This is a genomic window from Picosynechococcus sp. PCC 8807, from assembly GCF_001693295.1.
In the GTDB taxonomy this organism is placed as follows: Bacteria; Cyanobacteriota; Cyanobacteriia; order Cyanobacteriales; family MRBY01; genus MRBY01.
Genome location: NZ_CP016489.1, coordinates 1 through 165,618, shown reverse-complemented (window position 1 = coordinate 165,618; position 165,618 = coordinate 1). Strand labels below are relative to the sequence as shown.

Sequence of the window (165,618 nt, the reverse complement as noted above, 5' to 3'; positions counted from 1 at the left end):
AGACATTTCCCACAGACCACATCAAATTACAGCAATTGATCTAGCTGAAAGTTTAACCCACTTCCCCCCAGACCCAGAAGACCAGAAGCACCTAAGCTTCCCCGAACAAACTCAACTGACCAAGGGGGAGGGAGCCATAACGGCGTTGGTGTTGGCGTAAATGACAGGCCGAGCAAAGGGCGATGAGATTTTCCCGACGATTGTCTTCGGGGATGTAATTTTTGTGGTGAACGCTTAAGGTTAAAACAGCCCGCAGGTGACGATCAATGCCTTTGACCTTCACATCCGACGGAATACAAACCAAGCCACAGAGTTCACAGCGCCAGTCTGCATCCTCTTTTACTTGTAAGGCGATCGCCTGCCAATCATCAGAATATCGAGAAGAATGTTTCATCTAAACCTAGCGCCGCAAGATAATCCTGAAATCGCTACAGTATTAAAAAATTCTGGCCAACATCACAGCCAATACCGTCTGTTTTGTGACCTATTTCGTGATTCTAACCCTAATTATTAAGAAATCACCAAAAAAACCATCTCCATTACCCCAAAGCACCATGAAAATCGCCTTCTTTAGCAGCAAACCCTACGATCAAGTCTCCTTTAACAACACCAACCAACGTTTTCACCACGAATTGGTCTTCCTCGAACCACGCCTCACCCCCGATACCGTTAGCCTCGCCGCTGGTTTTCCGGCCATTTGTGCATTTATCAACGACGACCTAGGAGAAGCTGTCCTCAAACAACTCGCCCACAACGGCACTCAATATATTGCCCTACGCTGTGCCGGGTTTAACAATATCAACCTTGAGGTCGCCCGCAAATTAGGCTTGAGCGTTGTTCGGGTGCCTGCCTACTCCCCCTATGCCGTGGCCGAACATGCCGTGGGACTGATTTTGATGCTCAACCGCAAACTCTATCGCGCCTACAACCGTGTCCGGGACGATAACTTTGCCCTTAATGGCCTCCTGGGTTTCGATCTCCACGGTAAAACAGTCGGGATTATTGGCACCGGAAAAATTGGCGAATGCTTTGCCAAAATTATGCAAGGGTTTGGCTGTCGTTTACTGGCCCACGATCCCCAAGAAAATTCTGTCTGTTTAGATTTGGGTGTCCAATACACAGATTTACCAGATTTGCTCACCCAAGCCGATGTGATTTCCCTCCACTGTCCCTTAGTACCCGACACCTATCACTTGATTAATGCCACCTCCCTCGCCCAGATCAAACCCGGTGCCATGCTGATTAATACCAGTCGGGGGGGGTTAATTGATACCAGGGCCGTTATCGAGGCACTGAAAACAGGTCAGTTGGGTTATTTTGGCACCGATGTCTACGAAGAAGAAGAAAATCTCTTTTTTGAAGATCTATCGGATACGGTGATTCAAGATGATACGTTTCAGTTATTACAATCTTTTCCGAATGTAGTGATCACTGCCCACCAAGCCTTCTTCACCCAGGAAGCCTTGGGAAATATTGCAACGACGACCTTAGATAATTTACAGGCACTGGAGAAAGGCAAAGCTTGCACGAATCAGTTATGTCCCTAGAAACTGCACCAAGAATAGCTCACTTTAAATCAGTCACGGTTTTGTTTAGGGCCTGTCTGGCGATTTTGGTGACATAGACAGTCACAGCAACAGTAGCCACAAAACCAAGAATCCGGATCGACCACTGGACAATGGGGTTAGCACTGGTGCTTTCTGTGCCGAGGGTCGCAAGATTTCCGGCCAGGGAGCCAATGTAGACATACATGATGGTGCCAGGAATCATCCCCACAGAGCCGAGGACATAGTCTTTTAGGGAAACACCCGTGACCCCATAGGCATAGTTAAGGAGATTAAAGGGAAATACAGGCGAGAGGCGCGTGAGGAGAACAATCTTCAGGCCTTCCTTGCCCACAGCTTCGTCGATGGCGCGAAATTTCGGGTTGTCGGCGATTTTTTGGCTCACCCATTGGCGGGCCAGATAACGACCCACTAGGAAAGCAGCGATCGCCCCTAGGGTTGCGCCAACAAAGACGTAAATTGATCCTAAAGCGACACCAAAAACAACCCCGGCTCCCAAGGTCAGAATCGACCCCGGCAGAAAGACCACCGTCGCCACCACATAAAGCACCATGAAGGCGATCGCCCCTAGGGCACCCAGACTATCGATCCATTGCAAGCCCTGGAGTAACCAAGCCTGGGGATCAAATCCTGTGCCAAAAAGCCCCTGGACAAAAGTTGATGTTGAACTGGCCGCCGTTGCCATGCCCGCGAAAAATGTTGAGAGTGCAACCACTTCTAAAAGCATACTTACCCCGAATGCACCCAAGGCTAAACCCGTAAAGCTTTTCCAACAAGGTAATTTTTTTGGTTGCCGTTGATGCCTAATTTTTTGATTGGTGTCACCCTTTAAGTTAGCAGGTTTCATCAAATTCCCCTCAAGTTAATCATTCTTTTTATCCGGCGATCGCCTCTAATCCACCGTCCAGAGGGTGTCTGCATCCCGCAACAAAAACAGCGTGCAACAAGCAGCCAGCATCGGTAAGGCCGCAAAGAAGAGGAGGTTATTGAAAGGATCAAGATATTGCCGAAAGGAAGCAAAAGTTGACCCGGCATGGAGCAGCAACACCAAAAAATAACAACGATTTTTTTGGAACCCCGTCACGAAACCCAACACAATGGCCAGTTGCACAATACCGATGAGAAAAATCACCCCGTTGCTGAGGCCAGAAATCAGATAAAAATTCTCGAAAACGGCCCTGGCATGGTCTGGGTTAAAAAATTTATCCAACGTCCAGACAAACATCACAATAAAAATACTGAGCCGTAAGAGCAATAACGACAACGCAAGACGCGGCACCTGTTTCATAATTTTTTTCACAAGTTCATAATGTTTTCAGCAGCGATCGCCAGCAAATGTTTTTATTCCGCTTCATTGGCTTTCGCGGCACAGGGATTTGCCTTAGAAGCGCAAGGATTTTCTTTTGCCGCACAAGGATTGGTTTTAGAAGCACAGGGGTTTTCCTTAGCGGCGCAGGGATTTGCCTTTGAGGCACAGGGATCGGTTGTTTCTGTTTTACTCGCACAGGGATTTTTAAACAGTCCAGCGCAAGGGTTTTTGACACCGGAACAGCCGGCGATCGCCCCTAGACTCAACAGAGAGATTGATACGAGGGTGGCAGCATAGCGAATTTTCATGGTCATTCTCCTGAAATTAATTAGATTGCTGAGTTAAAACCAAAGCTTTGCCGTGGTTCTTGAGCTTGATTAAATCGGCTAAACATGAGGCGCAGATGAGGGGAAACTAGAGAAAACTTAAAAATATTGAGCAATACAATATCGAGCAATCTTCAGGAAAAATTCAGACTGCCATCAGCGATCGCTCAGGCAAAAATGTCATTGTAGAAAAACAAGCCGTCCCATCTTTTGCATGAATTTATGGCTCCACAAACTTGGTTTATTGATCGCGGCGGCACCCAGGAGCCTTGGCCAGCCACTGAGTCCCCGACATCGAAAACACAACCCTATCGGCTTTACCGTTTCCTGACAGATTTGGAAGATCTGCTAAACCGTGAGCCAGGCGATCGCCAACGTTTACAGGCCCTATATCCTTTAGTGCAGCGTTTGTTGCAGAGTTCAGAATGGCTGCAACTGATCCCCATTGCGCCAGATCCAAAAACAGGTTGGGCTGTGGAAATTTTGTATGATGAACCGGATTTTCCACTCACAGTGCAGCTTGTGGCCTGGGAACCCCAGCGGGTCTCGCCGATCCATAACCATGGATGTTGGGGCTTGGTCGCTCTATTGCAAGGCCAAGAGAAAAATCAATTTTGGCGGCGATCGCCTGGAGATTCTAGCCAGTTGGTCGAGACCGGGAGCTTAGTATTAAATCCTGGGGATTTGGTTTGTTTAATGCCAGACGCAATCCATCGGGTGAAAGCATTGGGCACGACGCCAACCATTAGCTTTAATGTGTATGGGGAGACCGACTATGACCAGCGCTTTGAATTTGATCTCGACCAGGGCAGAGCAACAAATTTTTAATCTTTTTTCCGGTAGTAAGCGATGGGGCTAAAAAAACTAAAAAAGGCGATCGCCAAACGCTTGAAATTAGACCATTGGCATTTTTCGACGAGTTCCCTGCAATTTCGCCTCACCTTTGAGCTGGCTGGTTTATCGATCTGTGGCCTCGGCATCGTTGCCATTTGGGCGGGCTGGCAGATGGAGCAAAACCTCGTGGCGGCCCACAAACAAACCCTAGATTACATTGCCTCGCGGTTTCCGGAGCAGTTGGAACTGTATAGCGAAATGGAACCCGTAGAAACCAGTCTGGTACGCACTCTCCAGCGGGTGACGACTGCTGATGTTATGGCTTGGGTGAAAGATCCTGACGGTCAACTGGTGACCCAATCAACGGCGACGGCTGATTTTGTCGCCCAAGTGCCCGACATTATGAGCTTCGATCAAGGGGAAATGCCCCCCCAAATTGTGCGTGTGGGCGATCGCCAAATTGTCCTTTGTATTAGTCCCCTAGCGATCGCGGGGGAACCCGTAGGCCAACTGTATTTATCCCAGGACATCACCGCCGATCTGCAAAAACTCTATATCAGTTTGTGGCGGCTGCGCCTGGTCAGTGGAGCAACGCTTATTTTATTAATCGCCGCGATCATACACCGCATTCAAAAAGTCACCCAACCCCTCGCCCAAATGAGTAACATGGCCCAGGCGATTTCTGCGGATGACCTCCAAGGGGCAAAGTTAGAACTCCAGCAAGCGCCCGATGAAATTTTAGGTTTGGCCCAGGTATTTAACGAAATGTTGTCCCGGTTATCGAGTGCCTGGGACAACCAACGGCAGTTTGTCGGCAATGTTTCCCACGAACTCCGCACTCCCCTGACAATTATCGAAGGTTATCTCCAGAGTCTCCTGCGTCGCGGCGATGGCCTCAGTGAATATCAACAACAGGCGATCGCCACCGCTGCCACCGAAACAACTCACACCATTCAAATGCTCCAAGATTTGTTGGATTTGGCCAGGGCCGACGGGGGCCATTTACATTTCCGCACCCAGCCCGTCATGCTCAATACATTTCTCGAAGAAGTCAGCGCCATGGGTCAACAGATCAACCAACGCCCCATTCACCTCAAAACGCCCCCAGAAGATGTCGTGATTCGCGCCGATCAAGACCGACTGCAACAGGTGATGTTAAATCTAATTGATAATGCCCTAAAGTATTCTGCCCCTGACCAGGCCATTGAAATTTGCCTCGAAACCGCTTCACCAATGGCCCTAATCCACATCGTTGATCAGGGTATTGGCATTGCCTTAGCCCACCAAGCTCGCATTTTTGAACGATTTTATCGGGTGGATGAAACCATGACCCGCTCCCGGGATGGCACAGGGTTAGGTTTGGCGATCGCCAAAAGTCTCATCGAAGGCATGGGTGGCAAAATTAGCCTTCGTTCCCAGCCCCACCAAGGCAGTTGCTTTACCCTAAAGCTTCCCCTGTGGGATATTCAGTCCGTCTCCACAAGCCACAACTCCGAGCAGGATGGACTACGCCGCCATGGTTAAACCCCAAGCATTTCTCCTTTACAAAGACGTTGATCATTGAGTTTTCTGCAAATATGCACCACCACATCTTTATTAATTTTCCTTACCAACGACCACCCACTGACCATGAAACCCCATATTTTGCTGGCCGAAGATGACCAAAACCTCGCTCAATTCGTTGCCTCCGAATTACGCCTAGAAGGTTATTTGATCACCGTTGCCCACAATGGCATCGATAGTCTAAATTTAATCCGAGAAAATACTTATGACCTATTGATTTTCGATTGGCTCATGCCGGGCTTGTCGGGGCTAGATTTATGTCTACGACTCCGCTCTAGTGGCATCGAAACGCCGATTCTTCTGTTGACCGCAAAGGATGAAATTTCTGATCGGGTCTCTGGGTTAAACGCCGGGGCCGATGATTATGTCACAAAGCCCTTTAGCATTGAAGAACTACTGGCCCGTGTCAATGCCCATCTCCGCCGCGCTCGCCGGGAAATCGTTGACCAATTAGAATTTGAGGATCTTTCTCTCAATGGCATTACCCGCGAAGTTTACCGCGATCGCCAACTGATCCAGCTCACCGCCAAGGAATTTGATTTGTTAGAGTTACTCCTGCGCCACCCACGGCAAGTCTTAACCCGCGAGCAGATCCTCGAAAAAGTTTGGGGCTATGACTTTATGGGAGAATCCAACGTGATCGAAGTCTACATTCGGGCTTTACGACTGAAGCTCGAAGCAACCAATCCGAAGCGATTGATCCATACGGTACGCAGTGTGGGCTATGTCTTAAAATAAATTTCAAAGCAATTTTGAGCACATGAAACTAAAGTGCAATAAAGCTTATTTAGTTGTCACTATTTTTCTCACTAAAATAGTTTTTATTTAGACAAAATTTTAGTGGACTTAAACCGTAAATTATCACAAATTTTTCTTGATTTTATTCTGATTATTTCACAATTGCCAAGGGGAATCAATAGATTTAATTTACATCTAACAAGATATTCAAAAAAGGTTTAATAATGGCTTTTACCGCAACCATCTCAACCCAAAGATAAACTATTCAGGCAGTAAATCTAGTAAAAGTTGTGTAGTCACCATCATAACCAGAGACTTTCTAAGAGGGTATTTATAAAGTAAAGATAAAAAAGATGAAAATTGGAAAAGATAGAGGCTAGATTGGTTGGTAACTGAGCGTTGTGGTGAGGCTTTGACCCATGACAGATAAAGTCTATCCTAGCGACCTGAGCGATGCAGAATGGGCCTTAATCCAACCCTTGATTCCCCCCGCCAAACCCGGTGGTCATCCTCGGACTACTGACATGAGACGGGTTTGCAATGGTATCTTCTATCTCCTCAAAACAGGCTGTCAGTGGCAATATTTACCAAAGGATTTCCCGCCCTCCCCAACGGTGTACTACTACTATCGAAAATGGCAAAGGAAAGGGGTATGGGAAAGGGGTATGGGAAAGCATTAACCATGCTCTGCGCGGCCTATGTCGACAACAAGTAGGTAAATCAGTACAACCAAGTGTGTTAATCGTAGATGCTCAGTCGATAAAAACGACGGAAAAAAGGGGGAGGTATTTGGCTTCCATGGAGGCAAAAGAGTAAAGGGAAGATGCCGGGGCCTGTTGGTGGATAGCTTAGGTCTGGTCTATAAAGCCATGGTGGCAGAGGGGAATGCCTCAGAACGAACCTTAGCAAAGGCGGCGGTGATGGAGTTATTAGAAACACAGCCAAAGTTGTTAGAGAGAGTGAAATTAATGTGGGTCGACGCCGGATATCGTGGCGAGGTCTTTGGACTGGGGATTTGGCTGATGATACAGGCGACAGTAGAAGTAATCAAAAGAGAGGGGCGAGAATTTCAGATGCTACCAAAACGGTGGATTGTGGAGCGAACATTTGGGTGGTTGAATTGGTATCGTCGTCTGAGTAAGGAATATGAAAAATTCCCCGAAGTATCGGAGGCGGCAATTTATGCTTGCATGACTCGCTTAATGCTACGGCGATTGGTTACCTAAAGATTTACTTTATAGATAGGCTCTAAGGGTTTTCTTAGAATTAATTTTTGTTGAGGTAAGTCTCTCCTAATCTGAGAAACAAATAGATTAGAAAAAAGTTAAACTCTCTGGATTATGACGTTCAAAAAATTTGTTGCCACAACCCTAATAGCAAGCGGTATGCTGGTGTCCTTGAGCAGTTGCGGTACTAATGAAGACAGCAACACCGAGAATACGCCACAAGTTGAAACTTCAGAAGTCGAAGTGACAGAAGAAACAACAGCGATCGCCCCTGGCATGACTCCCTTCGATTTCCCGACAGTGGGCATCACAGCCGAAGCCGGAGATTATGTACTGACCCCCACAAACAGGATGTGGACAAATGCCATAACCTCAGAAAACCCGGCGAACGAAACCTACATTTACTATTCTGCACAGATGTCCGCACCAGGAGAAGTTGAATCAGATATTGACTCAACCTTTGACGGGATTGTCACAATGCCGAACGCGATGATTATCCCGATCCCAAAAGGGCAAACAACGCAAAAAGGCGACATCGTCCTGACTTGGTGGCAAACTGGCTCCGGGATGCAACGCGCAATCGTTGTGGATGATGCAAACCCCCAAGAACCCGTGGTTATGTATTTGGATTTGGCGTATGACAATCCGGCAACAGACCAAGACAGCGGTAAATCTATCGGTGCAACGGAATATCCACTTGCGCCTGATTCCTTCGTAAAGATTACCGACCCTTGGCAAGAAGGCAATATGATTGCGGCCAATGATGGCGAAAGATGGAATTCTGTGCAAATTGTCAAAGTTGCGGGCGAAAAAGTCTTGACCCTGGGTTTTGCGGGCAGAATGAAGGTTTATGACAAAGCAGATTGTAAACCAGTGCCGCTCGTCCCAGATGTAGAGGCAGGGGATACAGTGCAAGCGGTTTTTGGGGCTTCATTTGGCGAATACACCGTGGCAAGGGTGGACAGAGAAATCGGTCGTGTCTTCGTAGAACAGTCTGGCTCCGAGAAGGCAATTCCCTATGGACAAGTGACCCCAAGCTTATAGTGGCGCATTGAAATTTTAGACAGCATCTCTCGGAAAACCTCTCAGACTTGAATTTCCAGGCCAAAACAGCACACACTAGAAGGCGATCGCCTTTGGCGGAATAATTCTTCGAGAGGAAAGATGTTTTCATGCGCCCAATTCCAATTCAGCCTGAACCCCACCAAGAGTCTGTCTGGGACTATCCCCGTCCCGCCCGCCTAGAAGACACGGCGAAACATCTCATCGTTATCTGTAATCAGATCACCATTGCTGAGACCACTGGGGGAAAACGGGTGCTCGAAACCAGCCATCCACCAAGCTATTATTTTCCCGCCGCCGCCGTCCAATGCCAGTACCTCGTGCCCAACCGCCAACGGGGAATCTGTGAATGGAAAGGTCGCTACGAATACTACGATGTGGTGGTGGGCGATCGCCGTCTTGAAGCTACTGCCTGGCGCTTTTTTCAACCGACCCCGGCCTTCCAAGACATTGAAAATTTCTACGGCTTTAGTGCCAAGGGGATGGATGCCTGCTACGTTAATGGAGAAAAAGTCACCCCCCAAGCGGGTAATTTTTATGGCGGTTGGATTACCGCTGATATTGTCGGCCCCTTTAAAGGAGAAGTGGGCACATGGGGTTGGTAAACGCCTCTTCTAAAATTACTTTTACTTTACCCGCATGATCACATCGCCCATGTTTGCTTCACTCCTTGAAAACTATCAAAAAACGCGATCGCTCACCCTTAAACTGGCCGAGCCCCTCGCCCCAGAAGATCAGGGTGTTCAGCCTGTGCCCTACGTGAGCCCCCCTAAATGGCACCTCGCCCATACCACTTGGTTCTTTGAAACTTTTGTCCTCCAAAAAAACCTTAAAGATTACCAAGCTCATCATCCCCAATATGCCTATCTTTTCAATAGTTACTATGAACAGGCTGGAGAAAGATGGGGGCGATCGCAACGGGGTTTTTTATCACGGCCAACGGTCGCTGAAATTATCGAATACCGTCATGCGGTCGATCAATCTCTCGAAACATTATTACTAGATATCGAAGCATTTGATTTATCTGAACAGGAAGAAATTTACGAAACAATTACCCTCGGTATCCACCACGAACAGCAACACCAAGAACTATTGTTATACGACTTAAAATATATTCTCGGTCATAATCCCTTGTTTCCGGCCTATGTAACCAAATCTCCTTTGGAGACCCAACAAAGACCCCATAAACTAACATCAACCCCACCACAACATTATTTAGAAATTCCCGAAGGTATCTATAAAATTGGCCATCAAGGTGACTCATTTTATTTTGATAATGAACGGGGCAGACACCAAGTTTTTTTACATCAGTACCGCATCCTCGACCGTCTAATTACTTGCGGTGAATACCGAGAATTCATCGAGTCTGGCGGCTATCAAAATTCCCAATATTGGCTCATGGAAGGTTGGGAATGGATCCAGACAGAAAACCTCACAGCTCCCCTATATTGGCACTTGGATCAAAGCCCAGAGCAGCAAGGTTGGTGCCACTACACATTGCATGGTTATGAAGCCCTCGATTGGGACGCTCCCGTCACCCACATTAGTTTCTACGAAGCGGATGCCTTTGCCCGGTGGGCCGGAAAACGTCTACCCACTGAATTTGAGTGGGAAGTGGCTTGCAATTTATCCGAACCTGAGATTCCTCAAACTGCTAATTTTTTGAATTCCCAGCAACTGCATCCCCAACCACGAACACAACACAGTCAACAATTTTATGGGGATGTTTGGGAATGGACCAGTAGTCCCTATTGCCCCTATCCATACTATGAAATTCCGGCGGGTGCCCTAGGGGAATATAACGGTAAATTTATGGTGAATCAGATGGTACTCCGGGGTGGTTCCTGTGCGACCTTAAGGGAACATATCCGGCCCACATACCGTAACTTTTTTCACCCACAAATGCGTTGGCAATTTTCCGGTTTACGCCTTGCGGAATATTCTTGAGTCCAGGAAATCTTGCCATCTTTTATTTTTACTAATTCACAATGCTATGCTCAGCCAAAATTTAACCCTTAATTCCTTTGCTTTAGATGTCCACCGGGGCTTATCTCACTATCCTAAAAGTTTACCTTGTAAATATTTTTATGATGCCCAAGGTGATGCTTTATTTCAGCAAATTATGACCTTAGATGAATATTATTTAACCCGTTGTGAGCGGGAAATTTTTTTAACCCAAAAGCAACATATCCTAGACTTATTTTATGGCGATCGCCAACCGTTTACCCTGGTAGAATTAGGTGCTGGGGATGGTTCAAAAACCAAGATTTTACTTGATTACTTTCTAAGTCAAGCTGTTGATTTTATCTATGCCCCCGTCGATATTTCTGAAAATATTCTGACTTATTTAACAGAGACCATTCAGGCTGATTTACCCAATCTAACCATCGCCCCAATTCAAGGAGATTATTTTCATACCGATTTTCTGGATCATGATTTAAGTCGGCGCAAGATTTTATTATTCTTAGGTTCAACCATTGGTAATCTTTCAGACCAAGAAACCGCTGATTTTCTGCAAAATATTACCCGCAATCTTGATCCAGGCGACTTGATCATGTTTGGTTTTGACCTGATGAAAGATCCCCAAATTATCCTCAAAGCCTACGACGATAGCCAGGGAGTGACCCGTGCTTTTAACCTCAATTTACTCGAACGAATTAATCGAGAACTAGAGGGTGATTTTCAACTGGATCATTTTCAACATTGCCCCATTTATCATCCCCTCACCGGCGAGGCACAAAGTTATCTCGTTAGTACCTGTACCCAAACCGTTACTCTCAATAAACTGTCCCAGAGTTATATTTTTGAGGCATGGGAGGCGATTCACATGGAAACCTCCCGGAAATATTCCCACAAGCAGATTAAGGAACTGGCAGAGCAGCATCACTTTCGGGTACTACATACTTTTTCAGATCAACAAAAATATTATGTAAATTCCGTTTGGCAGAAATTAGCAGATTAATTTAGTTATGCAAAATCTAAGATTTTTTATACTTCTCATGGGACAAAATTTACTGAGATTTTTTTACATTGATTATCAATTGAGAAGACATTTTTAATGATAATCATTTCCACGACATTATTGGAAACTTAGTTCACTACGGTGATTTCCGCAGAAATTCTTCAGGGAATTTTAAGACTAGGTCTTTTGGCGATCGCCTCGATATTTTTCTAGCAACAATCAATCCGATGCAGGCCAGAGCAAACAGAAAAATAAACACTTAGCTATCCAGTAAGCCATATAATTAATGTCTGTTAGCGTTGCTTTCGTTTTGGCATTGATTTTAAAAGTTCCATTCCACGGCACAGGGAGACCTTTTTCAGGGTGAAGGCTCGAACAAAATTATTATGGCGCAGTGTTGCTCTGACATTAGCCTATGCAGGGATCGGCCTCAGCACAAGTTATCTCGCCCAGGGTTTAAGTCTATCTTTTCCCTTCTGGCCTGCGGCGGGCTTGGCGATCGCCATTGTTTTGGCCCATGGATACCGTTACCTACCGGCGATCGCCCTGGGGTCTGTACTGGTCGATGGGGTTTTAAGCGATTGGCATCTGCCTCTAGCGCTGACTTTAGCGGCTGGATCGACTTTGCAAATAGCCCTCGCAGCTTGGTGTGGCCGTCGCATCTCTGGGGTTACTCCCGCCCTGCGTCATCCCAAAGAAATTTTGCCTTTCTTGATTGTGATGGGGCCAGTTTGTAGTCTCTTAGGCAGTAGTGTGGGGGCCTACGCTCAATATTTTTTTGGGGAAATCACCGCTAGCCAAATTCCTTTTTCTGCCTTTACCTGGTGGGCTGGCGATGTTTTGGGGATCATTGTGTTTACCCCAGCAACTTTGATGTTTCTCCCCACGATGCAGTATCAGTGGCAGGGACGTCGCACAAAGGTACTTTTTCCGTCTCTCCTGTTGATGATTATGGCGGCGATCGCCTACGACCAAATTTACGCCTTTGAAACACAACGGATTCGCCTAGAGTTACAAGAATGTGCCCAAAATATGGCACACCAATTCGAGAAAAATCTAACCCGCCACACCGAAGCCCTCCAAGGTGTTGAAAGTTTTATCCTCTCTAGCGAAACCGTTACAGCCAGCGAATTTCGCACCTTTACCCGCCACAGTTTAGAGAACTTGCCTGGTTTATCTGCCCTCTCTTGGAATCCATTTGTCCTTGATACAGAACGCCAAGCCTTCGAGACCCAGCAACGGCTCGATCCCTTGATACCAGACGATTTTCAAATTACCGAACGGCTCCCCAATGGCGAACTAATTCCGGCTCAAAAACGGCCTTCCTACGTGGTCGTGCAGTTTATCGAACCCTTTAATGAAAAACATCGAATCGTCCAAGGCTTTGATATTCAATCGGATCCCCAACGGGCAGCGGCAGTTATCAACAGCATGGAAACCGACCAAGCCTATGCCACAGAACCCCTGACCTTGCTCCAAGACACCAATGGACAACGGAGTATCCTCGTGCTGCTACCGGTCAATTCACAAGGAGAATCGGTGCGAGGATTTGCGGTGGGTGTTTACCGCTTGGACAATCTCTTGGCGGAAGTTTTTTCAGTCGGCACCTGCGCCCAGCAACAAAATTTACGGGTGGCCTTGCTCTACACTACGGAATCGGGTCAGACCCTTAATCTTGACCAGTTAGATCCACCCAATCCAACGGCGCACCGCAAAGCGGATCTCGGAGAGATCGCCGCCACCGAAACCGAGCCCATTACTGTACCCATTCGTTACTGGGGGCGCACCTGGCAACTCCAAATTCAGCCCACCGAAGCTTTAATTTGGGCCAAAAAATCCTATACACCTCAGTTGGTCTTAACCATTGCCCTTATTTTGTTATTGTTCAACGAATCTTTCCTATTATTGGTCACCGCCGAAGAATTGGCCGAGCGTCGCCAAGCAGTCATCAATAGCTACCAGGCCAGCCATGATCCGTTAACGGATTTGTTAAATCGGCGGGCCTTTTTTGCCACCTTAGAACAAGCCCGGAGTGAAGCAAATTCTGGTTTAGCCAGCCATGTATTGCTGTTTTGCGACCTGGATCATTTCAAGCCCGTCAATGACACCGTCGGTCACAATGCTGGCGATGTCCTCCTGCGGGATATTGCCCATTTACTTGCCCAACAGGTCCGCGCTGAAGACCAAGTTGCCCGGGTGGGAGGCGATGAATTTGCCCTGTTATTGCGGAATTGCACCCTAGAAAATAGTCTTTCCATTGCAGAGGCAATAGTCAGCATTCTCAAAAACTATACGTTTACTTGGCAACAAGAAATCTTTCAGATCACAATCAGCATTGGTTTAATTTTGCTCACGTCAGAATCGGCTCCTTTGCCTTCCGTGGATGATTTGATGGCCCAGGCGGATCAGGCTTGTTACCGCGCCAAACGCAGTGGACGTAATCAAGTTTGTGTGGGTTAGATGTTTGGGTGTTGTTACTAACGGGTACGGTTGGGGTTGAGGGCTTCAAACCCAGAAACGATGTCTAAGAGTTCTTCGGTAATGGAATTTTGTCGTTGCTGACGATAGTTGGCCTGGAGATCACCCAGTCGCTCTTCGATATTTTTTTCGGCAGCTTGCATGGATGCAAGGCGAGCAGCATTTTCACTGGCGAGGGATTCTACGGCGGCACGGTACAGGCTTAAGAAAAAGTATTGGCGGACAACACCGGCAAAAGTAGGTGCCCAGGGGCCATTGAGGAGGGGAAAGGCGGTGGATTGCCAGGGGCGATCGCCCATTTCCCGGAGCCATTGACGGTCTAGGGGTAATAGTTGTCGGGTGACGGGCTGGTAAAGGGTTTTGGATTGGGATTGATGATAGATCAAGAGAATCTGGCGAACGGGTGATGTTTCGGCCTCGAAATACCATTGATCAATCAAGCCTAGGAGGTTTTGGATCAGGCGGGGCGTTCCTGCGAGGGAATTGGGCAGTCGGAAGGTTGTGTGGTGGGGGTGGTCTAAGGACTGTAAATAGGGCAAAAGGCGATCGCCAACGGTAGCCAAAACATAATCAGCAGTTGTCAGATGCCGTTGTTGGCAAGCTCGCAGAGCATAGGTAGCAAGCTGTTCGTTAAATTGACCACACAGACCATGGTCAGAGCCAAACAAAATCAACCCCACTTTTCCCTGTTGAGCATTGCTAACCAAGGGCAACGGCTGATCAAGATCGGTTTCTGCAAAACGCCGATGCTGGAGCAGGGCTTGAAAACCTAGGTCGAGGCTGTGGTTGTAATCTTGGAGAGCCGTGCAGGCCTGTTCATATTGCCGAATGCTAACCATAGCCAAGGCTTTCATGGTGCGGACAACGGCCCGGAGATCTTCAATACTGTTGATGGTGTTGCGCAGGGATTCGAGGGTGTGCATTGCTTAGGTTTTGATGGCGGCTTGGAGGGTTTCCAAAAGGAGGGTTTGATCGGCTTCGGTGAGGGGATGGGAATATTGAATGCGTTCCACAAGGTCGGGTAATTCTTGGGCGATCGCCTGGGCTAATTTTTGTTCCACCGTTGAGATTTCTTCTAGGGCCACATGGTCTAATAAACCTTGGGTGACGGCGATCAAAATGGCAATTTGGGCTGCCGCCGTCAGGGGTTGACTTTGATTTTGTTTGAGCACCTCCCGGATGCGTTTCCCCCGTTGGAGGGTTTGTTTAGTTTGTTCATCCAGTTGCGTCCCAAACCGGGCAAATACTTCGACCTCTTGGAATTGGGCATAGGCGAGGCGCAACGCTCCAGAAACAGCTTGGTAGGCGGCTAGTTGGGTTTTCCCGCCGACCCGGGACACGGATTTACCCACATCCACCGCTGGGAAAATACTCTTTTGGAACAGCTCTGGTGAGAGATAAATTTGGCCGTCGGTAATGGAAATTAAATTGGTTGGGATATAGGCCGAAAGATTTTGGGCTTGGGTTTCGATAATCGGCAAAGCGGTCAGGGAGCCGCCCCCCAAAGCTTCTGCCAGATGGGTTGCCCGTTCCAAAAGCCGCGAATGGAGGTAAAAAATGTCCCCAGGATAGGCCTCGCGCCCCGGTGGTCGTCGCAGCAAGAGGGAGAGTTCACGGTAGGTGCGGGCGTGGTGGGTCAGGTCATCGTAAACGATCAACACATCGCGCCCCTGTTCCATAAAATATTCCGCCATCGTCGTCGCGCCATAAGGGGTAATGTATTGCAGTCCAAGGGGATCCTGGCCCGCCGCCACAATCACGATGGTGTAATCCATGGCCCCCTGTTCCCGGAGGGTCGCAATCACCTTGGCGATCGCCGCTGACCGTTGACCGATGGCACAGTAGAGACAAATCACATCCTGGTCTTTTTGGTTGAGGATCGTATCGATGGCGATGGTGGTTTTTCCTGTCTGGCGATCGCCAATGATCAGTTCCCGCTGTCCCCGACCAATGGGAATCAGGGCATCTACCACTTTCAGCCCTGTCTGCAAAGGCACCGTTACCGGGGCGCGGTCCAAAATTGCGGCGGCCTCCCGTTCGACGGGTTTCCATTCCACCGCTTTGAGGGCACCCCGACCATCCAAAGGCTCTCCCAGGACGGTCAACACCCGCCCTAGTAGCATTTCTCCCACGGGCACATCCATCACCCTTTCGGTGCGGTAGACCTCATCCCCTGCCTGGAGGGCGTGGCTATCTCCTAGCAAAATTACGCCCACTTCATCGGGATCGAGGTTAAAGGCAATCCCCAGCAGCGGTTCACCCCCAGCACTGGAGCGCGAAAAATAAACCAATTCATCGGCTTGGACGTTGGGCAACCCCTTCACTCTGGCGATGCCGGGCCGGACAGATTCCACAACCCCCGTTTCCCGGAATGTCAGTTGGGCCGGAAAGGTTGCCAGGGTTTGCTGAATTTGCTGTAAGGCTTCTGTGTAAGTGCCTTGGAGAGATTGGGCCAGGGGTTCCATGGTGAGCAGTGGGTCAAAAAATTCAGGGTATTAACGAGTGGCGATCGCCAGGGTTTGTTCGAGTTGATCGAGATAGGGATCAAGACCCCAAACGATTTCTTGGCCAGCCAGTTTCAGTTCAATGCCACAGCCCAACTCCGGCACCGTGACAAAATGAATAGGCGTTCCGTCAAGCTCTAAAGTAGTAGCAAGACTTTGTTTGATTTGCGCTTGGTGGGTCACATCCAGGGGGAACGCTGTCCGGATAAAGACAGCTTCTGGTGGGGTTTCTAAATGATTGATCTGTTGCCGTTGGGCCGGAGAAAGGTGTTGCAGTTGTTCACAAAAACGCGCCACCACCTGTTGTTCGAGAGTGGCATTCGCCAAATCCCGGAGGGCTTGCCGGGCGATCGCCACCACCTGTTGGCTGACCTGTTGCCGGAGCGTATGGAAAAAAGCCCTCTGTTCCTGGTGCAGATCCGCTTCCCAAGCTTCCCGTTGCGCTTGGATATCCTCACGCAGGGTTAGTAATTGCCGTTGTCGCTCCTCATCTGCTGCTGCCCGCGCTGCCGCCAAAAATGAAGCCCGTTGCGCTTGGAGTGACTGTTGTTCTTGATGATATTGTTCTAGGGCTTGGTGGGCCTGGGCTTGGAGATCCGTGGCCGTTTGCCATTGTTCGGCGAGTTGGGCCTGACGCTTGGCCATCACCTGCAAAATGGGCTTGTACAAAAACCAGCGCAACAACCCCAGCAAAATGACAAAGTTGAGGATTTGGGCAAACACCGTAAACCAGTCAATTAACACCGTTAACCCCCCTGGTTGAGAAAATAGTTCCAGAATGGATTGACAAACAGCAAAATCATCGACACCACCAAGCAATAAATCGCCGTTGATTCCACCATCGCGAGGCCCACAAATAGAGTGCGGGTAATCATATTGGCCTTGTCAGGTTGTTGGGCGATCGCCCCCAAAGCCCTGGCTACGGCCATGCCTTCCCCTAGGGCCGGGCCAATGGAACCAATGGCAATGGTAATACCAGCGGTCACCATCGCCACCGAGCCGATTAATGCGAGATCACTCATGAATTTTCCTCCATCGAAATACTTTGTTTTTTCTCCTGCACCGTCGCGGCAGAAGCAATGTAAACCAAGGCTAAAATCGCAAACACATAGGCTTGAATGACCCCAAATACAAGTCCCAATAAATTCATCGCCACAGGTACAAATAACGGGACAAGGGCTAATAAAATTGCCGCCAAAAGGTTTCCACTCATAATATTGCCAAAAAGACGCACGGCCAGGGCTAAAGTTCGGGAAAATTCACCAATGATTTGAAAGGGCAACATAATCGGCGTCGGCTGGAGATAACTTTTGAGATACCCTAAAATTCCCCGCTGACGGATTCCGTAGATCGGCACCGCAATAAATACGGCGATCGCCAAAGCAGTGGTGGTTGAAAGGGAGCCAGTGGGAGCTTGATAACCGGGAACTACAGTTAATAAGTTAGCCGTTAAAATGAATAAAAATAAAGTACCCACAAAAGCAAGATAGGGTTCCGGTTCCTGTTGGGTGACTTCTGCAATGTGTTGATAAATGCCATCAACAACTATTTCTAAAAAATTTTGCCAAGGGGGTAGTTTGGGACGCACCACTAATTTTTTCGTTACCCAAGCTGCTCCTATTACTAATAGGGCCATGGTGAGCCATGTGTAAACTAAAGTGGCATTAATTACCACAAACTGATATTGATAGAAAATGATGTTATCCGGTGTAATTTGCATCCTACATTTATTCCTCCAGCAACAGTTCCGATAATGAAGTTTGTGGCCGCCAACGATTGATTAAAATCGTTCGTGCTAACAAAAAACCCGCGAGAGCAATTAGTACTCGTTCCCAATGGCCACCAATCATAAAATATAAGGCTGTCATAGCAAGGATTAAGCGCACCACACCGCTGGTAATTATTAGTAATACTGGATGTTGAGAACGAGTTAATTGTTTAACGGTAAACCACAGTGCCGTGAAGTAAAATAATCCCAACCCAAAGCCGAGGGGAAAAACAAATAAATTAGGTGTTACTTTTTCTAAAAATAAATTCATTGTGATTTTAATTGAGTTTTTAAATTCGTTTTTTAATCGGGTTTAGATTAGCGATTGGATTAGGCGATCGCCTTTGATATTTTTATCTTTTGCATGAACAGTTAAATAATTCGACCTCATCGATTTTGCTCCCGTTGAATCCATAACCATGCATTCCAGCAGCCGAGAATAATCCCCAGAAATAAGCCCGTTAATGTCCAGGAATAGGGACTCGGAAAGCGGCGGTCGAGCCAAATCCCCAGAAAGATCCCCAGTAGGGTCGGCCCCATCACCGACCAACCCACCATCCCAAAGACCCCAAATCCTAACCACAAACTGCGATCGCCTTCCCGTTTGGCCTGGAGTTTTTGTTGGGATTTTTGCTGGATCTGCCGTTCAAAATCTTCCCGGTGGCGATCGCCTTCTGGTGTGGTCATAAAGCACCTCCCAAATCGATAAAGTCCCGCACAATGCTACTTTCTAGGCGCGTCAACATACTCCGTGCCCGTTCTTCTTGTTCATCTAACTGGGTAAATTGCGCTTGCACTGCTTGCTGTAAATCATCAAGATTATCTCCTCGCACCGCATTGCGCACCGACACCCAAACGGCAGCCCCCTGTTTCACTAAAATGCCTTCATCAATGGCCAGACAATGTTCTTCTCCCGTGATGCTCTCAAAGATCAAGAGACCCGCTGGCAAAACCGCCACATAATCCCCATGGTTGGGCAATAGACAAAAACCGCCCCCATCACCTTCTGCCGTCACTTTTCGTACTGGCTGATCCACCAGCAATTCTGTCAAACACAGTACCTTGAGATCCATCTGGGCAATCATAGCCGCTGCACCTCCCCAATGGCACCGATCATATAAAGAGCGCTTTCGGGCACATCGGCAAATTCATCGTTTAAAATTCGCTCACAACCCGTTAAAGCCGCCTCTAAACTGACCACCCGTCCTGTTTTGTTGGTGAACTGTTCCGTTGAGAAAAAAGGCTGGGTGAGAAATCGCTCTAACCGACGGGCACGGTACACAATGGCGCGATCGCCCGCTGCGAGTTCCGCCATCCCCAACATCGCAATCATGTCCTTGAGTTCTTCGTAGGTGGCGAGGGTCTGACGCACCGCCAAGGCAATTTCGTAGTGACGCCGACCGGCGATCGCGGGCATCAACATTTTGGAACTCGAACGCAGGGGATCGACGGCTGGATAAAACCCCTCACTGGCCCGCTTGCGCGATAACACAATGGATGCCGATAAATGGCCAAAGGTATGTACGGCAGCCGGATCGGTAAAATCATCAGCGGGCACATACACCGCCTGCACCGAGGTGATCGCCCCATTTTTTGTGCTGGTAATCCGTTCTTCGAGGGCGGCTAATTCCGTCGCTAAAGTAGGTTGGTAGCCCACCCGCGAGGGCAGCTCTCCCATTAGACCCGAAACCTCCTGGCCAGCTTGAATAAAGCGGAAAATATTGTCAATCAAGAGCAACACATCCTGGCGGGCTTCATCCCGGAAATATTCGGCGATAGTCAAGGCAGCATGGCCTACCCGAAACCTGGCTCCCGGTGGTTCATTCATCTGGCCAAACAGTAACACCGTCTGGTCTAGTACCCCCGTCGCCTGCATTTCCCGATAGAGTTCCTCAGCTTCTCGGTTCCGTTCACCGATACCGCAAAATAGACTAATCCCCTGGTGCTGACTGACCATGTTGTGGATCATCTCGGTAATTAAGACCGTTTTGCCGACCCCTGCCCCCCCGAAGAGGCCTGCTTTTCCACCCCGTTCGATGGGGGCGAGGACATCAATTACTTTGATCCCTGTTTCCAGGATTTCTGCTTGGGTTGATTGTTGGACGAGGGGAATAGCGGCTTGGTGAATTGAGCGATGCTTAACTGCAGTTAGGGGTTTGCCTTGATCGATCGCCTCACCAAAGACATTAAACATACGTCCGAGTAAGGCGCGGCCCACGGGCATTTTGAGGGGATGGCCGGTATCCGTCACGGTGGCTCCCCGGGCGAGGCCGGAGGTGGGGGTCAGGGCAATGCCCCGGACAAGGGTGGCGTTTAGGTGGGCGACGACTTCGATAATGATTTGACCTTTTTCTCCGGCATTGAGTTGATGGAGATAGCTAGGTAGCCGTTGGGGAAAACACACATCAACGACACTGCCGCGCACGGAAACCACTTTCCCAATGTTTGTGGTTGTTGGCGGCTGGTGGGTCGATGGCATGGGGAGCGATAAATTAAAGCGATCGCCTTTTGGGAGGCTTTTTATCACTCTAGCGAAGATCCCTAGGGCCGCCACAAATGTGGAGAATTGCAAACATCAGATCATGCTTCAGAACGTCATAAATCAGGGAAATCAACAAATTTTTAAGGTATTTTTCATTTTTCTCAAATCATTTTCGCTATGCTGAACGTAGCTGGGTCTAAATCAAGGTTTAGGCTTTGTTGATCAAATTTTGATGGAAGCATAATCAGGCAAATGCAACGGATCAGAAAGTGGAAAAATATCTTGATCGGGACTGTGGGTGTCCTGTTAGTGGGCTGTGCCTCGGCCAATAACCAGTCTGATCCTGGGCCAGAAAGTACAACGACCCTCGATAGCATTTCCTTTGGTGTTGGCCCCTATTTCCCAACGCCCAACGAGAACCGCCAACAATTCGAGCCTTTCTTTGATGCCCTCGCCGCTGAACTGGATCTCCCCGGAGATGTCACCGTTACCGAAGATTGGATTGGCATTTCTGAAGCGTTACGTTCTGGCACCTTAGATGTGGCTTGGTTGGGGCCTTGGGGTTACGTTTTGGCGCACCATAATGATCCTTCCCTAGAGGCGATCGCCACCGTAAAATACCAGGACGAACCGGTTTACTACAGCGTTTTGATTGCCCGCGCCGATGCCCCCTTTGACACCCTCGAAGAGGCGATCGCCCTCAGTCAGCAGGGTGAAAAACTGAAACTTAGCTTGGCCGATGTCGGTTCCACATCTGGTTGGTTAATTCCCCAGGCAGAATTTAAACGCCGTAACCTCGACCCCGAAGCCGTGTTTGACTATAGCGAAGGAGCGAGCCATGCCGCCCAGGTGATTGGTGTGAGCACGGGCCAGATCGACATTGCTTCCGATTACAACCGTAATCTCGATGTGATGATTGCTGAAGGACGCATTCAGGCTGACGAGATTAAAATCATTTGGCAGTCTGAACCTTTACCCAACGATCCCATTGTGGTGCGGGGCAATTTTCCAGAAGCCTACAAAAAACAACTCCAACAAAAATTAGTCAATCTCACTCCCGCCGAGGCCGCCGCCCTTTTACCAGAGAACTACACCGGTTTTGTCGCTTCCGATGGCAGCAACTATCAGCCCATCGAAGCAGCAGGTCTTGCCCTAGAGGTATTGAAATAGTGACCCTCTTGCAGCAACCCGCCAAAGCAAGCGATTTCGCCCAAATCCTCCGACAGGAACGACGCCGCCGATATAGTTTGTGGCGATTACTCAGGTCTGGTTTTTGGGGAACCCTGGGGGTAGCGATCTTGATTATGGCCGTGCGCACCGCCGAGATTGATCCCCAACAGTTTTGGCAGCGCTTACCAACGGTGGGTCAATGGCTGCAGCAATTATTTCCCCCGGATTTTTCGGAGTTGCCCAATTTTCTGGTGGCGATCTGGGAAACGTTGGCGATCGCCATTGTCGGCACAGGGGCGGCGATGCTGGTGGCCTTACCCCTCGCCCTGTGCGTGGCCCGCAATACAACCCCAAATCGCTGGTTAGCCACGGGTTTACGGAGTTTTTTAAATTTACTGCGGGGCATTGATACCGCGATCTTTGCTCTCTTTTTTGTGTCAATTGTCGGCCTTGGCCCCTTTGCTGGGGTGTTGGGGGTCGCCTGTCACACGGCAGGTTCCATGGCCAAACTCTACGGTGAAGTGCTCGAATCAATTCCCCCTGAACCCATCGAAGCTATTGAAGTCACCGGGAGCGATCGCCTGCGCACCTTTGCCTTTGCGGTATTTCCCGAAGCATTACCGGGTTTGGTAGGCATTAGTCTCTACCTCTGGGAGTTTAACGTGCGTTCCTCCGTAATCCTCGGCATTGTCGGGGCCGGCGGCATTGGCTACGAATTGCTGGTTAGCCTGAAGCTACTCGACTTTCCCCGCTTGGCCACAATTTTGATCTTGATTTTGATTATGGTGAGTTTAATTGATGCCTTGAGTGCCTATTTACGCCGTCGCTTACAGTAGTCTTTATGGCCTTACAAAGAAAGATTTTCGCTTAATTTGATGTAATTACTCTCAATTCACTAATTTTTTCCGTTTTATCATTTTATTTGAGGTATTTTCGCTGTTTTTTTTCGAATATCAATAGCCATGAACAAAATTTCGCCCTCATTACTCCGTCCGATGGTGCAGATCAAGGGCGATCGCCGCACTGAAAAATTCACTTTTACATTTACCTCACAACTAACGTTGGGTTAAAAAATTCATTTTCAAAAAAATTCTATGCTGCAGGTTCACCAACTCACAAAAGCCTATTCCCACGGTCAATTCAGCCTCCAGGACATTAGCTTTACCATCGAGCCCCATAGCTTTACTGTTCTCCTTGGCTCCAGTGGTGCGGGCAAAACAAGCCTGCTGCGCTGCTTGCCCCAGTTGGTGTCCCTTGATGCTGGCCAAGTTTATTTTCAAGGTCTCGATCTAACCACCGCATCACCCCGACAGTTACGCCAAGCCAGGCAAAAAATGGCGATGATTGCCCAACAATTTAACTTGGTGCGACGCCGCACGGCCCTCGAAAATTGCCTGGGCGGACGGTTACCAGAATTACCTCTCTGGCGATGTTTACTGGGGCGCTTTCCTGAAGCGATGCTCTGTGAAGCTTTAGCCGCCCTAGAACGAGTACAGCTCCTCGATGTTGCTTTTCAACGGGCTGACCAACTATCTGGGGGACAAAAACAACGGGTGGCGATCGCCCGCGCCCTGACCCAAAAAGCCCAACTGCTCCTGGCTGACGAACCCATTGCGAGCCTTGATCCAGAAACTGCGGCATTGGTGCTACAACTGCTGCGCTCCCTCTGTGACGAAAAACGCCTCACTGTGATTTGTAGCCTCCATCAGGTTCATCTCGCCAAACGCTACGGCGATCGCATTTTAGGGATGCGTGCGGGTCAGATTATTTTGGATGTGCCCGCCACGGCCTTTAACGACGAGATCGCCAACTCTATTTATCAATAAATCTTTAATTCTTCTAAACGAGTATTGATTATTCAATAATTTAGGACACATGGCGTCTTGCAAAGGAAAGTTATTTCGATTCAACACAATTTATATATCAATGTTTGATCTAGAAAATCAACGCTGAACATTTTATTCTAGTAATCCACGTAAGTAGTACAGTCTTTTTATTAATTTATCTTAATACTTCTCTGCGAAAATTTTATTTAACAAAAGCCACCTCACAAAAACTTAGTGGAATTGCAGGAAAACCCCTCGAACTATTTTTTTCATTAATCGAGGAAGATTATTCAAAGCATCTCAGAAAAAGTCATTTTTTTCATATTGTCTATTCTGGCCTATTTAATCTCTATCATTTATCGCTATTTCTAGGCACGTAATTTTGTGGAGAAATTTTAATTGCACCAACTCATAGTGTGTGATATGATTTTTAGAAATTTAGCTCTAGTAAATTTCTCTAATAAAATTAGCTTCAAATTTAGGGTAATTTTAAAGTGATAAATAAAAATCTATGCTAAAAAATAGGAGAAACAAACTCACTCTTAACCCGTAAAGATCTTGCGTTTTTACGACTTTGGATTTTTTCATGACAGGAAAGTTTTTTAAATTTAAATCGAGTCAATTTTTTTTCTGTATTTTGCTAGGCCTACTTTTAACATCTTGCACCAGGACAAGAAATCGTAGCCGTTCTAATCAGCTTGATTGCGTAAACAAGCCAGAAATTGCAGAAGTAACTTCAAGTAATCCTTTTGAAAATGTCAGCATAGACATTGGCATTGATGGGAGTGGTTCGATGGTTGGCTTTGTCAGTCGCTCTGGAACCCTATATACCCAAGCAATTGACTCCCTCAGTACCCTAATTGGTAATCGTAATATCGCAACAAGGTACTGGCGGATCGGTTCATCTTTAGAAACAGATACAACCCAGGCTCAGGCGATTACAACAGCACAATTTTTAGAAGCAAAATTTCCCCAATTTTATGATTGTAAAGTGACAGGCTCTGACTATCCCTGTGTGTCAAGCACTTTACATCAGATCTATGAGCTTGATGGATCTGCGGATTCTAATGAAGACCCAGTAGCCCAGACGGAAGACGCGGCAATAGATGAAGTAGTTGATTCAGAAAAAGTCGTCAAGATTTTGATTACTGATCTAGAGCCTAATCAATCGGCGATCGCCGAATTATCGAGTCGAGTGAGCCAGGAACTTCAAAAAAATCAAGACTACAAAGCCGTTCTCGTGGGAGTACGGAGCGAATTTAACGGTAATGTCTTCTCTGCTGAAACGGGGCAAGTGGTCATTGGTGATTACTCGACTAATGATACAAATGTCACGGAATCTGGACGCCCTTTTTATCTGGTGATGACGGGGCCAGAAAAAGCTTTAGACGAAATCATCAATAGTTTTAATAATTTACCTCTAGATGTGAGTGAAGCATTCCGGGTCACTTCCTTTGCGAGTTCAGATATAGACGTAATTACTTTAGATAAAACATCTGTACCAGATCCTGTCAATGAATGTACAATCCAGCGGGGTAATATTGGCCGTCAACGTCCGCCAAAAGAACAGGCAAACCAATGGCTTATCTTGGAGCAACGGGGTTGCCAGGAAGAAACGGAAACGGTGGTTGATATTTGGTCTGAGCCTTCTACGTCATTGTTGGGGGCTGCGATTCGTCCCGAACAATTAATCGCTTCTAATCCGATTTTGAATGTTGAAGCAGTAAATGTCCAAGGCGATCGCCTCAATGTCCAAACCCGCATTAATGCTGGTGAGGGGTCACGACGCGGAGAAACCGCTTATCTGACGCTTTCCCAACGGGATTTAGATGAGGCAGTCTGGGCAGATTGGAATTCCACAGCGGCTAACCCCAATGGTGCCAAAACCCAAAATCTCTTGCTTTTTGTCTATGGTCTGCGGGAAGCCGTTAAAGGAATGGCCCTCCAAAATACTGATCCGGATACTGGTACAGCGCAAGTCCTAAGCGATAATGCGGTGAAATTCTGTATCGGTATTAACTAACGTTTATGTCATCTCTTTTGTAAAAGGTACTTAAATTGTATGTCTGGAAAATCCTTAAAAAGCTGGTTTGCTTTAGTCTTTGCTGTGGCGATCGCCTTGGTTTGGAGCTTACTAGGAAAATACTATCTTTTCTACCAGCCGATATTACCCCTAAGCGCAACGAATACTGAAATTGACGATTGGCTTGCTGACATTTTTTGGCCAAATAATATTATTAGCTTAGTCTTGGGATTTTTATTGCTAGGTTTTTGGATATTTAAAGCCTATAACAAACAATTTATCCGTGCAGAATTAGTTCTTGCAAAACGCTTCACTTGGTGGTTATCAGCTCTATTTCACTTTTTTGCTTGTCTTATCATCTTTTTTGGCACTTCTTACTTCTTGGGCTGGCTCGATGAAGGGCGATATATGGAGTTTTGGCTATGGTATCCCGGCTGTCTTTTGCTGGATACCCTACTCATCTTTTGGTTGCCTTCAGCCCTTGCCACACCACGCTCCCTAAGAAATATCCCCCCCCTGGCGATCAAACTCAGAAAATTTTACGGAGGTTAAAAAATCATGTCAAAAATCTATGCGATTGGTGTTGGTGGTAGTGGTGCTAAATGTATTGAGGCGGTCACCTTTTTGCACGCTATCGGTGCCTACGGAGATAATTGCGAGCTTAATATTTTATTGATCGATGCAGACCCAACCAATGGAAATTTAACCCGTACCCAACAAAACATTACAAAAACGATCAATTGCTATCGGCACTTTCAAAAACGTTCCTCCCGTTTTATGGCGGAACAAATCAAAGATTGGGGGGTTTGGAATCCTCTGGATCAATCTGTTGGTCGTTCTTTTGAGCAAATGTTAGAACTACGCCTCAATGATCCGCTCCGGGGTTTATTTGAAGTGCTTTATGGCCCCAACGAGCGAGTAATGGATTTTGATGTGGGTTTCCGGGGTCGCCCTCCTGTCGGTTCAGCGATTTTAGGAACCCTCGGTATCGATGGAGGTTTTCGTGATCGACAAAATCCCCTCGAACGAATGCTTAATGATGTTCAAAATACTGAGGGAGCTACAGGAACGTTTATTCATCTTTTTGGCAGTATTTTTGGGGGAACTGGAGCCTCTGGGGTACCAAGCCTTGCGAAATTAATCGGCGATCGCCTCCGCAATGATACGGGGATTGGCATTGAAATCAATACATCTATTCTGCTGCCCTATTTCGATTTTGAGAAGCCGCCCGAGGAGGAAAAAGTTTTTGCAGAGAAACGTTTCTTTAGCCTCAATACCCAGGCCGCACTCAAGTTTTTGTACCAACAGAGCCAACACGAAAAGATTTTTAAGGATATCTACATTATCGGCAATAGTGCTTCTACAAACTACAACTCAAAAACAGGGGGCGAAGAGCAGAAAAATGATGCTCACTTCGTGGAATTGTATGCTGCCCTAGCAATTAAAGATATTATGAAGCGTCGCCAAGATGACCTTAGTACCTCCTCTAGTGACGAAACCAAAGTCCACTATATCTGTCGCCGCAAGCAAGATCATTTAATTTGGGAAGATTTTCCAGATGGTTCTAGTCTGAAAAAAAACCTAGGGGGAGCTGTGCGGGTTGCCTACATGTGGGCCCATAATTTTTCCCTTGAGCTTCAGGCCGCCAGTCGAATTGGCCCGAAACAATTTGCCATTGGTGCCCCTTGGTTCCCGCGCTTTTTTGACACGAATAGTATTAAGACCAGCACAAATAATAAGAAAACAAGCGGTGATTTTTTACCCACTGTTGTCGATGATGACCAAATTCAGTTCCTTAAAGCTTTTGATATTTGGGCCGATGCTTTTCTTCTGTGGGCAAAGCAACTTTCTAAATCCCACCACCGGGGCGATCGCCTATTCAATCTAAATGATGTCAAGGCCAATGCCCAAGAAAAAACCTACAAAGACAAACTCAGTAAGCTGGTCACCGATCAAGCCGTTAGCCCAGAGCAAGAACGGCAAGATTGCGTTGATACTATCAAAAACACCCTAGCAGACCTTGATAGCACTGACATTCAGGAACATGGTGTTGTTGGTCTTGTTCACACCCTTTTCAAGAATGCCTAATCAATGAGTCTTTTTTCCCAAATTTTTTTCTTGAATTCTTTAACTCTTTTTTCCGATATTTACCATGACGACTGAAAGTACCCATCCCTGCCTCCCTGCCCTCCTTTCTGACCGCACCTCTATTCCCGCCGTTGAACCCGGTAAATTTAATGCTGTTAACCTCAGCCAAATTAAAAACTTGGCCGATGATCTTGATTTTGAAGCCAGTGACGATGCTGATATTCATTCCATTCCGAGTCCCTGGGCTCGACCCCTCCAATTTATGGCGGCAATCTCAGATCGAAAATATAAGGCTCGAGCAGGCTTACTGCGTCAATATCGGGGCTTCTTAGCGGCTTTGGCCCTATCAGAATACCTCAACCTTTCGATCCAAGCCCAAGAGATTAACCTGGCAAAAGAGGAGCTACGACAGACAAAACTCAGTAGGGCACTCATCACTCTCAAACCCGATGCCAATCAGAGCGTTTTAAGTCGGTCTTTTGGTCAGGCAGACCCCTGGCTGAAACCCTATGTTTTTTATTGCAATGACCATGTGCTGGGGATGACTAGCCCCGCAACCCTCGTTACACCAGCGCCCCATGTTGATAATACCCTAGGACAACAAATTCACTGGATTAAGGGCAATCGCTTTACAGATCCTACCCAGTCCCTCAGCAGCCGTGAGCGTTATGTGGTGATCGAATGGCTCAAAAATCTCTGTAATGAACTGAATAATGTTTGGGACAGTGGCAATCGAGAGCTCATCAACTCCCTAATTCAAGAACTCCAAGATTTTGCCAACGACCTTGGTGGTGGCCAACTGTCACCAATCGAAATCAATCAAAATGAAGATGGCTTCGGCATTTTATTGGAACCCGCTCCTCTGAAATATCTCGCACCGATGAAGCTCGCAGAAGAAGGGAGTGCACCCCGTTCCAATGTACAAATCTTGCCGTCAGTAGGTTTTTCTCCAGAGCGACCCATTTACCTCATTGATCAAGAACGTCTCCCCGCTAAATTAGGCCATCGTCCCGGTGAAATTATTGTCTATGGCACAATTTCCCTGCAGATCTTTAATCCAGTCACCCATGGGCGCGACGATGCCTATTTCCTAAAACCTGAAGATTTTTTCCTCGATGAATTGTTCTACATCGAAGGAGATAAACTGCTCCCAGGGACTTGGATCACCGATAAATTAAATGTTTATGACAGTATCGATGCGCAAACCAATCGGGTACGAGGCGCAAAAACACTTTTACTGCCGCTCAACCCACTACTAAAACATTATTTTGCGAGTCCCGATCTTGAGAAAGTAACCAGTCTTAGCTTAATCGGCCAAGGGTCTGACCGTAAAGTAAGAGTTTCACTCAAAGTGCCTTTATCTGGCCATGGTAGTAAACCCGTATTTTACGAAGTTTCCAAAGAATTCCCCCTTAAGCCAGAAAATAGCCTATCAGGAGCGATCCCCGTAGTTGGGATGTGGCCCAATGTTCCCGTCGGCACTTGGAAGCAGTTCTTTGTTTTTACAGATGCTTCAGAAAATGTCGAAACAGCATTTTCCCTAGCGCCACCAACGGTGGGAGCGACGTCCTTCTTCCGCAATATGGGACAACAGGCCCGTTATCAATATTGGGAATGTCCCCAGCACCCCAATATTCTCGAAGCGGTAAATGCTGATGGTCGTCCTCTAGGAGTACTGCCCCTGAGAATTCCCCGAGTCCAATTGGGAGAAACGAGAGAATGGACAGTCGGCGTTGACTTTGGGACATCCTTTACTAATCTGGCTGTCCGTCGCGGCAATGGTGAGCCCCAATGGCTGGATCTCCAAACCCAAATGCTCTCGATTACCGAAGCGCCCCTATCCATTCGAGATCGGGCCTACCGAGAAATGTTTGTGCCGGAAACCTTTATCAAGGACGAGCGGGAACGACTACCCATGGCGACCTTGTTGACAACGATAGGTTGGACAGAATCTTCTAGTACTGCCATTCCTGAACCACTCAAGGAAGCTCGGATTTTCGTCCCCCGTTTGGATAAGTTTGACTTTAATGTTGAACACGTTAAAAGCAACATCAAGTGGGATCAAATCCGTTTCCAAGATCCGTTCCTACGACACCTCCAGCGGCTTGTGGCAGCCCAAGCAGCCCTTGAGGGAGTAACGAGTATTACTTGGGTCGTTTCTTATCCTTCTGCCTTCTCTCCCCATGAAGAGCAAATGTACTTTGCGACCTGGAAGCGGACATTACGGGATATGGAACAAATTACATATCAGCGCCACTTGTATGACGAAAATATTCATCGAACTGAGAGTATTGCTTTTGCAGAATATTACCGGAATGTTTGTGCAGGGGTAGAAGATAATCTTTTAAATACTATTTGTGTTGATATTGGTGGTGGAACCTCAGACATTGCAATTTTCCGAGATAGTCAAGTCATTTATCAAACTTCGGTTGCCTATGCAGGTCGAGATATTTATCACCGTTTACTCAAGTTAAACCTGAATGCCATTGGTGATGTGTTTGGTCTTTCTGAGCGTGACGCCAAGAGTTTACAGGAGGTTCTTAAGGGTAATAATTTCAATTCTGCCCTTGATAACTACCTGCGTGGTAATGGCCGCAAAATTCTTGAAGGGGGCTATGCGGTCAATGCAAGTAAGCAGAAAAACAAGGAATTCCGCACTCTACTCGTTTTTGCCATCGGCGGACTATACCACTATTTAGGGCTAGTTCAAAAATACGCCTCCCAAGATAAAAATGATTGTACGGCTACTGTTTTTGTTGGGGGCAATGGTTCTCGTTTCTTGGATTGGTTAACACCTACTGGGGAATACAATAGCAGCTCTGAAATTAATAAAGTTCTATTAGGGGTCATGGAAAGATCTTCTGAGCTTAAGCCTAATCCCAAAAGTGAACCGATCCAACGAACAGTCCATCCAAAATCAGAGGTATGTGAGGGTTTGATTATTCCCCAAGAAAGCACACTCCAACGTGTTGAACAAAGTAATCCTCTTGTCGGTGAGATCTGCGAAGTTAACGGAAAAGAATTTGCTGCTCTTGATGTTCTTGATCTTCCTGAAACATGGGAAAAAATCACCAGTTTTAATGTTATCAGTACCCAAGAACTAGAACGGTATATCCAAAATTTTAATCAAATCATTACTCAGGAGAGAATTGGTAGTATCCAAGCTTTGCCTGGGATGCAAATTCAAGGAGATCAAGTCATTCCAGAAGATCTAAAAGAAGTGCTCCAGCAAGTTGTGAAAGATACTTGTCAGAGAAAACTCGGTAAGAAAGAAGATTTTGAGCTGGAGTCTACGTTCCTCTTGCAGTTACGCTGCTTTATGGATATTCTGGCTAGTCGTTGGGCTCGTAATAACGGAGGCAAATAAAAATGAAGATGAAAAAGTTTAGATGGTTACTAATTCTTCTACTTATTACAGGAAATATTGTTTCATGTAAAACGCAAAATGAAACTAAGATCTCGGTAGAATCATTCGGAAAATCACTCGTTCCCAATAGTTCAGAAGGTTCTGACAAAGAAAATGAAACTGATTTTTCACTGAGTAATATTATCAGTTTATTTGTCATTTTATTACTGTCAATTGGAGGCTTTTGGGGATACACACAATTGAAATCTTGGATTGACGCAGAAAAAAAGAAAAGTCGTGATTTTCGTAAGCGTTCATCTGAAACAATTAATGAGCTAAATCGAAATGTACAAAATTTAACTTTTCAGACCCAAAGTTTAGGGAAACAATTCAAGCAACTTGAAAAACAAATTTCTGAAAACAATTCTCAAAATTCTTTTCCGTCACCAATATTTCAAAAAGAACAGCAATATTCAGCTAGAGACAAAATTAGCTATTCAGACTATCCTGTTTATCCACAACCTGCTCCAGTTGTACAGCGAGATCCGTATCAAGAGGTCATTACAGCTTTCAATACCCAAGATACAGATTTTTTCCGGCAAAATACCTATTATTTGGCCTTAGACGAAAGTACTGTTGGTGGTGAGACTAGTGCAGGAGCGAGAAGGATCGTAAAATTTATTGATATTGATAACCCTAGAGATGCTCTTTGTTTAGCCGTCAATGTCAACTCTGAATATTTACTACTGCCTAATTTCTTTAGTCCATACTATGCAAATCTAGATCAATGGTTATCTGAGAATAACGATATTTTTGATTACCAAGGTCACGGACAAACTATCGAACTGATTAAACCCGGCATAGTTCAATACTCCCAAAGCGGAAATGGAATCTGGAATCTAATAGAATCTGTACGATTGCAGTTAACTTAGTAAATTTAATCTTGGGAAACTGTCTAGCTCCTGAATTTCAAACTATAATGAAAAGCCTGAATTTTATACTCACTTTATTACTTTTACTTAGCACCATTTCATGTGGCGAAAGTTCTAGACAAGAACAAAATCCCAATGCGATTACATCTCAAACTGAGCCTGCCCCCGCAGTAGATCCCAATGCAAGTACACCGACACCTCTAATTGAGTCTAATTCCGAAGATGGTTCTACACCTATAGAAAATTCAAGTACAAGCATATCTCAAACTAATCCTAGAAATCTTGGTTCCCAGTTATTTCTCATTTTAATTTCTATTTTTGCTTTTGTTCTTGCTTTTGGAGTATTAATTGTTGCTTTTATGGGTCATGAAGAATTAAAACTTTTAATCGAGAAAGAAAATCAAAAAAACTATACACTCTACAAAAATTTATCTAAGGAAATAAATGATCTAAAAGAAAATTTATTATATCTAGATTCGCGTAATCAAAGCTTAGAAAGTAAAGTTAAACTACATGAGAAAGGAATTACCTTAAGTAATTTTCAAAATTTATCACAGTCCTCCATGATTTCTAAAGATGATTCAAAAAATCATGACGAAGAAAATACTTTCAATGAAATAGTCATAGTATTTGCAACTAAAGATAAATCTTTTTTCAATGAAAAAGAACTAATTCTATTAACCCCTAAACCTCAAGAAAAAAATAAACAAAAAGCAGAATTTATTCAAATCAAAGAATTATCTAAAGCTATATTTATTGCTATTCATGTAAATCAAGATTATTTATTGATCCCCAATTTTATGCTTCCCCGTTATGATCAATTAGAAACAGTTTACACAGGCGCTAAAGTTGTCAATAACAATAATTACGAAAAAAGTTTAGCAATAAAAAAATCAGGGACAAATTTTTTTAAAGTTTATGGATATGGAGAAGACCTGAAACTTAAAGAGCCCGCTAAAGTTCAAAAAATTGACGACAATACATGGCAGGAGTTTATGTTGGTGAGGACGCTGACAGTGAACTTTTAACAGAAGCTTTTAATGAACAAGATAATACTTTTTTCCAAAAACAAAAAATGTTTCCTGTTGCCATTAGTCAGGAGTCACTTTAAACTCAGACCAATAGAAATTATAAAATACAATTCCAACAAGTAGAAAATCACCGTGACGCCGAATTTATAGTCTTGAAAATCGAACTATGCTATTTTCTTATACCTGACTTTCTTTCGCCATACTACAGTCAATTGAATTGGTTAACTATGAGTGAAGAAATTTTTCAGTATAGTAGTCAAGGTGACTTAGTAACTCTGATTAAACCCGCTGAAGTCAAAGAAGAAAAAGATGGTATTTGGACGCTAGTTAAATCCGGCAACTGTAACCTAATAAAAAGTACATAGTTAGTAGGCAACATTCTTAATTGATATGTTCGACATTATTAATTTTTGAGAAGACTTTTTCATTCCTTTTTATAAATTAAGTCCACAAAAAATATTTAAAAAATAATCATGGTTCGCAGAAATTCAGCAGCACTCCTCGCCATTTTATTAGGCTCTTTTGGTATTCATAAATTTTATCTAGGAGAAGTATTCCTTGGAGTTCTTTATCTTTTATTTTTCTGGACTTATATCCCAACAATTATTGGCATAATTGAAGGAATTTATTACTGTTCCCTAAGCGAAGACGAATTTAGACAAAAATTTAATATTCCTACAGTCCAAAACAAAGTTTCCCAATATCTTGCCAGTAATAGCTCAGAAAATGCAGCCCTCAAACAAAATAATCAAAAACTAAATTACTTAGAGCAGACTATTCAAAAATTAGAAAGAGAACTCCAGACCTTAAAAAGTAAAAATAGAGAATTAAGCTCTATTATTATTAGTCAACAAGATTCTATTGCGGGCATTAAAGAAGCCCAATCTCAAATATTTACCCAGATCTCTGTCCAAACATCATTTCAACCACCAGCGCAGCCCAAAAATATTTTTGACCATTCCATCGAAAATTATTCCGCCCGCACAGTCGTTACCGCTTTTAGTAATAAAGATGAAACCTTCTTCACAGAACGCGGTATGGTTTTACTCACTCCAATCCCTAAAAAAGAGAGAACACAAAACTCAAAAGCCGACCTAAGGCAGGTTTTAGGTCTTTCAAAAGCCGCATTTATTAGCGTACAGGTCAACCAAGAGCATTTTGTCGTACCTAATTTTTTGTCTCCCCATTACAAAGATTTAGAATCTCTTTACTCAGGCACCAAGATGTTTAAAGTATATGGTTCCGGAGAAGAACTAATATTAAAAAAACCAGCTAAAGTACAACAAATCGATGATCATAGCTGGCGCATTCAAGAATCAGGCTTATATTTTGGTAAAAACGCTGAATTTGAGATGTTAGTAGAAGCTTTTAACGAAAAGAATCAAGCATTCTTTGATAGTGCTTATCCCGTTACTATTAGTCACCATACTTTAAGTACACAAATTAACAAAGACGAAGTTATCCAATTTGATCAAGTAGAAACACACCGTGATGCAGAGTTTATGATTATTAAATTTGACAAAAAATGTTTTTTGGTGCCAGATTTTCTTTCTCCTTATTACGGACAGTTAAATTGGCTCGATATGGGAAAAGATATTTTTAGGCATGATGGCCAAGGTACCCTTGTAAGCTTGATTAAGCCCGCTGAAGTCAAAGAAGAAAAAGATGGTGTTTGGAAGTTAATTAAACCTGGCAATTGTCACCTAACAGAAGTTAGTTAGTAGGCTCTACCCTCGACTGAGCCTCAGCTTGTGGAACAGAGCTAGCAGGGGACTTGATTTTCGAGTGGACGAGTTGAGCGATCGCCGGGAAAAAAGTTTCATTTTCTGAATAGGCAGGGTGATCAGCAAAAACGCTCAGAATATATTTTTGTTGACCATCGGCACTCTCGATATAAGCCACTTCATGGCGGCCTTGACTCGTCCAACCAGCCTTTGAATAAAGCTTTGTGTCTGGGGGAAGACCTTCACCAAAGAAATGCTGCACCGGATTAAAATAGGTCTTCGGACTTTGCCAATCTTGGCTTAGATCTCGCTCTAACAGTCGCAAAATTTCTGGATTAGCAGTAGGTGAAACAGCGTCCCCAAGCGCGATTTCCGCCATTAACCGAGCAGCTTGATAAGCACTCAAACGGTTACGAATTAGTTTAGTGGGATCTTCGGGATTTTCTCGCATTTGCCGATCAAAGCCGATGGGTTCCATGATCTCTACATCGGTGATCGGATAGGTTTTTTGGGTAATATTTAAATCCCCATAGCCAGCAGCCCGAAAAAAGCTGTTGAGTTGTTCGCGTTGGGCATACCAAGCGTTGAAATTATCAGGAGTTGCGCTGGTTTGGGTTTGGGTCGTGCGGGTGATCGCATCAATAATTCGACTGGTGGCATTGTTGTCAGATTGCGCGACCATGAGGGCAATATCCTCTGCATGGTCAGCGTAATTTAATAAACCTTGTTTAACTTGGGCGTAAAACGCAACGAGCCAAAAGAGTTTAGGGACACTGGCAGGGTAGTGAAGAATATTGGGTTGGTAGTTGGCGATCGCCTGACGATTTAGATCCACAAGCACCACAGACATTGCTTCTAGGGGGAGATTTTCGGCCTGGGCTAGCCCTTGAATTTCTGTGATAATGCCCTGTAAGTCGGCACTAAAAGCGTAACTGAGCAGTGGATCTTGGGCATTGTACCAAGCATTCCAAATTCGTTGCACTAACAGGGGTTCTGGAACAATGGCTACTTCATTATCAGTTGAATTTGGACTAACAGGAGGAAGAAACTCTTCTTGAGATTCAGTTTCGGCAGTCTGAGCTGACTCAATTGCTTGTTGAGGTGGCCCCAGAGAAGCTCGGATCAGCCAAATACCACCAACAACAATGGCGATCGCCATGCCACCCACTAGGGCCACAAACTGCTGGGGACTCATGGAAATTTGGGATCTGGGACGGCGTTTTGGCTGAGATGATTTTGGAGCAGGCTGATTCAAACGGGTGAACCTCCACAGAATTAAATAAAAAATCACGAAGCTGAGTTGAGTCAACCTCACCGACGCCAAATGACTTCAAGGGTGTTGTAGTCGGCAATTTTCCAGGCACCATTGACTCGACGGAGGTTATAGCGCACTAATCGCTGATCGTAGCCACTAGCATTGCGATCAATATTGCCATTAGCGTTATGGAGTGTTCGCTGTTCCGTAACAACCACATCGGCGATCGCCTGTTGTCCATCCACAACTTGGAGGTTTCTGACTTCTTCTAATACTTGATTCGCAAAGGCATAGTAAGCCCCATTACTTTCAAGCCATTCCACCGAGCTCTGTTGGCCATCACTGCGGCGAATATTGTCATTAAAGGCTTTGCCTGTCAAAATCTGCGTGCCACAATCGCGATTATAGGGATAATCAAACAAATCCTGCTTACAGTTCAGCCAATCAACTACCACATTTGCCGCTTCTCCCTGGGATATTGCAGCAGGTTGCGGTGATGATTTTTGGGCTTCCTCAATCCGAAAAGTTTGACCTGTTTCTTGGGTTAATTGATCAATAAAGCTTTGGGTTTTATCCCGTGAGGCAAAACTGGCCACCTGAACTGTATTATCACCCCGCAAGAAAGCATCACCACAATAGTTATTTTTAACCCGTTCTAATACCGTAGCCTCGCCAACCACCCGGTACCAAGTGCTTGCATTACCCAACGAGTCACCGCAACTCTCTTTATAAGCTAGAGGAGGCAGCGTTTCTGCATCTTGTCTTGAACTATCCGTAGCAGAAGAATTCGTTTCAGCTTGACCATTCCCCAGTGAAATAATCTCTTCACCACTAGGACGATTGAGCAATTGCGTACTAAGAACAATCCCCCCTAATAAAAAAGCACCGATTACACTTCCCGTTAACAGTGCTTTCTGCCAATCAGCCATTCCCTTGGCAGGCAACTGCATTTGACTATTATCAACAGCCATACTGCTGCCTGCCACAGCAACCGTAGGATTGTGAATTGTTTGGGGTTGAGGAGTGGGAGGAATAACGATGGGCGATGGCGTTGGAACAGGAATCTCGGCTTGCAAAGCTGCAATCATCGCTTGGGCATCGTTAAAACGGTCTTTGGCCTGGGGTTGGATGGCCTGTTCTAAAACTGCGGCTAGATGTTCGTCAGTGGCATCATTACTCTGAAACCAGAGACGCCAGAGAATCTTGCCTGTTACGGGGTCATTTGGTAATTCACCGGGTAACTTCCCGGTCAACAGATAAATCGCCGTCAAACCGAGACTATACAAATCGCTACTGAAGACAGGCCGACCAATACTTTGTTCTGAGGCCATAAAACCTGGCGTACCAATCACAATTGACTTGCTGTTTTGGTCTGAACCAGTTTTTGTCATGTTCATGGTCTCCTTGACGGCACCAAAGTCAATCAACACGGGTTGGCGATCGCCTTTGCGGAGAATGATATTGTCTGGCTTGATATCTCGGTGTACCAGTCCTTGGCTATGGATAAAGTCGAGGACTGGCAAAATTTCCAAGAGCCATTTCTTGACATCAGCACTCGACCAAGGGCCTTCGTATTGCAGCGCATCCTGTAGGGTAACCCCTTCAATCCATTCTTGAATGAGATAAAACTCCTTTGCTCCCGCGACATACGCATATAAGCAAGGTATTTGCCCATGGCCATCACCTAATTTTTCGAGAAGCACCGCTTCCCGTTCAAAACGATCCTGCACGAGCTGATGGGCAACGGGATCATTAGCTATGGGTTTGAGACGTTTGATCACACAACGTCTTAGGGATGGCATATGCAAGTCTTCAGCGAGAAATGTATCCCCGAAACCACCCTGGCCCAATTTCTGCAAAATCCGATAACGACCGTCGAGAATTTTTCTTTTCATTTCTCCATGGTGTCAAAAGTTAACATCCATCTTACTGGAACTCGGCGAAGAAACATATTTCTTGTCATATTCTTGACCCATAGTCATCCGGATCATGGTTAGTGCAAAAGTCTCTAGGGTTTTCTTGCAAGGGCCATGACTATTGTCTGATTTCAGACTCATCTATGCCTTGAGGTTTTATGCGCAGATTGCGTTTCCAGCATCGGCGAAAATTTTAGGCGAAGTTTGGGCGATCGATCGCCGCCGATTAAGCATCGCATTGTTAGAAAGTTGGGGGGAGACCATAACTTTTATCAGCCCCCCTAATCCCAAAGCCCGATATCATAACCGTTTCAGATGATTTAACTCCCATTGGAATCGGGGGAGCAACAGCCCATACATTAAAAGCAACGCAATGAACGGATAGTTTAATGGCAAAACACCAATCTTCCCTGATTCATTTATTTATCCGTAAGGGTCGCTGAATTTAGGGTTATCGCCTGTTAAGCGGGAGATGGGAGTTCGATTCCTCCTCCGTTCGCCACGATCTTTTCCTAAATGACTTGGGCAGGTAGCTCATTGGTAGAGCAGATTCTTGCTGCACTTTTTTTACCCCAACGGGTCGCTGCATCAAGATTATCGGGTCGAAAGTTCGAGTCTTTCCCTGTCCACCCATTTAGGAAGAATGTCAAACCTGGAGACGGTAGCTCAATGGTAGAGCGCAATATTTGCCCTTAGGGGCCGCAGGACTAAAGGTTATCGCTATGGACGAATCTCCCTTTTGTCCGCCGAGATGCGGGTTCGATTCCGGCTCGTCTCCCTTCCCCGCATGGGGTTTTGATCTAAAGTTGTTATCCCGCAAGGGACGGAGTTGTCATGTCATATCAATTTTTTACAGCCCGTAGCCAAACGCCCCAATCGCAGCCAATTCCGGGTCGAGCGACAGAAATGGTGCCTGGGCGAGCCGGTGGTTATCACTTCGATCCGGGGATTTGGGTCATGTTACGGCGCTGTTTATTAATCGGTACCGCCCAAAATACTTTTTATGCCGATAAGCACGAGCTGACGGGTGGGTTTACCCAGGTTGTGCAGCAGTGCGTGGTGGCGGATCCAGCCCGGGTTGCCCAGGAAATTCTCTATGCGAGCGATGGGCGATCGCTCAACAATAGCGCCCCTTTATATGCATTAACGCTGTTATCCATGGGGGAAACCCCAGCGGCGAAACGGGCATTTATGGAAATCTTTCCCCAGGTGGTGCGCACCGGGAGCCATTTCTATGAATGGTTAAGCTACACCAAAGCCCTGCGGGGATTCGGAAAAGTGGTGCGTGAGTGCGGTAAAGGTTGGCTCAGTCAGGACGATGTGCAAGCTTTGGCCTATCAACTGCTGAAGTATCAACAACGGTACGGGTTTAGCCACCGGGATGCGTTGCGTTTATTTCACGTTAAACCCATCAGTTCCGAGCATCAAACCTTGTATAACTGGGTCGTTAACGGTTGGGAGCAGTTACCGCAACAGCCCCCTGCAACTGCCCTTGAACAAATTTGGTGGTACGAATGGCTAAAGCGCAACCCCGATCAAACGAAAAAGGCGATCGCCCAAGGCCACCTTACCCACGAAATGGTCGCCCCCATTGGTCAAATGGACGAGCAGACCTGGAAACTGTTGATGCTGGAGATGCCCATTGGTGCCCTGTTGCGGAACCTGGGTTCCCTAACCGAAATTGGGGTATTGCAGGTCAACCGCCAGAAAAACCTCAAGCACGTAGCGATGGTTTTAAACGATAAACAACGCTTGCGCAAAGGTCGCATCCATCCCATTGACATCCTCAAAGCCCTAAAAACCTATCAATCCGGGGGTCAATTAGGGCGCAGCCAAAAAACCTGGGAACCTGTACCCCGCATTATCGACATCCTCGAAAAAGCCCTAGAGATGTCCTTTGAAACGGTGGCAGCCACCGGGAAAACGTTTCTCCATGCGGTGGATGTGTCTGGGTCGATGTCCTATTACTCTGTGGGTTCTGTCCATTTAACCTGTGCCGAGGTAGCCGCAACCATGGCCCTGGTCACCGCAAAAGCCGAGAAAAATTATGCCATTCGTGGCTTTTCTACCGCGTTTAAAGATCTCGGTATTACCGCCAGCGACAGTTTCCGCACGGCCTTACAAAAAACGAGTGATCAAAACTTCGGTGGCACCGATGCTTCCTCTGTCTACAAATGGGCGCTTAAACATCGCTTTCATGCCGATGTAATTTGCTTCTGGACAGATTGTGAATCCTGGGCAGGCACGCAACCCTGCCAAAAACTGGCGGAATATCGCCGCAAAGTAAACCCCAACGTCAAGGCCATTTATGTGACCCTGGCTCCCTACAAATTGAGTTTGGTTGATCCAAAAGATCCTTTGTCATGGGATTTAGGAGGGTTTGATCCGACGATGCCACGCTTGATCCAAATGATTGCCCAGGGTGATTTGTCATAGCAAATTATTTCTTTTTTCAGGGAGTGTTGAAAAATACTCTCTTTTTTTAGAGGGTATTTATAAAGTAAAGATAAAAAAGATGAAAATTGGAAAAGATAGAGGCTAGATTGGTTGGTAACTGAGCGTTGTGGTGAGGCTTTGACCCATGACAGATAAAGTCTATCCTAGCGACCTGAGCGATGCAGAATGGGCCTTAATCCAACCCTTGATTCCCCCCGCCAAACCCGGTGGTCATCCTCGGACTACTGACATGAGACGGGTTTGCAATGGTATCTTCTATCTCCTCAAAACAGGCTGTCAGTGGCAATATTTACCAAAGGATTTCCCGCCCTCCCCAACGGTGTACTACTACTATCGAAAATGGCAAAGGAAAGGGGTATGGGAAAGGGGTATGGGAAAGCATTAACCATGCTCTGCGCGGCCTATGTCGACAACAAGTAGGTAAATCAGTACAACCAAGTGTGTTAATCGTAGATGCTCAGTCGATAAAAACGACGGAAAAAAGGGGGAGGTATTTGGCTTCCATGGAGGCAAAAGAGTAAAGGGAAGATGCCGGGGCCTGTTGGTGGATAGCTTAGGTCTGGTCTATAAAGCCATGGTGGCAGAGGGGAATGCCTCAGAACGAACCTTAGCAAAGGCGGCGGTGATGGAGTTATTAGAAACACAGCCAAAGTTGTTAGAGAGAGTGAAATTAATGTGGGTCGACGCCGGATATCGTGGCGAGGTCTTTGGACTGGGGATTTGGCTGATGATACAGGCGACAGTAGAAGTAATCAAAAGAGAGGGGCGAGAATTTCAGATGCTACCAAAACGGTGGATTGTGGAGCGAACATTTGGGTGGTTGAATTGGTATCGTCGTCTGAGTAAGGAATATGAAAAATTCCCCGAAGTATCGGAGGCGGCAATTTATGCTTGCATGACTCGCTTAATGCTACGGCGATTGGTTACCTAAAGATTTACTTTATAGATAGGCTCTTAGTTGCTACACTTCAAATAATTACTAATTTTGTGTTTCATCTAAAATGTGTTTCGCGAGATCATTGAGAACTTGATTAGCCGCTAAAATACCACTAGAACTTGTCCATTCCCCATCATTAACTTGGTAAACATTACCATTTTCAAGCACGGCGAGATTTTGCCAAAGGGGATGATCTTGCCATTGATTTTGGGTATCTTCACCTCGGTTTTCAGCCTCATTAAATGTGAAATAAAACAGATGGTCGGCTTCAAGATCCTGGATACTTTCTAGGCCAATTTCGGCGGCAAAGTCATTTTTTTGTTGTACTTCAGGCCGTCGTAAGCCCACTTCAGCGACAATTTGCCCCGGAAAAGATTGTTCATAATAGATCCTCGCTGTCCCTGGCATAAACCGAACGAGGGAAACAGTTGGCGGCTGATCACCTAATTGTTCTTTGAGGTTGGCGACCCGCTGATCCCATTGCTCAAGTAAAGTTTGGGCTTCGGCTTCCCGGTTGAGGGCTTTGGCGTAGAGTTTAAAATTATCTTTCCAGGTGGCACCCAGGGTTTCGGAAAAAACGGTCGGGGCGATCGCCTGCAATTTGCCATAGAGTTGCTCCTGACGGACTTTAGAGCCGATAATCAAATCTGGCTTTAAAGCGACAATATTTTCTAAATTTGGCTGAAATTCATCACCAATCACGGGTACATCTTCTAATTCAGCACTAAGGTACCCATAATAAGGCTCTCCTTGCCAGGACTTGACGGCACCGACGGGTGTTACCCCTAGGGCAACTAACATATCTGTGCCTTCGTTGGTGAGCACGACGATTCGTTCGGGAGTGCCGCTAATTTCCGTCGTTCCCATGGCGTGTTCAATGGTGCGGGTTGCTTCGTCAGAAACTTGGGAAACAGGCTCTGGATTCGTTGTGGGAGATGGATTTTGGGTCGTGGCAAAACAGCCGCTCAAACTCATACTTACTAGGCAAATTAAGCCGAGGATCTGGGGTCGAATCGTAGGTTTATTTTTTTGATATTGCATAAATTTTAAAGGTTTTTTAATTTTAAAAAAATAGGATGAAAAGGCAAAATAAAATCCTCCTCTCCATCCCAAACTAAGAGGGTATTTATAAAGTAAAGATAAAAAAGATGAAAATTGGAAAAGATAGAGGCTAGATTGGTTGGTAACTGAGCGTTGTGGTGAGGCTTTGACCCATGACAGATAAAGTCTATCCTAGCGACCTGAGCGATGCAGAATGGGCCTTAATCCAACCCTTGATTCCCCCCGCCAAACCCGGTGGTCATCCTCGGACTACTGACATGAGACGGGTTTGCAATGGTATCTTTTATCTCCTCAAAACAGGCTGTCAGTGGCAATATTTACCAAAGGATTTCCCGCCCTCCCCAACGGTGTACTACTACTATCGAAAATGGCAAAGGAAAGGGGTATGGGAAAGCATTAACCATGCTCTGCGCGGCCTATGTCGACAACAAGTAGGTAAATCAGTACAACCAAGTGTGTTAATCGTAGATGCTCAGTCGATAAAAACGACGGAAAAAAGGGGGAGGTATTTGGCTTCCATGGAGGCAAAAGAGTAAAGGGAAGATGCCGGGGCCTGTTGGTGGATAGCTTAGGTCTGGTCTATAAAGCCATGGTGGCAGAGGGGAATGCCTCAGAACGAACCTTAGCAAAGGCGGCGGTGATGGAGTTATTAGAAACACAGCCAAAGTTGTTAGAGAGAGTGAAATTAATGTGGGTCGACGCCGGATATCGTGGCGAGGTCTTTGGACTGGGGATTTGGCTGATGATACAGGCGACAGTAGAAGTAATCAAAAGAGAGGGGCGAGAATTTCAGATGCTACCAAAACGGTGGATTGTGGAGCGAACATTTGGGTGGTTGAATTGGTATCGTCGTCTGAGTAAGGAATATGAAAAATTCCCCGAAGTATCGGAGGCGGCAATTTATGCTTGCATGACTCGCTTAATGCTACGGCGATTGGTTACCTAAAGATTTACTTTATAGATAGGCTCTAAGACGTAATTAACTTCTGAAATACACAGGCGATCGCCCTGGATTTTACCAATCTAAACTGTAGCTTAAACTGATGGTGCGACCTCTGCCAGCAAATTGATTTCTGCCCCCATAAACCTGGGCAATGATGGGGAAATATTCGGCATTAAAGAGATTTTCAACGCCGAGCTGAATCTTGCCAGCACCAGTATCATAGCTACTGATAAAATCAGCAGTTAAGTAACTTTCTACTTCCCCTAAACCAAAGCCATTACCCTTGGGATCACGGCCCGCTGAATACAATAATTGCAGACGATTTTCCCAACCTTCAACGGGTTCATATTCCACAAAACCGGTTAGTTTAACAGGGGGAATTTGGAAACTAGGTAAGCCACTTTCAAAATCGCCATCGTTATTGGCATCCCGCTCGCCATCGGTGTAAGTAAAGGTTCCCCCTAGGGCGAGTTGTTCACTTAATTGAGTACGTAGATCGGCCTCAACACCGTAGATGCGCTGGGGATCACGAATCGTTGTAAACGCACTATCAAAGGTAGTACCGAGATCTGAGTAGCTATAAAAGCCAGCAATGGAAGCTTGCACATTACCCCAGTTGCCGCGAATCCCTAACTCATAGTTATCAACCCGTTGGGCTTCAGGCCGTAGATTTTCCACACTGCCCCCCGGAGAAGTCCGTAGGGAACGGGCCACATCCGCAATGGAAAAGCCTTGGGCAAAGTTCCCAAAAATATTTACATTGTCATTGAGAGCATACACAGCGCCCACATTAAAGAGGGTCGCATCGTAGTTCAGTTCGCCCCCTGTGACATCATTGCCCGCTAGAGTGGTGAAATCATCCACACTGACATCAATAAATTCTTGGCGAATCCCACCATTGAGAACTAACTGATCGGTCACATTCCAATTTAACTGGGCAAATAAACCAAGGTTTTTCTGTTCTGTGGGTGGGGAAAGGAAACCAGTGCCAATTTGCTCAAAAACTAGGCCATTACTCGCTTCAAAGGTAGGTTCATCAAAGAGATCGGCAGGTTGAGCAGATTCTTCGTAAAAATAGTCCACACCCCAAAGTAAACTGAGGCGATCGCCTGCCGCGAGGGGCGTATTGATATCTAAACGACCACCAATTTTTTCGGACTCCACTTCCGATTGCAAAACTTCACCCCCGAAGGTGCCAAAATCATCATCGAAAGGATAGAAACGGGTGGAGTAATCTCGATAGTAAAGCTGACTGTTTAACTGACTGCCAAAGAGATCATCATTGCTGTAGGCCAAACTAACCAATGTATTTTCGGTGCCGGGTTGGTCAGGCAAGACTAGGCCAGGTCTGGCTTCTGCTTTATCGCCACTAGGAGATGGATTGAGGGCAAAGTCAGAATCCTGGTCATCGGAGAAGTAATTAAAGCTGAATTGGAGCCGTTGGTTGTCGTCGATGTTGTAGCCCAATTTTCCAAACAAATTGATGCTTCTGAGGTCAGCTAAACCCCCTTGACCCAGCGGATCGGGCGGAATGCGATCGCCATCGGCATCAAAGAAACCGCCTGTCTTGAAAATCGCAAAATCCGCGACATAGTCAAACTTGTCCTCTGTACCAGACACAGAATGCTGGAGAGAGTAACCAAAACTGTCTTCCGGATTGGTCGTGGAAAATTCAAAGCCGATAGTGCTGCGGGATTCTACTCCGGTGGCAGCTCCCTGCTTAGTGATGATATTGATGATCCCACCAGTGGCACCATCTCCATAGATCGCGCTGGGGCCACGGACAATTTCAATCCGCTCAATCACGCCCGGATCTATGGTGCGCAAATCCCGTTGGGCATTACGGTTTGTGCTCTGGGGTATCCCATCAACCAAGACCGAAATATTACGGCCCCGGAGGCTTTGCCCAAAAATACTGGTGGTTTCTGTCGAAGGTGAGAGACCCGGCACTAACTTTGCCAAAATGCTGGAAAGATCGCGGTTGAGATCCGCTTGACGGGCAATTTCTGCCTGGGAAATCACTGTCACAGACCGGGGTACCGCCGCTTCCTCTGCTTCCGTCCGAGTTGCCGTAACGATTAATTCCAAATTATCAACAAAATCATCCGGTGTTACCTGTACAAGTAAACCAGAGGGTTGAGACAGTACATCAACAAAGGGCGCTGCTGTTTCACCCACAAGAATAATTTCAACGGTATTTTCAGATATTTGCGTAATTTCAATGGTCTCTAGACCAGCTTGGGGCGCAAAATCAGGCAAAATTGCACCATCTGTTAACTGGGCATTTTCGACTTCGAGGATGAGACGATCGCCCTCCAGCCGTTGATTTACTTCAGGGGCGATCGCCTGATCACTATCCAGAAAAACTTCTACACCCAAGGAGGTCGGGTTAATCCGAATATTACTAATTACTGTTTGGGCCACTACCGCCGGAGCCAGAACAACCAGCATCCCACTAGCAACCCCCAGACTATAGGTCAACTCTTTCAAGAAACTTCCCTCACACTTATTGCTAAAAAATTGCGTTAGATCAGGAAGATTAAGAGATTATCTCAATCACTGTCAAGTTCTTTATCGAGAATCTATTTTATTTAAAATTTTCGCAGAGCCACATTTATCGGCTAAAAGCCACTGAAACTAGGGACTGAAAGGATTTTCAGGAATTACCATTTCAGATTAAAGGCTTTGTTTTTGCTAACTCTTCTGATATACAAGGATAAATTTATTGAAAATAGTTTGAGTTAGGGTATAGTCATTTGGGCAGCAGTGCCAGATAATGCTTCTTAAACGCCCTCGCACATTTCAACCCATAGCACTATGAACATCACCAATTTCTTTGCCGCCGGTGGCATCGTTGCTTATCCCTTGCTCCTCTTCTCTTTGGCCGGTGTAGCCTGCATTATTGAGCGAGCCGTTTTTTGGTGGCGGATTAATCGTCGGCAGCGTCAAGTTGTCCGGGACGCCCTCGGTCTATATCGGCAAGATCCGTTCAATGCGATGAAATTTTTGAAGCGTAACGCGGATCTACCCATTGCCCGGATTTTTTTAGAAGCCCTTGATTTAGAAAATCCCAACAGTGAAGAGTTTCGTCTCGCCCTCGAAAGTGCAACCCAAGCCGAAATCCCGACCCTAAAACGGTTTAATACTGTGTTTGACACAATTATTGCTGTTGCGCCCCTACTGGGATTGTTGGGAACGATCCTCGGTTTGATGCAATCCTTTTCGGCGCTCAACATTGGTGATGTGGGTAATACCAATGCCGCTGGGGTGACTGGTGGAATTAGTGAAGCATTGGTTTCGACTGTGATGGGTCTGGTTGTGGCAATCTTCACCCTGCTCTTTGCCAATCTCTTTAATGGGTTATATCAACGTAACCTAGCATTTATCCAAGAGTATGGTGGCCAGTTAGAATTACTATATCGCCGCTTCTATGAAAAGAGTGAAGAAGCAATTATGAACCGCTAATGCCTGCTAATCAAACGATGCGCAGCTATTTTTTTATGTATAAGCCATCCATTTAAGCTTAATTCTTTTATTTTAAAAATTCACCACTATGCGTATTCCCCAGGAAGAACAAAAATCCGCAGGCATTAATATTGTGCCGATGATTGATATTATCTTTTCAATTTTGGCCTATTTTATTATTTCGACCCTCTATTTGACGAAATCTGAGGGCCTACCGGTTAATCTACCTGGGGCAAATACAGCACAACAGCAACCGAGCACTGAAATTACGGTGACCGTAGATGCGGCGGGAGATATTTTTCTCAACGAAGCACCCGTTGAAATCGCTACACTCCAAGCTGGTGTCCGAAATCTAATGGTTGAGAACCCAGAAACCTTGGTGATTATCAATGCCGATGAAGCAGTTAGCCATGGATCCGTAATTGAAGTAATGGATGAACTGCGGCAAATTGAAGGAGCAAGATTGGCGATCGCCGCCCAAAAGGAAACAACCCCTATCAGCACTGATTAATATCGCAATTCCTGCAAATAAACACAGATACAACTTTAGGCAAAAGCGACACTACCCTCCCGTCGGGGATCGGCGATCGCCTGTAATTGCTGCGCTTCTTTAGACCACAATGCAGCCTGTACGCCACCAAAATACATTGATAGCGGCGGAAACTCCCGGAGCGACATCGACAGATTCAATAAATTCTCAGCCCTTAAATCTTCTTCGTAGGCAAGCATCAATTGGTCGTCAAATGCTTCCACATGGAGGCGCGGTCGTCGGATGGCCTCACTGAGGGAATCGCCATGCACCATGAAGTTGGTCAATGACTGGGCGATCGCCGTGGTAATCCGCGACGCACCAGGGGAACCAATCGACAGTACAGATCCATTCCGGTGACGCGCAATGGTGGGGGCCATATTTGAAATCAATCTCGTGCCTGGCGCAATGGGTTCACTCTGCTCTTTGTGCAGCTCCAACTCACCCAGGGAATTATTTAACCAAAAATTACGACCGGGAATTACCGCCCCAGAACCATAACCCGCCGATGCCGTCAGTGAACAAGCACAACCTTGATCATCGACCGTGGACACATGGATCGTAGAAGGTGAACTGCGGTAATGATCGAGCTGATTTGTCCGGGCAAAATGTAGCAGATCCGTGACTGCTTGCCATCGATCTTGGTCAACATTGAGATGTTCAAAACGATAGTTAAGAACGGCCTCTTGGATCGCAGCAATGGTGTCATGATCTAAATTTTGGCGGGTCTGCTGGAGGAGGAGTAAAGCAGCTAAACAAGCACCACCCACTGCCGGGGCCGGGTTGGTAATAATTTCCCAGTCACCGTAGCTCAGCCGAATTGGTTCTCTGATAATCGCTTCGTAGCTTGCCAAGTCAGCTTGGGTAATGGCACCGTGCGATCGCTCCATTTCAGCGACTAATTCCTGGGCTAAAGTCCCTTGATACAAACAGTCAGGGCCTTCATCGGCCATCAGCTTTAGAGTTTTGGCGAGGCCCGGTAAGCGGACGATCTCACCAGCCTTGAGATAATCTTTGCCGTTTGGATGAACAAGCTGATAACTTTCGGGATGCCACCCAAAAATCGCCGCATGGGCCTGTTCTAAGTACATTCCTGAGACACGGGAAATGGGACTGCCCTGCTCTACCACTTTGGCCACGGGCGTGATTAATTCTGCCCAAGACAATTGGCCGTATTCTGCTGAGGCTTTGGCAATCCCGGCGAACATCCCTGGCACTGCCACCGCACCATAACCAATTCCGGTATAAATGCCACCACCATAATTCAGCAAGGTCTTTTGTAACTCTGGGTAGGGGCGATCGCCAGGGAAATCTTTACCAGGCATCGCTGCATAGGCATCAATGACAACGGGTTCTCGATCCTGGGGCCAAATCGCGATGAAACCACTGCCGCCCGGTGCCATGACCCCCAATTCGCAACACATGGAAGTTAATGTGGCGGCGAGGGCGGCATCGATGGCGTTACCTCCCTGGGCGATAATCTCTGCGCCGATATTGGCGGCAAGTTTAGAATCAGCGGCGATCGCGACTTTGGTCATCGTTTTTGATTAATTGTTTTTGATCGAGAATGCATTGTGATTTTTTCCATAGATCGATTTTCAGTTGAAAATCGAGATCTGTCTTCAAGGTAGGTTAAGAAGCCAAATCACTTGATGTTAGAGCCTTTAGCGCTGCAGTCGTTTCTGCAAATACTCACAAGTCCAGCCCCGGTCTACTAACACCTGCCAAGAAACCAGATGAATACCATCCCGCACCAGATAATCCCCATCCACCTCTTCGTAATAGCCCAAACGCCCCAACTTCTTCATCGCCTCAAACCAGTAGAAGAAATTCGCCCTTTCACTCGTGTGATTATTGGCCACCGCATTCTTGACTGCATAAACAAAAAAGCCCGCTGGATTTTTCACATAGTGGTCACGCCGATACCGCTGATAGGCGGCGATCGCCCCTTCAATGATTTCTGCCGCCGTCGTCTTCACTAACCGCACCAGAGAAGGATTCAACACAATCCCTAGATCATCAAGCCGTTCCAAATGAGCCTTAGCTTGGGCATTCACCACCACATCCGCTTTATCCGCTTCTTCCGTCTGCGATTGCTTTTCCTCAATAGTCTCGGTTGCGCCATCCTTAGCTTCCTGAACTGGAGTTCGCTTATCTTTCTCTTTCTCTTTTTGCCTCAATTCCCTAGCAAACCCAACAGCCCCAGTCTTGTCCCCAGTCATGGTTTCAGCAACTTCCTGTGGATTCACTACTTGTTCCCCAGATATCAGCCCACCATCATCCCCATCAATATTTCTTGTTGATTCTACACTTTGGCCCGCCGGCTTTTTTTGCCTTTGGTCTAACTTGTGAGTTTCACCAGTTACTGCATTTCCAACTTCATAGTTTTTAACATTTTTCCCTTGGCTAAACTGAGTTTTCTGTTCCAGTACATCAGTAGCCTGAGAATCCAAAAAAGAAAATTTTAATTGAACAGCAGAACAAGCCTGATCTGTTGAATCTTTAGTATCTATATAAGAAGGTACGGCAGCATCAGGGTTTGAGGCGCGTTTTTGGAAAGTTTTATTCCCAAACTGGGAAGTTTTATTCCCAAACTGGGAAGTTTTATTCCCGGGACGATAAGCGGCGAGTTTGTAGATTTTGCTGTTGTACTGGCGCTGAATATCGACGAGACCAATGTCTGCGAGTTCGGTCACGGCCTGACGGATCCACTTAGAACAGTAGGGTTTCTTGCGGAATTTGCCGGTCCAATGGCGGAAAGTATCGAGGTCTACTTCAAAGGTTGTACCGGCGGGACGTTTGCGTAGAAGCCAGTTGTAGAGGGTGGCGGCGCAGCGACTGACTTGGTTGAGGAGGCAGTCACTATCGGCGGTAATCATGGCAAAGGCAGTCATTTTTTTATTCTCCAGATGTAGGGTGTTGGAGAATCAGCAAAAAAGCTGCTAAGATATACCCATCGAATAACCCGGTCAAAAGTTTTTCGATGGGTCGGTGGAAGCAGAATTCCGCTGACCCTCATCTTTTTTAAATTTCTCTAATTCTACAGGATCTTCTCAGGGAAAGAAAAAGGCCATCACTCAAGATCAGCATAGGTCAGCTTAATGTTGATGGGCTAGCGCGATGAAAAGCAAAGTATCCTGGAAGTATTGAGCCGAAGTCATAGATCAGCCATAATTTAACAAAAGTACACAAAAACCCCAGCAGGCTAGATGGGTAACTTGTACTTTTGAAGTAATGATCCCACCGCGATCGCCTTTTATGTCTCTAAACTTAGAGCAAACTCCCAAAAACTATTCATTCACACCTACATTGCTAGGCGCTAACTCCAGAGCAGGTATTCGCTTGGTAAATGCGTTGCAGACTTGATTTGGTTAGGGCAGGGACAAGGCGATCGCAAGCCAGACGCGCCCCGGAGATATTGCGGGCAGTGGGGCCAAGTTGAAGGGCGGCTAATCCTCCCATGAGGAACAGATCACAGCCTTGCCAGCGTAAATATGCATCCAAAATAGGGAGACCGTTCAAGATTGGTTGGGGATAGCGATCCATCACCTTGGTGAGTAGGGATTCGGCCATGACATCAAAGCGACTCCCCGTTGCTAACCAGAGGCGATCGCCCTGGAGAATTTCCCCATTGTCACAGTGCAACTGCCAGTAATTCCCTTGCCAATGGGCGGCTTGGATTTGGCAATTGGGCTTGAGGGTAACTTTGTCCTGGCGTTTGGCGCGGCGGAGCTGGGTCATCACCGCTGGTGTGAGGGAACTGCCATTACGGGCTTCCAGAATCATTTGGTGGCGTTTTTGCCAATCGGTTTCAGCGGCAAATCCCTTGAGATATTTCGGCCCTAGCCAACCTGCATCGGCATCAAAAAGTTTCTCTTGGAAAGGGCGACGGGCAACGATCGTAACCTGGGCTTGGCGGGCGATCGCCCCCAATGCGAGATGACCTGTGGAGAGACCACCACCAACAATGACAATTTTTTCGCCCTGAAGATGTAATTTCCGTAAATCAACGCGATCACTGTGGCAAAGACGATCAGACGAATAGCTAGCTTCGATCTGTTCCAGCCAATCTGGTAGCTGTCGTTGGGTTTGGTTCGTCGCTAGAACGACCCGCTTCGCTTGCCACTGTTGGCCATTATGTAAGGTTAAACAAAATTTGCGTTGACCTCTCTGGGGAGGGATTAACTCTGTAACTGCTGCGGCGATTAGTCGTTGGTCTAACTGAAATTCGGCGATCGCCTCTCGGCAAAAATCTTCAAAAAGTTGGGTGCTGGGTAAATCATAGGGCGGAAAAAGTTCATTGGGGCGTCCCTCAGCAAACCTGCGCAGGGCAAAGGGATCTGGGTGGGGATGATGTACCGCCGGCGATCGCAAATGGGGAATCTCCTGGGCCGCAAACTGGTGAGACCAGCGGGCCAACCAACAACCATGGGGATCAAAAACAACAATTCGCTTACGCCACTGGGGACGTTTTTTTAAAAGATGAAGCACCAAGGTCAGGGCCTGGACGCCTGCGCCAATAATTGCAATGTCACACTGCTGCATCGCCTTGACGGAAATTCTTGGGGGGATAGACATTTTCACGACTTTAAATAAAAATGATAATTATTATCAAAATATTGATAATAGCAAATCACTAAACCAAGCGCTGGCTTGTCCGCTAGCAGGAAGAAAACATAATGATCGATTGGACAAAAACAGCTATCGTGGCGATCGCCGGTCTGGCGGGCTCCGGAAAAACCCAGTGTCTCCGGCAGCAATTCCAGGGGAAAACGGTGCCTGTTACCTATTAGTGTTTGCTTGGAATAATGCTGGCAAAGCCCCCCTTGCTTCCCCAGGCTAGGAAAATCCCCTAAATACTAAGTCAATGCAGTCTCGTCCCTCACATGAAGAGATTTAGGGTAGCGACTCAATAGCATTTGATGCCGTTTAGGTATCCTCTCAGATTTAATGGAATATTCCTTCTGAATTAGTGCTATTCCTAGAGTTTGCTGAAATATTGGCTAATTAATTAAAACTCAGGTATCGGGAGATTCTTAATTGGCTTATTAATATCTCTGAAAAAAAGAGAGGTACCTAGTTGGGATTTAGATGCAAAAAAATATTAATTTTGAGCGATTCTGAAAATAGCGCCTGGATCGACTAAAAATCTTGAATTTTGTTCCCGTAAAATAAATCTAAAAATTGGAAACAATTGATAACCAATCTAGTCAAATATCCTAACACAATCTGCAATACCTCTTCAAAAAAGAAAGCATTAATACACCATCACCAGTTAATAAATAGCTGCGTCAAATCTTTTGGCGAACTTTTGACTTTCTTGAAATCTAGAACTTTAAATCTAGAAAAACGAATTGGAAACTGCATCATTAATGGGGTAATTGAAATGAAGTTAGAACACGCTTTTTTAGGTCTATTGGCTGCTTCGGGTATAGTCACTGCGAATGTTCAAGCCGTCAAGGCAGAAGAAGGGTTTGCCTTTAAACGTGTACCAGTCATTGTAAATGGTAGTGGCTGTCCTCCTGGCAGTGCTTTTGGGATTGTGAATGGGAATTCGGTTTCAATTATTTTTAGTGAAATGTATACCGAAGCGGCCCGACGGGAATTTAAACGGGCTTCTTGCAACATTCGTATGAAGCTCGATGTTCCTAGCGGTTACACAGTACAACCGGTGAATCTCCGCTATTTAGGCTATGCCAATATTCCTAATGTATCGGGGGCACGTAGTACGCTGAATACTTTTGCGAGTTTCGGTGCAAGTGGCGGGTGGGTTGATCGCAGCAACTTTGGCCCAGGCTTTCAAAGCGATTTTGAACGTAATGTCGATATTGCCCTTTCAGCGGTCAATGCTTGCACTCGACCGGTTACAACAAACTTTGGTATTAACACTAACATTAGCGCTTGGGGACCCCGTTCCGGTGATGAAGTTACTTCTATGGGCATTGATACGGTGGATGTGACTTTAGAGGATGTCATTTACCGTATTGAGTTTGGCTTTATTCCTTGTTCTTAAGTAACATCTGGCTTTTGTTGTGCTAGTGCTTTTTGCTTACGCAATTAGGTGAAACCTAAAAGGTAATGATGGGTTTGTTGCGGTCTATCTCAATACACCATCAAAAATGTGGACATAGCCACTTAGTTTTCTCCAGGTGTGTATTTAATCACATTAAACTGCTGTGGAATTTTATCCATCACTAAAATTCATCATTACCCCTTTAGTACTACCCAAATGTTCTCTACCCCGCGATGGTAGATTTCATTGAGCACTGATAACTAGAATTTGGCTCCCTCGCCCCCGGTAGCATTGCCTCAGAACCTCTGCGAATCTTCTACTCTGATTTTGCTACCGTTTCCTCACTTCTTTCAATGGATAAAGTCGAGCTAAGAGAACTGTGTCGTTGAAATGACCCAGCCATAGGTTACAACTGCCAACAGGATTAACCCGTAAACGAATTCCTTTTGCTGACTAAACCACCCCTGCAGCATATTCTTGAAATTGTGTAGGCTGCGGCGTCGCTCATTTCCGAATTCTCGTATTAGTCTGGTCACCTTTGCATTAACTTCTTGTAATGAAATTTCACCCTGTTGATACCTTGCTTCCAGGGCGTCTAGCTTGCGCCAGTATTCTTGGGTGGCATTGAGGAGATTAGGAAACATGAGTACGTAAACCAGTAGCTATCAGTAAAGGCGATCGCCGTGAATATTGAGTAAGTTTTAGTCTTCACGGCGAAGATTGTCATCCTCGATTTTTTATGGGGCACTGACGCTATCACCTTGATTGTATTGTAACGCAATGTTAATTTTCTTGCGTTATGACTTGACAATCTGGCAAGTATACAAATTTCGCAAGCATAAATAAAAAGAAAACACGAAGAGACCGCCAAACCTACAATAAATAGTTGCTCCTGCCAAAACAGGCTCCGTAAGGATTCACTGCAACCTTTTCAAAGACTGGGCCTTGATGACCAATGGCAGTCAGGTCATTTAACAGCTTGGGCACATTATCAGAAATATTGTCTGGTCAAAAATTGCAAGATTGTTTCCCTCAGCAATCTCATAATCAATTGCTCTGAGATCACTAAGATCTAGATTTTCGAACAAAAACACGAAATAGTCGCTGTAGCGCAACTCCCAGAACCCCAACAACAATCGCTATTGCCAGGAACGGCACAAATAGTGCCAGTAAAGATAAAACTCCAGCACTAAGAGCCTCGACCGTTGACACCACTGGATTAGCAATGCCGCCAGTCGCCGTAGTTGAAGCGCCTCGCGTTACCGCCGTAAAAGTTTCAATGGTACCGGCAGTACTTCCACCTGCAAGAATTGCTAAAGTCCATTGGAGTAACGGTTCCAGTTCAGTTAGCTGCCCCAGGCTGGCAGAAGTTAAAAGAGTACCAACAGCGATCGCCAAAGGAATCTCAATCCCATCTAATAAATTGTCAACAACAGGAATGTAGTAAGCAAGTATTTCAACGATCGTCGCTATTCCAAAAGCAAAAAAGGCTGGGTAAGTTCCCAACCAGACAAAATCTTCACCGAGGGATAGATCGCCGAAGATCGCCATCCCACTGAGCATTAGCGGGGGAATGAAAATACGAAAGCCAGCAGCAGCACTGAGAGTAACGCCAATACAAAGAGCTAAAATAATATCCATGGGTAGCGAGAGCTGCGGAACACCCTTATTGTGAACGACCTAATGCCCATTACAGAGTCATGAAGTGCAGATTTTTTTGATACAGCAGGATTTGAAGTTGGATCGAAAAAAATAAGTACTACTTTTTTAGGACTTCAGCAAAGGCGAAGCTTGGTGCAGCAAGAACCAACATTGTAGATGGTAGATCATGGATTCTCTCTTCAATGGAGGCATAGTAATCACAAAAATTCTCGTTCGGTTCTGCGATACCGAGGATGACTTGATCTGCATTACGCGAAGACTCAGACAAAATCTCATCAAATGATCGACCTTCTGCCACCAAGATACAAATCTCTGCATCAATGCGAAGCGTTTGCACCAGGACATTAATATTTTGTTTGGCAGTTGCTGCGGCTGATTGATCCGGCACCACTAGCTTCAAATAAATTTGAGCGCTACGCCATTCCATACTATCCCGTAGTAGTTCTGCCAAGATCATCATGAGTGCACCATTCGCGTGCAAACCTCCCCACCAAACATCAATTTGATGATGCTGCTTACTTTCGGGCTGAGATTTCTCTCGATAGATAATCACATTACGCTCAGCGCGATGCAGTGCATGGATAAGCTGACAATAGCTACTGCGATTTTCGGGAGTTTCATTATTACCAAGGAGGACTGTATCAGGCACGATGGGGCCAAGGCCATAAATTTCAACAAGCCGCTCCACGCCCACAAATGGATCTTGGGCGGTCAAGACCCTGACCAATGCTTGTATATTTCGCTCTTGCAGATAATCATTAATGCTCTTTTCCATTTGCTGCTGCTGACGGATACTTCGAGAATCCATCGGCAAAATACTTGCAATGGTAAACAGGCCCCGATTGCGATTTAACCCATCTGCTAATTCGATTAATCCCCAACGCCGCGTTGGTGCACCGGAAAGGACTAACATATGGGGCCGCCATGTTCTCGGATCGGGGTGATGACCCAGTTGAAATAGGCTTGTTCTCAACAGCATCATCCAAATACCGCGACGGGCATCTCCCCAAGTACTCTTTAATTCCCGTCGCTGAATCCACAGAAAAATCATCGCAACAATTAACCCAGCAACGATGGTCGCCACTGGATTAATTAAAAACATAACCGCTAAACATCCAAGAGCCCCAAGCAGTGAGAAAGACCAATGTACTGCAAATAAAGGGCGAAAAGAGGGACTATCAAGAAATCCTTCAACGCCAGCGGCAATGTTGAGTACTAGGTAGGTTGTGAGAAAAAACATACTCAGCACTGGTGCGATTAAGTTTAAATCACCCACCATGACCGCTACTGTGACGATCCCTAAGGTGATCGCCGTGCCGATGCGTGGTTCGTTATTAGGACCACTGCCTTTGCCTAGGAAGCTTAGCCATCGCGGTAAGACGCGGTCCCTTGCCAAGGCTTGCAAAATCCGGGGGGCCCCTAAAATGCTACCGATAGCACTCGATAATGTCGCTCCCCAAATGCCTAACAGAATTGATGGCCCCCAAAAGGCGATCTGCTGCATAATTAGGGGATTTTCAACTAACGTATTGGCATCGGCTCGAGTGGCAAGAAAAAAAGGCAGAGCCATATAGATCAAATAACCAACGCCGACGGCTGCCAATGTACCTGTAGGAATTGCCTTTGTCGGTTCTTTGAGATCGCCGGACATATTAACCCCGGCCATAATTCCGGTCACGGCTGGGAAAAAGACGGCAAAAACTGTCCAGAAAGATTCGCCACCATCTGTACCCCAGGGTTCTAGCTGAGTTACTTCCAATGGTGAACCGAAAGCTAGGGAAACAAGCGATAAGGCGATGATCGCCATGATGAAGTACTGGGCTTTGATGGCAATTTCGGCTGAGGTAATTGCTAATACTGCCACAAGAATGGTGACAATTAGGGCAATGTAAGTCTGGTTGAAGGGGCCAAAGGCATTGACAACGCTTTCGGCAAATCCAATGGTATAGAGTGCAACTGACAAAGCCTGGGCAAAGTAGAGGGGAATCCCTACGGCTCCTCCGGTCTCGATGCCTAGGGAGCGGCTAATCATAAAATAAGCGCCACCAGTTCGCACGACCCGATCAGTGGCGATCGCACAAATTGATAACGTCGTCAGAAAGGTAATGCTCACAGCCATCGTGACAATAAGCCATGTGCCAAAAAGGCCGACATTGCCAACCACCCAACCAAAGCGGAGGTACATAATCACCCCCAAAATAGTCAGCAGCGAAGGGGTAAAGACCCCACCGAACATACCTAGCCCTGCTTTGTCTGCTGGCGTCGTAACAGCGGTAGAGCTAGTTTTTAAAGGCATTTTAAAAAAGTTGATGAGTGTTGTTACTGGTAAAAATATACTGACTTTCAGCAATCCAAAATATGGATGAGGCTAAACGGCATTGTCAACTTAAGCCGTTTGACAAACACAAGCTCTAAAAAGCTTTCTACATGGAAAGTCCAGCAAAAACAGGAGAAAGCATTTTAGGGAAGCTACCCATATCCTAAAGGATACTGTGAACAATAACTATTTTCCCCACCATGGCTTGAAGACTGGCCTACGTCAAGCTTTCCCCTAGCCCCATCAAAGCTCTTTCACGACCTCCAGACAATTTTTTCTAGCACTCTATGCTGGGTGATTAGCATCAAACTGCTTCTCTTTACAGAGGTTGATTGGGGAGCAACTTGTTACCGTAAAGAAACGACTATTAGCCTGTAAGTGATTTGGGAGTTTATGCCGACTAATCCCTTCGATTCCAAAGCCCGCCAAAAAGATCTCCACGATTTCATTGAAACCCTCACTGCTAATACAGGGCAAAATTTGGCGGCGATCGCCAACAATCCTATTTTTAAAACAATTCAGAAAATTTTTGGTTTTGGTTGGCTAGCAGCAATTGTCGGAGATGTGGATGTAGCAATGGCTCAGGCTGAGATTCAGCGGTTAAAACAGGCTTATCCCAACGAAAATTCAACCCAACTAACCCAGCGAGTTATCCAAGCAAAAAGTCTAGAAGCTGCCAAATTAGGATTTGTGGCCAATCTTTTGCCCCCTTTGGCCCTGGCATTATTTGGCTGGGAGTTGGCAAGTATGACAAGACTCCAGGCGGAGATGGTTTATCAAATTTCTGGCCTCCATGGGCTGAATCTCCAGGATCCCCGTCGTCGGGCAGAAATTCTGGCAATTTTTGGCTTGTCCCTCGGCGGCAATGGTCTCAAAACAGGCCTAAGTTTTCTCGAAATGATTCCCCTGGTGGGTACAGTGGTCGGGGTTTCGAGCAACAGCCTGATGATGTATTCCCTAGGGTTAGTGGCCGACCAGTTTTATCGGTTTAAACAGGACGCACAAAAATATTGATAACAATTTCTAACTTCCGCGTCCTGCCTCAAACTTCTCGTGCCTTCCTACACGGTCACTGGTTGCCATAGGCCGGTGGCAGCAACCTCGCTAGCATAATCAGCAAAATCCTTGGGTGAACGTCCTAAGGCACGCTGAATGCCATCGGTGAGATAGGCATTGCGGCCATCAAGCACAGTGTTAAAAAGATAGTCCAGCATCCAAACCACTTCTTTGGGGGCGCCAGATTCTTTGATACCAGCCACAAAAGCATCGTGGGGAACTGGCACATAGGTAATCTCACAGCCGCTGGCATTTGACAACTCAGCCGCAATATCAGCAAAGGTCATTAAGCGAGGGCCAGTGACTTCGTAAATTTCTCCGGCATGCCCCGTTTCTGTCAGGGCAGCAACAGCAACCTCGGCAATATCATCGACATCTACAAAAGGCTCAGAAATATCACCCGCTGGGAGGGTGATTTGTCCAGCCGTGACCATTTCGAGGAACGCACCCTCTGAGAAATTTTGATTAAACCAACTGGCTCGGATGATTGTCCAATCAAGACCACTCTCCTGCACAATCTGTTCACAGGCTTGGGCTTCGATTTCGCCTCGACCCGACAGGAGTACCAAGCGTTTAACACCATGACCTTTAGCGCGATCAACAAAAGCCTGAATAGCATCCGTCGCTCCCGGCATGGCTAGATCTGGCGCATAGTTGATGTAAACCGCTGCCACATTTTTAAGACAGACATCCCAGCTAGTTTCATGGTGCCAATCGAAGGCTGGTGTGGCTGAGCGTGAACCGATCCGGGTCGGTATGCCCTTTGCTTCTAGCGTAGTAACAATCCGTCGTCCTGTCTTGCCGGTGCCACCAAGGACAAGGGTTAATCCGTTTGAATTATGAGTTTGATGTTGAATAGTGTTCATGGTTTGCTTCCCTTTGTGGGTGAACTGTAAGCCCACTATAAAAAGCCCAACTAGGGAATTTCTTGACAGTTGCTGCCGAAATTTTGACTGAGTGCGCCAAGTTCGGCTTAATTTGGTTTGGTCTGGAGATTAAGACGGAAAGAACGTGGTGTCTGTCCAGCCCAGCGCTTAAAAGCTCGTGTAAAAGCACTTTGCTCAGAAAAGCCCGTCATGAAAGCGATTTCTGCTAGAGAATAATCAGTCTGCTGTAAAAGCCGTTCTGCCAACTGACGCCGTGACTCATCCACCAGCGTTTGGTAGGAGTAACCTAGCTCTGAGAGTCGTCGCTGTAAGGTGCGTCCGCTTATGGTGAAGTGCTCGGCAACATCAGAGATCGTTGGCACACCTTCACTCAGGCATCGAGAAACGTAAATACGCACCTGGTGTTCGAGGGAATGGGGCTCTGTTAGTTTAGAGAGTTCAGTCTCAAGATGGGTATCAAAAAATTGGGAAATACTTTTGTCGCCAAGCTGGTTGGGGGTTTGCAGCGACTCATTGGAAACTAATAATGCGTCTCGGTCTGCATCAAAGTGCATTGGACAGCCAAAATAGGCTTGATGTTCTCTGATGCGTTTAGGGGCTTGGTGCTTGAAGTAAACGGCTAGCGGTGTGAAGGGCTTGGTAGAGACTTGCCGGCTAATTGAGACAATACTGGCAATTGTCGCTTCATTGGAAAGTCGCATCCCCAGGCGGCGATCGCCCATTCGATGTAAGTGTATAAATGCGCCTTGGTCTATTCGCTCAACTGTATAGGTCGAAACGCTCGTCAGCACACGAGCATAACGTTCTGCCCGTTCATAGGAGCCGCCCAGATTTGTGGCTGACTTCCAGGCCAGGCCAAAAGCACCATAATCATCACAACGCATTGCCGCCCCCGCTCGCAGTGGCAAAGTTGTACCATTATTTTCGGCTATGGCAATCTTTTCTAGAAAGGAATAGTAATCCGTATCAGAAACCATCTGGGAGGGATCAGCGGCGCTATCTGGATCAATACCGAGCGATTTCAAGAGGTCATCTTTGTCGAGGGCATCTTCAACGACTCCGACAACTTTTCTAACGAACAATGAAGTAATCTGTCCCATTCAAAAAATATATTTTTTTATAGCAAACCAACACTTTCTGTCTTTTCTTGCCACTGTTTTGGATTCACTCCCTTAATCAGCAACCACAGACATAGGGAGAGTTCTGAAATAATCGTCACCAGATAAATCGGCGCGATAGCTTCGACGAAGTCCGGAAACAAAAACCGTGTATAACTCCCAATCAGATAAGTGACGCCCGCAGCCATGACTAAGTATCCAAGCACTCTGGGCATATATAGCGACTTGGCAATTAAGTAACCGAGAACGAGACAATGAACCCCAAACAGAATCAGGCCGAGATCATACCCATAACTGTGAAGATCAAGAAATAGTGATGAAAGTGAATTGAGTTGAGCGACATCGAATGCCGCAGTATAGCTTGAACCTTTCAAAAGAAGTATGGCTGCGTAATAATTGAGAAGACTAAGGGCAATTACTGCTGTCTGGGTCACTCGGAAACATAGGGCAATCAGAGCAAGTATTTTATTAATTGGCCGCAGAAGTACAAACAGTAATACAGCCACGGCCACATCACTCAGGCACATGATTGAGTCGGCTAGAAATCCAACCCGGAAAAGCGGCTCTGCTGCCATAATGTTGCTGGCAGTCGTCGCTGCATCTCCTGGAGCAATAAGTGGCGATCGCACAAATATTTCGCTAAAAAGTCCGAGAACGATGATGATCAGATACAACACCCCTACTGCCCGCGCGTAGATTTGTGGCGACGTCTTAAATGTTTGGTCTGCCATGACATATTTCCTCTTCGTGGGCTTTACTTTTTGGTTTTTATGGTTGAACTAGGGGGTACGCCGCACCTGCCACACAACAAACCAGGCTTATCAGGATATTACCGCAGACTTTCGTGATGCAACATGGCGATCGCCTCATCGGTAAATCACTTCCTCGCTATCTTCTCAGAGATTTTTGTATCTAATACGTCTGACACTTTGAATATCGATTAAGTATGGTGGGATTTATGTGTTGCACTGTACATTCCTCAATTTTGTAGCCGCTGCTATTTGTTGACGTATTCCTGGATTAACGCCGGATATTCCTCTGGAAGTGGGAGCTTTTTAAAACTACGCTTTGCACCTGTCGTAGCCCACTCTAGCTTCTCATCCGTATAGGTTTCCATAAATGGCTTGTAGTTTTGAGGGTGATCTAGCATCGTGGAGCGGACATTGACAAAATCATCCAAACCTTCAGGCCGTGTAAATAGCCAACTCATGCAATATCCACAAAAGTAATGACGCGTGTTCCCATGCATTCCACCAATAACAGGTACACCAGAGGTGACTGCAAAGGTAGCGCTCGGAAATAATGCGCTCAGGCTAAACGCACTTGCAGTCATTTTCTGACACCCCACACAATGACAAGCCATTGTAATCAATGGTTCTGACGTGACCTCAAATTTCACCTGTCCACAACGGCATTGACCTTTCACCTTACGAACTGCGGTATCCACAATAATTTTTCTCCAGATTTTCTTTACTTAAGAGTCGTCTAAAAAAATAGAGACTCCATCTTTAACAATATGACAGTACTTAAGAAGTAATAATGAATTGTAATGAATGATAGATGAGAGGATTTTCACCCTCTATCGTTAGGAGATGAGTCCTAGGGATGTGTAGAGACGAGAGTTAGTTTAAATTCAGACCGCAATGACTACAGAATTTTGCACCAGGGCGGGCTAGATGGCCACATTTCGGACAAGCTGAAGGATGCTCAATAGGTGCAGCAGCCACCGCAACAACGGCACCACAATGGGGACAAAAATGACTGTTTTGGGATAAAGGATGATGACATTGGGCACAGCGTCGATTTACGCTCGTCGGGGAAACGGGATGGTTAGGGGCGATCGCCGCTGGAACTTTTTGATCAACAGATTGAGTTCGCGTCATTGTCGCCAATTCCTCCAAGGGTAAGGGGCCATCCTCAACGGTGACATGACGACGCACAAGGCCACAGCTTGGGCACCGGGGCAGATCTTCAAACCAGCGGCTACGGCATTGGGGACATTGGGGCAGTTGTTCTGTGAGCGGGGGAAAGATCAGATCCCTTGAACCATCGGTATTTGTACGCCAATAACCCCGGTGCAGAAAATAATTTAACAAAGCTTTCCCTTGGTCGGGCCGCAGACTGAGTTCTACAGCGATCAAAAAAGCACCAATGGCCTGAAACTGATAATCCCGAATTAGGGTTGCAACACTATAGCCGCCTGGTAAAGGCTTAAATAAGCTAGCGGGTTGTTGCTGGGAAAAATCTGGAGGCGGTGAACCTGCTTTTACATAAGCCAAGAGATCCTGGGCTAAACCCGGTACCTGGGCCATGCGTTGGGTTGCATTCCAGAGTAACGACGTTGGTTGATAGCCTAAATTGGCGATCGCCGTTGCTAAGGGTAATAACGGATGTTCTTGTGGCGTTACCATACCTCTCGCCCCCAATCATCTTTAACTTTTAAAGCACCGGATTTAACAAGGTTATAAATTTGCTGCCGTTGCTGGGGATTTGCCTTACTGACAAAATCCATGAGCGTTTTCTCCCGTACCCAGGATTTTGGTGGTTGATTTTTTGGTGCTTGTTCTGCGCCCTCCTTCAGTTGATCCCAGACATCTTTAATGCTGGCTAACTCTTTCTTGTAGGCTTCTTTACTCAGGGCATTGCCTAAACGGTTACCAAAGGATTCGGCGTCATTTTCATTATATTGACCCGCATAAATCACTGGATCGGTGTCTGAGCCTGTATATTTTTGGGCATTAGTCGTTGCGGCGTGGCGGGCTGTGGGATTTTCCATGGGGTTATTCGGATCCCATTGTTGAGCGTGCTTCACTTCGTGGCCGATGGTGGCGATCGCCTGTTGAGGATTTTTATACATGTATGAGTCAGTGTTAAACACAACTCGCCCTGTATTTGGATCGAAGTGGGCATGAACCATATTGCCATTAGCATCCTTTAGGCCAGAACCGAAATCGACCTGTACCGGCCCTACTCCCAATTTATGGCCACATAAATTCGCAATGTATTGTAGGGTTTGCTGTTTGTCCGCATCAGAAAGCTGGTTCCAGCCCGATCTTGTCAATGGGCGGATCTCAGAATCACCCGTTAACGCCTCAAGACTATCAATGATCAAAGCCGTATCAACAATACCTTCAACATATTGATCATGATCTGCGCTTGGAACTGGGGTACTAAAAATCGTCGCCCAATCATCCCCAGAATCTCCCGTAATTTGAGAAATCGGAATGACAAATAGCGGATTATCTTTAAGGGTGACAAATTTTCCATCGGGCGTTACGTCCCAATTATTGCGATACACTTCCCGCGACCCAATCCATTGATTTACCCGTGGATCGACAGGAACCCAACTATTAGGATTATAAAAAGGTGCATTTGGCATCCCAGGTTGCTTCGGTACGCCTGGCCCTTGGCCCGGTGAAGCTGGAAAATTCTGTCCAGGTGGGATGTTCACATTGCGAACGGGATCATTTCGCGTGCCGCTTCCAGTAATGTTTTGTTGCCACGGTGGATTCTTCGCGTCGGGATAGTCCCGGAAAGGATCTTCTCTCGTACCCGTGCCGTAGATACCTTGCTTCCAAGGGGGATTGTTGACATCGGGGTAATCTCGATAGGGGTCATCCGGTGTGCCACTGCCGTAGATACCTTGCTTCCAAGGGGGATTATTGGCATCAGGATAGTCGCGAAAAGGATCATCCGGCGTGCCAGTGCCATAGATAACTGTGGGAATTGAAGGTAAATTACCTAAAATCCAGCCTGTCCAGAAACCGCCCGCAGCAGGAAAACCAAGGGTCGCTGTTGTGATAACGCAGGGGCCACTGGCTAACCAGCGATCTAGGCTACCACCTGCTTCTTGCCAACCACAGTCATCGGCGAGGACAGGAATGCCATGGGCGACGTAAAATCCTACCAAACTGAGCGATAGCAGTATTAAAGTCTGGGTCGATGGCGGTTGATTGTTCCTAAAGATCAAGACTAGAGCAATGGCGATCGCCCCGAGGAAAAGTAATTGGGGAATGCCACCAAAAAACCAGAAGCAAATGGCCGCAATGAGATAGCCCACCATGAGGCCAGCTAGGAGGGTTTGTAACGTGACCTGGGACAAAGCTGGGGGAGATTGATGGCGAAATAGACGATGGGCATCTTGCCAACCCAACTGAGCCGCAAGGCGCAGGAGATGTTGGGGTTCACAAACGGCGGCCAGGGCAAACAGAGCAATTTGGATACTCACCAGCAGATTCCCTAAAAAGGTACTAAAGGCGATCGCCACCGCCAGACCCACCCAGGGGAAAGGACTTTGAAATTGACTCGCTTGTTGGCCAACATCCACGCAGATTTGCGGCAGTTGACCGATCCCCTTGAGATAGTTACCCAGGGTGCCCCGAAATAGGTGACCCACCAAAATGCCACTAAATAGCCAAAATAATGTGCCGGGTACAAGCTGATCCGAGATCACCAAGACGGAACCGAGCCAAGGATTTGTGGTCGGATTAAACCCTTCGTTCACACCAACCAATAGGAAAGTATGCACCAGCCACATCACGCCACCGACGATAACCCCAACCACGATTTGGCGGGGTAATGCTTGCAGAAAAGCTTTTAAAAGCCAGCCCAGCAATTGCACCAGGGTTTTCGGTGCCCGTTGGCTTTGCCCATTAGAAGAAGCAGCCATGGTTATTGCTCCCCTAAATTGCGTAAATATTGGGCATCGAGTCGCGTAATGCCGTTACGGGTACCGAGCCAGAGATTACCAAATCGATCCTGTACCATTGCCTTTACCTCCTGATCCGCCAGACCATCGGCTTCCGTGAGAATGAGCCATCGTCCCTGGGAATCTAAGCGAGCTAAACCGTCATATTCAGAGCCAAACCACAGCACCCCGGTTTGATCTTGGTAGATGGAGCGGACTTTTTCTCCAGCAAGGCCATCTGCTTTGGTGAAAATTTGGGCGATCGCCCAACCAGTCGTGCTTCGTTCCAGGCGAGCGAGGCCACCACGATCAAAAAGACCCATGCCCACCCAGAGATGCCCTGTATCATCGCTAAATAGGCTTGTAATGTTATTATGGGCCAGCCCATTGGCCGTCGAAAAAAGTTGGCAGGATTTCTTAATACAGTGGCTTAACCCGCCTTTAGGAGCCACCGCCGAGCCAAACCACATTCCCCCCTCGGCATCTTGATGAATGACATTTACCATCCGATCCGGTAGTCCATCCGCCGGGGTTAAAAAGTGCCAATCCTTGTTTTCCTTGACCGCTGCTCCCTCCCAGGTGCCGATCCAAAGTTGACCCGCCCGATCCACATAGAGGGCATTAATTTGACCTTGAAAAAACGGCTTATCGGATTGATAGGGGTGGCACCCTTGGGCATCGACATAATTTAAACCGTTGCCATGGCCAATCCAGAGCACACCGTCGGGATCGATTGCTAGGGCACGGACGAATTGCAACGGGCGATCGCATTGGAGGGGTTCAACGGTATGGGGAGGTTGTAAAGCAATTTGAAAGACCCCTGCCTGACCCCCGGCCCAGAGATGATCACCTTGGATGACGAGGGCAGAAACTTCCTGGGGAGGACGAATAATTTCCCAGCCTGGTTGTTTGGGTTGTCCCTGCCAGCTTTGAAAGAGAGACAAAAGTTCCCAGATAAATAGGCCCACGGTACTGACAATTGCGCCAAAAAGCAGGTATTTCCAGAGTTTTAAGCTGTACGGTTCAGGATATTTCATCGGATTGCAGCTTTCCTTCCTTTAGCCAGAAAATTTTCTCGCTGAGATATTGGGCTTCGGTCGGGTCATGGGTGACATAAAGGGCACAGGCGGCAGTGAGATCGAGATATTCGCGGATGTAATGGAGCAGAGTCTGTTTAAGGGCGAGATCCAGGTTCGTCAGGGGTTCATCGAAAAGGACATAGGGGGGATGGGGCGCTAAAACCCTTGCCAAGGAAGCCCGTTTCGCTTCCCCCCCGGAAAGTTGGTAGGGATAGCGGTGGGCCAAGGAGGCGATCGCCAACCGTTCGAGGAGTTGTTGGATGCGTTGTTTTTTCACCGGGGCTGTGAGGTGGCCCAGGCCAAAGGCAATATTTTGGGAGATAGTCATGTGGGGCCAGAGAATCGGCGTTTGAAAGACAAACCCAATGTGGCGTAGGTGGGGGGCGAGGATTTGCGTTGAAGAACTGACCACCTGACCGGCGAGAGAAATGGTACCGCCATCGGGTTGTTCAAGGCCAGCAATTAGGCGTAACAGGGTGGTTTTGCCGCTCCCGGATGGCCCTAAAATCGCCACGGTTTGCCCTGGTTCCACTGTCAGAGCTAAATTATCCAGAATTTTAGCTGTCTGATAGGTTTTACTGAGATTTTCGACTTGGATCATGGTCTATCTCTCCCTCGGTAAATGGTGCCCCAACCCTGCAACCCCCAAGCCATCAGTCCACCAACCCCAAAGGCGATCGCCACCAACACCAGACATAGCACCGCCACCGATGCCGCCGCGCCGTAATGCAGATAGTTATAAATCCGGAGGGTGAGGGTGGAATATCCAGGGGGAATCACGATCAAAGTCGCGCCCAATTCACCGACACTGAGGGCAAAAACCAGACCCGCCGCCGCCAACAACCCCGGTAGGAGCAGTGGTAAACGCAACCAGAGCCAAATCCGCCACCGGGGGCCAACTTCCAAGCGGGTAGCCTCCCAGAGGGGTTGGTTTAATTGCTGTAATTGCGCTAGGAGCACCAAACTGGCGAAGGGGGTAAAGCGAGCGAGGTGGGCTAAAAATGGCATCAATGGTGTGCCGTAAATTTCCAGGGGAAGCGGGCGATTCCACAGATCAATCAGGCCAATCCCCACTAGGGGGGCGGGTAAAGCCAAGGCCCAAATGACTAGCCCCCAAGTCACTCTCCCCCAACGGTCATCACGGTTGAGAAGCTGGGCGATCGCCAAGGCTAGGGGTAAAGCGGCGATCGCCACTGTCAAACCCAGGCCAATGGTAAAAGTTATTTCCCCGGCAGCAGCTTGGATCGGGGTAAACCACTGGGATTCCTGAGCCGCCATGACCAGCAAATTGATGAGGGGCACCAAAATTTGCAGGGCAAAAAGACCAAGGGCTAGGTACTGGAGCCAGACGAACCACCAAGGCCAACGGGGGGGAATTTCCCAGAGATTTTCCTGGGGTGAGAGTTGCATTGTTTGCTGGAGGGGCAGTTGCAGGATGAAGATTATCCCCCAGGCGATCGCCAGGAGGGGCACCGCCAACAGAAACGCCCGGGCTGGTTCATTGCTGGTGCTGTATTCCGCGAAAATTTCCAGGGCATAGTTGCCAATGCCAAACAACGAAGGAAGGCTATAGTCCATCAAGCTCAACAGAAAAATCAAGCCAAAACTGGCCACAAAACTCGGTAACGCTAGGGGCAAAATAATTTGTCCCAACACCTGTAGATCCGGCACCAGGAGCCGCGCCGCCTCAATTGCTTCTCGACCCACCGCCGCCAAACCCAACCAGCTCAAACCCACCGCCAAGGGTAAAAACGCCATCACTTCCACCCAACCGCAACTCCACCATCCCTGGAGGGGGATTGTCCCAAAACCAAGGCTGCGTAAACCCCCATTCAACCCCAGACCCAACGCTGACCAACCGAAGGAATGGATATAGCTCGGCACAAATAGGAGCGGCAACAACCCCCACCGCCAGCGCCAAGCCCAGGCCGTCTGCCACAGGTAACAGGCAATCAGACCCCCCAATACCGTGCTCACTGTCCCTACGGCGATCGCCAATTGCAGACTATTTCCTAACAGTTGCCAGCGTCGTCCCGTCGGCACCAGTAGAGATAACCAAGCCCCATTCCCTTGGCCCAGTTCAACGATCACGCTGGCCATCAAGCTCAACAGCGGCCCAAAGACCATCACCAGAAACCCCCCCAACCCCAGGGTTGTCCATGGATTTAATCTGTGGCGATCGCCTTTCATTAGCGAATAAAAATTTCACTCAGGTCTTGCTTTGACGGTTCTAACTGCCCATAAATGGCATCTAAACCCACCGCCATTCCTTGGATACTTTGTCCTGCCAGACAACCGGACACCGCCGCCCCAGGATATAAAGGCAATTGGCTACCCCCCACGGCCATCAACCGTTGTTCCGTTTCTGGACTGACGAGAAAATTCACCAGTGCTTGCCCCTGGTCAGGATTCGGCCCATCCGCAATTACGGCCACTGTTCCCGTCAAGACAAACGTCCCCATTTCCCCAGGCCCCTGATCGGGAAACACCAGGGCCACCGGTGCCCCCTTTTCCACGGCGTTACAGGCATCATCGGTATCCGTCAGGCCAATGCTCACCTGACCATCGACCACCAGATCCCGCACCACCGAGTTCCCATCGACGACCTGCACATTTTTACGTTGGAAATCAGTAAAAAACGCCCGGGCTGGCTCTGGCCCCCAAACTGCATAGAGGGCGGCTGCATGGGTCGCTGTGGTGCCGAAAAAAGGATAGGCGATCGCCATTTCTGACCCAGGCCATTGATCGCTGGTGAGATCGGTTAAAGACTGGGGTGCCTCATCAATTGCTAAACGATCCGTATTAATCAGCAATACCCTTGCCCGTCCTCCCATTCCCGTCCAATAACCTTCGGGATCCCGGTACTGGGGTGGTAGCGCCGCAGCAACTGGCGGTTCATAGGGTACTAAAACTCCCTCTCCTTGCAACAGTAAGGTTTGGGCGAATTCTCCACTCCAAAACACATCCGCCTGGGGTCGCTCTTTTTCCCGCAAGAGACGCTGGGCTAAACCCGTGGTTTTTGTCGCCTCCACGTCATAGACGGGCAACACATCAATGCCCGTTGCCGCTGTAAATTCCGTCAAAATTGGTTCTGCGTAGGTGCGATCAACAGAGACATAAACGACAACTTTTTGCTGCTGATTTTCGGGTTGACAAGCAATAATTGCTCCAGCAAAAAATGTAGAAAAAACCAATATTTTGCAATACTTTTTAATGGATATCAACACTTTATTAACACCACCAAAAAATGAAAGTCTTTTAATATTTTTAGGCTAGCACCATGTCCAATTTGACAAATTAACTTAGCAACAAATCTCAACCCCAATCCTTAGAAATACTCAATGCCTTTAAAGCAGAGGTAATCTGTCCAGGTACAACTGCTTTACAACCAACAGAGAATCCTGGACAGAAATTATTTTTAATTTTTTGAAACTAGAAGGCAGTGATGTTTAAATTATCGTGATCCACTTGAATGTTGTAGCCTGTTGTTGTGCCCGCATGGGTCGTAAAAGTAAAATTGGGGGATTCGATACTGAGATCTTCAAACCACCAAGTCCGGTCTGTTTTTGCCCCTAGATAGGCCACGCCAATATCTACCCCTAACCAGGCTTTGACCTTCATGCCGGGGATGATATTCCAATTGGCTTGGTAGGTCGGTTCATAAATCCTGAAAAAAGAATTGTTGTTAAAAACGAGGGGTTGATAGGTTGCCGGAAACTGTTCAACGGTGTGGGTGCCATTGTTGGGGCCAACCACGGGCGGAAACTGGGCCAACATCTCCAGATCTTGACCAACCATATTCAGCTGAGAACCAAGGTGGAAAGTCGCGCCGACGATGCCGTAGTTTAAAGTTCCTCCAGTCACATCAGGGGACCACACTTCGCCGATGGAGAAACTTTGTCCTGGGGCAGGGGGTGTCATGTTGCCACCGGAACTTAGATAGTCCGTTAGGTCTACTCCAATACCTAGCTTTCTATTGTTGCCACAGCTCCACACTTCTAGGTCACACCTAACGCCGACGGTACCTTGAACTTCTGCAACGATTTCCTGTCCGCCAAAGATCTGATCACTGGGGATACCCGCTGCTTGGTAGGTGTTGGCATTGCCATCGATGGGCGTGAGATCAACAGTGGGGGAAAAAGCCGTTAGTTGATTATTCGCCACCTGAATTGTCCGGTCAACGGTTAGATCCAACTGGAGAGGAATCCTTAAACCCAAGCCATAACCAAGGCTGGCATAGGGTTCTGCATAGACACAAACATCACCAAAGAATAAATCGATGCAGTCGCCGATGCGGTGTCGCCATTCCCGCCCACTGCCCCAGGTAAAACCATTCACTAGGTAATGGGTTTCTGTGTGGCGATCGCCACGGGCCAATTGCGACAAATCCAGTTGGGGTCGAATGAGGGAAAAATTCGGCCGTTGATTATTGTCACGCGTTTCAAAGGGAAGATTCCGGTTTAAGGTCATTGACCCTTGGGGAATGGGTTGATAGAGATTGCTTGTTTCCAGGAAGCTAAAGTTAGGTTGTGTAAAGTCAGGATTGGGCTGCGCAAAGGGTACATCCAGTAAGGTTTTGTATTGAACTTTAGGCACCATGAGATAGGTTTCTTCGGTAATCCGGCCATTGTTGAGGGCCACCTGGAGCAGTTCGTCGTCTGGGAGAGCCCGCAGTTGGCTGAGGGTGTAGCCGTTAATGGGGCTAGTGTTCAGTTGATTGAGCCTACCTCTAATTTCCGTAATTTTGGTGCTGATGTTGTTCTGGGTTGGTGCAGGTTGCTGTAGGGTTCTGGGTTTGGTTTGGCGATTGAAACAAAGAATGCCGAGGTCGGTTAATGCTTCGCCCCGTTGGTCACAGGCAAGGGCACTACCTTGATATTCCAGCCGCTGCAAAATGATCAGCCGATCTGCAAAATCGTAGGCGGCGACGGTGAGCTGGGGATTAGGGTCAATGCCTTGGGTTCTGATGATGTTGGCCAATTGGGGCAGGGCACCGGGGGATTGAAGATAAGGTAAAAAATCAAGGGTCACCCCATCACTGGCCTGGAACTGTAATTCGTGGCGGCGGGCCTGGATATCCTGGAGATTTTGAAACTGGATAGTTCTTAGGTGGGGACGTTCTAGCAGATAGCTATTGAGAACATCCTGGGGGGATTCGCTCAAGCTTTGGGCGATCGTCAAATTATTGATAAACAGTACTGGGCAGGTAACGGCTAATAACTGCAAGCCAATACCTGCCGCTCGATGTTGTTTTTTCATGGAGCCGACCTCCGTCGCTAGAAAGTTCCCCTGCGGGTGAGGGAAACAGCTAAGTCCAGTAGCGCAGACCTGAAGTTATCGTCGAGAAAACCAGCAAACCAAATTTGAGTCAGTACCTAAGTAATTGATAACGCTTAAAATTTTTTCTGGCTCCACATCAATTATAGGTATTAATAATTGCTAAATGAATTAAATATTGAATTCTCTTCACATTATTTCGCGATTCAGTCCTTCGTTGAGAACTATTAAATAAAGTTGAATTTTATATTGCCTAAAGAATGAGTTTGTTAAATAAAAAAATCAATGCTTAATCATGTCTCTTAAAGCCTTTTGATACAATATAAATAAAGGGGATTTCCTAAAGAAAAGAAACTATTTTGTTGTTAAAAGCAAAGCTAGATCGGTTAGCTATCAAAAAACTAAAATCTTTCTAAAGAAACTCTTTTCTCTCAACCCCAAACTATTTATCTGAATATCATCCCTTACAGGAATTTTAATCAATTAAGGTTAGTTGTGCTTTTTTTGCTGCGTTTGGTCTAACTGCCATGACTACTCCCCATTTTTGTATGCAATGTGGTGCTGCCCTCAACCCAGGCGATCGCTTTTGTGAGGTGTGTGGCAGTGCAACAACGCCAGCTTATCCAGCGGCCCTTCCCCCAAGACCCCAGGCACCCCCACCCAATCGGTCAAACGGGAACTGGATTTTGGGTTTAGGCATTGTCGTAATCACCGGGCTAGGAATTTTCTTCCTGAAGGATCCGGCTCAGTTACTGAAATTTTTAGGACAACCCGAAGCCAATACACCCCAAACCCAACCCGTTGGGGAAAATCCACCGCCATCACCCACAACCCAAGCGGCCGTGACCCTCGATGATTTTGTGGGGGCTTGGATTCCGGCAGAAGGAAATCCAGGGGAAGAGACAGACACCCTCGTGCTCTACCGAGAAGGCGATAAAATTGTGGCGGACATTGAAGGCGATCGCCTCGAACTTTCTAATCTCACCAGTCGGACATTATCGGGTTATGTCTGGAGTGTCTATGAGGACGTGCCGACGCCCGTGGATGCCGAACTCAACGAAGATAAACAGCGCATTACTTTCACGGTCAGTCCTCCCAATAGCGAGCCAATGGTGGCCGTTGCCCAACGGGTACAACCTGGCTCCAGGAACTCTACCACAACACCAATTACCACACCTTCTACCCCAGAAATTACCGAGGCGATCGCCATTGAACAGGTGGCAAATTTAGCGGCTGTCAGCGAATGGCAAGCACTCGTGCGTACCGTTGCCCCCCAAAATAGCACCCACATCGAAATCGTCGAACAAACGCCCACCAATTATTTGATACACGTTTACGAAACCGTTAATAATCCTGGTGAACCCAGCCACACTGCGACCTACGGCTGGTACGAAGTGGATCGTCAAACAGGGATGGTCTTCGAGATGTTGCCTTAAAGCTTACCCTGGGGGAGAGTCCTGAATTGTAGTTTGGCTAAAATGCTCAAATAAATCGTAGGCGGCGGCCCGATAACGCCGAGGAATGGGAATGCGCAAGTTGTAATACTGCATCCCCGCCTGGGAAGGATAGCTCAGTTCAAAACACAGACAAGGGGCCTGGTTTTCGCTCGCCGGACGGAGACTCACCTGTTCTAATTGCAAGCCCAACTCTCCCCAATGGACAAAGTTACCGCGAAAATAAATGGCACTACTGGCGATCCACACCTCACCCAGGCGATGGCGATCGCGTTTAAACCGCAACCAAGGCAAACCATAGGCCAGCAAACTCACCAAGATAATCAGCCCCACCATGACGAGAAACACAATAAAACCTGCCTCCGGATCAAACAGCCAAAAGCCGCCGCCGATAAGCAATGCCCAACACGCAACGATGAAGACTAAGGGCAATTTTTCGTCAATTTGTTCTTGACGTTCTCTATCAAGGTACTGGGCCCATTCTTGCGGTTCGTAGGTCCAGTGGGCCAGGAGATTTGTCCCGGCAATGACCCGATCCAGAAGCACCGCATTGCGCCAAAATATCAAGAGTGTGACCAAAGCAGAGATGGCGAGAAACAGAGCGCCGAAAGTAATGGCAAAGCCCCCATCCATCCCATCAAGCTGAATCAGGGCGGGCAAAAACATTAAGGCGATCGCCCCAGCCAAAACAACACCAGCGCTGACCACTACAGGGTAGAGGGGATTGGGAATCGGTTGTGATTTCATTAGGCCGCCTATCAACCCAAAGAAGTTTTGTATTTTTGTAGACCAAAAGTTTTTTTGAATAGAGTATTTTGGCCTGTAACTTAACTTCTAATGCTAATCCTATTCTACTGAAATCTACAGAATGTAGATAAGCTCAAGGGTTGAAGGGATCCAATCGTTGCTCCATCCAACGATGTTATCTACGCATACAAACTTTGTATGCCTGCCAGATTGTCAAGCCTTAACGCAGCAAAATTAACATTGCGTTACAATGTGGCCAAGGCGAAAATATCAATACCCCATAAAAATCGAGAATCACGATCCTCGCTACGAGAATTGCAACTGACTCAATATTTACGGCGATCGCCTTTACTGACAGCTACTGGTTTACCGACTCATGTTTCCTAACCTCCTCAATGCCACCCAAGAATACTGGCGCAAGCTAGATGCCCTGGAAGCACGGTATCAACAGGGAGAAATTTCGCTACAAGAAGTTGATGCAGAAGTAGCCAGACTAATGCGAGAGTTAGGCGATGAGCGACGCCGCAGCCTACGTAGTTTTAAAAATATGCTGCAAGGGTGGTTTCGTGATCAAAAGGAATTCGTTTACGGATTGCTCCTAGTTGTCGTTGTTGTCTATGGCTGGGTCATTTCAACGACACAATTATCCTAAAGCGAATCCCGAAGTCCAAAGCGATATTTTGGATCCCATAGATGGCATTTAAAATAGAGTTATGAGTGCCACAAACCATCGGTTGTCTAGATTGATTTTTCTATGCGGCTGTCTATACGTTTTAGCGAGTTGTCATTATAGATTGCCCCAGGAAAACGCGTCCCCAAATTTAAAGCTCTCAGAAACAACCGAAACGTCTTCTAAGGAAATTATTAGGGGCCAAGCTGATTGGCAAACCCGTCTGCAAAAAATGGGTGCAAAAGCAGAAGATATTTACTACATCAAATTTTATAAAGATGCCGCTGGTCGAATGCATGGCAAAGTGACCAGAGATTATGGGGGCAGCGAGGTGGTTTTTGAACTGGGACTCATTTCCTGGGCACCAGAAACAGTACAGCTTGCAAGGCAAACCAAGCAGCAATTTGGTGATGTGATGGGGGCTCACTTTAACATCCATGGTCTACAAAAAAGGACATTCTTGGGAATCCAGAACTTTATGCAGATCCATCGTGGCTTTGCGCTCCATGCACCCATCTGGGGAGAAGGCCCTCTGCAACATAACGGCTTCATTGATCCCAATGGCCATGGCTGTGTTCGCGTGACAGAACACCAACGTCTCTATGATTTAGCGAAAAGCCTAGAGGTCTATTTGGCTTATGGCCAGGGTCTACCTATTTTGGTCGATTATTCCGTCTTCATCGACACTGACGCGGTTGTACCGTCAACGATCCAATCTCTCCTACCCGCTAATCTGCCAACCTGGTGTGCAATTAATGTTTCCGCAGATGGAGGTCTAGGCCGCGTTCGAGTAGAACCGTCTACCGATTCTATGATTGTCCAAGAACTCACGCGAGATGCGAAGGTAAGGGTTGAGGAAAAGGTGATGGGTGACAACGTCAATAATTCAACGGATTGGTATTTTGTTACCTTTACCCTCGGCGGCCCCCAGGCAGGTTATATTCATGCTTCACTGCTTGATTGCACCCGATAGAAGGACAGTTTTCTCAACACTGTATCTTGTGAGGGTGTTGCCATTGGAAATGAATTTATTTGAAGGTGCTGGTTAGGATACGGTTTGTAAAACCAATGAGGCCAATGAGGGCGGCAGATCTGCTGTCTTATCTGGAAATTTACAACCACAGGGCAATTTGTTACCTTACCTAATGGCTTGATAAATATACGACTCTTTGGCGATCGCCCATGACTTCCCCCAGTAAACTGCCCTTACCTCCCGGAAAATTCGGTTTGCCTGTAATTGGCGAAACCATTGAATTTTTCACAGACCGTAATTTTCAAAAAAAGCGATTAGAGAAGTATGGTGACGTTTTCAAAACAAATATTTTTACCAAACCCACGGTGGTAATGGTTGGGGCAGAGGCCAATGAGGTGTTGTTCCGCAACGAAAATAAATATGTCAAAGCAACCTGGCCAAAAAGTACCCGGATTCTCCTCGGTGCCGATTCCCTCGCTACCCAGGAAGGCGGTATTCATAGTTCCCGGCGGCGCATTATCTTTCAAGCATTTCAGCCCCGCGCCCTAGAAAGTTATATTCCCACCATCGAAAAAATCACCCAGCGTTATCTCACTCAATGGGAGCAAAAACAGGAATTTGCTTGGTACGACGAACTCCGCAAATACACATTTGACGTCGCCAGTACCTTATTTATCGGCAAAGATGGCGGTGCGGAAACGCCTTTAGCGAATCTATTTGAGGAATGGGTTAAAGGATTATTTTCCCTACCGATTAATCTTCCCTGGACGGCCTTCGGTAAGGCGATGAAGTGTCGGCGAAAACTGCTGCGTGAGCTAGAAATGATCATTGGCGATCGCCTGAAAACCTACGATGCCAATGCAGAACCCACCGATGCCCTTGACCTACTGATTCGGGCGAAGGATGAAGACGGTAATTCCCTTTCCATCGATGAACTGAAGGATCAAATCTTGCTCCTATTGTTTGCTGGTCACGAAACCCTTACTTCGTCTCTGGTGTCTTTTGGATTATTGGTCGGACAGCATCGCGACGTTTTTGAAAAAATCCGTGCGGAACAAGATGCGTTGGACATTGGCGATGGGTTGGATATGGCGGCGCTTCAACAGATGACGTATCTGGATCAAGTTTTCAAAGAAGTTTTACGTCTTGTCCCCCCAGTGGGTGGTGGTTTCCGGGAAGTAATCAACACCTTCGAGTACAAAAATTTCCAAATTCCTCAAGGTTGGGCGGTTCAGTATCAAATTGCCCAAACCCATAAGGACGAAGCCCTATATCCTGACCACGAAAAATTTGACCCGGAGCGTTTTTCACCGGAACGTCTGGCAGATAAACAGAAAAAGTTTGGCTTTATTCCCTTCGGCGGCGGTATGCGGGAATGTATTGGCAAAGAATTTGCCCGTCTAGAAGCAAAAATTTTGGCATCGATGCTTGCCCGTGATTATGACTGGGAGTTATTACCTGACCAAGACCTATCGATGCAAGTGATTCCGACGCCATTGCCGAAAGATGGTTTACAGATACGCTTTTATCGACGGAAAGAATCTTCATCAACAACGGCATAGTGCCATTCCCAAGAGAAACGAACGACCAAGACATCATCCCCTAGAGCTAGGTAAACACAGTAGTAAAGCCCGTGTCCGGGGCATGGGTATTACTGTCTTTGGCATCTGGCGTGACTCAACAAGAAATCCTTTACGATTTCCCCCACCTAACAGAACAAGATATTCTCGCTTGTCTTAGCCCTGCTGCTGACCGGGAACAAAGAACGATGACAATTGTGGTACGGAGCTACTTTTGCAAGATCTGACTAAGGCGATCGCCTCTTAATTTTTAGTGACTTTGCTTACACCTTACGCTTCAGAAAGATACCAAAACAAAATAAGCCTATTTTATTGAAAAAGATTTAAAGTAGTTTAAATGATGACTTATCAGTCAATTAATGCCTAGAAACCCTCCTAGAACGCCATTATCCTAAAAACCTTTGGGAACAGAGACAATATCTCCGAATTACCTAAAAGCCAACAAACTGCTTAAAGTAAGATCTCTTTTATTGAAATAAATTCTTATTAATGCTAAGCTGTAGATTGCTTTACAGTAACTTTGCAACTGATGGTAAGGAAATCCCCCATGAGTATGTCTGACCTTTGTCAGCAAGAGCGGCAAAATGAACAGGAAATTCTGAAAAAATGGTTGGCCTGCGGGTTGACAGGCTCTGTTGTCCTCCACGCAGGGGCTTTGTTAGGGTTGCGCTGGTTACCCCCGATAGAAACGGTCTCTACGGAACAACCGCCCTTAGAATTTATCGTCACTGAAACGCCGCCTGTTGAAGAGCCGGAAGTCATGGAAGAAACACCTCCAGAACCCCTGGACACTCTGCCAACATCTGTGGCAACTCCGAGTGTGCCTGCTCCAAGTGCAGTGACCAATAGCCCTGTGCCAATCCCCCAGCCAACGGTAACGGCTGCGGCTCCTACAGTTCGCCCCCAGGAAGCACCGCCAGAACCCCAGGTTCAGGAAACGACCTCTGAGCCAGAATCCCAGGAATCTGCGTCCGAACCGGAACCTCCGGTGTCCGAGGATGCCCCTGCTCCCCTATCGCCTGAAAATTCAAACCCATTGCGGGGTCAACTACAGGCCGCCACATCAGGAGCCGAGCGCAATGCCACCACAAAGCCTGGGAGCACGGCAACCGGAGCGAACCGTTCTAAGCCAACAAGTCCTGGTGTTTCCTCCGCCCCCCTTAGTGCAGCCAATAATGCAGGTCTCCGTGGCAGCCTGCAGAATGAAAATCGCCAAGGTAATCCCAACACAAACAGTAGCGGTAGGCCCGGCAATCAAACAGCAGCTCAACGGTCTGCTCCAACTCGCCCAAGCAATAATCCTCCTGCGGCCCCTGTCGCATCTGGAGCCGGTTGTTCTGCCCCCAGCCAACCGCAGTTTCCTGCTTCCCTTGCCTCTAGGGGAATTGAGGCAAGACCTGTGGTTGAGGTGATTACAAGTACAAATGGCAGTGTGGCCCAAGCAAGAATCCTGCGCTCTAGTAATTACTCAGCCCTTGATCAGGCGGCCCTCTCCGCTGCCCGGGGCATTCGTTGTCCCAGTGGTGAACAGCGGCGGGTACGTTTAGCGATTAACTTTGCGCAACCGGGCACTGACTTTGAACGGGAGGCTAAACAGCGCCAAACGGAAGCAGAGGAGCAACGCCAAGCTGAACTGGAACGACAGCGACAAGCCGAGGCCGAACGTCAACGCCAGGCGGAATTAGCGCGCCAACAACAAGAACAACAGGAAAATCAAGCCCAAGAACAGCAAGCCGCTCAAGAACAACAGGCCGAAGCTGAACAACAACGTCAAGAACAGAATCAAGCAGCCCAAGAACAACAACGCCAGGCGGAAGCCGAGCAACAAAGACAGGCCGAGGCCGAACGACAGCAACAAGCAGAAGCGGAAAGGCAGAGACAGGCGGAAGCTGAGCGCCAACGTCAGGCAGAATTGGAGCGTCAAAGACAAGCTGAACAGGAAAGACAACGCCAGGCTGAGCTTGAGCGTCAGAGACAGGCGGAAGCTGAACGTCAACGCCAAGTCGAACTAGAACGGCAGCGTCAACAGCAACAACAGCAACAACAGCAACAGGCGGTACCCACATCGGAAACGGGTGGTTAGGTCTGATTGGTTCGTATGTTTTGAGTCATTACTTTATTTGAATATTTGAAGATTGCAATTAGATTATGGTCATTTACAAGACATTTTTTTCTTTGGGTTTAGCAGCTTTAGGCACTCTCTTTACAGGGGCGATCGCCAATGCGGTGACTATCTCTTTACCGAATGGTGGCCAATGCGAAGGGGAACTGGTGGAAGGCCAACTTCAGGGCCAGGTCACTTGTGAATATGGCAACGGTGATCGCTATGAAGGCGAATTTGTCGCGGGGCAAAAAGAAGGGGAAGGAATCTACACTTTTGCGACGGATGGCCGCTATGAAGGGGAATTCCAAGGTGGACAGATCCAAGGCGAAGGTATCCGAGAATATGCCAATGGCGATCGCTACGAAGGCGAGTTTGCAGCAGGACAACCCCATGACCAAGGCACTTTTACCACTACCGATGGCGGCAGCTATACTGGCAAATTTGTTGCCGGGGTACCCAGCGGCGAGGGGACTTTCACCTACCAAAATGGCGATCGCTGTACGGGTACAGTTGTAGAGGGAAATCTTACGGGGCCGGGTTCCTGTGAATATAGCAATGGCGATCGCTATGAAGGCGAGCTAAAAAACGATCTCCCAGATGGGGAAGGAACATTTACCTTTAGTGATGGCAGCCAGTACACCGGAGCAGTGGCCCTCGGCGCAATTACCGGCCAAGGGGTTTATACCCTCGCCAATGGCAATGAATATGCTGGCGAATTTGTGGGTGGTAACTTTGTGGGCCAAGGCACTTTTACTTACCAAAATGGCGATCGCTGCGAAGGGGAGTTTGCCGATAATCTGCTCAACGGCCAAGGGGTCTGTGAATATGCCGATGGCGATCGCTACGAAGGCAATTTTCAAAATGATCTTTACCAGGGGGCCGGTGTTTACATCTTCAGCGATGGCACGCGCATTGAAGGCACCTGGGATGAAGGGGAATTAGTTGAATAATATTCCTATTTCTGATTTTTTCTAAGTCTTGTCCTATGCCGTTTCGGTTGATTTTTCAAGTGTTGTGACCCAAACCAATTTTTTTTCCGCTTTATTTTTACCCCGGTCGATACGTCTCATGGGAGGTTTATTGATCAGCTTTGCCTTACTTCTGGTGAGTTTTTTGGCTAGTCTGAATTTTGGGGCGGCTGATATTTCTGTGGCAGAAATTTATGGGTCAATTTTTCAATTTGATGGGTCTACGGAACAGCTTGTAATTCGGACAGTTCGTTTACCGCGATCGCTCATTGCCTTGGTGGTCGGTTCAGCTTTGGCCGTTGCGGGGAGCCTGATGCAGGGGATTACCGGAAATCCTTTAGCTTCTCCGGCGATTTTGGGGGTAAATGCGGGGGCGGCCTTTGCGGTGGTGTTAGCGACATTAATTGGTGGCGGCAATTCTCTTAATCTCTATGCCGGGTTTGCGCTCTTTGGGGCCGGTTTAACGGCGGTTTTAGTCTATGGCTTTGCGTCCCTGGGTCGGGGTGGGGCTTCGCCGCTCAATTTGACCTTGGTGGGAGCTTCTTTTACCGCTTTTCTCGCGTCCATGACCAGCGGCATTTTAATCGTCAGTCAACAAACTCTAGATCAAATTCGTTTCTGGTTAGCGGGTTCGGTGGCAGGTCGAGATCTTGATTTGCTTCTCCAGGTTTTGCCCTATTTAGTGGTGGGTTTATTGCTTTCTTTGAGCCTCGGTAAACAAATCACCCTGCTCAGTTTGGGGCAGGATATGGCCCAGGGATTGGGACAAAATACCCTCGTGATTAAGATCTTGGCGGCGGTTTGTGTGCTGCTGTTGGCTGGGGGGAGTGTGGCGATCGCCGGGCCGATTGGCTTTGTGGGACTGATTGTGCCGCACATGACCCGATTTTTGGTGGGGACGGAATACCGCTGGATCTTGCCCTATGCAGCGGCAATGGGCGGAATTTTGCTGCTGTGGGCGGATATTCTGGCGCGGTTGCTCATTCAGCCCCAGGAATTGCCCGTTGGTTTGGTGATGCCTCTCATTGGTGCGCCGTTCTTTATTTACCTGATTCGCGCCAAGGTGAAATGATGAGCAAAACCCCCCTAACTTTTCGGCCTAATTTCTTACCCTTTTCGTTGCAGTTGGATCGACGGGTGCCGTTGGCGATCGCCTTTTTATTCATAAGTACCCTCGCGGCGATGATCATCAGCTTGGGGGTGGGGGAATTTTTTATTCCGCCCCGAGAAATTCTTCAGACGCTACTGGGTTTCAATGGCGATAGTGACGCCAGCTTTGTGTTGTTGACCCTACGTTTGCCCCGAATTTTAGTGGCTTGGTTGGTGGGGGTGGGTTTGGCGATCGCCGGGACGATTATTCAGAGCTTAACCCGCAATCCCCTGGCTGAACCGGGCATTATCGGCATCAATAGCGGTGCAGCCTTGGCAGCAGTGAGTTTAATTGTGATCTTTCCGGGTGTTTCTGTGGCGGTATTACCCTTGGCGGCCTTTGGGGGTGCTTTGGCGGTGACGGTGTTGATTTATCTGATCGCTTGGCAGGGGGGCAGTTCACCCTTGCGCCTCATTTTGGTGGGCATTGGTTTTAATTTGATTGCGGCGGCCTTGACCAATTTACTCGTCACCTTCGGCAACATCAATCAAGTTTCCCAAGCGTTGGTGTGGCTGGCGGGTAGTGTCTATGGGCGCAGTTGGGAGCAGGCGATCGCCCTCGTGCCGTGGATCGTGATTGGCAGTAGTGTGGCTTGGCTCATGAGTAAAGAATTAAACGGCTTTCATCTCGGTGATGATCTCGCCCAAGGTTTAGGGGTTTCCATCGAGGTGCGACGGGGATTATTAATCTTGGTCAGTACGGCCTTGGCCGGGGCATCGGTAGCCACGGCGGGGGCCATTGGGTTTGTCGGTTTAGTTGCACCCCACATTGCGCGCCAGTGGGTTGGCAATGTTCACCAAGGATTATTGCCGACTGCGGCGTTGATGGGCGGCTGCTTGGTGGTGGTGGCTGATCTGATTGGTCGCGTTGTTTTTGCGCCCTTGGAATTGCCCTGTGGCATTATTACCGCGATCCTCGGTGCCCCCTATTTTCTCTATTTATTGATCAAGCAACGTTAAACCATGAGCCAACTGAGCGCGAAGCAACTCACCTTAAATTACGGCAAGAAGACAATTGTCGAGCAGTTTAATCTGGCGATTCCTGCTGAAAAAATCACGATTTTAGTAGGGGCGAATGGCTCAGGAAAATCAACGCTGTTGCGGGGTTTAGCGCGACTACTCCCCCCAAAACAGGGCAATATTTACCTCGATGGCAAGGCAATTCAAAAGTATTCTAATCAGACGATCGCCAAACGGCTGGGCATTCTCCCCCAAAATCCCACGGTCCCGGAAGGGTTAACGGTGCGGGATCTCGTTGCCCAGGGCCGCTACCCTCACCAAACTTGGTGGCAGCAGTGGTCAAAGGAAGATGAATATTACGTCGAGAAGGCCTTGCAGATTACGGGGATGCAGGAATTTGCGGATCGGGATCTGGATACTCTGTCGGGTGGCCAACGGCAGCGGGCTTGGATTGCGATCGCCTTGGCGCAAAACACTGACATTTTATTACTGGATGAACCGACCACGTTTTTGGATTTGGCGCACCAAATTGAAGTTTTAGATCTGCTGTTTCACCTCAACCGCACGGAGGGTAAAACCATTGTGATGGTGCTCCATGAGTTGAATTTAGCCTGTCGCTATGCGGATCACCTCGTCACGATTAAAAACGGCAAACTCTATAGCCAAGGCCACCCCAGCGAGGTGATGACTCAAACCATGGTGGCGGATGTGTTTCGGTTGCAGGCGGAAATTATCCCCGACCCGATCACCCACACGCCGATGTGTATTCCCATTTCCCAAGGCGATCGCCAACTCGTCAAAGATCATCAGAAATATTAGGCGATCGCCTCCATAGAAAACAGGTCAGCTTTAGCACTAACGACTTTGATAATGATCGTGTTGTATACTCAATGTATAAACACTGTATTTGGAGATTCCCCCACATGATCACCCAAAAAATCACGAAATGGGGCAACTCTTTTGGTATTCGCTTGCCTCAATCCATGCTCCAGCAATGCGGTTGGCAGGAAGGGGAACAAGTGACGATATCAATGGAAAACAACCAAATTATTTTGAGCCTTGCTCGACCAAAATATAGCCTTGCGGAATTACTCAAGGATGCAAAACCTGAAGCACAGCATTCTGAAGTGGACTGGGGGGAAGCCCAAGGAGAAGAGTCTTGGTAAAAATTAACGGCATGGTTCCTAAGCGGGGGGATATTATTTTTCTCGAACTGAATCCCCGCACAGGTAGTGAACAATCAGGTTATCGTCCGGCGATCGTGATTTCTCCTGAGGAATATAACCGTATTTCTAATCTGACCCTAATCTGTCCAATCACGAATAAAGAAAAAGGCTGGGTGTTTGAGGTGAAACTTCCGCCTAATCTCAAAACCCAAGGCGTCATCCTGGTCGATCAAATCCGGGCGGTGGACTGTCGAGCCAGGAAAGCAAAAATTGTGGAACAACTTCCCCTTGACACTCTTAATGAAGTACTCGCGAGGTTAGAGCCTCTTTTGATTTAGGTCTGTCCTGTTCTACCAAAGTTTTTAATCAAAATTCACCTGACCTCGCTAACTGTAATCCCCTAAATGAGTTGCAGCGATCGCCGAATCGCATCACATTGCTCTGGGTCATACTGCCAACGTTGTAAAAAATCTTGGTAATCCCCTGAGCCAGCTTCGAGGGTTTGCAGCAGACGTAATCGCTCATTTTTAAAAATGACATTGCGCTGTTCCAGTTGTTTGAGGAGATTCAAAGAGCGTTTTTTGACCCGTTCCGAACCCTGCTGCTGGTTAAAATCACCGTTGCGTCGGTGGGCGATCGCCATGGCCGTAGACATCGCCACATTTTTCACCAAAATCTCGTAGATGTGTTCCGCCACTTGAGTAAATCCGTCCAGAAAAATCCCTGGCGGTTGATCCGCAAGGGGGCTATTGCCCGTTAAATAACTCACAAAAAAGCCCCGCACCCCATCCCGGTGACTCAACAATGCCTGCATCTGCGCCAGAATTTCCGCATCCGTTAATTTTTGGGATTCAACCTGTTCGAGCCAGGTTTGGGTAAAGGCGATCGCCTCCGGGAAAGAAAGGGCGTTGAGATCTGTGACGTTTAAAGCAGTCATGGGATAAATTTGTCCAAAATCGTGGAATTTTTACAAGACGAACAAGGCCGAGTGGGGGCAGTGTCTAGGTGATGCTTTGGAGCTTTTCGCAGGTGCTTTGAATTGCCTCAAGGCCCCCCGGATTTACCAAGCCATAATAATCAAAAGTATAAATGCGATCATTTTTCACGGCGGCTAAGTCCTGCCAAAAAGGAGCCGATTTGAGCTGATTGATCGAATCGTCCCCCACATCCACCATGATTAACATTTCAGGGTTAGCGGCCAAGACTTTTTCAGGGGAAAGGGTGACGTAACCCTGTTGGGGACTATCGCCCTGGAGATCGGCGACGAGATTATTTAACTGGAACCGTTGCAAAAGATCCCCGGCCCAACTCTCCTTATTAGGAGCAAGCATCGGCTGATTACTGACTAAAACCAGAGTCGGATCGTCTGGAGAAGCACCTTGGGGCACGCATTGAGCGTAGCTTTGGAGTAGGGGCGTTGGGTCGGTTTGGGTTTTTTCGGCGAGGGTCTGGGTTAATGCTTCAAGCGATCGCCAATCGGGGACAGCAGTGGCGAGGGTTTGAATGCCCAATTCCTCCAATCTTGCCAATACTTGATCATGGAACCCCGTTGCACCAACGACTAAATCTGGTTTGAGGGCAACAATTTTTTCGAGACTGGGGGGCGTTTGCCCTTCGCTGACCGTGGGCAGTCCCGCAAAGGTGGGGTTGTTTGCCAATAAACGGCTTCCCGGAATTCCCACTAATTTTTCTGCATCGAGACGGGCAATAATATCCGCTGACAGGGAAGTGAGGGCGACAATTTTGGTGATCGTTTCCGGTTCGGTGGTTGCTGCATTGCTAATCTCTGGGGCAGTTGGGGCGATATCCGCAACATTCGATGAACTTTGGCTGCAACCGACCATTAACAGCAACAAGGACAGGCTTAGGCAACGTTTAAAATAGGGCATTTGCATCGTAATTTAATTAGGAGAACTAAAAAAACATGGGGTGTGAGGCGGCGAAAGAAAGGAGTTATTTTGAAACGGTAGAGATAGCAACTGGTTGCAGGAGACTAATTAACTGCCCCTGGGGACTCCGCACTGCGGCCACTTTGCCAAAGGAAGGTTCCCGTACACGACCTTCGAGGCTGCCACCGAGGGCTTCGAGTTGGGCGATCGCCCCGTACACATCCTCTACACAAAAACTGAGAATGGGAGTGTCGCCTGTGTTTGGCGGTTCCGCCACACTGTGAAAAGCGATGGTGGTGCCATTGGCTTCTACTTCCCCCCAGGTGGGACTTTGGGCCTTGATCGGTAGCCCTAACCCCCGATGGAAAAAGTCAATAGCAGCGGCCACATCTTCAACCATCAACATGACGTGGCGAAATTGAGCAGTAATCATTTCAGACATGGATTGTCTCCAATAGGTAAACAACAAAATTGAGTAAAAACAACGAAACAAAGAGCGAACGATACAGCAAAAACATAGCGATTGATCCCTGGAAAATTAGGGTAAAACCAAGCTTAGAATTGCCACGTCAACCCAGCCCGCAGACTAATTCCCGGTTGGGCATAGCGGGCAATATCAACGGGTTCTGGCGAATTCAAGAGGGGCCGGACGTCGGAATAGAGGAAATATTGGTTGTTAAATAGATTAAAAATCCCCGCATTCAACTTGAGATTGGGATTGATGTTGTAATAGCCCAACAAATCCACCACCGCATACCCCTCTGGACTGTAGGAACCCGCCGGGCGATCGCCCCGGAGTCGAGGCTCACCGACCAAAGTGGCAATGAGATCTGTACCCCAACGATCTTCCTTTGCTCGATAACGTAGTCCCAATACCGCTTTGAGGGGTTCTACGCTTTCAAGGGGTTCATCATCTTCTAGGTCATCCCCCACCGTGAGGCCCAAACTACCGATCAGACTAAACCCATGGGGTTGCTCGCTAAAGCGATATTCCCCGGCCAGTTCGACACCGTAGGTGCGGGCAGCACCGACATTTTGGGATTGGAACAAATTCACCAAATTGCCGTTGATGAGTGTTGTACCTGCATTGGCAAAGGTTTCAATAAAATTTTCGTAATAGCTATAGAAACCCGTTACACTAAAATTCCCCCGGGGAAAATCACCACGAATTCCTAATTCAAAAGTGTCGCTGGTTTCCGGTTTGAGATTCGGATTTGATAGGGTTTTATAGCGGAAGAAAGGACTGGTTAAATTTGTAAAGCCCGCATTGATTTCACTGTACAAAGGTGATCGGAAGCCCCGGGCGTAACGACCAACTAGGGCAATTTCTGGGGAAGTTTGCCAAACAAACCCTAGGTTAGGGGAAAGGGCAGAATCACTAAAGTCAGCAGCTTCGGCATCGGGACTGTTGCGTTGGTAAAGCTCGTCAATAGTAGTATCGAGGCGATAGGTGTCATAGCGCAGACCAGGCAAGAGAGTAAAGGTATCCGAAAGGGCCATTTCATTTTGCAAATAGACCCCAAAGCGAGTCGTTTCTGAATCTGGGAAATCTTTTACCGGGAAATTATCGGCTCCCACTTGGTTGGTCGTGAGGGTGACATTGCCAGCGCTATCAAAGCGAGTTTCTAGGCCGTCTCTGGTTCGCTCGTTATTTGTTTTGGATAAATCAAAGCCATAGGTTAAACGGTTATTGACATTGCCCCAACGGAAATTACTTTGGAGCTGTACTTCACCGCCAAACAGTTCGTCGGTAAAGGTATTGCTGAGATTACGGAAACGTCGTTCTGTCCCGGCAAAATTTAAAAAGTCCTGGGTGCGCAATTCATCAACACCAGCATTTTGGTAGTAAACCTGTAACTTAGCATTATCAATAAAACCCTCTCCGTCGGGGTTGTCATAGAGGTAAGCGAGACTGTAGCGTTCCCGGTAGGAATCTGCTTCGAGGGTTTCGTTTTGACCTTGAAACCCCCGGGGGCCTTGGAGCAGGGCCGCAGTAATCGGGGCGACTTGGAATTCATTGGTGCTGCGGAAAATTTCTGTAGTGAAGCCCAGGGTAGAATTTTCACTGAGCTTGAAATTTAACTTCCCAAGGAAATTATCGCGATCGCCATAGCGGTCATCGACAAATTCATTTCCTTCGGGGAGGCGGGCCTCAAATCCACTGCGTCCGGTATAGCCAATTAATGCTTCGAGGGAATCGGCTCGGAAGGCGGTCACTGCGCCATAATTGAGGCTTTTGTCGGTGGTTTCAAAGCCGGTGGAGATGCGCGTAAAGTTATTTTTATCGGTTAAAGCGAGGAGATCGCTGGGATCAATGGTTTGGAAACTAACTACCCCACCGAGGGCATCGCTGCCATAGAGAGCAGAGGCCGGGCCGCGAATGATTTCGACCCGTTGCAAGCTATCGAGATCCACATAATCTCGTCCCAGGGCCGGAGTGCCAAAGGTAAATTGAGTTGGGATGCGAATACCGTCATTGAGAATCAGCACCCGATTGCCGCCTAGACCGCGAATGTTGACATCTTGCAGGCCATAGCGTCGGTCATTTCCCACAGAAACGTTGGGTTCGTAGCGCACCAGATCCCGCAAATCTTGCACGAGATTATCGTCAATTTCTTCGGCATCAATAACACTGATCGAGCCGGGGGTACGACTCACCAGGCGCGGCGATCGCGTGCCCAATACCGTAATTTCGAGTTCTTCGACGGGCATCGCATCTAGATCCAGGGGCATTTCCGTCAAATCTGCCATATCGTCCTTGGTCGCAATGGTAGCCATGGTTTCGAGGGAGACAGCGGTTGTGGGTAATTCCCCTTGACCCTGGACAATAATTTCTAGGCGATCGCCTCCCTGTTGTTCGACTGTAATGGCGGCAATATCGGCGGTTGGTGCGGTAAATTGCCAGGTTTGACCATCAGGTAAAGTGAGGATGGCGGGTTCGATAGTTGCGACCAGATCTGTCCCCCGCTGAATAAAGGGCTGACCAGGCAAGGTTAAGGGCTGCCCCGCCGCCGTTTCGAGAATGATATTGACACGATTGGGTCGGGTGTCGAGGCGAATTCCAGTGATGGTAGCTGGTTGGGCTTGGGCCAACTGGTTCGTTTCCGGATTTGTTTGGGCGATCGCCTTGTCCGGGGACATCCAAAACATCAACGGCACCAAGCCACACAACGCCAAGCTATAACGCAGAGAAGAAGGTTCCATGAATAAATAAATTAATGAGTATAAATAGATGCAATTAGAACAAATAGAGCACGATCTGATGTAGAGAAAGACCAAACTAGAGAGAGAGTAGTGGTGTCTGTAATTAAACCGAGGCTGGCCCCAAAACGCAGACTTGTAACCCTACGGGGGTCGGCATTGTCACCGCTTCTACCCCAAAGCCAAACCGCAGATTTTCTGGGGTGATCACTGCAGCGGGTGTCCCTAGGGCAAAGAGTTTGCCGTCCTTAATCATGGCCAGGCGATCGCTGTAACGGGTCGCCAAATTGAGCTCATGGAGAACGGTGACAATGGTCAAATTTTGCTGGCGGTTTAACTGCTTAAGCAGATCCAACAATTCCAGTTGATAGTGAATATCCAGAAACGTTGTGGGCTCATCCAAGATGAGAATCTTTGGCTTTTGGGCGAGGGCTAGAGCCAAAAAAGCCCGTTGACGTTCCCCGCCAGACAGTTGCGCCACAGGGCGATCCGCAAAAGGTAACAGTTGAGTTTGGGCCAAGGCTTGATGAATTTGGGCCTGATCCGCCTCGCTATATTCCCACTGCCACCAGCGCTGGTGGGGTGCTCTCCCTAAACCGACTAATTGCCGCACCGTTAAGCCCATCGGAATCCGGGATTGTTGGGGTAAAACCGCCAGACTCCGGGCAATTTCCTGGGGCGATCGCCGCTGAATTGCTTTGCCATCCAAGCGCACTACCCCCCGTTGGGGTTTGAGAATGCGACTGAGAAGTCGGAGTAGGGTAGATTTTCCCGACCCATTGCCCCCCACAATAGTCAGCCATTCCCCTGGATGAACCGTTAAGTTGACATCCTGAACAACCGACCTTTTGGTATAGCCCCCAAACAGATGCTCCCCTTCAAGCAAAGATGACCATGAAGATTCTGGCGGTTGTACCTGTAATGCCTGTGATAATGTCATGCCTGAGCCTCCCGACCCCGCCGATAAAGCAACGCAATAAATAAGGGTGATCCCAATAGGGCTGTGACGGCTCCCACGGGTAATTCCACCGCCCCAGAGCGAGACAGCAGATCCGCCAAGGTTAAGACCCATGCCCCAGCCAAGGCAGAGAGGGGCAAAATCCAGCGGTAGTCAGCCCCGACTAAGAGCCGTACCCCATGGGGCACCACCAAACCCACAAAACCAATAAGGCCAGAAATACTCACTGCACTGGCCGCCAATAAGCTGGCAATGCCGCCAATCAGTAACCGCGATCGCCCTAGGGAAACCCCCAGACCCACTGCCGCATCATCACCGAGGTTCAGCAAATTTAAAGACCGTCCCAATAGACAGCCGACAATTAAGGCCACACTTAGATAGGGCGCCACCAAGCTCAAATCCTGCCAACCACGACCATTGAGGCTACCGATTAGCCAATTGAGGGCCGCCTGGATGCGACTATCATCCGCCAAAAGAATGAGGGTGGTTTGCACTGCTCCAAACAGAGAACTTACCGCCACCCCTGCCAGTACCAAACGTTCCACCGACAGGCCGCCGCCCACATAGCCGAGGCCATAGACTACCGCCGCGGTGACCAAAGCCCCCAGCCAAGCTCCCAGGGGAATCCAAATTGCCAGGACATTGAGGGTAATAAAGGCGATCGCCACTAAACCAGCCCCCGCCGAAATACCAAGGATAAACGGATCGGCGAGACTATTGCGGAGTAACCCTTGGAGGAGCGCACCGGATAACCCCAAAGCAGCCCCCACTACCAAGGCCACCACAATACGAGGTAACCGCAAGTCCCAAATAATCGTTTGAAACATCGGGTCTCCCTGATGTCGCAACGCTTGCCAAACTTGATCTGGCCCCATGGAGACGGCCCCCTGACATAGGGCAACAATACTCGTAATTACCACTAAGACAGTAAGTAGCACAGATGTCCACGCAATCCGCTGTTGAGAATAATCCTGAATTGAAAACTGAAAACACCTAAGCATCGATCTAAATAGTTGAAATTTAATAGCAAAAATTAAAGTCCACTGATAAACATCCCAGAAATATTGACTGGGCCTAGGACGTTTTAAAACCTTAGAAAAATAACCGTCGATGACTTAACTGAAATAAAAACCCCATGGCCCATTAACCGCGATTGACTAATGTCATGGGGTTGATGACATCTCCCTAAAGTTGCAATTAATTAGCATTAACTTAGAGACTTTAGTGGATCATTCTTGTCCTGTCAAGCAAACTACTAGAAATCTTTTTCAATTAAAGTTGGATCGACATCGCTAGCTACCCAAGTCAGGTCAGGACAAGATTTAAGGCGTTTTGCGCTGAATTCTGCTTGGGCAAGTGGACAAACCAAAACAAGCTAAAGATATTGACTGCATAACTAATTAGCTTTATATTGATAAATAAGTCAGATGTCAGCCAAAAACAATCTCAATAGGTTCGCAAGAGATTTGGCTCCATCGGCTCTACTGCTCAACCTTTCGGTCGGAGATCAACAAAATGTTTAACAATGTTGGCACTGGCGATCGCCTCATTCGCCTTTTATTCGCAAGCGTCCTGGCTTACTTGGGCTTGTTTATCTACAGTGGCTCTGTCCTCGGTACCGCTTTGGTGGCCGTTGCCGCTGTTCTTACCTTAAGTGCAGTCCTGGGCTCCTGTATGCTCTACGGTTTACTCAAAATTAATACCCGTCAGTAACACCTATTTTGTTTAGCAATTCAGCAAATTTTATTGAAGAAAGGAGCATTATTCATGGAAAATAGTTTGCCCATCGATAGCCCTTCCCTTTCCCGGCGGCAATTATTAAACTTTCTCACAGGTGCAGTGGTTGTCAGTACCATTGGCCCCGCCCTTTATCCCGTCGCAAAATTTTTTAGTCCCCCTAAAGAAGTGGGAGCAGATGGATCAATTCTTGCCAAAGATATTAATGGCAATTTAATTCCAGCAAGCCAGTTATTGGCCGAAGCACCAGGCACAAGAGCCCTAGTCGCCGGGTTAGCCGGGGAACCCACTTATCTCACGATCCAAGAGGACAGTACCCTTCATCCCTGGGGTATTGTCGACAACTGCACTCATCTGGGTTGTACCTTTCCGTGGAATGAAAATAACGACCAGTTTCAATGTCCCTGCCATGGTTCCCGCTATGATGCCGAAGGTCGTGTGGTTCGCGGCCCAGCACCGCTTCCCCTACGGCTTGTTCACATCTATTTAGAGGGAGATTATGTCCGCATTGCCCCTTGGGTAGAACTTGATCCACGTACTGGCAAAAAACCCTGGTGGGTCTAATGACTTTCGGTTTTTAAAAACTTTCCTGCGTGCAACTCAGCACAGTTAAAAGATGCTCAAAAAGTTAAATTTTGCATCTCAACTAAAACTGTGCTCTTTTTATTTCTCAAAATAATTCTACTAAAGTAATCAAGTGAGAATTTAAAAACACATTTATTAAGTAAGTCTAATCCGCTAACTGTATGATTGAAACTGAATCTGATAACACTAACTTTTTCTTTTTTAAAGGCTCTATTAATAAAAATTTTAGCCCCTGGGAATATTATCCTAGATCTCGATTTTCTCAGCATTGAAAAGACAAAATTTTCACTGCACTTAGAGGGTATTTATAAAGTAAAGATAAAAAAGATGAAAATTGGAAAAGATAGAGGCTAGATTGGTTGGTAACTGAGCGTTGTGGTGAGGCTTTGACCCATGACAGATAAAGTCTATCCTAGCGACCTGAGCGATGCAGAATGGGCCTTAATCCAACCCTTGATTCCCCCCGCCAAACCCGGTGGTCATCCTCGGACTACTGACATGAGACGGGTTTGCAATGGTATCTTTTATCTCCTCAAAACAGGCTGTCAGTGGCAATATTTACCAAAGGATTTCCCGCCCTCCCCAACGGTGTACTACTACTATCGAAAATGGCAAAGGAAAGGGGTATGGGAAAGCATTAACCATGCTCTGCGCGGCCTATGTCGACAACAAGTAGGTAAATCAGTACAACCAAGTGTGTTAATCGTAGATGCTCAGTCGATAAAAACGACGGAAAAAAGGGGGAGGTATTTGGCTTCCATGGAGGCAAAAGAGTAAAGGGAAGATGCCGGGGCCTGTTGGTGGATAGCTTAGGTCTGGTCTATAAAGCCATGGTGGCAGAGGGGAATGCCTCAGAACGAACCTTAGCAAAGGCGGCGGTGATGGAGTTATTAGAAACACAGCCAAAGTTGTTAGAGAGAGTGAAATTAATGTGGGTCGACGCCGGATATCGTGGCGAGGTCTTTGGACTGGGGATTTGGCTGATGATACAGGCGACAGTAGAAGTAATCAAAAGAGAGGGGCGAGAATTTCAGATGCTACCAAAACGGTGGATTGTGGAGCGAACATTTGGGTGGTTGAATTGGTATCGTCGTCTGAGTAAGGAATATGAAAAATTCCCCGAAGTATCGGAGGCGGCAATTTATGCTTGCATGACTCGCTTAATGCTACGGCGATTGGTTACCTAAAGATTTACTTTATAGATAGGCTCTTAGTCTGGAGGAAGGGGACGCACAAGCTGTAACCCCAATGCCTTTAAGCCCAGTTTCTCAAACCAAGGTATCGTTAGACCCCAACGCATTTTCGTCAGGAAAAACAGTTCAAAAAGGGTTTTGCTCCAACTCACCCACCGTCCTTCGAGGGCGACACAGCGGCGACGTTTGACCATGCCTGGCTCCCGCTGTACCGGATCGGCGATGAAGATAATGCCGCGATCGCCAAAATCACTCATACAAATTGCGGCGAGGGTCGCCGTGACCGGAGCACCCAGATTGGAGTTAAGCTGTCGGGCAATATTGTGGGCGGCGGCCATCCCCATCGCCTCCGTCATTTGTCCTGTTTTCGGTAGACCCGTGGGGATTGGTGTGGCTTCATGGGGCGTTAGTTCAACAATCACCCCCGCCGCATACACGGAATCGAACGCTGGATGTTGATAGGTGGGCAAGACGGGAATAAACCCCTGGGAATTGGCGATCGCCGGACAGTCCCGCAAAAAAGCAGGCCCCTGGAACGACGGCAAAACCATACTGTAGGCAAAGGGTAGCTGTTTCCCATCCGCCAAACAAATCATATCCGGTTTAATGGCGGTAATCTCAGCATTGGCACGGGTTGCAATATCCTGTTGCTGGAGAACCTGCTCAACCAATTCCTGCGAGTGGGCCATGCCTCCAATCCCCAAATGACCCAAATAGGGTTCTGGGGTGACCAATGTGATCGGTACCTGCTCCCGCAAACCCAACCGTCGCAGTTGCCAATCTGCCAACAACGCAAACTCATAGGCCGGGCCAAAACAACTTGCCCCCGGTGCTGCCCCCACGACCAACGGGCCTGGATTTTGGATAAATTTTTCCCAAGCTTGGTGGGCAAGCAGTGCATGGTGGGGATTACAAACTGACTGGGTAAAGCCTGTCTCTGGGCCGAGACCCGGTAAAGCATCGAGATTTAAAGCTGCGCCCGGTGCGATCACCACATAATCATAGTCAATTCGTTTTGCGTCTGACCCAACCAAAACATACCTTTCCTGGGGATTAATCTGCTGCACAGCCCCCTGTACCCAATGCAGACCATGGCGACGGGCCAACGTTGGCAAGGGTAATTGCACCTGATCTAATCTTTTTAGACCAAGGGCCACCCAGGGCAAAGAAGGGATAAACGTAAAGTGGGGTGTATCAGCAATGAGGGTAACAGTGTGGTCGGTAGTCAACAGGTGCCTCAGTTCATAGGCCGTCGGCAGACCACCAATACCAGCACCGATTACAACAATATGAGCCATGTAATTTAGGAGGATGCAGTGAGTTTGGCGAGGACAAATCAGGTAGAAACTAGGTGTTTGTCCAAGCTTAATTTGCGGGGGGCAATACCCAGGGCCAAGCCAATAAATTCAGTGTGTATAGAATGGGCTACTTACCACTTACATTGTAGGCTTTCTCGCTGTCTGGTTAATGGAATTCTAAGTTTGTTAAACAGTAATGGACAGACAAAAATGACTGGACGGACGGTGCGGATTTTGTTCGCCTAAAAATTAATCTCACCAGTGCCGTAACCCACTGCAACAAGATTAATCTCTAAGTTTTTCGAGGATTTTGGTGCAGTAGACTTCCTTAGGGTCAATCAGTCAGTTTTTGTGATATAAATTTAGCGATGGTGATGGAGCTCACCGAAACCGCCCAGGATTTTTTTAAATTGCACCTCGGCTAATGGCTCCTACGCTTCCGACTTGTGGTGAAGCAGTAGGGCTATTTTGATCTAGGCTGCACTAATCTTTTTCGCTACAAGTCACGTTGATTAACCACCCTAACGACAACGTGATCCCATGTTAGAGAGTATTATTTGGATTCTTTTGCTCGGTTTTTTTGGGGGGCAAATCGCCCAACGGCTCAGGATTCCGGCCCTGGTAGGAATGGTGCTTGTTGGTATTGTCCTCGGCCCCCAGGTGGGGAATGCGATCGCCCCAGAAGTTTTAGCGATCGCCGCTGATCTCCGGACGATGGCGGTGATGGTGATCTTGATGAAAGCAGGTCTGGGCCTCGACCGGGAGAAATTAGCCCAACAGGGTAGTGTTGCCCTCCGCCTCGGTTTTTTACCTGCGACCTGTGAGGCGATCGCCATTATGTTGATTGCGGTGCAACTTTTCCAATTTGATTGGGCGACGGGACTTTTGTTGGGATGTGTGCTGGGGGCCGAATCACCGGCGGTGATCGTCCCAGGAATGCTGCGGCTAAAGAGTCTCGGTTGGGGCGTCAAAAAAGGGATTCCCGACGCAATTTTAACGGGAAGTGCCCTGTCTGATGTGCTGTTGCTATTAGTGTTTAGTCTGCTGCTGGCTTTTCTCACCCAAACCACGGCGACAGGGGCGACATTAATTGGGGGTTTAAGTTTGAGTCCCTGGCAATTGCTGCCACTGCAAATCGTGACTCAAATTAGCCTTGGTGTTGTCCTCGGTTGGGTGACGGCGCGCCTGTTAGTTTCCCTGTTAGCTCGACAAAATTGGACAGATAATGCGGTACAAGATGGGTTGATCGCCGCTGGTGTGGCGCTACTGTTGGTCATTGGGGCGGAATATTTACCGATTTTCTCTGGTTATCTGGCGGTGATGGGGACGGGTTTTTTCTTAATTGAGTTGGATGCACCTTTGGCCCGTCGCCTGCGGGGAAGTTTTGATAGTCTGTGGGCGATCGCCCAGATTATTCTCTTTGTTTTGCTAGGGGCCAGTATCCAATTGGATGTCCTCGGTGATACGTTCTGGCTGGGTCTCTTGGTGTTGGCGGTCGGTACGTTAGGGGGGCGATCGCTCGGCTGGTATCTCTCGACCCTGGGGAGTAACTGGACTGGGCGAGAGCGACTTTTTTTGCTGCCTGGTAACTCTGCCAAAGCGACGGTGCAAGCGGCCATTGGAGCGATTCCCCTGAGCCAGGGTGTTGCTGGTGGTGAAATTATCCTCGCTTTATCGGCTCTCTCTATTTTGGTGACAGCTCCCCTCGGTGCCTGGGCAATTCCCACCTTTGCCCCCAAACTCCTCGAACGGGGCGACATTGACCCGACTAAAGTTTCTGTAAATCGCTGCACTATCCTCCTGGCTGCCGTAGACACATCGCCCCTGGCCCAGCAAATTTTAATCAAAACCGCTGAATTGGCCCGTCGTAGCGATGCGGAGGTGATTGTTCTCCATGTGATTCGCACCGATAACCCGGCTGAGTTGCAACGGCTGCGACAACAAACCCGCCGTAACCTTGCAGACATCCGCTATCAGTTTATCGCAGTCCCTGGGCCAGTCCCCGCAACGATTATGGATATTGCCCATACCCATCAAGTGAGCGAAATTATTATGGGTAAACGCAACCATCACCCGCCCAATAACTTGCTGATCGGTTCGGTATCCCAGGCCATTTTAGAAAAAAGCCCGTTACCTGTGGTGATTATTGAAGCCTAATTAATATCGATCTGATTTTCCTGTTTGAATTCGGCGATCGCCGCTTCTAACTCCGGCAACGAATCTTGGGTAATCATGAACGTTTTAAATTCCTCATTTTGACTGAGATACTGCCCATAGGCCGGATCTAAATAAGCACGGTACTGGTTATCCTCGGCCGTGTAGACCTGGAAAAATGCGAGGGCGATCGCCTCACTATAATCATTCAACAGTTGGGGGCTCGGTAAATTCAAACGGGGAATGCGATCAAGCAAACCCGTAATCCCCAGATCGAGGCGAGAAATATCCACATGGGCTTGACCCTCCTCCAGGATTAAATATTTTTGCTCACTGCGAATCCACGGAAACGAACGCACCTGCTCAAAAATAAAGGGCGTCGCCGGATCATAGCTCCCTGCCACCACCGCAATGGGAATCTCAATTTGACTTAACGCCGCTTCCCCAAAAATACTGGCATTAACCGGATTTGCCGCAATTACCGCCTGGATCCGTTGATCCCGAAAATTATAATTCTCCGGAGAAAGCTGCAACGCCCGACATTGCAACAACAACGCATTATTAAAAATGCCCCACTCCGCCGCACAATCCTCATTTAACTGCTCAAAATTTGGCGTCGGAAAAGCCCCGGCCACGGCCAAAGCTGTATAACCGCCGTAGGAGTGACCGTAAATACCCACATTTTCTAAATCCAACCGTCCCCCAAACTCAGTGTCATTGCGCCGTTCCAACTCGTCCAACGTAAAACTAATATCGAGGGGGCGATTCACAAATTCCTGCAAATCAGACACCTGGCGCTGGTAACCCACTGCAAATTCCTCCAGATAGGCCAAATCGCTCCCCGGATGTTGCGGTACCACCACCACAAACCCATAACTGGCCAAGTGTTGCGCCAAATTACGATGCTTTTCGGGGGCAGAGGCTAATCCATGGGAAATCAAAATAACAGGCACTTTCTCCCCCAAAGGTTTTTGAGGACGATAGATCTGGGCATAAAATTGGCGATCGCGTTTTTGATCAGCCAACTGCCACGTCTCCATCTCCACAGCGAACATTCCCATCTTTCTCAAATCAGGGCGTTGCCCATAATCAGCCACAGCCGCAAATTTTGCCTCCTGCTTAGCCAATTGTTCAACTTCCTCAATAAATCGTTCTGTTCCCGCTAAAATCGTGGAGACATTTTCCGCAAAACCAAATAATTGTTCTAAATCAACCTGAACATCAACCCCCAAATTATCCAGAACATTTAATAACGTCAGGCCATTTTCCTCAAAGGCAGATTTAATAATTGCCCCCCGCAGCGCGTACTTGCCATTGCGTCCTCCACGAATATTGACCACTTGACCAAAAGATTCTAATAACCTTTCCCCTTCGTCGGTTTTTAAACTGCGAGCCAATAGCACCGGATCAATTTCAATTTTTCGGGTGAGAGCCGTTTGCAGTAATTGACGTTCTTCTGTATCTGCCCCCACAATATCCAAGTAAAATTTCAGGTCGGGGGGAATATTCCCCGTTTCAGCAAAATTTTTCAGGGAGTCAATCTTTAAAGATTCCATCAGTGGGCTGTAGATAAAATAAATCTTTTCAGTGGCCTGTGATGACGCGCCCAAAGTCATCATGGGAATTAATCCCAAACCTAGACTAAAAATCCAAGATGTAATTTTATTTGCCTTTTTTCCCACAATTGTCACCCTGTTGATTACTACATAAGCTACCGATTATAAATATCGATATCTCAGTACGGGACAAAAAGCTCGAAAAGAATAGAAAGAGAGAGGGTTTGATAGAAATAAGCACAAATCAATCAACCCTTCATGAATCAGATTAGCGAAATTCGCCGCCAATTGCGACCTCATCTCGGATGGCATGGAGCCAGACTGTCATTTATCGCCCTCTTCCTGATAGCACTGTTCCGGGCCAAAATCGTCAATCTCGCTGAACTTGCCACCGTTTGGGGAGGCAATGCAGCAGAAGAATTTAACTACAAACGCATGCAGGGATTCTTTCAGTTCTTTGACTTGACGTCAACATGAACCAGATCGCCAAGATGGTGATGAACATTGCAGCTATCTTGCAACCTTGAGTTTTAAGCATCAACCGCACTAACTGATCCTTTGGGGCAACGGATTTCAATATCTTGATATTTTGTTTTATCCATGAAGGTATTGGCTATCCGCTGATGTGAAAAATATTGGAGAAAAAGAAGGGAAACAGTAACAGTATGGATTTGCTTGAACGCTTTGAAACCCTATTTCTCGATATTGAGATTGCCTATCTCACGAGAGACCGGGAGTTTATTGGCAAACCCTGGCTGTCGTATCTGATGCTGGATAAACCAATTCCCCTTTCGTCTGCGCATACGTCAGATAGAAAAGATAAGGAGCGAAACAGGTGCGACAAGAATGCTGCCAGGAAAACGGTGGAGGTGGAGTCGTCAAGTCTATGTCATGGGCACTCGTCTTGACTCGAAACGAAGAGCTAGTAACAATGAGGATGAGTTTCTGATTATCATCACCACCCATGACCCTCAAAATGCTTTAACAGATTACCGTCGTCGCTAGGGAATTGAAACCCTGTTTGGGGCTCTTAAGGCCCGTGGCTTTTGTTTGGAATCGACTCATTTTACCGATAAGGTGCGTTTCGGCCATTGGCTTTGTCTGGGCCATGAAGGCGGGTTTATGGCGACTATTGGTACGACAACTCCTGCGGGAAAATTGGTCTTTGGCATCTTTGCATCGTTGGCTGAGTTTGAGCGGGATTTGATTCGAGAACTTACCATTGCGGATTTGGCGGCAGCTCGCGCTCGAGGGCGCAAAGGCGGACGCAAGTTTGAACTCTCCAAGGCTCAGGTACGTTTGGCTCAAGCGGCTATGGCACAGCGAGATACGATCGTTGCGGCTTTATGTCAGGAGTTGAGTATCGCTCGAACAACTCTCTATCGCTATGTTTCACCTAAAAGTGTACTCAGAGATAATGGGTTGCGAGTTCTTAACTCTTAACATACGATTTTTTTCTTTTCATGAGCTTATAGTCAATCACTGGATTTCCTATGTAACAAAGCTTTCAGATATTTACATAATCCTTAGCGTATGATTGATTTTTTCCGTTCTATGGTGCGACCCTAGGTAGACTTAAAAATAAAGACAATTGTAACTAAAGTTTTTTTAGCTCAGTTACCGTAGCCGTTTGAAATCATCAACGCGCTTGTTAAATAGATTTGTCAACAAACTCAATACCGAGCGCTTTTCTTGAATTTTGATATTGACGCTCACAGACATGCCGGATTGTAAGGGCAGCCCATCCAGGCTTTGCTCCTCTAAAGAGATACCCACGGGGAAACGGTAGTAAGGATAAATCTCATCAGGCGGTAAGGCATCGGAACCAACACTGATGACCTCCCCTTCAATGTCACCAAATTTGCTGAACGGAAATGAATCAATTCGAATATCAGCACTAACTGGCCGGGTAGTTTTTTGTTTTGCTTGGAAACGCTCCAGGACAAAGCCGATATCACGGTTTGTGATAAATACTTCAGCCACCAGAGCATCATCGGGGACAATTTTGAGCAGTGGCTCAGCCTGACCAGCACGGGGAACAAAACGAGGACTAGCTTGGAGATCAAAGACAGTTCCTGCAATGGGAGCTGTCACCCCTTGATATTTGAGGGTTTCGTTGACTTGGGCCAGTTGACTCTCAACTTCTGATAGACGCTTGCTGTTTTCAACAATCATTTTGTTGAGTTCACTATCAATGGCGGCTAGGCGTTGTTGAGCCCCATCCACTTGCTCCCGTTGGGAGCGCTCAACAGACGATTCGGCATTAGTGAGCTCTGCATTGGCTTGACGAATATCGAGTTGTAGCCGTTGTTCTTCCCTGAGGAGTTGATCGATTTCGGCACGGCGATTATCGATTTGCTGCTGTTGTTGTTTACGTTCAATTTCACCACTAGAACGCTGTTCAATCAGTTGGGCTTGCCGATCGCCGACCTGCTGTCTTTGGCGCTCAATTTGTAGAGCTGGGATAGCTCCGGCCAGTTCAGGGTTCTGCACGCGATTTAAAATTTTAGTTTCAATGTCTAGGCTTTCTTTTGCTTGGGTTAAGGTCTGCTGGTTGCGATCGTGAATATCCGCAAGCATCTGTTGATCGATGGTGAGTTGTGTTCGAGCATTAGCCAGTTGTGATCTCGTTTGGGCTAACCGTTGCTGTAATTGCTCTAATTCGAGTTGGGATGCCATCACACGGGATTGGGTCTCCCGTTGAGCCGCCGATACCCGGGCCGCTTGGCTAGCACTGAGAGGACTGTTATTTTCACCAATCTGGGCCCGGAGTACTTGGGTTTCACTGATCAAACTGAGACGATTGAGTGCCAAAGCCCTCACCTCTGGTGGTAGATCTATACGGATGAGCTGCTGTTGTAAAGCCTGGATATTGGCAGTATTACTGAGGATGGCACGGTAAAGTTGATTTTCTTGGGTGAGGGATTTTTGGATGGCGAGGAGGGATTTTTTGCTGGCGGCGGCGGCATCGGAATCAAAAGTTAATAGCAGTTCGTCTTTTTTGACCTTATCGCCATCTTCGACAAAGACTTCCTTCACCACACCGTTGATCGGGGCTTGGATTTCCTTGACTGCGCCTTGGGGTTGCAGTTGTCCGGTGGCAGTCACCACCTGCTCAATTTTGGCGATCGCCGCCCAAGCGACAGTGGAAACAGTGACCCCAAGGATCACCCAGATAATAGTGCGGGAGAGGGTCGGAGATTGGCGCAACACCACAGGCTGATCGAAGTCAGGTTGCTCGGTTGCTTTGCGGATAGCATCTTCAGAAAAATTGGAGTTAGAAGTAGTTTGGGTCATGGGTTTAGTGATCGCCTTTGCAAAAGGTCAATAGTAGAGAATCAAAATAAATCAGAGAAATTAGGCAAATTAAGCCTCACTGCGGGACTGTTGCTGATAAAGACTGTAATATCGCCCCCGCATTGCCATTAACTCGTCGTGGGTTCCCTGTTCCGCCACACAGCCCTCATGCATCAGCACAATCACATCGGCATCTTTAATCGTGTCGAGGCGGTGGGTAATGAAAAACACCGTCGTATCGTGAAATGCCGCCTTGAGGTTATTGCACACCTCCCGCTCCGTTAAATAATCGAGGGCGCTGGTCGCCTCATCCAACACCAAAATTTGCGGACGCTGTAACACCGAGCGGGCGATCGCAATCCGTTGTTTTTGTCCCCCAGAGAGTGCCGCCCCCCGTTCCCCCACCTGCGTGTTATAGCCATTGGGCAGAGCTTCCATAATGAAATCGTGGGCGGCTGCCACCCGTGCCGCGTATTCAATTTCCGCTGGTTCCGCCTCCGGATTTGTCAGGGCAATATTTTCCTGAATGGTTCCCTCAAACAACAGCGTTTCTTGGGGCACAACCCCCACTTGCCGCCTCAACGAATACAACTCCACCTTATTCACATCATAGCCATCGATTAAAATTCGCCCCGCTTCCGGTTCATACAGTCGCGAAAGCAATTTTGTTAAGGTACTTTTTCCCGCACCACTCTGCCCCACCACCGCCACAAAGGTTCCCGCCGGAAAATACAGATTCACATTATTCAGGTTTAACGCCCCATGCTTTTTAAAGCGGAAACTGACATTTTCATAGGTCACTGCCCCTTTAATCAGCGGCATCGGAATATTCTCGCGATCCTCCTCGCCCTCTTGGGGATGATCGACAATATCAGCAAGGCGTTCTAAGGAAATAGATGTCTCTTGGAAATTTTGCCAAAGCTGGGTTAACCGCAAAATCGGCGAAGTCACATATCCGGCAATGATCCGAAAGGCGATCAATTGTCCGAGGGTTAAGACATCCGGCCCTTCTAATACCAGCGATGTCCCATACCACAGCACCAACAACCCCGACAGTTTATTTAAAAAATTACTCACGGAACTGGATGCCGTTGAAGTAATCACCGTGTTAAAACCTGCTGACACATAACGGGCATATTTTTCTTGCCATTTCCAGCGCGATCGCAGTTCGATGTTTTGAGCTTTTACCGTCTGCACCCCAGTCATTACCTCCACTAAATAGGATTGACTCCGGGCATTTTTCTCGGCTTTTTCCCGCAGTTGCCGCCGAATGATCGGGGAGAAAATCAAGGTCGCCACAATAAAAATAGGGATCACGCTGAGGGCAACCGCCGCTAATTTGCCGTGGTAGTAAAACATCACGACAATATAGACCACGGAAAAAATGGCATCGAGAACAACTGTTAAGGCTGTGCCTGTTAAAAATTGTCTAATTTGCTCTAATTCCCCAACTCTAGTGGAAATTTCCCCGACAGGTCGTTTTTCAAAATATTTCAAAGGTAAACGGAACAGATGATCGATAATTTCGGAACCTAAACTCATATCAATACGGTTAGTGGTATCGACAAAAAGATAGGTTCTTAAACTACTTAAAACTGCTTCAAAGACAGCTAAAATCAACAACAATGTGCCATATACTTGCAGGGTATCACCACTTTGTTGAACGATGACTTTATCAATAATTTGCTGAATAATCAGGGGGTTCGCTAGGGCAAAAAGTTGTACTAGAAAAGAAGCCACTAAAACTTCAATTAAAATCCATTTATATTTTTTAATGGCGGGAATAAACCAACTAAGACCAAAGCGTTCTTCGGGGGTATATTTGCCTTTTTGCAGTAATACAACTTCGACTAAACCATTTTTATCACCCCATCCTTCTATAAAGTCTTGGGGGTTGCGTTTGACTAAGCCCATATTGGGCATTGCCACGGTAATTTGGCGATCGCCCACTTCATAGACCACGGCTAAACTGTCGCGCCATTTCACCATCAGGGGCACAGTGAGCCGGGTAACGGTTTTGGTCGGGATTTTCACCAGTTGGGCATTGAGTCCCATCAGCTCGGCGATCGCCCCACAGTTGGGCAACGACAAAACATCATAGCGTTTGAATTGTTCGTCCACAACGCGGCGGATAATGTCGCCCTTAAAGCGCATTTTGTAGTATTGCGCCAACATCTGAAAGCAGGCGATCGCCCCTTCTTTTTCTGTTTTTGCTTTGATAAATGGATAGGTTTTGGGGTTTGTTTCGTCCGGAGTCTCCGGTGCCAAGCCCACAATCTCCACGGGGGCGTAGGGGATCTCTTCCTCTGGCTTTTGTCCATTGTCAAAGGGATCAGGCAACAATTCCACTGGCGGCGGCGGTTCCGGCTCTGGCTGTAAATCTTCGAGTAAATGTGTCCATGCCGATTCGGGAAATCCCACCAAACGGGCGGGCTGAATCCCTTTCACTTCAATGGTTTGCAGCTTTTCTAACTGGAGGCGATCGCCGGGCCCATAACCGAGCAAAGTCCCACCACCACTAAAGAACCATATCTTGCCTAATTCTAGAGAGCTCACCTCCGGACTGGTCGGATCATAGGAGCCCGCTGCTAACTGATACACTTCCGCTTGGGCCGATGCCCCATGGATAATCTCTTTGAGGTTGCCATTGACCTTGGCCTGTTGCGCACAATAATCACTAAGCAAATCGAAAGCTTCTACCATCGAGCAGTGTTTGCTCAATGCTTGATGGAGTTCCGGCGATTGACTAAGTAACGCTAAAAATTCCTGGCTTGTCAAAGTCAAGCAAATCACTTCCGTGGAGGCGATCGCCGTTTCACAGGCAACCCCCCGCGCCGCATTCACCCACCCAATTACGCCCCCTTTCTGCAACAAACCCAGGGTCATCGGTGCTTGATTGCGTGGATCATATCCCAGTAAACGTACTTGACCCTGATAAATAATCGACACCTGATGCAACAATTTCCCCCGCTGTAAAATCGGTTGTCCCATACGATAGCGAAACGGAGTTAATTTTCCATTTAGCTGTGCCAGCAATTCCGGCGATAACTGATTAAAAGGTGAGGTTTGACTTAAAAATTCTAGATAAGGCAGTTTCATGCGAGACAAAATAGGGCAAAATAATTAAGTTTTAGAACAAGAAAAAAGACATTTAAATTAATGTATCGCTATTCTAAATATTGAATGGTCAGTTGATTTTTAACGGATTCCCTTAACCATTTTTCAAATTGTTCATTTATGAGTCGTTGCCGCATTAACTCATCTAATTGAGCCGGCAGAAACTCTTCTAGGCGCAGCACCACATACCACTCACCAATCTTCATCGGTGCTTTTAACGCTCCAGGCTGGGCATTTTTCAAAACTGCGGTAATTTGGGGGTGGGGCGTACTCATTTCCACGGGACCAACCAATCCCCCTGTTTGCGCCTCTGCTCCCTGGGAATATTGTCCGGCAAGGGGAGCAAATGCTGTCGCATCATCCAGAATTCGAAAGTACAGTTCTTGGGCAATCCCAGCATCCTGGGTGCGAATTAATGAATAAATCATTCGATCTAACTGATCTTTTCGCTCCATAAAATAAGCTTCTATATTATTTCCCCACCTAACTTGTTTAAGCTTTTCAATTTTTAGGGGGCGAGTTGCGATCACCGATAACTGTTCTGGCTGTAGACCATTATTCTGCAACCAAATTTGTAATTGACTTTCTGACTTTAGTTGTAATTTTTTTACAAACTGTTGGATTGCAATCTGGATATCTTCGGGGTTATATTCTATTTCCTCTAAGCTAGTAATTTCTTGATCAAGAATGATTTCTCTAGCTAACTGGGGCAATAATTGATATTGGACAAGTAACCTAATTAAATCATCTTGTTCCAGGTTTTGCTCTCTAATTCGAATTCTCATGAACGAGTTTCCTTGACGAAATAGTATCTGTAGTGAAAATCAGTCAAAATAATTGAAGCATTTTATTAATTTAATTTGTCTATTATTTTTAAAGTTTTTCCCAATAACACCAAGCTTTTAGTCTAAAAAGATTTATGCTAAATTAAAAAAAATTATGGGCTAGCCCAGTCTATTTAATCAGAAGTCTTTGAAGGTGCAATATGTAGTTTTTATGCTGAATAGTGGGGTGTGTATTTTTTCTTTGAATTTTCTCCTCTAGATACAAGTAAAGGGGGTGAATAAGGATGAAATAAATTTATTCATTAAGGCCAAAGATAGTAGGGTTTTAGGTATTCTTCGGTTTTTATAAAGCCTATTTAAGGATAGAGAATCTCTCCAGAGATTTCGTACAAAACTTAAAAGACTTGGGCAGGATTTATGTCAGCAATCACGCTTCAAAACTTTCAAGAAGGTTCGAGAATGAATCAAAAATGCGTTGACTCCGTTATTGCGTTTGGGTAAACAGTGCCTGACTAATAAGTAAATTCCAGGGAGGACAGATACTGTTCATCCCTGGAACTTTAATTCAGGGTTAACTTATGCAAAAACCTCGCTTTCAAAACCACTGAGCTGTGCACCGGTAAAGATGCCCAGTAGATCACTGGGACTGGCCGACATCATAGTGTTAGTAGATGTGTCAGCCAACTGAACTTCGTTAACGCTTAAGTTGCCTAAGACAATACGGTCAATGCCGAGTTCAAAGTCAGTGATGATATTAACGCCTGCCCCGGAGTTGAGGACAAAGGTTCCTAGACCCTTGCCACCCGTGAGAATGTCATCACCTATGCCACCATTCAGGATGCCGTTGCCGCGATCGCCGCGCAGGATGTCATCATCACTCTGGCCGTACCCGGAATCGTCACTGCCCAAGGCGTTCATCACATCATCCGAGTTATTGCGGCCCCACATCTGGTTATCCAGGTTATTTAAGGAAGTGGTGTTGTTGCGATTCCCCAGGATACGCTGCCGTAAATTTGTGTTGAAGATATCAAAGCTATCTTCAAAACCTTCTTCATCACTGAAGAGGATGTTGCCCAGATTCACATTGTTGCCAAATGGCCCCAAAACTCTTTGAAAAATAGAGGAAATTAAATTTATCGCTCTAAAGATAACCTGGCCATTAGTAGATTCACCAAGTACACCATCATCACGGAAGTTGAGGTTTTGGATACGTTCATCCAGAGTACGGCCCACATCCTCTTGAGCAAATGCTGTTTCTGGAGTACTGAAGTTATCTAGCAAATACTCAGCTAGAGCATCCTGTTCAGTTCCATCTGCTGCGAAGGTGGCATCCCCGGTTAGCTGATTGTCGTCTTGACCATCGCCATCAAGGTCAGTGAGATCAACTCGGTTGACTGAGTCACCTGTGGGAAATGGATAGCCATCACCACCACTTGCTAAAAAGTTGAGGGTGACAATACGGAAGGTCTGATTAGCATCGCCTACAATTTCGCCATCGCGCACCAGTTCAGCGATAAGGTCATCGTTTTCATCAAAGATGCCAGCACTAATGATGCGATCGCCTTCAGCCAGGTCTGGGTCATAGGAAAACTTAACGCCAGAGATTTGAGGGAATTGACCCGCAACACCAGGAATGAGACTTACACCATGCTCAAGCACCGCCACTAATTCAGCTTTTGTCAGGGTTAGCAAGGTCAAGCCATTGTTAAAGGCCAGAGCCGCTTGGATGTCGTTCTGGCTAATGCCACCTTCAGGCTTAACAACGTTACCGTCACTGTCAACCACTGCTTCGTTAGGCAAACGAACGGCTTCAGTACCGCCAGCAGGGACAACAACTTGCCCAATGGAAGCGCGGATACCGCCACCATTTTTGATGGATACAACTACTTCGGAATCGAATTCTTTGGCGATCGCCAAGTTTGCATCAGCAGTCAAATTACCCAGATTGGTTTCCTGTGTCCGCACCCCATCCGTTTCTTCAGGCGTGTCAAGACCAGAGCGATTGCCGTTGAGGAAGACATCAGAGATACCGAAAACATTGCTTTCAGTGGCAAGAATTTGAGCTTCGATCGCGTTCACAATTTCTTGAATCTCAGGGTCAACCAGATTCTCAGCGTTGAGGTCGGCTACACCTTGAGCATCGGTCGCATAAGCCCCAGATACTGTTGGGTCGTAGCTTTCAGGGATAATGTTACCGTCAGCATCAAAGTCAATCACCAAGCGGCCTACATATTTGTAACTGCCATCTGTGTTGACCAGTGCAGTCTTGGTTCCACCTGCGTTGTCGATAAACTCAGGATAGTCACCTTGATTACTATCCCCTGCACGAGGACGATCGTTCTCATCAAACAGGCGAGTATTGGAACCGCCGCCAACGATGATATCAACGTTAACCAACCGCTCTGCCAAAGCACGCTCAATGTTGAGCTGTTGCATATGAGACAACAGTACAACCTTGTTCATGTCGGGATTTGCAGCCAACAAAGCATCAACCTCAGCCTGAATTTCTGCGGCCAAAGCATCCAACTGTGCTGGAGTAGGATTTAAGTCAAAATCAGATGGGAAAATGCCCACATCACCAGAGTTCGAGATTCTGTCCAGGGTTGGTGTGGTCGCACCCACGACACCAATATCCTCACCATTGACATCAATCACTGTGGAAGAAGTAACAACGTTGGCTTGAGGAGCCTGACCACCTACAACAGCTAAAGGAGCCAAATTTGCATCGGTGGAGAAGTCTAAGTTAGCGGATAGATAGGGGAAGTTAGCCCCAGTGAAATCTTCACCCAAGATGCTTCCCGGAGCAGAGCCGTCAATTAAGCTAGCTAGGGTTTCGGTACCGAAGTCGAATTCATGGTTACCGAGGGCGATCGCCTGGAAACCCAATTCATTTTGGATTTGGATATCAGCAATACCCCCAGAACCAAAAGCAGCTGCAGAAGCATCAAAGAACAAGCCAGGAATGAATGCATCACCGGAGGACAACGTTAAGGTGTTATCGACAATGCCGTCATTACCCAGGTCTTGAGCACGGAGCGCATTCAAGACGGCGGAGAAGTTGGGAATATCCTGAACTGCAGCGGCGCCAGCCTCCTGATCAGCCGCATGGAGCAACTCTAGGGTGAAAACTTCAGGCTCTGATGACAGATCCAGGCCGATGATTAATGGATCGTGGTCAGAAGAGCGAAATGGATTTGCTCCAAACAGCCCATCAATTTGCGCCTGAGGCTTGAAGTTGGTGTTGTAATCAAATGCAGAAGCTTCATCGGCGTTGATGTGCCATTCGGCGGCATCCACGACCTGAGATGCAAGAGATTCATTCGCCAATGCATAATCCAAGGCACCAAACGCTTGAACTTGGGGACTCGTTTCCAAATCTAGTGGGAAACCAAAGGAGTAGATGCTTTCACCGTCAGGAAGGAATTTTTCAATCGTATCCACATAACCTTCATCTAGCAGATATTGGATGGGATCTTCCATTCCATAGGCGTTGAGGTCACCCAGAATCAGGAAGTCGCTGTCACCGGAACCGGTGGGATCAGTATCTAACCAAGCATTTACTGCGATCGCTGCTTGCAGACGGGCCTCATTATTGTTGCCAGTGCCGTCACCCGTCCCGGCATTATTCCCAAAGGGACTTACTGAGCCTTTGGACTTAAAGTGGTTGTTGACTGCCGTGAAGGTTTCCCCGGTCGCTAACTCTTCAAAAGTGACAGCGATAGGATTCCGGCTAGTGCCAGAGCCATCAAATACGGGGTTACCTGGGTCAACACCGAGCCCTGCGAGATCACTATCAGAAAGAACTGCGACTGTCGTACCTTCAGCAATGCCGACCGTATTTGCGTTGTAAATGAAACCCACCGCGATCGCATCTGTTCCTACATAGTCCGTACCGGGATCCACATACTGATAGTTCGCCCCCGGAATCACTGCATTCAGGGCATCAGCTAGAAAGCCAATCGCAAACTCACCGTCACCATTGACATCGCCAAACTCGTTTTCGAGTTCGACTAGACCAAAGACATCTGCTTCAATCTCCGCTAGCGCTGAGACTAACTTGGCCACCTGACGATCAAACTCTTCCTGGTTATCAGCACCCCGGGGATCGAGGCCGTCGGGTCCAGACGTCAAGTTTTCATCGCCCAGTGAGGTAAAGAAGTTCAAGACATTAAAGGATGCGACCTTAAGGCTACCGCCAACATCTGGAGCTTCGGTCGGACGAGGGTTAGTGTTAACAAACTCCACGGTATCAACGGGATTGATGCGATAGATTTCGTCACCAGAGCCTCCGGAACCGCGACTAAACCGCACTACCCCAGTGAGACCAGTCACTGTGTCGCCCACATTCAAATCGTCATTCGCATCCAGTTGTCCTGCCGCATCTCCTGGTTCAGAGGGAATCTCGAACGGAATCACTGCCGGATTTTGAGCAGTACTGCCATCATCCAAAATCACCGTGTTGCGTACACCCAGGTCTTGGTAAGCTTGGAAACCGTCAACGCTGGGCATATTAGTCTGGGTATAAGTTTCTAATCGGCCATCGGCGTAGAGGCCGACATCGCCGAAACGGCCCAGTGTAAAGAGGTCGGACACGGTCAATTCCCGAGGAATGGTGACCAACATACCTTCATAGGCTTCCAGATCCGCAATCAGGGCACCGTCACTGTTGGTCACTGTCTCCGCGACCGGAAATGTCAACGTGGCTGGAGTCACCTGGTTGCTATTGTCACTGTTATTGATGACTTCGACTGTCACTCCTGAAAGTTGAGTTTCTCCGAAGAACTCATTCACTGTACCCGTCACGCGAACAATATCACCAACGTTCACATCTACAATCGGACTGTTGCCGTCAAAGATAAACAGTCCTTCCGAAGTAGCCGCATCCCCGTCAGCGTCAGCATCTTCTTCTTGTACAAAGAAGCCATTGAAATCACCGTTTGTACCCGCATCGCCATCTTGAAAATCGCCGACCACTACGGCTTCAATGGTGACCAGTTCGCCTTCCAGGGGACTCACGTCACCATTTCCTTGAATCGTGCTGATCAGGGTCAAGGGAGAAGGATCATCATCGCTAATACTACTTACACTAAAAGCATTTGCAGGCAGTATTTGTCTCGTACTGTCATTTCCAGACCAGTTAGATTTATTGCTAATGGCTGCAAGTAATTCTGCTTTGGTTCCAGTCGTGATTCCTGTGTAAATGGCGTTATCAATTTCGTCTAAAGCAACTGCAGTTTCGCCATTGACCAATCCTGTAGGTAGAGCAGACGTATTGGAGTTAGTAGAATCAGATTGCCAAACACCAGGATTACCTTCGCTATTGAGAGCGTAAATAAACGTGGGGCTGCTTGCATCTCCTTGGTAAGCAATAATTTGGTCACCAGAAGCTGAGAACGAAATACCACTAACAACAGGATTAATAATTGTCCCAGCATCAACATCTGTGAGTGCAGTCCAGGTAAACGTACCTTCATTGGATCTGAACATACCAGCCGCTTGCCAGCCGTTATCAGTAAAGTTAATCTCTGTGCCAGCTCCCAGATCAATTAAAGGGACAAAAGCAAACTCGTCAGGGTTATCAAAATTAAAACTGATGATAGCAATATCACCTGCGGACAAAATCGTAGCCGTCACGTTAAATTCTCCCTTTGAATTTGAATTAAGTTAAATCGGGTAAATCGGAAACGTTTTGTTAATTTGAGAAAAGCCATGATTAATGAAAAATCCTCATGCATCATTGCATTTGTTAATTTGCAAGTCTGAGGGAATCGCCTCACAATACAAGGACTTCAAAGTTGCATGCCGATTCTTCTAATCACTCATCTGCCAAAATGTTCATCGAAGTTAGGAGGTAGTTTTAGGTATCCTAAATTCGACGATTATATTTGGGGTCAATATGATCTATGCTGATGAAACTAATAACATCGAGCTCTCAAAAAATGCCGCTAATAGAAGCGGTTCGAAATAGTGACGCTATCTTTCGTACCATCAACATTGTTCAAATTGACACCTAAATTGAAATTTTGCCTTAAAGAAAGCTACAGATTTTGAGCTGAGTTAGGTTTAGTTGTCATACACTTTAAAAACTTATCCAACAAAATAATCTCCTAGTTTCCTAAAGAAACAGTAAAGCCTGCCTTAAATCTTGGAGAAAATACGCGGAAATCCCAGGAAAATACTTAGGTTTTCTCAGCGACTGCTTATAAGGTAAAGATAAAGAGACAGGATGTCTTGCTTCTATATTTAGTAAGGTCAAGCAAAAGTATGACGAGAACACAATAGGTTACAATTTTACTGGATGGCAAAGTATATTTTGGTTTGTGAAAAATAATTTAATTTTCTCTAAATGTATAGTCAATCACATTAGATTACTGTGGAATTTTATCCATCACCATAATTCATTATCAATCCCCCCCTTTAGTATTATCTTAAATAAAGTTTTACTTTTAATTTTTTAATCCCACAGCATTTTTATGGTGATTAGGGTGCAATTTGGGGTTTGCATGACTTATAGCTAATTCAGGGATATTGCCAAAAGTCTATTCTGTTGACTCCAAACAAAAGTTTGTTCAGTCTCGATGGAAGTAATTTAAACTTGTGTGATCGCCTTCAAAAGCTAAATTTTTCCCGAAGCATGACGATCAACAAAATAGACTGTATTTCTCAGAAATGGTTTTACAGTAGAGAGTGTCCAACTTTTCAAAGATTACTCTATGATTACCGTTCCTGGGGGAACTATCAAACCCCACTGGTTTGTCCGTCGTGATCTCGATGGTTTTTTTGGCCTCGCACTGAATAATTTTGTCCAAATCCTAGTTATTGTTAGTCTGACTCAAGGGGTGCTGCAATTTCCGGCCGAACTGCTTTATGGCCGCATTTTGCCAGGTAGTGCCCTTAGCTTAATCGTCGGCAATGCTTATTACAGTTGGCTCGCCTATAAGCAGGGTTGTGCAGAACAGCGGGACGATATTACTGCCCTTCCCTATGGCATCAATACCATCAGTTTATTTGCTTATATTTTTCTCGTGATGTTGCCTGTCCGTCTCCAGGCGATCGCCAATGGCGCCAGTTCCGAACAAGCAGCAGAATTAGCTTGGCAAGCAGGTATTATTGCCTGTCTTGGATCCGGCATTATTGAACTAGGGGGCGCTTGGATTGCCGACTATTTAAGGCGCTTTGCTCCCCGAGCAGCCCTCCTTTCGACCTTGGCAGGCATTGCCCTCACCTTTATTTCTCTTGGGTTTATGCTACGCACTTATGCCCATCCTGTGGTTGCTTTTTTGCCGTTGGGTATCATCTTGCTTACCTACTACGGCAAAGTAAATTTTCCATTGCCAGGGGGATTACTGGCGATCATCTTTGGCACTGCCCTAGCTTGGGCAACTGGCCTCCTGAGTTGGGATGGCGGTCAATTTTCTACAGTGATTACCCCCATTCAATTTTATCTACCTCAATTGTGGCTCGGTAATCTCTGGGAAGCTCGCACTGAGCTAATTTCTTATTTCAGCATCATTTTACCCATGGGACTTTTTAGCTTGATTGGTAGTCTGCAAAACCTTGAAAGTGCGGAAGCGGCGGGAGATAAGTTTCCAGCGACTCCAGCCCTCGCGGTTGATGGGATTGGCACCCTGGTGGCCGCGCTTTTTGGTTCCTGCTTTCCGACCACAATTTATATTGGTCATCCTGGCTGGAAGGATATGGGAGCACGCATTGGCTATTCTTGGCTAAATGGTTTAGTTATGGGAATTTTGTGTCTCACCGGCACCATCAGTTTGTTGAATTATTTCATTCCAGTCGATAGCAGCATGGCAATTGTCCTGTGGATTGGTATTGTTATTGTTACCCAGAGCTTTACGGCAACCCCATTACATCACGCCCCGGCAGTGGTAATGGGTCTTTTGCCAGGGATTGCTGCTTGGGGAGCACTCATTGCCAAAAATACCCTACGAGTAGCAGGTCTGGGTAATCCGGATGCTCCTTTCAGCGAGGCACTAATATCAGGCTTTGAAGCCAGCGATACTTTTATTACGGGCGCTTTTGCACTAGAACAAGGTTTGATCTTATCGGCCATGATCCTCGCGGCGATGACTGTGCATATTATCGAACAGGAATTTGGCAAAGCGGCGCTGTGGACGTTGGGAGCGGCAGTGTTGTCTTGGTTAGGGCTAATCCATGCTTACCAGTGGACACCTGGCGACACGATTTTACGCATTGGCTGGGGAGCAGGCGCGACTTGGGCAGCAGGCTACTTGTTATTAACGATTCTCTTGGTTTATGTACAGTGGACTCACAAAAAACAACCGCAGTCTGACACTGAGGAAATTGAGATTTAACTAAGGCATTAACTTAGGCGATCGCCTTAATCCAAACCATCATCAAATACCCCATCAGACACTCCATCAGAGGAGCCATCTCGATCCTAATCGGCATTGGCCTGATTTTCTTCGGCGCACAAAATATAGAACACAAACACTGACAGACTTCCTTGGGTATCCAACAGCCCAAGGATTTTTCATTTTCACCCTAGTTCTTGAAATATCGTGCGCCATGCGCGATTTGTAACCGTAGAGGGCGATTCGTAAATAATTGCGCTAAACTAATTGTTAGGCAACCTAACTGTTTGGGTGGCAATCTATCCTCACAATGAATACTCAAAGCTCTTCTTCATCTCTTTGTGCCGCTAGTCTCATGACCGTTATTCCGGTGGTCACCCGCTTTTTACGAGCCGAACTCCGCGCCCATGGGCAGCCCCATTTTTCCCTATCTCAACTCCGAGTGCTGTATTTTCTCAATCGGCAACCCCAAGCCTCCCTATCGGAGGTTGCTGACTATCTAGATGTGACCCGTCCGACGATGTCGGCCATGGTTGAGCGGTTAGTCCAGCGTAATTTAGTCCAACGCCAACAAGATCCACACGAACGGCGGCGCATTGCCCTGAGCCTGACCGACCACGGCATCGCTGAATTGGATCGCGTATATGGGGCCACCCTAGCCAGTGTCACCCAACGCCTAGAAGGGTTATCAGCAGAGCAAACGGCTCAAATGATGCAAGGCTTCACCATCTTAGAGGGGATTTTTGCTGAGAAGTAGCTGTTCAATAGACAGCGATGAGACTCGCTTTTTCTACCTGGTATTGACTGAAGAGAAATCTCATACCACAAGCTCCCCAATTCCCAGACCCTACGCCTATTAATTTACTCATTCCTCCCATGTCCGTCATCACCACCCACAATTTAACTAAACGCTTCGGCCTCAGAGCTGCTGTGGATACTTTTAGTTTGTCCGTCGAGCCAGGGGAAGTCTTTGGTCTCCTTGGGCCTAATGGGGCTGGCAAAAGCACCCTGATTAAAATGCTGACAACGCTACTGCCCTCTAGTTCAGGACAGGCGATGGTCGCCGGATACAACGTTCAGCGTCAGCCGATGGAAGTCCAACGACGGATCGGCTATGTACCCCAGGCACTTTCGGTGGATGGCACCCTAACGGGCTATGAAAATATGCTGATTTTAGCCAAACTCTATGGGGTTCGTCGTCGCCAGCGCCTAGAACGAATCCGAACAGCCCTCCATTATGTGGGCTTAGACACCGTGGCCCACCGCTTGGTCAATACCTATTCGGGTGGCATGATCCGTCGCCTCGAAATTGCTCAGGCGACCTTGCATCGACCGCCAGTGCTGTTCTTAGATGAACCCACAGTCGGGCTGGATCCGGTTGCTCGTAAAGCGATGTGGGATCTGATTTTGCAACTGCGGCAGGATCACAATACCACCATATTTCTGACGACTCACTTTATGGATGAAGCGGATGTGTTGTGCGATCGCCTTGCCATTCTCTACCAGGGACAACAGGTGGCGATCGGCACACCCAGCACCCTAAAAACAGGCATTCCCCAGACAGATGCCACGCTAGACGACGTATTTATCCACTACACCGGTGACTATTTCACCACCCAAGCAGACGGAGGCTATCATGACACTTCAACCACACGACGGACTGCAAAACGGCTGGGCTAAACCCACTCACCCTCAGTTTGCCACGACCGAATTTCTTCACAAAACCCTCGTTACCGCCGAATTAGAAATCCGCAAGCTACGGCATGACCCAGTGCAACTCTTTACCCGAGCGGTGCAGCCAGTGTTATGGCTGACCATTTTTGGTCAGGTGTTTACTCAGGTGCGAGGCATTCCCACGGGCAATCTTACATATATTGACTTTATGACACCAGGGATCTTGGCCCAGAGTGTCTTGTTTATGTCAATTTTTACTGGGTTGCTTGTTATCTGGGAGAAAGATTTAGGTATCTTGCACAAGCTAATGGTGAGTCCGGCTCCCCGCTCAGCTCTGGTGCTGGGAAAGGCCATTGGTGCCGGGGTACGATGCCTATCACAGCTTGTCATTGTCTATTTGGTAGCCATTTTCTTGGGGGTCAATCTGGATTGGAACCCGCTAGCCATATTAGGGGTGGCGATCGCCGTTATGCTGGGGGCCATTCTTTTTTCGGCTCTGTCCCTATCGGTGGCTTGTTGGGCACAAACCCACGAGCGGGTTATGGGGGTTGGCCAGTTGATGATGATGCCTCTGTTCTTTGCCAGTAATGCCATTTATCCGATTTCCATCATGCCGCCATGGCTACAACTCCTCTCACGACTGAACCCACTCACCTATCTTGTTGATGCCCTGCGCAACCTAATGTTAGTTGGCTCTGTAGAGAGCTATGGCTTACTCACAGATTTTGCGGTGCTCCTTGGCGGTGCAACCGTTTTGATTACCCTCTGCGGCAGGTTATATCCTCGTCTGGTGCGATAACCCGCTAAATACCCTCAAACTTCCAGAGGCTCCAACGGAATGTGATTTTAAGTAACAGAAAAGAAAAAATTAAGTTTTAGCTATCGATCGCTGGATTTTTAGACAGATTATCAGTCTTAATTAAGCCATGTCGCAGTGCGATGACAACTGCCTGGGTGCGATCGCGGGCCTCTAGCTTTTGCAAAATAGCATGGACATGAACGCGCACGGTACCTGAGGCAATGTAAAGGGTTTCAGCAATTTCAGAATTACTTTTACCGTTGGCAATCAGCGCTAAAATCTCCCCTTCTCGCTGGGTTAGGGGATTATCTTGCGCCGGGACGGATCGAGGCATTTCAGCCATGGGCTGCTGAAACTGGGCGCGAATTTGTTGAGTAGCCTGGGCATCCCACCAAGAAGCTCCTGCTGCGACGGACTGAATGGCCAAAATTAATGACTCGGCGTCCACGCCTTTGAGGCAATAGCCTTGGGCTTGGGCTTCGATAAGGCGATTAATCAAGGTGGGTTGAGAATGGGAGGTCAACACGAGGATGGGTAATTGGGGCTGCTGCTGCTTGATTTGACGACAGGTTTCAACGCCACCGATGCCTGGTAACCCTACGTCTAAAATGATAATGTCAAATTCTTGCTTGGTTATTAAATCAAGGGCTGTTTCACCATCTTCAGCTTCTGCGGTGATTTCTAGCAGTGCTTCTTGCTGGAGGCGTGTGGCTAGTCCTAGCCGGAATAGCTCATCGTCTTCAATTAATAAGACTTTAAGAGGTGAGGTCATACTGTCGTTTTGCTGGTGACAGAAATAGGTAACTGGTTGATATAAGCAGGTAAACGAAAAGCAAAGATTGCGCCCTGAGTATCAGATTCTGCCCAAATTGTACCGCCATGAGCTTCTATAATTTGGCGACTAAGATAAAGTCCTAATCCTGTACCTTTGGCTTGGCGATCGCCTTGACCCTGGTAGAAGCGATCAAACAAATGTGGCAACTCATTAGCGAGAATACCCTGTCCCTCATCTATGATTTGTACTTGGCAGTGACCATTGGTAGATCCCATGACCACTTGTACTGAACTGCCGCGTCGGGAATGGTTGACAGCATTTGACAATAAATTGACTAATACCCGTGAGAGCTGTAAGGCATCCCCATTGACGCAGTAAGACCGCCGAAAATCAGAATTTTCATCCCTCACCCGTAGATGAATTTGGCGCGAGGTGGCGAGGGGAACAACATCCGTCACGGCTTCTTCAACCAGAGTGAGTAAATCAACTTGTTGGCAATGTAGTCGTAACCCTTCAGCATCGTTGCGGTAAACATCCATCAACGTTTCCACCAGTTGCAACGTCTTTTGATGGCTGTGGGTCATAACGTCAAAGACGTGGTGTTGAGCCAGGGAAACCGGGCCAAAGTTTTCGCTACGCAACGCCTTTAATGTCTCCAGAGCCCCCAATAGTGGTGTTTTCAGATCATGGGTAAGGGTCGAAACAAAATCCTCCCGCATGCGGGCGAGTTGCTCCTGGGCTTGGATCTGTAATCGTTGCCGCGTAATGGCCTGTTCATAGGTTTGCAGGCGATCGCCTAAATAACCCGTAATCCCTAACGCGAGTACCGTAATCATACGATTTGCGACAGTTGCAGGCGTCACCATGCCGATTCCCGGAATCAATAAATTTAACAGCGTAAAGGCGATCGCCACAGCAGTTACCCAAATGGTGTCTCGACGGCTGAGCCGGGTGCTAGCGATAAGCACTGCCCCGACGTACAAATATCCAAAAATGTAGGGCGGGGGTGTGCTGTACTCCAGCAGGATAACCAAAATAAAGATGACCCCAATCAGCCAATGAATGCGATGACGGGCCTGAATTAACTGATCAAAATAGGAGGCAGATTTAGACCGGGTCATAGGAGAAATTGGGCTTACTTTAAGAATTAAAAGATACTGGGCAACTTAAATTATTTATCAATCTATTTATTTTAAGAGTTGAACTGGATAAACAGGCTGAATTTATATCATTTGATATAAATACTTATAGGCTTTGTCTAAACGCTTCTAAACAAATCCAATTTTTCTGCCTAATCCTGGCGATATAAATCCCACATAAACTCGACTCTATACCTTGTCAAAGCCATTAAAAAAGCGAAATAGTGTTGTTGTTATCAACCATTCTTAAGACTGATGAATACGGGATTTAAACACTCCAAAATTCAAACGTTTTATTTCCCTTATTAGTTAGGAGTTTCTTCCCATGACACAGGGATTTTTTCAACTCGCGATCGCCTTGGCAATTTTACTGTCAGTTGCGCCTTTTTTAGGCAGGTATATGGCACGGGTTTTTATGGGACAGAAAACCCTGCTCGACCCTATTGCTATCCCGTTAGAGCGATTGCTATTTACCATTGGAGGCTTTGCTAATCAGTCTTCGATGACGGGTAGAAAATATGTCAGTGCGGTACTGGTAAGCAACTTGGTGATGGGGATTCTGGTTTTCTTCATCTTCCTATTGCAAAGAGCATTGCCACTAAATCCGACTAATTTGACGGCCCCCAGTTGGCATTTGGCCCTGCACACTGCTATTTCGTTTGTCACCAATACAAATCAGCAACATTACTCCGGTGAAACCACCTACAGCTACTTTTCCCAGGTAGGGGCACTGGGTTTTTTAATGTTTACCTCAGCAGCAACGGGGATTGCAGTGGCGATCGCCTTTATTCGGGGTTTGACGGGAAATGCCCTCGGTAATTTTTATGTTGATTTGACTTTATCAATCACACGGATTTTACTGCCGATTTCGATTGTGGGGGCGATCGTCCTAGTGATTGCTGGTGTACCGGAGACATTCGCCGGGCCAGCCGTTGCCCAAACCTTAGAAGGTGCAACTCAATACATCGCCCGGGGCCCCGTCGCCCACTTTGAAATCATTAAAGAATTAGGTGAAAATGGCGGCGGCTTTTTTGGGATCAACTCGGCCCACCCCTACGAAAATCCCAATAACTTTGTAAATCTATTTACTAACATTATCATGCTGATCATTCCAGCAGGACTGATTTTGACCTACGGCATTATGGCGCGTAAACCCCGTCAGGGCTGGCTGATTTTTGGCATGGTCTTTATCTTTTATGTTCTTATGGTGGGCATCACTGCTTACGGTGAGTATGTCGGTAATCCGCTGGTGAACAACATTCTGGGTGAACAAGTTCCCAACTTAGAAGGTAAAGAAGTACGCTTTGGCTGGGCACTTACTGCACTCTGGGCAGTGTCTACGACCGGAACTATGTGTGGGGCGGTCAACGGGATGCATGACTCTTTGATGCCCCCTGGTGGGTTTGCCACCCTCTCGGATATATTTCTGCAAATTATTTGGGGGGGACAGGGTACAGGTACCGCCTACCTATTCGTTTTCTTGATTTTGACTGTTTTCCTGACCGGGTTAATGGTTGGACGCACCCCAGAATTTCTCAGCCGCAAAATCGAGAAACGGGAAATTGTCCTTTCTAGCATCATCTTACTGGCTCACCCGATCGCCATTTTGATTCCCGGCGCGGTTACCCTGGCTTTTCCTGAAGCTTTGGCAGGCATCAGTAACCCTGGCTTTCATGGCGTTTCCCAAGTGATTTATGAGTATGCTTCTGCTGCTGCGAATAATGGTTCCGGCTTTGAAGGCTTAGGAGATAACACTCTCTGGTGGAATCTGAGCACGAGCTTTTCGTTAATCGTTGGTCGTTATGTGCCCATCATTGCCCTGATTTATCTGGCCGACAGCATGGCCCAGAAACAATCAGTCCCAGAAACAGCTGGCACTCTTTACACTGACAGCTTTTTATTCACAGGTGTAACCGCAGGCACCATCCTCATTCTTGGAGCATTAACTTTCTTGCCGGTGCTGGCATTGGGACCGATTGCGGAAGGGTTTGCGATCGCCAAAGCCGCCGCTGAAGTTACGGCTGGGCTCTAACCCTTGATGAGTAATTGCTTCGCTGAACACCGTTAATCTTTAGTTTCTTAACCCATTACTAGCCATGACCAGTTCCATACAACCCCGCCATCAACCCGGTGGACCCCGCGAGGGGCGACGACACACCCCAAAAGTCGATATGTCAGGTCTTTACCAGCGGGCATTTAAAGAAGCGTTTTACAAACTTGATCCACGGGTGATGATCAAAAACCCCGTCATGTTTGTGGTGTGGGTGGGCACGATCATCACGATTTTGCTGACTTTCAACCCAAATCTCTTTGGCTCTGTGCCGGACAACTCAGTTTTGTTTAATGGTTTAATTGCCATCATCCTGTTCTTTACGGTTGTTTTTGCTAACTTCGCTGAAGCAGTAGCCGAAGGTCGGGGTAAGGCTCAGGCGGATGCGCTGCGCTCTACGAAGTCAGAGACAACCGCTCGCAAAATTTTAGCTAATGGCTCCATTGAGGAGGTTTATTCCACCAGTTTGAGCCGGGGCGATCGCATCAAAGTCATCGCAGGCGATATTATCCCCGCCGATGGCGAAGTGCTCGACGGCGTTGCCTCCGTGGATGAATCAGCAATTACTGGGGAATCTGCTCCAGTGTTAAAAGAAGCAGGTTCAGATGTAGCCAGTTCCGTCACGGGTGGCACCAAAATTATTTCCGATGAGCTGATCATTCAAGTAACCGCCGACCCAGGTAAAGGCTTCATTGATCGCATGATTGCCTTAGTCGAAGGAGCCGAACGCAGTAAAACCCCAAACGAAATTGCCCTGACGGTACTACTAGCGGTGCTGACCCTGGTATTTTTAATTGTCGTCGCCACTCTACCGACTCCAGCCGCCTATATTGGCAGTCCCGTCAGCGTAGCCATTTTGATCGCGCTGCTGGTGGCGTTGATTCCCACTACGATTGGTGGACTACTGAGCGCGATCGGCATTGCCGGGATGGACCGCGTCGCACAGTTTAATGTCGTGGCGACTTCTGGTCGAGCGGTGGAAGCCTGCGGCGACATCAATACTCTGGTGTTAGATAAAACTGGCACCATTACCCTAGGTAATCGTCTGGCCGAGGAATTTATTCCTTTGAATGGTCATAGTTTAGAGAAAGTCGCAGCGGTGGCGCTGGCTGCGAGTATCTTTGACACCACCCCTGAAGGAAAGTCCATTGTGCGATTAGCGCAGCAGCAAGGAGCCGCGATCGCCTTCGACAAAGATGCGGCGGAAGCAGTAGACTTCTCTGCCCGTACCCGCATGAGCGGCATAAATTTAACCGATGGTGGCGAAATTCGCAAAGGAGCGGTGGATGCAATTCGCGGCTTTGTAAGATCCCGTGGTGGTACAGTCCCTGAAACTCTAGATCAAGCTTTTGAGCGGGTTTCTCGCTTAGGTGGTACACCCCTTGCCCTCTGTCAAGATGATGAAATTTATGGGGTAATTTACCTAAAAGACATCATCAAATCCGGCATTCATGAACGGTTTGACCAACTGCGACGGATGGGAGTTCGTACCGTCATGTTGACAGGGGATAACCGTATTACCGCTGAAGTGATTGCCCGTGAAGCTGGTGTCGATGACTTTGTTGCTGAGGCTACCCCTGAGGATAAAATTCAGGTCATTCAGGCGGAACAGGCACAAAGCAAACTGGTAGCCATGACAGGGGATGGCACCAACGATGCCCCAGCTTTAGCCCAAGCAAACGTTGGTTTGGCAATGAATTCCGGCACCCAAGCTGCTAAAGAAGCCGCAAACATGGTCGATCTTGACTCTGACCCCACCAAGCTAATTGACCTAGTCACGATTGGTAAGCAATTGCTGATTACGCGCGGCGCGTTGACCACTTTTTCCATTGCCAATGATATTGCTAAATACTTTGCCATTATCCCAGCGATGTTTGCAGCGGCGGGCATCGGCGCCCTCAACATTATGGGGCTGAATAGCCCTCAATCGGCTGTTCTGTCTGCTCTCATCTACAACGCTCTAATTATTCCAGCTCTGATTCCTTTGGCTTTAAAAGGAGTGAAGTTTCGTCCTTTGACAGCTAACCAACTACTGCAGCGCAACATGCTGATTTTTGGTCTGGGTGGAGTCATCGCGCCCTTTATCGCCATCAAGCTTATCGATGTTGTTGTTGGCAGAGTTGGTTTGGCCTAAAGGGCTCTACATCATGGTCTTTTTTCTTCATATACCGTTAATGTCCGAATCTTCGAATGTTCAAGCGTCTAGTAAATCTGAAATATCTTCAGCGGAGCTTACCCCGATGGAAAGTGCTATGACCTCGGCGACTATTTTGATCGTTTACCACGAGAAAGCAACCCGACTAATATTGACGAATTTTCTGCAACCGGAAGGCTACCGCATTTGTGGGGCAGCGAATTGGGAAGCTGCTTTTGAGCAGTTACAACATCAGACTATTGATCTAGTAATTTTAGATTTCGCCATTGCTCAACAAGTTGAAGGCGGGTACTTAGGAAAACTACTCTCGCTTTATCCCAGCATCCGCGTGGTGATGATTTGTGACCATTGCAGCTTGGAAGAGGCTGTTGATGCTATGAAACAGGGGGCGGTGGATTTCATTCATGAACCCCATGGTTATTTCCAACGTCCCTTTGAGCCTGATCATATTCGCACCGTCGTTGCTGAAGCCTTGAATCGTTCTCCTGCTGCTGGAGTACTCACAGATGACTTTAATGAGCTGATCGAACTAGCCCGCCAGTGTGCTCGACAAAAAAACTTTGACCAAGCCCGCAAGCTTATTGGTGAAGCGATGAAGCAGGCTCCGGAACAGCCAGAGTCTCTTACTTTATTGGGTTTGATTACTGAATATTTGGGCGATCGCCTAGAAGCCCTCAAACTTTACCGAGCTGCCTTGGGACTCGATCCGACCTATCAACCTGCTGACATGAACCTAGAGCGCGCCACCACTAATTTGAAGGCTCGTCCTCGTTTTGACGATGTCCTTTAGCGATAACCGTTCCACCACTTCCTAAAAATACACTTGGAGATCTGTTGATGAATAGATTTACCCTACGCCCCTTTGAAATTTGTAACGACTGGCTAGAGCGCCTACTACAACGCCGCACCCGGTTTGCTTTGGGGCTGTTTATGGCTCTGTGCTTAAACTTGGCGATCGCCCCTGCCCTCTATGCCGCAACTGGTAGCCTCAGTCGGGGGAATGCCTACGCCCTCGGTCTTCTCGGTCTGGTGGTCATTGGTCTTGCCGCCTATCTCACTACCGTTATTCTGAAACCGGAGAAATTTTGATCATGCTAAAAAGACTCATTAATCAGATCCGCGAACAGATTCGACTCGCTCGAATGAATCGCCAAATCCGCCAAGCAGAACTAGACAGAATTCGCGATCGCCACCGTCGCCGACATCCCGAAAAAAACAAAAATTCTGCTGATTAACTTTCCAACCCTTTCTTTATCAACCTCAATCCCCTTAAAAATCATGATTCAAGAGATTGCCACTAGCATTCGTACTACAGTCTTTCTTTGGTTACTTACTGCTTTGATTTACCCTTTGCTGATTTTCATGATCGGTCAGGGCCTTTTTCCAATCCAAGCCAACGGCAGTCTAATTGTGAATAACCAAGGGCAAGTCATTGGCTCTAGCCTCATCGGTCAAGCCTTTAGTAGCGAAGACTATTTCTGGGGTCGCCCTAGCGCAGTCAATTACAGTATCAGCGAAGATGCCGCCCCTACCGGACTATCCGGAGCGACGAACCTAGCTCCCAGTAATCCTGACCTGTTTGCATTGGTTAAGGAAAGAGCCGAAATCCTGCGGGCTGCCGATCTTGAGCCGACTGCTGACCTGCTCTACAGTTCTGGCTCTGGCCTCGACCCCCACATTTCTCCTACTAGTGCGATCGCTCAAATCGACCGGATTGCCGCCGCTCGTAATCTTTCCCCTGATGACTTAGAAATCTTAATTGAACAGAATACCGAAGGACGATTCTTAGGAATTTTTGGTGAACCTGCTGTCAACACAGTCACCCTTAATTTGGCCCTTGATCAGCTCTAAAGCTTTGAAAACAGGAACTTTCTAGCCTGCATATTCTCTGACTATCCTCTTGCTCTTTTAGATGTACAACCCTACTGCGATCGCCGCTACTAACTACCAAATACTCCCCCGTCGAGGCAAACACAAAATTTTTATTGGCATGGCCCCTGGAGTTGGTAAAACATACCGAATGCTCGAAGAAGGACATGCCCTTAAGCAAGATGGTGTTGATGTGGCTATTGGCTTATTAGAAGCCCATGGGCGGGAGGAAACAACCCTGAAAGCTGAAGGCTTAGAGCTAATTCCTCGTAAACAAGTTTATTGTCGAAATGTTTTATTGCAAGAAATGGATACCGAGGAAATCTTAAGGCGATCGCCCCAGTTAGTCCTGATAGATGAACTAGCTCACACGAATATACCCGGCTCTAAACAAGAAAAACGTTATCAAGATGTTGAAAAAATTCTAAATGCCGGAATCGATGTCTATTCAACGGTTAATATTCAGCATCTAGAAAGCTTAAATGATCTCGTATATCGCATTTCTGGGGTTGTAGTAAGAGAACGCATTCCCGACCGAATCATTGATGATGCTGATGAAATTGTTGTAGTTGATGTAACCCCAGAAACATTACAAGAACGACTTCAGGAAGGAAAAATTTATGCGCCTGAAAAAATTGATCAAGCTCTACAAAATTTTTTTCGTCGTAGTAATTTAATTGCTTTAAGAGAATTAGCGCTACGTGAAATTGCCGATAACATTGAAGAAGAATCCATTTCTGAAACTAAAAATCTCCATTACAATATTCGAGAACGGGTTTTAGTATGTATTTCAACTTACCCAAATTCTATTCAGCTTTTACGCCGGGGCGCTCGAATTGCCAATCATATGAATGGACAATTGTTTGTGTTATTTGTAGCACCTGCGGGTAAATTTTTATCAAAATCAGAAGCATTACATATCGAGACATGCAAACGATTATGTCAAGAATTTACAGGGGAATTCTTAAGGATAGAATCACCGAATATTGTTACCACAATCGTCAAAATCGCAACCCAAGAACGTATTACTCAAATTGTTTTAGGGGAAACTCGTCGCTCCCGATTTCAATTATTATTCAAAGGCTCTATTGTACAGCAGCTAATGAGAGCATTACCCCAAGTTGATATACATATCATTGCCAATAATTAAAATTCAACTAACTGGACAAGAGAACGCACTTAAACAGCAAGCATCGATTATAAAAAGTATCGTCTCAATCCTCTATTCAGAAGATATCCTGATGAAAGCAAAGCCGTAAAGATTGCTCGAAAATTCAAGCATCTCCCCCCAAAGGCGGCGTTTTTTTATGTTTTTATGAGAGTCCAAGATAAGGGACAAGATAAATTTGAATTCCGGGGACGGACGGGGGCGATCGCATAACCTCTACTGCTTCTAATGATTTTGATGATCAAAAAAATGAAGAAGATCAATAACCATGACCTTGCCTCCAGGATCCGTTCTCCAATTTTTTTAACCTGCGGAATGTAGGAATTAGGGCAGCGCGAAAGTACGGGTATGTAAATTATTTTGTGCAAGCGGTCAAAATCAATAAATCAGTAACGGTGTTTATTTAGCAATGGACCCGTTTTGGTCGCTAAGGCTAAAACCATTGATATATAAACTTTTCAAGCATGAGTATAATAACTCATTAAAAGTTCGACTTTGACAAACCGTATTCTTCAGCAAATATATAACTGTCCCATTTATGATGCTTAGAGCAATAACCCAAAAAGTCTAGAAGTCTTATAAATAGTGGGTTTGGCAAGAATAATTGTCCCATTTAAACATAGAAGTGGGACAGTATTCTGACTTTCTAGGAACTCAAAAGTTGACCTCCAGAATTGCTTAGCGACCAAAACGGGTCCATTGCTAAATAAACACCAAATAGTGATGACCTTCAAGAATTGGCTAAGGGTTGCGACCTACTCATCTTGCCAACGACCCCGGATGTAGTCAGTCTAGAACCGATGCTGGCGATCGCCAATGATGTGGGAGATGCAAGATACCGAGCGTTACTAACCATTGTGCCACCCTACCCCAGCAAGGAGGGAGAAACGATGCGTAATGAGTTAATCGCAAACGGTGTCCCTACTTTTCAGAGCTTGATTCGCCGTAGTGCTGCTTTTCAAAAAGCGGCTTTAGCTGGTAAACCAGTAAACCAGATGTCTGGTAGAGATAAAATTCCTTGGAATGACTTTGAGGCGCTGGGTAAAGAAATTATGGAGGTATTAAAAAAATGAGCGGCAAATTTGGAGACATCATCGGCAGAGCAAAACAAACCAGCAAACCAGCAAGCCAGATATCTGACCAACAAAATAATCAGCAATCTGATCAGTCCACCGAGACCGAAAAAATGGTGAATCTTTGTGTGAAGGTTCCTAAGTCTCTCAGGCAGCATTGGGCGGCAGAGGCTAAACGAAACGGCATCACCATGACTGAAGTAATTACTGAAGCTTTAAACCAGAAATTTGGCAAACCATAAAACCAGATTTAATGCTATGGTCGCTTTTCTTTTGACGAAATGACCCCATAAAACCCCAGATTTTTCGTTTTTTATTCAGGCAGGATGCAGTCGAAGCGACTCTATCCCGCCGTTTCCTTTTAAACCAGTGGGAAAAGGCATCGGTGGGCAACCTCACCACAGTCATCAGGGCGATGCAGGATTTAGAGGCAATTATCGATGATGTCCCGGCGGCGATCGCCTACTGTCAAGGGCTTGATGACAAGGTGAAAGGCTGTGTCATCAAGCCCTGCTGTCCGAAATGGAGGTAAAGGGGTTCATGTAATAGGCGTTTGCTCAAGTTCAGTCTCAGTCATTGATAGGCTTGAGCTAATTTTTCTGTAACCTCTGAAAATAGCGTGGCTCGATAAAACCGCTTACTTGTCGATTGACAAGTGAAAAAATAGCACCTATCTTGGAATCAAGACATGAATCGAAATCGACATCCCAATAAAGAAATCGAAGCGGCGCTGGAGTACGCAGAAGCTAACGGCTGGAGAGTGGAAATAGGCGGCGGGCATTGTTGGGGAAGACTCCTATGCCCCGAAAACAAGGGCTGTCGCAATCGCCTGTTTTGCGCTAATTCGATTTGGTCTACGCCGAAAAATCCTCAAGGTCATGCCAGAAATATTCGTAAATGGGTTGATGGTTGTGATGAGAATAGGGAATGAACAAAGGACTAAAACCATGAAATACTATAACTTTGAGCTATCTTTCAGGCTCCCTGGTGTCAATACAAACCCTGAGCAATACTTAGACGCACTATTTGAGGCTGGCTGTGACGATGCAATGATTGGTATTGGCCGTAATGGGTTTATAGGAGCTGACTTTAGTCGGGAATCTGAATCTTTAGAGTTAGCTGTTGAGTCCGCAATTAAAGATATCGAGAGCGCTATTCCCGGAGCTGTACTGATTGAGGCTGGGCCAGATTTAGTCGGGGCTTCAGATATTGCTGCTATTCTCGGATGTAGTCGCCAGAATATTAGACAGCACCTGACAATGGCTGATGAAAACGGCCCTATTCCTGTATACCAAGGTAAACGCGACCTGTGGCATCTTGCAGAAGTTCTGATCTGGTTACGAGATGCTAAAGGGTTAAAAATTGAACCTGAACTAATAGAAGTCGCGGCTTACGTGATGACATTCAACTCGAATTGCCAGTCTAAAAAAACCAAAAAAGTAGCGGCCCTGGCTTAATCATCTATGGTCAACTACAAGCCTTTTTTACGAATCCGATTCACGCCTGAGAGCGATTTATAAAGAAGGCTCCTCGGCGTAATAATTTTTCTTATGGTCGCCGCCCGCTTTGGCTGAACTTACCCTCAAAAGTTTCAACACATTCAAAAATCCTCTCAATTTTCCGACCTAAGGAAATCAGTCTCCGATAGCGGCGATTTTGCCTCCGTCAGAAGAAAACCTCCAGAGGTGCGTCAGGTGTGGGGAGCTCTTCAATAGCAGTGCTGATTCTTCTGGCTGTATGGAGATATCGGAAACATCTAAAGTTTTGTCTCCATACAGGGCGGCATCAAATCTTCGCTGAAATTCCTCGGAACACCCAATCTCATTTATTCGTTTCCAGAAGGAGTCGATGATATATCGACGTATGACAGCCTGTTGTTCCTTAATGATGCCTGGGGTCTCTTCTATGACCTGGTTGGCAAAGGTCATTGATTCTCGTTCCAGGAAATGGCTGAGTTCTGGTGTCACTACTGTTTGTGTTGGTTGATGGGTGACCAAGGCGATCGCTTGTTTGTAGGTTTTATTCTCCTGGCGCACTAAATACCAGACCTGCTCTAGTAAGGCTGTCTGTTCTGGCGTAAATACCTCTGTGTTGAGATCAATGGCCAAAGCCCCCAAGACTTGGTTAAGTTTGGTCATTGAGGTTTTGTACTGGCTGATGATGTCTTGTTTATTCATGGGTCAATGCCTCAAAAGGTGTCCTTCGCAAATAATCTGGGGCTAAAACAGGGTGCCTCCTCAGCCTCAATCTCTTCTCCGTCTCTGCTGAATTTTTCCAAGCGTGACAGTGCTTGTGAGTCTTCCAAGGATGAAGGAGAAAGACTGTTAATCAGGGCGGTCAGTTGGTTGATTTCCTGGGATAGTCGCCGGATTGATAGTTCCGCCTGACGCTGAATCTGTTCTGGTGTAGCGTCTTGTTTTTGCAGGATGCGGGGATAATGCAAAATCAGAAGGGCATCTGCCAGTTCTTTTTGCAGGCTCCGACCCTCGCTCTGTTTTAGGTCTTCTAGGATCTGCCGCAGGGGACTATTTGCCTCACTGCGGAAAAAGTGTTGTTTGCTCATTTTTTTCATTGCTTCTATTGTTTATAGGCTGTGTAAAAGTCCGTAACCATCCACCAAACGACAAGCCATCACCCGGTCTTTGATGCCTGATTTCACCAGTCCCCGCACCAGATGATTAGCCCAACTCACCTTTCCTGATAGATGACTGGTAATTTCCTGCTTCAGGAGGAGTGCTGCACCGCCACCACACACCACATAGTCCACAGGTTGTTGTTCTGCCAGAAAGTTCTGGATTTGTTGCCAGTAGAGGGGAAGGCATACTTCCATGGTCTGGTGCACTGCTCTATCGTGATGCTTACCCGTGAAAATCATTTCGGCCAGGGTAATTTCATCTTTATGGCCTGTGCGACGCTGCATTTCTTGCACAAGCCAACGAAAGCCGAGGTTATTGGTCACTGATTCCGCTACTAGGGGAGAACCTTTGTCGGTCACCAGCCATGAGGCATTGCGATGGCCAATCACCAACACTGCCACCCGCGCTGACTGGGGATTAATTTTGGCTGGTAATCCCTGGAGAAAGAGTCCTGCTCCCTCTGGACAGATGGTGATTTCATTGATGTCTAATGAGAGCAATCGCCCACAGTATTCAAACCGCTCCTGGGCAGCAACGAGACTCTCCTCTAGGTGGTCTTTTGTGACATATTCGTCCAAGGGCAGCAGAATCCCCAGGTCTATGGTTGGTGATTCCTGAAGCTGAGTTTGGATATGGGATAGGACTCCCAGAATTTTGTACAGAGCCTTGATGTATTTCAGGTCATTGTTGCGCACCGCGGAACCCTGAAACTTCTTGGCACCGGCACCCAGGAGATAGCAGGCATCGCCATGGGATACCCAAGCATTCTCCACATGGGTATACCCCATCATCCACCCAGAGGAGCGTGGGTAGTCTGGGGGCACTGCCGCGCAGTAGGGGGACATCACAAAACATTGGGTAGAAGTACCCTCTAGGCAATAGGCCACTTTTGTTGCACTACTACCGGGGTCAATCACAATTTTGAGTTTAGACATAATTTATTCCTCCTACTGATGAAGAGAAATTGCCCTGAACAGCACGGATAGAAGTGATTTATTTGTTACACAACTTCATAATGGTTCGTCTGTAAAAGCTGTGATTGTCTTGGGCTGGTCTTGGTTCGGGGGGGCGAATTTTTGCTGAGAATTTTCTCTTATTGATGCTTAGGCTGAAAAGTAAACTTGTATTACTGTTTACTCTGATGGTTAATTGCTGGTTATCCGCTGGGGGTTGGGTGGTATTTTGCTAACATCTGGATAGGTCAATGCAAGTTCTATTCGCAATAGTTGTTGAATGATCCCGGTTTCTTGAGAATTATCAGCAAACAACAGGCAATGAGCCACCTAGCCATGGGCAAAGCGCCATCAACTTCTGACTGTCTAGCCACGGAATCAGAAGCACGCTCTGCCGTTTATCCTCTAGTCAAACCAAGGAAATTTCCCCACACCTTATACACCTCCGGAGGTTTTTTCTGGCGGTGGCAAAATCGCTGCTATCGGAAGCAGATTTCCTTGGGTCGGAAATTTGAGGAAATTTTCCGAGATTTTGGCGATCGCCCATACAACTTTGAAAAAAGTGAGTAATCAAAACAGATATTTTGTTCGTTTCAGTGGTAATTCCTATTGAAATAGGAGGCCCGTATTCTATATCCTTGCCATGGGCATCGGGTCGTTCACCAGCGAGGCCATCTAATGTCCTATCAGCCGCCCTTCACCATTACCCCCCCAAATCATTAACCAGATCAGTATTATCTCTCAGCAGATCGGGGCACTCGACCATTCGCCTCTTACCTCCTCCCCAGCGAAAGCCTGATCAAATAGCACCCCATTCATTTGCTTTATGCTGGATATCATTAATACAACCCTGCGCCAAAACCTGACATTCTCCAGTCCACTATCAACAACAAAAAATAACCCAGGCGATTAAGTAAATGATCAAGCCGATCAAGTAAAACAACTCCTTGCCATTATGGATGACCAATTTTGGAGCACTAATGCTCTAATGGAATCTTTTTCTCTCACCCGTAAACCTACCTTCCGCAAAAACTATCTCTATCCCGCGATCCAGGCTGGGCTAGTGGTGATGAAATATCCGGATAATCCCCGTCATCCCCAGCGAAAGTACAAAAAGGTAGATGGGTAAGTTTGTCGCTATGCCAGGAATAGCATCACCTCCAACGAAATTACAAGCATCAATCGAACTCCTGGCGCTAGACGCAGCGTATCTCTTTGCCCCTGGTGCAAGATGCGAGTGGTTGAAAAGTGTACCCAATTGTAAGGATGGATCGCTAACAGTGGGACGTTTCAGTCCCGTAGTTGGGATTTAGTGGTTGGAAAGTTGAGTTCCCAGGAGCATTACAATTTAACATTCATGAATCGTAATTGTATTTTATCCGCTACTACCCATACTCTAACTATGACTAAACAACAGACAGCCTGTTCTTCAGTAATAACATCAGAACAAGTTCTTGAAACGCTGAGGAACTATCCCAATCTCTTTGAAGAGTTTAGTATTAAAACTCTGGCATTATTTGGGTCAACTGCTCATAATCAAGCCACAGCGACCAGTGACTTAGACTTTGTTGTTGAATTTCAAAATGAAACAACCCTTAGCTTGTACATGGACTTAAAGTTTTTCCTGGAAGAATTATTTAATAAACCGGTTGACTTAGCAACCAAAAAGTCTTTAAAAGAAATCATTCGTGAACAAGTATTGAATGAGGCTAAATATGTCTAGGAGCCTTAAGCTTTACCTCAATGATATTCTAACAAGCATTGACAAAATCCAGGAATATAGTGAGGGTCTGGAAAAAGAAGCATTCTTAAAGCACTCACTTATCTTTGATGCAGTGACCCTTAACCTACAAATCATTGGAGAAGCCAGCAAGAAAATCCCAGAACAAATCCGAAATCAGTATCCACATATTCCATGGCGAAACATCATTGGCCTGAGAAACATTATTGCCCACACATACTTTTACTTGGACGAAGACATTCTTTGGCACACTATCCAGCATGAACTGGAACCACTACAAAAGTGCATCCAGGAACTCTGGGATAAAGAAGCATAACTAACCAAGGCAAAACAGAAAACAGTTTAACCTTTGTCCTTCAACTTCCCGATGCAGTAAACCATAGTCATCATCGACATCAATGTCCAAGTACCATCAAAGCCTACGTTAATTCGATGGCGGAATTCAGCCTCAGACTCATTGGCGTTATATGCCTTAATGAGTTCCATGTAGTCACGGTAAACCCAGTAACTCCAAAAGATAGTAGAGGCCAGAAAGCATAAGGTAAAGAAACGAAACAAGTTTTAAGAAATATGTTTCAGTCCCGTGGTCGGGATTTAGTGGTTGGAAAGTTGGAATGGCTTTTGGGTTTTGGCGTCAATGTCTGTTTCAGTCCCGTGGTCGGGATTTAGTGGTTGGAAAGTCAGGGAAGTAGTTGTCGAACTCGCTCCCTGCTAAGTTTCAGTCCCGTGGTCGGGATTTAGTGGTTGGAAAGTTTTATTGATAAGTCCAACATAACCGTGAATAATACGTTTCAGTCCCGTGGTCGGGATTTAGTGGTTGGAAAGAAGCCATCCCGCAGGCAAAAGCAATGATTAACAAGTTTCAGTCCCGTGGTCGGGATTTAGTGGTTGGAAAGTTTTCAACTTGATGGAAACAGGGCAAACCTCGCTGGTTTCAGTCCCGTGGTCGGGATTTAGTGGTTGGAAAGCCGGCAATGCTTTTGCTATTCTGGCAACGCTGGTTTCAGTCCCGTGGTCGGGATTTAGTGGTTAGAAAGCAGAAGCTTCTGAGGGCAAAGAAGGCAAAACAGGAGTTTCAGTCCCGTGATCGGGATTTAGTGGTTAGAAAGTCAATAACCGAGGCTGTAACGTTGGTGCCCTCATGTTTCAGTCCCGTGATCGGGATTTAGTGGTTAGAAAGTCAATAACCGAGGCTGTAACGTTGGTGCCCTCATGTTTCAGTCCCGTGATCGGGATTTAGTGGTTAGAAAGATGGATCGCTTAATGGATTCTCCGATTTCTCTGTTGTTTCAGTCCCGTGATCGGGATTTAGTGGTTAGAAAGTCGTGACCGTGGTTTGGAAATATCTTCCCTTGTTTCAGTCCCGTGATCGGGATTTAGTGGTTAGAAAGTAAAGCTGCTCTTTGAGATAAGCATTTTCTGCTTTTGTTTCAGTCCCGTGATCGGGATTTAGTGGTTAGAAAGTTGGGGAAAAACCACGCTAGGGTCTGGGTTTGGGAAGTTTCAGTCCCGTGATCGGGATTTAGTGGTTAGAAAGCCAAATTGATTTTAGTCAAGTATCCGGGGTTCTTTTGTTTCAGTCCCGTGATCGGGATTTAGTGGTTAGAAAGTCGCTCGATTGGTCGCGGGCATTGAGAAAGAATTGTTTCAGTCCCGTGATCGGGATTTAGTGGTTAGAAAGTTTGATTCAATTCTGTGACCCTCTTCAACTCTGTTTCTGTTTCAGTCCCGTGATCGGGATTTAGTGGTTAGAAAGTTGTTGGGCGGTAATCGCAAATACTGGGTAACGGATCGCACGTTTCAGTCCCGTGATCGGGATTTAGTGGTTAGAAAGGTTGTTGGGGAAGGTTGCTTCAATACGAGAAAGGGCGTTTCAGTCCCGTGATCGGGATTTAGTGGTTAGAAAGATTTTGCCTTCAGCGGAAAGGACGGCCTTAGCAGGTTTCAGTCCCGTGATCGGGATTTAGTGGTTAGAAAGTCCGCGAGCCAGGACTCTTACGATACCTAGCTTTGCAAAGCTCATTTGGCAGATGTCGCTCCATGCATCCAATTTTACCCATGATCGCTCTATAAATTGTTGACCTTTAAGTATTGAAAAGTATTGAGTTTTCAAGGTTCTAGAGGTTTTGGCAAAGTCCCTAGGATTTTTGGTCACGCTATGGGTTTGCCAATTTGATTTTAGGTCAAATCTAAAGAATGATGCTACCTGGTTTTTCTGGTGTAGATGTACCGTAGGCGATCGCCTTTTTAACAGCAGTGGCATCAAGGATATAGATACAGACAGCATCTTCATCTGGTTTGATCAATTTTTCTATCGAAGTTTGTAATTTTGCAAATTGCTTTGTCGTCAGAAAACATTCAAAAACACTAAATTGTTTCCAAGTGCCATAACCCGATAATAAATCAAACAAACGCTTGCGGCGCTTATCCCCTGCCTTTGTAGAAGGTAAGTCGTAAATGATCAGGTAAAAAAGAGTGTTCATCGAATGATTAACGGTTCGTAGGGAATCCCTTCCTGTAGGTGCCTTGCGAGCAATCTAGCCTGTAACTCAATGGCCCGGCGATAACTGCACTTGTAGTTAAAAATGGGATGTTTAAATTCTGAACAAAGTTTGCGATCAAAGGCAGATAAAAAGACCTTACAAGCATCATCTTTGAGACGGTAAGCACCAAGACTTTCATTAAAATCTTTGGGTTTAATTTCTTTTTGTTTGAGGACAGTCAAAACAACGCTATCGGCAATTAGAGGACGGAATTCTTCCATAAGGTCGAGAACGAGGGCGGGCTGACCACGGGTGGTTTCATGGAGGAAGCCGATGTAGGGATCGAGTCCAGCAATGTGGGCCGCAGCAGTCACTTGGGTGCGGAGTAAGCCATAACCAAAGCTGAGTAAAGCATTGACGGGGTCGGTGGGGGGACGACGAAAACGTCCAGTGAATTCCCAAGAATCTCCAAGGATATCTTGCCAGCAGGCGAAATATTCCCGTGCGGCTAAACCTTCAACACCCCGCACTTCATCGAGGGAATGTTTCTGTAAAACGAGTTTTTCGCGACCTTTGAGGGGATTTTCTTTTTGGCCGCGACGGTAGAGGAGATTGTATTGGTTGTGGATTTTACCTTTGGCGATCGCCTTAACGATATCGAGGCGTTGTTGGGGATTTTCATGGGCGCGAAATTGAGCAAGACGCAGTTGACCATTGCGGGATTCACTGGGGAGAGCAGAGCCAACATATTTACCAAAGCGACTGAGATAATGCACAGGTAAACCAAGTTCTAGGGCATATCCAAAGGCTTCCCCTGTCATGCTGGGATAACCCAGAAGAACAATATCTTCCAAGGTTTGAGCGGGAATCGATTGTTTTTTCCATGTGCCATCTTCAGATTTCAGGGCAATCTTGAATGCTTCTTGTTGTTTGCTCAGAATGGCATCTGGTTGAGTTAAGTATAGCGTTGACATGGTTAATGGGATTTAACGAGTTTTTTGATTTCTTCAGGGAGGCACAAACGCTTTAGGCTGCAATCAGTGCACTTTTTTTGATTGGTGATTGGCAGAGGCATGGGCTTATCTGAGGCAAGGTGAGCAGCTATAATTGCCTGTTCTGTTTGGGTGCGTAGAACTTGGGTAAACTCCACTTGTTGTCGCCGTCGATTGCCGTAATAGAAAATTTCACCGTAGGGAATTTTTTGTTTGGTGCGTTCTTCTAAACATAGAGCTGCAGCGCAAAGTTGAAAATGATCATTGGGGTGCTTCCCCATTTTTCCTTTCTTATATTCGAGGGGAATCAGTAAACCATCAGTCTCTTCTACCGCATCGATAATGCCCTTAATTTTTAGGCGATCGCTCCAAACCCATTGCTGCCTATGAATTCGGGTATCTCCTTCAGTTGATGTCCCAGCTTGATCAATATTCCGATGAAGATGGTTTCCCCGAATAATATGGTCATTAATTTCCATCTCCCCAAGTACATATTCAAAGTAAAAACGTCTTGGGCAATATTCCCATGCATTTAGATAGGCGAGAGGTAGATAATCGTCCATTTTAAACCTTTAATATCTAGAAACTTGTCCCATACCCATCGGCGTTTTTCGTCCTATACCTGCATAAAAAGAAAAGTCAGCTAAGGTATTAATTTGCTTGATAATTTGGGCATTTACATCTCCTAAAATACTGAAACTCATTTCACCAACACAGCCAATAAATTTACTCCGTTTATCGCTGACCATTTCAGTTCTAATATCAAAGAAACTAGGATAAATAGGCTCGAAAATAGTCTCTGTAAATTCAAAAGGAATTTCACTATATTGATTCCATCGCTTAAGCAAACTCCGAAAAATCAAGTCTCGATCTGGTAGAGAAACATCGTATTGTGTTTTTCTGAATGCTGTAGGTGTACAGAATCTAAAATTTATTTTTCTTGCCTGTTGTGAAGTTCGGCTATCTGTGCCATCAAGGGCTTGTTCATAGAGTCTGGTGTAAGAAATAAAGTTTGCCCATGGCTGTTGTGACTGGGGATTGGAAAGAATACTGACAATATCAAGCTGGGCAGACCCTAGCTGCCAAGGTTCCGTGCGGTTTATATTTAGCCAGAGATGAGCTAGTTTTCCAAATAGGCTGTCATCCAATAAGGTAATGCGCCACCAACAGGAAGTTCCAGGGGCGATCGCCCGATGATAGCTCCATTGCATTAGCTTACGATTGAGCTTGATCTGCACTGGACTGAGGGTAAAGGCTTTTTCACTCTGTTGTTGGTGCAGTTGTGTCCCCAGGTCTTTATCAACGGAACTAACCAGGTCAAGAAATAGAGCGTGAAGATTACGACCATTAAGATGGGTTTTTAGCAGTGGCGATCGCGGGACAAAATTAATAACTAAACTGTAGGGCATTTTTCTAGAAAACTATAATTAGTTTATATTTTCTTTGATGTAAGAAATGATTGATTTATGTTTTTCTCCATTCTTTTCACAAATATGAAGAAGTTTCTCCTCTGTGCCTTTAGAGGCAATCTTTATGAAGACTTTAGGCAAATCTACAAATCCCAACTCTGAATCATATTGATAATTTTCTAATGCATGAGCAAAGCATAAGCCTATTTGATCTTCGTTTCTTATTGTCACCAGAATATTTTTGTTATAAGCACTGCCCCATCGTAAACTTCGTTTACTCCATTTAGTTTGATCTTTGTCATAAAATTGTTCCTGAACATTCACATGGGCATACTCACTCCCACCACAAAGTCTTTCAATAGGAACTGTTATAGAATGTGGTTTTTCATCAGTAATATCAACTTCACTAGAGTGATCTTTACCGATAAATTGTAAAGTTACGGAAGGCTGCCAGCTACGGGTTGGAATTACCCCTTTTTCGTGAGTTCCCTGACAAGTTAAATCACTACCATAGACATAATCATGGAGCATGGAGAAAGTCTCTAATACTCGATAATCATCAACTTGTTGCTGAGAAAAAATGCAATCTCCAACTGCTTCTGCATCAAATTCATTTAATTGAGAAAGAACTGATCGATAGTTATTCCAAGCTTCTGTATCTAAAGTATTGAGAAAATCAGGAATGCGATCGCCCACTACAATTACTTTTGCATCTTGGACATTACCACGACGATTACAACGACCTACTCGTTGAATTAAATTCTCTGGGGGACAAATTTGAGTAATCAAAGTTTCTGCATTGAGATCACAGCCAACTTCAATGGCTCTAGTCGTTACCAAAATGTAAGGTTGCCCATTGTCATCTCGTTGTTTGATTTGTTGATAAATATCTGGTCTAAGCTGATCTGCAATTCGACCATGGTAGAGAAATAAGTTATCTGGATTTAGTTTCTCCTTAAGTTTTAGATATACACCCACTGCATCCTTAACGGTCTCTACAATTAGCAATATTCTGCGTTGAGGTTTTGCTTTAATTTCTTCAAGGGCGATCGCCGTTACTTGTTCTTGAAAATTACTAGAATCGAAACTGCCATCTTCTTGTTCTTCTCCAATAGAAATTTTATCCAAATAATCAAAGCTCCTCAATTTAGGTTCAACAAAATCAGAAAAATCTAGAGGCTCTAAATAATCAAAAGTTTTTATGAGTTTTTCCGGCATAGTTGCCGTCATTAAAACAAGTGATCGACCTTGTTCATAAAGTGACTTCACCAAACTTTGGAAGTTGGTAAAGGCAATATTTTCATAGCTATGGGCTTCATCAAAGCAAATCAAAGTTTTTTGCTGCTGGATGCGATGGGGAAAAATAAATGATTTTTGTTTATCCCCAAAGGCGAAATAGCGATAAATAAATTTATCTAGGGTAGTTAGAATTACATCGCCTTTATATAAATGGCGACGAGGGTTATTTTGGGTTTAAAATTTTCACCATTTCCATATAATTTTCTTGTCATTACCGAGCCTGTATCAATGACTAAAGAAAATTGGCGATCTTGATTCTCTTCTAGAGCAGAAAATCGAGTTAGATATTTATCAATCCGTTCTGATTGATCTTCAATTAAACTTCTCGTCGGCAAAACCAAAAATAAACGGTTGCGATTGGCTAATGCAGGAAATAATATTGCCTCTGTTTTACCGGAGCCAGTAGGAGCTTTGAGCAGTAGTGCGGGATATTTATCCTCTCCGATAATGTTATCCATTACTGCCTGTTGCATTTCATTAGGAGTAAAACTCTTATCTTCTGGAATTTTCAGGTATAAAGTATTACAGTCTATAGCTCCTAATTTTTCATTGACTAGCCGTTTCAGGATAATAATATGCTTATTATTTCTTGTTGAATTAATATCACAATTATTGTTCCACCAGTCTTTCACTGCCTTGTTAAGTCGTTTTGCCCAATCCGTCTCTTTATCTTTTAGGCGATCGCCTTGATAGCTTTCCATCTCCTGCTTTAAATCTTTAGGGAAAGGCATCGACCATGTGGTGAGTGGTAATGATATTTCAGAAACATCATCACCAAATACCCAAGGCTCTAGAGAAAACTTATAATTATTTTGAGGATCTTGGACAATATTGAAATCCATAAAAGCTCGGCTTTCTGCCTGCTCGTCATCATCATAAAAACGACAAGCAATCTCTGCTTCTATCTGATCGCACATTTCTAAAATGTATAGTTCTCTAGCATAAGCAAGGGGATCAGCTTCTAGGATTTCTCGATACTGGCTCGCTTTACCCAATAAATTATTAGACTGAGCTAATGTTTTTAATTTATAGCTATCCCTTGCAATATCATGGATAGAGAAATCATGATGTCCTTTTGCAAGGTATTCTGCCCAAGGCTCATGCTTGTCCTCTGCTAGAAAGCGATGACCACTAAATGAATAAATTAATTTGGGTTTATTGTTTTTAACCTCTACTTTGAATTTGAACTTTTGAGGTTTACCCATGTCATGAATTTTAGCGGCTCTCAAAGTTCTTTTCTTAGCTGCATCAAGATCTGCTATATTTACAAACTCTGGTGATTGCCAATTCCATAAACTAACCAGTTTAGTGACATTTGCCACGTGATTACCTAATGGCTGGAACAGTAAATTCTTAGGAATTTTGTTTTTTCCATCAGGAAAAAAAACTCTTCCGAAAATAAATTGTCTCTTTTTAGCTTGGATCATTTCTACTTAATAGGCTAACTAATGAGCTAGGGATAAAAATATTTTCCTGATCAGTCCAGTAATTTAGTATGGGATGATTAGCTGAATCAGAATAGTAGGCTCCTGTAAAAGGAATAAAGCCATCAACCGCTGTGGGTTCTTCTCCCCAAACACCTGTTTCTTCAAGTTGTGCATAGGCTTCCTTTTGCCATCGATAATGGTAAAGATTGTAAATATCGCAGCCTCCATACCATTGAGAATTTTGAATCAAATCATCCGCAGGAACCACAGTAGAAGGAGTTGCTGCACATTCTTCTTCGATCATCTCAATGACTTCAGAAGCCTTTTCGACATAGGCATAACCTTCTTTCCCGATATAGCAACCAAAACCTTCTACAGCGCGTAAAGCCTCTAATTTTTTTGCAGATTGTGAGATAACAAAGCCGCTTAACTGTTCTGTAAAGAAATATTCCCAAGTATGGAGTTGAAAATTTTTACCTTTACCTTTGATAACTAACTTAGAAAAGTCATCATGGTTAAACTCTTGCATCCCTTTACGATAGGTGCGATGAATGCCAGTCCATTCACTTAGATCCGGATATGCACCTAAGGTGATGTAATCCGGTGGTAGTAAATAGGTTGGTGGTTTTTCTTTATTAACCTTTGTCTCAGGAATATCTAAGCCAGCTTTCATCATGGTCAGTCGCCGTAGAAAACCAGACAAACTTGTGGGAGGAACAAAGGGGTAGGTTGCAATGTTTAAGATCGAACCGGGGATCATCCTAAACGTCATTGCCGCCGTAGGTTTTATGGTGAGTTGGAGGCAATACATGGCTTATTTCTGGAGAACATTATCAACGAACGTACTGGAATAATCTTGTAATTTTGCTAGGGCGGTGTCTCCGATCCATCGTTCAAAGTGATTGAGTTCAACATGATTTTCGCTTTCATGCTCTGGAATTTGTGACAGACGAATAAAATCATTTACGGCAATCTCTGGATCGGTCACAGAAGGAGAGATTACAGGTCTTTTTCCTCGTGGAACAAGGTAACGATCTACCACTAATAAAGGTTGATGTGTATCTGGGTTTTCGGCGATCGCCACCCCTTTAGGATTACCGGAGCCAATGCGTGGGAGAGCATCAAGAAAGGCATAGGCAACAGCGGCAAAATCTTGATCCGTAATGCTTAAGCCGTGGTTAGAAACAGGGTATAGAATACCGGGCTGATTGTATTGCCGCTTAAAAGGAATGGGTGTTTCATCCTTGCCACTTTTTGGGCTTGCCATACGGGATGGGTGCATTGCCCGCTGCTTCTCTTCTGGATCAATGTTTTGAATCGCGACACCGCCACCGTGGCTTACGCGACCGATCAATGTTTTCTTGCCAGCTTCTAAACCACCAAATACAGAGCAAATTGGGCATTCAATTTCTGCACAGGTAGCAGGAATTCCGCATTTCAGCTTATCGCCTAACAGAGTGCCATCTTTATGGGGCGCCCAAATCAAACAACGTCGTTCAACACCCCGTCTTTTAGTTGGCGAGATATAGCATTTTTCTAAAGATTGACCATCACGAGTGCTAAGTTTAACAACCTCTACCATGTTGACGTTGACTTGTACTTCATGCCCTAAATAAAGCTCTTGAGAGCCTTCAAGAATGGCATAGATATCAAAGTGAAGACGAGTATTATTATTGATTTGGGGTAATCCAGTAGCCATTTTTAATTATCTCCAGAATTTTTAGATTTACGGACAAGTTCGGGGAAACGAGTATAAAGAGAAAGTTTCAATTGATAGGTTAATTCTTTCCAATCTTTCTCTTGAGAATAGTTATCACTGTCTGCAAAATGAGCATAGGCATTGGTGACATCATCAATATAAAGTTGTAACCAAGTTTTTCCTTCTTTCTCTTGTTCTCGGTTTGATTGACCAAGCGTTTGTAAAAGCTCTTGAGTTTGCTGATAAATAAAATAGTTATCAGGATTCTTCCAAAGTCGAGCCTGAACAATTGTCTCAACTCCTAAGGTTGCGTAATAACCAAAAAAGTTGGGATCATCAACTTTTTCAATTAATTTACTCATCTCTCTACGATAGTCTTCCTCTTTTTCTTTAGACTTTAGAGAACTTTCCATAGAGCCAACAAAGGCAGCCGTTAAACCCGTTAAGGCAGCAACATCTTTATAAAGACGCGCTCGTTTAGCTAGTCGCTTATTAGAGGTCATGTTATTTCCTAAATCATGTTGGATAGTTTGCCAGTAAAGTTGACGTACTTTTTCTAATTCAAAACAATCGGAGTAAGTAACATTTTTAGTTATTGAATATTCTGCTAAATAGGGCATGTCTTTTTGTATATGGCGGATAGCATCTCCTAGCTTTAGATTGATTTCTTTTCCGCTCTCAATAATGCTTTGTCCATAGCCTGCCATGATTCCTTTAACGAAAATAAGATGGCGGTTAGATAAAATAATCGGCTCACTTGCTTGGGTGATTAAAGAAAACTTAAAGTCTTGTAATACCTCCACGCTAAATAATGAAGCAACTTTGGCGATCGCATATTGTACTTGTCCCAATTTTGAGGATGCAGCATCACCTTTTTTTGTTTTGTCAGAAGTGAGAACAATATATTTACCTGCGTTGAGATTCATTTCTTTACAGGTCAGCATCCTCAGATAATCTTTCAGTTTGAGTTGAGTTGATATCTGATTGTCCGCTGCTTCTAGTTTTAAAATAATGCTCTCATCGGTCACCTTTAAAGGCGAAGCAAATGCTAACAATGCACAGGAATCACAGATATGGGGTCTTCCCTCACCCGATGCTGATTGACGGCGTTGGGATGGTCGCTCAAACATGAAGCGCAATACCTGCCACTTCGCTTTTTTAGGATCAAGACCCACACCGCAGGCATAGCAAAATTCCTTATGATCATCCCCCGGCGATCGCGATCGGGGCGGAATTATTTCTTCCGTTAAAATGGGAGCAGGCAGTGGGTCAAATTTGTTGTTTTTTAATATTTCTAATAGACGATATATTTCAATAATACATTTGACGAAATAGTCACTTTTTTTCCCAATTTGATCAATTGCTGTTTTACTAAACTTTTTACTAAGCTCTGCAATTGATGTAAACGTTTCTTGATTTTTATTTTTGTCTATTTCAAGAAATTTAAATGGATCTTTTTGGCTATCAGCAAATACTTTCTGCTTATCAATGATAAATTCTTCACCAAATACAACCTTGCTTAATAATGTTTGTTCCTCTTTTTTCATTTTTTTTGATTTTTTCGAATCAATCTCGCTAGAATTTAGCTGTGAACTAATAGATTCAAGCTTTTTATATATATCTTGATGCTCTGCTAAAACTTCTCCAAATTTTTTGGCGAATTTATCGATATTTTTTTGGCTTTTTTCTTGTGCCTCTTTAATATCTTTAAGTATCTTTTTTCTGTCTTTATCAGCTATTGTTTCTTTCTCCAACTCTAGATTCCATTTCTTAATATTTATACATCTATTTTCGTACTGTTCTTTGGTGTATTGCCAAACAGCGTAATACCAAGCACATAAGATAATAGCCTGTCCTCTAGTGGCTATTGGAAGAGTTGGGGCATTAAAGCCTCTCTCTGCAAGTTTGATAGAGTTAAGCATAGCTACAAAGGTCTGCATTAAGCCCGGTAATTCATACTGAGGTAAACCATAGTCAGAAAAAGCAACTTTCTGTAAAAACTTTCGCCATAATTGCTCAAAGTCAAGAATAGTACCATCGGGAATAAATAGCTCTACATGGCGATCGCTCTCATTTAAAACTGCAATTTTATAGACTTTTTGTAAATATTCTAAGTAACGCTCAATAATGCTTTCAGTGGATAATCGAGCTTGCAATTCTCCCGGTAATGTCGATTTAAAGAGAATTTTTAAAGATCCAATTTCCTGATTCTGAAAATAGATTTTGTTTGCTTTAATATGTAAATTCCATAGAAAATCAACATTGTTATTTGAAGGCAATATATTTAATTGCCGTATCAGTTGAGAATTGCTAAAGTTTTTTGCGATTGATTGAGCTATAACCTTAATCTCAGAATTAGATTTTAAGCTAATAATTAGTGAATTTTTGGCACTTCTCTCAAGCAACTGTGAGCAGGAGACTGCACTTACTAAAATTTTCAAGGCCCGTAATCGCTGAGAACTAATAAACATGAGCTTCAAAGTAGCGGTAGAGAGATATCACTCGAAAGTGTCCGTAAATCCTTGTTGATATCAATCATAACTGACAAAATTGAAATTAGATCACAGTGTAAGGACAAAGTACACGGACACTTTTGGTATGAGTCGAAGAGGCCAGTCAGTTACGTTATCGCTAAGGGAGTTGGAAAAAGCTCAGCTTGAGGAGTTGGCCCTAGAGTTTGGCTGTGAGTGGGGCGATCGCCCGAATATCTCTAAGCTCATTCAGAAGATTGCTAAACGGGAGCTAAAAATTGCGCCGAATAACGATTGGCAATTGGAACGAATCAATGCGTTGGAACGAATACGGATATTTCTAATTGATGCAGGGCAGATCGATGAGGCGATCGCCCTTGCCCAGATTTTGAGCGAACGGAGTGAACTAGAGAACATTGCCCTCAGACAAGAGATCGAAAAATTTTTACAGCAGCCTCTCCCCCCTTGGCGACAAAAGATTGACAATTTTATTCGTCGTCAACAGCCCTTTCAACTCTCTTATCAAGATCCAAGGGAAAATACATGGACATTTTCTATTCACCACGCTCAGATCGTCACCCACGAAAAACGCCAATACCTCGACTGTTGGGCAACGGAAACGGAAGGAAATCTTGATTTACCTAAACTGCAACACAATTGGAGTTTGCGTTTAGACCGGATTCAGGATGCTGCCGTCAGTCCCCTCAATGAAAAATGGCGATCGCACCTCGATAGCATTTCTGTAGAACTACACCTGTATCGAGGATTGGCTTTTGCTTATCAAGGGAAAAGTACCGATGTCTATAATGACTGGCATCCAGAGCTCCCTAAAACGCGCCAAGTCATTCGCCAGGTAACCAGTACCTTTTGGTTTTTCCGTGAAATCTTACCCTACGGGAAAGATTGTAAGATTATTGGCCCTCAATCTATCAGTGATCTTTTTAAACAAGATCTTGAGGCACTCTACCAAATGTATCACCCAAAACATTGATATTCTTCCTTACAAAGCTACGCAAACTAAAGAGTTTTATCCAGAGCATTTTGCTGGTGAAGTCATGTTTCAGGACGACAATACCGATGAATGTGAAGTTTATGCTTCCCTCACAGAGGCGATCGCCCGCCTAGAGCAAAAAGTTGCCTACTACCGCGACGAAGCATAACCCATTGCTGGTCACGCCTGGGAAGCAGGGCGATTGACTGAACTTTTATAAGGTTTACCACAATAGGGACAAAAACGATGTTTTAAAGAAGTGATTGGCTGTTGGCAACCCTGACAGCGACTCTGCAACTTCGTCCCGCAAGCAAAACAATACTGTGCCCGTAAGACCAACCATAATGGATCCGGTGCTGACCCTGGCGTCCAACATTGGGGACAAAACCGCAACGCCTGTTGCTTCTCCACCGCCACCGCAATGCCGCGACTTAAAGCCTCTAAATATTCCTCCGGCACCTGGAGCGCATAGGCCAATCCCCGTTGCGTGCGCTGATTAAGTTGCACTGTTTGACCCCGTTCCACCTTCCCATAACTCTGGGGATGAATTTCTGCCTTTAAAGCCACTTCCCTTTGGGTGAGCCCTAACCGTCGCCGTTGACGCTGAACATAATCTCCCAAAGACTCGTTAGATTGCGGTGTTATTAGCGCTTCTAATTTATCCATAATCCTTTACTTTTTTATATCAACTAGCATTTATCTAAATATTTTTAATGTGCTACTTTTAACCTACTTTATTTTTCTACCATAGAGTTTAGCTTTAAGACCAGAGATAATGCCCACCCTTGCCACCGTCGCCACAGAGTTTTTAGAACGACCAGGACTGGCCCCCAGCACGGTGCGTTCCTACACAACGGCCCTGCTCCCCCTGCTAGCAGACTATGGTGCTTGGCCCATTACCCACCTCGACCGCAAAACCCTACAGGATTACCTCCAACAGTTAGAACACCTCAGCTACACCACCCACCGTCGCCACCAAGCGATTCTCCAATCCCTACTGAACTTTGCCGTTGAGCAGCAGTATTTAGTGACTAATCCCCTGGCCCGCCTGCCCCAACGCAAACCTAATCCAAACAAAGGTGAACACCACAGCGACCAGACCATCCGTTACCTGACCCCAGAGCAACTCCAAGTCCTCTACCAAGCCAGCGCCCAGCAGCCTCGTCTCCATTGCCTCGTGCGCTTACTCCACCGCACCGGGGCCCGCATTGCCGAATTATTGTCCCTGGACTATGACCAAGTGGATTTACAGGAACGCCGCTTCCAGGTCATTGGTAAAGGCAACAAACAGCGCTGGTGTTTCTACAGCCCAGATGTCGATGAAAGCCTGGGGATTTATTTAAAGTACTACCGCCACCCAGAGCATCCAGCCCTATTTACTGCCCAACAACCCTTAACAAAAGCCGTTAGTCGCCTCAGTTATCGCACCGCCTACAGTGATTGGCGCACCATGACCCAACGAGAACCCCAACTCCAGGGCCTCCGGTTCCATGATCTACGCCATACCTTTGCCACCGAGCGGGTCGGGTTGATGGGCATCGAAACCCTGAGAGCCCTCATGGGTCATGAAAATATCCAGACAACTTTACGCTACCAAAAGGTGACATCCCAGAGAGCTGAGACGATTGCCAAACAAGCATTAGCAACGCTTACTCAAGACTCAAACTAACCATTAACAACAAACTAAATAATAAAGGAGCAATATTGAGTCACAAACGCTTAATTAAACTTTAAAGATAAAGAGTATGTTATATACTCTTTGATAAACACCCGTGACCTTAATTCCCCCAGGCGATCGCCAACGCCATTGATGCTTACGGGAGATTAGAAAACCTGAAAATTAGTTACTTTCATTTTTGCGACGTAGGATAAATCGAGAGGCGCTGGGGAAACCAAAGAATCACACCACATAAACCTGCTAAACCGAGAGCAGCAGCGATCGCCACTAGGGGAATAATTCCCTGACTCCAATTTTTGACAGCGATCGCCACCCAAGCCCAGACAAACACACCGCCATAGACGACATCTCGATGTTTCATTGTCACGGCGATCGCCAAGAGAATCCCCACAATCAACAAACTAACTGTCCAGAAGGCTGCCCCTAAGCCCCAGCCCTGCCAACCCAGGTAATCTAAAACGCAGGCCCCGTTCACGATCGTCGCCACCGTAATCCAAGCACAATAAAGCGAGACCGGCATTTGCATAAACCACTTCACTTTTTTGGGCAATGGCTTTGGCCCACTCGCGAACCGTTGATAGAGCAAGACCAAAGGCAACAACACGAGGGCAATTAACCCCAAAGACAAGACAAAGCGCTGGTATTGAAAGGCAATAACCCACAAAATTTGCGCCAAGCTACTCCAAGCGAGGGCATAACCCAATTTGCGGGCGTGGGGTTTTTGTTTCTGGCTGGGTAAAGCTTGGTAAATGGCCAGGGAAATCAAACCGAGATAGATCAAGCCCCAAATAGAAAAGGCATAACCGGCGGGCACAATGGGCACTGCGGCAAAGTATTGATCAGAAATCTCGGCAATGGTTAAACCGTCCAGGGGCTCAATATTTGCCAAGATATTAGTCACAAAGGCCGCGGCGATCGCCACAAGATTTAGGAACTGGCGGCGGGTATCACGGTCGAAATTTAACATGGAATCTATAATCGTCGGTCTCAACAATTTAACTTCACTCTGATCGTAAACAATTTTTACGCGAGGTTGGCTATTTCTAAACTATATTCCCCATGATTTATTTCTGAAACTAAATCATCGATTGTCTAAATTATTACTACCAAAAAAATTACAGCAACTAAAAAATTGGGATTTTTTCTATTTTTAGAATATTATTTTTGATTGATAATTTCACTAAACTTTTTTCAGAAACAAACAAGAGAAAATATTTATCAAATATCCGATAACATTGATATTTTTTGGGGGTGGTCAATGTGTTAGTTTACAAATCCATTAAAAAAATGCTAGCTTATAGGCCAACTGAGTAAGTCAGCTTAGTTCAAGGTTACGAAGCCTTGAAGCGGGGGAACCACCCGTCAACCCAACCGGGAAGACACCGGGGCTTATTTTCTGAGATATGCAGAAAAGGGACATCTTCCAGTCCTAGCCCGTCAGCTAACCTCGTCAGCATCGGAAGAAGACTGAAGCACGGCGATCGCACCGTAAATCAGAATTCCCACACAACGACTGTCAGTTACCAATCACTTCCCTCTATTTACTGCGAAAGGGTAGGTAATTTTGCATGGTTTTATTATCAAGTTTGGCCCGTGGGGCCAGAAAGTTTTTGGTACCGTCTTTTTGGCAAGGGAGTCTCCATAAAGAAGCTTGGCTACCCCTCTATGGTTTTGGGGGATTGTTACTGTTCTGGTGGGCGATCGCCTTAGTGCGGGGCGAAATGATGCCGACGCCCCTAGAAGCATTGGTCAATAACCTGGATTTTATTCTGCATCCCTTTTATCGGCGTGGCCCTGGAGATTTGGGTTTAGGTTGGTTGCTTCTGGCCAGTTTGCGCCGGGTAATTATTGGTTTTATTTTGGGGGCTTTGGTGGCGATCCCAGTGGGAATCTGGATTGGCCTCTCCCGTAATGCCTGGCTCGCGATTAACCCGATTATTCAAATTCTCAAACCTGTATCGCCCTTAGTTTGGCTACCGATCGCCTTGTCGATTTTTAATGGAGCAGAACCCTCGGCGATTTTTGTCATTTTTATCACCTCCCTCTGGTCAACGATTATCAACACCGCAGAAGGTGTGGCCCAAGTACCGAGGGATTATCTCGAAGTGGCGCGAATGTTAGAAATGCCCCGCTGGAAACAACTATGGCGGGTTATTTTGCCAGCGAGTTTACCCTACATTTTTACGGGATTGCGGATCAGCATGGGGGTCGCTTGGCTCGTCATTGTCGCGGTGGAAATGCTCACCGGGGGCATTGGCATTGGTTTTTTTGTGTGGGACGAATGGAACCGCCTCAATGTGAGTTCGGTATTTTTGGCGGTCTTTGTCATCGGCATCACAGGCTTGATCCTAGATTCGGCCCTCGCTTATCTGCAAACGGCGATTACCCATCGTCCGGCCCAGCATTAGGAGCATCACTGCAATGAATAAAATAAGTAGACGCTCCTTTGTATTTGGGATGGGGGCAACGGCTTCGGCATTAGTTTATGGTGCTTGTACTGCCCCAACGGGTAAAAAGATTCAGGGTCGTTTGCCCCATGCTTTAGCGGTTGAGCCCTTGGTACGGCCAGAAAGTTTGGAAAAGCCGAATTTAACGGTGGGCTTTGTGCCAGTGAATGATTGTGCGCCCTTGGCGATCGCCTACAGAAAAGGTTTTTTTCAGAAATACGGTTTGAATGTCCAACTCAGTCGCGAAGCCAGTTGGGCCAATGCCCGTGATGGGTTGATCTTCGGTCGGTTAGATGCGTCGCCGGTGGTTTCTGGGGCAGTGACCAATGCGCGAATTGGTGCCGAAGGAGCTAGGGCTTTTCCGTTGGTGGCCGCGATGACCCTCCACCGCCATGGCAATGCTTTAACCATGAACCGACAGCTTTGGGAGGCTGGCATAAAACCATGGCCAGATTACCAAGGTGATTTAGCTAAATTTGGCCGAGATCTCCGCAATTTTTGGCAAAAATCTCCCCTTGATGACCGCGCTTGGGGGATTCCCTTAAGTTCTTCAATTTATGAATATTTTGCCCGTTATTTAGTCGCCGCCATTGGCCTTGATCCGATGCGGGAATTACGGTTAGTGATTACGCCGCCGCCCCAGATGGTGAGCAATATGCGGATCGGGGCGATGCAAGCTTACATGGTGGCAGAACCTTGGAATACTAGGGCGATCGCCAAAAATGAAGGCATTGGGTTTACGTTCATTCAAGGGCGAGATGTGTGGCGGGGCCATCCGGATCGGGTGCTGGCAGTGGCAGAATCTTTCATTGAACAATACCCCAAAACCTACCGCTCCCTCGTCAAAGCCTTAATCGAAGCCTGTCAGTACTGTGGCGATCCGAGTCATCGGCAAGAAGTGGCAAGCATTATTGCTGAACGGGCCTTTACGGGGGCCAATGTGAACTATACTCGTCCGGCCATCGTCGGGGATTACGACTACGGTGGTTTTGATGCCCAGCAACGGCTAGAGAGCAGTTTAGATACGACGACCTTTTTTGAGCTGCACCCCGAAACTTCGACAATTCCCCATGATCATTCCACGTTTCTCTGGCAGTCCCAGGGGATTTGGTTAATGACCCAAGCAGCCCGCTGGGGCCAAATTGAAACATTGCCAACCGATCTAGAGGCGATCGCCAAGCGAGCCTGGCGCACCGATCTTTACCGGGACATTGCCGCCGAAATGGGGATTACCAGTCCCAGCGAAGATAACAAGGTAGAACCAGCCAGCGCCTTTATCGACCAAAAAGCCTTCGACCCAAGCGACCCAGTCGGTTACCTCAATAGTTTTGAACTGCGGGCCAACCGTCCCCAAATCTATCCCGTTAGCTAAACCCCATTACAAAATTAGCATCCCAAATCTATGACTAGACCCCAATCTTTCCCCTCCCCTGCCGCCATGGAATCTCCCAACGATACTTTTCTAGCCATTGAACATATTCACAAACAATATCCCAAGGCCGATGGAAGCCAGTTTGTTGTCCTCGAAGATATCAATCTCACCATTGGCGCCCAGGAATATGTTTCTGTCATTGGCCATTCTGGTTGCGGTAAATCGACCCTGCTGCGGATCGTTGCGGGTTTAGAAAAACCCAGCGCCGGCCATGTCACCCTAGAGGGGAAACTGATTCGCCGCCCCGGTGCTGACCGGATGATGGTTTTCCAAGGCTACGCACTCTTACCCTGGTTAACGGTCCGGGACAATATCCGCCTAGCTGTGGATGAAGTTCACAAGCATCTTTCTAAAGGCGATCGCCGCCACCTTGTTAACGAACATATCCACATGGTCAATCTCACCGCCGCCGCCGACAAATATCCCCACGAACTTTCCGGTGGCATGAAACAGCGGGTAGGGGTTGCGAGAGCTTTAGCGACTCGGCCAAAAATGCTCCTCCTCGATGAACCCTTTGGTGCCCTCGATGCCCTGACCCGACCGAAACTGCAAACCCAAGTCCTCGACATTTGGGAAAACCACCGCCAGGCCGTGATGATGATTACCCATGACGTTGACGAAGCCCTGTTTATGTCTGACAAAATCGTGATGCTGACCAATGGCCCCCAGGCTACAATTGGGCAAGTTTTAACGGTGGATCTCCCTCGACCCCGACATATCCACGAACTGCGGGAAACTCAGAAATACTATGATCTGCGCAATGAAGCCCTGGATTTTCTCGAACGCTATCAGTAAATAAGCCGTTTTTTGGCTCGCCCAGTCAGCATGAAAAAACTTTCTGAAAAACTACACCACTATTTTTTTGAGGAGGAACGTCCGGAAAAGGTGAGCCTAGCCAATGTTTTTGCCCTCACCGAGGAAAGATTATTTGGTTTTCCCCTGGCGCTCATTGCTTTTTTGAGTATTTTTGCAATTCCTGGCACCTCCTTTATTTTTGGCATGGCGATGCTGTCGATCACCCTGCAACTATGTCTGGGGCAGTCTAAACCTTGGGTGCCCCGCAAAGTTCTCCAAACGTCCTTTTCCCTACCGCAAATTCAGCGGTTTATGGGTTATCTAATTCCCTGGTTAAAAAGGGTCGAGAAAATCACGAAACCCCGTCTGACACCCATTTGTCACAGTCTGCCGGGACGAATTATTTTGGGAATTATTTTGTCGGCCATGGCCTTATTGGTGGTTTTACCGATTCCTGGGGCGAATACGGTGCCGGCGATCGCCATTTTTTTTGCGGCCCTCGGCCTCCAGGAAGATGATGGGGTTTTAAGCTTGCTCGGCATGGCGATCGCCTTGGTTTTTCTTGGGGTGATCATTGGCCTGCTGTGGACGGGGAGCAATCTTTTTCAAGTCATTTTTCGATAAAATTGCCCCCGGCATCAGCATCAACGCGGGGTAAAAAATACTTTGCGTAGCTCATCGATACCCAAGATTAGCGGCGGGCAAATAATTAACAAAAGCCACTGCCAAGGAGCGAGGGGGGCGGTCTGGAAAATATTCTGAAAAAACGCACTTTTGGTAATCATAATCACCAACATCCACTCGGTGGCAATACCTACCCAAATTAATGGATTGGAAAAAAATCCCAGGCGAAAAATCGAGACATTTTCAGAGCGACAGGCAAAGACATTACCATCTTGGCAGGCGACAATCACGGCAAGGGTCATGGTAGTAGCCTGGGCATAGATGGCAGTGGTAGCCGCATCAGCACTGTGCTGCAAAAGGTTAGGGGTAATGGCCTGGAGATCAGCCAGACTATAGCCATAGCTCCACCAGACAATGAAAAAGCCAACCATACCTAAAGCAGCTTCAATGAGGCCCAAAAAACAGTAGGCACGAAAAAAGAGCGATCGCCCAAGGAGATTTTGGGATTTCTTACGGGGGGGTTGGGTCATAATGCCCACTTCTGCTGCTTCGGTGCCCAATGCCAAAGCCGGGATCATATCCGTGCCCAAATCCACCGCTAAAATTTGCATAATGACCAAAGCTGGGGGAATTTTGAGGGCCACCATCAACAGAAAAGGCACCACCTCCGCGACATTAGAAGCCAAGATATAGGTGATAAATTTGCGGATATTTTGGTAAACGGCGCGGCCCTGTTCTACAGCGCTAATGATCGTCGCAAAGTTGTCATCGGTGAGGACGATATCCGCCGCTTCCCTGGCGACATCGGTACCATTTAACCCCATGGCAATACCAATGTGGGCCGCCCGCAAGGCCGGGGCATCGTTCACGCCATCCCCAGTTACCGCCACCACTTCTCCAATGTCTTTATAGGCTTGTACCAGGCGTAACTTTTGTTCGGGAGACATGCGCGCAAATACGAGACCTGACCGATATTTCAGAATTTGCCGCAGTTGAGCATCGGATAGGTGGCCCATGCCTTCCCCGGTGACGACCCGCACCTGCTGATTAACAATGCCAATTTGTTGGGCGATCGCCTGGGCCGTGAGGCCATAGTCCCCCGTCACCATCGTCACCTTAATGCCAGCGGTATGACATTGGGCGATCGCCTGCTTCACCTCCGGCCGGGGCGGATCAAACATCGCAATTAAACCAATAAAAATCAAATCCCGCTCAAGATCCTGGGCGCGCAGATTAACCAAATCCCGTTGCCCTCGTCGCGCCGCCACCCCCAACACCCGAAACCCCTGGGCTGCAAGACGATCATTGGCTTGTACCACTTCTTCCCACTGTTCATGGCCCAAAGTTTGGATCGCCCCATTGCGCAACACCGCCTGACAATGGCGCAATACCTCCAGCGGTGCCCCTTTTGTAAAGGCCATACAGGGCAGTTCGCTCTGCCAAATATCTGACTCCTGCCAATCTAAGACCACAGTCATCAGTCGCCGGCGAGAATCAAAGGGAATCTCCCGTAACCGGGGATATTGTTGTTGTAAGTGTTCAATATTTAAGCCGGCCTTAACCGCAACGACGATCAAAGCAGCTTCGGTGGGATCGCCAATTTCCTGCCAGCGGCTCGGTGTGTCGAGGTGGATGAGTTGGGCATTAGAACAAAGGGCAGCCCCCGTCAATAGCAGGTCAATTTTCCAGCGGGCGGTGAAGTCTCCGGCTAAATTCACGGTGCCCGATCCAGGGTCATAACCGGCACCAGTGACTTCGATTAAAAAGGGTTGAATTTCTCCGGGTTGGCCGTGATTAGGGGTTTGTAGAGGCGGTTGAACAGGCAATTCTGCTTCGGTTAACCAGGGCAACCAGAGGTAATGGACGGTCATTTCATTTTTCGTGAGGGTACCCGTTTTATCCGTGCAGATCACCGTGGTGGCGCTGAGGGTTTCCACCGCAGAAAGACGGCGCACCAGGGCATTTTTGCGCACCATCCGCCGGACACCCATGGCAAGGGCGAGGGTAACAGTCGGCAGCAATCCTTCTGGCACGAGGGCAACGATAATGCCAATGGCAAAGACGAAACTTTCCCGCAGTTCCATCCCCACTAAAAATTCCGTCAACAGAAAAACAATCACGCCCATCGTCAAGGCGATCGCCGTAATAACGCGGACAATCTTACCCACCTGAATTTCGAGGCTACTGGGTTCCCGTTTCACATTGGTTGTTAGATGGGCCACATGACCAAATTCCGTTTGGGCACCGGTGCCATAGACCACTGCCACCCCCCGCCCCGACGAAACTGTCGCCCCCGCCAAGAGTAAATTGGCAATTTCTGCAGGATTTGTTTTTTCTCGGGTTGGTTGTTCTCCCCGGCGGAGGGGCTGGCCATCACGCACAGACGCCGTTTCTCGCACCCGTACCGGATAGGCATTCCGCGCCACAGGCAATGATTCCCCCGTCATCACCGAAAGATCAAGATATAAACTTTCCGAAGCGACCAACCGCGCATCCGCAGAAAGGCGATCGCCTTCTTCCAGTTGCATCACATCTCCCGGTACCAGTTCCACCGCCGGAATCGATTGGAGCGCACCATCTCGGTACACTTTCACCTGTGCGGGCAACACCTTTTTCAAAGCTGCTAGGGATTTTTCTGCCTGGAATTCCTGCCAAAAGCTAAAAATGCCATTCACCCAGATCACGGCCCAAATCGCCCAACCCAGTTCCGGCGTCCCCGACACAAACGCCAAAATTCCCGCCACCCAGAGTAACAGGGCCATAAAGTGAGTGACTTGATCTAAAAAACGCAACCATAGGGGCCGTTGGGGCGGTTCCGGTAGCGCATTTGGCCCAAACTTTTCTAAACGTTGTTGTGCTACTTGGGCCGATAAGCCGTCAGGTTGAGATTCCAGGACAGCATAAACATCTTCCGGAACAAATGTCCAAATATGATTTGGTTCCATCACTGTGACCCATCACAACACATAATTCATTTGATGCTGTCACAACCCACGCCAAAACAAACCAATCTCCCCATAAGGATCAACGATTCTTTACATCATCATCTACTGGCATGACTTGCTCACATCACAGCATAAACATTGCAGTTGCCATAGCCACAATCCCAGAAAAAATTCACGATGCAGTACCCGAAAGCATTTTTTGAACCAATTTTAGATAAGTTTTAGTTATTCTTTTGTCCAGAAAGACTCAAGCCCAGCTTATTTACATGTCATGGTCTTAGGACTATATTAAATCTCACATTCATAGTCGAAAGACTATCAATAGGCCAAGTTTAAGGGCAATGTCCTTGGGGATTCTGCCCTTTCTCTCTCGCAGTTTCCCGTCACTGATCCTTCGATCAATCGAGTACAGTACCTAGTCAAAGTAAACACAAATATATGAATCAATACAGTCGTCGTAAATTTTTGATCATCACTGGCATGGCAGCTTACCCATATTTTCTTTGTAGTAATTAGAGTTTTAGCACAGAAACAATTGGAACTTTCTTGGGCATTTTAAACAGTTTTATATTTATCGAGGAGGAATCTACTGTTATGAGACAACAGCAACTTTTTTGGCTGACTACTTTGATCGTTGGGGGCAATATTTTTCAGGCTGCTCCGCCACTACAGGCCCAGGAAATTAATTCGGAAACATCGCTGAGTTCACCAACACTACAGGAGACTCGTTATCTAGCCTCGGCCTCCATGGGACAAATGGCCTCAGTATCGAGATTACGGGACGTGAAGCCGACGGATTGGGCCTATGAAGCCCTACAAAGTCTAGTGGAACGGTATGGTTGCATTGTTGGTTATCCGGATCAAACATTCCGTGGCGATCGCCCCCTGAGCCGTTATGAATTTGCCGCCGGACTAAATGCTTGCCTCAATACCCTAGAACGGCAGATTCAAGGTAATAATGCCGATGTATCCTCTAGCGATCTCGCGACCCTCCGGCGATTGACCAACGAGTTTCAGGCAGAATTAGCTACCCTCGGCGCAAGGGTTGATGATCTCGAAGCCCGCACCAGTGAACTCGAAAACCAACAATTTTCAACGACCACAAAACTGAATGGGGAAGCTATTTTCTCTATCAGTGGGGCAACGGGTGGCGAACCAGAGGGCAACGATGCTCAGATTACCTTTAATAATCGTCTGCGGCTGAATTTGACCACCAGTTTTACCGGCAAAGATGCTCTAATCACCGGTTTGCAAGCCTATAATTTCACGGCAAGTAAAGGCATTACAGGTACCGGTAGCGTCGCTGAAACCCTCTTCCCGAATGATGCCTCTATTCTCGGAGAAGGAATGACTAGCCTCGCTTGGGAACCGCAATTTGCTGGGTTTAATCCGCAAAATCTTGAACCCAGTTGCGGTAACAACAGCCTTTGTCTGTACAAGTTGCTCTACGTTGCGCCAATCACAGATAAGTTGACGGCATTTATCGGCCCGAAGGCGGAAGTCACCGATGCATTTCCGGCAATTCTTCCCTTTGCCAGTGAGGGCCAAGGAGCACTTTCTCGGTTTGCAACTTTAAATCCGGTGTTGCGGATGTCTGGCGGCACAAGTGGCACGGGACTTGCTTCCGCAGCGGGCTTTATCTATAAACCCAATGATGTCATCGATTGGCGGGCACTCTATGGATCCGTCAATGCGGCAATCCCTGGTAATGAAGGTTTTCCGGGGACACCGTTGGGGACTGGCTTGTTCAATGGCAGTTTTATCGCTGCGACACAACTGACCCTTTACCCCAATGACAAACTTGATTTGGGTTTGAACTATGCCTATAGCTACCACCAGATCAACATTGCAGGTACGAGTTTAACGGGGGCTGAGACACGAATTTTGGGAGATTTGCCGCTGACCACCCCGGTGCAATTTAACTCCTTTGGGGCAACGGTGAATTGGCGTGTTAGTCCGAAGGTTAATCTGACGGGTTATGGGGCATACATTATGACGGATCAAGCGGGGAGTGGCTCTGCCTATACGAATCTGAGCAGTTGGATGGCGGGGCTATATTTTCCAGATGCCTTTGCTAAGGGGAACGCGGCAGGGATTTTATTTGGTCAACCGCTCTATCGGGTGGATGCAGGCAATGGGGCGAGTTTAAGTCCGGCAAATATTGGCGATCGCCAAACCCCCTACCAATTGGAAGCCTTTTATCGCCATCAAATCAATGATCACATCAGCATTACACCAGGGGCATTTGTAATTTTCAATCCGGAAGGGGATGCCCAAAATGAGACAACCAGCGTCTTTGCTTTGCGTACGACTTATACCTTCTAGAACTAATTGATCACCATTTTGCTTGGTAAAAACTTATGAGTGTTTTTGTTGCGGCTGATAGTATTGACAAGGTGTTTCCCTTGTCGGGGGGTGATGAATATGTGGCCCTCAAGGGGATTGATCTCGAAATTAAAAAAGGGGAATTTATTTCCCTAATCGGTCACTTTGGTTGTGGGAAATCAGCGCTCTTGAATATGATTGCGGGTTTAGATTTACCCACGGAAGGGATTGTTACCCTCGAAGGACAACGGGTGAAGCAACCGGGCCCGGATAAAATGGTAATCTTTCAGAACTATTCACTGCTGCCTTGGTTGACGGTATATCAGAATATTGCTCTGGCTGTCGGTGAGGTGATGAAGGGAGTTTCGGCCCAGGAACGACGCGCCCTCGTCGAGGAACACATTTATCTGGTCGGCCTGCGCCATGCTGTGGATAAATTACCAAAAGAATTGTCTGGGGGAATGAAACAGCGGGTGTCCATCTCGCGAGCCTTAGCAATTCCTCCTGAAGTCTTGATTCTCGATGAACCCTTCGGCGCGTTAGATGCGATCACCAAAGAAGAATTACAAGAGGAGTTGCTGCAAATTTGGAACGACCACCGTTGCACCGTCTTGATGATTACCCACGACATCGACGAAGCCCTCTTTTTGTGCGATCGCCTTGTGATGATGACCAACGGCCCCCACGCCAAAATTGGTGAAATTCTGACCATTCCTTTCTCCCGTCCCCGCGATCGCGACCGAATTATGGAAGACCCCGAATATTACGAATTGCGGAATTACGCCCTCGACTTTCTCTACAATCGGTTTGCCCATGACAAAGCGGCGTAGTCATTCGTTTTTCAAAAGTTTCCTCCATCGAGCTGTATCTGTTTTAATCTAGACAATTAGGACAGATTTTTTTCTTTTTAAAATTATCAAGCCATAAAAAACGATAGATGATTAATCTATCGCATCTCGTGGATTTTTTGAATGAGTAAATCGAACTAACAATGACTAATCTAATCGATTCCGATAGGCATCATGAGTGCTGAATTGATTTCAGAATTCGTTGGTTCAGTAGTAACCTCTGGCATGATTTCTTTAAACATTAATCCCGATAGGAGTCCGAAAGTAATCCCCAAACAGAGGAGCCAAACATGGGATGAATTGATGATACAAATCAAGCGTCGATCGCCACTATAAACCTGAAGAGACCAACCAGAGTTATTTTTTTCTTGTAGTGACTGTGGAAGCCTATGCATGATGGAAGAATTCTTGAACTGTTAATTAACAATAACGGTGGCCATCCTCATGGCAAACATCGGCTAAATAAGAAAGCGCCCGAAACCGTAAACCAATTAACTCTTCATAAAAGGAATTCAGCTTACACAAGGGGGGGATCTCAATTATTACTACACCAAAAAGATTTATCTTTCGTTCACAAGGACAGCGAGTAGGAATAACCCGGCAAATTAGACGTGCTGTGATTGGATTACTAATTTCAATTTGACTGAGATGCTGACACACAGATTGCAGGGGATGATGTTTCATGACCTTAACTCAATGAACAGTTAAACAAATTGATTAACCTATGTAATCTCCTTCTAGAATAAACATAAAAATAAAAGATTGCTCCTGACGGGTTATATGGATATAAATTTTGTTTGATAACTTTTTCTTAACTTTTAAGCATGATAAATTCAGCCAATATAAAAGATCAGCTAAAATTAAGGAAGTATTTTATAAGATATTTGAATTAAATCCAGAAAGACCAAATCCCAAGTCCCATCTCAAGCTGTCACCTTAATATTTTTTACCTCCATGACTCATGTTTCAAACTTTAACCAAAAATAGTGCGGCGATCGCGTTCGTAATTTTAGGTTCCATAGCCGTTATTCCTGGGGCAAGTTCCCAAATTAGTGCTACTCCCTTATTACAAGCCGAAGATTTCCAGGGTTTGGTTTATTACCAAGACCCAAATACGAGGGGAATGCCCATTAATCGCCCTGGTATTTTCATCGGTCTGCCCCAGCAAGGGAGCAATCAAGGGGGTTGGTTGTTGGATATTCCGAGTAATGACGTGTTCGCGCCAAGTTCTTTGGGTGTCAATATTTTTCAATTTGAGCAGCAATATTTTTTATTCTTTGATTCAATCTCTAATTTTGATGATGGCAGAGCTTACAATCGAATCTTAGATGCCATAGAAATTCCCGCTGAGGCAGTTCTATTGCGTTGTTCAGAAAGTATGAATGAAACATCAGAAACCATTGCGTTTTTAAATGCAGAAGAAAGGGCAATTGTTGAAGCGCAATCTCCCAGTGCAATGGATGGAATTCTCGCTGAATTGCAAAACCCGACGATGCTTTATTCAGTTGATTCTCGCCGTTTGTCCATTGAGGCTATTCCTGGGGAGGGTTTTACGTGTAGAAGTTTTTCTCTTATCTATACAACTCTTGAATAATTGACTCTTTTCTTTGATCTAAAAAGACCTCTTCGTTCCAAACATTAAAAAATTTTTTCTAGAAATTTAAACCAAAACTCCCCTCAATCTCCGGTAGCTTGGGGCATTTCAGCATCACTGTAGCTACTTTGAAGGCGATCGCCGCTCTAAAAAACAGCATTATCATAAGTTTTGCTTATATTTTTTCTCGGAATACTAAGGCTGAACCCGTTTACATTTCATTGAATAATAGCTATACTAAGCCTTAAGTCCATAGTTTAAATGCTATTGTCAAACTTATATCACCAACCCTAAAGGCAAAGTTCTATGGGGTTTTGCCTTTTCCCTCAAAATTCCCTTGTCCTCTAACGTCTCAGTCAATTACAGCATTACAAAAAAAACTATGTACCAATACAAGCATTCTGATTTTTTGGTTATTGCGACCCTTAACTGAATGCCCGACTGCGCCCCCAATGCTCGCCACAGTTACCTGACCCATGACAACCGGGTGTCGTCCATAGTTTTTTACAAGTTTCCTCCATCAAGCTATATTCGTCCCGATCTAGGCAATTGGGGCGAATTTTTTTTGTGCTTAAGGCAGAATCCAGAGGCAAACAATAGCAGTTCATCTATTTTATTGCGTGGGTTCTTTGCATTGTGTCAACCTAAAATATAGTGTTTAATTTTATAAATTCCAATAGTATTGTGACTGTTCATTTAATTTTTTGAATTCGTCACTAAGCTGACTATTCCTAGAATAATTTCTGACAGAATTAATCCTGATTAAAGCTTGGCGATCAGACCCACAATTCAAAGCGGCTTGTAAGACTAAGTTGACTTGGTTTTCACCACAGCAGATAGGCGGGTGCGTTAAACTCTAAACGTAATAATTTTACGGCAAAAATTAGGAGATTATATCGATGGCCCAGGCAATTTGGAATGGTGCAGTGGTGGCAGAAAGCGATCGCTGTGAGGTGGTAGAAGGAAACTATTATTTTCCCCCCGATGCCATTAAAACAGAGTACTTTAAGCCGAGTAACACCCACACCACTTGTTCTTGGAAGGGTCAGGCTAGCTATTACACCTTGTCCGTAGCCGGAGAAGAAAATAAGGATGCGGCTTGGTATTACCCAGAACCCAAGGAGAAAGCCGCAAATATTAAAGGTTATGTGGCGTTTTGGCGCGGCGTCAAAGTCGAGTCTTAGGATTTGAAGGGTTAAGGCGATCGCCAATGAGTTGTGGTTGTTTTGGTTGGTGATCCTTATGGGACACTAGAGGGTATGCCAAAGCAAAGTTACGGAAAAATTCCCCAGGGGCGATCGCAAACGCTACTGTTTGGCTTGCTTGATTTCGCGAATGATGCCCTCGATGCAGATGAACGCCAACTAGACCGACTACGGGCGACGATAAAAGTCCATTGGCAATCGCCCAGACGACTGGTGGTGCAGACAAAATTGCGCTATTTGCAAACTTTAACGGCACTCACTACTACGCCTTTAACCGTACCCCAATTGAAAACGGCCCTCAAGGATTTAGAAAGTTTTTTGGGGATTTTAGAGGATCACCGCATGACGATCCGGGGGTCTGATACTTGGCATTTTTCCTTAAATTTCTGGGGCGATCGCTGGGCACGGGCAGAAAATATACAACAGTTTAATCACACTTGGGCCGCGCGTCGCTTGGGGATATCCGAGAAGAAGCAAAATAATTTTCAGGAGAATTCTCAAACGGATCATGACCCAACTCACCCGGACTGGCAAAGCCTGTGTCGGCAAGCGCTGGATACCCACTTAACCAGTAATCCCCTAACGGCGGGGGATGGCATGGCCTTTGAATTAGCGGATTTGTACGTGCCCTTGGGGGTGACTGCCACCCATGCAGAGGAAGATTCTCCCAGCGATGATCCCCAGGATTTTTTGGCGCAATATCGCCATCTCTCCCATAATCGACTGGCGATCATTGGGGAGCCAGGGGCCGGAAAAACGACTTTTTTGCAACAGTTGGCCCTGGCTTTGTCGGCAACCGAAGATCTTCCTGTTTGGATCCCCCTGGCCGATGTGGGGGGGCGATCGCTAGAAAATTATTTGCTTGAAGTTTGGCTAAAGCAGCTTTTTAAGCAATTTACCATCGCGCCAAAAATCCAGACTGAATTTGCTGAACTGATTCAAAACAAACGGGTCTGGTTATTTTTAGATGCCCTTGATGAAATGGGAGATAATCTCAGCCAAGCGTCATTCAAACTCGACCGGGAACTCCAGGGCTGGTTAGGCAATGCTTCCGTCGTTTTGAGTTGTCGCAGTGCGGTGTGGGACACAGGGAAAAATGCCCTCACTGATTTTGTGATCCACCGTTGCCAAGGCTTTAGTGATGATGCCCAGCGTAAACAAGTGCAATGCTTTATCCAAAAATGGTTTCAAGGACAACCTCAACTCGGCGATCGCCTCTATGGTGAACTAAACCGCAGTATCCACAGTCGCATCCGTGGGGTTGCGCGCCAGCCGCTGTATTTGACGTTACTGTGTCGCACCTGGCAGCTCACCCAAGGCAAATTACCGGGGACAAAAGCCATTTTGTATCGCCAGTTTGTGGAAGCTTTCTATGACTGGAAACAAGATACTTTTCCCACGACCCAAACCCAACGCCAGCAACTGAATCAAATTTTGGGGCAGTGCGCTCTCAAGGTGCTCCAAAAAAATCCCGCAAAAGCCCGGTTTCGTCAGGCTGAAATTCAACCGTTTTTCGATGCCGTTGATCCTGATTTTTTTACCCTCGCGCTCCAATTGGGATGGTTAAAGCGGGTCAGTCGCTCTGCAACAACGGGGGAAAATGTCTACGCTTTCCATCATTTAACGTTTCAAGAATACTTTGCGGCAACGGCGATCGCCCACTGGGAGATTTTTATCGACGAAGGCGGCGAATATCCGATATTTTCGTTGGGTTGGCAGGAAACGATTTTGCTGTGGCTGGGACGCGAAGAGATTGCCGCAGGCGAAAAAGAAAATTTTCTGCAAGCGCTTTTGCACTGGCAAGACCATTGTGGTGGTTTCTACGAAGTACGCGCCACCTGTTTTGTTGGCAAAGCTTTAGCCGAATTCCCGGAATTTTCCCAAGGGCAAGCAGTGATCGATCAACTGGTGCAATGGCGCTTTATCACCGCCCAGAGACAACCCAAGTTACCATCGCCCCTAGTTGAGGAGGCAGGCATTGCGCTCTCCAGAAGCGATCGCCAGCGGGTGGTGGTTACCCTCGAGCAATTTTTAGCGACCCATCTCGATGCCTTTGACCGTTGGTTAGCAGCCCATAGCCTCGGCAAAAACCATGATTTCGGCAATCCCACGGCGATCGCCAGCCTCGAAGATCTGCTGACAGAAAACGCAGATCCGAATTTTCAACTTAATCTCTGCCGCAGTTTAGGGGCCATCGCTCCCGATAATGCCCTCGTCATTGCCAGTCTTTCTCGCCTGTTGGCAGCGGATCAAAAAGCAACCATCCGCCGTAAAGCCGCCCTGCGTCTCGGTAAACTCCAGCCCCATCATCCCCAGGCGATCGCCACTTTGTTAGAGCTTGCGGCAACGTCTCCCCAGGCGATCGCCACCCTCCAGGAAATTTGTCCAGATCATCCTTTCGTGCAAACAGATACTGTTAGTCAAACTCTGCCCGCCCGACGGCGCACCGCAAAGCGGATCTCGGAGAGATCGCCCCAGCCTAAATCGTCCCGTGAACAGGCCCTGGCTAGCCAAAGTCTCTTAAAAAAATTGAGTCTAGAAACCAACCTCGATCAACGCACAAGGCTAGTTGCCCGTCTCAGTGGTTATCTGCCTGACCATCCAGAGATTATTCCCAATCTACTCATAGCCCTTCGTCAGGCCCGCCGCAAAAGTACCCTCAAGTTGACCGTTGACACCCTCGGTCAATTAATTGAGACGGAACAATTACCCCTCATTTTGCTCCAGGTGAAACACATTTATCAGACAGTAAACCCCAATTCTCCCAATCGGCGCTACTGTTATAAATTGCTCTGGGACTGGTCAAAAATTTTGCCTTACGAAGTCTTTCAACGGGCTTGGTCATCTTGTTAAATTTATCTCTATGGCCCAATCGTTATTTTTCGTCGCGTTGTTGTTACCGCCCGACCTAGGGGCGATCGCCTCTGGTTGGCAACATTATTGTGTTGAGCGATTCCAAACTAAAAAGGCTCTCAATTCGCCGCCCCACATCACCCTGCAACCGCCCTTTAAGTTTCCAGTCGCAGACATCGATCACCTCGAAAACATTCTCCAAACCTTTACCCAAAGCCAAATTAGTTTCTCGATTCAGTTGACGGGTTTTAATTGCTTTGCGCCGCGCGTGGTTTACATTGATGTCCAACTGACTCCCCAACTCCAAGACTGCCAATCTCAATTAAAAACGGCCTTTGGGACACAGTTAAACATTCAGGATCAACGTTATGGCGATCGCCCTTTTTGTCCCCATGTGACCATCGCTTTTAAAGATTTAAGCCGTACTAATTTTGACCGGGCCTGGGCCTTTTTTCGGGAGCGTTCTCTAAACCATTGTTTTACCGCTGGGGGTTTGAGTTTGCTACAACACAATGGCCGCCATTGGCAAGTTCGGGCAAATTTTCTGTTGCGTCACCTAGCCTAGGCATTATAAATTGGCCCCTGTTGCGCCTGATAAAATTGCAAGACCCCCTGGGCAAAAGCCAGCTCCACTTCTGTTTTCACGATAATGCCGCGCTGTTCAAGGGCCGTTTGCCAATTTGGGGGTTTTGGCCCTTCGTCGAAACCAATGGCCTCCGCATCAACGCCCCTAGCTCCGCTGACTACGCGCTTTAAGCCAGACCAGTGGATTCCCCCCAAACACATCGCACAGGGTTCGGTACTGGTAACCAACTCCAGGGCAGGCAAATTTGCAGTGCTGAAATTGTATTGGTTAAATTTGCGTTGGGCGATCGCCATTGCCACCATCTCCGCGTGGAGCAACGATAAATTTTCGCTAGTCACGAGGTTCACCCCTAGGGCGATCAGTTCCCCGGTTTCGATGTTAAAAATCCCGGCCCCGAAAGGCCCGCCTGTTTTTTGAATAGTATTTTCCCGGGCGGCACCCACCACAAAGCGCATTTTTTGGCGATCGCCTGGGGTCGGTTGATATTGGCTGCTGTATGCCTGCAACCATTGGGGCAAACGAAAACAAATTTCCGACGGTTGATGATACATCGCGCTTTTTACTCCATGTCTTGGGTTAATTTCATTGGGTCTTCGGAAAGTTAAAAAAAAAGGTAGGTGCGCACCTACCTTTTAGAAACATACCTTTTTTAAGAATTCGACGGTGGTAGTTTGCGCAGTTCTCCGAGGAGTTTTTTTAATTGCCCTTGGACTGGCCCCAGGGTTGGATCCTCACTGTCTGCCAGTTGTTTTGACCATTTCTCGACGGTGGCGATCGCCGACTCCGGCGAAAAGGTAGGTGTACGCCTACCTTTTGGGGCAGAATCATTTAAAATGCGCTGAATCCGATCCTCAGAAAGCCGAAAAACCTTAGCCAGTTCCCGTTTCAAGGATTTTTCTCCCGTCTTGGGTCGGCCCCGTAAGCGTTTATAACCAGCAGTTTCTAGCTTTTTTGCCGCCTCCCGAATCTCCGTGACCGTAAAATTTTTCCGTTGGGTATTTTCTTCGATTTCAATTTGCAGGGCATCCACAGCATCCGCCGCCGCGTCAATATCCACCACCCGCACCGGAATTCCTTCGGGAAATAAACTCGCATATTGATCGGGGTGGGCTAGTTTAATTTGATAAAGGGCCTCCCGGCGATGTCCCCCGGCCAGTAGATGACCATGGCGATCCACCGTCAAAGGAGTAATTAAACCCAGCACCAGGATCGAATCGACCAATTCCTGGACGTGTTTATCATTGAGGGGACGGGCATCTCCCCCCGGACGATCCAAAATATCCTCAAACAACAGGAGCTTTAGATTTTGGTTAACTTCATTTTCATAGGCTTTTTCGGCGGTGAATTCTGCCGTCGCCCGTTGGTTGAGTCGATCAAGATTCAGGGTCGCTTTTTTACGGGCCATTAGTTTAGGTACTCCTGGAGCCACAACCAATAATTTTTAATTTCCGTCGCTGCTTTGCCATCCGGATTCCATTCTGTAACAGCACGTCCCTCGGCAACAGAAGCAGGAAAATCGGCACGACTGCGAATCAATGGCCCGACAGGGTAGTAGACGGCGAGCCCCTCGATCAATTCCGTCAAATTGGCCTGGGGATGGGCTTGGTTAATGCAAAAAACCGCTTGGGCTTGGGCCGCCCGGATTGCCGCGAGGGTCGCTCCTAGGGCATCGAGTTCGAGTTGGCCAGGTCGTAACACCACCACACAGAGATCGGCAATTTGGGCAATTTCAATTAAACTCGCTTCGGCACTGGGTTGGGTATCCACAAACAGCCAATCGGTCTGACAACGCTTCAGGGAAACTTGCACGCGACCTGCGGGGACGGTGTGGACTAACGGCGGATCATCGGCGCGGCGATCGCCCCAATCGGCACAACTCGCCTGGGGGTCGGTATCAATGATCGTGGCTGGCCCAGCCACCACAGCCAAATTCATCGTTAATGTAGATTTGCCGACGCCCCCTTTTCGACTAACAATCGCAATTTTTTTCAT

137 protein-coding genes, 3 tRNA genes, 5 pseudogenes, 1 CRISPR repeat array and 2 riboswitches are annotated in these 165,618 nt (G+C 46.7%); of the genes and pseudogenes, 78 read left to right on the top strand and 67 right to left on the bottom strand.

Translation table 11 applies throughout. The features are described 5' to 3' along the window. Positions 1–91: 91 nt before the first annotated feature. The gene (locus tag AWQ24_RS15805) at positions 92–394 is read right to left on the bottom strand and encodes an HNH endonuclease (RefSeq protein WP_012305642.1); all 303 of its coding nucleotides are present in this window, start codon (positions 392–394) and stop codon (positions 92–94) included. Positions 395–554: 160 nt separating this feature from the next. Between AWQ24_RS15805 and AWQ24_RS15800 the strand changes: the two genes are divergently transcribed. Further along, entirely contained in the window at positions 555–1,547 is a 993-nt protein-coding gene (locus AWQ24_RS15800; protein WP_065717588.1) for a 2-hydroxyacid dehydrogenase, read from the top strand. Positions 1,548–1,566: 19 nt separating this feature from the next. Here the strand turns inward: AWQ24_RS15800 and AWQ24_RS15795 are convergent, their stop codons facing one another. The 3 genes from AWQ24_RS15795 to AWQ24_RS15785 all read right to left on the bottom strand — a co-directional run bounded on the left by AWQ24_RS15795 (position 1,567) and on the right by AWQ24_RS15785 (position 3,182). Then, on the bottom strand, positions 1,567–2,250 hold the full coding sequence (locus AWQ24_RS15795) for a TVP38/TMEM64 family protein (protein ID WP_232318931.1): 684 nt from the start codon (positions 2,248–2,250) through the stop codon (positions 1,567–1,569). 207 nt (positions 2,251–2,457) lie between these two features. After that, complete coding sequence (locus AWQ24_RS15790) at positions 2,458–2,853, bottom strand: hypothetical protein (protein WP_030008005.1); 396 nt, start codon at positions 2,851–2,853, stop codon at positions 2,458–2,460. Positions 2,854–2,906: 53 nt separating this feature from the next. Beyond that, a complete protein-coding gene (locus tag AWQ24_RS15785; RefSeq protein WP_065717587.1) occupies positions 2,907–3,182 on the bottom strand; it encodes a hypothetical protein in 276 nt (91 codons plus the stop codon). Between the two features lie 240 nt (positions 3,183–3,422). On the opposite strand from AWQ24_RS15785, the gene AWQ24_RS15780 reads away from it, so the two are divergent. The 9 genes and pseudogenes from AWQ24_RS15780 (at position 3,423) to AWQ24_RS15740 (ending at position 14,045) form a co-directional block, all read left to right on the top strand. Continuing rightward, positions 3,423–4,028 carry a cupin gene (locus AWQ24_RS15780; RefSeq protein WP_065717586.1) on the top strand — a complete coding sequence of 202 codons (606 nt, stop codon included), beginning with the start codon at positions 3,423–3,425 and terminating at the stop codon, positions 4,026–4,028. 21 nt (positions 4,029–4,049) lie between these two features. After that, entirely contained in the window at positions 4,050–5,558 is a 1,509-nt protein-coding gene (locus AWQ24_RS15775; RefSeq protein ID WP_232318924.1) for a cell wall metabolism sensor histidine kinase WalK, read from the top strand. 105 nt (positions 5,559–5,663) lie between these two features. Continuing rightward, complete coding sequence (locus AWQ24_RS15770; protein WP_065717585.1) at positions 5,664–6,335, top strand: response regulator transcription factor; 672 nt, start codon at positions 5,664–5,666, stop codon at positions 6,333–6,335. A 419-nt stretch (positions 6,336–6,754) separates the two neighbouring features. Further along, positions 6,755–7,561: pseudogene (locus tag AWQ24_RS16135) on the top strand (IS5 family transposase). Between the two features lie 159 nt (positions 7,562–7,720). Beyond that, positions 7,721–8,605 carry a hypothetical protein gene (locus AWQ24_RS15760; RefSeq protein ID WP_065717584.1) on the top strand — a complete coding sequence of 295 codons (885 nt, stop codon included), beginning with the start codon at positions 7,721–7,723 and terminating at the stop codon, positions 8,603–8,605. A 128-nt stretch (positions 8,606–8,733) separates the two neighbouring features. Beyond that, a complete protein-coding gene (locus AWQ24_RS15755; protein WP_065717583.1) occupies positions 8,734–9,228 on the top strand; it encodes a DUF427 domain-containing protein in 495 nt (164 codons plus the stop codon). A gap of 49 nt (positions 9,229–9,277) precedes the next feature. Beyond that, positions 9,278–10,570 carry an ergothioneine biosynthesis protein EgtB gene (gene egtB, locus AWQ24_RS15750; protein WP_232318923.1) on the top strand — a complete coding sequence of 431 codons (1,293 nt, stop codon included), beginning with the start codon at positions 9,278–9,280 and terminating at the stop codon, positions 10,568–10,570. Positions 10,571–10,616: 46 nt separating this feature from the next. After that, on the top strand, positions 10,617–11,585 hold the full coding sequence (gene egtD / locus AWQ24_RS15745) for an L-histidine N(alpha)-methyltransferase (protein WP_065717581.1): 969 nt from the start codon (positions 10,617–10,619) through the stop codon (positions 11,583–11,585). Positions 11,586–11,948: 363 nt separating this feature from the next. After that, a complete protein-coding gene (locus AWQ24_RS15740; RefSeq protein WP_065717580.1) occupies positions 11,949–14,045 on the top strand; it encodes a diguanylate cyclase domain-containing protein in 2,097 nt (698 codons plus the stop codon). Positions 14,046–14,062: 17 nt separating this feature from the next. Here the strand turns inward: AWQ24_RS15740 and AWQ24_RS15735 are convergent, their stop codons facing one another. From AWQ24_RS15735 to atpD, 9 genes are all read right to left on the bottom strand, one after another. Next, a complete protein-coding gene (locus AWQ24_RS15735) occupies positions 14,063–14,986 on the bottom strand; it encodes a F0F1 ATP synthase subunit gamma (protein WP_065717579.1) in 924 nt (307 codons plus the stop codon). 3 nt (positions 14,987–14,989) lie between these two features. Next, entirely contained in the window at positions 14,990–16,528 is a 1,539-nt protein-coding gene (locus AWQ24_RS15730) for an alternate F1F0 ATPase, F1 subunit alpha (protein WP_157096903.1), read from the bottom strand. A 30-nt stretch (positions 16,529–16,558) separates the two neighbouring features. Further along, the gene (locus AWQ24_RS15725) at positions 16,559–17,311 is read right to left on the bottom strand and encodes a F0F1 ATP synthase subunit B (protein WP_012305627.1); all 753 of its coding nucleotides are present in this window, start codon (positions 17,309–17,311) and stop codon (positions 16,559–16,561) included. Positions 17,312–17,313: 2 nt separating this feature from the next. Beyond that, the gene (locus AWQ24_RS15720; protein WP_012305626.1) at positions 17,314–17,589 is read right to left on the bottom strand and encodes a F0F1 ATP synthase subunit C; all 276 of its coding nucleotides are present in this window, start codon (positions 17,587–17,589) and stop codon (positions 17,314–17,316) included. After that, positions 17,586–18,287, bottom strand: coding sequence for a F0F1 ATP synthase subunit A (locus tag AWQ24_RS15715; protein WP_012305625.1), 702 nt, complete (start codon positions 18,285–18,287; stop codon positions 17,586–17,588). Before AWQ24_RS15715 ends, AWQ24_RS15720 begins: the two co-directional genes overlap by 4 nt. A 7-nt stretch (positions 18,288–18,294) precedes the next feature. Continuing rightward, positions 18,295–18,606: an ATP synthase subunit I gene (locus tag AWQ24_RS15710; RefSeq protein WP_012305624.1), complete on the bottom strand. Its 312-nt coding sequence runs from the start codon at positions 18,604–18,606 to the stop codon at positions 18,295–18,297. Between the two features lie 116 nt (positions 18,607–18,722). After that, a complete protein-coding gene (locus AWQ24_RS15705) occupies positions 18,723–19,022 on the bottom strand; it encodes an AtpZ/AtpI family protein (protein WP_012305623.1) in 300 nt (99 codons plus the stop codon). Then, positions 19,019–19,420, bottom strand: coding sequence for a F0F1 ATP synthase subunit epsilon (locus AWQ24_RS15700; protein WP_232318922.1), 402 nt, complete (start codon positions 19,418–19,420; stop codon positions 19,019–19,021). The genes AWQ24_RS15705 and AWQ24_RS15700 overlap by 4 nt, the downstream gene beginning before the upstream one ends. Then, entirely contained in the window at positions 19,417–20,814 is a 1,398-nt protein-coding gene (atpD, locus tag AWQ24_RS15695; protein ID WP_065717578.1) for a F0F1 ATP synthase subunit beta, read from the bottom strand. The genes AWQ24_RS15700 and atpD overlap by 4 nt, the downstream gene beginning before the upstream one ends. 255 nt (positions 20,815–21,069) lie before the next feature. Between atpD and AWQ24_RS15685 the strand changes: the two genes are divergently transcribed. The 10 genes from AWQ24_RS15685 to AWQ24_RS15640 all read left to right on the top strand — a co-directional run bounded on the left by AWQ24_RS15685 (position 21,070) and on the right by AWQ24_RS15640 (position 34,954). Continuing rightward, a complete protein-coding gene (locus tag AWQ24_RS15685) occupies positions 21,070–21,987 on the top strand; it encodes a phosphate/phosphite/phosphonate ABC transporter substrate-binding protein (protein ID WP_065717577.1) in 918 nt (305 codons plus the stop codon). After that, positions 21,987–22,823, top strand: coding sequence for a phosphonate ABC transporter, permease protein PhnE (gene phnE / locus AWQ24_RS15680; RefSeq protein WP_062437066.1), 837 nt, complete (start codon positions 21,987–21,989; stop codon positions 22,821–22,823). The genes AWQ24_RS15685 and phnE overlap by 1 nt, the downstream gene beginning before the upstream one ends. Before the next feature lie 258 nt (positions 22,824–23,081). Further along, the gene (gene phnC / locus AWQ24_RS15675) at positions 23,082–23,813 is read left to right on the top strand and encodes a phosphonate ABC transporter ATP-binding protein (protein WP_065717576.1); all 732 of its coding nucleotides are present in this window, start codon (positions 23,082–23,084) and stop codon (positions 23,811–23,813) included. Positions 23,814–24,606: 793 nt separating this feature from the next. After that, positions 24,607–25,836 (top strand): hypothetical protein, encoded by a 1,230-nt coding sequence (locus tag AWQ24_RS15670; protein WP_065717575.1) that lies wholly within the window; start codon positions 24,607–24,609, stop codon positions 25,834–25,836. A gap of 84 nt (positions 25,837–25,920) precedes the next feature. Further along, positions 25,921–26,388, top strand: a complete 468-nt coding sequence (locus tag AWQ24_RS15665; RefSeq protein WP_157096902.1) for a hypothetical protein — start codon at positions 25,921–25,923, stop codon at positions 26,386–26,388. A 6-nt stretch (positions 26,389–26,394) separates the two neighbouring features. After that, a complete protein-coding gene (locus tag AWQ24_RS15660; protein WP_065717573.1) occupies positions 26,395–27,924 on the top strand; it encodes a hypothetical protein in 1,530 nt (509 codons plus the stop codon). Positions 27,925–27,988: 64 nt separating this feature from the next. Further along, entirely contained in the window at positions 27,989–31,291 is a 3,303-nt protein-coding gene (locus tag AWQ24_RS15655; RefSeq protein WP_083993596.1) for a hypothetical protein, read from the top strand. 2 nt (positions 31,292–31,293) lie between these two features. Continuing rightward, positions 31,294–32,202, top strand: coding sequence for a hypothetical protein (locus tag AWQ24_RS15650; RefSeq protein ID WP_065717572.1), 909 nt, complete (start codon positions 31,294–31,296; stop codon positions 32,200–32,202). Between the two features lie 47 nt (positions 32,203–32,249). Further along, on the top strand, positions 32,250–33,230 hold the full coding sequence (locus tag AWQ24_RS15645; RefSeq protein ID WP_065717571.1) for a hypothetical protein: 981 nt from the start codon (positions 32,250–32,252) through the stop codon (positions 33,228–33,230). 476 nt (positions 33,231–33,706) lie between these two features. Beyond that, a complete protein-coding gene (locus tag AWQ24_RS15640) occupies positions 33,707–34,954 on the top strand; it encodes a TM2 domain-containing protein (protein WP_065717570.1) in 1,248 nt (415 codons plus the stop codon). Here AWQ24_RS15640 and AWQ24_RS15635 read toward each other — a convergent pair. Both AWQ24_RS15635 and AWQ24_RS16490 read right to left on the bottom strand, forming a co-directional pair. Further along, the gene (locus AWQ24_RS15635; RefSeq protein ID WP_065717569.1) at positions 34,947–36,152 is read right to left on the bottom strand and encodes a serine hydrolase; all 1,206 of its coding nucleotides are present in this window, start codon (positions 36,150–36,152) and stop codon (positions 34,947–34,949) included. The genes AWQ24_RS15640 and AWQ24_RS15635 overlap by 8 nt on opposite strands. A gap of 116 nt (positions 36,153–36,268) precedes the next feature. Then, positions 36,269–38,107, bottom strand: coding sequence for a protein kinase domain-containing protein (locus AWQ24_RS16490; protein ID WP_065717568.1), 1,839 nt, complete (start codon positions 38,105–38,107; stop codon positions 36,269–36,271). Positions 38,108–38,503: 396 nt separating this feature from the next. Here AWQ24_RS16490 and AWQ24_RS16350 point away from each other — a divergent pair. The 5 genes and pseudogenes from AWQ24_RS16350 to AWQ24_RS16125 all read left to right on the top strand — a co-directional run bounded on the left by AWQ24_RS16350 (position 38,504) and on the right by AWQ24_RS16125 (position 41,516). Continuing rightward, positions 38,504–38,630, top strand: a tRNA-OTHER gene (locus AWQ24_RS16350). A 21-nt stretch (positions 38,631–38,651) separates the two neighbouring features. Then, positions 38,652–38,757 (top strand) — tRNA-OTHER (locus AWQ24_RS16345). Between the two features lie 26 nt (positions 38,758–38,783). Next, positions 38,784–38,906 (top strand) — tRNA-OTHER (locus AWQ24_RS16340). A gap of 56 nt (positions 38,907–38,962) precedes the next feature. After that, positions 38,963–40,564: a TROVE domain-containing protein gene (locus AWQ24_RS15625; protein WP_065717567.1), complete on the top strand. Its 1,602-nt coding sequence runs from the start codon at positions 38,963–38,965 to the stop codon at positions 40,562–40,564. A 145-nt stretch (positions 40,565–40,709) separates the two neighbouring features. Then, a pseudogene (locus AWQ24_RS16125) lies at positions 40,710–41,516 on the top strand (IS5 family transposase). Positions 41,517–41,564: 48 nt separating this feature from the next. Here the strand turns inward: AWQ24_RS16125 and AWQ24_RS15615 are convergent. Next, positions 41,565–42,563 (bottom strand): ABC transporter substrate-binding protein, encoded by a 999-nt coding sequence (locus AWQ24_RS15615; protein ID WP_065717566.1) that lies wholly within the window; start codon positions 42,561–42,563, stop codon positions 41,565–41,567. Positions 42,564–42,736: 173 nt separating this feature from the next. Between AWQ24_RS15615 and AWQ24_RS16120 the strand changes: the two genes are divergently transcribed. Next, positions 42,737–43,530, top strand: a protein-coding gene (locus AWQ24_RS16120; RefSeq protein WP_157096829.1) for an IS5 family transposase whose coding sequence is annotated in 2 segments (ribosomal slippage) — positions 42,737–43,070 and positions 43,070–43,530 — 795 coding nt in all. Because the reading frame shifts where the segments join, the coding sequence is not laid out codon by codon here. A gap of 69 nt (positions 43,531–43,599) precedes the next feature. Here the strand turns inward: AWQ24_RS16120 and AWQ24_RS15605 are convergent. Continuing rightward, positions 43,600–46,017 (bottom strand): TonB-dependent siderophore receptor, encoded by a 2,418-nt coding sequence (locus AWQ24_RS15605; protein WP_062437045.1) that lies wholly within the window; start codon positions 46,015–46,017, stop codon positions 43,600–43,602. A gap of 327 nt (positions 46,018–46,344) precedes the next feature. Here AWQ24_RS15605 and AWQ24_RS15600 point away from each other — a divergent pair, with 327 nt between their 5' ends. Both AWQ24_RS15600 and AWQ24_RS15595 read left to right on the top strand, forming a co-directional pair. After that, the gene (locus AWQ24_RS15600; RefSeq protein WP_065711882.1) at positions 46,345–46,992 is read left to right on the top strand and encodes a MotA/TolQ/ExbB proton channel family protein; all 648 of its coding nucleotides are present in this window, start codon (positions 46,345–46,347) and stop codon (positions 46,990–46,992) included. An 88-nt stretch (positions 46,993–47,080) separates the two neighbouring features. Continuing rightward, complete coding sequence (locus tag AWQ24_RS15595; protein ID WP_065717565.1) at positions 47,081–47,503, top strand: biopolymer transporter ExbD; 423 nt, start codon at positions 47,081–47,083, stop codon at positions 47,501–47,503. Between the two features lie 35 nt (positions 47,504–47,538). Here the strand turns inward: AWQ24_RS15595 and AWQ24_RS15590 are convergent, their stop codons facing one another. The 3 genes from AWQ24_RS15590 to AWQ24_RS15580 form a co-directional block, all read right to left on the bottom strand. Next, a complete protein-coding gene (locus AWQ24_RS15590) occupies positions 47,539–49,059 on the bottom strand; it encodes a gamma-glutamyltransferase (RefSeq protein ID WP_065717564.1) in 1,521 nt (506 codons plus the stop codon). Positions 49,060–49,185: 126 nt separating this feature from the next. Beyond that, entirely contained in the window at positions 49,186–50,415 is a 1,230-nt protein-coding gene (locus AWQ24_RS15585; RefSeq protein ID WP_065717563.1) for a hypothetical protein, read from the bottom strand. Positions 50,416–50,833: 418 nt separating this feature from the next. After that, positions 50,834–52,099: an FAD/NAD(P)-binding protein gene (locus AWQ24_RS15580; RefSeq protein WP_232318920.1), complete on the bottom strand. Its 1,266-nt coding sequence runs from the start codon at positions 52,097–52,099 to the stop codon at positions 50,834–50,836. 808 nt (positions 52,100–52,907) lie between these two features. On the opposite strand from AWQ24_RS15580, the gene AWQ24_RS15575 reads away from it, so the two are divergent. Continuing rightward, positions 52,908–53,534: a DUF4360 domain-containing protein gene (locus AWQ24_RS15575; protein ID WP_012305603.1), complete on the top strand. Its 627-nt coding sequence runs from the start codon at positions 52,908–52,910 to the stop codon at positions 53,532–53,534. A 1,065-nt stretch (positions 53,535–54,599) separates the two neighbouring features. Here AWQ24_RS15575 and AWQ24_RS15565 read toward each other — a convergent pair. Further along, positions 54,600–55,175, bottom strand: a complete 576-nt coding sequence (locus AWQ24_RS15565; protein WP_065717559.1) for a DUF4126 domain-containing protein — start codon at positions 55,173–55,175, stop codon at positions 54,600–54,602. A 118-nt stretch (positions 55,176–55,293) separates the two neighbouring features. Further along, the gene (locus AWQ24_RS15560; RefSeq protein WP_065717558.1) at positions 55,294–57,492 is read right to left on the bottom strand and encodes an amino acid permease; all 2,199 of its coding nucleotides are present in this window, start codon (positions 57,490–57,492) and stop codon (positions 55,294–55,296) included. 414 nt (positions 57,493–57,906) lie between these two features. Here AWQ24_RS15560 and AWQ24_RS15555 point away from each other — a divergent pair, with 414 nt between their 5' ends. Beyond that, positions 57,907–58,527: a hypothetical protein gene (locus AWQ24_RS15555; RefSeq protein ID WP_065717557.1), complete on the top strand. Its 621-nt coding sequence runs from the start codon at positions 57,907–57,909 to the stop codon at positions 58,525–58,527. Positions 58,528–58,574: 47 nt separating this feature from the next. On the opposite strand, the gene AWQ24_RS15550 is transcribed toward AWQ24_RS15555, so the two are convergent. The 11 genes from AWQ24_RS15550 to AWQ24_RS15500 form a co-directional block, all read right to left on the bottom strand. After that, positions 58,575–59,435, bottom strand: coding sequence for an NAD(P)H-binding protein (locus tag AWQ24_RS15550; RefSeq protein ID WP_065717556.1), 861 nt, complete (start codon positions 59,433–59,435; stop codon positions 58,575–58,577). A gap of 107 nt (positions 59,436–59,542) precedes the next feature. Continuing rightward, positions 59,543–60,556, bottom strand: coding sequence for an AraC family transcriptional regulator (locus tag AWQ24_RS15545; RefSeq protein WP_065717555.1), 1,014 nt, complete (start codon positions 60,554–60,556; stop codon positions 59,543–59,545). Between the two features lie 17 nt (positions 60,557–60,573). Beyond that, positions 60,574–61,305: a DUF4386 domain-containing protein gene (locus AWQ24_RS15540; RefSeq protein ID WP_065717554.1), complete on the bottom strand. Its 732-nt coding sequence runs from the start codon at positions 61,303–61,305 to the stop codon at positions 60,574–60,576. A 266-nt stretch (positions 61,306–61,571) separates the two neighbouring features. Next, entirely contained in the window at positions 61,572–62,021 is a 450-nt protein-coding gene (locus AWQ24_RS15535; protein WP_065717553.1) for a GFA family protein, read from the bottom strand. Between the two features lie 175 nt (positions 62,022–62,196). Then, complete coding sequence (locus tag AWQ24_RS15530; protein WP_065717552.1) at positions 62,197–62,985, bottom strand: zinc ribbon domain-containing protein; 789 nt, start codon at positions 62,983–62,985, stop codon at positions 62,197–62,199. Beyond that, on the bottom strand, positions 62,979–65,243 hold the full coding sequence (locus AWQ24_RS15525) for a hypothetical protein (RefSeq protein ID WP_065717551.1): 2,265 nt from the start codon (positions 65,241–65,243) through the stop codon (positions 62,979–62,981). Before AWQ24_RS15525 ends, AWQ24_RS15530 begins: the two co-directional genes overlap by 7 nt. 2 nt (positions 65,244–65,245) lie before the next feature. Then, positions 65,246–66,298, bottom strand: a complete 1,053-nt coding sequence (locus tag AWQ24_RS15520) for a two-component regulator propeller domain-containing protein (RefSeq protein ID WP_065717550.1) — start codon at positions 66,296–66,298, stop codon at positions 65,246–65,248. Next, entirely contained in the window at positions 66,285–66,941 is a 657-nt protein-coding gene (locus tag AWQ24_RS15515) for an ABC transporter ATP-binding protein (protein WP_065717549.1), read from the bottom strand. The genes AWQ24_RS15520 and AWQ24_RS15515 overlap by 14 nt, the downstream gene beginning before the upstream one ends. Then, on the bottom strand, positions 66,938–68,530 hold the full coding sequence (locus AWQ24_RS15510) for an iron ABC transporter permease (protein ID WP_065717548.1): 1,593 nt from the start codon (positions 68,528–68,530) through the stop codon (positions 66,938–66,940). Before AWQ24_RS15510 ends, AWQ24_RS15515 begins: the two co-directional genes overlap by 4 nt. Further along, entirely contained in the window at positions 68,530–69,534 is a 1,005-nt protein-coding gene (locus AWQ24_RS15505; RefSeq protein WP_232318919.1) for an extracellular solute-binding protein, read from the bottom strand. Before AWQ24_RS15505 ends, AWQ24_RS15510 begins: the two co-directional genes overlap by 1 nt. Positions 69,535–69,772: 238 nt before the next feature. Further along, complete coding sequence (locus AWQ24_RS15500) at positions 69,773–71,599, bottom strand: hypothetical protein (protein WP_065717546.1); 1,827 nt, start codon at positions 71,597–71,599, stop codon at positions 69,773–69,775. A 545-nt stretch (positions 71,600–72,144) separates the two neighbouring features. Here AWQ24_RS15500 and AWQ24_RS15495 point away from each other — a divergent pair. Next, positions 72,145–73,053 carry a zinc ribbon domain-containing protein gene (locus AWQ24_RS15495; RefSeq protein ID WP_065717545.1) on the top strand — a complete coding sequence of 303 codons (909 nt, stop codon included), beginning with the start codon at positions 72,145–72,147 and terminating at the stop codon, positions 73,051–73,053. Positions 73,054–73,056: 3 nt separating this feature from the next. On the opposite strand, the gene AWQ24_RS15490 is transcribed toward AWQ24_RS15495, so the two are convergent. Continuing rightward, entirely contained in the window at positions 73,057–73,818 is a 762-nt protein-coding gene (locus tag AWQ24_RS15490) for a hypothetical protein (protein ID WP_065711860.1), read from the bottom strand. A 376-nt stretch (positions 73,819–74,194) separates the two neighbouring features. Between AWQ24_RS15490 and AWQ24_RS15485 the strand changes: the two genes are divergently transcribed. From AWQ24_RS15485 to AWQ24_RS15440, 11 genes are all read left to right on the top strand, one after another. Further along, positions 74,195–74,470, top strand: a complete 276-nt coding sequence (locus AWQ24_RS15485; protein WP_065717544.1) for a hypothetical protein — start codon at positions 74,195–74,197, stop codon at positions 74,468–74,470. A 250-nt stretch (positions 74,471–74,720) separates the two neighbouring features. Beyond that, positions 74,721–75,461, top strand: a complete 741-nt coding sequence (locus tag AWQ24_RS15480) for an SH3 domain-containing protein (protein WP_083993604.1) — start codon at positions 74,721–74,723, stop codon at positions 75,459–75,461. 209 nt (positions 75,462–75,670) lie between these two features. Next, positions 75,671–77,023: a cytochrome P450 gene (locus AWQ24_RS15475; RefSeq protein WP_065717542.1), complete on the top strand. Its 1,353-nt coding sequence runs from the start codon at positions 75,671–75,673 to the stop codon at positions 77,021–77,023. A gap of 71 nt (positions 77,024–77,094) precedes the next feature. Further along, complete coding sequence (locus AWQ24_RS15995) at positions 77,095–77,268, top strand: DUF433 domain-containing protein (RefSeq protein ID WP_397428281.1); 174 nt, start codon at positions 77,095–77,097, stop codon at positions 77,266–77,268. Positions 77,269–77,588: 320 nt separating this feature from the next. Then, on the top strand, positions 77,589–79,124 hold the full coding sequence (locus AWQ24_RS15470; protein ID WP_232318918.1) for an energy transducer TonB: 1,536 nt from the start codon (positions 77,589–77,591) through the stop codon (positions 79,122–79,124). A 65-nt stretch (positions 79,125–79,189) separates the two neighbouring features. Next, a complete protein-coding gene (locus AWQ24_RS15465) occupies positions 79,190–80,095 on the top strand; it encodes an MORN repeat-containing protein (protein ID WP_065717540.1) in 906 nt (301 codons plus the stop codon). 118 nt (positions 80,096–80,213) lie between these two features. Next, on the top strand, positions 80,214–81,185 hold the full coding sequence (locus tag AWQ24_RS15460; RefSeq protein ID WP_065717593.1) for an iron ABC transporter permease: 972 nt from the start codon (positions 80,214–80,216) through the stop codon (positions 81,183–81,185). Beyond that, on the top strand, positions 81,185–82,222 hold the full coding sequence (locus tag AWQ24_RS15455; protein ID WP_065717539.1) for an iron ABC transporter permease: 1,038 nt from the start codon (positions 81,185–81,187) through the stop codon (positions 82,220–82,222). Before AWQ24_RS15460 ends, AWQ24_RS15455 begins: the two co-directional genes overlap by 1 nt. Positions 82,223–82,225: 3 nt before the next feature. After that, a complete protein-coding gene (locus AWQ24_RS15450; protein WP_065717538.1) occupies positions 82,226–83,041 on the top strand; it encodes an ABC transporter ATP-binding protein in 816 nt (271 codons plus the stop codon). Between the two features lie 104 nt (positions 83,042–83,145). Then, complete coding sequence (locus tag AWQ24_RS15445) at positions 83,146–83,388, top strand: AbrB/MazE/SpoVT family DNA-binding domain-containing protein (RefSeq protein WP_030008115.1); 243 nt, start codon at positions 83,146–83,148, stop codon at positions 83,386–83,388. Then, a complete protein-coding gene (locus AWQ24_RS15440) occupies positions 83,382–83,726 on the top strand; it encodes a type II toxin-antitoxin system PemK/MazF family toxin (protein ID WP_041444131.1) in 345 nt (114 codons plus the stop codon). Before AWQ24_RS15445 ends, AWQ24_RS15440 begins: the two co-directional genes overlap by 7 nt. Positions 83,727–83,788: 62 nt before the next feature. Here AWQ24_RS15440 and AWQ24_RS15435 read toward each other — a convergent pair whose 3' ends face one another. From AWQ24_RS15435 to AWQ24_RS15410, 6 genes are all read right to left on the bottom strand, one after another. Then, positions 83,789–84,325 carry a hypothetical protein gene (locus AWQ24_RS15435; RefSeq protein WP_065717537.1) on the bottom strand — a complete coding sequence of 179 codons (537 nt, stop codon included), beginning with the start codon at positions 84,323–84,325 and terminating at the stop codon, positions 83,789–83,791. 64 nt (positions 84,326–84,389) lie between these two features. Further along, complete coding sequence (locus AWQ24_RS15430; protein ID WP_012305560.1) at positions 84,390–85,283, bottom strand: ABC transporter substrate-binding protein; 894 nt, start codon at positions 85,281–85,283, stop codon at positions 84,390–84,392. Positions 85,284–85,341: 58 nt separating this feature from the next. Continuing rightward, positions 85,342–85,719: a VOC family protein gene (locus tag AWQ24_RS15425; protein WP_012305559.1), complete on the bottom strand. Its 378-nt coding sequence runs from the start codon at positions 85,717–85,719 to the stop codon at positions 85,342–85,344. Positions 85,720–85,832: 113 nt separating this feature from the next. After that, a complete protein-coding gene (locus AWQ24_RS15420) occupies positions 85,833–88,481 on the bottom strand; it encodes a TonB-dependent hemoglobin/transferrin/lactoferrin family receptor (protein ID WP_232318930.1) in 2,649 nt (882 codons plus the stop codon). A gap of 103 nt (positions 88,482–88,584) precedes the next feature. Then, positions 88,585–89,418 (bottom strand): ABC transporter ATP-binding protein, encoded by an 834-nt coding sequence (locus AWQ24_RS15415; protein WP_012305557.1) that lies wholly within the window; start codon positions 89,416–89,418, stop codon positions 88,585–88,587. Next, the gene (locus tag AWQ24_RS15410; protein ID WP_065717536.1) at positions 89,415–90,437 is read right to left on the bottom strand and encodes an iron ABC transporter permease; all 1,023 of its coding nucleotides are present in this window, start codon (positions 90,435–90,437) and stop codon (positions 89,415–89,417) included. Before AWQ24_RS15410 ends, AWQ24_RS15415 begins: the two co-directional genes overlap by 4 nt. A 514-nt stretch (positions 90,438–90,951) precedes the next feature. Between AWQ24_RS15410 and AWQ24_RS15405 the strand changes: the two genes are divergently transcribed. From AWQ24_RS15405 to AWQ24_RS16115, 3 genes are all read left to right on the top strand, one after another. Beyond that, positions 90,952–91,149: a DUF2892 domain-containing protein gene (locus tag AWQ24_RS15405; protein WP_012305555.1), complete on the top strand. Its 198-nt coding sequence runs from the start codon at positions 90,952–90,954 to the stop codon at positions 91,147–91,149. 54 nt (positions 91,150–91,203) lie between these two features. Beyond that, the gene (gene petC / locus AWQ24_RS15400) at positions 91,204–91,737 is read left to right on the top strand and encodes a cytochrome b6-f complex iron-sulfur subunit (protein ID WP_065717535.1); all 534 of its coding nucleotides are present in this window, start codon (positions 91,204–91,206) and stop codon (positions 91,735–91,737) included. Between the two features lie 414 nt (positions 91,738–92,151). Next, positions 92,152–92,945, top strand: a protein-coding gene (locus AWQ24_RS16115) for an IS5 family transposase (RefSeq protein WP_157096829.1) whose coding sequence is annotated in 2 segments (ribosomal slippage) — positions 92,152–92,485 and positions 92,485–92,945 — 795 coding nt in all. Because the reading frame shifts where the segments join, the coding sequence is not laid out codon by codon here. A gap of 23 nt (positions 92,946–92,968) precedes the next feature. Here AWQ24_RS16115 and AWQ24_RS15385 read toward each other — a convergent pair. Then, complete coding sequence (locus AWQ24_RS15385) at positions 92,969–94,249, bottom strand: NAD(P)/FAD-dependent oxidoreductase (RefSeq protein ID WP_065717533.1); 1,281 nt, start codon at positions 94,247–94,249, stop codon at positions 92,969–92,971. 361 nt (positions 94,250–94,610) lie between these two features. After that, positions 94,611–94,690, top strand: a riboswitch (Fluoride riboswitch). A gap of 99 nt (positions 94,691–94,789) precedes the next feature. Here AWQ24_RS15385 and AWQ24_RS15380 point away from each other — a divergent pair. Next, positions 94,790–96,406, top strand: coding sequence for a sodium:proton antiporter (locus AWQ24_RS15380; protein ID WP_065717532.1), 1,617 nt, complete (start codon positions 94,790–94,792; stop codon positions 96,404–96,406). Here the strand turns inward: AWQ24_RS15380 and AWQ24_RS15375 are convergent. Further along, positions 96,403–98,019, bottom strand: a complete 1,617-nt coding sequence (locus tag AWQ24_RS15375) for an alpha/beta hydrolase (RefSeq protein WP_257784387.1) — start codon at positions 98,017–98,019, stop codon at positions 96,403–96,405. The two genes, AWQ24_RS15380 and AWQ24_RS15375, sit on opposite strands and share 4 nt — an antisense overlap. Positions 98,020–98,217: 198 nt before the next feature. Here AWQ24_RS15375 and AWQ24_RS16110 point away from each other — a divergent pair. Continuing rightward, positions 98,218–99,088, top strand: a pseudogene (locus AWQ24_RS16110) (IS4 family transposase); the annotation flags it as partial. After that, positions 99,085–99,402 (top strand): annotated as a pseudogene (locus tag AWQ24_RS15360) (recombinase family protein); the annotation flags it as partial. The pseudogenes AWQ24_RS16110 and AWQ24_RS15360, both read left to right, overlap by 4 nt. A 174-nt stretch (positions 99,403–99,576) precedes the next feature. Here AWQ24_RS15360 and AWQ24_RS15355 read toward each other — a convergent pair. The 4 genes from AWQ24_RS15355 to AWQ24_RS15340 form a co-directional block, all read right to left on the bottom strand. Continuing rightward, positions 99,577–101,256 carry an HlyD family efflux transporter periplasmic adaptor subunit gene (locus AWQ24_RS15355; RefSeq protein ID WP_065717529.1) on the bottom strand — a complete coding sequence of 560 codons (1,680 nt, stop codon included), beginning with the start codon at positions 101,254–101,256 and terminating at the stop codon, positions 99,577–99,579. Positions 101,257–101,325: 69 nt separating this feature from the next. Next, positions 101,326–104,355 (bottom strand): peptidase domain-containing ABC transporter, encoded by a 3,030-nt coding sequence (locus AWQ24_RS15350; protein ID WP_065717528.1) that lies wholly within the window; start codon positions 104,353–104,355, stop codon positions 101,326–101,328. A gap of 68 nt (positions 104,356–104,423) precedes the next feature. Further along, entirely contained in the window at positions 104,424–105,158 is a 735-nt protein-coding gene (locus AWQ24_RS15345) for a peptidylprolyl isomerase (RefSeq protein WP_065717527.1), read from the bottom strand. A 576-nt stretch (positions 105,159–105,734) separates the two neighbouring features. Continuing rightward, positions 105,735–110,792 (bottom strand): ExeM/NucH family extracellular endonuclease, encoded by a 5,058-nt coding sequence (locus AWQ24_RS15340; RefSeq protein WP_065717526.1) that lies wholly within the window; start codon positions 110,790–110,792, stop codon positions 105,735–105,737. A 1,079-nt stretch (positions 110,793–111,871) separates the two neighbouring features. Here AWQ24_RS15340 and AWQ24_RS15335 point away from each other — a divergent pair. The 4 genes from AWQ24_RS15335 to AWQ24_RS15320 all read left to right on the top strand — a co-directional run bounded on the left by AWQ24_RS15335 (position 111,872) and on the right by AWQ24_RS15320 (position 115,964). Then, on the top strand, positions 111,872–113,491 hold the full coding sequence (locus tag AWQ24_RS15335) for an NCS2 family permease (RefSeq protein ID WP_012305543.1): 1,620 nt from the start codon (positions 111,872–111,874) through the stop codon (positions 113,489–113,491). 310 nt (positions 113,492–113,801) lie between these two features. Next, positions 113,802–114,248, top strand: coding sequence for a MarR family winged helix-turn-helix transcriptional regulator (locus AWQ24_RS15330; protein ID WP_065717525.1), 447 nt, complete (start codon positions 113,802–113,804; stop codon positions 114,246–114,248). Positions 114,249–114,367: 119 nt separating this feature from the next. Next, positions 114,368–115,171: an ABC transporter ATP-binding protein gene (locus AWQ24_RS15325; protein WP_065717524.1), complete on the top strand. Its 804-nt coding sequence runs from the start codon at positions 114,368–114,370 to the stop codon at positions 115,169–115,171. Next, the gene (locus AWQ24_RS15320; protein ID WP_065717523.1) at positions 115,128–115,964 is read left to right on the top strand and encodes an ABC transporter permease; all 837 of its coding nucleotides are present in this window, start codon (positions 115,128–115,130) and stop codon (positions 115,962–115,964) included. The genes AWQ24_RS15325 and AWQ24_RS15320 overlap by 44 nt, the downstream gene beginning before the upstream one ends. Before the next feature lie 76 nt (positions 115,965–116,040). On the opposite strand, the gene AWQ24_RS15315 is transcribed toward AWQ24_RS15320, so the two are convergent. Beyond that, complete coding sequence (locus tag AWQ24_RS15315; protein WP_065717522.1) at positions 116,041–116,736, bottom strand: response regulator transcription factor; 696 nt, start codon at positions 116,734–116,736, stop codon at positions 116,041–116,043. Then, on the bottom strand, positions 116,733–117,860 hold the full coding sequence (locus AWQ24_RS15310; RefSeq protein WP_012305538.1) for a sensor histidine kinase KdpD: 1,128 nt from the start codon (positions 117,858–117,860) through the stop codon (positions 116,733–116,735). The genes AWQ24_RS15315 and AWQ24_RS15310 overlap by 4 nt, the downstream gene beginning before the upstream one ends. Before the next feature lie 343 nt (positions 117,861–118,203). On the opposite strand from AWQ24_RS15310, the gene kdpA reads away from it, so the two are divergent. The 11 genes from kdpA to AWQ24_RS15265 all read left to right on the top strand — a co-directional run bounded on the left by kdpA (position 118,204) and on the right by AWQ24_RS15265 (position 127,650). After that, positions 118,204–119,910 (top strand): potassium-transporting ATPase subunit KdpA, encoded by a 1,707-nt coding sequence (kdpA, locus tag AWQ24_RS15305; protein WP_065717521.1) that lies wholly within the window; start codon positions 118,204–118,206, stop codon positions 119,908–119,910. Positions 119,911–119,974: 64 nt separating this feature from the next. Continuing rightward, positions 119,975–122,062, top strand: coding sequence for a potassium-transporting ATPase subunit KdpB (gene kdpB / locus AWQ24_RS15300; protein ID WP_012305536.1), 2,088 nt, complete (start codon positions 119,975–119,977; stop codon positions 122,060–122,062). A 106-nt stretch (positions 122,063–122,168) separates the two neighbouring features. Then, positions 122,169–122,873: a response regulator gene (locus AWQ24_RS15295; protein ID WP_232318928.1), complete on the top strand. Its 705-nt coding sequence runs from the start codon at positions 122,169–122,171 to the stop codon at positions 122,871–122,873. Positions 122,874–122,920: 47 nt separating this feature from the next. Further along, positions 122,921–123,172: a potassium-transporting ATPase subunit F gene (locus tag AWQ24_RS15290; protein ID WP_012305534.1), complete on the top strand. Its 252-nt coding sequence runs from the start codon at positions 122,921–122,923 to the stop codon at positions 123,170–123,172. A gap of 2 nt (positions 123,173–123,174) precedes the next feature. After that, positions 123,175–123,318 (top strand): hypothetical protein, encoded by a 144-nt coding sequence (locus tag AWQ24_RS16335; protein WP_156785490.1) that lies wholly within the window; start codon positions 123,175–123,177, stop codon positions 123,316–123,318. Positions 123,319–123,361: 43 nt separating this feature from the next. Continuing rightward, complete coding sequence (gene kdpC, locus AWQ24_RS15285; protein WP_065717519.1) at positions 123,362–123,934, top strand: K(+)-transporting ATPase subunit C; 573 nt, start codon at positions 123,362–123,364, stop codon at positions 123,932–123,934. A 61-nt stretch (positions 123,935–123,995) separates the two neighbouring features. After that, positions 123,996–125,102 (top strand): sensor protein KdpD, encoded by a 1,107-nt coding sequence (locus tag AWQ24_RS15280; protein ID WP_012305531.1) that lies wholly within the window; start codon positions 123,996–123,998, stop codon positions 125,100–125,102. 782 nt (positions 125,103–125,884) lie between these two features. Further along, the gene (locus AWQ24_RS15275) at positions 125,885–126,193 is read left to right on the top strand and encodes a ParA family protein (RefSeq protein ID WP_232318927.1); all 309 of its coding nucleotides are present in this window, start codon (positions 125,885–125,887) and stop codon (positions 126,191–126,193) included. Beyond that, the gene (locus AWQ24_RS15270; protein ID WP_065717518.1) at positions 126,190–126,435 is read left to right on the top strand and encodes a hypothetical protein; all 246 of its coding nucleotides are present in this window, start codon (positions 126,190–126,192) and stop codon (positions 126,433–126,435) included. Before AWQ24_RS15275 ends, AWQ24_RS15270 begins: the two co-directional genes overlap by 4 nt. Before the next feature lie 143 nt (positions 126,436–126,578). After that, positions 126,579–126,725: a hypothetical protein gene (locus AWQ24_RS16605; protein ID WP_232318926.1), complete on the top strand. Its 147-nt coding sequence runs from the start codon at positions 126,579–126,581 to the stop codon at positions 126,723–126,725. Positions 126,726–127,140: 415 nt separating this feature from the next. Then, positions 127,141–127,650 (top strand): AlpA family transcriptional regulator, encoded by a 510-nt coding sequence (locus AWQ24_RS15265; RefSeq protein ID WP_065717591.1) that lies wholly within the window; start codon positions 127,141–127,143, stop codon positions 127,648–127,650. A 177-nt stretch (positions 127,651–127,827) separates the two neighbouring features. Here the strand turns inward: AWQ24_RS15265 and AWQ24_RS15260 are convergent, their stop codons facing one another. Genes AWQ24_RS15260 through AWQ24_RS15250 form a run of 3 tightly spaced genes read right to left on the bottom strand, consistent with a single transcriptional unit; the run spans position 127,828 to position 129,764 of the window. Beyond that, positions 127,828–128,370 (bottom strand): hypothetical protein, encoded by a 543-nt coding sequence (locus AWQ24_RS15260; RefSeq protein ID WP_065717517.1) that lies wholly within the window; start codon positions 128,368–128,370, stop codon positions 127,828–127,830. 11 nt (positions 128,371–128,381) lie between these two features. Continuing rightward, positions 128,382–128,756: a hypothetical protein gene (locus AWQ24_RS15255; protein WP_083993600.1), complete on the bottom strand. Its 375-nt coding sequence runs from the start codon at positions 128,754–128,756 to the stop codon at positions 128,382–128,384. A 21-nt stretch (positions 128,757–128,777) separates the two neighbouring features. After that, the gene (locus tag AWQ24_RS15250; RefSeq protein ID WP_065717515.1) at positions 128,778–129,764 is read right to left on the bottom strand and encodes a ParM/StbA family protein; all 987 of its coding nucleotides are present in this window, start codon (positions 129,762–129,764) and stop codon (positions 128,778–128,780) included. 958 nt (positions 129,765–130,722) lie between these two features. On the opposite strand from AWQ24_RS15250, the pseudogene AWQ24_RS16330 reads away from it, so the two are divergent. From AWQ24_RS16330 to AWQ24_RS15235, 3 genes and pseudogenes are all read left to right on the top strand, one after another. Further along, positions 130,723–130,911 (top strand): annotated as a pseudogene (locus tag AWQ24_RS16330) (Fic family protein); the annotation flags it as partial. A 273-nt stretch (positions 130,912–131,184) separates the two neighbouring features. Then, on the top strand, positions 131,185–131,505 hold the full coding sequence (locus AWQ24_RS15240) for a nucleotidyltransferase family protein (protein WP_065711831.1): 321 nt from the start codon (positions 131,185–131,187) through the stop codon (positions 131,503–131,505). Beyond that, a complete protein-coding gene (locus AWQ24_RS15235; RefSeq protein WP_030008170.1) occupies positions 131,498–131,839 on the top strand; it encodes a DUF86 domain-containing protein in 342 nt (113 codons plus the stop codon). The genes AWQ24_RS15240 and AWQ24_RS15235 overlap by 8 nt, the downstream gene beginning before the upstream one ends. A 256-nt stretch (positions 131,840–132,095) precedes the next feature. Continuing rightward, positions 132,096–133,501: direct repeats of the CRISPR family, unit length 37 nt; unit sequence GTTTCAGTCCCGTGATCGGGATTTAGTGGTTAGAAAG. Between the two features lie 211 nt (positions 133,502–133,712). Here AWQ24_RS15235 and cas2 read toward each other — a convergent pair. The 9 genes from cas2 to AWQ24_RS15195 form a co-directional block, all read right to left on the bottom strand. After that, entirely contained in the window at positions 133,713–134,006 is a 294-nt protein-coding gene (gene cas2, locus AWQ24_RS15230; RefSeq protein WP_012308495.1) for a CRISPR-associated endonuclease Cas2, read from the bottom strand. Next, positions 134,003–134,980 (bottom strand): type I-D CRISPR-associated endonuclease Cas1d, encoded by a 978-nt coding sequence (cas1d, locus tag AWQ24_RS15225; RefSeq protein WP_065717514.1) that lies wholly within the window; start codon positions 134,978–134,980, stop codon positions 134,003–134,005. Before cas1d ends, cas2 begins: the two co-directional genes overlap by 4 nt. Positions 134,981–134,982: 2 nt before the next feature. Further along, positions 134,983–135,561 (bottom strand): CRISPR-associated protein Cas4, encoded by a 579-nt coding sequence (gene cas4 / locus AWQ24_RS15220; protein ID WP_065717513.1) that lies wholly within the window; start codon positions 135,559–135,561, stop codon positions 134,983–134,985. A 9-nt stretch (positions 135,562–135,570) separates the two neighbouring features. Next, the gene (cas6, locus tag AWQ24_RS15215; protein ID WP_065717512.1) at positions 135,571–136,407 is read right to left on the bottom strand and encodes a CRISPR-associated endoribonuclease Cas6; all 837 of its coding nucleotides are present in this window, start codon (positions 136,405–136,407) and stop codon (positions 135,571–135,573) included. Between the two features lie 18 nt (positions 136,408–136,425). After that, entirely contained in the window at positions 136,426–137,814 is a 1,389-nt protein-coding gene (gene cas3, locus AWQ24_RS16595; RefSeq protein ID WP_232318932.1) for a CRISPR-associated helicase Cas3', read from the bottom strand. A 23-nt stretch (positions 137,815–137,837) separates the two neighbouring features. After that, positions 137,838–139,133 carry a DEAD/DEAH box helicase gene (locus tag AWQ24_RS16590; protein ID WP_232318925.1) on the bottom strand — a complete coding sequence of 432 codons (1,296 nt, stop codon included), beginning with the start codon at positions 139,131–139,133 and terminating at the stop codon, positions 137,838–137,840. Continuing rightward, entirely contained in the window at positions 139,120–139,809 is a 690-nt protein-coding gene (locus tag AWQ24_RS15205; RefSeq protein WP_232309029.1) for a hypothetical protein, read from the bottom strand. Before AWQ24_RS15205 ends, AWQ24_RS16590 begins: the two co-directional genes overlap by 14 nt. A gap of 138 nt (positions 139,810–139,947) precedes the next feature. After that, positions 139,948–140,832, bottom strand: a complete 885-nt coding sequence (locus tag AWQ24_RS15200; RefSeq protein WP_062437137.1) for a hypothetical protein — start codon at positions 140,830–140,832, stop codon at positions 139,948–139,950. 2 nt (positions 140,833–140,834) lie between these two features. Continuing rightward, positions 140,835–143,303, bottom strand: coding sequence for a hypothetical protein (locus tag AWQ24_RS15195; RefSeq protein ID WP_065717511.1), 2,469 nt, complete (start codon positions 143,301–143,303; stop codon positions 140,835–140,837). A 127-nt stretch (positions 143,304–143,430) separates the two neighbouring features. On the opposite strand from AWQ24_RS15195, the gene AWQ24_RS15190 reads away from it, so the two are divergent. After that, positions 143,431–144,294, top strand: a complete 864-nt coding sequence (locus AWQ24_RS15190) for a WYL domain-containing protein (protein WP_065717510.1) — start codon at positions 143,431–143,433, stop codon at positions 144,292–144,294. Between the two features lie 180 nt (positions 144,295–144,474). Here the strand turns inward: AWQ24_RS15190 and AWQ24_RS15185 are convergent, their stop codons facing one another. Further along, positions 144,475–144,960 (bottom strand): double zinc ribbon domain-containing protein, encoded by a 486-nt coding sequence (locus tag AWQ24_RS15185; protein ID WP_065717509.1) that lies wholly within the window; start codon positions 144,958–144,960, stop codon positions 144,475–144,477. Between the two features lie 109 nt (positions 144,961–145,069). Here AWQ24_RS15185 and AWQ24_RS15180 point away from each other — a divergent pair, with 109 nt between their 5' ends. Beyond that, the gene (locus tag AWQ24_RS15180; protein WP_065717508.1) at positions 145,070–145,963 is read left to right on the top strand and encodes a tyrosine-type recombinase/integrase; all 894 of its coding nucleotides are present in this window, start codon (positions 145,070–145,072) and stop codon (positions 145,961–145,963) included. Positions 145,964–146,144: 181 nt separating this feature from the next. Here AWQ24_RS15180 and AWQ24_RS15175 read toward each other — a convergent pair whose 3' ends face one another. Then, positions 146,145–146,939 carry a hypothetical protein gene (locus AWQ24_RS15175; RefSeq protein WP_065717507.1) on the bottom strand — a complete coding sequence of 265 codons (795 nt, stop codon included), beginning with the start codon at positions 146,937–146,939 and terminating at the stop codon, positions 146,145–146,147. Between the two features lie 340 nt (positions 146,940–147,279). Next, positions 147,280–147,443, top strand: a riboswitch (cyclic di-AMP (ydaO/yuaA leader). A gap of 97 nt (positions 147,444–147,540) precedes the next feature. Between AWQ24_RS15175 and ntrB the strand changes: the two genes are divergently transcribed. From ntrB to AWQ24_RS15155, 4 genes are read left to right on the top strand one after another with little or no spacing between them, the layout of a single operon-like run. Beyond that, a complete protein-coding gene (gene ntrB, locus AWQ24_RS15170) occupies positions 147,541–148,380 on the top strand; it encodes a nitrate ABC transporter permease (RefSeq protein ID WP_157096900.1) in 840 nt (279 codons plus the stop codon). Between the two features lie 13 nt (positions 148,381–148,393). Beyond that, positions 148,394–149,791: a CmpA/NrtA family ABC transporter substrate-binding protein gene (locus AWQ24_RS15165; RefSeq protein WP_065717506.1), complete on the top strand. Its 1,398-nt coding sequence runs from the start codon at positions 148,394–148,396 to the stop codon at positions 149,789–149,791. A 30-nt stretch (positions 149,792–149,821) separates the two neighbouring features. Next, positions 149,822–150,646: an ABC transporter ATP-binding protein gene (locus tag AWQ24_RS15160; protein ID WP_012305491.1), complete on the top strand. Its 825-nt coding sequence runs from the start codon at positions 149,822–149,824 to the stop codon at positions 150,644–150,646. 30 nt (positions 150,647–150,676) lie between these two features. Continuing rightward, positions 150,677–151,270: an exopolysaccharide biosynthesis protein gene (locus AWQ24_RS15155; protein ID WP_012305490.1), complete on the top strand. Its 594-nt coding sequence runs from the start codon at positions 150,677–150,679 to the stop codon at positions 151,268–151,270. Positions 151,271–151,290: 20 nt separating this feature from the next. On the opposite strand, the gene AWQ24_RS15150 is transcribed toward AWQ24_RS15155, so the two are convergent. Next, positions 151,291–154,215 carry a cation-transporting P-type ATPase gene (locus AWQ24_RS15150; protein WP_065717505.1) on the bottom strand — a complete coding sequence of 975 codons (2,925 nt, stop codon included), beginning with the start codon at positions 154,213–154,215 and terminating at the stop codon, positions 151,291–151,293. A 594-nt stretch (positions 154,216–154,809) separates the two neighbouring features. Between AWQ24_RS15150 and AWQ24_RS15145 the strand changes: the two genes are divergently transcribed. Together AWQ24_RS15145 and AWQ24_RS15140 are read left to right on the top strand one after the other, a co-directional pair. Next, positions 154,810–156,540 (top strand): iron uptake porin, encoded by a 1,731-nt coding sequence (locus AWQ24_RS15145; RefSeq protein WP_157096899.1) that lies wholly within the window; start codon positions 154,810–154,812, stop codon positions 156,538–156,540. A gap of 35 nt (positions 156,541–156,575) precedes the next feature. Further along, positions 156,576–157,370, top strand: a complete 795-nt coding sequence (locus AWQ24_RS15140) for a nitrate ABC transporter ATP-binding protein (RefSeq protein ID WP_065717504.1) — start codon at positions 156,576–156,578, stop codon at positions 157,368–157,370. A 438-nt stretch (positions 157,371–157,808) separates the two neighbouring features. On the opposite strand, the gene AWQ24_RS15980 is transcribed toward AWQ24_RS15140, so the two are convergent. Next, complete coding sequence (locus AWQ24_RS15980; RefSeq protein WP_071932336.1) at positions 157,809–158,072, bottom strand: Mo-dependent nitrogenase C-terminal domain-containing protein; 264 nt, start codon at positions 158,070–158,072, stop codon at positions 157,809–157,811. A gap of 277 nt (positions 158,073–158,349) precedes the next feature. On the opposite strand from AWQ24_RS15980, the gene AWQ24_RS15135 reads away from it, so the two are divergent. The 4 genes from AWQ24_RS15135 to AWQ24_RS15120 all read left to right on the top strand — a co-directional run bounded on the left by AWQ24_RS15135 (position 158,350) and on the right by AWQ24_RS15120 (position 163,605). Then, positions 158,350–158,982: a hypothetical protein gene (locus AWQ24_RS15135; RefSeq protein ID WP_065717503.1), complete on the top strand. Its 633-nt coding sequence runs from the start codon at positions 158,350–158,352 to the stop codon at positions 158,980–158,982. An 899-nt stretch (positions 158,983–159,881) separates the two neighbouring features. Continuing rightward, on the top strand, positions 159,882–160,166 hold the full coding sequence (locus AWQ24_RS15130) for a DUF427 domain-containing protein (protein WP_062437105.1): 285 nt from the start codon (positions 159,882–159,884) through the stop codon (positions 160,164–160,166). 75 nt (positions 160,167–160,241) lie between these two features. After that, positions 160,242–163,040, top strand: coding sequence for an NACHT domain-containing protein (locus AWQ24_RS15125; RefSeq protein WP_065717502.1), 2,799 nt, complete (start codon positions 160,242–160,244; stop codon positions 163,038–163,040). Between the two features lie 10 nt (positions 163,041–163,050). Beyond that, entirely contained in the window at positions 163,051–163,605 is a 555-nt protein-coding gene (locus tag AWQ24_RS15120; protein WP_065717501.1) for a 2'-5' RNA ligase family protein, read from the top strand. Here the strand turns inward: AWQ24_RS15120 and AWQ24_RS15115 are convergent. From AWQ24_RS15115 to AWQ24_RS15105, 3 genes are all read right to left on the bottom strand, one after another. Continuing rightward, a complete protein-coding gene (locus AWQ24_RS15115) occupies positions 163,602–164,177 on the bottom strand; it encodes a nucleoside deaminase (RefSeq protein ID WP_065717500.1) in 576 nt (191 codons plus the stop codon). The two genes, AWQ24_RS15120 and AWQ24_RS15115, sit on opposite strands and share 4 nt — an antisense overlap. Positions 164,178–164,275: 98 nt before the next feature. Beyond that, the gene (locus AWQ24_RS15110) at positions 164,276–165,031 is read right to left on the bottom strand and encodes a ParB/RepB/Spo0J family partition protein (RefSeq protein WP_065717499.1); all 756 of its coding nucleotides are present in this window, start codon (positions 165,029–165,031) and stop codon (positions 164,276–164,278) included. After that, positions 165,031–165,618: a ParA family protein gene (locus AWQ24_RS15105; RefSeq protein ID WP_030008008.1), complete on the bottom strand. Its 588-nt coding sequence runs from the start codon at positions 165,616–165,618 to the stop codon at positions 165,031–165,033. The genes AWQ24_RS15110 and AWQ24_RS15105 overlap by 1 nt, the downstream gene beginning before the upstream one ends.

Bases quoted from the DNA above. Each gene is read 5' to 3' on its own strand.
- AWQ24_RS15730 (WP_157096903.1), bottom strand. From the start codon at position 16,528: ATGGAACCCCTGGCCCAATCTCTCCAAGGCACTTACACAGAAGCCTTA.
- phnC (WP_065717576.1), top strand. From the start codon at position 23,082: ATGCTGCAGGTTCACCAACTCACAAAAGCCTATTCCCACGGTCAATTC.
- AWQ24_RS15660 (WP_065717573.1), top strand. From the start codon at position 26,395: ATGTCAAAAATCTATGCGATTGGTGTTGGTGGTAGTGGTGCTAAATGT.
- AWQ24_RS15585 (WP_065717563.1), bottom strand. From the start codon at position 50,415: ATGACTGCCTTTGCCATGATTACCGCCGATAGTGACTGCCTCCTCAAC.
- AWQ24_RS15625 (WP_065717567.1), top strand. From the start codon at position 38,963: ATGTCATATCAATTTTTTACAGCCCGTAGCCAAACGCCCCAATCGCAG.
- AWQ24_RS15595 (WP_065717565.1), top strand. From the start codon at position 47,081: ATGCGTATTCCCCAGGAAGAACAAAAATCCGCAGGCATTAATATTGTG.
- AWQ24_RS15670 (WP_065717575.1), top strand. From the start codon at position 24,607: ATGGTTGGCTTTGTCAGTCGCTCTGGAACCCTATATACCCAAGCAATT.
- AWQ24_RS15480 (WP_083993604.1), top strand. From the start codon at position 74,721: ATGGGTGCAAAAGCAGAAGATATTTACTACATCAAATTTTATAAAGAT.
- AWQ24_RS16590 (WP_232318925.1), bottom strand. From the start codon at position 139,133: ATGATCCAAGCTAAAAAGAGACAATTTATTTTCGGAAGAGTTTTTTTT.
- AWQ24_RS15560 (WP_065717558.1), bottom strand. From the start codon at position 57,492: ATGCCTTTAAAAACTAGCTCTACCGCTGTTACGACGCCAGCAGACAAA.
- AWQ24_RS15720 (WP_012305626.1), bottom strand. From the start codon at position 17,589: ATGAGTGATCTCGCATTAATCGGCTCGGTGGCGATGGTGACCGCTGGT.
- AWQ24_RS15165 (WP_065717506.1), top strand. From the start codon at position 148,394: ATGAATAAAATAAGTAGACGCTCCTTTGTATTTGGGATGGGGGCAACG.
- AWQ24_RS15200 (WP_062437137.1), bottom strand. From the start codon at position 140,832: ATGGCTACTGGATTACCCCAAATCAATAATAATACTCGTCTTCACTTT.
- AWQ24_RS15545 (WP_065717555.1), bottom strand. From the start codon at position 60,556: ATGGGACAGATTACTTCATTGTTCGTTAGAAAAGTTGTCGGAGTCGTT.
- AWQ24_RS15235 (WP_030008170.1), top strand. From the start codon at position 131,498: ATGTCTAGGAGCCTTAAGCTTTACCTCAATGATATTCTAACAAGCATT.
- AWQ24_RS15110 (WP_065717499.1), bottom strand. From the start codon at position 165,031: ATGGCCCGTAAAAAAGCGACCCTGAATCTTGATCGACTCAACCAACGG.
- AWQ24_RS15550 (WP_065717556.1), bottom strand. From the start codon at position 59,435: ATGAACACTATTCAACATCAAACTCATAATTCAAACGGATTAACCCTT.
- AWQ24_RS15475 (WP_065717542.1), top strand. From the start codon at position 75,671: ATGACTTCCCCCAGTAAACTGCCCTTACCTCCCGGAAAATTCGGTTTG.
- AWQ24_RS15435 (WP_065717537.1), bottom strand. From the start codon at position 84,325: ATGACTGCTTTAAACGTCACAGATCTCAACGCCCTTTCTTTCCCGGAG.
- AWQ24_RS15755 (WP_065717583.1), top strand. From the start codon at position 8,734: ATGCGCCCAATTCCAATTCAGCCTGAACCCCACCAAGAGTCTGTCTGG.
- AWQ24_RS15130 (WP_062437105.1), top strand. From the start codon at position 159,882: ATGGCCCAGGCAATTTGGAATGGTGCAGTGGTGGCAGAAAGCGATCGC.
- AWQ24_RS15250 (WP_065717515.1), bottom strand. From the start codon at position 129,764: ATGTCTAAACTCAAAATTGTGATTGACCCCGGTAGTAGTGCAACAAAA.
- AWQ24_RS15385 (WP_065717533.1), bottom strand. From the start codon at position 94,249: ATGGCTCATATTGTTGTAATCGGTGCTGGTATTGGTGGTCTGCCGACG.
- AWQ24_RS15775 (WP_232318924.1), top strand. From the start codon at position 4,050: ATGGGGCTAAAAAAACTAAAAAAGGCGATCGCCAAACGCTTGAAATTA.
- AWQ24_RS15375 (WP_257784387.1), bottom strand. From the start codon at position 98,019: ATGACTTTGGGCGCGTCATCACAGGCCACTGAAAAGATTTATTTTATC.
- AWQ24_RS15450 (WP_065717538.1), top strand. From the start codon at position 82,226: ATGAGCCAACTGAGCGCGAAGCAACTCACCTTAAATTACGGCAAGAAG.
- AWQ24_RS15320 (WP_065717523.1), top strand. From the start codon at position 115,128: ATGACACTTCAACCACACGACGGACTGCAAAACGGCTGGGCTAAACCC.
- AWQ24_RS15795 (WP_232318931.1), bottom strand. From the start codon at position 2,250: ATGGCAACGGCGGCCAGTTCAACATCAACTTTTGTCCAGGGGCTTTTT.
- AWQ24_RS15355 (WP_065717529.1), bottom strand. From the start codon at position 101,256: ATGACCCAAACTACTTCTAACTCCAATTTTTCTGAAGATGCTATCCGC.
- AWQ24_RS15645 (WP_065717571.1), top strand. From the start codon at position 32,250: ATGAAAAGCCTGAATTTTATACTCACTTTATTACTTTTACTTAGCACC.
- cas4 (WP_065717513.1), bottom strand. From the start codon at position 135,561: ATGGACGATTATCTACCTCTCGCCTATCTAAATGCATGGGAATATTGC.
- AWQ24_RS15115 (WP_065717500.1), bottom strand. From the start codon at position 164,177: ATGTATCATCAACCGTCGGAAATTTGTTTTCGTTTGCCCCAATGGTTG.
- AWQ24_RS15460 (WP_065717593.1), top strand. From the start codon at position 80,214: ATGGGAGGTTTATTGATCAGCTTTGCCTTACTTCTGGTGAGTTTTTTG.
- AWQ24_RS15415 (WP_012305557.1), bottom strand. From the start codon at position 89,418: ATGACATTATCACAGGCATTACAGGTACAACCGCCAGAATCTTCATGG.
- egtD (WP_065717581.1), top strand. From the start codon at position 10,617: ATGCTCAGCCAAAATTTAACCCTTAATTCCTTTGCTTTAGATGTCCAC.
- AWQ24_RS15265 (WP_065717591.1), top strand. From the start codon at position 127,141: ATGAAATACTATAACTTTGAGCTATCTTTCAGGCTCCCTGGTGTCAAT.
- AWQ24_RS15445 (WP_030008115.1), top strand. From the start codon at position 83,146: ATGATCACCCAAAAAATCACGAAATGGGGCAACTCTTTTGGTATTCGC.
- AWQ24_RS15155 (WP_012305490.1), top strand. From the start codon at position 150,677: ATGAAAAAACTTTCTGAAAAACTACACCACTATTTTTTTGAGGAGGAA.
- AWQ24_RS15495 (WP_065717545.1), top strand. From the start codon at position 72,145: ATGACTACTCCCCATTTTTGTATGCAATGTGGTGCTGCCCTCAACCCA.
- AWQ24_RS15600 (WP_065711882.1), top strand. From the start codon at position 46,345: ATGAACATCACCAATTTCTTTGCCGCCGGTGGCATCGTTGCTTATCCC.
- AWQ24_RS15185 (WP_065717509.1), bottom strand. From the start codon at position 144,960: ATGGATAAATTAGAAGCGCTAATAACACCGCAATCTAACGAGTCTTTG.
- AWQ24_RS15410 (WP_065717536.1), bottom strand. From the start codon at position 90,437: ATGCTTAGGTGTTTTCAGTTTTCAATTCAGGATTATTCTCAACAGCGG.
- AWQ24_RS15525 (WP_065717551.1), bottom strand. From the start codon at position 65,243: ATGGCTGCTTCTTCTAATGGGCAAAGCCAACGGGCACCGAAAACCCTG.
- AWQ24_RS15590 (WP_065717564.1), bottom strand. From the start codon at position 49,059: ATGACCAAAGTCGCGATCGCCGCTGATTCTAAACTTGCCGCCAATATC.
- AWQ24_RS15530 (WP_065717552.1), bottom strand. From the start codon at position 62,985: ATGGTAACGCCACAAGAACATCCGTTATTACCCTTAGCAACGGCGATC.
- cas6 (WP_065717512.1), bottom strand. From the start codon at position 136,407: ATGCCCTACAGTTTAGTTATTAATTTTGTCCCGCGATCGCCACTGCTA.
- AWQ24_RS15150 (WP_065717505.1), bottom strand. From the start codon at position 154,215: ATGGAACCAAATCATATTTGGACATTTGTTCCGGAAGATGTTTATGCT.
- AWQ24_RS15615 (WP_065717566.1), bottom strand. From the start codon at position 42,563: ATGCAATATCAAAAAAATAAACCTACGATTCGACCCCAGATCCTCGGC.
- AWQ24_RS15510 (WP_065717548.1), bottom strand. From the start codon at position 68,530: ATGAAAGGCGATCGCCACAGATTAAATCCATGGACAACCCTGGGGTTG.
- AWQ24_RS15575 (WP_012305603.1), top strand. From the start codon at position 52,908: ATGAAGTTAGAACACGCTTTTTTAGGTCTATTGGCTGCTTCGGGTATA.
- AWQ24_RS15710 (WP_012305624.1), bottom strand. From the start codon at position 18,606: ATGAATTTATTTTTAGAAAAAGTAACACCTAATTTATTTGTTTTTCCC.
- AWQ24_RS15405 (WP_012305555.1), top strand. From the start codon at position 90,952: ATGTTTAACAATGTTGGCACTGGCGATCGCCTCATTCGCCTTTTATTC.
- AWQ24_RS15640 (WP_065717570.1), top strand. From the start codon at position 33,707: ATGGTTCGCAGAAATTCAGCAGCACTCCTCGCCATTTTATTAGGCTCT.
- AWQ24_RS15705 (WP_012305623.1), bottom strand. From the start codon at position 19,022: ATGACCACACCAGAAGGCGATCGCCACCGGGAAGATTTTGAACGGCAG.
- kdpC (WP_065717519.1), top strand. From the start codon at position 123,362: ATGATTCAAGAGATTGCCACTAGCATTCGTACTACAGTCTTTCTTTGG.
- AWQ24_RS15580 (WP_232318920.1), bottom strand. From the start codon at position 52,099: ATGTCTATCCCCCCAAGAATTTCCGTCAAGGCGATGCAGCAGTGTGAC.
- AWQ24_RS15120 (WP_065717501.1), top strand. From the start codon at position 163,051: ATGGCCCAATCGTTATTTTTCGTCGCGTTGTTGTTACCGCCCGACCTA.
- AWQ24_RS15380 (WP_065717532.1), top strand. From the start codon at position 94,790: ATGTTAGAGAGTATTATTTGGATTCTTTTGCTCGGTTTTTTTGGGGGG.
- AWQ24_RS15785 (WP_065717587.1), bottom strand. From the start codon at position 3,182: ATGAAAATTCGCTATGCTGCCACCCTCGTATCAATCTCTCTGTTGAGT.
- AWQ24_RS15770 (WP_065717585.1), top strand. From the start codon at position 5,664: ATGAAACCCCATATTTTGCTGGCCGAAGATGACCAAAACCTCGCTCAA.
- AWQ24_RS15470 (WP_232318918.1), top strand. From the start codon at position 77,589: ATGAGTATGTCTGACCTTTGTCAGCAAGAGCGGCAAAATGAACAGGAA.
- AWQ24_RS15105 (WP_030008008.1), bottom strand. From the start codon at position 165,618: ATGAAAAAAATTGCGATTGTTAGTCGAAAAGGGGGCGTCGGCAAATCT.
- AWQ24_RS15190 (WP_065717510.1), top strand. From the start codon at position 143,431: ATGAGTCGAAGAGGCCAGTCAGTTACGTTATCGCTAAGGGAGTTGGAA.
- AWQ24_RS15140 (WP_065717504.1), top strand. From the start codon at position 156,576: ATGAGTGTTTTTGTTGCGGCTGATAGTATTGACAAGGTGTTTCCCTTG.
- AWQ24_RS15760 (WP_065717584.1), top strand. From the start codon at position 7,721: ATGCTGGTGTCCTTGAGCAGTTGCGGTACTAATGAAGACAGCAACACC.
- cas2 (WP_012308495.1), bottom strand. From the start codon at position 134,006: ATGAACACTCTTTTTTACCTGATCATTTACGACTTACCTTCTACAAAG.
- AWQ24_RS15465 (WP_065717540.1), top strand. From the start codon at position 79,190: ATGGTCATTTACAAGACATTTTTTTCTTTGGGTTTAGCAGCTTTAGGC.
- AWQ24_RS15520 (WP_065717550.1), bottom strand. From the start codon at position 66,298: ATGAAATATCCTGAACCGTACAGCTTAAAACTCTGGAAATACCTGCTT.
- AWQ24_RS15310 (WP_012305538.1), bottom strand. From the start codon at position 117,860: ATGACCCGGTCTAAATCTGCCTCCTATTTTGATCAGTTAATTCAGGCC.
- AWQ24_RS15145 (WP_157096899.1), top strand. From the start codon at position 154,810: ATGAGACAACAGCAACTTTTTTGGCTGACTACTTTGATCGTTGGGGGC.
- AWQ24_RS15655 (WP_083993596.1), top strand. From the start codon at position 27,989: ATGACGACTGAAAGTACCCATCCCTGCCTCCCTGCCCTCCTTTCTGAC.
- AWQ24_RS15490 (WP_065711860.1), bottom strand. From the start codon at position 73,818: ATGAAATCACAACCGATTCCCAATCCCCTCTACCCTGTAGTGGTCAGC.
- ntrB (WP_157096900.1), top strand. From the start codon at position 147,541: ATGGTTTTATTATCAAGTTTGGCCCGTGGGGCCAGAAAGTTTTTGGTA.
- AWQ24_RS15685 (WP_065717577.1), top strand. From the start codon at position 21,070: ATGCAACGGATCAGAAAGTGGAAAAATATCTTGATCGGGACTGTGGGT.
- AWQ24_RS15280 (WP_012305531.1), top strand. From the start codon at position 123,996: ATGTACAACCCTACTGCGATCGCCGCTACTAACTACCAAATACTCCCC.
- AWQ24_RS15125 (WP_065717502.1), top strand. From the start codon at position 160,242: ATGCCAAAGCAAAGTTACGGAAAAATTCCCCAGGGGCGATCGCAAACG.
- kdpB (WP_012305536.1), top strand. From the start codon at position 119,975: ATGACCAGTTCCATACAACCCCGCCATCAACCCGGTGGACCCCGCGAG.
- cas1d (WP_065717514.1), bottom strand. From the start codon at position 134,980: ATGTCAACGCTATACTTAACTCAACCAGATGCCATTCTGAGCAAACAA.
- AWQ24_RS15295 (WP_232318928.1), top strand. From the start codon at position 122,169: ATGGAAAGTGCTATGACCTCGGCGACTATTTTGATCGTTTACCACGAG.
- AWQ24_RS15980 (WP_071932336.1), bottom strand. From the start codon at position 158,072: ATGAAACATCATCCCCTGCAATCTGTGTGTCAGCATCTCAGTCAAATT.
- AWQ24_RS15270 (WP_065717518.1), top strand. From the start codon at position 126,190: ATGAGCGGCAAATTTGGAGACATCATCGGCAGAGCAAAACAAACCAGC.
- AWQ24_RS15260 (WP_065717517.1), bottom strand. From the start codon at position 128,370: ATGAATAAACAAGACATCATCAGCCAGTACAAAACCTCAATGACCAAA.
- AWQ24_RS15205 (WP_232309029.1), bottom strand. From the start codon at position 139,809: ATGATGAAAGCTGGCTTAGATATTCCTGAGACAAAGGTTAATAAAGAA.
- AWQ24_RS15565 (WP_065717559.1), bottom strand. From the start codon at position 55,175: ATGGATATTATTTTAGCTCTTTGTATTGGCGTTACTCTCAGTGCTGCT.
- AWQ24_RS15420 (WP_232318930.1), bottom strand. From the start codon at position 88,481: ATGGAACCTTCTTCTCTGCGTTATAGCTTGGCGTTGTGTGGCTTGGTG.
- AWQ24_RS15335 (WP_012305543.1), top strand. From the start codon at position 111,872: ATGATTACCGTTCCTGGGGGAACTATCAAACCCCACTGGTTTGTCCGT.
- AWQ24_RS15255 (WP_083993600.1), bottom strand. From the start codon at position 128,756: ATGAGCAAACAACACTTTTTCCGCAGTGAGGCAAATAGTCCCCTGCGG.
- AWQ24_RS15700 (WP_232318922.1), bottom strand. From the start codon at position 19,420: ATGATTGCCCAGATGGATCTCAAGGTACTGTGTTTGACAGAATTGCTG.
- AWQ24_RS15160 (WP_012305491.1), top strand. From the start codon at position 149,822: ATGACTAGACCCCAATCTTTCCCCTCCCCTGCCGCCATGGAATCTCCC.
- AWQ24_RS15650 (WP_065717572.1), top strand. From the start codon at position 31,294: ATGAAGATGAAAAAGTTTAGATGGTTACTAATTCTTCTACTTATTACA.
- AWQ24_RS15135 (WP_065717503.1), top strand. From the start codon at position 158,350: ATGTTTCAAACTTTAACCAAAAATAGTGCGGCGATCGCGTTCGTAATT.
- AWQ24_RS15350 (WP_065717528.1), bottom strand. From the start codon at position 104,355: ATGAAACTGCCTTATCTAGAATTTTTAAGTCAAACCTCACCTTTTAAT.
- AWQ24_RS16490 (WP_065717568.1), bottom strand. From the start codon at position 38,107: ATGAAAAGAAAAATTCTCGACGGTCGTTATCGGATTTTGCAGAAATTG.
- AWQ24_RS15790 (WP_030008005.1), bottom strand. From the start codon at position 2,853: ATGAAACAGGTGCCGCGTCTTGCGTTGTCGTTATTGCTCTTACGGCTC.
- AWQ24_RS15315 (WP_065717522.1), bottom strand. From the start codon at position 116,736: ATGACCTCACCTCTTAAAGTCTTATTAATTGAAGACGATGAGCTATTC.
- AWQ24_RS15555 (WP_065717557.1), top strand. From the start codon at position 57,907: ATGCCGACTAATCCCTTCGATTCCAAAGCCCGCCAAAAAGATCTCCAC.
- AWQ24_RS15330 (WP_065717525.1), top strand. From the start codon at position 113,802: ATGAATACTCAAAGCTCTTCTTCATCTCTTTGTGCCGCTAGTCTCATG.
- AWQ24_RS15800 (WP_065717588.1), top strand. From the start codon at position 555: ATGAAAATCGCCTTCTTTAGCAGCAAACCCTACGATCAAGTCTCCTTT.
- AWQ24_RS15430 (WP_012305560.1), bottom strand. From the start codon at position 85,283: ATGCAAATGCCCTATTTTAAACGTTGCCTAAGCCTGTCCTTGTTGCTG.
- AWQ24_RS15485 (WP_065717544.1), top strand. From the start codon at position 74,195: ATGTTTCCTAACCTCCTCAATGCCACCCAAGAATACTGGCGCAAGCTA.
- AWQ24_RS15290 (WP_012305534.1), top strand. From the start codon at position 122,921: ATGAATAGATTTACCCTACGCCCCTTTGAAATTTGTAACGACTGGCTA.
- AWQ24_RS15735 (WP_065717579.1), bottom strand. From the start codon at position 14,986: ATGCACACCCTCGAATCCCTGCGCAACACCATCAACAGTATTGAAGAT.
- AWQ24_RS15325 (WP_065717524.1), top strand. From the start codon at position 114,368: ATGTCCGTCATCACCACCCACAATTTAACTAAACGCTTCGGCCTCAGA.
- egtB (WP_232318923.1), top strand. From the start codon at position 9,278: ATGTTTGCTTCACTCCTTGAAAACTATCAAAAAACGCGATCGCTCACC.
- AWQ24_RS15805 (WP_012305642.1), bottom strand. From the start codon at position 394: ATGAAACATTCTTCTCGATATTCTGATGATTGGCAGGCGATCGCCTTA.
- AWQ24_RS15715 (WP_012305625.1), bottom strand. From the start codon at position 18,287: ATGCAAATTACACCGGATAACATCATTTTCTATCAATATCAGTTTGTG.
- kdpA (WP_065717521.1), top strand. From the start codon at position 118,204: ATGACACAGGGATTTTTTCAACTCGCGATCGCCTTGGCAATTTTACTG.
- AWQ24_RS15780 (WP_065717586.1), top strand. From the start codon at position 3,423: ATGGCTCCACAAACTTGGTTTATTGATCGCGGCGGCACCCAGGAGCCT.
- AWQ24_RS15240 (WP_065711831.1), top strand. From the start codon at position 131,185: ATGACTAAACAACAGACAGCCTGTTCTTCAGTAATAACATCAGAACAA.
- AWQ24_RS15425 (WP_012305559.1), bottom strand. From the start codon at position 85,719: ATGTCTGAAATGATTACTGCTCAATTTCGCCACGTCATGTTGATGGTT.
- AWQ24_RS15635 (WP_065717569.1), bottom strand. From the start codon at position 36,152: ATGAGTCCCCAGCAGTTTGTGGCCCTAGTGGGTGGCATGGCGATCGCC.
- AWQ24_RS15515 (WP_065717549.1), bottom strand. From the start codon at position 66,941: ATGATCCAAGTCGAAAATCTCAGTAAAACCTATCAGACAGCTAAAATT.
- petC (WP_065717535.1), top strand. From the start codon at position 91,204: ATGGAAAATAGTTTGCCCATCGATAGCCCTTCCCTTTCCCGGCGGCAA.
- AWQ24_RS15345 (WP_065717527.1), bottom strand. From the start codon at position 105,158: ATGAGAATTCGAATTAGAGAGCAAAACCTGGAACAAGATGATTTAATT.
- AWQ24_RS15455 (WP_065717539.1), top strand. From the start codon at position 81,185: ATGAGCAAAACCCCCCTAACTTTTCGGCCTAATTTCTTACCCTTTTCG.
- AWQ24_RS15195 (WP_065717511.1), bottom strand. From the start codon at position 143,303: ATGTTTATTAGTTCTCAGCGATTACGGGCCTTGAAAATTTTAGTAAGT.
- AWQ24_RS15540 (WP_065717554.1), bottom strand. From the start codon at position 61,305: ATGGCAGACCAAACATTTAAGACGTCGCCACAAATCTACGCGCGGGCA.
- AWQ24_RS16335 (WP_156785490.1), top strand. From the start codon at position 123,175: ATGCTAAAAAGACTCATTAATCAGATCCGCGAACAGATTCGACTCGCT.
- AWQ24_RS15175 (WP_065717507.1), bottom strand. From the start codon at position 146,939: ATGTTAAATTTCGACCGTGATACCCGCCGCCAGTTCCTAAATCTTGTG.
- AWQ24_RS15500 (WP_065717546.1), bottom strand. From the start codon at position 71,599: ATGAAAAAACAACATCGAGCGGCAGGTATTGGCTTGCAGTTATTAGCC.
- AWQ24_RS15180 (WP_065717508.1), top strand. From the start codon at position 145,070: ATGCCCACCCTTGCCACCGTCGCCACAGAGTTTTTAGAACGACCAGGA.
- atpD (WP_065717578.1), bottom strand. From the start codon at position 20,814: ATGCCATCGACCCACCAGCCGCCAACAACCACAAACATTGGGAAAGTG.